This is a genomic window from Bradyrhizobium sp. RD5-C2 (assembly GCF_019972155.1).
GTDB lineage: Bacteria > Pseudomonadota > Alphaproteobacteria > Rhizobiales > Xanthobacteraceae > Bradyrhizobium.
Genome location: NZ_BOVL01000007.1, coordinates 1 through 221,173, shown reverse-complemented (window position 1 = coordinate 221,173; position 221,173 = coordinate 1). Strand labels below are relative to the sequence as shown.

The following is a 221,173-nucleotide window of genomic DNA, read 5'->3' as shown; positions in this document are numbered from 1 at the left end:
CTGTACCGGCGACAACAGCATCTGCCCTCACCGCTGCTCCCGGTCGACCTCTTGCGGATTCCGATCTTCGCGCTGTCGATCGGCACCTCGATCGCCTCGTTCTGCGGCCAGATGCTGGCCTTCGTCGCGATGCCGTTCTATCTCGAAAACCACTTCGGATATTCGGCGGTGCAGATCGGCCTCTTGATCACGCCGTGGCCGATCGCGGTCGCATTCGCAGCGCCGATCGCGGGCTGGCTGGTCGAGCGTTACCCGGCCGGCCTGCTCGGCGGCATCGGCCTGCTGCTGTTCGCATTGGGTTTGGGCACGCTGGCGTTCATGCCGGTCCATGCGACACCGATCGACGTGATCTGGCGCATGGCGCTCGCCGGCGCGGGGTTCGGCCTGTTCCAGACCCCGAACAACCGCACCATGATCGCCGCCGCCCCGCGCGAGCGCTCGGGCGGCGCCAGCGGCATGTTGGGGACCGCGCGCCTGCTCGGACAGACCATCGGCGCGGCGTTGGTGGCGATGCTGCTGGCCCGCTATCCGGCCGACGGCACCAGGATCTCGCTGATGGTCGGCGTCGGCTTTGCCGTCGTGGGCGCGGTGCTCAGCACGCTGCGGCTGTCCTCGGCCGGCAGCCGCGGCGCCGATCAGGTACGGGTCCATGAGGGCCAGCGCTTGAAGGGCGAGTGAAACTCGCGCGCACACGACGCGCGCCTCCATCGGCTTAAACAAAAAGGCCGGCTGGACAGCCGGCCTTTTTCATTTGTTTGTTCGCTAGCGCCTCAGGCCTTGACCATCGGCCCCTTCGAGGCTGGCCCCTTGGTGCCGCCTCCGCCGCCATTGTTCGGCCCGCCCTTCGGCGGCTTGCGCTTGCGCGGCGGCAGGTTCTCGGGCTTCGGCGTGACCGGGCCCTCGAGATATTCGAAGCCGATCTTGTCTTTGGCGGTCGCCTCGTCCTTGACCAGCACGACGCGGACGTGTCCGCCGCCCTTGAGGTGGCCGAACAGAACTTCATCCGCGAGCGGCTTCTTGATGTGCTCCTGGATGATGCGCGCCATCGGACGCGCGCCCATCTGCTCGTCATAGCCGTGCTCGATCAGCCAGGCCTTGGCGGGCTCGGACAGCTCGATCGTGACGTCGCGGTCGGCGAGTTGCGCTTCGAGCTGCAGCACGAACTTCTCGACCACCATGCCGATCACCTCGGCATTGAGGTGCGCGAAGGAGACGATCGCATCCAGCCGGTTGCGAAACTCCGGCGCGAACTGCCGGTTGATCGCCTCGTGATCGTCGCCTTCCCGCTTCGACCGGGTGAAGCCGAAGGCCTGCCGCGCCAGGTCAGCCGCGCCCGCGTTCGTGGTCATGATCAGGATCACGTTGCGGAAATTGACCTGCTTGCCATTGTGGTCGGTGAGCCGGCCATGGTCCATGATCTGCAGCAGCACGTTGTACAGATCCGGATGCGCCTTCTCGATCTCGTCGAGCAGCACGACGCAATGCGGATGCTGGTCCACGCCATCGGTGAGCAGACCGCCCTGGTCGAAACCGACATAGCCGGGAGGCGCGCCGATCAGGCGCGACACGGTGTGCCGCTCCATGTATTCGGACATGTCGAAGCGCAACAGCTCGACACCGAGCGACGCCGCGAGCTGCTTGGCCACCTCGGTCTTGCCGACGCCGGTCGGACCCGAGAACAGATAGCTGCCGATCGGCTTCTCCGGCTCGCGCAAGCCGGCACGCGCCAGCTTGATCGACGCCGCCAGCGACTCGATCGCCTTGTCCTGGCCGAATACCGTACGCTTCAGGGTCTGCTCGAGATGCTTCAACACCTCGGCATCGTCCTTCGACACGCTCTTCGGCGGGATCCGCGCCATGGTCGCGATCGTGGTTTCGATCTCCTTGATGCCGATCGTCTTCTTGCGCTTGCTCTCGGCGACCAGCATCTGCGCCGCGCCGGACTCGTCGATCACGTCGATCGCCTTGTCGGGCAGCTTGCGGTCGTGGATGTAGCGCGACGATAGCTGCACCGCCGCCTCGATCGCCTCATTGGTGTATTTCAGCCGATGGTAATCCTCGAAATAGGGCTTGAGGCCCTTGAGGATCGCGATCGCGTCTTCCACCGTCGGCTCGTTGACGTCGATCTTCTGGAAGCGCCGCACCAGCGCGCGGTCCTTCTCGAAGTGCTGACGATATTCCTTGTAGGTGGTCGAGCCCATGCAGCGGATCGTGCCCGAAGCCAGCGCGGGCTTGAGCAGATTGGACGCATCCATCGCGCCGCCGGAGGTGGCGCCGGCGCCGATCACGGTGTGGATCTCGTCGATGAACAGGATGGCGTTCGGATGCGCCTCCAGCTCCTTCAGGACCTGCTTGAGCCGCTCCTCGAAATCGCCGCGGTAGCGGGTGCCCGCGAGCAGCGTGCCCATGTCGAGCGAGAACACGGTCGCGGCCGCCAGCACTTCCGGCACATCGCTGTCGACGATGCGCTTGGCGAGGCCTTCGGCGATCGCGGTCTTGCCGACGCCGGCTTCGCCGACGAACAGCGGGTTGTTCTTCTGGCGACGGCACAAGACCTGGATCGCACGGTTGATCTCGGCATTGCGGCCGATCACCGGATCGATCTTGCCGTCGCGCGCCTTCTTGTTGAGGTTGACGCAATAGGTATCGAGCGCCTCGCCCTTCTTCTTGGCGTCCTCGTTGCCCTTGGTCTCGGTTTCCTCGTCAACGCCGCGCACCGGCCGCGCCTCGGACACGCCGGGCCGCTTGGCGATGCCGTGGCTGATGTAGTTGACGGCGTCGTAGCGCGTCATGTCCTGCTCCTGCAGGAAATACGCGGCATGGCTCTCGCGCTCGGCGAAGATCGCGATCAGGACGTTGGCGCCGGTCACTTCCTCGCGACCGGACGACTGGACGTGAATCACCGCGCGCTGGATCACGCGCTGGAACCCGGCGGTCGGCTTCGCGTCGTCGGCGCCGTCAGTCACCAGGTTTTCGAATTCGGTCTCGAGATAATTGACGAGGCTGGTCCTCAGCTTGTCGAGATCGACGCTGCAGGCCCGCATCACCGCCGCCGCATCCGAGTCATCGATCAGCGACAGCAGAAGGTGTTCGAGCGTCGCGTATTGATGGTGACGCTCGTTCGCGATCGCCAATGCACGATGCAAGGATTGTTCTAGGCTTTGGGAAAAAGTAGGCATTCGCGTCCTCTATGGCCCCCGGCCATCATGATCGCCATTACCGGGTCAGGCAATAACAACCTTCGTGATCGCCATTGATATAGTTACGACGGATCGTGGCGAAAGACCGGTCCCGCGATGATGGTTTTCTTCTAAATTCGGGGCACCGGAACGTTGTCCGGCCGCGCGCCCGTGATCATACGGAAACGCCGTTCGCTGCGTCAAAAACGCGATGCAAAACCCGTTCCGCTCCCCGCGGCAGGATCAATCGTTCCGGCGAACTATTTCTTTTCCATCACACATTGCAGTGGATGCTGATGCTTGCGCGCGAAGTCCATGACTTGCGTCACCTTGGTCTCGGCGATCTCATAGGTGAACACGCCGCACTCACCGATCCCGTGATGGTGAACGTGCAGCATGATCTTGGTCGCCGCCTCGGCGTCCTTGTTGAAGAATCGTTCCAGCACGTGAACCACGAACTCCATCGGCGTGTAGTCGTCGTTCAGGATCAGGACACGATACAGGTTCGGGCGCTTGGTCTTCGGCTTGACCTTGGTGATGACCGAGGTCGACGGGCCGCTGCCCGTTCCGTTGCGGTTGTCGTCATTGCTCATTTTCGGCACCGGCGCGGCGGACACCGCGGGCATGGCCGAAACCGGCTCGGAGATCGGGACTGTCAACGTGTATCGCAGCATGGCTCAGGCGTTCGAATTCCCCAAGGGAAACTGGCGGGAAACCGGTTGGCGATTGGAAGGTGGTCGCGATTGCCGCAAGACTGATCGCGGAACCCCCAGCAATGCTTTCCAGATTGCCGCTCCCGGTCCGATCCGGCGGCCGGATCGACCTCCCGAATATGGGCCTCACGACGGCCTGCCGCAAGCGCAGACCCGCCGCAGCCCACCGGTCCGATTCCCAGCGCGGCAACCCTCGGAAGGTTAATCATTTCTGCCTGATTTGACAAAGGACTAGGGCATCCAATTTAGCCGGCATTCAGGATAGCCCGTGCTTTTGCCCTGCTTTTGATCTTCTGCGGGGCCGCCCGCCGGGTTTCCGTTGCCCGATTCACCATCTGTTTAGCCGCGCACGTAGAGATGGCCGCGAAATCCATTTTTGACGAGAGCGCCATGCTTGGTTCAGCCATTTCCAATCGCTTCCGCGCGGCCATCCGCCGGTTTTCCAAGGCAACCGACGGCAATGTCGCGGTGATCTTCACCCTCGCCATTCTGCCGATCTTCGCCTTCGTGGGCGCAGCGGTCGACTATACCCGCGCCAATAACGCCCGCTCCGCCATGCAGGCGGCGCTCGATTCGACCGCGCTGATGCTGTCCAAAGATCTGACCATGGGCAGCATCACGGCCGCGCAGATCCCGAGCAAGGCGCAGACCTATTTCAACAGCCTCTACACCAACAAGGACGGCCAGGGCGCTAGCGTCTCGGCCACCTATACGACCCCCACCGCGAACACGGCGGCAACGATCCTCCTGAGTGGATCAGGCCACATCAAGACTTACTTCCTGCAGGTTGCGGGCTATTCCTCGACGCTGAATTTCGGCGGTTCGACGACCACCACCTGGGGCAACGTCAAGATGCGCGTCGCGCTGGCCCTCGACAACACGGGATCGATGGCTCAGGACGGCAAGATTACCGCGCTGCGAAACGCCGTGGCCGGAACCGGCGGCCTGATCGATCAGCTCAGCGCGCTCAGCAAGAACAACGGTGACGTCTACATCTCCGTCATTCCGTTCGCCAAGGTCGTCAACGTCGGTAGCAGCAATTCCGGCCAAAACTGGATCGACTGGACCGACTGGCTCAATCCGCCGACCACACAGCCCAACAACGGCAGCACGCAGGCGAGCCTGCCGATGAACTGGCACGCGGTGGGACCCGGCGCGAAATGCCCCTGGACCAACAGCAACGGCGGTTTTACCTGCAACACCACCCCGACCAGCACGTCCAACGCGAGCTACATCCCGTCGAGCGGGACCTATTCGGGCTACATCTGCCCGAGCGTCGATTATAACTCGCACACGCGTTACAACGGCTGCTGGGTAAGCACGCCGGCAGGCACCGGTGTATTCTGCACGGGGTCGTCATCCTGCAGCTGCCCGAAGAATTCGTCCGGTAACAACGTCACCGGCTGCAGTTGCACCACCACTGGCGGCGTCACATCCTGCTCCGGCAATTTGTACACCCACGACTGGACCCAGCCGGGCCCCTTGGACCTTGTGCACAATCTGGGGCAGCCCCGCGTGAGCGCCGTGGTGGGCTGGACCAACAACAAGTGGACCTCGACCAATCAGCTCCCGACGGTCCAGAACAACTGGCTGCTAGCGTCCACCAATCCGATCGGCAACTGGACGGGCTGCATCACCGACCGCACCCAGCCGAACGACGCGACCGGCGTACTGCCGAACACTTCCGACGTCACCACGCTGTTCCCGGCCAACGAGTACTATGAGAACAGCTCGTACTATTGCAGCAACAGCGCCTCGCCGCAGCTCGGGCCGATCATTCCGCTGAGCTACAACTGGAGCGCGCTCAAGACGGCGGTCAACGCCATGCAGCCGACCGGCGGCACTGACCAGTCGGTTGGCCTCGCCTGGGCGTGGCAGTCGCTTCTGGTGGGCGGTCCGCTGAACGCGCCGGCGGAGGACTCCAACACCACCTACAACCGGGTCATCATCATTCTTTCCGACGGTCTGAACACCGAGGACCGCTGGCCCGATTACGGCGACGGCAGCAGCCAGGCGTCCGGCAATCCGATCGATGCGCGGCAGACCCTGCAATGCCAGAATCTGCAGGCCGCCAGGGACGCCAATGGTGCGCCGATGTACACGATCTACGCGATCCAGGTGAACACGAGCACGCCCTCCGATCCGACCTCGACCGTCCTGCAAAACTGCGCCAGCAGCCCCGACAAGTTCTACATGCTGACCAGCTCGACCCAGATACTGACGACGTTCAATACGATCGGAACTGCGCTCAGCAAGCTGCGGCTGGCGAAATAACCGCCCGCTTCAGGCACAACAAAAAAGCCCGGCCGAAACGGCCGGGCTTTTCGTTTGTCTTGATCAGTAGCGCTTACTGAGCGGGCGCGAACTTGGAGACCAGGCCCTCGTAGGGCTTGAAGGTCTGCTTGGCGCAATCGCTGTACAGGCCGGCGATCTTCTGCGATTCCGCGACGAAGGTCTCGTAGGACGAGCGCAGGTACTCGGTCTGCGCCTCGAGCGCCTTGTCCAGCGACTTCACGCCCGACAGCTTCTCGACGAACGACTTGGTGTCCTCAAACGACTTCTTGGCGTAGTCGCCATAGGCGGTGGCAATCGCCTGGACGCCGCTCTGCAGGTTGTTCGCAGACGCAGTGACCGACTCGATATGCTCCTTGCCGTAGTTCTGAATGTCTTCGATCTTGACCATGGATGGAATTCCTTTTCCCAGACTTGAAGGCGCAAATTCCCATTGCCGGGAAGCTCCCGGCCCCCTGACGGCGATAGACATATCGCATCGCACAATAAAGTCAACGAATATTGTGCGACGCACAACGACATTTGCCCGAATCCTGAGCATTTGCGATAAACCCCGGGGGACTACGCAACGGTTGCTTAATCTTTTGGAAACTCGGTCCGCCTAACCTGATTCCTGGACTTTGTTCGCCTTCCGACGGGCAGCCTTGAAAGCTGTTTGTGAACAACACCTTAGCTAGAAGAGCGACCTGAGCCGCCACGAGGGCCGATGGTTCTGCCCGAAGTGGTCTGTTGCGCAGGCAAGGATCGACGGCCGCCGGGCACAATTTCGCCTCACGAGCCAGTGATCTAGATAGAAATTGGGACGGGGAAGTAGATGCTTCGAACAACCTTGGCCTCCTCGCGGGCGCTGCGAGTTGGCGTTCTTGGGCTCGTTACCGTCACGACGGCGATCCTGATCACCAGTGATAGCGCGGAGGCGCGCCGTCACCGGCGCCACGTCGCCCGTCACCACCACAGCGAGGCCGCGCGCGAAAGCTACAGCCCGCAATTCGCGACGATCATCGTCGACGGCAACACCGGCTCGGTGCTGACATCAAACAGCCCTGACGGCCTGCGGCACCCCGCCTCGCTCACCAAGGTCATGACGCTCTATCTGCTGTTCGAGCGCCTCGATTCAGGAAAGATGAAGCTCGACACCGAGATGCCGGTTTCCGAGCATGCATCCGAGCAGGACCCGACCAAACTCGGACTGCGGCCCGGCCAGACCATCAGGGTCGAAGACGCCATCAAGGGCCTCGTCACCCGCTCCGCCAATGACGCCGCGGTCGTGATCGCCGAGGCGATCGGCGGCAGCGAAGACGACTTCGCCCGAATGATGACCCGCAAGGCCCGCGCGCTCGGCATGAGCCGGACCACCTATCGCAACGCCTCGGGCCTGCCGAACGACGAGCAGATCACCACCGCGCGCGATCAGTCGACGCTCGGCCGCGCCATCCAGGATCGCTTCCCGCGCTACTATCGCTACTTCTCGACCACGGCGTTCAATTTCCGCGGCCATACGATCACCGGTCACAATCGCCTGCTCGGCAGCGTCGAAGGCGTTGACGGCATCAAGACCGGTTACACCCGCGCCTCCGGCTTCAACCTCGTGACCTCGATCCACCGCGGCAATCGCTTCCTGGTCGGCGTGGTGCTCGGCGGTCGCAGCGGCGGCTCCCGCGATGCCATCATGCGCAACCTGCTGGCCGAGAACATCGGCAAGGGCGCAACCACCCGCACCGCCGCCGCGATCACCGAGCGCAACCCGGCCGACGCCAATGTCGAGGTTGCCGATGCCGACAACGCCCGCAACGCGGACACCGCGCCGGTCGCGGCGTCAGAGCCCGCCGCGGCAGCCGTCGCGGTGCAGGCGCCGCGCCCGGCCAGCAAGCCCTCGCTGATGGCGGCCGTCGCCGCCGCTCTGCCGCCGCCCCCGGCAAAGCCTGAGCCGCAGGCCAAGCCGGAGCCGGCCCCGCTGACCTCCGGCGTGATCCAGACCCAGCCGATCGCCGCGATCCCCGGATCGGCCGAGCCGATGAAGCCGGTCAAGGTGAAGACCGTGCAGGTCAAGGCCGGCCAGGTCAGGCTCGCCGCCGCCGGCCCGGCACAGTCCGCGCCCCCGATCACCAGCACCATCCCGTCGCGCGGCGAAGTTCCCGAGACCTCCAATGCGATGATGGCGCGGGCTGCCGAAACCTCGAGGCCCGAGATGCCGCCGCAACCGGCGAACTTCGGCACCGGCAACGGCATCCTCGGCGTGCTGCCGGCCTCGTCCGTCCATGCACCGGCCGCCGCCCCGGCACCGCAGGCCGTGGCCACAATCGAACCGACGACCCGCAGCCTGCAGGCCGCGCCGCAGACCAGCGTCGTCAAGCCAGGCGCCGCGCATTCCGGCTGGATCATCCAGGTTGGCGCGCTCGAGTCCGAAGGCGAGGCCAACAAGCGCATCGACCTCGCCCGCAGCTCGGCCCGCGGCCTGCTCAGCAAGGCGGACCCGTTCACCGAGGTGGTGGCCAAGGACAATCGCAAGCTCTACCGCGCCCGCTTTGCCGGCCTGGAGCGCGATCAGGCGGAAGCGGCGTGCAAGACGCTGAAGCGCGCCGAGATCTCCTGCATCACCGTTCGCAACTGATCGACAGCAACAGCTGATTTCAAAGGGCCGGCGCCGCAAGCGCCGGCCTTTTGCTTTGCACGCCGCCCGCGCGAACGACCGGCCTTTCCGCGCGCGGCGCAACCATGAGAACTTCTCGTCAATATTTTACGGTTAAGTTTTCCCGAAAGAACGATCGGCCGCGCCGGACAACGGCGGGCCACGCGGGGCATCAATCAGAAACGGAAGGCAGCTCTCGGCTGTGGCGTCAGTAGCGTAGCCGGAGTTAGAGATGCGTGCGAAGCAGAGTATCCTTGGCCTCGTTCACACGGGCAGCGAGATACGTCGAGCCCCCCTGGTCGGGATGGAGTTTCTTCATCAGGGCGCGGTGAGCCCGGCCGATGTCGTCGCGCGACGCTCCCGGCTGCAGGCCAAGGATCTGATAGGCCTCCTCGTTCGTCATTTTGCCGGTCGCCGCCGCGCGGCCCTGCCCCCCTGTCCGGTCGCCCTGTGCGTCTTGACGCCAGGCGGGAAAGCGGCGGTCCAGATAGCTTTCAAGTAGCGCGACGCTTTCGGCGTCGAACCCCGGGACCATCGCCAGCAGCTGCGACAGGTCGAACTCGTCGAGCATGTGGCCGGCCTGCGGTCCCGCCACGATCTGGCCCTTGAGCACACCGCTGTCGTGATCGAGGCTCATGTCGAGATATTGCGAGCGCACCCGCGAGCTTTGTCCCTGATTGCGCGAACCGCCGAACATGCCGCCGAAATTGGGAAAGCCGGTGCTCCCGAACGGCGACCAGCCGAGCAATCCGGCGCCGAAGATGCCGAGCGGGATTGCCACCGCCAGTTCGCCCCGCACGCCGGTGAAGGCCGCGACGGCCAGCGCGAGCACCCCGCCCACGATCTTGATCGCACGCGCAAGCACGGCTGGATTGGCCGCACGAAACATCTGCAGTGCGGAATAAAGGATGACAATTGCGACGACGCCGGCGATCAGGGTTGGCATGCGCTGAATATAAGCGGCCCGGCGGCAAAAAGCATGCGGAGCTTCGTCTCACTGGAGCGTGAAGGCACATCGCGTGGCGCCGCCCCCTGCGATTGGGTAGCTTGCGGCAAACGCGCTGGAGGAAGCTTGATGGCGATTGACGGACTGATCAGCCTTCGCAGCCATGTCGGGCCGAAGCAAACCGCCGACCGGCTTAAGGCCGAACTGCAGGCGCGCGGGCTGACGTTGTTCGCGCAAATCGATCATGCCGCGGGCGCCGCCGGCGTAGGCCTCACGCTCCGTCCGACAGAGCTGTTCGTGTTCGGCAACGCGAAGGGCGGCACGCCGTTGATGCAGGCTGCGCAGACCATCGGGATCGATCTGCCGCTCAAGGCGCTGGTCTGGCAGGACGAGGCCGGCGACTGTTGGCTCTCCTACAATGATCCGACCTGGCTCACTGAGCGGCACGGCGTCGCGGAAGCGACCCAACAGATCACGGCCAACATGTCGGCGCTGCTCGGCGCAATTGCCAAAGCCGCGACGTCGGGCGGAGCCTGACCCGGCGGGCGGCTTATTTCATCTGACCGATAAGCTTGGCCGCGCCGCTCGTCGTCTTCGCCAGCTGCAGCAGCGCCTCGCGACCGCCGGCAGCATAGGCCGCGGCGGCGCGCAGCAGCTCGCGGAGCTGTGCCGCCGCGCCGGGATCGAACCTGCACCACGCGCCGCCGGTCAGCCGCGCGATCTCGCGAAACGTCTGCTCGGCAGTGGCGTCCGCGCCCTCCTGGAACATGAAGACCGGTACCTTGAGCAGGCCGAGCTCTCCGGCGCTTGCGCACAGCGCGTCGGCGTTCTCCTCCATCGCGTCGCCGACGAACACCAGCGCGCGCACGCCTGCCGCGACCGCCTCGCGGCGGGTCTCCGACAGCACCTTGCCGATCTGGGTATTGCCGCCCTGGCAGTCGATTCTGCCCATCAGCCGCGCGAGTTGCGCGCTGTCGGAGATCCAGCCCGACGCGCGGCACTCGTTGAAGCCGCGATAATAGACGAGGCGGATATCGAGGCTGCCGAGCGAGCCGGCCTCGCGGAACATGTCCGCTTGCAGCGTGCACGCCATGTCCCATGTCGGCTGTCGGCTCATCGTGGCGTCGAGCGCGAACACCAGCCTGCCGCGTGCGCCGGCGCGATGCGGCGACATCGCGCGCGCCTTGGCCACGAACGCGGCGATGTCATTGGCGCTCGACGCCGGCACGCCAGGCGCATCGGCCGGGCGCACGTCGCCTCCGGATGTCGGTTTGATCGTCTTGCCAGCCATCAGCGCTTGCCTCGTACAGCAAACACTATGTGGGCCGCGGCATCGGATTGGTCAACGTGACGCGCCCGCCGGCCCGGATCGAATCCCGGCCGGCCCTGTCAGTTCGTGACCGAAGGATCCTTCTTGGTCTCGGTCTTGGTCAGCGAGAGCGACTTCTTGACCTTCTCGCCGAAGCTCAGGGGCTTCTCGACTGGCACGTAGAGCGAGACTGGACCCGGCTCCAGAATCTTCAGCGGCGCATTCCTGGTATCGACGGCCGCAACATCGCTGTCGGTGTCGGCCAGGAATTTATCGAGCATCGCCTGGATCGAGTCCTTGGCCTTCTCGGGTCCGGTGTCGCGCATGTCGTTGTGCTGGAAGTTGGTGTTCACAACGGTGATGCCGGCCTTCTCGCACTCCTCCTCGTCCGGCACCACGCCGGGATCGGGCTTGAAGTGCTGATCGTGCGATCGGAACGAGAGGATCTTGAACTTGCCGTCGGTCATGAACGGCACGCGCAGATTATCCAGCGTGACGACCTTCTTGATCTCGTCCGGATACTGCTTGGCGAAATACATCGCGATGTCGCCGCCATTGGAATGGCCGACCATCGTCAGCTTGCTGTAGTCCGCGTTCGGCTGACGCTTCTTCATCTCCTCGATCGCGAATTTGATGTTGGTGATGCCGCGCTGATACTGCGGCAGGCGCCCGACGTAGAGCTCGCCGACCTTGGTCACCATCGGTCCATCCGACGGCAGGTCGTTCTGAATGCTGACGGTCAGATAGCCGCGCGCCGCGAACACATTCGCGAGGAAGGAATATTCGGTAAATTTGACGGTATTGCCATGATTGAGGATCGCAACCGGGAGCTTGATCATGCCGGCGTCGGCCTGCATCTCCTTGTCGAAGCGCACGGCAACGTCGACCGCGACCGGCCGCTCATCGCGGGTCGGATCCTTGAACATGAGGGTTTCGTGACGGATCGCCCACTTGCTCGCGGTGAAATACGCACCCGTGATCACTACGGAGAGCGAAAGCAGAACGAGAATTCCACGCTTCATGACGTCCTCGAGGTGCCCGCCTTTACAGGGCGATTTTGGCCGGAGGCTCTTCGGCCTCCTTTTGAGAATATATGTCACAGCGCCGTGACAGGAAGTCCAAATATTGTGGCTTCGGTGGCATAACGTTGTGCGCCGCACCTATAGTTTGTGCAGTTGCACACGTCTCACCGCGACGGCTCCTGCTCTCTTCTCCCCTTCGACGCGAGTTCCCAAGGTTGCGTTTAAGCCTTGGCTCACCCTTGGCTCGCCGTTGGGGAGAAACTGGATTTGGGCTGCTTTGTTCCGGCTTTTTGGCCGTGGTGTGGCCGAAATCACCGGGAGAACACGGATTTCAACCGATTTCGGTGTAGATAATCAGTTTCAGACCGGGATCGTCGTTGGCCTGAAAGCTGGCGTACTCAAAATTGAGCCGGCCGCGCCTGGGATGGCTGAGCACCTTCCGTCCGGCGACGCTGCTGCTGACGTCATGGGTTCCCCACCAGGCCTCGAACTCGGGACAGCCCTGGCGGAGCCTCGCCAGCAGGTCGACGAAGGCGGGATCCCCGGCCCAGAGGTCGTGAGTCCTGCGGAACTGGGTCACCATCCTGCGCGCCTCCTCGGCCCAGCTCGCTGCAAACAGCCGGCGGGTTTCGGCATTGGTCAGCATGCAGATCAGGGTATTGCGCTCGCCCTCAGGAAGGCGGCCGAAGGCGAAGACGTCCTCGGCAGCCGCATTCCACACCAGCACGTCCCATCGCCGTCCCGTCACATAGGCCGGCTGGTTGAGGCTTTCGACCGCGCGCCGGATCTCGGGCGGCACCGTCTCCGGCACGAACAGCCGCCGATCGCTCTCCTTGGCGAGCGCCCGCAAATGAGTGTGCTCGGCCTTGCTCAATCGCAGCGCCCGCGCCAGCGCGTCGATCGTCGCGGCCGACGGGCTCACCGAGCGGCCCTGCTCGAGGCGCACATACCAATCGACGCCGATGCCGGCGAGGTCGGCCACCTCCTCGCGGCGCAGGCCCGGCGTGCGGCGCCGCCGCCCGGCCGGGATGCCGACCGGTTTCGGCGTGAGCTTCTCGCGCCGCGATCGCAGGAAGTCTCCGAGTTCGCCTTGCCGCGGACTGGCCATCGCCGGACCTCGTGAGGGGGTTCGATAATCCTAGGATAATACCAGGTCTTGTTGGCTGCAACGCGCCCGCCGATCATGCCGGTCTCAAACCAAGGGCCAGACCAGATGAAAGCAGCAATTCTGAAATCGTTCGGCTCGCCGCTCGCGATCGAGGAGATCCCGGCACCTGTGATGGGAACGGGCGAAGTCCTCGTCGACGTCGCAGCGACGCGCGTGCTGTCCTACGCCAACGAGGTTTTCAGCGGCGCGCGCAACTACCTGCTCGAGTTGCCGGCCGTTCCAGGTCCCGGCGCCATCGGACGGGTGCGCGCCGTCGGGCCGGACGCCACCCACCTCGCCGCCGGCGATTGGGTGTACTGCGATCCGACCTTCCGCTCGCGCGACGACAGCATCTCGCCCGATATCACCTTGCAGGGCTGGAGCGCGCGCGGCGAAGGCGGGCTGCGTCTGCAACGGCACTTCCGTCACGGCTCGTTCGCCGAGCAGACATTGGTGCCGACCGAGAACGTCAAGCGGATCGGCACGATTGATCCGGCCGACGCGCCATCATGGTGCGCGCTCGGCACCTGCCTCGTGCCCTATGGCGGCTTGCTGGCGGCTCGCCTGCAGCCGGGAGAGACCGTGCTGGTGAGCGGCGCGACCGGCAATTTCGGCAGCGCCGCGGTCGCCGTCGCGCTCGCGATGGGCGCGGCCTGCGTCGTCGCGCCGGGCCGCAACGAGAAGGTGCTGGCCGATCTGGTCCGCCGCTTCGGCCCGCGCGTGCGCCCGGTCAGGCTGAGCGGTAACGAGGACGACGATCGCTCGCGGATGCGGCGCGCCGCGCCCGGCCCGATCGACTGCGTGCTCGACCTGATGCCGCCATCGGTGACGACACCGACTGTGCGCGCCGCGATCATGACGGTGCGTCCCTATGGCCGGGTCGTGCTGATGGGCGGCGTCGGAATGCAGGGCGGACCGGGGCTCGACCTGCCCTACCCCTGGATCATGCGCGAATGCATCAGCATTCACGGCGTCTGGATGTATCCGCCGGAGGCGACGTTCGGCCTCGTCAACCTCGCGCGCGCCGGGCTGTTGCGGCTCGACCAGTTCGAGGTGACGACCTTCGATCTCGATCACGTCAACGATGCCGTTGCGCATGCCGCCGCCAATGGCGGACCGTTCAGGATGACGGTGCTGAAGCCGAACTAAACCCGTGGCGAAATCGCTTGCAGGACACAGCGCGGTCGGCGAGCTTGTCCTCATTGATGGAGGCGACGGACCAACCATCGTCCCGCGCGACCGGAACACCGCAGGCGTCGGACGGGTCCGCATAGGCCGGCTAGGTGGCGAGCGGTGCCAACGCAGCTCCTCCGAGAAGAGACATGAATTGGCGCCGTTCCATTCGATCCTCCGTTCATCGCCTTGCGACCGCCCAAGCCGATCGCTCGGAGAATCTACCCGATGCTGGGCCGCCACCGGGATTGCCGGCCTTGCGGGCCTAGTTGCCGATGATGTCGTCGACTTCCAGCGGCTTGTCGACCTGGCTGAACCATTCGGCCCGGTTGGCGGCGCGGCGGCGGCCGCGCTCGTCGAGCGGCAGCTTGAGCTGGCGCAGCAGGCCCATCACTTCCTCACGGGCGGTGACGTGCCCAAGGCTCGGGCGGGTGCCGAGCGTCGCCTCGTCGATGTCGTCGAGCGCGGTCAGCCCGCGCGGGAAGAATTCGCGATAGACCACCCGCTCGGCAAAGCCGTCGACCGCACGGAACCCGAGCCGCAGCGACAGCTGCTTCAAGCCGTCGGCGACGAGCTGCTTGTTGCGCGAGCCGAGCATCGACAGCCGGTTACGTACCACGATCCAGTCGGTCGAGGCGCCGTCGAGCTGGCGGCGCTTGCGTCTGGTGTCGCGCACCATCTCCGCATAATGGCTCTCGCCGATCACCGCGTAGGTCGCGGGATCGACGGTGCCCAGCACGTCGAAATCGAGGAAGCTGTCGTTGATCGGCGTCACCAGCGTGTCGGCCATCGAATGCGCGAGCCGCATCAGGTAGCTGTCCGAGCCCGGGGTATCGATGACGATGAAATCATAGGCATGTTCCACCGCGCTCACCGCGGCCATGAACTGCTGGAATTCGGCGTTCTCGTTCTCCTCGATCTGCATCGTCTCGCCGTACTTGATGCAATAATGCGCGGGGAGTTCGAGATCGAGCCCGGAGCGCCGCGCCCAGGCCTGGCGATTGCTGATATAGCGGGTGAAACTCTGCTGGCGGCAGTCGAGATCGATGCTGGCAACGCGCTGTCCGGCCTTCAGGAGCGCAACCGCGATATGCAGGGCGGTGGTCGACTTGCCCGAACCGCCCTTCTCGTTCCCCAGCACCACGACATGTGCGGAGCCGGACTGACCCTGACTAGCCTGCACCAACATGATTCAATCCCCGCAATGATCTTCAAATCGCGCACGGCTGCGGTCAAGTGAAATGCATCACTGCGCAAGGAAATCAATTGCAGCCGCCCTTAATGATGAATCGAGCGCGCAAGCCGGCTGCGTCGATCGGCGGCACGCGGCCTGCGCTCCATGCGCGTGCGAGATCGGGTAATGCTTGCGCGGCGGTTTGCCGATAATGGTTCGAACTTGATAAGCTCCGCCACCTGCCGGACGCGAAACGTTCCACCTGGATTCCCCCCACCCAGATTGCCCCACGAGTCGAGACCAGATGCCGAGAAATCCCACCGTCGTCCGTACCGTCCCCGCCCTTCGTCGCGCCGTCGACACCCTGCGCGCCAAGAAGGCGACCGTCGCGCTGGTCCCGACCATGGGAGCGCTCCATGACGGCCATGTGTCGCTGGTGCGGCTCGCCAAGCGTCGCGCCAAGCGGGTGGTCGTCTCGATCTTCGTCAACCCGACCCAGTTCGCGCCGACGGAAGATTTCGGTTCGTATCCGCGCACCTGGAAGGAAGACGTCGCCAAGCTCGCCGCCGAAGGCGTCGACCTGATCTGGCACCCCGAGGTGAAGGCGATGTACCCCGACGGCTTCGCCACCCGAATCGTGCCGGAAGGACCGGCCACCGCCGGTTTGGAGGATCGCTTCCGGCCGCATTTCTTCGGCGGCGTCGCCACCGTGGTCGGCAAGCTGTTCACGCAAGTCCGGCCCGATGTCGCGATCTTCGGCGAGAAGGACTTTCAGCAGCTCCGGGTGGTGACCCAGATGGCCGCGGACCTCGATCTCGGCGTCAAGGTGATCGGCTCGAAGACGGTGCGCGAACGCGACGGTCTCGCGATGTCCTCGCGCAACGTCTACCTCTCCGCGGAGGAACGGCGTGCGGCCCCCGAGCTCAACCGTGTGATGAAGCACGCGGCGGGCCGCCTGCGCGCCGGCGAGGACGCCGCGACCACCATGGCCGCCGGCGCTGCTGAGATCACCAAGGCCGGCTTCGTGCTGGACTATCTCGAGGTCCGCCACGCCGCCTCGCTGGCGCCGATCGGCTCGCTGAAGGACGGGCCGATGCGGATGCTGGTGGCGGCAAGGATCGGCGGCACGCGCCTGATCGATAACATCGCGGTGTAGCCGTGCTGGGTCAGGCTTGCGCCGCCGCCGCGACGCAAGGATGATTGCGCCTTTCAGAGGCGATCGGAATGGTCAGTTGTTTCAGGCAAGGCATTCTCTACTGCATCGCGCTGTTGGCCGTCGGCGCGGCGCAGGCGCAGACCCGGCCGCCGGTCGGCGGCGTCAATTCCTCGCCCGGCGCGATGATCTTCTACGTCGCGCATGGTGCGCCCGATTCCTGCGGCCCTGGCTGCTCGGACTGGATCGCCGCCGAGGGCTCCGTGCAATGGGACACTTACAAGCGCCTGCTGGCAATCCTCGACCGGCAGGCCGGACGCAAGCTCCCGGTGGTGATCAACATCAAGGGCCAATCCAACCTTAATGTCGCCTCCAGCCTCGGCCGGATCCTGCGCGACCGTGGGATGGATACCGCAGTCGCGGCGACCGAGGTCGACGCCTGCAACGGGAAGCCCGGCGAAGAATGCTTTGCGCTGAAGCGGCCCGGCGGCCCGCTGGACGCCAAGGAGAAGTCGTCCAGCATTGCCTGCGATCTTGCCTGCGTGCTGGTGCTGTCGGGCGGCGTGCATCGCAGCCTGCCGGCGGGCAGCCGCGTGGTGCTGAGCGGCATGGCGATCCACAACCGGCTCGCCCCCAACGTCTCGGCCGAGCATCGCGAAAGCCTGACCTCGATCTTCACCGACCAGTTCCGGCGCTATCTCGGCGAGATGGGGATCGACCATGAACTGCTCGACGTCGCCGTCAGCAACGCGGGCGGCGGCCGCTATGTCGAGATCCCGGCATCCGAATGGGGCCGGCTGCATCTCGTAACGCAGTGATCCGCGCCAGCGGTCTTCCGATTGCTCACAGCAATCCGGTTGCTCAGAGCAATCCGAGGTCGCGCAGCTCGCGGCGCATCGGTTCCGGCATCGACGCCACGCTGGCTGCGCTCGACTTGGTGAGATCTGCCGGCGCGGAGTCCGCGGTCAGATAGCGCCAGCCCTGGAACGGCCGCATCGGCCGCGGCGAGACGGCGATCACCTTGGGCTGCATCACCAGCCGGCAGCGTCCGATGCCGTCCTTGTCGCGGAACGGCTCGAGCGCGATGATCTTCTCGCGCGCGGCGATCTCGCCACGGATCACCCAATACAGCGAACCGCCGGCGAGGATTTCCTCCTCGCGCTTCGGCGTCATCCGCGTGATGTGGATGTGACGGAGCGGCAGGCCCTTTTTCTTCGCGGTCGCCATCCGTTCGGCGACCCAACCCTTGAGTTCCTTGACCGAGTCGCAACCGACGGCAAGCTTGATGAGATGAAGCGGCATGGGCCGGATGTAGCGGCCGGCGCGCCCTTTGGAAAGGGAGCGATATCAGCGGCAGTGGATATCGGGATTTACTGCCCGGAACGGTGCGATGACGACGGCTCACGCCGCCGCCATCAGCTCATTCCTGGTTCGCGGCCGCCGGCGCACTCGCCGCGGCAGGTGGCGGCGCCGCCGGCGCAGGAGCCGGCGCGATCTGGACCGGGCGCTTCGGTGCGGGCGGCCGCTTCGGGGCAGCGGGCGGCGCGGCGGCAGCGCGTGCGGCCGGCGGCTGGGCCGCTGCGGCCGGCTTCGCCGGTTCGGGCGTCATGATGCTGACCGGCGGCGTCGAGGACGCGCTCGGAAACTCCGCATTGGTCGGCTTGCCGGTGGGCATCGACTGCGGCAACGCTGCGATCAGGCCGTTGGCAGCCGACGCCTGCGCGCCGGCCGGGCCGTTCCAGGACGCCGCATAGCGCGTGACTAGGTTCTCGTAGGTCCGCTCGTTCATGTTGTTGATGATCTGATGGTTGTCGCCCAGCGAGCGGAACGCGGGACACGCCGTCGGCGTGCAGTGGTCCCGCGCCATCAGTGCGTAGGCCACGAGGCCGTAGCGGTCGTGCTCGATGGCGCGGCGCAGCGCCTGCAATTCGGTGGTCGTATTACGCTCCGCGGTTGCGAGGTCGCCGAGCGCGGTCAGGCGCGAGATCTGCGCCGCCGCATAGCTGACCGCAGCCGCGGCCGTATCAGACGAACCGAACAGCACCTTCTCGCAGGCATTGAGAACAGCATCTCCGGCGAGCTCGTCGACGCAGGCCAGCGCCGGCACGGTCTGGCTGGTGAATTGCGCGGTCCGTGTGTCGGCGGCCGCCGCCTGCCCGCCCGGCCCGAAGCCGCGGATCGTCGCCGCGACCGCAACCGCGATCGACAGCAGCGTAATGACGGTCAGCGCGCCGTTGGCGACGGACTTTTCCGCGCGCAGCAGCGTGACCAGAACGACGATCCCAAAGAAGCCCGCCGCGGCCAGCGTCAGCCACATCGGGAAGGTCGGTGAGCGCCAGATCTGATCCAGCGAGGAAGCCCAGTTCATGCGCGATGTCCCTCAACGCAGCGTAAGCACAGCCAGCGACGGCGAACGCCGCCATCCCGACGTCCAACCTTCAGCACAATGGGTCTGCGAACAGGGCCTTTTGACGGCGACGGCGCGGAACCCGCTCCAGCCACCGGCTTGCGCACAACGCGTTCAGGACAGCGCGAGCTGACTCTCCTTGGCCACCCGTTCGAAAGCTTCAGTCGAGCTCTTGATACGATACTGGCAATCGTCACCATCGGTCGGCAGCAGGCGGATCACCTCATAGGTGCCGCTCGCGGCGGGGCGCGCCACGTTGCTCGCCGTGAAATAGACGATCTCGCCAATCGAGTACTTATGCTTCAACGCCCTCTCCATTTTCTTAGAGATTGCTGGCTGAGCTGACAGTCCCGATAGCTCAAGCCGGCATTTTGAGAACCCTGCGGCAACGTAGCACATCGCACCGCCCCAAATCCAGCAAGATTGGGGCATGGAGAAGCTACGATTTTGCAGGTTTTTCAGGGCGATAGGCAGCAATTTACGTGCCAGCCGGAAATTGCCCGCCGAGCTCGGCCGGAACCCGGTTCCGCGGCCTCAGGCGGTATGCGGCAGCTTGCCGTTGGGGCTCGCGCCATCGACCGCAGCCGGAAGTTGCTGGGCCAGCACCTTGGACAGCTGGTCGACCGGAATGTTGAACTTGGCGGCGAGCTGCTTGACGGTGTCGCTGCCCAGCACCTCCTGGAGCTGCTCGGCGGTGATCGGCAGGTTCTGGCCGGTGCCGATCCAGGATTTGACCTGGTCGCCGAGGCCAGCCTGCTCGAGCTTGGCCACGATTGCCGACAAGCCGCCCTGCCCGCCATTGCCCATCACCTGGCCAAGCACGACGGGGATCACGGCCGCCCCGAGCTGGCCAAGCATGCCTTTCAGCTCCGGTGAATTCTCCAGGGAATCGAGAATGCCCATGGTCTAAGTCCTTTCACGACTTGCAAAACCGGTCTTTCGGATTCGACGCCTTCGGCCCCGCGGCGTCAAGCCGCGATCTTTGCCGCCGCTGTCACAATTCGGCAGCGCCGGGATCGTCAGACGCTCTCGAATCGGTCGATCAGCAGCGTCTCGGCCAGGCCGTCCCGGGTCCATTGCTGGAACGCCGGCAGCTGCATCATGGCATCGACATAGTGCTGCGCTTCGGGCTTCACCTGGATCGCGTAGGTGCGGAAGCGATGCACCACGGGCGCGTACATCGCGTCCGCCCCGGAGAATGCCCCGAACAGGAACGGGCCCTGCTTGCCGTAGCGCGCGTGGCAATCGGCCCAGATCTCCTCGATCCGCGCCACATTGGCCCGCGCATCGTCCGACAGCGCGACGGCGCGGATCGGCCGGTGCAGGTTCATGCCGCACTCGCTGCGCAGCGGCACGAAGCCGGAGTGCATCTCCGCCGAGATCGCGCGGGCATGCGCGCGCGCGGCGCGATCCGACGGCCAGAGCTTCGCTTCAGGAAACTTCTCGGCGAGATATTCGATGATCGCCAGCGAATCCCACACCGTGACGTCGCCGTCGATCAGCGTCGGCACCTTGCCGGCCTTGCTGAAAGAGAGAATGCGGTCCTTGTCGGCCTGGTCGGTGTAGAGCGGAACGAAGATTTCCTCGAACGGGATGTCGTTGGCGCGCAGCGCCAGCCAGGGCCGCAGCGACCATGACGAATAGTTCTTGTTGCCGATGACGAGCTTGAGCATGCCTGTGAATCCTGTTGCCACCTCAGTTTGCCATAGTGCATTGCACGCGTTCAACCTGTACATGACGCGGGATGCAGCGCGGCGCGGACCCGTCGCAGAGCATTGACGAAGGAAGGCACCAATGAGCGGCTATTGGGTCGACATCCTGGCTGTCGGCTTCTTTGCGCTGGAATGGCTGGTCTACGCCATCACGCTGGAGCACACCGCTTATGGTCGCGACAGCCTGTCGGCGCGAATGCATGTCTATCGCGAGATCTGGGTGCGGAATCTGCTCAACCGCGACGCGCGGATGGTCGACATGCAGATCATGGCGAGCCTGCAGAACGGCACCGCGTTCTTTGCCTCCACCAGCCTGATCGCGATCGGCGGCGCGCTGGCGCTGCTGCGCGCGACCAGCGACGCGCTCGCGGTGCTCGGTGCGTTGCCGGTCAACCTCTCGCCCTCGCCCGCTCTGTGGGAGATCAAGTGCATGGGGCTGATCCTGATCTTCATCTACACCTTCTTCAAATTCGCCTGGGCCTATCGTCTCTTCAACTATGTTGCGATCCTGTTCGGTGCGATGCCGCCGGCCGGCCAGCGCGATACGCCAGAGGCCGAGGCGCATGTGATCCGCACCACGCGGCTGTTCGAGACCGCGGGCCGGCACTTCAACCGCGGCCAGCGCGCGTTCTTCTTCGCGCTCGGCTATCTCGGCTGGTTCGTCAGTCCCTGGGTGCTGTTCGCCACGACAGCCGCGGTCGTCATCGTGATCTGGCGTCGGCAGTTCGCCTCCAACGCCTGGCAGGCGATGGGAAGCTGAGGAAGGCGCCGTCATTGCGAGCAGCGACAGCGACGAAGCAATCCACCTTTCCAGACACTCGAAAGATGGATTGCTTCGCTTCGCTCGCAATGACGCCCCTCCCTACGATGCAAAATCGCGCGGCGTGAAGTCGAGGTCGAGCACCTTCCATTCGCCGTAGCGATCCCGCGGCAGCATCGCATAGGGCTGGCAGGCCTGCAGCGCCTCGGTCGCGCTCTTGAGCAGCAGGGGCCCCTTCTCCGATGCGGTGGCCTCGATCAACAACGGCGATGCGCCGAGCTTGCCGTCGGGCTTCATAAACACCCGGAGCTTGATCCTGACGTCATCGCCGGTGCTCAGCGTCGCCGGGAGCTTCATGCAGCTCTTCAGATGACGGCGGAATTCGGCGACCACGCTGGAGCCGACGTCGGCCTGCTCGGTGGCTGCGGCGTCGAAATTGTCCTTGCCGGGACCGAGGCCGTGCGGCGCTTCGGCCAGCGGCTTGATGGGGATGTCGGGCGGCAAGCCAAGCAGGACATTGTATTTGACGGACAGGTCAGGTTCGGGCTGCGCATAGGCAGGTTGCGACGGCGGCGGCGCTTGCTGCGCCATCGGCTGGGGCATCCGTGGCGTCTGTTGTGCCGGCGTCTGCGGTGCCGGCGGCTCGACCGCGGCATGCTGCGGAGCCGGGCTGGGTTTGGGCTCCGGCGGCGTCGCCTGCTTCTGCGGCGGCTGCTGCTGGGCCTGCTGCGGCTGCGGTGCCGGCGCTTGCGCGGGTGGTTCGGACTTGGCGGTGTCGACAGGCTTGTCGAGCGACGGCAACTGAAACTCGGGCGTCGGCGACGGGCTCGGCACCGGATCGGGCTTGGTCTCGGTCTGGACCTCGCTCCTGGCGACCTCCTGCGGGGTCACGATCTCGACCGGCACCGTGTCAGCGGCGACGGGATCGAACTGATGCACCTCCGAATACAGGAAAATCAGCGCGAGCAGCATCAGGTGCACGAACACCGACGCCAGCAGATCCGCGTTTGGCCGAAACTTCATCCCGCTCGATCACATCAGTGTCGTCTCCCCGCCGGTCACAATACCGGCCGGAACCCGCCTGCCTCAATCCCCATTCGATCCAAAACCGCAATCGGCCAGCGCAATAGCATGATCCGGACCGCTGCCTAGAGCGTTTTCGAGCGAAGTGGACACCGGTTCGCGTCAAGAAAACGCGTCAAAACAAGAATCTAGAGCTTCGGTTCTGATTCAATCAGAACCGAAGCTCTAGCCATTTTCCGTGTGGCGATTCACAGGCAAGGCCCGATGCGCCATAGGCCGTCAGAGGGCCGTCAGATGGCCTGTCAGCGCGCGGCCACGCTCCCGATCGCCGAAATCTCTTGCATGTCCTCATCCGACAACTCGAAGTCGAAGATGTCCAGATTTTCCTGGAGCCGCTCGAGCTTCGAGGTGCGCGGGATCGCTGAGACATTCTGCTGCACCAGCCAGCGCAGGCAGACCTGGGCAGCCGTCTTGCGATAGCGGTCGCCGATCCGCGCCAGCGCGCGGTCGCCCTTGACGCGTCCCTTCGCGATCGGGCTGTAGGCGACGAACGCCATGCCATGGCGCGCACAGGCCTCAATCACGTCGGCCTGGCCCAGATAAGGATGGTACTCGACCTGATCGCAGGCGAGCGGCTCGGGGCACGCCGCCACCGCCTCCTCGATCAGCGCCGCGTTGAAGTTCGAGACCCCGATATGCCGCGCCAGTCCCGCCTGCTTGACCCGCGCCAGCGCGCCGAGCGTCTCGGCAAGCGGCACGTGCGGATGCGGCCAGTGCAGCAGCAACAGATCGACCTCGGTCAGACGCAGCCGCGCCAGGCTCTCTTTGGCGGAACGTTCGAGATCCTTCGCCATGAAATGCGTGGTCCAGATCTTGGTGGTCAGGAACACATCGTCGCGCTTGACGCCAGAGGCGCGCAGCCCCTCGCCGACCTCGCGCTCGTTGTCATAGATCTGGGCGGTGTCGATGTGCCGGTAACCGAGCCGCAGCGCCTGCTCGACGATGCGGGCGCAGGTCCGCCCGCGCAGCTCCCAGGTGCCGAGCCCGATCGCGGGGATTCTGGCACCGTTGCCTTCGACCACATTCATACGCCCAGTATGCGCGCATGACGAGGACCTGCCAACTCACGTATGGGTTCCGCTGTGGGCCGTCGCGGCCGCTCACCGCTCCGGCTGGTAACCGTCGGTCAGCGTCTTCAGGAAGGCGATGATGTCGGCTTCATCCTGTGCGGTCATCGCAGGCGTGTCGCCGAGATGGCGCTCGAACGGCGGATCGCTGACGTCGACATTGCCGTGATGCTTCTCCGGCAGGTCGTCGTATTTGCGCACCGTACCGTCCGCCGCGCGCGGATACACCTTCTCCGGATTGGTATCGCGGAAGTTATAGAAATCGAGCACCTGCTCGAGGCTCGTGAAGACGCCGTTGTGGAAGAACACGCGGCGGGTCGCGGTGTTGCGCAGGGTCGGCGTCAGAAACATCCCGCAATATTGCGTCTGTTCGGCAATGTCGGTGCGATACGGACCGCAGACCCCGAGATCGAAATGATTGGGATCGCGGTTGCCGGCGAGCGCGGCGTTGCGCGGCGCGCCGAGCGCCTCGTACTGGTGGTCGGTGAACAGCGGCGGCAGGCCGTCGCGGGTCGGCGCCGAGGTATGGCAGCCGCCGCAATTGGCCTTGTCCGGATCGTTGAACAATTGCAGGCCGCGCAACTCGCTTTCGCTTAGCCGCGTCTTTCCTTCCAGCCAGTAGTCGAACTTGCTGGTATAGGGATGGAAGCTCGGCTCCTCGACCTGATAGCGCGCGACCGCGAACATCGCCTCCGCGACCAGCAGCCGCGTGTTGTCGAAGACCTGAGCGCCGAACAGCTCGGCAAAGCGCGGCGCATAGCTCGCCTGGCGCAGCTTTCCCGCCACCACCTCGATGCTGCCGCCGTCCATCTCATTGGGATCGAGCAGCGGGAAGATCGCCTGGTCCTGCAGCGTATCGGCGCGACCGTCCCAGAACAGCCCGCCCTGCGGCACGATGTTGACCGCCGACGCCGCGGTCCCGGTCGCGACCTTTTTCGCGCGCGCAGCCTGCTGGCCTGCCGCAGCCAGTTGTGCGAAGTCGACGAGATTGTCGTCCTCGTCCTTCTCCGGTCCGATGCTGAAATTCGGCTGGCGTTCCAGGTAGGTCAGGCCCGGAACGGCGCGCGTCCCCTGCCGCGATTGCGCAGGCCCGCCGAACATGACCGCCCCATCGTTGGGCGGACCGTAGGCGTGGTCCGGACTGTGGCAGGACGCGCATGACAATGCGCCCGACGACGACAGCGACGCGTCGAAGAAGACCTTCTGGCCGAGCTGCGCCATGCCGGACAGCGGGGCGACCGGCGGGCGCCTGAGCTGCACCGGATGCGGATTCGTCCCCGGGAGTCCTTTCGTCCCGGGAAGCCCTGTCGTCTCGACTGCCGCAACGGCGCCGGCCATGCAGAGCAGGCCGGCGCCGAGAAGCCACAACATGCGGCCGTTCATATGACGTCCAGTGATCCCAGAGCGTTAGTGGTGGTGATGATCATCAGACGGGCTGACGATCACCGTGCCGGCCGTCGGATCGAGGAACAGCTTGTTCTGCCGATCGTCGCGGTCGTGATCGTGATCGTGGCCATGATCGAAATCGAACATGTCCGAGATCGATTCGACGCTGTCGTCGAACGAGCCGCCGCCGAGACGCTGGCCGTGCAGCCAGTTGTCCTCGATGAAGCGCACGACGGACGCCTGCGAGATGCGGGTGTGGCTGACGAAGTTCTTCTTGGCGAAGGGCGAGATCACGATGAACGGGGTCCGCGTGCCGGGACCGCAGCGGCCGTTCACCGGCTGGCCGTTGAGGCCCTTCGGCTGCGTCTGCTTGCCGATACCGCGGCCGCACTGGCCGGGACCGTTGACCTGGTCGGCGGTCGGATCATACGAGGCGCTGATCGGCGCGGTGTACTGGTGGTCGTACCAGCCGTCGGAGTCGTCATAGGTGATGATGACCGCGGTGTCGTGCCACTCCGGCTGCTTCTGCAGGAAATTGATCAGCTCGACATTACCGGCCTGCTCGTCGAGCGGGTCGGAGTTGCCGGGATGACCGTCCTGATAGGCCGGCATCTTGATGTAGGAGACCGCCGGGAGGTTGCCGGCTTTCACCGAGGCGTAGAAGTCCTCGAGATCGTAGGCATGATTGGCCGGATCGAGCGTCTTGCTGCCGGGAACGTAGGTGTGGCCCACGGCGCTCACCGAGCTCGGCCGCGCATGGGTCGGGTTGGCGGTCGATTTGTAGTACTGGAACCAGGCGTGGTGCGGAATGTAGTCCGCGATGGTGCCGTTGACGTTGCTCGAGAACGTGCTGCGGCCGCAGTTGGTGGTGCCGTTGCTGTTCTTGAGCGTCAGGTCGAAGCCGCCCATGAAGCTGCCCCAGCTGATCTTTTCGGCATTGAGCAGGTCGCCGATGTTCTTGCTGGTCATCAGGACCTGGCTGGTCGTGCTCGAGCAGGAATCGTAGGCAGGGTCGGTATCACCGATCAGCGTCAGGCCGCCCTGGCCGTCGGCGATCGACGATGACGTGCCGACGATGTTCTGCGCGCCATTGGTCTGGCCGGACACCACCTCGAGCGCGCCGGGCGTCGACGGACCGAAGGTGTCGGTCCAGTTGTTGTCGCTCATCGCGAAGTTCTGTGCGTAATTCCAGAACGCGGTGACGGTGTTGCCGTCGAAATAACCCATCACCTGCCCGTTGGTGCCGAAGGCGCCGACGCCGCCGGCGGTGCCGCGACCGGTGAATTCCGGAAACAGGTCTTCCTTGCCGTTGTCGACCGCCTGCTGCTCGGGCGTATAGGCATGGTTCTGCGAGCGCGTGTTGGCCTGGGTGCGGTCGAGCCGGAACGGATTGGTCGCGCCGGTGCCGTTGGCCGGATTGGTGTTCGGGTTGTTGGTCAACAGATTGGCGGTGACGAGGTTGTTGACCTTCGGCGTATGCGGCTTGGCCGTAAACGGAATCGAGCCGGTCGGATTGGCCGCATTCGGGTAGGTCGCGAAATAATGATCGAACGAGCGATTCTCGTTGAAGATCACGACGAGATGCTTGATCGGCGTTGCGGTGTGAATGTCGTGCGGATGACGATGATCGTGGTCTCTATCATCGTCGTGAGCGGCGGCGCTGCACACAACTGCAGCAGCAGCGACCAGACAGACTCCGACCGTTGAAAGGAATTTCGCCTTCACTTCTTGCCCCATTTTTTAAGGATTTATGACGTCGACATGCGACAAGTTATCCATCACCGATGACAGCCCTGTGTAAGTTTCATCACAGCGATCCACCATCGCGCGTTCGATTCACGCGTCGGTTGCAGCGCTTGCGAAGGATGTTGGATTGATCTCTATCTCGATGACGCCGGCACGCGCGTCACGGCTCGATCTGCTCCCGCGCATATTGCGTCGGCGACAATCCGACATGGCGGGTGAAGGCGACGCTGAATGCGCTTGGTGAGCCGTAGCCGACACGTTCGGCGATTTCGGCGATGCCGCTTTCGTTCTGTCGGAGCATGTTCTTGGCCATCGCCATGCGCCAGGCCAGCAGATACTCCATCGGTGCGACGCCGACAGCGCGGCCGAACCGGTCGAAGAATGCCGAACGCGACAGCGCCGCCTCCTTCGCCAGCTGCGCGACCGTCCAGGCCCGCGTCGGGCTCTCATGCATCCGGCGGATCGCAACAGCGAGACGCTCGTCGGCGAGCCCGCGCACAAGACCCCGCGACGCCGCGGTGCCCGCCGTCGAGCGCAACGCCTCGATCAGGAGAACCTCGAGCAGACGGGCCAGGATCACTTCGCGCGCCGGGCGGCGTTCGCGGAATTCGTCCCGGACGAACTGCATCAGGGTGGCGAGCCGCGGTTCGCCGCGCACATGCACCAGCTGGGGAAGCAGCGACACCAGCAGGTTCGCGTCCTCCGAGCCGAAGCTGCAATGGCCGATCAGCATCCGCAGATCGGTTGGACCGTCCCGGTCGCCGATCCTGAACTCTCCGGTGGCGAGCGCGACGGGACGTGTTTCGGCGGTCGGCTCGGGAAACCGCGCGAGGCTCGACATCGCGACGTCATACGCCGCGGGGACCAGAATGAAGTCGCCCGCCTTTAGCTCGATCGCTTCTTGATCGTCGACCTCAAGCCGGCACCCGCCCTCGAGGACCACGCAATAAAACGGCTGCCCGGCATCGGAGCGGCGGACATGCCACGCCCCGGCGCCGACCACGGCCTTCGAGAACCGGGCGCTTGGCTGCAGCAGCGTGACGACCTCCGCAAGAGGATCGATCATGTCCGGACTCCTGCAAATGACTCTTGGACTTTCAAACATAGAGCGTCCGGGCACTGACACCTATCGTCTGTGTCAGTCAAATCACTACCAAGAGCCCCCAAAGAACAACATGAACACCATCTTGATCACCGGATGCTCGTCCGGCTTCGGACTTGAAACCGCCAAATACTTTCTCGACCGCGACTGGAACATCATCGCGACGATGCGCACGCCGCGCGAGGATGTGCTGCCGCGTTCGGCGCATCTGCGCGTGCTCGCGCTCGACGTCACCGATCCCGACAGCATCCATCGCGCCGTCGAGGCCGCGGGACCGATCGATGCCCTCGTCAACAATGCAGGCTTCGGCGCGGCGTCGCCATTCGAAGCCACGCCGATGGCGACGATCCGCGAGCTGTTCGAGACCAACACGTTCGGCACGATGGCCCTCACGCAGGCAGTGCTGCCGCAGTTCAGGCAACGCAGGGCAGGCGTTGTCGTCAACGTCACCTCGAGCGTGACGTTGAGATCGATCCCTCTGATCGCGTCCTACACCGCGACCAAGGCGGCGGTGAACGCATTCACCGAGTCGATGGCGCTGGAGCTGGCGCAGTTCGGCGTGCGCGCGCGCCTGGTGCTGCCGGGCCGTTCGCCTGAGACCCGCTTCGGCGATACTGCACGCGCCCACGCGCAGGGCCTCGACCACGCGGCCTATGCCGAGCTCGTGCAGAGTGTCTTCGCTCGCTTCGGCGACGGAGGGCCTGTCACCCACGCGCAGGACGTGGCCGAGGCGGTGTGGCGCGCGGTGACCGATCCGTCGAGCCCGATGCGGATCCCCGCCGGGGCCGACGCCGTGATCTGGGCCGCGGAGAGCCGAGCGTAGGAATGGAGACCGCTACTCAAGACGAATGCATCAGCTTGGTCACCGAGGCCAATCAGGGCAGCGGTCTCGGGATCACCCAGGATCTCGCCGCATTGCGCCGATTTTCTCCTATCGCAATTCGCCGCTGAGAACAGAGAGCAGACATGCCCGCAAACACGCCACAGACTTGCATGGCCGATTTTACTGCATCGTTGATCGAGAGGGACATCCATTCCGCGCTGACATTTCTCACCGATGACGTCGTGCTGTTCTATAGCAACGGGACGGCAATATGCGGCAGGGACGCTTTCGCCTCCACAATGCAGGCCAATTGGAAGCTGGTCGATAACTACAACTACGCGACCCTGGAATCGATCTGGATCACGCAATCCGACACCTCGGCCGCCGTCATCTACAGCTTCGCATGGACCGGCAGGGTCCGCGGCGAGAACATTGGCGGAGATGGCCGAGGAACCAGAGTGTTTCGCAAAGAGCCATCCGGTTGGCTGATTGCGCACGAGCATTTGAGCACGGGGCAATTGCGCCCCGAGCCTAACCCTTCATCCCCGTGATCGAGGCACTCATCGCTCTGGGATCGCGCTGCGGCCAGCGGCCGCTTTCGACTTGCGACAGGAATTCGCCGACGATCCGGTTGTATTCGTCGGGCTCCTCGATGTTGATGGCGTGGCCGCAGTTCGGCATCACGGCGAGCGCGGCCGACGGGATGCTCTGTTTCATCAAGATGCCCGGCAGCAAACACGGCCAATCCTCGTCACCGGTGATGATCAGCGTCGGCACGGTGATGCGCTTCATCTCGTCGACCAGCGTGTAGAGCGAGGGACGCTCCTTCTGGACGCCCTGCTGGGTGTTGGCCGATCCCACCGCCGAGTGCTCGGCCAGCATGGTCTTGAACTCGGCGTGGCCGCGCGGGTCCTTGTTCTCGTACTGCACGCGCGTGGGCCCGTAGGCGTAGCGCTCGGCGAACGCCGGCATGCCCTCCTTGCGGATCGTAGCTGCGATCACGTCGGCTTCGGCGCGAAACGTCTCGCGCTTGTCGAGCTCGGCGCCATAGCCGCAGCCGCCGATACACAGCGACAATGCGCGCGCCGGATGCCGGATGCCGAAATGCAGCGTTGCAAAACCGCCCATCGAGAGGCCGATGATATGCGCCTTCGGCGCGCCGATGTGATCGAGCACGGCAAGAATATCGTCGGCTGCACGCGCCTGCGAGTAGGACGAGACCTGCTCGGGCACGTCGGACGGCGGAAAGCCGCGCGCATTGTAGGCGATGGTGCGGAAGCGCTTGCCGAAATGCCGCATCTGCGGCTCGTAGCTGCGCAAATCGCCGGCGAATTCATGGACCAGGATCACCGGATGGCCGGATCCGGTCTCCTCGAAATAGAGCCGCAAGCCGTCATCTGTCGTCGCGTAGGGCATGGTGGTCTCCTGCCTTCTGGTTCGCGGGTAGTATCCTTCGTATCACGGAATGGTTGCGGCGGACGGCGGCTTGGCGCGCGGCAGATATGTGCCGTGCTCCTTGCTGCCGACCAGCGTGCCGTCGTCGACGACCACCTTGCCGCGCACCATGGTCATCACCGGCCAGCCCGTGACTTCGAGCCCTTCATAAGGCGTGTAGTCCGAGCCGTCATGGATCAGCTCGTGGCGGATCGTCACCTTGCGCTTCGGGTCCCACAGCGCGATGTCGGCATCCGAGCCGACCGCGATCGTACCCTTGCGCGGATAGAGGCCGTAGATCTTGGCGTGGTTGGTGGCGCTGAAGGCGACGAAGCTGTTGAGGTCGATGCGCCCCTTCACCACGCCTTCGGAGAACAGGATCGGCAGCCGCGTCGCCACCCCGGGGATGCCGTTCGGCACCCAGCGGAAGCTGGTTCGCCCCTTGGGCGCGAGCTTGCCTTGCGGGTCGTCGTAGCGGAACGGACAATGGTCCGACGAGAACACCGAAAACACTTTCTGCTGCAGGCCTTCCCAGCACGCCTGCTGGCTGGCGACATCGCGCGGCGGCGGCGAGCAGACGTACTTTGCGCCCTCCATGTTGAGCTGATCGAGATCTTTCTCGGTGAGCATCAGGTACTGCGGGCAGGTTTCACCCATCACCCGCAAGCCCCGCTGCTGGGCGCGGCGGATCTCGTCCATCGCTTCGCGATTCGAGACATGCACGATCATGATCGGCACGTCGACGAGCTCTGACAGCGAAATGGCGCGATGGGTGGCCTCGCGCTCGACCGGGATCGGCCGCGAGGTCGCGTGGAAGCGCGGCGCGGTGTTGCCGGCGCGTTCCAGCCGGTCGGTGAGAAAGCGGATGGCATCGAAGTTTTCCGCATGCACCATCAACATTGCGCCGGTCTCGCGCGCGACCGACATGGTCTCGAGTAGTTCGCGATCCGACAGCGCCAGCCCCTCATAGGTCATGAAGACTTTCAGCGAGGTGTAACCGTCCTCGACCAGCGCCGGGAGCTCCTGGCCCAGCACATGCTCGGTCGGATCGGTGACGATCAGATGGAAAGCGACGTCGACATGGCATTCGCCTTCGGCCAACGAATGATAGTGCTTGAGCGCCTCGCGCAGCGTCTGGCCCTTCTCCTGCAGGCAGAACGGCAGCACGGTGGTGTTGCCGCCGAACGCCGCCGAGCGGGTGCCGCTGGCGAAGCCGTCGGCCATCACGATGCCGTCGCCCGACGGCTGGGCGAAATGGACGTGGCTGTCGATGCCGCCGGGCAGCACCAGCCGGTCGGTGGCGTCGATGATCTCGGCCGCATCGCCGAGATCGTGACCGAGCGCCGTGATCTTGCCGTCACGGATTCCGACGTCGCAGGCGAAGGTGTCGGCAGCGGTCACGACGGTGCCGCCGCGGATGATGGTGTCGAAGGACATCAGTCCGTCCCCTCTTTCGGTGAGCGATGTTCGATGATGGCGGCAAGCGGCTCGGCCAGCCCGATCGTCGGTTTTGGATCGGGCCGGCGGAAAGTGCCGGCGACCGACTTGCGTGGCTTGAGCACGGTAAGCGTCTCCGCCTGGCGCACGGCGGCCGCGACAGGATCCACCACGGGCACCGGAATGCGGTCGCGGACCTTTGCGGCAAGGCCGGCGAGCGGCGCGCCTGACAGGATCACGACGTCGGCGCCGTCCTGTTCGACCGCCTGGTTGGCGAGTGCGACCAGCAGTTCCTCCTTCTCGGCCTGGACGTCGGAGATCGACTGGAAGCCACCGTCGAGCGTGCGGATGCCGGCGCAGCGTGAACTCAGCCCGTGCATGGCGACGCACTCCTCGTACCAGGGCGCCAGCGCGCCGGCGAAGGTCACGATCGAGAACCGGCGGCCGAGCATGCAGGCGGTGAGCATCGCGGCCTCGGCCAATCCGACCACCGGAAACGCAAACAGCTCGCGCGCGCCGAACAGGCCGGGATCGCCGAACGCCGCGATGATGGCGGCATCGATGCCCGGGCTGGCCTCCGCCAGCATCTCCAGCGCGATTGCGCCGCCGATCTGCGCCTCGGCGCGGGTCGCAATATAAGGCACGCCGCGCGAGGCGGTCGCGGGCACGAGCTCGGTGCCGGCTGATGCCGCCTTGCTGCCGGCGGCATGGAGCAGATCCGTCACTGCCGCGGTCGTGTTGGGATTGAGCAGCAGGATCTTCATGGCGCAACGTTCCTCGTCTTGCGGCCGCGCGGCTTCGCGAGAGTGTCCGGCACCGCGGCCTCATCTCCCTTGCCATCCAGCGTCTCGGCGACGATCTCACCGGTGCGGCGCACGTGATGGGCCAGGATCTGCCCGGCCCGCGCAGCATCGCGTCGCCTGAGCGCGGCAAGAATCTCCTGGTGCTCGCGCACCGATTCATCCCAGCGCCCGAGCACCGAGAGCGCGAAGAAGCGCGCCCGCTCGGCCCGCGCCAGCAGCGCCTCGTGCGTCGCCTTCAGCACCGCGTTGCGGGCGAACCCGACGATCGCCGAATGGATCTGCTGGTTGGTTTGAAAATAGTCGCGCAGCTCGCCGCGGCCGTGATGCCACTCGATCTTGTCCTGCAGCGCGTCGAGCCGTTCGAAGTCGGCGTCCTCCATGCGCAGCGCGGCGAGCTCGGCCGCGCAGCGCTCGATGCCGCTGACGGCCTCGAACAATTCGGTCAATTCGGCGCGGCGGAACGGCGCCACCACGGCACTGTGGTTGAGCCTGAGTTCAACCAGGCCCTCGTTCGCCAATTGCTTCAGCGCCTCGCGCAGCGGGGTCCGCGAAATGCCGAGCGCATCGGACAGGTCCGCCTCCCCCAGCGATTGACCCGGCGCCAATTCGCCGCGCACGATCATGGTGCGCAGCCGCGCCGCGGCCTGCTCGTGCAGTCCGACTCGCGGCACGCGCAGGCGGCGCCGTTGTTGCGCCGTGATCGCGCGCTTGGGTTCCTTGCTCCGTCTGATCGCCTTCGTTTTGGTCTTGGCTTCAGTCACCGCACGCCTTTATCGTCATGATCGGGGATCGCGGTCGCCGCGCGCAGATCGGGATTCGTGAACAGGCTGCCCCAGCCGTGCACGCTCGCCGGATCGCAGCCCACGGCTGCGAGACACGCCCACAGCGTCACCGCAATCGAATCCAGCACTGGAACGCCAAATCCGCGCTCCAACCGTTCGGCAGCGCCCGCACCGCGCATGTTGGTGCAGAGCACGACGGCGACATCGCAGCCTTCGCGCACCACCTGCTCGATCAGGTCTGCGACCTCGGCCTCACTGACCTCGGCAAAAGAGAAATTGTCTTGCAGCGACAGGTGTCGCTCGGCGAGGCAATGCAGCCCAGCCGAATTCCAGTTGGCGATGATCTTGTCCTGCACATCGTTGCGATACGGCGTCACCAGACCGATGCGTTTGGCGCCGATCCGCCGCAGCAGGTCGCGATAGGCCAGCACCGTGGTGCAGGCCTTGATTCCGGTTGCCGCCGTGATCTGTTCGCACAGGTTCTCGTCGCGGTCGAAGCCGAGCCAGCTTGCCGAGGTGCCGTTCCAGGCGATGACGTCGACCTTGGCATGGGCGAGCAATTCTGCCGCGCGCAGAATCTCGCTGGCGTCGAACTGGCGCAACGACTGTTCCGACAGCGCGATCTCCGTCACCTTGAAGCGCGAGAAATGCGCCGAGACGTCGTCGACGCCTGCCAGCATCGCGCAGGTGATCGGCTCGAGTGCGGTATTCGACGACGGCGTCAGCATGCCGAGCCTGATAGGACGTGTCATTCGTGAGCCTCGTCAAGCGGCCGAACCTTTGGCAGATTCGGCCGCATCCGTTCTAGACCGGGAGCTTGCGGCTGTAGTCGATCAGAGTCGAGCAGATCAACAGCGCAATTCCCGCGGCGGCGAAATACATCAAAGCGAGGAAGTAGGAGCCGGTGGCCTGCACGATGAAGCCGACGATCAGGGGCGTGGTGATGCCCGCGATGTTGCCGCCGAGATTCATGCAGCCGCCGAGGAAGCCGGACTTGCCGCGGCCCGCCAGCGCCGACGGGATCGCCCAGTACATGCCGCACCAGCGCAAGAAGAACAGCGTCGTCGACAGCAGCACCACGACCACAACCGCGTTGGTGACGTAGGCGACCAGGAAGATCGACACCGTCGCCATGATCGCCGCGATGCCGAACAGGGTGCGGAACACGGTGTTGGGCGCCCCGCCCCGCGCCCGCCAGCCGTCGCCGATCCAGCCGCCGACCAGTTCGCCGACGAAGCCCGCGAAGAAGATGATGAAGGATGCGCCGCCGAGCGCCTTGATGTCGAAGCCGTGCACCTTGAACAGATAGGTCGGCATCCAGGTCAGCAGGCCATAGAAGGTGGTGTTGAAGAACATCCAGCCGAGGCACATGCACCAGACCGAGCGGAAGCGGAAATAGGCCAGCCCGCTCGCGCCCGACGACGGCGGCGTCGCCGCGTCCTCGATCGCATGCGCCTCCTCGAGATAGCGCGCCTCGGCTTCATTGACCGAGGGATGCTCGCGCGGCGCGTTGCGGATGTAGTACCAGGCCCACAGCCCGCACAGCATGGTGCCGATGCCGGCGATCACAAAGGCGACACGCCAGGAGCTGAATGCCGCCATCAGCCAGGCGATCACGATCGAGCCGAGCGCAGCGCCGAGCGGTGCGCCGCCGTCGAGCAGAGTGGCTCCGCGGCCGCGTTCGGTCTGCGTCATCCAGATCGCGTTGAGCTTGCCGCCGGCCGGATAGATCGGCGCTTCGGACGCGCCGAGCCCGAGCCGGGTCAGCAGCAGCAGCATCCAGCTGGTGGACAGCGCCGCCAGCGCCTGGAAGAAGCCCCAGAACAATGTCGCGAGCGCGATCACGATGCGCGGCTTGAAGCGGTCGGCGAGCATGCCGCCCGGCACCTGCATCAGCGCGTATGTCCAGAAGAACGAGCTCAGGATCAGGCCCTGCATCGCCGGATCGATGTCGAACTCCTTGGCGATCACGGGCATCGCGACCGAGAGCGAAGCGCGATCGATATAGTTGATCGAGATCAGGAACAGCATCAGCAGGAAGATCTTCCAGCGCACGCCGGAAGGCTTCGCCGTATCTGCCATTGCGATGGTGGACACCTGATCGCTCATTGCTCGCTCCTCTGCCCGCAGATTGTTTTTGCCCCTGGCACGACCCTCGTCATCGAAGGTCATTGGCCCTCTCCTGCCCCGCGCGAAGTCTGCTTCAAGGCGGCCGGAGCGACAAGCACATTTTGCATTCTGCATACAATTTTATACATCATATTGATATTTGTAGATATTATACGGTCTCAGCCTCGTTATTGGTCAGCCACTGGTGAGGAATTGGGCGTTGGGTCATACGCCCGAGCCAGCCGAATCCAGGGAATTGGCCCGGCGTTGCGGCTGCAGCGTCCGCGCGCAACGGCGTTCTGCTCTTTCCAAAAAAGAGCAGTCCGCGCTTCCCGGGAAGCGCGGACCTGTCGTGAAGCCGCTGACGAGGATAGTGCGTCAGCGCCGGATGAAGGCTGCCACCACCGCGCTGGAGGTCGCGCAGACCGCGACGACGAGGAACACCAGCGACGTCTGGTTATGCTTGTCCATGAAGTGGCCGATGATCGGCTCGCCGAGACCGGCGAACAGATAGGCGAAGGAGTTCATCACCCCGGTCGCGGTCCCTGCCCGCTTGTGGCCGACCAGATCCGGGCACAGCGCCCAGAACGAGGATTGCGGGCCATAGGTGAAGAAGCCGCACAGGAACAGCACCGTCATGCCGAGATAGACCTCGGTGGTCGGGATCGCGTACATGCACAACGCGGTGACCGCGGCGAGCACCATGTAGAGCACGATGGCGAGGTAGCGGCGCGAGCCGAACACCTTGTCCGAGACCCAACCGTTGCTGAACGCGCCGACCGCCATGCCGACCGGCAGCGCGATGCTGATCCAGCGCGGATCGATCGCCGAGGTCGCACCAGCCTTGGCCCAGTTGCTGCCGAGGAAGTGCACGGGCACCCAGACCAGCAGGCCGTAGCGCGCCGCGTTCTGGAAGCCGATCGAGACGCCGGCGACTAGCAGGCGCCAGTTCGAGAGCACCGCCTTGTAGCGCGCGAGCGAGCCCTCATTGGCGTCGACCGCGGCCTCGGTCGCTGTGACGTCGTCGGCCTCGTCGTGCGGCGAGGCAAAGCCCATGTCCTCGGGCTTCTCGCGCGCGACCAGATAGAACGCGATGCCGCCGAGCAGCAGCAGCAGCACCGGGATGCGGAAGATCCAGCGCCAGTCGAGCTGGAAATAGCCGACCACGACCAGCGAGGTGACGAACGACAGCACCGAGGCGAGACCGGCCGCGAAGGTATAGAGCCCGTAGACCGTGCCGCGCTCGTGGCGGCCCCACCAGTTCGACAGCAGCCGGCTGCCCGGCGCCCAGCCCATCGACTGGAAATAGCCGTTGATGCCCCAGAACGCGGTCAGGCTGACGATGCCCGTTGAGAGGCTGGTCGCCCAGTTCATAATGAAGGAGAGGATCGCGCCCGCGCTCATCACGCGGCGGCCGCCGAACTTGTCGCCGAGATTGCCGTTGATGGCCTGCCCGACCGCATAGCACCACAATAGCGCCGCGCTGGCCCAGCCCAGCGCCTCCTTGCTGACGCCGAACTCGGCCTGGATGCCGGGAATGGCGAAGCCGAAGGTTTGCCGCCCGGTGTAGAAGAACAGATAGCAGAACATCGCCGCGAACAGCATCCGCCACTGCGCGCGGCGGAACGATGTCGCAAGCTCCGGATTCTGGACTCCGACCGAGCCGACGCCCGACGGACTGAACGTGATCGACATTGCAGCCTCCCCTGATGATTGTTTTCTTGTTCACCCTCGACCGCCGCGCCGTTCTTGTTGCGCGCGTGCGGCCCTCCCTTCGGATCGAAGCGCGTCCCTAGACCGGCCAGGGCAGCGAATAGGTCTTGACGTTGGTGAAGCTCTTGATCGCTTCCTGCACGCCCTCCTTGTAGCCGAGGCCGGAGTCCTTGATGCCGCCGAACGGCGACATCTCGATCCGGTAGCCCGGCACTTCCCAGACGTTGACGGTGCCGACGTCGAGCTCGTTGACGAACCGCGTGATGTAGTCGAGCCGGTTGGTGCAGACGCCGGACGACAGCCCGAACGCGGTCGCGTTCGAGATCCGGATCACGCTCTCGATGTCGTTGGGCACGCGGATGATCGGGATCACCGGGCCAAAAGTCTCCTGCATCACCAGCTCGCTGGTGTAAGGAATCCGGTCGACCACCGTCGGCGGATACAGCGCGCCCTTGCGGTCGTTGCCGTGCAGGAGCTCGGCGCCGTCGGCAACCGCGGCGTTGACCCGGCGCTCGAATTCCTTCGCCGCGCCCTCATGGATCACGGTACCGACATCGACCGTCGGGTCCATCGGATCGCCGCACTTCAGGGCGCGCGCCTTCTTCAGCACCAGGGCTGCGAAATCGTCGGCCACCGCCTCGACGCAGAGGATGCGCTTCACGGCCGTGCAGCGCTGGCCGGAATTCTTGATCGCGCCGGTGACCGCAAGCTCGGCCGCCTTCTCGAGGTCGGCGTCCTCCATCACGATCAGGGGATCGTTGCCGCCGAGTTCGAGCACCAGCCGCTTGTAGCCGGCTCTGTCGGCGATGTGCTTGCCGACCCTGACCGAGCCGGTGAAAGTCACGAGATCGGCGTCGGGATCGGTGATCATCGCATCGCCCATCGAATGCGGATTGCCCGTCACCACCGACAGTATCTCGGGCGGCAGCCCGGCCTCGTACAGCACGTCGGCGAGCGCGAGCGCGGTCAGCGGCGTCAGCTCGGTCGGCTTCAGCACCACGCGGTTGTTGGTGGCGATCGCCGGCGCGATCTTGTGGCTCACCATGTTCAGCGGATGGTTGAACGGCGTGATCGCCGAGATCGCGCCGAGCAGCGGCGTCCGCGTCGTGAAAATCTTGCGCGCCTTGCCCTGTGGGCTGATGTCGCAGGAGAACGTCTCGCCGTCGTCCTTGATCGCAAGCTGCCCGGCGAACGAGTAGACGTCGTAGGCGCGGCCGGCCTCGTAGAGCGAGTCCTTCCAGCACAGGCCGGACTCGGCGGTGATCAGCCGCGCGAATTCCTCCTTGCGGCTCGCCAAAATCTCGGCGGTGCGCAGCAGGATGCGCTGGCGCTCGTAACGCGTCAGCTTTGGCTTGAACGCAGCCGCCCTGGCAAACGCGCTGCGCACATGCTCGGGGCGCGCCGCCGGCACGGTGCCCACCACCTTGTTGGTGTAGGGATTGAAGACCTCGACATGCTCGTCGGTGTCGATGAGGCTGCCTGCGATGCGCATCTGCTCGTGGCGAACGGCCGGGCTCTGGATGTTCATGGTGGTGTCCTCAAGTCCGGATGTCACTGGATGCGGTTGAGCGCGACGTCGAAGACGTCGAAATTGCGCAAGGCGTGCCCGGCCGGCAGCGCGATCTTGCGGTTGGCGATCAACGGCACCCGCTGCTCGGTCAGCCCGCCATGCGAGCGCAGCGGCTCGGTCAGGCCGGACAGATCGTGGCGCGATGCGCTGGTCCCGAGCACCTTGTGCCTAGTCGAGATCACGACGATGTCGCCGATCCGGTCCGGCGGCAGCTCGAACCGGGCGCAGGCATCGTTGCGCTTCAGCGCCACCTCGATGCCCTTGATGTCGCGCAGCCGCATCAGCAGCGTGTCGACGTGGGCGCCATCGGGCGTATAGATCGTCGCGAACGAGCCGAGCGAGCCGTGATGGGCGACATAGGGATCGGTGATCGGCAGGATCACCCGCGCGGCGCCCGTACCCGTCCAGTCATCCATGACGTCCTGGAGGTAGATCACGTCGGGCTTGCCGTCGGGCAAGAACTTGTCGTTCATGCCGTGGTCGGCGGTCGCCACGATGTTGCAGCCGAGCGCATCGAGCCTGGCGAGATAGCCGTCGATCATCGCGTAGAAGTCGTTGGCGATCTTGGTGCCGGGCCCGACCTTGTGCTGGATGTAGTCGGTGGTCGACAGATACATCAGGTCCGGACGATGCCGCTCGACCAGCTTGACGCCGGCCGCGAACACGAAGCGCGACAGATCGGCCGAATAGACCTCGGGCAGCGGCAGGCCGACGAAATCGAGCACGTTGTCGATGCCGTTAGCGGCCTTGGTGGCCTGGTCGGCCTTCTCCGACGAGAACGCGATGGCGCGGCCGCTCGCATAGTCGAGCCCGTAGGCTAGCAAGGTGCGCAGCTTGTCCTTGGCGGTGACGGCGGCGACTTTGTAGCCGGCGTCATGGACACCGGCCAGGATCGTCGGCGCGCGCAGGAATTTCGGATCGTTCATCATGACTTCGGCGTCGTTCGCCGTGTCGTAGAAGTAATTGCCGGCGATGCCGTGCACTGCGGGCGGCCGTCCCGTGATGATCGAAAGGTTGTTCGGATTGGTGAAGCTCGGGATCACGCTGGCAGCATGGACATGCGCCCCCTCCTTCATGAAACGCGCGAAGGTCGGCGCGACGCCGGCCTCGATCGCCTGCTCGATATAGCCGGGCTCCGAACCGTCGAGGCAGATCACGACCGTTGGCCGCGTCGGCGCGTCGTAACGGCGTCCGTTGACGGTGATGGTTTTGCGATTGTCTTGCATGATATCTCTCCGTATCGCTATGCCGTCGTCACGCGCTCGCCGCGCTCGGCATGCGCAGCGTCTGCGATGCCTCGATCAGCCGTTCCTTCGACCCCAGGAAATTGCGGCCGCGCTCGCCCTCGAGCGAGTCCGCGATCAGCGCGTGCCATTCCGCTCGGTCAATCCTGTAGGCGGCCGGATTGCAGGAGATGCCGAGCCGCGCCATGAAGTCCTCGAGATCGTCGGCCGCGCGTGCGAGGTCGCTGCCGAAGATCTGCTTGAGGCTGTCTTCGCAGAGCCCGCCCGCCCCGCGCACGCTGCGCAGCACCATCGGCAGCGAGAACGAGCAGGCGATGCCGTGCTGCACGCCGTGCCGCAGCGTGATCGGATAGGACAACGAATGCGCGATCGCGGTCTTGGTGTTGGAGAACGCAAGGCCCGCGAACAGCGCCGCCTGCGCCATCCGGCTGCGCAGCTCGAGATTGCCGAGATCATTGGCGAGCTTCGGCAGCACGTCGAGAACGCCGCGCGCCGCGGCGACTGCATGGTTGGCCGACACCGGGTTGTTGTTGACGTTCCAGATGCTCTCGAGCGCATGCGACAGCGCGTCGAGGCCGGTGCTGATGGTGAGGAGCTGCGGCTTGCCGAGCATCAGGCGCGGATCGATCACCGCATGGGTCGGATAGAGCGACGGACGCGCCAGCGAGTATTTCTTGCCATTGGCCTCGTCCCACACGGTGCCCCAGCACGTCACCTCGCTGCCGGTGCCCGCGGTGGTCGGCACCGCGATGATCGGAATCGCCGCGAGGTGCTCGGCGCCCTGCTGCGTCTCTAGATAAGTCTTGACGATCGCGAAGTCGCCGCCGGCGGCCGCGAACACCTTTGCGGAATCGATCACCGAGCCGCCGCCGAGCGCGACGATGACCTCGGGCTGCTTGGCGAGCCCGGCAAAGCGCGCGGTCTGCTCGGTGAGGAGGCGGTAATCCGGATTGGGCGCGACGTCGCGGATGGTTAGAACTGAAGCCCCCGCCGCAGCGCGCAGCCGCCGCGCAAGCTCGGCGAAGACCGGCTCGCCATAGGTCACCAGCGCATAGGCGCGCTTGGCGATCAGCGCCGGCAGCTTGTCGAAGCTGTCGGCTCCGAATTCGATCCTTACCGGGTTGGAATAACTCCAGTCCATCCGCGCGTCCTCCATTTGGCGCGAAGGTACGGCGCCGGCTGCTATTGACAAATTCATTCTTCGGATGCGTTCTATTGATTATGTCAATAGTGTTCAGCCAGCTTCGCGCCTTCCACGCGGTCGCCGCCCATGGCGGATTCACCGCGGCCTCGCGTGTTCTCAATGTCGGGCAGCCGACGCTGACCATCCAGGTCAAGGAGTTGGAGGAGACCTACGGCGTCGAGCTTCTGATCCGCAAGCCGCGGCACACCGAGCTCACCGAAGCAGGCAGCGCGCTGTTCGAGATCACCCGCGGCATCATGACGTTCTGCGACGAAGCGCACGAACTATTGGCCGCGCACGGCAAGGCGACCAAAGGCCATCTGCGGGTCGCGACCGTCGGGCCGTTTCACGCCACCGAGATCATCGCCGCGTTCAAGCGCGATCACCCCGAGGTGCAGATCTCGACCTTGCTCGGCAATTCCGAACGCACGCTTCGTCACATCGTCAATTTCGAGGCCGACGTCGCGATCCTCGCCGAGGTGCCGGAAGACCCGCGCGTCACCATGATCCCCTATCGCACCCATCGCGTGATCGTGTTCGTCAACCGCGATCATCCCTGGTTCAAGCGGAAGTCGGTCAGGCTGCGCGAGCTCGCCGACCAGCCCATCGTGCTGCGCGAACGCGGCTCGACCACGCGGCGCGCCTTCGAGGCGACGATGCAGACCGAGGGCATCAGGATCGAGCCGGTGTTCGAGATCGAAAGCCGCGAGGGCGTGTGGAAGGCGGTCGAGCGTGGGCTCGGCATCAGCGTCGTCGCCGACTTCGAATTCGTGCCGCATCCCAACCTGCGCGCGCTCGAGATCAGCGACCGCACCATCAAGACCCAGTACAGCATCGCCCATCACAGCGGCCGCGGCCACTCGCCGATCATCAAGGCGTTCATCGAGACGGTTCGGCAGATGAAAGGTCGCGACGCTACTGCGCGGGGGTCTTCGGCTCGGTCTTGAGTGCGAACAATGCCAGGAGCGCAGCCAGACTGAGAGCCGACGTGACCGCGAACGTATAGCCGCCGAGCGGCGCAATCAGGAACCCGAAGACCAGCGGCGCGATCGCTTGCGACAGTCGCGACGGCGCGCCGAGCAGCCCCAAGCGGTAGCCGTAATCCTTTGGACCGAATATCGCCAGCGGCAGCGTGCCACGCGCGATCGTGAGGATGCCGTTTCCGGCGCCGTGCAGCAGCGCGAAGATCCCGGCGAAGCCTCCACCGAACAGGCCGATGACGCAGGCGCCCAAGGGGTGCGTGATGCAGGCCAATCGCGCAGACCATAGCGGATGAAAGCGCTTCAGCAGGCTCGCTTCGACAATCCGTGCTGCCACCTGCGCCGGGCCGATCAATGCGCCCGCCGCGATCGCCTGCGTTTGCGTCGCGCCCAACGCCTCCAGAATTCGCGGCAAATGCACCGCCATCGCCGACGTGACGCTCCAGGCGGCCGCGAAGGCAAAGGCGAGCAACAGCATCGCGCGGTCGATCGGAATATGCGGCTTTGGCGTGTCGGCTGCGATCCGATGCTCGCTCTTTAGTTTGGGGATCAGGAAGGCATTGAGCGGCAGGCAGATCAGAATGTGCGCCGCCGCCCAGCCGAAGCAGGTCCAGCGCCAGCCGATGGTTGCGAGGCCCCACGCGGTGAGCGGCCAGCCGATCGTGCTGGCAAACCCGGCGATCAGGGTGATGCCGGTGATGGAGCGGCGGGCGGTGTTGCCATAGATGCGCCCGAGCGCTGCGAACGCCGCGTCATACAGGCCGAGGCCCATGCCGACGCCGAGCAACAGCCAGCTTGCGGCCATCACAACGGTCCCCTGCGAAAGCCCGAGCAGGATCAGACCGGACGCCAGAATCAGGTTGGACGCGCAGAGCACTTCGCGCCCGCCCATGCGGTCGATCTGACGACCGACGCGCGGGCCGAGCAGTCCTGATATCACGAGCGCCATCGAGAACGCGGCGAACAGCCAGTTCGTCGATATGCCGAGGTCGCGCGCAATCGGGTCCGCGAGAATCGCCGGCAGATAGTAGCTCGACGCCCAGGCCAGGGTTTGCGTGGTGCCGAGCGCGACGATCAGGACATTATCTGCACGGCGGCTCATCCGGCGTGCGCACCCGGCTTCCTGGGCAAGACCACTTCGCCGTCTTCCTTGACGAACCGGCCGATGTCGGCAACGGCGAGGAGATCAAGGACGGCCTCGGACGGCCGGCACAGCTTTACGCCCTTGGGCGAGGCCACGATGGGCCGGTTGATCAGGACCGGATGCGCCATCATGAAATCGATCAGTTCGTCGTCGCTCCATTTCGGATTGGCGAGATCGAGCGCGGCATACGGCGTGCCTTTCTCGCGGAGCAGCGCGCGCGGCGTCATGCCCATGGCAGCGATTAGCGCGACCAGCTTGTCGCGTGAGGGAGGCGTCTTGAGATATTCGACGATCTCGAGCTCCTCCCCGCTCTGGCGGATCATCGCCAGGGTGTTGCGCGACGTCCCGCAAGCGGGATTGTGGTAGATCGTGATCGTCATCGGGTGACTTCCCTTGTGGTTTCGGCGCCCCGCAGCAGCCAGCTCATGAATGCCAGCGCGACCATGGCGCCCAGTACCTCGGCGACAATGAATCCCGGCAGATCCTGCGCGCGGATGCCGGAAAACGTATCGGTGAACGATCGCGCAATGGCAACGGCCGGATTGGCGAACGACGTGGATGCGGTGAACCAGTACGCGGCCGTGATGTAAAGCCCGACCAGCCATGGAATTGCGGCCTCACGAAACCGGAGGCCACCGATGATCGTTGCGACCAGTCCGAACGCGGCAATGAATTCCGCAAACCACTGCGGAAATCCTGTCCTTGCCTTGGCCGAGAACTCCAGGAGCGGCAGGCCGAACATGGCATGCGCGACTATTGCACCGAGGATTCCCCCGAGCACCTGCGCCGCGATGTACTGCGCGGCATGAGGCGGGCGGAGTTCGCCCTTGAGCATGAAGACCAGCGTGACCGCCGGATTGAAATGCGCGCCAGAAATTGGTCCGAGAATCGTGATCAATACCACCAGAATGGCGCCGGTCGGAAGGGTGTTGCCGAGCAGCGCCAACGCAACGTCCTTGGTCAACGTCTCGGCCATGATGCCAGAGCCAACGACGGTTGTGACCAGCAGCAAGGTGCCGAGGCCCTCGGCGACAAGGCGTCGCGGCAGATCGAAGGCGCGCATCAGACACGCGCCTTCTTCTTGGCCGTGGAAGGCCTGCACTCGGCATCGGCGAGCGCCGGCGCGCAGATTTCGGGGTGGCCCGCACAGCAATCCTTCATCAGGAAGGCGATGAGATCGCGGAGGCCAGTGTAATCCGCCGAGTAGATGATCGAACGCGCCTCGCGGCGCGGCACGATCATCCCGGCATGCTCGAGGTCCTTCAGATGGAACGACACGTTGGACGGCGATACTTCGACCGCCTCGGCAATCGCCCCTGCCGCCATGCCGTCGGGACCGGTCTGCACCAGCAGTCGCACGATCCGCAGCCGCGTTTCCTGCGACAGCGCGGCGAAGGCGGTTCGGGCTTGACGCTCCTCCATCTTTCGATAATCCTATAATTCAACAACCATTGAAATGAAGATAGCAGCCATGACCACGCTTGCCAATACCCGATCGACCGTCGGCGCCCTGCTGGCGGTGGAAGAGCTTTCATCTGCCGCCCTCCTTTCCAGCCTCGAGGCGCACAAGGAGAAGCCGCTGATCTTCAGGTACGACGGGCGCGATGTCCGCTCCAGCTACCACGTCACCGAAGTCAAAACCGGCTCATTCAAAGGGCTCGACTGCGGCGCGAATCCCGAGAGCTGGAGCGAGACCTTCATTCAGCTCTGGGACATCGAAGAGGAAAACCGGGGCCACATGCCGGTCGGGAAGTTTCTCGCGATCATCCGTAAGGTCGACGAGGCCGTCGGTTTCGATCCGCAAGCCAAGCTGACCTTTGAGGTCAGCGATGGCGTCCGGCCGATACAAATCTATCGCGCGGAACGCATGGATACGGGCGACGCCGCGATCCGCGTCTATCTCTCGGCGCGCCCGTCGAGTTGCAAGCCGCGCGACCGATGGCTGCAGGAACAGCAATCGTGCTGCGCGCCGAAAGCCAAGCAGCCTTGCTGCGGTTGATGGATGTGACCGCGTGGCGGGCCCGCGCCGGTCGCGCGCCCCCCTCGCGAAGCCGTCAGGCTGTCGTTGGCAGAAGCCGGCGCTCCCAAGGCAGCTTGGGGACCTTGACCGCAAACGCTCCGTCGCCCAGCAGCGCCTGGACGGCGAGCATGATCGCCCAGACGAACGGCATCTCCCAGCCGGCTTCCGTGAACCAATAGCCCTTTCTAAGCATCCAGAAGTGGGTTGCGCCCAGCATCATGGGGATCGTGTAGATGCTCACCCAGCGCGTATAGATGCCAAGCAGCAGCAGAAGCGCCGATCCGAATTCGGCGCTTAGAGCGTAGGCAAGAACCCATTCGGGATAACCGAGTTTGGCAAGGCCGTTCCACCACAGGCTAATCGGCTTGAGCACGCATTTGCCGTAGAGATGGGCAATGAAAAGTCCGGCAAGCGTAACGCGGAGCAAAAGGGCAGCATAAGGCGCAGTTCTCTGATCGATCATGCGTACCTCCCAAATAGAAGTCTGTCGCAATCGCAGAACAACGATGACCGGCCGGCTTGACGCCCGGTCGCGAGCTATCCGTCGCCGTCGAAGCGAGCCAACGCTCCCTCGATGAGCTCGATCTCCTCGGAGAGAGTCTCATTCACGACCGATGGCCTGAAACCGGGAACGCTGTGCGTTCGAACATCGTCCAATAGTTGTTGGCGATGGTCTCTGAGCTGTTCCAGCGCTTGACGATTCTTCAGCGACACGTAGCCGGCAATGATCTGCTCGATGGCCTTCATGGGGAAATCCACGCTTCAAATAAGAACGTACTGCAATCGTTCGATTAAAGCGGCCAAACCGCCTTGCTGGCAAGCCCCATGAGATTGTGCCGGGAGCGAAGGCCCCGTTGCGACCGGCCCGGCGAAAGCCGGGACCTATATCCACCGAAGGCGATTGTTGCGCGGTGCTGGGGCCACAGCCCTCTCTAACAACACGCCCCTATGGTTACGGGTCCAGCTTTCGCGGGGACGACGATTGCGGATAAGGGCTGCGCCGCACATTCGGTGTCGTCCTGGCGAAAGCCAGGACCCATTACCCCAAATCTCAATTGTTGCGCGACGCTGAGGCGACAATCCCGTTCAACACCACATGCGGTGGTTATGGGTCTTGGCTTTCGCCAAGACGACGGTTGCGAATATGGCGCGTGAACGCGATCAATTTGGCTGACAATGACGGCGGAGCGCGCCGTATCAGCTCACGCCGCGGTCGGCTCGCTCGACAGTGCGGCGAACACCGTCTCCGGCGAATGGGCGATCACCGCGAGCAGCGCGCGGGCGGGTCCCCGCGGGGCGCGCTTGCCCTGCTCCCAGTTGCGGATGGTCTCGACCGGCACGCCGAGCTTGGCGGCGAATTCGAGCTGGGTGAGCTGGGCCCGGCGGCGCAGATCGCGCACGGCCGGTTGCGCGGCCGAAGGCTGCATCGCCGCCTCGGCCGGATGTGCGGGCACGAGCGGGATTTCCTGCCCGTCGCGCAGTTCGACGATCCGTCCGTCCGCCTTGAGCCGCAACCGCTGCATGATGGCCCCCGTGATGGCCCCTTTGGAGATAGGAGCATCATCCGCCAACCCCGTTAAGGCGCGATTAACGATAAGCGGGCCCGCAGGCGCCGGGCTATTTCAGCCCGAACCACAACGTGGCGATGCCGAGAAACGAGAAGAAGCCGACCACGTCGGTGACGGTCGTGACGAAGGTGCCGGAGGCGACCGCTGGATCGGCGCGCACCCGTTCCAGCACCATTGGAATCAGGATGCCGCCGAGCGCGCCGGCGACCAGGTTGCAGATGATCGCAAGCCCGATCACGATGCCGAGGCCGGGGATCCTGAACCAGGCCACCGCGGCGATGCCGGTGATGACGGCGAAGGCGAGGCCGTTGACGAGCCCGACCATGGTCTCGCGCAGCACCACCCGTGTCGCGTTGAACGCACCGAGCTCGCGGGTGGCGAGCGCTCGGACCGCGACCGTCATGGTCTGGGTCGCGGCATTGCCGCCCTGGCTCGCCACGATCGGCGCCAGCACCGCGAGCGCCACCATCTTCTCGAGCTGGCCTTCGAACAGGCCGAGCACCGACGAAGCCAGGAACGCAGTGGCAAGATTGACCAGCAGCCAGTTGAAGCGGCCGCGGGCAATGGTCCAGACCGTGTCGGACAGCTCTTCGGGATGGGTGACGCCGCCGAGCGCCTTGAGGTCCTCGTCGGCCTCCTCCTCGATCACGTCGACGACGTCGTCGATGGTGATCACGCCGACCAGCCGCTCGGTGGTGTCGACCACGGGAGCCGCGACCAGATTGTACTTGCCGAACATCCGCGCGACCTCTTCCTGGTCCTCCAGCGCGGAGACCCGGCGACGGTCCTCGTCGATCAGGTCCTTGACCGGGATCGGGCGGCGCGTGCGCAGCAGCACGTCGAGCGGCACGGCGCCGAGCAAGTGCTTGTCGGCGTCGACCACGTAGATCTCGTAGAAGCGGTCCGGCAAATCGGGCGTGTCGCGCATGTAGTCGATCGCCTGCCCGACTTTCCAGTCCGGCGGCACCGCGATGAACTCGGTCTGCATCCGCCGGCCGGCGGAATTCTCCGGATACAGCAGGCTGCGCTCGATGTCCTCGCGTTCGGCCGCCGGCAGCTTCTCCAGGATCTCTTCCTGGTCCTCCTCGTCGAGGCTCTCCAGCAGCTCGACGGCGTCGTCGGATTCGAGCTCGCGGACGCCCTCGGCAACAGTCTCCGGCTCGAGTTCCTCGAGGATCTCCTCGCGGACCGTCTCGTCGACCTCGTTGAGCGCCGAGAAGTCGAAATCTGTGCCGGTGATCTCGACCAAGGTGACGCGGTCGTCCGGCTCCAGCGCCTCGATCAGGTCGCCGAGATCGGCCTCGTGCAGTTCCGCCACCACCTCGCACAGCAGGGGCCGGTCCGCGGCATGGATGGCCCGGGTGATGCCAGCGACGAATTCGGGGCGGAGCTGGCCCTCCTCGTCCCGCATCGGCATCCGGGCGAGCGGGTCGGCCTCGGCGGGTTCGGCAACGTCGATATTCTCGGCCATGCCGTGTTTCGCCGGTTTGACAGGAGGGGAAAAACTGCTCTGATGAGTGCGGAACGGATTACCTAATCGGTGGGGCCCAGTGCAATGAGAAAGATGTCGAGCGCACCGCGACCGATCCTGAACATTGTCGCGGCGCTGATCGCGCTCGCACCTGTCGCGCTGATTAGCTCAGCGAACGCCGCCGAATGCCCGCGCAAAGACGCGCTCGGCACCTCGCGTGTGCTCGAGGTCGACCCCGCGACCTATCCGCGCGTGGGACAGAAGAGCTTTCCGCAGACCCTGCCGCTGCGGGATGGCGAGGTCGTGCTGACCTTCGACGACGGGCCGACACCTGGCGTCACCGACAAGGTGCTGACGGCACTGGCAACCGAATGCGTGCAGGCCACCTTCTTCATGGTCGGCCGCAATGCGGCCGATCATCCCGACATGGTCCGTAAGATCGCACGCCTCGGCCACAGCATCGGCTATCACAGCTGGGACCATCCGCATCTCAACAAAATGCCGACGGATCAGGCCGAGGCGAACATCAATCGGGGGATCGAAGCAGTCCAGACGGCCCTGCGCGGTACCGCGAGCACGGTCCCGAGCACGCCGTTCTTCCGGTTCCCCTATTTCGAGTCGACGCCTGCCCTGCTCGAGCGCATGGAAAAGCGCGGTATCGCGGTCTTCGGCGCCGATTTCTGGGCCAGCGATTGGAACAAGATGACCCCCGAGGAGGAACTAAAGCTGCTCACCGGGCGGCTGGAGGGCCATCGCAAGGGAATTATCCTGCTGCATGACCCGCAAATGCGAACAGCCGAGATGCTGCCCGCCTTCCTAAGGTACCTGCAGGAGCATAATTATCACGTCGTCCACATCATCCCGGCGGCGATGAAGACCGTGTCCGACCGGACACATTGAACCCGGCACCCAAGGTGGATTACAGACCGTTAAGGCGGCATTCATGGGGCCGTCCTTAAGGATTCGTCAGTGCGTTTGGAATGCAGCCGAGATCGATGATTACAGACGTCCTGGTGATGATCCGGAAGCGGTCGCGGACCGTGATCGGCGCGGCGCTGCTGGGCTGCTGCTTCATGACGCCGCAGGCCGCCCTTGCCGCGGATTGCCCTGGTAACCCCAACGCACTCGGCACTTCGCGGACCCTCGTCGTCGATCCCACCGCGCATCCGCGGATCGGCACCATGCAGTATCCGGAGACGCTGCCGCTCGCCGATCACGAGGTGGTGCTGACCTTCGACGACGGACCGCTGCCGAAATACAGCAACCAGGTGCTGGCCATTCTCGCTAGCCAGTGCGTCAAGGCGACCTTCTTCACCATCGGCTCCCAGGCCCGATTCAATCCGGAGGGCGTGCGCAAGCTGATCGCCGCCGGACATACCGTCGGCACGCACAGCCAGAATCATCCGTTGACGATGAACAAGATGCCGCTCGAAAAGGTACGGCAGGAAGTCGACGACGGCATCGCCTCGACGCTCGCCGCGCTCAACGGCGACAAGAGCAAGCTGGCGCCGTTCTTCCGGATCCCCGGCCTGATGCGCGCCGAGATCCCCGAAGCCTATCTGGCGTCGCAGGGCATCCAGGTCTGGAGCGCCGACTTCCCGGCTGACGACTGGCGCCACATCTCGCCGCAGCGGGTCTACGACCTCGCGATCCAGCGGATCGAGGCCAAGCACAAGGGCATCCTGCTGCTGCACGACATCCAGCCGCGCACCGTCGCGGCACTGCCGCGCATCCTGAACACGCTGAAGGAGCGCGGCTACCGCATCGTCCATGTCGTGCCCGCGACAGCGGACCGCCCGGCGACGCCGACCGAGCCGCAGCAATGGTTCATGCGTCCGCCGACCGAGACAATCGCGATCACGCGCTGGCCCAAAATACCGAACTTCGTCTTCACCGCGACGCGGACGCTGCCGGCGCCGGTGTTTGCCGACATGGATTGGCGCGATGCCGACATCCTCGATCACGCGCAGCGCGCGCGCGTCGGCGCATCCGTCCGCACGCTGTGGCCACAGCCGCAGCTCACCGGGCCGGCGCCGATCGCGACATTGCCAATACCGGCGGCTGACGTGTTTCGCATTCCCGAAGCGCTGGACGTGACCCTGCTGGCGGCCCGCTCGGCGGCCGATCGCCGCCTCGCACAGCGCGCGGCAGCTGTCCCCGGCGTTGGCGCATCGCGCGCGCAGACGATGTCAGCGCGCCAGGCCAAGCAACCGAAGCAGGCCGCGCATCAGCTCCCCGCTGCGGCTCACGGCCGGCTTCACGGCGCGCCGCTGCGTGTCGCGCCGCCGGCCGCGAGCAATGCGTCGGTCCATGTCGCCAAGCGTACCCCGCGCGCCGAGGCCTCGGCGGCCGGCAAGCGCGTGCCGGACTAGCGTGCGACCTAGCTGACCACGATCTTGGCGACGCAGAGCAGGATCACCAGCGCCAGGAAGAAGATGTCGATATAGGATTTGATCTCGCCGGCATGCCTGAGCGCGGTGACGTCGGCGACGATCTGCTTGCGCGAAGCCACGGCATTCGGCCCCTCGCCGGCCGCGGCCGCCAGCCGTCGCGTCTCGCCTTCGAGGCGCTCGATTCGCTGGAAGAAATAGAACGAGCGCAGGCCCGAGAGGGCATGCATCGTTGCATAGACCAGGACCAGGATCGCGACCGTCGCGCGCTGCTCGTATTTTTCCGGCAGGTTCAGCGTGAAATAGACCAGCCCCAGGAACACGAAGTTGGAGAGGATACGGTAGGCGTAGCTGGCAAAGATCATCAGTGGCTCCGGGTGGGGCTGGCTTGCGGCCGCGCGATCGGGAGAAGCGGCGGCCTCCGGTCGGCAGCGCCACGCCCACGAGGCCATGCATCCGCGAAACTACCTGACCGGTGTTACAGGACCGCATCGACCGACGCCTTGACGTCACCCGCCGGCGCTCGCCGGGCCCGCCCCGGGGGCGCGGGGCCGGTGCGGCCAGTTCGTCGAATAATCCAGCGATTTCAAGGATCAGCTGAGGTGTGGTGCGCTCGGAGGGACTCGAACCCCCACGGTGTTACCCACTGCCACCTCAAGGCAGCGCGTCTACCAATTCCGCCACGAGCGCTAAGGATGTCGGATGGAACCCTAGGGCGCCGCCGCATCGAGGGGGCCATGTAACAAATCATGCATGCAGGGACAAGGCGCTTGATGCATGAATTAGCTGCGAACCCCGGGAGATTTCGGCAGCATCTGCTTGACCTCGACCGCAATCCGGTTGCGGTCGACCAGGACGACGCCGCTGGCCACCGGCAGGTTGTTGGCGAGTATCTTGACCTCGTCGGCCTCGGTGGCATCCAGTTCGATGATGGCGCCGCGGGACAGCCGCATGACCTGGTGGATCGGCATGGTGGTCGTGCCGAGGACCACCATGAGATCGACGCTGACTTTATCGAGGGTGGGCACTTCTGAACCGCCGAACTGGAACTAAATTGTGGATTCACCTGACCACGTTAGAGTTAGCCAATGGTTAACGACCGCCAAAGCCTCGATTTGACGACCTTTGCGCGCCCTTCGGGCGGCGACGCGGTCGAATGGCGGATCTCGGACCGTCCGGTGCCCTACCCCGATTCTCTCGCCGCGATGGACACAAGGGTGGCTGCGATCGCCGAGGGCTCGGCGCCGGAACTGGTGTGGCTGCTCGAGCATCCGCCGCTTTACACCTCCGGCACCAGCGGCAAGGCCGACGATCTGCTGGCGCCGCGCTTTCCGACCTTCCAGAGCGGCCGCGGCGGCCAGGTCACCTATCACGGCCCGGGCCAGCGCGTTGCCTATGTGATGCTCGACCTGAAGCGGCGTCGGCCGGACGTGCGCGCCTATGTCGCCTCGCTGGAGGAATGGATCATCCGCACGCTGGCCGCCTTCAACGTCCGCGGCGAGCGCCGCGAGGACCGCGTCGGGGTCTGGGTGCGGCGTCCGGACAAGGGGCCGGGACATGAGGACAAGATCGCCGCGATCGGCTTGCGGCTGCGCCGCTGGGTCTCGTTCCACGGCATCGCGATCAATGTCGAGCCCGACCTCTCGCACTTCCAGGCGATCGTGCCCTGCGGCGTGGTCGATCCGCGCTACGGCGTGACCTCGCTGGTCGATCTCGGGCTGCCGGTCACGATGGCCGATGTCGACATCGCGCTCCGGCAGGCATTTTCCGAGGTGTTCGGCGGCATAGCGGCGCGCCTGCCGGAAGCGACCTCATAGGACCTACGCCGCCTTCTGCGACGCGACCTCGAGCTTGCCGGCGATGTAGCGGCGCTCCTGGGTCAGCCCGCCGAAGCCGTAGGCATCGCCCTTCACCTCGTCGACATGGGCGTAGCTCTCGGTGTGGAGCGGCCCGAGCAATTCGCCCATCCGCTTGAACAGCGCGGCGAGATAGGCCGCCTTCTCGTCCTTGGTGTTGGTGCCTTCGGTAACGTGGATGTCGAGCCAGTAGCTCGCGAGCCCCTGCTCGGCGAGCGACTTGCCGCCGGCGAACCAGTCGGCCGCGTCGGCGGACTTCACGATGATTGCCGTGACCTTGGGGTCCTTGTGCAGAATCGCTGCGGTCAGGTCCGACACGGCCGCGGCGATGTCGGACTTCAGCGACGGCCTCTCGCGGGAGGTCGCATAGGTGACGGTGATGAGCGGCATGATCGGTCTCCTTGAATTCGGTTGGCGCGGTCAATCGCGCCTCCTCTAGCTAGACCTTTGCGCATCATGTTGGTATCTTATCTAGATGGATAGCAATGATAACGTTTCTTGATCATGACGGCGACGCTCGATATCGACACCGTGCAGGCGTTCCTCCTCGTCGCCGAGCTGCAGGGCTTCACCCGTGCCGCCGAGGCGCTCGGCACCACGCAGGCGGCGATCAGCATGAAATTGCAGCGGCTCGAAACCGTGCTCGGCAAGCGGCTGGTCGAGCGCTCGCCGCGCGCGGTGCGGCTGACCGCCGATGGCGCGGCGTTCCTGCATCACGCCCGCGCGCTGATCGAGGTGCATGACCGCGCACTTTCCGGCGAGAAGCCGGCGCGGCAGCAACTCACGCTCGGGATCAGCGATCACGCCGCTGGTCCGGAACTGGTGCCGCTGCTGGAGCGCCTGCACGCAATGGCCTCCCAGCTTGCGCTCGCCGTGACCATCGGCTTCTCGCGCGAGATGCTCGACGCCTACGATGGCGGCGAGCTTGACGCCGTGATCGTACGCCAGGAAGGCAGCCGGCGTGGCGGCGAGAAACTGACTGAAGACGAATTCGGCTGGTTCGCCGCCAAGCGCTTCGTCTGGCCGCGCGGCGATGCGCTGCCACTCGCTACTCTGGCGCCGCCGTGCGGGGTGCGCGCCCTCGCCGTCCGCTCGCTCGACAAGGCCGGCATCGCGTGGACCGAAGGCTTCGTCGGCGGCGGCGTCACGGCGGTGGTCGCGGCCGCGCTCGCAGGCCTTGCCGTCGCACCGCTCGTCCGCCGCATCGCGCCGCCGGGCCTGATCGACATCGGGCCCACGCACAAGCTGCCGCGGCTTGGTACCTCAAAGGTGATGCTGCATTCGAAGGTCAGCGATCCCGCGAAGCTCGCCGCATTACGGACGTTGGCAGCGACGTTCCGGAGTGTGGCGTCAGCGGCGTAGTGCGAGCATAGCTCAGCGGCATCACGAGGAATGCTCGGCGGCTTCCAGCTCTCTCACGACAAACCAGTAGGTCAGGCCCGCGGCAAATCCGGCAGCGGCGAACAGGCAGACAAATCCGGATGTCCAGACGGCCGGAGACCGCAGCAGCACCGTGATGCTCAATGCGCCGATCGCCGCACCTGCACCGGCGAAGAACCCCGCGGATCGGATTTCCAACTCCTTGCTCAGCCAGATCACGATCGCTGCGGGAATCGCGGTCAGCACACATGTGACGACGAGAACCAGGAATGTGGGAAGCAGAAGCGCGATGGCGCCTCCCAGTAGCCTCATGATGTCGCCGCCGGATGCGACCATCAAGAGGGTCTGGACAACGCCGGAGAGAACCGCAGTTGCGGCTCCGCATCCGGCGAGCCAACCTCCAAATGCACGGCAACCGTCATCAGACATGTCGCCCTCCTCACAAGATCGCATCGAACGCGCTGCGCAAGGTTTCGTGCCGGAACACAAAGCCGTTGCTGAGCGCCTTGTTCGGCAGCACGCGCTGGCCGCCAAGCAGGAGCTCGTTGGCGAAGTCGCCGCCGACTGCGCGAAGCAGCGCGGCCGGCACGCGGAAGATCGCGGGCCGATGCAGGCGCCGCCCCAGCTCCTCGGTGAACTTCGTATTGGTCACCGGGATCGGCGCCGTCGCGTTGATCGGGCCAGATAGTTCAAGTTTCGCGATCACATGCGCGATCAGGCGCACCAGATCGTCACGCTCGATCCATGACATCCACTGCTTGCCCGAGCCGAGCGGGCCGCCGAGACCGAATTCGAACGGCGTCAGCATCCGCGTGATGAAGCCGCCATCGGTGCCGACCACGAGACCGGTCCGCAAATACGCCACGCGCACGCCGTGATCGGCGGCTGGCTTCGCCGCATTCTCCCAGGCCTCGCACAGTTCGTGACTGAAGCAGGCATGGGATTTCGCAGACTCCGTCAGCACCTGGTCCTGCCAGAGCCCGTACCAGCCGATCGCAGACCCGCTCACCAGTACCGCCGGCTTGCGTTCGAGCCGCGCGATCAGCCTGATCACCTCGGCCGTCATGTCGACACGCGAGGCGATGATCTTGCGGCGCTTGGCTTCAGTCCATAGACCGTTACCGATCGGCTCGCCCGCGAGATTGACGATGGCGTCGATCTTGCTATCGGCAGGCAGCTGGTCGAGGCTCGTGATCAGCGTCACCGGCGGCGACAGCATCTCGGCCTTCGCCGGATTGCGGATCAGCGCAATCACCTGATGGCCTGATGCGGTGAGGCTTGCGGCCAGGCGGCTGCCGATGAAACCGGTCGCACCGGTGATGAGCGCGGTCTGCGGCGCCGGCAATTTCTCGACCAGGGTGGCGGCCGGCCCGCTGACCATACGTCCCAGCCGCCTGGCAGCGGCGAAGTCGCGCGCACCGAACAGCGCGGCGCCGAAGGCCGCAGCCGTTGCGAACACGCTTAGGAGGCCCGCGGAGGCCTGCACCACAGCAGTCGGCAGCATCGCCCAGCCGATCAGGACTGGCACCAGCAGCACCAGAATGGCGCCGTAGTTGATCGCCAGCAGCGTATGATTGATCCGCTCGCTCGGCGGCAGCTTCCGGCTCAGATCCTCCTCGACGAAATCCATCAGCGTGATGACCACTTCGACGACCAGCACGGCCATGACGGCGAGCGCAAGAATGCCGTGCACCTCCAGCCAGCCGAGCACGAGGAATAGCAACGCATAGAGCATGTTCCGCACGCTGTGCAGCTGCAGCTCATGGCGCTGCGAGGGACGCCAGGCCAGCCGCTCGGTGAATTCGTGGTGATAGAAGGTGTCGAAGGCGCCCATCGCGATCTGGATGGCGACCAAAGTCCACAGCAGCGGCGTCATGACGAGGCCTCCCTGAACACGGCGGACTGACGGATCAGCCGGCCGAAACGCGGGTGGATGATCTCCAGCGTGAAGCGGAAGTCGCCGCAGCCGAGGTCAGAGTGAGTCACGGTGAGATCGCCGGGCGTGAGCCATTCGGGCAGCGGCAGGTGAAACGGACCGAGTTGCAATGAATAGCCGACGCTGTGAAACACCAGCGCTTCGTGCTCGACCGCGATCCGCAGCGCCATGCTGACGCCGAAGCCGACATACTCCTCGAGCCCGGTCGGCCCGGCAAAGCGCTTGGCGGAATGGATCACCTGCGGAAAGCCGTCGCGGCGCGCGCAGATGCGGGTCCAGATCTGACCGCCGCTCGCGGCGTCCTCGGTGACCGTGACGATCATCGGCACGCCGGTCTCGGTGCCGGTCGGAAGTGGTCCGCCGATCAGACGCGCGGCCTGTGCCAGCCACCAGCCGGCGCGGCTGCTCGAGGCTTCCTCGACCTCGCCGACATAGACGACGGTGTTGCCGTCCTCGAACCGCTTCGAGAAACGCCGCCAGATCGCAACCGGCAGGCGGCCCCAATCCTCGTCCGGCAGCAACGCGCGGAAGCGATGATCGTCGAACAGTTTCGTATCGGAAGCCGGCGCTGTCTTTAAGGTCGATATCCTTGCTGACGCCATCGCACACTCCCGTTACGCCGCCGCCCCTATTTGGCTCTGCCTGTCGGCAGGAAACTCACGATCTTCTCGCCGAGCCTGATCAACGCGACCAGGCGCGGCCGTGGCACGTTCAGCATCTGCGTGTACCAGCGGTCGACCAGCTCGGTGAATGTCAGCATCTCCTTCAGCCGCTTGCTGGCGAGCGCGCTGATGGCGGGATCGTCGGCAGCGTCGGAGACGCAGGCGCGTAGCGCCGCAAGCGCGGGATCGATCTCGCGCTCCTTACGCCCGGCCGCGATCTTCGCCGCGACCTCCCAGATGTCGGTCTCGGCCTCGAAATGGTCGCGGCGATCGCCAAGAATCGGCACCCGCCGGATCAATCCCCAGGACAGCAATTCCTTGATCGAGTTGGAGACGTTGGAGCGCGCCATGCCGAGCGTGTCCGCGATGTCTTCCGCAGTCATCGGCGCCTCGGCGAGGTAGAGCAGCCCGTGGATCTGGCTGACCGAACGGTTGACGCCCCATTGGTCGCCCATGTCGCCCCAATGCAGGATGAAGCGCTCGACGGCGGCGGGGAGTTTTTTCTTGGCGGTTATTTCTGTCATGACAGAAATATCAGATTGTTCGGAGCGAAAGTCAAGAGGCGCCGGGAGCCGCTCTTGAGCGACGGTGCGGCGGTCCGCCCGGTGACCGGCGTGACGAACGCGTCACTCCAATCCATCGCGGGCGGCAGCCTTTTTCTTCGTAACCACCGAACCTTCGTCCACGCTGAACGGACACAAAACTCTAGGGCCGCGCTGTGGAAAGCCGGTCGCCGGCCCCGTTTCTCGAGGAGCATCAGCCATGACAGGGTCGGACAAGGAGTTCGTCGGTTCCATTCCCGAACTCTATGACCGGCTGCTCGTGCCGATGATTTTTGAACCCTACGCACGCGACCTAGCGCAACGCGCCAAGGCACTCGGCCCGCGCGACCTGCTTGAGACGGCCGCGGGCACCGGTGCCGTCACGCGTGCGCTGTGGTCGGCGCTCGGCCGCGACACAAGGATCGTGGCGACCGACCTGAATGAACCCATGCTCGAACGGGCGAAATCGCGCATGCCGGACGGGGCCGATATCAGGTGGCGGCAGGCCGACGCGCTCAACCTGCCGTTCGACAAAGCAAGCTTCGATGTCGTCGCCTGCCAGTTCGGCGCGATGTTCTTCCCCGACAAGCGCAAGGGTTATTCGGAGGCGCATCGTGTCCTGAAGCCGGGAGGCCGTTTCCTGTTCAGCGTGTGGGATCGCATTGAAGCCAACGAGTTCGCCGACGTGGTGACCCAGGCACTGGCAGAGGTTTTCCCGGCCGATCCGCCGCGATTCCTGGCGCGCACGCCTCATGGCCACTACGCGGCAGACCCCATCCGGGCCGATCTCTTGGCCGCGGGGTTCAGCAAGATCGAGATCGACACCGTCCGGCAGCAAAGCCGCGCGAACGCGCCGCACGATCCGGCGATCGGGTTTTGCCAAGGTTCACCGCTGCGCGGCGAGATCGAGGCGCGCGGCGGTATCGGCCTTGATGCTGCGACTGAGCACGCCGCAGCGGCGCTCGCGCGCCGCTTCGGCAACGGCGCGATCGAAGGCCGCATTCAGGCGCTGGTGATCACGGCTGTTGCGTGACCACGCGTCAGACCGTCGGCAGGACCGAGAACCGCTGCCCTGCCCGGCGCTGGTTCAAAAGATCGGAAGTGCCGCTCCCGGCGTGCACGGCATCGACCCGCGCCGAGAACGGTCCGCGGCCACATGCAGAGATCATGTCGGCGACAACGTTGTCGGCTCCGGCGAACACCGCCTCGACGCTGCCGTCACGGCGGTTACGGACCCAGCCTTCGAGGCCGCGCGCGTTCGCCTGCTCGTCCACCCAGGCACGATAGCCGACGCCCTGGACACGGCCGCTGATCGTGACATGGCGGATCACGCCGCTCATTTCTTCAGACCGAGGAACTCGCCGCTGCGCGCCTTGGTCTCCGCCTCGCGCATCACCCGTCCGGTCAGTTCGGACGAGGCGACGCCCTTGAGGTGCTTCGGCGAAGTGCCTTCGCGCAGCGCCTTCAGCGTCTCGTAGACGGCCTGGGTTGCGGCCGCGAACGGCGCGTGGCCCTGCAGCGCAATTCTGACGCGCTGGCTTGCCAGATAATCCAGCGCGGTCATCTCTTCCGGCGCGCCGCCGAGCACGATCGGCAGTGTCGTCGCGGCCGAAAGCGCTTCAAGCTCCTCGCGCGACTTGATGCCGGTGAAGAACAGTCCATCGACGCCGACCGCCTCATAGGCTTTGGCACGCATGACCGCGTCATCGAGATCAGTGATCGAGACGGCACCGGTCCGGCCCAGGATGACGAGCGACGGATCGCTGCGCCCGTCGAGCGCGGCCTTCATCTTCCCGACGCCTTCATCGAGCGAGATCAGCTGCGCCTTGGCCTGACCGAACGCTTGCGGCAGCAACGTGTCCTCGATGGTGAGGCCCGCGGCACCGGCGGCTTCGACCTCCTGAACCGTGCGGCGAACGTTGAGGGCATTGCCGTAACCGTGGTCGGCATCGACCAGCACAGGCAGGGTCGACGCGCGCGACATCCGGCGTACCTGCTCGGCGAATTCGGTCAGCGTGATCAGCGCAATATCGGGATCGCCGAGCACGGCGAGCGACGCCACCGAGCCGCCGAACATGCCGAGCTCGAAACCGAGATCTTCCGCGATCCGGATCGAGGTCGCGTCATAGACCGAGCCCGGGCGAATGCAGGTTGATCCGCTCAGAATCGATCGCAGTGCTTCGCGGCGCTTGCGGAAGGCCATGTCTCTGACTCCTTGTTCGTCCTTGCGAGAGCGCCGGCGACGACTGGTCCGCCGGAGCCTTCGCGAAGGCGGAGCTCTTTTATGCGAACTCCAGGATCAGCGCGTCGACCGCGAGCGTGGCGCCGGCGGCGGCGTGGATCTTCTTGACCGTGCCGTCGCGCTCGGCGCGCAGCACGTTCTGCATCTTCATGGCTTCCACCACCGCGAGCGTCTCGCCGGCCTTGACCTCCTGGCCCTCGGTCACCGCGATCGACACCACGAGCCCGGGCATCGGGCACAGCAACTTCTTGCCGGTGTCGGCGGCCGAAACCACAGGCATCAGCTGCGCCGAGGTCGCCTCGGTCTCGGTGAAGACATAAACCGGCACCTCAAAACCCTGATGCGCGAGGCGGAAGCCGTTGTTGATGGCGCGCACCTGCACGGCGACAAAATTGCCGTCGATGGTGCCCTGCCAGACCGGCTCGCCCGGCACCCAACTCGACACCAGATTGTGCGGATTGCCGGGCAGCCCGTCGGTGCCAATGAAGCGCACCGCGATGGCGTCATCCTCGCGCGCGACGTCGAGCGCGATCTCGGCGCGATCGAGCCACACCGCGCGGCGGCGCTCGCGCAGCACCACGCGCCCGCCCATCTGGCCGGAGATCTGCCGCTTGCGTTCGCCAAGCACGTGATCGATCGCGGCGCCGACCGCCGCGAGCCGCCTCGCAATCTCACCCTCGGGCGCACGCGCCGAAAATCCCTTCGGGAATTCCTCCGCGATGAAGCCGGTCGAGAGCCGGCCCTCACGCCAGCGCGGATGGTTCATCAATGCCGACAGGAACGGAATGTTGTGCCTGATGCCGTCGACATAGAAAGCGTCGAGCGCAGTCGCCTGCGCCTCGATCGCGGCGGCGCGCGACGGGGCATGGGTGACGAGCTTGGCGATCATCGGATCGTAATGGATCGAGATTTCGCCGCCCTCCTGCACGCCGGTGTCGTTGCGGATCGTGATGCCGTCATGGCTGGCCTCGGCCGGCGGACGGTATTTCACCAGGCGGCCGATCGACGGCAGGAAGTTGCGGAACGGATCCTCGGCATAGACGCGGGACTCGACCGCCCAGCCGGTCAGCGTGACGTCCTTCTGCGCGAGCGCAAGCTTCTCGCCGGCCGCGACGCGGATCATCTGCTCGACAAGGTCGATGCCGGTGATCAGCTCGGTGACGGGATGCTCCACCTGCAGGCGGGTGTTCATCTCCAGGAAGTAGAAGCTCTTGTCCTGGCCGGCGACGAATTCCACCGTGCCGGCCGAATCGTAGTTCACGGCCTTGGCGAGCGCGACCGCCTGCTCGCCCATCTTGCGGCGGGTCTGCTCGTCGAGCAGCGGCGACGGCGCTTCCTCGATGACCTTCTGGTTGCGGCGCTGGATCGAGCACTCGCGCTCGCCGAGATAGATCACGTTGCCATGCTTGTCGCCGAGGATCTGGATCTCGATGTGCCTGGGATCGACGATGAATTTCTCGATGAAGACGCGGTCGTCGCCGAACGACGATTTGGCTTCCGCCTTGGCGAGGTTGAAGCCTTCGGCGACTTCGCCCTTCGAGTGCGCGATGCGCATGCCCTTGCCGCCGCCGCCGGCGGAGGCCTTGATCATCACGGGATAGCCGATCTCGTCGGCGATCTGGACGGCGTGCTTGTCGTCCTCGATGACACCGAGATGGCCGGGCACGGTCGAGACCTTGGCCTTGGCCGCGGCCTTCTTGGATTCGATCTTGTCGCCCATCGCGGCGATGGCGCCGGGGTTCGGGCCGATGAAGACAATGCCGGCGGCTTCCAGCGCGCGCGGAAACGCCTCGCGCTCGGACAGGAAGCCGTAGCCGGGATGCACCGCCTGCGCGCCGGTCTTGCGACAGGCGTCGACGATCTTGTCGATTAAAAGATAGCTCTCGGCCGCGGCCGGCGGGCCGATCAACACGGCGTCGTCGGCCATCTCGACATGCAGCGCGTCGCGGTCGGCCTCGGAGTAGACGGCAACCGTCTCAATCCCCATACGGCGCGCAGTCTTGATGACCCGGCAGGCGATCTCGCCGCGGTTGGCGATCAGGATTCGTTTGAACATGCTCTTCTTGCTTGGGCTTTGGGCAGGATTCCTCCCCGCGCAATCCGGCACGGGCGATTGGGCGTAACCGCTCCGTGGTACAGCAAAATGCCCCGGAGGCAAATGCAGACCCGGCCCCGGCGTGGCCAATCCTTGCCCAGTCCTTGGCGGTAGCCTGAGGGGTGTTTCAGCCCGAATAGGTCTTGAAGCGGCCGAGCGAATGCGCCTTCGCGACGGCCTTCATCAGCTCGCTGACCTCATTCTCCAGGAATTCATTGGCCACGATCAGCGCCCGGATGGTCGCACGCAAATTGCCGCCGCAGGCGGAAATCGCCTGATCGACAGCCGCTTCCAGCCCGTCATCGTCATCAGATTCGGGCCGTGCAGACATCATGGGGCATCCGGGATTCAGGTGGCACATCATGTTCCTATTTTGTTCTCATGAAGTCAATCGGATCTTTGCTCGGAAGCTGTTTCCTGAGGCGCCGTTGGTCTCTTCCGCCGCCAGCGCGCGAGGCATTGCAGGGTCCAGATGTCGGTGATGACATCGGCAATGAGGTTGATGATGAACTCGGCCATATCAGCATCCTTATCGATGGCAGTGTCCGGCCGTTCTACGTCGCGGAATGCCGATCGGGATGTGACGGCGCGCACGCATCTCGTGCGAACAGGCCTTGGTTGGATCGTACCTGCCTGTGCTAGAAGTTCGGCTGCCCGCCAAAAATCTGAAGTGAGAAAATGCGGTTTCGCAATCCGGTCATCACGACGCTTCTCCTGACATGCCTGTCCGCGAGCGCTGTCCTCTCCGCAACGGCTGCCCTGTCTGCGACCGCTGGCCCCTCGGCCACGGCGATCGTCAAGGACGCCGGCACGCTTCAGCTCGGCAACACGGTCTATCGGCTCGACGGCATCGACGCGCCGGCGGCCGACCAGCTCTGCATCGACGAGCACGCCGACGTCTGGACCTGCGGGATTGAAGCGCGCGACCAGCTCACAAAGCTGATCGGCGGCAAGCCGATTCATTGCGACGATATCGGCGTCGATCCGACCTTCAAGAAGCGCCGCCTCGGCGTCTGCAAGCTCGAGGGTGACCCGACCAGCCTCAGCCAGGTGATGGTGCAGAAGGGCTACGCGCTCAACGTCGAGACATCGGCCACTGGCCGATTCAAGCCGGATCAAGCCACCGCCAAGGACGGTCGTGCGGGACTGTGGAAGGGCTGCTTCGTGGCGCCGCGCGATTTTCGTCTCGGCAAGAAGGACGGCGCCCTGCTTGGCAACGCCTGCCCGGCCGACCGTGACACGCAGATCCGCAATGCGCTCTTCCCGGACGACCTGCCGATGCCGGCAAGCTGCAATATCAAGGGCAAGTATGCCGTCCGCGCCCGCGTCACCGGCAATGTCGGCATCTATCATTTGCAGGCGTGCCGCAGTTACCCGGGCCTCGGCAATCCGGATCGCTGGTTCTGCTCCGAGGAGGACGCGCAGGCCGCCGGGTTCCGCAGGGCCTATAATTGCCGTCCGCCCAAAGGCAAATGAGGGGCAAGTGACGGGCGAGTGATCGCCGCAAATCGCGCTGGAAAAACCGCCGCTTCCTGTGTGAAACTGCGCCGAGAGGTTGCCGGCGCGTATGACCCCACCCGATCCCGCTGATGTGCTTCCCGAAGCTGCGGCAGCCGAACGGCTGCGGCAGCACCTTGAGGAGATCGCGCGCGAACGCGACCGCGCCCATCGCGAGCTTCAGGAGCGCGAGGCCGAGCTGGCACGGATCCAGCGCATCGCGCGGGTCGGCGGGCTCGAGATCGATTTCCGCGACGGCGTGCGCAACCGCCGCTCCCCCGAATATCTGCTGGTGCATGGCCTGCCTCCCGAGGAGGTCAACGAGACCTACGAGAACTGGGTCGCGCGCATCCACCCCGACGATCGCGAACGAACCATCAGCCACCTGTTCGGCGTGCTCAAGGCCGGCGGCGAGGATTACACCGCCGAGTACCGCATCATCCGCCCGAACGACGGCGAGAGCCGCTGGATCCGGGTCGTCGCCAAGATCGACCGCGATCGCAACGGCCGTGCGCTGCGGCTGGTCGGTGCCGATCTCGACGTCACCGATCAGATGCTGGCGCAGGAAACCCTGCGCGAGAGCGAGGAACGCTTCCGCCTGATCGCCGACAGCGCGCCGGTGCCGATCTGGGTGACCAAGCTCGACCGCACCCGCTCGTTCGCCAACCAGGCGTATCTCGATTTCCTCGGCCTGCCGTTCGAGGAAGCGGTCGTGTTCGACTGGCGCAAGGCGCTGCATCCGGATGATCTGCCGAACATCCTGCAGGAGCAGATCACCGGCGAATTGTCGCTCAAGCCGTTCGTGCTCGAGGCACGCTATCGCAACGCCGCGGGCGATTGGCGCTGGCTGCGCTCGGAATCGCAACCGCGCTGGGACCCGAACGGCAAGCATATCGGCTTCATCGGCGTCGCCCACGACATCACGGCGGCCAAGGAAGCCGAGATCGAGCTGCGCAAGCTCAACGAGTCGCTGGAGCGACGCATCCTGGAGCGCACCGCCCAGCTCGAATCCCGCGAAGCACAGACCCGCGCGATCCTGGAAACCAGCCACCAATACCAGATGCTGCTCAACCGCGATGGCGGCCTGCTCTACAGCAACCAGACCGCGCTGGCCGGCATCCGCGCCGAGGCGGCGGATGTCGTTGGCAAGCCGTTCTGGGATACGCCCTGGTTCACCGCGACCGACGGCATGCCGCGCGTGATCCAGAATGCCTTTGCAACCGCGATGCGCGGCGAGGACGTCAAGATCGAGCTGCAATTGCAGCTGCCGATCGGCGAGCGGTATTTCGATTTCGCCATGCGCCCGTTGCAGGACCAGCACGGCACCATCGTCGGCGCGGTGCCGGAGGCCGTCGATATCACCGAACGGCGCCTCGGCGAGGAAGCGCTGCGGCAGTCGCAGAAGATGGAAGCGGTCGGCCAGCTCACCGGCGGCGTCGCGCACGACTTCAACAATCTGCTCACCATCATCCGCTCCGCGACCGACTTCCTGCGCCGCCGCGAGCTGCCGGACGAGCGGCGACGCCGCTATATCGACGCGATCTCCGAGACCGTCGAGCGGGCCTCCAAGCTCACCGCGCAGCTCCTGGCGTTCGCCCGCCGGCAACCGCTCAATCCGGAAGTGTTCAATGTCGGAACGCAGGTCGACAGCGTGGTGCAACTGATCCGCCCGCTGGCTGGCGCGCGGATTCACATCGAGGTCAGGATCGAGGATCCCGACTGCTTTGCGATCGCCGACATTGGCCAGTTCGAGACCGCGATGATCAATCTTGCGGTCAATGGCCGCGATGCCATGAACGGCGAGGGCCAGCTGACGATCGGCGTCAGGAAGGTCAAGCACATCCCTGCCCTGCGCGCCCAGGCCTCGCGCAGCGGCGATTTCGTGACGGTTTCGATCCAGGATACCGGCACCGGCATCTCGCCGGAAAATCTCGACGCGATCTTCGAACCGTTCTTCACCACCAAGGAGGTCGGCAAGGGAACCGGTCTCGGCCTGAGCCAGGCCTTCGGCTTCGTCAAGCAATCCGACGGCGACATCGAAGTGACCTCTACGCCGGGGCAAGGCGCGACCTTTACCATCTATCTGCCGCAGGCGATGCGCCCGGCGGACGCCAAGGTCGCGGCCAGTGCCGGCATCGAGCAGGCCTCGATCGGCCGCGGCTATCGCGTCCTCGTGGTCGAGGACAACGACGATGTCGGCCAGTTCTCCACGGAGCTGCTCGAGGATCTCGGTTATTCGGTCAAGCGCGCGGCGAATGCCAACGCGGCGCTGTCGATCCTCTCCGAGAACGAGTTCGCCGCCGACCTCGTGTTCTCCGACGTGATCATGCCCGGCATGAATGGCGTCGAGCTCGCCGGCGTGATCCGCGATCGCTTTCCCGGCCTGCCGGTGGTGCTGACCAGTGGCTACAGCAACGTGCTCGCCGAGAACGCGCATAGCGGCTTCGAGCTGATCCAGAAACCCTATTCGGTCGAGGCGCTGTCGCGCACGCTCCGCAAGGCGATCGCCGAGCAGCGGGCGACCGCCTCAAAACCCTGATCCCGCTGCCCGCCGTTCGCTACTCGATCTCCACGTGCGCGACGCCGAGCTGAAGGATGCCGAGCGCGCGGGCCGCCGTGGTCGAGACATCGATGATCCGCCCGCGAATGAACGGCCCACGGTCATTGACCCGGCACCGGATCGATTTCCCGCGGTAGGACACCGTGACCATGCTGCCGAACGGCCGCTTGCGATGCGCGCAGGTCATCTCGCCACTCCTGCCGATGCCATGATAATAGGACGCAAGGCCACTCTCTGCGTTCGCCATGCACGAGGTAAACAACAGCATGGCCGCGGACGTTATTGCGGTCTTCATTGATTGCCTGCCGGTCGAGCCCCGCAATGGAACGCGGTTCCACGGTTTCGGTTCCGCGCCCGACAGGTCGGCAGGTCGATTTTTGGAACTTTTCAGCGAGAGCCGCTTAGGCGGCGTCCTCGGCGCTGTCGGCCGCGAGCAGCCTCCGGAGGTCCTGCGCCGGAACCGGCTTGCTGAACAGATAGCCCTGCATCTGCGTGCAGCCGAGCATCTGCACGGTATCGCGCTGCTGATCGGTCTCGACGCCTTCGGCTGTCGTGATCATGTTGCGGTCGGCGGCGATCGAGACCACCGCGCGGATGATCGAGGCCGAGCCGCTGTTGCGGGTCACTTCCTTGACGAAGCTGCGGTCGATCTTGATCTTGTCGAACGGGAAGCGCTGCAGATATTGCAGCGACGAGTAGCCGGTGCCGAAATCGTCGAGCGCGATGTGGACGCCGAGTGCGCGGAGCTGGCCGAGCGTGACCAGCGCCGCATCGTCGTCGGCGATCAGCACCGCCTCGGTGATCTCGAGCTCGAGCCTGCGCGGGTCGAGCCCGCTCTCGGCAAGCGCGCTTGCAACCTTCAGCGCCAGCGTCTCCGACTTGAACTGGATCGGCGACACATTGACCGCCAGGCGCACATGCGCCGGCCAGGCCGCCGCCTCGATGCAGGCGGTGCGCAACACCCACTGGCCGATCTCCTCGATCAGCCCGGTCTCCTCGGCGACCGGGATGAACTCCGCAGGCGAGATCATGCCGCGCACCGGATGGCGCCAGCGCAGCAACGCCTCGCAGCCGGTCACCTCGTCGCTGCGCAGGTCGACCAGCGGCTGATAGTGCAGCTCGAAACGGTCCTCCGCCAACGCAGTTCGCAGATCGGCCTCCAGCGCGCGGCGCAGATTGGCCTGCTTCTCCATCGCTGGATCGAAGAAGCGGTAGGTCCTGCGCCCGGCGGCCTTGGCCACGTACATGGCGAGGTCAGCGCATTTGAGCAGGCCGAACAGGTCGGAGCCGTGGCGCGGGGCGATCGCAATGCCGATGCTGGCGTCGCTCGACAGCCAATGACCGTGGCAGTCGAACGGCGTGCGCAGTGACTGATAGACACGCGCGACCAGATCGCTGACGTCGTCATCCGACATGATGTCATGCTGGACGATCGCGAACTCGTCGCCACCGAGGCGCGCGATGAAGTCGTTTGATCCGACCGACTGGCGCAGCTTTTCGGCGACGCGTCTCAGGAATTCATCGCCGATCGGATGACCCAGCGTGTCGTTGATCCGCTTGAACTCATCGATATCGATGTAATGGATCGCGAACTCGCGGACGACAGCCTCGCGCAACAATTCTTCCGCGTGACGCTGGAACAGCGTCCGGTTCGGCAGATTGGTCAACGCATCGTAATGCGCGAGATACTCGATCTGCGCCTGCGCACGCCGCCCGTCGGTGACGTCCTCGAGCGTGGTGGCCCAGCCGCCGTCAGGAGCGCGCTTGTAGATCAAGCGGATGCTGCGGCCGTCGGGCGTCATGATCACCGAGTCGCGGATTTCGTCACCCCTGGGATTGGTGAACCGCGCACAGTATTCATCGACATCGCCGATGAATGAACCGAGCGCCTGTCGATGCAGGATCAGATCGCGCAGATCGCAGCCGGGCTTGGCGACATCGGGCGACAGGCCGAACATGTCGATGTAGCGCTGATTGCAGATCACAAGCCGCGCCGAGGCATCGAACAGCAGGAGCCCCTGCGTCATGGTGTTGATCGCGGTGTCGAGATGCTGGCTCTTTTCGGACAGCCGGCGGCTTGCCGCGTCGTGCTGCCGCTGCAGCTGGCGGACGATCAAAAAGACCGCGAAGCTGATGACCAATACCGCCAACACGGCCGCGCAGAATTGCAGCTTGGTCTGGGCGCGCCAGTCCTCGAGCGCGCTCGATGTCTTCGTGGTGGCGAGGATCAGGATCGGAAAATGCGACAGCGATCTGACCGCACCGACGTTTTCCTCACCAGAAGCGCCAACGAACCGTCCCGACGTGTTGCCGCCAAAGCTGATGCCCTTTTGGAATACCGGCAGGTTGATGATGTTGCGGCCGATCACTTCGGTATCCTGCGGATAGCGCGCGATGATGGTGCCGTCGCGGTGAATCATCGAAATCACGGTGTCGCCGTTCAGCGCCAGCGAAGCGAGGAAATCCTCGAAATGGCTGGGCTCGACGCCGCGGCTTGCAAAGCCGATGATCTCGCCGTTGCGGCCGGTGATCTTGCGCGCAAAGATCGTGGTCCAGTTGCCCGTCACCTTGCTCATCGCGGGCTCGACGATGACAGGCGACGTCGGCCGTCCCGAGGTGAACTCCTGGAAATAGCGCCGTTCGGCAATGCTGATGTCGGGCACCGGCCACATCTCGGACGAGTTGATCAGCCATCCCTTGGCATTGAACAGATTGAGCCCGCCGACATGCGGCAGCGCGGCCAGCCGCGTGCGCAGCATCTCGTGGGCGCTCAGCAGCGACATGTTCTTTTCGAACTGATCGGCGGTCTCGACCTGCTCCGACCGCAGATAGTTCACGATGTCGTCGTGGACATGCTGGAGGTCGCTGAGCTGCTGGTCGAAATGTCGCGACAGCAGAAGCGCGGTGTTGTTGAGCTCGCGTTCGGACATCTCCAGCGCGCGCTCGCGAAACTGCAGCGCGAGATAGCCGGTGCCGAGCGTGATGGCGAGCACCAGCAGCGCTGCGCTCAGGACGAGCCACTGAATGGCGCCCATCCTGGTGGCGCGCAACACACCCTTGATCGACAGCCGCCGGTGCTCCGGCTTCACGCTGTTCGTTGACACAACCGACATTTTCCTGCCCCTGCGGGTGCCCTTCTAAGGGAACACAACCCAAGGGCTCGTTAGGAAAGTCAGTTATCGGACTGTTAAGGTGGATGAGTAGCTGAGCGAGATCGGCACGGGCATCCTCAGGACGCGACCGCTCAGGCCTCCTTCAGGCTGCACTCGATCAACGCGCCCTCGATGCTGAACTTCGAGAATGGCGAGAACGGCGTCGCGGCCTTGAGCGCGGCGAAGAATTGCGAGTCGCCCGGACTCTTGAGGAGAAACCGGATGTGGCTGGCCGCCAGCGCGTCACGCGACAGCCAGACGACGCCGGAGAACAGCGCCACGAGCATCTGCGCGTAATCGCCGATATCGGCGAGGCCGAGATCGTAGATCGGAGACACATTGACGAAACGCGCGCTCAGCGCCGGCGACGTGTATCGGCTCATCAGGAGACGCCTGACCTGGCAGACCGCGTGAACCCGTTCGCCGTCGGTCAGGTGATACAGTCCCTGACTGTCACCTTCCCTGGCGGTCAGCGCTTCAAAGGCACCGATGCCGCCAAAGGTGGCAAAATCCTCTCCGACGCCTTCAGCGTCCTTCTTCCATTGTGCCTTGATGAGACGCCAGGACCGCTCAGGATCCTTGATTGGCAAAAGCCGCATGGTTAGGGGGCTGTTAGCACGGAGGGGAGTCGTCGCTGAGATAATATGTCGCAGGCATTAAGCATTTGCTTACAGCGGTAGCCGGCTGCGCCGACGCGACGGCTGCCCTGGCCGTGTCTCGGCGCAAGCCTCTACGATCGCCTCGAGCTTAGGATCCGCAGCAGGCTGAAGCCTCGGGCGGCGCGGCCTGCGGCTGCGGCGTACAACAGGCGCTCTGCTTGGTATCCTGCTTCTCGTGCGCGACGCGCGCGGTCCGCTCGCCGCTGCCGTCGCCATAGACGATGCTCTCACCCATCGTATGGAAGGTCTCCCACGCAATCCCCGCGGGATCATCGATCCACGACTTCTCGGACCTGGCATAGCAGCACACGGTCTGGCCCTGCTCTATCACCTCGCCGCCCGCCTGACGCAGCCGGCCATAGACCTCGCCGAGCTCCTCGGCGCTCTCCACCTGAATGCCGAGATGATCGAGCCCCGGCTCGCGGCCACGGGTCGAGATCGCAAAGTTGACGCGGGGATCGTCGAGCATCCATTTGGCATAATCGGATTTCACGACCGTCGGTTCGGCGCCGAACAACGCCGAGTAGAAGCCGACCGATTGTTGGATGTCCTTGACGGCGACGTGAACATGCATGCGCTTCATGGGGCAATCCCTTCGGGCGGCGACGCTGGATGGATATTCCAACCCAAGCATGCTCAGATATCAACGGCGTTACAACAGGAGTCCTGCTGCGGAATGGATGCGCTCACGCTGTTCGGTTTGTTCGCCGTGACCATGATGCTCGTCTGCTACGCAGCCGAGGATCGCAGCCCGTGGTTCATCCTGGCCTTCGCGATCTCCTGCGCGCTCGGCTCGGCCTACGGTTTCCTGCAGGGCGCCTGGCCGTTCGGCCTGGTCGAAGCGATCTGGGCCGTCGTCGCCGCGCGCCGCTGGCTGATGCGCCGAACCGCTGAAAGCGTGTAACGTTATAGTATCCACGGCTAATCTGTCGCGGACTTGAACTTGAATGCGCGCGGTCGCGGCGCTAATTAGAGCCCATGGACGCTTCGCGCACCATGATTCAGCCTTCCACTCATGCAACAGGATCGCGCCGCTGGCGCAGCCTGCTTGCGGGGCTGATTTCGCTTGCGCTGGTGCTGTCGTTCTTCCACGGCTGGGCCTTCGACGGCGATGACGATGCGGCTCCGAGCTTCTCGATCGCACAGTCCATCAACGACACCGGCGGCAAGGCTCCCGCGCATCCGGCCGCACTGCACGGCGATCACTGCCTGACGCACGTCGCCTCGGTGGCGCCGCAGGAGACGGCATTCCCGATCGCTTATGCGCCGCATAGTTATGACGACAGCAGCATCAGGCTGCCGGCGTCGGCCGATCGCCTCTCCCCCTTCAAACCACCCCGCGCCTGATCCGGTCGGCATGACCGGCCGTACGCCGCTGCCATCCGGTAGCGCGCACGCTTCCGCACAGATCGATGTCGCAACAGCGCAGGGCCATCGGCATGCGCTGCGGAGAGGCGCATATGAAACGGGTTGTTCTATTTTTCGCCGGCGTGGCTGCCGGCATTGCACTGATCATGCTGGCGGCCGGATGGATCGGCTGGCCGGTCAAGTTCCCGGCCACGACGCAGGAGACTGCGGTCACCGGCGTACCGAAGGTTGAGGCCACGCATGAGGCTCCGGGACATATCGAGCTGAGCGAAGACCAGATTCGTGAATCCGGCATCACGCTCGCGCCAGCCAGCGGCGGCATGCTGAAGCGGCATTTCCTCGCGCCGGGATCGCTGATCCCCGACGCCGACCACATTGGCCGCGTCTCCGTGCGCGTGCTCGGGACTGTTACGGAACTGCGCAAGCGTCTCGGCGACGTGGTCGAGAAAGGCGAGATCGTCGCTGCGATCGAAAGCCGCGAGGTCGCCGACGCCAAAAGCGAATACCTCGCCGCGCGGCTCACCAACGATCTCCAGCAAACTCTCTATGCCAGGCAGAAGACGCTGGTCGAGACCCGCATCGTCTCGGAAAACGAGTTCCTGCGCACGCGGCTGACCGCGAACGACGCCCAGATCAAGCTCGACGGCGCGCGGCAGAAGCTGTTTGCGCTGGGTCTGTCGGAAAGCGAGATCGCCGATCTGCCGAACCAGCCGCCGGAAAGCCTGCGGACGCAGTTCCTGCGCGCACCGATCAGCGGCCGGGTGTCCGAACGACGGGTCGATCTCGGCGGACTGATCGGGCGCGAAGGCCAGGAAAGCGAGCTCTACGTCATCGTCAATCTCGATGACATCTGGGTCGATCTGGCGGTGTCGCCCGAAGACATCGGCGCGGTCCGCGAAGGCGTTTCGGTCAAGATCCGCGCCATCGGCACCGAGGATGAAGCCAATGCCGGCGTGATCTTCGTCAGCCCCCTGCTCGACCGCGAGACCCGCAATGCCCGTGTGATCGCGACCATGCCCAACAAGGAGCACCGCTGGAAGCCGGGCACCTTCGTCACCGCGGAGGTCCCACTGTCAGGCGCGCCGTCCACCGTGATGGTCTCGAAGAAGGCCATTCAAACCATCAAGGGCACGCCGACCGTATTCGTGCGTGATGCCGACGGCTTCGAGGCGAGATCGGTGCGGACCGGTCGCGAGGACGACGACGACATCGAAATCGTCGCGGGTCTTGCCGCCGGCGAGACCATCGCGGTGCAGAACACCTTTACATTGAAGGCCGAGGTCGAGAAGGACGAAGCGGAGCACGGCCATGATTGAGCGCATCATCGGTCTGGCGATCCAGCGGCGTTGGGTGGTCGTCACCCTGGCGGCGGTGCTGATGTTCCTCGGCGGCCTCGCATTGACCAGGCTGCCGATCGACGCAGTGCCCGACATCACCAACAAGCAGGTTCAGATCAACACCGTCGCCCCGGCGCTGTCGCCGGCGGAAATCGAGAAGCAGATCACCTTCCCGATCGAGACGGCGCTGGCGGGCGCGCCGGGACTCGAGAGCACACGCTCGCTCTCCCGTAACGGCTTCTCGCAGATCACAGCGGTGTTCAGCGAAGCCACCGACATCTATTTCGCCCGCCAGCAAGTCGGCGAGCGCCTGACCGAGGTTCGCGCGCGCCTGCCGCAAGGCATCGAGCCGCGGATTGGCCCGACCACGACGGGTCTTGGCGAAATCTACATGTGGACCGTCCACTACTCCGGCCAGAAGGTGCAGACCGACGGCGCGCCGGGTCTGCAGAGCGACGGCCGCTTCCTGACGGCGGACGGCCAGGTGCTGCAAGGCGAGGTCGAGAAGGACGCCTATCTGCGCACGGTGCAGGACTGGATCATCAAGCCGCAGATCAAGATGGTGCCTGGTGTCGCGGGCGTCGATTCGATCGGCGGCTATCTCAAGCAGTACCAGGTCCATCCCGATGCGGCGAAGCTGATCGCGCTCGGCCTCACCTTCGCCGACGTCGCCAAAGCGATCGAGAGCAACAATGTCAGCCGCGGCGCGCGCTATATCGAGCGCAACGGCGAAGGATTCGTGGTCCGCTCGGGCGGTCGCCTCGAAAACATCGAGGAGCTCGGCGCCGTCGTCGTCACCACCCGCGGCGGCGTCCCGGTCCGGATCCGCGACCTCGCCTCGCTCTCGATCGGCGGCGAGACGCGCACCGGCAGCGCCAGCGAGAACGGCCGCGAGGTCGTGGTCGGCACCGCACTGATGCTGATCGGCGCCAACAGCCGCACGGTATCGGCCGCGGTCGATGCCAAGCTGCGCGCGATCACGCCCTCCTTGCCGGCAGGCGTCGCAGTCGAGACCGTGCTCGATCGCACCCAGCTGGTCGATGCGACCATCGGTACGGTGGCCCGCAATCTCAGCGAAGGCGCGCTGCTGGTGGTCGCGGTGCTGTTCGTGCTGCTCGGCAATTTCCGCGCGGCATTGATCACGGCACTGGTGATCCCGATCGCCATGCTGATGACGGCGATCGGCATGTTTCAGGGCCGCATAAGCGCCAATCTGATGAGCCTTGGTGCGCTGGATTTCGGCCTGATCGTCGATGGCGCCGTCATCATCACCGAGAACAGCCTGCGTCATCTCGCCGAGAAGCAGCATGCGCTCGGCCGCGTGCTGACGCGCGACGAACGGCTGGCGACGGTGCGGGCGTCCGCCGTGGAAATGGTGCAGCCGAGCCTCTACGGCCAGGCCATCGTCCTGCTGGTCTATGTGCCGCTCCTCACCTTCACCGGCGTCGAAGGCAAGATGTTCGAGCCGATGGCGCTGACCGTGATTCTCGCGCTTGCTGCCGCCTTCGTGCTGTCGCTGACGCTGGTTCCGGCGCTGATCGCGATCGGCATCACCGGCCGCGTGCGGGAGAAAGAGAACTGGCTCGTTGCCGCATTGAAGCGCGGGTACAGCCCGCTGCTCCGGCGCGCGGTTGCGACGCCCCTGCCCGTTATCGCCTTGGCGGTCGTGTTGTTCGCCACCGCCCTGTTCGGGTTCTTCCGGCTCGGCCAGGAGTTCATCCCCTCGCTCGACGAGAAGAACATCGCCATGCACGCGCTCAGGATTCCGAGCACGGCGCTGTCGCAGTCGCAGGCGATGCAGCTCTCGGTCGAGAAGGCGGTCAGCCGCTTTCCGCAGGTGTCGTTCGTCTTCTCCAAGACCGGTACCGCCGAGGTGGCGAGCGACCCGATGCCGCCGAACGCGTCCGACACCTTCATCATCCTGAAGCCGCGCGCAGAGTGGCCGGATCCGTCGCTGACCAAGGAGCAGTTGATCGAGGAGATCTCGAAAGCGGTCGGCCGGCTGCCGGGCAACGTCTATGAATTCACCCAGCCGATCCAGATGCGCTTCAACGAACTGCTCGCCGGCGTTCGCGGCGACATCGCAGTCAAGGTGTTCGGCGACGAGTTCGAACCGATGCAGAAGGCCGCCAACCAGATTGCATCAGCGCTGCGCGGCGTGCGCGGCGCCACCGACGTCAAGGTCGAGCAGGCCGGCGGCCTGCCCGTGCTGGAGATCAAGGTCGACAAGGCGGCGATCGCCCGGCGTGGCCTCAGCGTCTCCGAGGTCCAGGACGTGATCGGTGCGGCGGTCGGCGGCCAGGATGCCGGCGTGGTCTACGAGGGCGATCGCAGCTTCGACATCGTGGTGCGACTGCCGGAGAGCGTGCGCTCCGATCTCGAGGCGCTGAGCAATCTGCCGGTCGCCTTGCCGAAGGCAACGCCGAGTTCACCGGTGCAGAGCCTGCCGCTCAACCGCGTCGCGCAATTCTCCTTTACCGAGGGACCGAACCAGATCAGCCGCGAGAACGGCAAGCGCCGCATCGTGGTGACGGCCAATGTCCGCGGCCGCGATCTCGGCTCGGTGGTCGAGGAAGCCCAGGCAAAGGTCACGCAATCGGTGCAGCTGCCGCCCGGCTACTGGATGACCTGGGGTGGCCAGTCGGAGAATCTCGCCGGGGCGCGCCAGCGCCTTGCCGTCGTGGTGCCGGCCTGCTTTGCGATGATCTTCCTGCTGCTGCTGGCGGCGATGGGATCGGCGCGCGATGCGCTCTTGGTGTTCAGCGCGGTGCCGCTGGCGCTCACCGGCGGCATCGCGGCGCTGTGGCTGCGCGGCATGCCATTCTCGATTTCAGCGGCGGTCGGCTTCATCGCGCTATCCGGCGTTGCGGTGCTGAACGGGCTCGTGATGCTGAGCTTCGTCAGGCAATTGCGCGAGCGCGGCGTGCCGTTGCGGGAGGCCATCGAGCAAGGCGCCCTCACCCGCTTCCGGCCGGTGGTGATGACCGCGCTGGTGGCCTCGCTCGGTTTCGTGCCGATGGCGTTCGCCACCGGCACCGGCGCCGAGGTGCAGAAGCCGCTCGCTACCGTCGTGATCGGCGGCCTGATCAGCGCGACCCTGCTCACGCTCGCCGTCCTGCCCGCGCTCTATGCACGGTACGGGCATGCCGGCAGCGCTGCGCGCAATGAGAGAACCGCGGTTCAGCCCGCGGAATGACGGCTGGCTGGCTGACCGGCCGTCGCCAAGAAAAATCCGGCAGTTACAGCGCCCGGCGGGCGCTGTAACATTTCTGTCATGTGGCAAAACTAAACGAAAGCTGCGGCGGGCTGCCGCGGGGCTTCATCAGGGGGAATAACAAAATGCGCCATGCCATTACATTACTGTCCGCGAGCATGATCGCGCTCTCGGCCGGCGCCGCTTCCGCGCAAAATGCAAAACCCCGCAACCTGATCCTGTTCGTCCCCGACGGCCTGCGCGGCGGCATCGTGACGCCGCAGACGGCGCCTGCGATGGCCGAGATCCGCGAAAAGGGGGTCCATTTCAAGAATTCGCATTCGCTGTTCCCGACCTTCACGATGGCGAACAGCTCGGCGCTCTCGACCGGCCACTATCTCGGCGACACCGGCACCTTCTCCAACACGATCTTTACCGGCTACACCTCGGTGCCCGCCGGCGACACCGTGGTCCCCTTCATCGAGAACGACGCCGTGCTCGCCGATATCGACGATCACTTCAATGGCGACTACCTCAACGAGGAGACCCTGTTGAAAATGGCCCGCGGCCAGGGCTTCAGCACCGCCGCCATCGGCAAGCTCGGTCCGACCCTGCTGTTCGACCACACCGATCGCGGCAAGAACACGATCGTGGTCGACGATTCCACCGGCGGCAAGGCCGGCGTGCCGCTCTCCGACGAGATGAAGGACGCGCTGACCAACGCCGGCCTGCCGCTCGCCACCCCGAGCCGCGGCGACAATGCCAAGGCCGGCGACGCCAAGACACCCGGCACGACGGTCGCCAACGTCGCCCAGCAGGCCTACATGGCCGACGTCGCGACCAAGGTCGTGCTGCCGATGTTCAAGGCGCGTAACAAGCCGTTCGTGCTGGTGTTCTGGTCGCGCGATCCGGACGGCAGCCAGCACAACACCGGCGACAGCCTCAACACCATCACGCCCGGCATCAACGGCCCGACCTCGATGGCCGGCATCAAGAATGCCGACAACAACCTCGCCCAGCTCCGCAAGGCGCTCGACGAACTCGGACTTTCTGCCAACACCAACATCATGGTCTCCTCCGACCACGGCTTCTCGACGATCTCGAAGGAAAGCAAGACCAGCCCCTCGGTCAAGGTCGCCTATGACGACACGCCGAAGGATTTCCTGCCGATGGGCTTTTTGGCGATCGATCTCGCCAAGGCGCTGAACCTGCCGCTGTTCGATCCCAACGACAAGAACGCCAAGGTCGCCGACAATGCCCATCCGAAGGCCGGCAACGGCGTGCTCGGCCAGGACCCGACCAAGCCCGACGTCGTGATCGCGACCAATGGCGGCTCCGACCTCATCTATCTGCCGAACCGCGACAAGAAGCTCGCCGACCGCGTCATCAAGGCGCTGCTTGAGCAGGACTATGTCAGCGGCCTGTTTGTCGACGACAAGCTCGGCACCTTCCCCGGCACACTGCCGATGTCGAACCTCAATTTGAAGGGCAAGGCCGTGACACCGAACCCGTCGATCGTGGTCAACTTCCGCTCCTGGTCGAGCGGCTGCGAGATCCCGACCAACTGCTCGGTGCAGATCGCCGACACCGTGCTGCGCCAGGGCCAGGGCATGCATGGCAGCTTCAGCCGCGGCGATACCTACAACTTCACCGCGGCGATCGGCCCCGACTTCAAGGCGGGCTATGTCGATCCGCTGCCGGTCAGCAACGCCGATGTCGGCATGACCGCGGCACAATTGCTCGGCCTGCGCGCGCCGAACAATGGCGGGCTGATCGGCCGGGTGATGTCGGAAGCACTGCCGAACGGCATCGTGCCGAAGATGGCCGAGGGCACCCTCATGTCGAAGAAGCCTTCGGCCAATGGCCTGCGCACCGTGCTGAAATTCCAGCGCGTGCTCTCGACCCGTTATTTCGACGTCGCCGGGTTCCCGGGGCGGACGCTCGGGCTCGAGGAGACCAGCGGCAAACAGAAAACGGCGGGGAAGTGATCCCCGCCGCTCTCGCTTGAAGTCGTGGTTCGGGATGATGCACAGGCATCATCCCGGATGATCACCATCATCCCGAACGATCACATCATCCCGATGTCGAACACGTTGGGCAGCTGGGCTGCGAGCGGCAGCGCAGTCGCGCCGACCAGCGTCGCCACCATCGCCGCGAGCGCGCGGCCGGTGCGGCGCTGACCGCGCATCCGGCCCGCGATCCATTCCAGGACCTTGGTGTCCATCTTGGTGCCCTGCGTCGGCGCCCAGCGATCGATGTTCGTGTCCGGCGACAGCGCCACCGTGCGCGGCGGCACCGGCAGGCCGGACTCGGACGCGGCATGATGGGCGATCGCCTTGGCGAGCAGGTCGTCGAACCGGCCGGCATCGCTGCGCTCGGCAGCCGCCTCGTTGATCGCGAACAGCGCCTCGATCTCCGCCCGGCTGACCGGCTGATGCTCAACCGCGGCCGCCGTCAGGATGCGCGCGCACCAGGCAGCATCATCGGCATCGAGTGACCGGGAGAAATGGATACGGCCCTTGGTGGTCGGGCCTTCGCCTGTGATCACGCCGTCGCGCACGATGGTCAGCGCATGGGCGGCGGTCTTGCGGCAGGATGGATGCAACGCACCGCTGAGAGCCTCAGCGGTCTTGGTACTTGGGGTAGACATTGTGGGAGCTTTCAATTCCTATCTGAGGCCAGCTTTTCCATGCGGGCGTAAACGAGTGGTTAATGATTCGGAACTTGGGTTCCGAGATTTTTAGATGGTTGCTATTTGGTCGATTTAAACGCTGTCACGGTTCAGTCCTATAGCAGCCGGGGCCGGCGTGATGACGGCGATAAGCGGCTTTATCTGGGCATTTCCAAGCTTTTGTGCCGCAGCTGATATTTCGTCGCAGGACTACTGATCAAAACAAGTTGCTTGGAATTCCACCCTCAAGAAGAAATGTCTCACCTTTTTTCAGAAGCCTTTCACTTAAGCCTTGTTGCGTCCTATACTGGGAACCGACCACCTCAAATACAATTTTATCTGCAACATCAAATAGATGAGGTAAAATCATGGCACTTCAGATTGGCGCCGTCGCCCCCGACTTCGAAGCTGAGACCACCGAAGGAAAGATCAAGTTCCACGACTGGATCGGCAGCAGCTGGGTGCTTTTGTTCTCTCATCCCAAGGACTTCACCCCGGTCTGCACGACCGAGCTCGGCACGCTCGCCCGCCTGAAGCCCGAATTCGACAAGCGCGGCGTCAAGCTGATGGGCCTATCGGTCGATCCGGTCGACCGTCACGCCAAATGGTCCGAGGACATCAAGGAAACCCAGGGTGCCGCGCCGAACTACCCGATGATCGGCGACACCGATTTCAACGTGTCGAAGCTCTACGACATGCTGCCGGCCTCGACCTCGGGCGATCCCCTTACCCGCACGCCCGCGGACAATCAGACGGTCCGCAACGTGTTCATCATCGGCCCCGACAAAAAGATCAAACTGGTGCTGGTCTACCCGATGACCACGGGCCGGAACTTCCAGGAGATCCTGCGCGTCATCGACTCGCTGCAACTCACCGCCACGCACCGCGTCGCCACCCCTGCCGATTGGAAGCAGGGCGAGGACGTGATCATCGCGGGCTCGGTCAGCAACGACGAGGCCAAGACGATCTATCCGCAGGGCTGGAAAGAACCGAAGCCCTACATCCGCATCGTGCCGCAGCCGAAGTAACTGTTAGTACGCAGCGTCCGGGTGGCCCGCGCACAGCCTGTTATCGTCTGGTTCCGCGACGATCTGCGGCTGTCGGATCACCCGGCCCTGCATGATGCGGCCAGCCGCGGCGCGCCCGTGGTTGGTCTCTATATCCGCGACGACGAAAGTCGCGCTTTGATGCCGCCGGCGGTGCGCCCCCTCGGCGGTGCGACGCGATGGTGGCTGGCGCAGTCGCTGCGCGCGCTCCGCAAGAGCTGTGATGCGATCGGCGGAACGCTGGTACTGCGCACCGGGCCCGCCGCCTCCGTGATCGCCACGCTTGCGCGCGACATCAATGCGAGCGCCGTGTTCTGGAACGACATCGCGCAGGCGCCACATCGAGCCGTTGGCAGAGATGTCGAAGCTGCGCTCGCAACTGACGGCATCGCGTCCCAAATTTTTGCCGGCGACCTGCTCGTTGACCCCAAGGTCATCCGCAACAAGGATAATCGGGCCTTGCGCGTGTTCACGCCATTCTGGCGGCGCGTACAGGGTCTCGGCGATCCGCCAAAGCCGCTGCCGGCGCCGAGGAAGCTCACATCCGTCAGCGGCATCGCGAGCGAAGCCGTCGACGACTGGGATCTCGAACCGACGCGGCCCGATTGGGCCGGCGGCCTACGCGAAAGCTGGACCCCCGGCGAAGCCGCGGCGCACGATCGACTGAAGACATTCCTCGATGAGAGCATCAGCGGATATGCCGGCGACCGCGACCGGCCGGACCGCGACGGCACTTCGCGCCTGTCGCCGCATCTGCGCTTCGGCGAGATCAGCCCGCGCCAGGTCTGGCATGCCGCCCGCTTCGCCGCCGCCGAGCACCCGCGCCTCGCCGGCGACATCGACAAATTCCTCAGCGAGCTCGGCTGGCGCGAGTTCTGCCGCCACCTGCTGTTCGATGTGCCTGATTTGGCGGATCGGAATCTGCAGGAGCAGTTCGACGCGTTTCCGTGGAAGCGCAACGCCCTCTTCTTGAAGGCCTGGCAGCGCGGCCTGACCGGCTATCCGATCGTCGACGCCGGGATGCGCGAGCTCTGGCGCAGTGGCGTGATGCACAACCGGGTGCGGATGGTGGTCGCCTCGTTCCTGGTGAAGCACCTGCTGATCGACTGGCGCAGCGGCGAAGAATGGTTCTGGGACACGCTGGTCGATGCCGATGCCGGCTCCAATCCGGCGAACTGGCAATGGGTCGCGGGCTCCGGCGCCGACGCCGCGCCCTATTTCCGCGTCTTCAATCCGATCCTGCAAGGCGAGAAGTTCGATCCGGACGGAGCCTATGTCCGGCGCTGGGTGCCGGAGCTCGCGCGTTTGCCGAACGACATCATCCATCAGCCCTGGACCGCGACGCCGATCGAACTTGCGAGCGCGGGCATCGAGCTCGGCACGACCTATCCGGCCCCGATCGTCGATCACAAGAAGGGCCGCGAACGTGCGCTCGCGGCCTATACAAAAATCCGCCGCAAGGAATAGAGCAAGGATTAAGCGCGGCGGTTGACCACCAGCACCGCGGCGGCGCAAGCGGCCATGCCGGCCATCGCGACGTAATCCAGCCGCTCGCCGAACAACACATAGGCCATCAGCGCGGTCACCGCCGGCACCAGATAGAACAGGCTCGCGACCGAGGTCGCGGCATGGTGACGGATCAGCCAGTACAACAGCCCAATCGAGCCGATCGACAGCGCGAACACCAGCCAGGCAATGGCCAGCACAAACTCGCTGGTCCAATGCACGACATTGGTCTCGAACAGCCACGCGCCGATGCCGAAGAAGATCGTCACCGCGAGGTACTGCACCAGATTGCCGGCGCGCCAGTCAATCTGGTTGCAGTAACGGCGCTGGTACAGCGTGCCAAGCGTGATGCTGATCAGCGAGACGCCGGAGGCAAGCCAGCCCCATCCCGCATCGCCCGTCATCGGCCGGTTGTGCAGGATCAGCACGACCCCGGCGAGGCCGAGCACGAGCCCGCCCCATTGCAGCGGCGTGACGCGCTCGCCGAGCCAGCGGTTAGCGATGGTCGAGGTCAGGATCGGTTGCAAGCCCGGGATCAACGCCGACAGTCCTGCGGGAATCGAATGCGCGATCGCAATCGCGGTGCCGCCGAGATAGAAGCCATGCACCAGGATGCCGGCTACCGCACTGTGGAAAACACCTGTCCGGTCCAGCCATTTCGGCCGTGCGACCGCGGCGATCACAGCCATCACCACCACCACGAACGCCATTCGGATCGCCAGATAGGTCAGCGGCTCCGCGTTGTTGATGACGTATTTGGTGCCGATGAATCCCGTGCTCCACAGCACGACAAAGATCGCCGGCGCCAGACGAGCGGCAGTTTCCTCGAAGCTCTTGTTCATTGCAGGCCGTCATTGCCTGAAGATGAGGCAACCGGCAATCGCGAATTTTTGGGGTGGCGGGCGAGCCCACCGCTGCAAGCAGGTGGTGCCTCACCCACAGCGTCGTCCCTGCGAAAGCAGGGACCCATACGCGGCGGCGGATGTTGTCGTGCCCGATCCAACGCTGTTCGGCACCGCCTTCGTACCGATCACCCTCGATACCTTCCGCTACTGGAAGGCAAGGTCGCTCCGCACGCCACATCGTCACCTGAGGTGATACTTCCTGCCGTTGGTGTTCGGGTCGGTATTGTCACTCGTCGAGAACATCAAGGCCGGTCCGAAATAGCCCCAGCGATCCCGGTAAAGTCCAAATCGGCCGGCGCCCTTGTCGATGATCTCTTGCTGGGTGCTGTTCGGCGGACCGAGAAGCCTGTCATCTTCATACAGTCGGGCAGTCTCGATCTTGCCATCCACGTATTTGACGGGGACGAGAAACGCGTGCCCCTGATAGAAGTGAAATGTGCCGCGCAGCAGAAGTCTGTCGATCGGGCTCGCCGGAACCAGATAAAGCAACGCACTCGACGCCAGGGCAAAAAGCGTCGATCCGATCACGATGCGCGTATTGGCGGATATCCTCAACGGCACTTTCCCCGGGCTCTTGCTCGCCACGCGTCTCCATAGCGCGCGGCTTCATCGCGTACAACCGACGGGCATCCGCCATCCCCTGTACGCCGCCGGTGCGGAAGCCGATCTGACAGGCCGGATGTCCGCACAGAACAAGCATCAGATCGTTGACGCGCGGCCCGCGAAGTTGCCAAGCACCGCCATCAGCACGGTCGCGACGGCACAGCACACGAGCGCGACCTCCCAGCCTCCGGTTGCATCGTGGGCAAGTCCGGCGAGCGGCGGGCCCGCAGCCGCGAGCGTGTAGCCGAGGCATTGCGCCATGCCTGACAGCGCAGCCGCCTGTTGGCTGTGCGCGGTTCGCAGGCTGACGAATGTCAGACCGAGGATGAAGGCGGCTCCCGCCCCGAAGCCGAACAGCGCGACCCACACCATCGCAAGCGAAGGAAGCTGCCACAAGCCGAGCAGCGCGACGCAGGTCGCGAGCGACACGACGATCGCGATGCCGCGCTGATCCTTCATGCGCCGGACCATCGGACCAAGGATCAAGCCGGGAACCGCCGTCGCCAATTGCGCCACGCCGTGCAGCGTGCCCGCCGCCGCCGCTGAATAGCCCGCCTGCACGAGGATAGCGGGCAGCCATCCGACGATGATGTAGAACACCAGCGAGGTCAGGCCGAGAAAGCCGGTGACCTGCCAGGCGAGCGGCGAGTGCCAGATGCGCCCGCGACGCGACGGCGAGCCAGGCTCGATCGCTGGAGCCGAGTGCATCCCCAGTTGCGGGACCCAGGCGACCAGCGCCACCAACGGAAAGATCAGTGTGCTCGCAAGCGAGAGGTGCCAGCTCGATCCGGGCAATAGAGCAAGCGGGATCGCCACGACGGATGCCAGCGCCTGGGCCGATGCGGACGTGATCGCGTAGGCGCCGGTCAGGCTCGCGATGCGGGTCGGAAAGTCCCGCTTGAGCAGGCTCGGCAGCAGAACATTTGCAACAGCGATCCCGGCACCAATGGTGGCAGTGCCGGCGAACAGCGTCCAGACCGGACCGGACGAGCGCAGCGCGATCCCGGCCGCGATGACCAGCAACGCGCCGAACAGCGACCGCTCCATGCCGCATCTGCGCCCGAGGATGGCTGCAACCGGTGAGATCGCGGCGAACGCAAGCAAGGGCAGCGTCGTCAGGACCCCCGCCTCCGCCGCGCTGACCCCGCTGCTCTCGCGGATCATGCCGAGCATCGGCGCCACGCCGGTGATGGGCGCACGGAGCGCCGAGGCGATCAGCAGGATCCCTGCGACCAGGAGCCCCTGCCCGCCCAAATTCCGCATCGGCGCAATCATCGTCATCGCATGCTCCCGGCTGTCTGCACGCGCGGAAACTATCGACTTGGCTGCCGGAAGAATTTACATATCCGTTCTATTGATCGCTAAATTCAGTCACGCGGTCGGTTTTCAACTCCGCTATGGGTTTTCAACTTCGTTATGGGTTTTTCAGCTTCGCTATCCTTGGCCGGACCTCGATCCGGATGACGTCGTCGCCCCGGCCCTCGCCGTTCGCCTCGACGTCACCGAGAACAAGGTCGAGGCGGCCGAGCACGCGCACCGGAAGGGACAGTTGGTGTTTGCGCTCGGCGGTGGCGTGATGTGCCGCGTTCCGAACGGACTTTGGATGGTACCGCCGCATTGCGGCGTCTGGCTCCCCGGCGGCACCCGCCACACCAATATCGCAACCGCCAATGCGCGGATCTTCTTCGTCTTCGTCGAGCCCGGTGCCGCCGACCTGCCCGACCGCTGCTGCACGCTGTCGATCTCGCCGCTGCTCCGCGAGCTCATCGTCGCGCTGTCGGATCGCATGCAGCATGACATAGGCGATGCGATGCTGGTCGCGCAATTGCTGCTGAGCGAATTGCCGCAAATGCCGGTCCAGCAGCTGCATCTGCCGATCTCGGGCGAACCGCGCCTGCGACGGATCGCGGCTGATCTCGCCGACGATCCTTCCGATCGCAGCACGATGGCCCAATGGGCCGGTCGTGTGGCGATGAGCGAAAGCAGCCTCGCGCGTCTCGTCCTGAGCGAAACCGGCCTGACGTTCGGCCGCTGGCGCCAGCAGCTGCATTTGATCGTCGCGTTGCGCGAGTTGTCGGCCGGAGCCAGCGTTCAGCAGGTCTCGACCGCGCTCGGTTATGAATCCGTCACCGCGTTCATCACCATGTTCAAGAAGGCGCTCGGCAAGCCGCCGGCGAAATATCTCAGCGACATCGTGCAAGGCGGCGGTTCGGCCTTCGCGGCCTGAGGGGCGCCGCCTCCGGCTTCGATCCCGGCTGGCAAGGCGGCCGACCGGCGCCTACGGATCGCAAACGCGTGATTGGCACAACCGGCCGTTGCCTTCATTTGGGCATCTATGGGGAACAGGGTTCCCCGGCGGAGAGCAAAGGCGGCCGTCGCAGGGGGTGCCTGCATTGACGTATCGATCCCACAGCAGCTGGCAGGACGTGGATCTGCGCAATCTCGTTCGGGTCATCTCGGCCTGCACCCTCGGACTCTGGGCATTTGCGGCCGGCCTCCTGATCGGGACCTTCCTGTTTTCATGACTGGCTTGGCGGACCCGCCGCCCGGTCTACCCACCGCTCAGGTGATGTGCGGCGACGAACAGGACGAGCGCGCTCAGCACCAACGCTGATGCGGCGCCCGCAACGCCGCGGGCGAGCTCGGCCTTCGAAAGATTGGACCTGGTTGCCATCACAACCTCCTGTGCGGGCGAGCTGGGCCGGTCCGCTCCGGCGATGAGGCTCGCTCTCGCTGCTCGGACCACCATCGCATCATCAGGATGAACGCATCATGAGCAAAACGAATGGCCCGTGCTGCCGGTTCCAAATTCTGACTGCAGGGTTTCGCATCGCGGGCACTGGCCGCACGCGGCAAGCACGCAAAGCCGCGCTCGAAGGAGGTCCGGAGCGCGCGAGTGTCCGCGCCTACCACTCTTCCGGACAGGGATCGACGATCTTCCAGAGATCGACGCCGTTCTTGATCTTCTTCATCTCGGTGGTGAGCCCGCCATTGCGGCGGATCCAGTCCTTCACAGTATCGGGATAATAGGACATCAGGTCCGAGGTGCCCTCGAGGCTGGTGACCTTGATGCCGAAGGTGAAGGCCTTGTCGTAATAGGCCTGGTGGAAGCCGATGCTGGCCTTCGGCGTCACGCAGATCTTGTTCAGCGGCACGATGCCGAACACCAGCGTGCAGGCCGAGTTGCAGATGCCGTCGATCACGACGCGCTCGCGGCGCTCGCGGATCTGCTTGTACTTGGCCTTGTACTCCTCGACATAGCCGCCATGGTCGCGCGTGATGTGCAGAACGGCCCGCGCTGGCGTGACCGCCAGAACCGAGAGCAGCAAAGCGACAAGGGGCGTGATGCGCATGGAATGTTCGAAACCGAGGGAAAGACGAGCCCGGGCGGACCTGACCGCAAGAGTCTGGCCGGACTGTGTTGGCAATCCGTTAAGCATCCGCAAAAAGGCAAAATTTGGCGCCCTGTGACCGATTTCCCGCAGCTTTTTGGCCGGATTCCGGGTTAAATGAAGCGCTAGAGGACCTTGGACCGGCTGTGCAAGCCGATTCCAGCGTGAACGCCAGGAGGCCGCCAATGACCAAGACCAAGCTTTTCGCCGCCCTCGCCGTGACCGTTTCCCTGGCCATCCCGGCCCTCACGCCGGCCGCCGCGGCCGACCTCTCGGCCACCCCGCGCCACCACCGGCATCACCACCACGCGCATTGGGGCCTGCCCTACCACATCAGCTATCTGCACAATTACGGCCCGGGCCCGGCCGCCGGCAGCTTCGCCTATTACGACGGCCCGTCGACCAACAAGTGCTACCAGGGCTCAGCCGCCTATATCGGCCAGGATCATCGCCGGCATCCCTGCTTCTGAGCTCAAAAGAAGGCCGGCGGGACGCGCGGACGCCGCGCCATCGCTGCTGGCCCCGACAGCCCAAGTCTGATAATCGACCCGCAACGCGCTCGTAGCTCAGCTGGATAGAGCATCGGATTTCGATTCCGAGGGTCGGGAGTTCGAATCTCTCCGAGCGCGCCAGCGTTTTCATCGATCGTCCAATGGTTTAGGACGAACCAATTTCGTTCTGGATGATCGTATTCGTGTTGCGAGCAAGCCCGACTCGCTGCGAACAAAATCAAGACATTACCAACCGCCTCAAATCACTCCGCGCGACAAGGGCGCAACAGGGCGGATTGGCGTTTGTTCTGAAATGCGATGTCGCAATGAGGAACGACCCCGACGCGGACGGCGCGTCGAGGTCGCCATTCTGTCAACTCCCGACCGGGTTGGGGGTGTAAGGGTCGGGAGCCGACAACCTACCTCCGATATCGCCGCTCGTTCCGCCCCCAAGCAACGCCATTAAGGGTTACTCCCGCCCGGCCTGCCGGAAAACGATATCCATTCGCCGCCTGTCGAGGGCTGGCCGAGCGGGCCGTTAGCAAATCAGCAAGCAGGTCGGCGCAGGCTTCTCAGAGGGACGGGACCGGTTTGGGGAACGTCTTACGGTCTCCGTTTCGGAGGAGCTGGCGTACAGGCCCTGGCGCCGGCTCCTCTTTCTTAAAATCAGTCTATGCACCGCAACGGTCACGGCGGCGAGGCAATCAACTTCGCGAAGGGCGTTTCGGGCTAGGTCAACTCGGCTGAAGGTTCCAGGTCGCCAGCCGCTGCTTGATCTGCTCGGCCTGCTCCTTCGTCAGTTTCTCAGCCAAACTGTAATCGTTCAATTGGGCCGCCCCCTTGCGTTGTCGATCGTAGACCATCCAGTCGGTGCTTCCTTTTCGAACGAGGAACCTTGGCTGTATCGATGCCGTGCAATTCATCGTGGACTCCGTCAGCAATATGAACGACCGCAATATCTTCTTAAATATAGCACTTGGTTTTCGATGCTTCTGTGAACCTGCACACACGTGGCCGAACGCCACATGTCGATATTTCGGCCGATGCCCCCTACCCGAAACCGCTTGAGATCCCGCCCGAGGTTCGCCGCGCAGGTTCACTGCTGATACGCCGAGTCCGACCCGGTCAAGCGCAATAGGACATCTGCGGGGTCAGCAAGAGGTGGGAAACATTTCGGCCATATGACCACTGCGAAAGCCGAAAAGTTTCGCGAAATCCGCACCACGCTCCTGCACAAGGACCAGCATCCGATCAACGTTGTACGGCGCGTAGTCATCATCGTCGTCGAACCGGATTATTATCCCGCCTTGCGCAGCCCGGCATCGAGCTTTCCGCGTCGCTCCAATCGTCATCGGCGCAGGCTCGTGAAAACATCGAACCCGCGGATCACCGATTGCATCGAACATGGTTGCGCGGATCGCGGGCGATGCAGATCGCTCCGAGGTCACAGAAGTGTGTCGCGCTCGCAACGTCACGACAGTTCCCTATGTGGATAGGCGTGTTTGGACTTCACTGGGTAGCGCATTTGCCTTCTACTTATATCGGACCTTCGGCGGCGATTTTTTTGCCAAGACGTTCATTTGAAATCGGGGTCCAGGAGGCCGCTGTTCAGCGGCCGGCGGCCTCCTTCGTTATTTGAGATACATCGATTTGCAATGACATCTTCCGACGCCGAGCTGCGTCAATCGGACTGCCATTAAGTCGTGGGGACAAAATGATTGAAGAACGCAAACCTTACGTGGCATTTGGAGTAGACCCAGCCGGCGTCGCCCGCGCAACGTATGAACTTCGTTGCAATGACGACGAGGAGGCAAAGCGCCGAGCTGAGAGTTTTTTGGACGAGCACGAATTCGTCGAGTTGTGGATCGACTACAAGAGGATCGCTCGTCTGAAACGAAGCTAGGACGAGCGTAGACGCGGCATCAAACTCCGAACGAACGCCTCGTTTGAACTGCCATGCGTTGGACGGCGCAAGTGTATTTGCCCTGAGCAAATTGCTGACCGCCTGCGCAGGGCACTATGACAACGCCGCATGATCACGGAGGCCGTCAGCGTCTGACTGTCGTGCTCGCTTCAGCAAGGCGCCGTTTCTCGACCCTGGAGAAGCTGCTTGGCCGTTCGCGAAGTTCAACGGTTGAAGTCACCGGCCGGACTGGTTGCGCAGAACGAGCAGCAGTAGAAGCTGGCCCGCTCCGATGCCGGCGATGCCTCCTGCAACCTTGAAGAATGCGTCGGCCAGGTGGCCGTGCCGGTCAGGGGTTAGCAATTGCATTGCTTCGAGCGTTAACGCACTGAAAACGACTAAGAGCACGATCGGCATGGCGCGCCGGGGATAGCCGACCACAAAGGCCAATGCCATCACCGCGAATGCGACGAAATGCTCGACGTGCGGATCATCAGCAAACGAGGGGCGGTCTTGGATCGGCGACAGTGTGGCGAACGCAATAAAGGCCAGCGCTAGCCAGCCAATGACCATTCCGAACGTCCTGATCCTTGATGCAAGCAAGCAACGATTTCCAAGTCGTGGTGTCTTAGATGCACCGTCGCTGAATTAGCCCATCGCGCGCGTCAGCGACAGGCGGGATCGGCGCAATACCGGGGTGGCCCACAAGGACTAATCCCGATGGTGCTTCCTGTAGACCCACCGTAAGTCGAAATTCCAACTTCGCGGTGCGCAGCAAGCGCTACGATGAACAACGAGGGGGCGGCACCTCACCTTGAAAGGCAGCGAGGCCGTTATGGAGCGCTTATACCTGGGCATCACCGTTACAAGCACATACGTCTTGGTCACGATTGCGCTGATGGTGGCTTTCATGCACTGACCGGCAGATAGGCTTGACACGATTTGGTCTGTCGCGAGCCACAACAACTTTCACCGCTCATGCGCGACCGCCGACGAAAGCCAAGGTCCCTGTCTCTCTGGCATGCCCATTCCCCGAAAGCCGATCGAGGTCCCGCCGGAGGTCGCCCGCCAGTTTAGTGCCGACATGCAGGCTTACTACGCCGGGCAGGACGACATCCAACGAGATCGGATCACAGTTGGCACCCCACATATGCTGCTGCAGCACATTGTCGGCACCAGGTTGCGGTTGAGCGAGGTCAGACTTTTTGAGTTGATGCGATGAAAACTGTCTGGATCTACACGGACGCAGCGAAAAAGGTCGGCGACGAGAACCATATCAAGGTCTTCGCAACGATCGAAGTCGCTGAAAAATGGCTAGAGGAAAACGACCCTGAGGGCATAGCATTTGAGTACGACGTCCTGGAGTGACAATGGCAAAGGACTTCTTGCTGTCATTGCAATTGCCGCATTGGCTCATGATCGCCGGAGCACTGTTGGCGGTCGTCGGCGGCATAGGACTCTTGATCCGCCGCAAGCAAGCCCATGCCGGCGTGGCTCGTGCGCGGTCGACCCGACCACCGGAATAGACCTGCATCTCCCCGACCGCGAAGATCCGCGGCGCTGGACTTGGCTGGTTTCCTGCCGTGCCCGGCGACCTGGAACCGGGCCGATTAACGCTCTCGCTTAACGCTTCTTGCGCTTGGGCTTTCCTTCCTATTGACGCTGTTGGGAGCCGAGGTGATAGGCTACCGCTATTTCAGGCGGCCATTTTGAATGCGCGATTTATTTGGACTGACTCAGCTTTTGCTGGCGGTTTTGATCTTCGTGCCTTTCGAGCGACTGTTCGCTGCGAGGCCTCAGAAGATTTTCAGGCGTGGCCTGCTGACCGACATGGCCTTCCTGTTCATCAACGCCGGGCTGGTGCTGGCCGGTGTGATCGCCATCATGACGGCGGCCATTCTGGTCAATCAATCGATCCTGCCTGCGGCAGTGACGCAGACGATCGGCGATCTTCCGTATCTGGTTCAAGTGCCCCTTGTGATCCTGATCGCCGACCTCGGCGTCTACTGGACGCACCGCATCCTGCACGTCGTGCCCGCGATGTGGCAGATCCATTCCGTTCACCACGCGGTCGAGGAACTGGATTGGCTCGCTGCGATTCACCAGCACCCGCTCGACGTGACGTTCATGAAGGCCGGCGCGCTGTTTCCGCTTTACGCGCTCGGTTTCTCTACGGAAGCGATCGGGACCTACCTGCTCGTCTACTACTGGCAAGCCTGGCTGGTTCACGCCAATGTCCGCCTGAACTATGGACCGCTGCGGCACGTCCTGGTGTCGCCGGAATTTCATCACTGGCACCACAGCAGCGACACGGCAGCGAGAGACAAGAACTTCGCCGGGCTGTTCTCGTTCTATGATGTGCTGTTCGGGAGCGCCTACCTTCCGAAGGGGCAGGATCCGAAGGCGTTTGGCGTCGATCATCCAATGCCCTCCAGCTACCTGGCGCTGCTGGCCTACCCGTTTGTCGCATGGACCGCGAAGCGCAAGCGCGACGATCCACCAGCCACCCAACCTCTGTCGAACGGTGGAAAGCCTGCACAGCCGCGCCAAAGCGCGCCGCTGAGCTAGCTGCGCAAGCTCTTCTCGCCGAACCAGCGCCTGCAGGCGCGGCTGAAGCTCGTCGCGTCGGTGTAGCCGAGCGCGGCCGCCATCTCGTCGCGCGACTGTGAATCGGCCGCGAGCATTGTCCGCGCGCGCTCCCGCAGCACGCCGTCGAGCAGCGGCCGGAAGGCGCGGCCCGCCTCCGCCAGCCGCCGCACCAGCGTCCGCCGCGAGGTGCCGACGAGGCGCGCGGCTTCCTCCTCGCCGAGGCGCTGCGGCAGCCGCGCCGCAATCAGGCTCTCGACGATCCGCGCCAGCGCCGCGGTGTCGGAGCGCGGCTTCTCGATTTCCTCGAGCGCTTCGATCGCCTTGGCGTGCAATTCCGGATCGGCAAACGGCGAAGGCCGCGCGCATAGCTGCTTCGGCACATCGAAGATGAAGGCGGCCGCGTTGAACTTCACCGCGCAGGAATAATGCTGCATCAGCCGCTCCGCGCCCGCGGGCGGCGGCCAGGGAAACTGCAAGGTCGCCTGGTCGATCGCATCCTCGAGCAGCTGCGCATAGACCGCGTGCACGTTGAGGCTGACCGCCAGCGCCACGGCGCGCCACAGCGCGCCGTCCATGGCCACCGCAGGCGAGATTTCAATCTGGATCGAGCTCGGCGTTGTGCGCAGCCGATTGCGGATGAAAGGCGCGCGGGTCGACCCGAAGCGCGCGCCGGTGTTGAGCGCAACCGCGATGGTCGGCGCCGTCCGGGTCGCGACGTCGAGCGCGCCTTGCAGCGATGTCGACCAGACCGCCGCGGCCGACAGTGGCCACAGCTCGCCATGCCGGCGGGTGATGTTGGCGGCGAGCATCACCAGCGACGACACCGGCATGTGGGCGCCGGGCTGGTCGAGCACGTCCTGCTGGATTGCGCTGCCCTGCAGCAGTTCGTCGCGCTCGCCGCGCGTCTTGCCAAACGCCCGCACCAGCGCCCGCGCATAGCTCACGGACACCGGCGTGCGAAGGGCATCGGCCTCCGATCCCTGCATTGCCTTGGCGCCCTCCCTCGCGAACGTCCAGCCGCTTGGCGCAAAATGCCACAAAATTGGCCTGTTGGGAACTGGCGGCGCAGGCCCGCCTCGCGGCATCCTCAGGGCAACAACGGCGAACGCCGCCTCGACAAGAGATGCTGGAGGGAATGCGATGATCTTCACGGGCACCAATACCGCGGGCGAAACCATCACCTACCGGGACGGCAAGCGCTATCTGTGGATGCTCTCGTTCATCCCGCCGCTGATCCCGCTGTTGTCTTACTGGCTCTTCCTGCGGACGCATAATCCGCTGGTGACGCTAATTCCGTTCGTGTTCATCTTCATCCTGATCCCGCTGCTCGATGTCCTGTTCGGCGAAGACACCCACAATCCGCCCGCGGAAGTGGTCGCCGCGATGGAGGCCGATCCCTATTATCTGCGGCTTGCTCGCATCACCGTGGTGTTTCCCTGGATCAACTACGTCGCCCTGATCGCGTTCTTCGGCACGCAGGAGCTGCCGTGGTGGTCCTATGTCGCTTTGCTGCTCGGCGTTGGCACCATCAACGGCGGCGCGCTATTGATCGGGCACGAGCTCGGCCACAAGGCTGACCGGCTCAACATCTTGTTCGGCATGCTCGCCAACTGCGCGGTGGGTTACGCCCATTTCCGCGTCGAGCATAATCGCGGCCATCACACCTGGGTCGCGACCCCCGAGGATCCCGCCAGCGCGCGGTTCGGTGAATCGATCTATGCGTTTGCCACCCGCGAGCTGCCGGGCGCCTTCAAGCGCGGCTGGCGCAATGAGGCCGAGCGGCTGACCCGGCGCGGCGAGCCGGTCTGGTCGGTCAACAACGAGATCCTGCAGGGCTTTGCGCTGACGCTCGTCGTCGCGGCCATTCTGATTGCGCTGTTCGGCTGGAAGGTCGCGCCGTTCATCGTCGCGCACCATTTCCTCGGCTGGTACGCGCTGACCCAGGCCAATTATGTCGAGCACTACGGATTGCTGCGCGAGAAGCTGCCGAACGGCCGCTACCAGGCGGTCGAGCCGCGCCACTCCTGGAACACCAACCACATCGTCTCGAACCTGATGACGTTCCATCTGCAACGTCATTCCGATCACCACGCCAACCCGATGCGCCCCTACCAGTCGCTGCGCGATTTCGACGACATCCCGCGGCTGCCCAACGGCTACACCGGCATGTTCGGCCTTGCGGCGATCCCGCCGCTCTGGTTCCGCGTGATGGATCCGAAGACATTGGCGTGGGCCGGCGGCGACAAGAGCAAGCTCAATCTGGGCGACCGGCCGGCGAACGCGTGATAGCAGGTGTCGCCCGGCCTGCGAGCAGGTCGGGCGATCGTCGTCAATACGCGCGATGCGCGGTCATCGCGAGACGTAGCCTGCCGCGAGCGGCTTGAAGCGATAGATCAGATACGGGGCCTTGTTCTCGCCCTTGCCGCCGTGGAACATCCCGGCCGCAGAGATCTGCGACGCCGATACGTACATGTAGCCGTCCGCCGACGCCGTGATCCCGTCAGGCCAGACCATCTCCGCATCGCTCAAATAGGTGCGATATTTGCGATCGGTTCCGACGACGCCCACCGACTTGCTCTCGACCGCGGTGAGATACAGATTGCCGGCATAGTCGATCGAGAGCCCGCCATTGTTGGGCTTGTCTGAATAGCGCTCGACCTTGGCGCTGAGCTCGGCTGGTGTCAGCTTCTCGTCATTCAAGTCGGCCACGCGCACGCGGTAGATCGAGCGGCCGCTGAGCGGCGCGAAATAGACCCACTCCGACCTCACATCCATGGTGATGCCATCGCAGCCGACCTTGATGATGGACGGCTTGCCGTCCTTGCCCGACACGGTGAGATCCTTGCCGTCCACCGTGATCGGCAGGTCTTCGGGAATCGTGGAGCGGTCGCCGTCAAGCACGCGCCTGGCGCGTCCGGTATCCATATCGATGACAATGATCGCGGCATGCGATCCGTCGCCGCCCGGGCCGATATTCTCGTCGGCGATGTAGAACTTGCGATGCTTCTGGTCGATCACGATGTCCTGCGGCTGCGAGCCCGGCCGCGTGACCGGATCGGGCATGTAGTAGATGCGCTCGAGCTTGTCGCCGCGGGTATTCCACCCAACCAGCTTGGGCGTGATGTTGGTGCGGAATCCCATGTCGATGATCCACACCACGCCATTCTCGTCCGACCTGAGCCCGAGCACATTGTCGAGATACTGGTCGGTGCCTTTCCGCGGCGTATTCCACTCCGCACTTGGAAATGGCTGCGACGTCGTCGGCGACGTCAGCTTGGCGACCCTGATCTCGGGACTGAAGAACGGGTGATGACTGAAGATGAGCTGGTTATCCGGCGTGATGGCGATGTTGCCGACCGACTCGGGCAACCGCGCCACGATCTCGGCACGGACCGCCTCATCCGCACGCGCACTCGATAGCAATACGCTCGCCGTCATCGCGGCGATCAACAAAATCTCTCGCTTCACGCGGGTCCCCTCCCTGTTATGGTTGATATGTCGTTGCGCGCCGGACTCGCTTTGATCGGCAAGGTTCGGCTTTGCGGGATCGACGTTGCGCGCTAATTTGGGTGCTGACAATTACGCACAGGAATGTCCGGTAGTATCAGGGAGTGAACCATGAAAGAGCTTGATGCGAAGAGCTATGACTGTGCGGCCGGCTGCCCCGTCGAGGCGACGCTCGATCTGATCGACGGCAAGTGGAAAGCCGTGATCCTCTATCACCTGCTCGGCGACACCATCCGCTTCAACGAGCTCGGGCGGCGACTGTCGCGGATTTCGCAGCGCATGCTGACGCGGCAACTTCGCGAGCTCGAAACCGCAGATCTGATCCACCGCGAGATCTATCCGGAGGTGCCGCTGCGCGTCGAATATTCGCTGACGCCGCTCGGGCGCTCGCTCGAGCCGGTCATCCGGTCGCTGTGGGTCTGGGGCAATTCGTACCTGGAGACGCGCCGCCCCTCGCCGCGTGCAGTCAACGGTGCGTCTGCTTCGGCACCGCGCGCCAGCTAGGGCAACAGCTCAGGCTTGCCGCCGCTTCATTGCGCCGATGCCGAGGAACGATCCGTTGACGGACGGATACTGGCTGATGAATTCGAACGTATCGAAGCCAGGTGCCTCGAACTCCTTCAGCGCCTTCCAGAGCAACGTCGTATCCGGACAGGCCTGCGAGTGGATGTCATGATGCACGATGATGCTGGCGTGAGAGCGCACCAGCAGGTGATCCTGCAGCGCACCGCGCAGGCTGTGATCGCCGTCGATGAAAACGAAGTCGGGCCTCAGCCGATCGACATGGACGGCGACCAGCGGTGAGGTCGAAAAGTCCTGTATGTAGACCGGCTCGATGGACGCCTGCTCCTGCAGCAGATCGAAATAGGTCGAGATGAAGGGCGTCGGCGCGATCGGATCGAGTGCGATCACGGTCTTGAGGTCAGCGCCGCTGTGCCTCAGCCACTCCGTAACCAGGATGAACATGCCGCCCCAGCGGCAGCCGATTTCCATGTAGGAGGAAATGCCGGACGCGTTGCGCGCAAGCCAGGCCAGATACGGCGCGAGCTGGCTCGGATACTGCCAGAGGTGGAGGCCCCTGCCGAAATACGGCGCAAGCTCCGGCGGCTGCTCACGCAGAAGCTCATCGTTGAGACCAAGCGCAGGGATGAATTCCCTTTCGAGGAATTCCACGTCCAGCCGCTGAGCCGAGGTCAATGCCGCGATGGTGCCGATCACCTCACGAACGAACGGCGCAAGATCGGCGAAACGCTGGTACCGGTCGGCTGGAGCAAACTGAGCGTTGAGCATCGGCGCAATCACACGGACGGCTGGAGGGACACGCGGAGACTCCGGTCGTCGCGCCTCCGATGATTGAACGGATGGGACATCCGTCTCGGGCGCAGAATCTTGCAGCCGGCCCCAAATAGTCCGGCTGGCACGAACCGTTGCTGCGCTGCCCTCACCCGCTCGGGATCTTCCGGCGCACGGCCTCCACGCCGGCATCGGTGACGCGATATTTCCGCCCCATCTCCGGCAGGATCCAGCCCTTCTCGATCATTCCGGCAATGGTGCTGGGGCCGACGCCCGCGGGAAACGGCCGGCGATGTCGGATCGCGTCGATCGCGACCCTTTCGAGATGGGTGGCGACATGCGAGGGGCGCGCGCGAAACGCCTTGGCCATAATGAGGACCGACAGCACCTCGGCGCGGCGGCGCACGGCCGATGCGCTGCGGGTCAGTTCGTTGCTGATCTCGAGAGCGTTCTTGCCGGCCCTGGCGAGTTCTCTGAGCTTCTCGTCCTCGTCAGAGCTCCAGCGCCGCACGATCCCCATCTGGCCCTCACCGCCTGGATACCCATCTCGAACCGATGCATACGCAGGCGGCGCTGATTTGCCATGTGACTTTCGACACCTCTTGATGTGACGTTGGAGACTGTCGCCATCAAGAAGGCCGATTGCGGTGCCGCTCGATGCGGCACTCAGAGCATGATCCGATTGAATCGCGTTAGTGCTTGCTGGGTTCAATCGTGACGAGCACGCCGGTCGGTTCGGGCTCGTGCGGCCGCAGCGACGTCAGCTCCGGATCGCTCCACTCGGCAAGGCTAACCACCTCACCGGTCTGCCCCGACATGTCGGAGCTCTGGGCGGGTTCGAGGACCTTGAGCCCCGTGGTGTCGACGAAGAATGTGTGCTCGCCGAACACGCTGTTCAGCTGCGCCACCGCCGGATGATCATCCGGAAGCACCTGCGCGTTCAGTTGCGTCATGGTCTGCTTGACTTGCGTGGAATTGAGCTTCATCCGCTGTTCCTTCTTTGTTGGTTCCGGCCTTGGATGTTTCCCTGGCTGGTTCCTCCCCGCCCGCACCCCTCGCCGGAGGCTTCGAAGTCTCGAACCGATCAGGCCACGAAACGTTCCGCACGCGCGACGCATTGACCGCGTGCGCGCGGGTTCCAGATCCATCGCTGTGTGTAAGTGGCCGACGCGAGGCGCAACGGCTCGCTACGTGGCAGAAGGCTTCTTCCTCGCGAGCCCTTCCAGATGCACGCGGCGGGCGGCGGATTTGCGTGCGCGCGCCCTGGTGCGGCAGGCCCGGCAGCGCACGGCCTTGGTGAACACGTCGCCCTTGGCAGTCTCGTACCACCATTTCTGCTGCAACGGCGTCCAGACCTCGGCAACGCCGCAATCCTTGCAGACGAACGGCTCGGGCCGATAGGTTCCGCGTTCGACGAAATCAGGAATCGAATAGCTGTTCGTGGGTGCGAGCTGGCTCGTGACCACCGGAACCTCGTCGCGCGCCAGCGCGATCTTGTAGTCGCGCATGCGCAGCCGTTCGGCGGCGCGTTGAGCCAGCGTGCGACGCCATTCCTCAGCCTTGTGCTGCTTGGCTTCGATCTCGCCGCGCGTCTGCTTGCTGCGCTTCACGCCCACACCATCCGTCTTGCAACCGTATCGACGAATTTGCCGCCCGGCGGTCCGGCCATATCAGGACGACGTCATTGATACGCCCAGTTCGGGGCAGGCTTGCCATGGTAGCCGCAGCATTGCCGGGCGGCCAGATCGATCCTGGCAGAGGTTATGTCCGCTGCTGCTCCGCCGGCCGCATGTGGATCAGCGCATCGAGAACCAGGACAAGGACGGGGCGCTGCTCGTCGTTGACGAGCTCGGTCTTGAAGATCACGACGGCGTCGCGCCGCTCCGGTCTGATGGTGATCTTCTGGATCCGGGATTGCCCGGTGAGCGTGGCGCCCGGGCGGACAGGGCTCGGCAAACGGATCTCGAAGCTCCGCCCGACGATGCCCGCCACCTTGGTCCAGATCGCCTCCACGACGAGCCGTTGATAGATCGCGATGGTGTTGAAGCCGCTTGCGATCAGGCCGCCGAACGGGCCCGCCGCAGCCGCGACGGGATCGGTATGGATCGGCACCGGATCATATTTGCCGGCGAACTCCATAATCTCGGCTTCGCCGATGGTGTAGGTGCCGAGCTGGAATGTCTGGCCCTCGGTGAGATCTTCCGCATACAGCATCGCCCGCCTCCGTGTGTCGCGCGACGATAGACCAATGCTGCGGGCGTTCCATTACCTCTGGGGTCATGAACTTCGCGCACGGGACATCCAGGCACGAGACGCGCGCGGAGCCCGCCGCTCGCGCCTCGCAGCAGGCATCCCCCGCTATTGCAGCCGGGCCGCCCGCGCCTTGGCGGCCTTCACGGTGTTCTCCATCAGGCAGGCGATCGTCATTGGGCCGACGCCGCGCGGCACCGGCGTGATCGCGCCGGCGACCTGCACCGCCTCGTCAAAGAAGACGTCGCCGCAGACCGCGTAGCCGCCCTCCGGCTTCTCGACGCGCGTGGTGCCGACGTCGATGACGATGGCCTGCGGCTTGATCCAGTCGCCGCGCACGAGGCCCGCCTTCCCCACCGCGCTGACCAGGATGTCGGCCTGGCGGCAGATCTTGCTGATGCCACGGGTGTGGATGTGGGTCTGCGTCACGGTCGCCTGCTCCTGCAGCAGCAGCGCGGCCATCGGCTTGCCGACGATATTGGAGCTGCCGATCACCACGGCATGAGCGCCGGTGAGATCCGGCCGGATCGACTTGATCAGCCTGAGGCAGCCGAGCGGCGTACACGGCACCAAGGCATCGTCGCCGTGGAACAGCCGGCCTGCGTTCAGCGCATGCAGGCCGTCGACATCCTTGGCGGGATCGACCGCCGCCATCACGCGCAAGGCGTCGATATGCGCCGGCAGCGGCAGCTGGATCAGGATGCCGTCGATATCGTCACGCGCGTTGAGCGCATCGATCCTGGCCAGCAGATCGGCCTCGCTGGCGTCATCCGGCAGGCGTTCGACCTCGCCGCGCAGGCCAAGCCGCCCGGCCATTCTGACCTTGCTCTGCACGTAGATCTGGCTCGCCGGGTCATCGCCCACCAGCACGACCGTAAGCCCGGGCGCGCGGGGCAGCCGGTCCAGTTCGCTCGCAACCTTGTCGATGACAATTTGGGCATGTGCATGCCCGTCAAGAATGTTCGCCGTCATGGCACCTCCGTTTCGAAGCGGTGCCCAGGCGCGCGGCGTTCAGTCTCTGCGCTCCCCGATGGTGGTCCATCCGAGCGCCAGTCGCGCAGATGGCGCCGTCATAGCCGCCCGGCCCGGCAAACGCAAATCACGCTCCCTTGCGGTCGAACCGGCGACGAATTGCCCCTGCTTTGCCGGTGGATCGGTGCCGGGCAGGCCCCTCCGGGGGTAGGATTCGGGCAGAACTTGCGATAAGCCTCGGCGCTTGCCGGGCTTTTCCGATCCCCGGCGCCATCCTTCCGGTCATCACGCCACTTCGGATATTTTCATCATGAGACATATCATCCTCGCGCTGGCGCTCGTCTGCCCGGCTGCCGCGCTTGCCCAAGGCACCGCTCCAGCCACCACGCCACCCCCCGCCGCCGACAAGCCGGCGGCGGCCCCGCAGCCGATGGTCGGCGACAAGCCGCTGGTCCAGGTCGGCAAGAAATCGGCAGCCAAGAAGGGCGAAAAGGCTGCACCGGGCAAGCCGCAATCGGTCGCGCAGAAGCTCCAGGCCTGCCAGGACATCGACGACGCCACCAAGGAGCGGCTGATGTGCTACGACGAGATCTTCAAGCCGCAGCCCAAGCCAAAGGCCGCCCCTGCCAAGGGCGTTGCCGATTGTCGGTTCGTCAAGGAAGAGGACGAGCGGCTGACCTGCTACAACGGCTTCGCCGACAAGATTCCGCGCCTGCCGCGCTAACCGGTTCCGGCCACCCGGCCGCCTACCCGCAACCGGTTACCCGCCTGATCTCGCGGACATGAAAATGCCGCCGCAAGTGTTTGCGGCGGCGTATCGATTGCCGGTTGCGGCGTGTCCTTGTCTACCAGGTGCCGAAGCCGCCGAAGAAGCCCATCCGCGGCTGCTGCTGCGCGACACGATAAGGCTGATACATGCCGGGCTGGGCCAGCCGCATCGGCTGCAGGGAATGCGTATGGCTGCGCGCAATCTTGTGCTTCTTCGGCGCCTGCACCGGCTGCTCGGCCGGCTTCGCCTCGGCCACCACGGTGCCTTTCTGTGCGTCAGCCTTCTCCGGCGGAATGAACTGGGCGAACGTGTTGCGGACGCGGGCCTGCGCCGATGCGTCGCTGGCAGCCGGCGGGGCCGCTGCGGCAACCGCGTTCACCTGCGACGGAACGAGGGTCGGCAGGTTGGTGTCGTACACCACCCGCTCCGGCAGTTTCTGGGTCGACTTGATGCGTACCATGGTCTTGCTGTCGACGCCGGGCGACGACAGGCCCTGGCTGGCGACCACGGCCTCCTGCGGTACAAAGGCATTGACGACGAAGAGCAGCGCAAGCAGCACGCCACCAACGAACAGGAAATAACGCGCCACAGGCATTTTAGGTGCTCCCCCCGCGCTACGGGCGCGGTTCAACTCGACGCGACGACACCAGCCATCGCGCAACGAGTTCATCGTCTGCGCATGATCACCCGGACAGACGCCATCCTGCGCTTCCGGGTCGTTCTCTAACGGTCGGCTTATTAGTTAGTTCCTGCCTGGCCGTTACGGTTCACCCGGCAAGTCAATTCCCGGTCACTTTTTCGGGATGCAGGGACTAAGCCCGACTGGCGGTCACGACGGTGCATTTCGCCTTGTTTGCGTTAACGTTTACGAACCCGATCAGCATTCGCGGATAGGTCTTGCGGCTCTTCATAGCGATGGTGTCCGGGATCAGCCGCTTGCGTTCCGTCACGGGGCTGCCGTCGCTGCGGATGAAGGCGCAGGCGATCTGGATATCCTTTACCGCGAAATCATTGGCATTACGCAGCGTCAGGGTGACCAGCATCTTCGAACCCAGCCCGCCGCGCCGCCAGGATTGCGAAGCGATCCGCAGCCGGTCCAGCGGCGATCTTTCGGTTCCGGGCTCGGACGCTTTGGCCGCCTCGGCTGGCTGCGCGGCGGTGGCCATGCCGACCGTGGCCGGTTCACCTGCCGGTGCGGCCGGCGCATCCCTAGCGGCTTGATTTGTGATTTGGGCAGGCTGCGCACCGGTCGATGCATCCTGCGCGGAGCGGATGACGGCGGAAGACGCCGGCCTGACATCCTGCTCTCCGGCATCGCTCGGCTCAGGGAGCATGAACCAAGCCGCAATCCCGGCAACCGCGATCGCCGACAGCAGCAGGCTGACGCAAAGGCCGCCCTCACCGAGACGTCCGGCGGTAAGCCTTCGAAACGACGCCAAGCCGATCCGCATCGTCGTGCCCTCACCCTCGACGCCCGATCGAGCCGCCCAGCACAGAAGCCGCAGGCATCTCAGCACGCGGCATCCGGGACGGCCGCAGGTCGAGCGGCCACGCGAGACCAATCACCGACGGCCGGAATGGTTTCATTCCGGGACGACAATCTTGCGGCTGGCATCACGGAGGGATGGTATCCCAAAGGGCCGCTCGCTAGATTTGCGCCGCCCGAGAGCGAGTGCCGCGCACGCAAGCGGCACAAGAACAACGAGGAGATCGCAATGCCTGTCGTCACCTGGGACCACGTCCATCTGCGCAGTCCCGATCCCGAGGCAACCGCGACCTGGCTGCGCGACATTCTCGGCGGCGAGATCATCCGCGGCCCCGGCCGCATCGACGTCCAGCTAGGCGGCGCCAAGGTGTTCATCGCGGAGGTGACGCAAGGCGACGGCGTCAACGCCCCGCCGGTGACGCCGTATCAGGGACTCGATCATTTCGGGCTGACCGTGAAGGACATCGACGCGGTTGCGGCCGAGATCAAGGCCAAGGGCGTCGAGTTCACCAAGGAGCCGACCACGATCCGCCCCGGCGTGCGGATCTGCTTCATCCGCGGCCCGCAAGGCATCTCGATCGAACTGCTCGAGCGCGACGAGAAATACGCGTGAGCGACGACCGCTCCGCTACGTCATGCTGCCGGGCATGAAGCAGCGGATCGTCACGCCCATGTAGCTCTTGATCGGCCAGACCATGGCGCGGCCGACCCGGTTGGGCTCGGTGACCACAGCCTCGTCGGGAACATCGACCCAGGCTCCGTCGAGACGCACGCGGTAGTGCCCGTCCTTCGATTCCCAATCGACGTCGCTGACCGCGCTGCCGTCGGCATCCGAGCAGCATGGCCCCTTGCCGCTGCGCAGACCGTCGAACCATTCCTTGAGCGGCGAATTGGCGTAGCGGCCATCGGGATCGCGCGCCCGCGCGATTTGCACGGCGGCCGCCAGCACCAGCATCATCAGTCCGAGAAACACCATCACACGGCCCGCACGACGGGCCCAAGTTCCATTGGCATTGCGAGGGCGCGCCAAACGGCCACCCGATTCAATCCAGTCTGACATGTGTTCGCTCCAGCACTCACCGGCCAGTGCAACCAGAGCTATGCATTTCGCGGGCCAGTTCGATTCGCGCGCACGGTCCGCTGTCATCGCGCCGTCACACCGCCTGGCAGGAACCGAGGGTTCACGGCCACTCCGGACCCCCCCGGAATCAACCTGCCGCATTGCACGAGGTTGCTCGCTTTGGCATAAAAAACCAATCCGGATTGCTGCGGGCGCGGCAGCCGGTAAATGGGACATTATGAAGAACGGGCTGTACTCAATCCACGTCACCCTGCTGGACGGACGCGTCGGCAAGGGCAGCGGAGTGATTCTCTTCCGCGACGGGCAAATTCTCGGCGGCGATGCCTATCTGTATTACACCGGCAGCTACACGGTGAAGGGTGATGCGTTCAAGGGCGAGGTCCTCGTGCAACGCCACACCACGCCGCGCGAGACCGACAACCCGCTGTTCGGCGGGCCGGCGCCGGTCGGCATCGGCGTCTCCGGCACCTTCACCGACACCCGCGGCACCATGAGTGGAACCGCGCTGGTCGGCAAGGCGAGCCTGATCTTCGGCGCGACGCTGCACAAGCTCGCGGATATCAACTAGGGATCGAAACCATGGTCTTAGTCCCGTCATCCTGAGGAGCCGCAAAGCGGCGTCTCGAAGGATGCACGGCCCCGCTAGCGGCCGTCGATCCTTCGAGACGCGCGCAAGAGCGCGCTCCTCAGGATGACGGGTCGGAGAGGTCGGGGCGCAGTAGATGCCTCACGTCGCGCCGTGCGTCTCGACATAGAGTGCGTAGATCGAATGGCATGACGCCATGTACAAGCGGTTGTTCTTGAGTCCACCGAAGGTCAGATTCTCGCAGCGCTCCGGCAGGCGGATGAAACCGAGCGGCTTGCCCTGCGGGCTGAACACCATGACGCCGTCGAGATCCTCAGGTTTGCCCTTGAGCTGATAGATCTTGCGGCCGCCCGTCTCGACAGGCTCCGATTGCAGCGCGCCGTTGCTGCCCCAGCCGCACCACAGGTTGCCGTCGCGGTCGACGCGGAAGCCGTCGAGCGATCCCTGATCGGCGGCGTCGATCAGTTTGGTCTTGTTGCCGACGGTGCCATCGGCGTTGACGTCGTAGCTCCAGATGCTGCGGTTCGGCGTGCCCTTCCACTCGACGACGTAGAGCTTCTTCTCGTCCGGCGAGAAGGCGAGCCCGTTAGGATTGACCAGACCGGTGATGACGGCGGTCAACTTTCCGTCGGTGCCGATCCGGAACACGTTGGTGTTGTCCTGCTCGCGCTTGGCCATGAAGCCCTCCCACTCGCCGGCGATGCCGAACACCGGATCGGAGAACCAGATCGTGTCGTCGGACTTCACCACGATGTCGTTCGGCGCATTGAGGCGCTTGCCCTCGAAACTATCGGCCAGCACGGTGATCTTGCCGTTCTTCTCGGTGCGCGTGATCCGCCGCGTCACCGAGTGCTCGCAGGTGACGAGCCGCCCCTGGCGGTCGCGGGTGTTGCCGTTGGCGAAATTGGCGGGGCTGCGGAAGACGCTGAGGCTGCCATCCTTCTCGCTGTACTTCATGATGCGGTTGTTGGGGATGTCGCTGAACAGCAGGTAGCCGCCTTCGGGGAAATAGGCCGGCCCTTCCGCCCAACGCATGCCGGTGGCGACCTGCTCCAGCGTGCTGCTATAGAGCCGGTACTTGGCAAAGGCCGGATCGAGGATCTCGACGGCCGGATCCGGATAGCGCTGATTGGGCTTGAACGGGAACGACTGCGCCATGGCGCGGTTGGCCGCCGCGCTCGCCACGCCCGCGCCGATGCCGGCCATCAGATTGCGCCGTGAAATCATGTTGTCCTCCCTGCCCGTACCGTCCGTTGATCGCCGGGTCGGCTGAGCGAGCCGTAGGAGCGTTGTCGCTGACGGTCCAATGCCGTTCGGGCATCGATCGATGCCGATCGAATATTGATGGCCTTCTCGCGCACTCGAAAATCCAACCCGTCACCCTGAGGAGGCCGCAACGCGGCCGTCTCGAAGGGGCGACGGCCATCAGCGGGGCCGTTCACCCCTCGAGGCTCGTTCCGCTCGCGCCTCAGGATGGCGGGGTCAGAGCACGAGACGGACAGGCAATCGCGCGCGCCCTACTCCGCGGCCTGCTCCAGCGGTGCGACGCGCGGCAGGATCATCTGGATGCGGGTGCCGTTGCCGGGCGCGGACTCGAGCGAGAGCCGGCCGCCGAGGCGGTTGGTGATGATGCTGTAGACGATGTGCAGGCCGAGCCCGGTGCCGCCCTGGTCGCGCCGCGTCGTGAAGAACGGATCGAAGGCGCGGCGGCGCACGTCGAGGCTCATGCCGCAGCCATTGTCGGCGAAGATCACCTCGACATTGTCGCCGCCGGAGGCGTGGACCTGGATCTCGACCTCGCCGGCGTTGCCGTCCGGGAACGCATGCGCGACCGCGTTGAGGAATAGATTGGTCAGCACCTGGCCATACGGTCCGGGATAGGAATTCATGATCAAGTTCGGCTCGCAATCGACGTTGAGCGTCAGATTGTGCTTGCGCAGACCGGGCCGCAGACTCATCACCACCTGCTCTGTGAGATCGCCGAGATCGAAGGTGCGCTGGTCCGAATAGTTGCGGTCGGCGGCAACCTGCTTGAACGACTGGATCAGCTCGGCGGCGCGGTTCAGATTGGCGACGAGCTGCGAGGAGGCATCCCGCGCCGTGTTCAGGAAGTCGTTGAGGCTCGAGCGGCGCAAGTCGCCGCGCTCGACCTGGGTCGCGAAGTTCGCGGTCTTGCGCTCCAGCGCGGACGCCACCGTGAGGCTGATGCCGACGGGATTGTTGACCTCATGGGCGACGCCGGCCACGAGGCGGCCGAGCGCGGCGAGTTTCTCGGCCTCGATCAGCGAATTCTGGGTTTCGCGCAGATTGCGCAGCGCAGCCTCGGCGGAATCCCTCGCCTTGCGCATCTCCTGTTCGGACCGCTTGCGCTCGCCGATGTCGAGCGCGACCGTGACGATGTTCTCGATGTCGCCCTGCGCGTCGAGGATCGGCAGCTTGTTGACGAGCCATTGCCGCATGTTGCCGGCTGCGTCCTTGTACTCCTCTTCATAGAAGCCAAGCTCGCGGCGCGCCGACAGCACGCGCTTGTCGTTCTCGTCGGTCTTGGCCGCACCATAGCGCGACATCAACTCGGCGGTGGTCTGACCGATCGCGTCCTGCGGCTCGATGCCGAAGATGCCCGCCATATAGCGGTTCATCAGCACGTAGCGCAGGTCGCGTTCCTTGACGTTGATGACGGCGGGCACCGTGTCGATGACCATCTGCAACAGCCGGCGGCCTTCGGCGATGGCATCCTCGGCGCGCTTCTGGTCGGTGATGTCGCGCACCGTGCCCTCGTAGCGGATCACCTCGCCCTCGTCGTTGCGCACGACGGTCGCGGAATCGGACAGCCACAGCGCGGTGCCGTCGCGCGAGCGCACCTGATACTCGTAGTCACGGACTGTGCCGTCGCGCTGCATCAGCTGCTGGTATTGCTGGCGCGCCGCCGCATCGACATAGACGGTGGAGGCGATGTCGCCGATGCCGTTGATCAGGTCCTGCGGCGTGGCATAGCCCATCATCCGCGCCAGCGCCGGATTGGCGTTGAGCAGCGCGCCGCCCGGCGTCGTGACGTAGATGCCGTCGACCGATGCCTCGAACAGCTTGTGATAGCTCTCCTCGGCGAGCCGCTGCTCGGCGAGCGCGCGCAGTGCGGCCTCGCGCGCGCTGTCGGCGTCGACCAGGGTCTGGCGGAACACTTCGGCGGCGCGCGCAATGTCGCCGATCTCGTTGTCGAGGTCGGCGCCCGGAATGAACGCGCTCTTCTCGCCGCCCGCGACCTTGCGGATCGACCCGGCGATCCTGGCGAGCGGGCGAACGGTGCGGCGAACCACCAGCACCGAGGCGAACAGGCCGATCAGCACCCCTGCCGTGCCGAGCACGATGCTCTGCCATTTTGCCTCAGCCAGCGTGCGCGCGAAATCGCGCGACAGCACATGGCCGCGGCGCGAGCTGAGCTCGCGCAACAGCTCGGTGACCTTCTGGATCAGGCGGCCTTCGGCGCCGAGCACCTCGCGGTCGATGTCGGCGATCTGGCCCTCGCGCACCGAAATCGCGCTGATCGCCTCGGCATAATTGTCGACCGTGCTGCGCAGGGTGGGGTCGGCAATGGTCATCGCCCGCATGCTTTGCGCGGCCTGCTCGGCCGCTGACGTGTTGTGCGCCAGGAGCGCGGTGGCAATGCGGCTCTGGGCCTGCGACAGCGCTTTGGCCAGCGCCGCATCATTGCTGACGGCGACCGCCTTGTCGAAGGCGTCGCGCAGTGGCGGCAGCCCGGCGACGATCTCCGCGCGGCGGCTGAGCAACGCCGAGATGCGCTCGATCCCGCTGCGATAGGTTGCCAGCCGCTGGGTGACGCCGTCGATCATGTCCTGCTGCTCGGGCGCCAGCTCGATCCGGGTCTTCTTCAGGATCTCGCTCAGCGACTGGGCTGCCTCTGCGACCTGGGCCGACTGGTTGCCGGGCTCGGTGACGAAGTCCCGCGCCGCCAGTCGCAGCTCGTTGGTGCGACGGTCGATGTCCTCGGCGATGTCGCCGACGCTTTGCAGCCGCTGCAGCTCGGCGAAGGTCGTGTCGATGTGCCGGATCGCGATCACGCTGGCCGTGGACGTGATGATGATCACAGCCAGCACCAGCAGGAAGCTGCCGAACGTGAGCTGGCCAATGGAGAGGGAGAACGCACGCGGCGCTTGCGAATTCGGCGGCAATTCAGCGGTCATGTCATCAAGGCCGGGGTCCAATGCGCCCCAATATACGGGAATTTACGGGCTTTGGGGAAACATGCTGAAGCCCGGGCCGGCCGGCGGTGTGACCTGTATCACCCGGGACCCGCCGGCGGCCGATTCCGGCAAAGGTTAACGTCGGCCTAGTCCGGCGGGATGCCGGCCTCCTTGACCACCCTGGCCCAGATCGCGACGTCGACCTTGATGATCTCGGCGAAGCGCTTGAGCGGCGCGCTCCTGGCGTCGCAGCCGGCCACGTCGAGCTTCTTGCGCACCTCGGCGGAGGCCAGCGCCGTTTCCAGCGCCGCGCTGATGCGTTCGACCACCGGCTGCGGGGTGCCTGCCGGCACCACGAAGCCGAACCACGGCGTCACCTGTGCCTCGGCAAAGCCCTGCTCGGCCATGGTCGGCACATCGGGGAAATACTTGGAGCGGCCGTCGCTGATCGACGCGATGATCCTGATGCTGCCGGATTGCACCTGGGCCAACGCCTGGTTCGCCGACAGGAAGCTCGAGGTGATCAGGCCGCTCGCGATATCAGGCACCATCTGCGGATAGCCGCGGTAGCCGATCGCGGTGACGTCGATCCCGGCCAACCGCTTGAACAGCTCGAAGCCGAGATGGCCGGTCGAGCCCTTGCCGGGATGGCTGTAGTTCAGCGTGCCCTGCTTGGCCTTGGCGAGCGCGACATAGTCGGCAACGGACTTCACCGGCAACGACGTCGGCACGATGAAGAAGTTCGGGGCGAGACAGATCTGCCCGACCGGCTCGAAATCCTTGACCGGATCCCAGCGCAGCTGGGTGTTCAGCGCCGGGCTTGCGGTGAAGAACGTCGTCACCAGCAGCCACGTATAGCCGTCGGGCGCGGACCGCGCGACCTCCTCGGCCGCAATCGAGCCGTTGGCGCCGGACTTGGCCTCGACGACGATGGTGCCCTTCCACTGCTCCTGCATGTCCTGCGCGACGATGCGCGCGAACACGTCGGCGACGCTGCCGGGCGCATAGGGAATGACGATGCGGATCGGCCGGTTCGGGAAATCCTGCGCGCGTCCCACGCCCGCCAGCGCCAGCAGCGCCAGGCAGGCACCGGCAATGAGGTTGATCCGCCGCAGCATCGTCCGGTTTCCCGCCTGTCATCTTGTTGCGGACAGGATGCAGGGATTGGCCGACGCCAGCAAGGCGCCGGTTTCGGGAGACGAAACTTCAGGCCGTTGTGACCCTTCGCGCAGGAATCGTCATCGCGGCGACGCCGATCACGACGCAGGCGAGCCCGAGCCATGCCGTCGGGCTCAGTCGCTCGCCCAGAAAAACGACGCTAAGCGCCACCCCGATCGGCACCCGCAGATAGGCCTGCGCGGTGGTGCCGACCGAGCCCAGGGTCTGGATCAGGCGGAAGTAGATCACGAAGGCGATCGCGGTCGAGAACACCGCAAGCGCCAGCAAGGCGGCGAGCGAGCTGGTCGATGGCGTCAGCGTCCAGGGCCGCTCGACAACGAGGCTGAGCGGAATCAGGACCGCGGCGCCCGCGATCAGCGAGCCCGCGGCCGGCGCCATCGGATCGAGCCCCTTGAAGCCGCGGCTGAAGATCGCGGCGCAGGCGTAGCAGATGGTGGCGGCGACGATCGCGACCTCGGCCACGATGCCCTCCCCGAGATCGCGGAACGCATCGACACCGACGATCAGGTAGATGCCGGCCATGCCGGCAATCACCCCGACCAGCTTGCGCGGGCTCGCCGCCTCATGGCGGGTGATCGCGGCCGTGAACAGGAAGGTGAAGATCGGCGAGGCCGAATTGAGAATGGTGGCAAGCCCGGCATCGACGAAGCGCTCGCCCCAGGCGATCAGCGTCCACGGGATCACGCTGTTGAGGCAGGCCTGGAAGATGAAGCGGCGCCAGGTCGCGCCGTCGGTCGGCATGGTCACGCCGCGCATCCGCATGATGACGAGCAGCAGGAGCCCCGCGATCGCAGTGCGCGCCGCGATCAGCGTGATCGGCGGGATGGTCGCGACGCCGAGCTTGATGAAGGTGTAGGAGCCGCCCCAGAGGGTGGCGAGCACCAGCAGCAGCGCCAGCTCGAAGCCCATGTTGGGTAGGCGCGCGTCGCCAGCCGCGGGGCCGCTCACGATGCGCTCCCTGCGATCCAATCGGCAGTCGCCGCAAACAAGCCTTCCCGCCCGTGTTCGAGATGCATCAGATGCGTTGCCCTCGGCACGACGACATCGGCCTTCGTCGAGGCGCCCAGCGCATGTGTCAGCCAGGCCGCGTCGGCATCCTGGCAAAGGTTGTCCCATTCACCGCGCACGATCAGTGTCGGAGCCTGGAGGCGGCCCGGATCGTAGGGGAACTGCCCCGACATCGCAGCGATGATGTCGGCCTGCGGCCCGTTTGGAATCCGGACCGCCGGCGGGTTGCGTCCGGTCGCGCCGGCATCGCTTGCCAGATAGGCCGGCCCCCATTCGGCGAGGTCAGGCTCGATCAGCACCGGCGGATGCGACGGCGGGACGTCCTCGACAAATCGCTTCAATTGATCCGCGATGGTGACCTCGCGCCATGCGCCGATGCTCTCGGGGAGCGGCAACCCGCGCAGCTCCCGTCGGACGATCGGTCCGAACAGCACGAGGCGGCCGACGGCATCCGGACGATCGGCTGCAAAACGGCCGGCCGCCATCGTGCCCCATGAATGCGAGACGATGTGAACCTGCGCACCGGCGCGCGCCTTGCGGATGTGATCGACCACCGCGCTGACTTGAACGGCGGCTTCCGGCGCACGGCAGAGCGGCGCGACGCCTGCAGCGAGCGCCGCCATCTGCCGCGGCCGGCTCGAGCCGCCGAAGCCGATGAAATCGAAACCCCAGATGTCGAAGCCGGCGGCATTGAGATTGTCCGCCCAAGACCGCCCGCCAAAGCGGTAGCCGACCGACAGCGACGACGGGAACGTCGCACCGTGAACATAAAGCACGGGATCGCCCACGCCCGGCCAGTGCCGCAGCAGCAGCGTCTCGTCACTGCCCGGCAATGTCAGATGGATTTCGTCGGATATTGGCGTTTCGAAAGATGCTTGCACGTCGGCTCCTTTTGCGCCGGGCAATTGGCCCAGCGCGGTGACCGACGTGGTTATAGCGAGCTTCCGGTGGCGATACTTCGATAGAGACCGAAGTGTAGAGAGGGTGACGGATGACCGACGGGACTACCCCATCGCACCGACGTCGAACACCTCGCCGTCGTAGCCGGCTTCCTTGGGGATGCGGAGCTGGCGGCCGGTGGCGGTCTTGGTCATCACGGGCATCACGGCGACGATCGGCTTGCCCTTGCTGTCGGCGAGTGCGGCAGCGACGCTCGGCTGCTTGCCGAGCCTGATCAGGTTGCGCGTGGTCGGGAACGGCAGCTTGAAGCGGCCGCTCTCGCCACCCTCCAGCGCCTCGCGCGTCGACACCCAGATCGAATCGGTCGATTCCTTGCCGTCGTGGGCGCCGAGCTGCTCGGGCGGCGCTGCAGCCAAAAAGAACCAGGTGTCGAAGCGCTTCGGCATGCCTTCCGGCGTGATCCAGTGCGCATACGGCACGAGTTCGTCGAGCGCGAGCACCATGCCATTGTCCGTGAGCACCTTGAGGAAGCTGATCTTGCCTTCGTTCAGCGCCGCACGATGCGCGGTCGCGATGTCGTTCGCGCGCCCGGCGTCGACCAGATCCTTCGCCCCCCGGGGGCGCGCCAGCAGGATGCCGCTCTCCTCGAAGGTTTCGCGGATCGCCGCGATCCGGAAACCGAGCGCGTCGCCGTCGAGCCCTTCCCCGCCGGAGTAGAGCGCGGGATCGGCAGCGATCTCCTTGTCGTTCTTGTCGACGCTGCCGCCCGGAAACACCAGTGCGCCCGAGTTGAACTCGATCTGGTGATGGCGAACCATCATGAAGACTTCGATTTCGGACGACGCTCCGTCACGCAGCAGCAGAACGGTCGAAGCAAGGCGCGGGGCAACGATCTCGGTCATAATTATCCTGCTGCACTGGATTGCGGTTGGAGATTGGCGCGACGATCGACGCGCGCCACGCGGGAGAGCAGATAGTCGACCTCCGCCCTCGCCTGCGGCGTGATGACCGCACCGGGCTTGCGCTGGGCGCTGGAGGAAATGATGCCGCGCTTCTGCAGCACATATTTGCGCACGGTGAGGCCAACGCCGGGCTGCTGCTCGTAGCGGATCAGCGGCAGATGCGCGTCGAACAGATCATGCGCAGCATCGCGTTTTCCCGCCTTCGACAGATTGACGACGTCGATCAGCAGTTCAGGGAAAGCATAGCCCGTCATCGCACCGTCGGCGCCGCGTTCCATCTCGAAATCGAGGAACAGGCCGCCATTGCCGACCAGGATCGACAGCGGCCGCAGCGAGCCGTCCTTCTGGAAGTTGCGCAGGGTGGAGATCTTCTCCAGGCCCGGCCAGTCCTCGTGCTTGAGCATCACGCAGGATGGCGAGTCCATCACGATCTTGCGGATCACGGCGGGCGTGAACACGACGGTGAGCGTCAACGGATAGTCCTGCAGCACCCAGGGAATATCGTCGCCGATCGCTTCCTGCGCCTGCTTGAAGTAGCCTGTGATCTGGTCGTCGGTGCGCAGATGCGGCGGCGGCGCGATCATGACGCCGGCGGCGCCCGCATCCATCGACTTCTTCGCCAGCGAGCGCATCGTGGCAAAACCCGGCGCCGAGACGCCGACGATCACCTGCAGCTTCTTGGCGCGCTTGACGAAGCGCAGCGCGACCTGCTCCGCCTCTGCGGCGTCGAGCTTCGGCGCCTCGCCCAGAATACCCAGCACCGTGACGCCGTCGCAGCCGACCTCGGTATAGAAATCGGTCAGCCGGTCGATCGATGCCTCGTCGATGCGGCCGTCGTCGTGGAACGGGGTCGGCGCGATCGCGAAGGTTCCTGCGGCCTGGGCGGTGAGTTTGGTCATGGATGCCTCGTCTGTTTCCGCCCTCTATACAGCGTCATTCCGGAATGCGCCATTGCGCGTCGCCGAAGCCCTATTCCCCGGCCGAAGCCGGTGGATTCCGGTCCGATGCCGCATCGCACCGGAATGGCACCTCGTCTACTTGAACCGCCGCGCCGACTTCTTGATCTCCTCCTCGGAGAAGAAGATCTCGTTGGCGTGCGTGACGATATCCTCGGCCTTCCATCCCGTGAACGGCGGCGTCCACCCCTCCATTTCCATCATCCGCATCTCGCGGACGCCACGGGGGCCAGAGACGCCGAGCACCTTGCCGGTCTGGTCGCCCGACAAATCGCTGACCATGTAGAGCACGGCCGGTGCGATGCCGTCAGGCCCGAGCGCCGCACCCGGGTTCTCCTTGTAGCGAGGCAGGTCCGCGGTCATGCGGGTCAGCGCGCCTGGCGCCAGTGTCCAGATCCGGATGTTGTACTTGCGGCCCTCGATCGCCAGCACGTTGGAGAGGCCCCAGATGCCGCCCTTGGCGGCGCCGTAATTGGTCTGGCCGAAATTGCCGATCAGGCCCGAGGTCGAAGACGTGTTGACGATAACGCCGCCGCCATTGTCGCGCATCCATTTGAACACCGGCTGGGTGCAGCAGAAGGTGCCCTTCAGATGCACCTTCATCACCCTGTCCCAGTTCGCCTCCTTGGCCTTGTGGAAGGTCTCGTCGAGCAGGATGCCGGCATTGTTGACCAGGATGTCGGCGCGGCCGAAATGCTTGATGGCGTCGTCGAACACCGATTGGCCGCCGGACAGGGTCGAGATGTCGGCGCCGTTGGCGACCGCGCGGCCGCCCTCGGCCTTGATCGCGTCGACCACCTTGTCGGCCATCGACTTGTCGGAGCCCGAGCCGTCACGCGGCCCGCCGAGATCGTTGACCACCACGGCCGCGCCCTCGCGCGCAAACAGCTTTGCGTAGGCCTCACCAAGTCCGCCGCCGGCGCCCGTGATCAGCGCCACCTTGCCGTCGAGCAATCCCATGGTCGTTTCTCCCCTTTTTTGTTGCCGTCATTCCGAGGCGCGCGCAGCGCGAACCCGGAATCTCGAGATTCCGGGTCTGGTCCTTCGGACTATCCCGGAATGACGGAGTACTAAGCCAGCACAGTCTTGCCGCTCTTGATCACGGTGACGCCGCGCGACTTCACCTTGGCCTCGAACGACACCACGTTGTCGTCCTTCCACAGCTCCATGGTCACGGTCTCGCCCGGAAACACCGGTGAGGAGAACCGCGCCGAATGCTGCTTGAAGGCGGACGGATCGTAATCGGCGTAGGTCTGCAGCACGCCGCGGCAGGTGATGCCGTAAGTGCACATGCCGTGCAGGATCGGCCGCGGGAAGCCGGCCTTCTTCGCGAATTCCGGATCGGAATGCAGCGGGTTGCGATCGCCGCAGAGCCGATAGATCAGCGCCTGGTCGGGCCGCGTGGTGATGTCGACCACCTTGTCGGGCGCACGCTCCGGCACCTTGTGCGGCTCGGGCTGGCCATCGGACGGACCACCGAAGCCGCCATCGCCCCGGGCAAAGCGCGAGGCGACGAGGGTTGCGAGCTTGTCGCCCTTCTCATCCTTGAGCACGGTCTGGTGGCGGATCACCGCGCCCTTGTCCTTGCCCTTGTCGAACACGTCGAGCACGGTCGAGTCGGCCGTGATGTGGGCGGCGGTCGCGAACGGCTTGTGAAAGGTGATGTCGCGCTCGCCGTCGACCACCATCACGCGGTTGAGGTTCATCTCGCCGGGGCCGGCGCCCCAGGCGGCGACCGACGCGAAGGTCGGCACCACCCTGAGCGGGCGCGGCGTCAGCACGCCCTCATTGACGAAGGCGAGCTCCTTCTCGTCCATCGGATCGGCACCGAGGCCGATGCCATAGGCATAGAGCATCACGTCGCGATCGCTGTAGCTGTATTTCTGGCCGAGATTCTTCAGGGCCATCAGCTGTTCGTACACAATTGGCATTGTTGTTTCTCCCCGAACTCTTTTCTCGCTTTGCGCTGCCAATTGATGCGCCCTCTCCCCTTGCGGGAGAGGGCCGCACCGGCAGTCGTCACAAACTCGCTTCGGTGAGGGGTTCGCGCCGCAGAGAGACTATCGTTCGCGGAAAGAACCCCTCATCCGCGGCCTTCGGCCGCCACCTTCTCCCACAAGGCGAGAAGGTATTTACGACGGCGTGAAGAACGGCAGCGGCGCGCCGTCGGTCGGCTTCCACACCACCTTGACCTTCTGGCCGATCTTCACCGTCTCCAGATCGCAATCGACGATGTTGGTCTGCAGCGACGGACCTTCCTTCAGCGTCACATAGGCGATCGCATACGGACCGGTCGGCGACTTCCGCATCAGGCTGTACGTGTAGACCGTGGCCTCGCCGCTCGACTCTTCCCACACCGTCTTGTCGGAGAAGCAGAACGGACAGATCGCGCGCGGGAAGTAATGCGCTTCGCCGCAGGTGGTGCAGCGCTTGATCATGAACTTGCCCGCCTTCGCCGCTTCCCAGAACGGCGCGGTCTCCGGATTGGTCACCGGGGCATTGTACTTCTTCGCTTCAGACATCACGCACGCTCCAGAATGCAGGTTGAGGCGGCGTGGCGAACGCCGAGCAGACCGCCGGTGCCGTGGGCGATCGCGAGGTCGCAGTTCTGCACCTGCACCTTCGGATGCGCCTCGCCGCGCAACTGGCGCACCGCCTCGAGGATCTTCGTCATGCCGCCGCGATTGACGGGATGGTTGCTGCACAGACCGCCGCCGTCGGTGTTGAACGGCAGCTTGCCGACGCCCGAGATCAGATTGCCGTCGGCAACGAACTTGCCGCCCTCGCCCTTCTTGCAAAAGCCGAGGTCTTCGAGCTGCATCAGCACGGTGATGGTGAAGCTGTCATAGATCGAGGCGTATTTGATATCCTTCGGCGTCACGCCCGCTTCCTCAAAAGCACGCGGGCCGGACCACACGCCGGCGGAATAGGTCAGATCGAGATCCTTGCCGCCGCGCGGGCCCTTCATCGCCTCGCCATGACCGATCAGGCGCACCAGCGGCTTCTTCAGGCTCCTGGCGATCTCCGGCGTCGTGACGATCATCGCGCCGCCGCCGTCGGTGACGACGCAGCAGTCCATCCGGTGCAGCGGGTCCGAGATCATCGGCGAGTTCAAGATGTCCTCGACGGTGACGACCTCCTTCAGCATCGCATGCGGATTGTATTGTGCGTGATGCGAGGCCGCGACCTTGATCCAGGCGAGCTGCTCGGAGGTGGTGCCGTAGTCGTGCATATGGCGCATGGCACACATGCCATAGGCATTGTGCGTGGTAGCCCCGTAAGCCAGTTCGAAATCGGCCTCGGCGCCCGAGGCACGCGGCGGCATCGGACCGGTGCGCGGCTTGCCTGCCAGCGTGACCAGCGCGACCGAGCATTTGCCCGCGGCGATCGCCTCGGCGGCGTGGCCAAGATGGATCAGATAGGAACAGCCACCGGTCTCGGTGGAGTCGACGTGACGCAGCTTCTTGGTGTTGAGGCCGAGATAATCGACCATCGGCCACAGCCCGCCCGGCGCGTCGCCGGCGCAGAAATAGCCATCGATGTCGTCCTTGGTGAGCCCAGCATCCTCGATCGCACCCTTGGCGACCTCGGCGTGCAGCTGTGGTGTTGATTTATCGGGTGCATGCCGGGTGGGATGCTCGTAGATCCCGGCAATGTAGGCCTTGCCCTTGATGGTCAAATCGCTCTCCGCTGGCGTTTCTCGCTCCAGCGTTTTTCTGAACCGACGGCGCGACCTTGGCAAGCGCGGAAATATTCCGTCAGGCGAGACTGTCACGCGCGCACAATATGCGCGCCGCAAAACAGACGTCGTCACGGCAAAGGCCGGGACCCATAACCACAGGGCTGCGTTGCGAGATCAGCTGTGGCGCCAGCATCGCGTAACAATGAAATGCGGTGGTTATGGGTCCCGGATCGCGCTGCGCTTGCCCGGGACGACGCTGAGTATGTGGCTACACTACTCCGCCGCCATCTGCCGCGGCGCGGGCGGCGGGTTGGCGAGGTCGGCGGCGAGTTGCGCGTAGCGAACCTTTGCCTCCTTGATCGCCTTGTCCTTCACCGGACCGTAGCCGCGGATGCGATCGGGCAGCGACAGCAGTTCGGCTGCGATGTCGTGATTGAGCGGCGACAGCAGGCTCAACACCGTCGCGACATCCTTCTCGTAGCCCGCGATCAGGTCGCGCTCGAGCTTGCGGTCGGCATTGTAGCCGAAGATGTCGAGCGGCGTGCCGCGCAGGAAGCGGAATCGCGCCATCACCCTGAAGGCCGACATCATCCACGGCCCAAAGGCGCGCTTCTTCGGACGGCCCTGCGCATCGAGCCCGCCGCCCAGGATCGGCGGAGCGAGATTGAAGTTGAACTTGAAGTCGCCCTCGAACTGATCGCGCAGCTGCTTCTCGAAGCGGCCATCGGTGAACAGCCGCGCCACCTCATACTCGTCCTTGTAGGCGAGCAGCTTGGCGTAGTTGATCGCGACCGCGCGCGGCAGCGCCTCACCATAGGCGCCCTTGGTGGCGGCGTCGCGCACCTGATCGACCAGCTTGCGGTAGCGCTTGGCCAAACGTGCATTCTGATAGCCGGTCAGAAGCGCCATGCGATGGGTGATGATCTCGTCGAGCGACATCGCATCCAGCGACTTGACCGGGGCCGCGTCGTCATCCTGCCCCTTCATCATCGCGGCGAGCCGTGCCGGATCGGCTGCGGCCAGACGCCCGAGCTGGAACGCCTGGGTGTTCATCTTGATCGAGACCCCGTTGACCTCGATCGCCTGCTGGATCGATTCCGCCGACAGCGGCAGCAGCCCGCGTTGATAGGCAAAGCCCATCATCATGATGTTGGTGGCAATGGAGTCGCCGAGCAGCGCCTCGGCCGGCTTGGTGAAGTCGAAGAAGGCGGAGTCCTTGCGCAGCTCGGTCTCCAGCACGCTGTTGACCTTGCGGCTCTGGAAATTGAAGTCGCGGTTGAGGATGAAATCCGCAGTCGGGATGATGTGGCTGTTGATGATGCCGACGGTGCGGCTCGGCTCGCACAGCGTGATCGTTTCCTTCGAGACCGCGACGACCTCGTCGGCCGCGAGGACGAGATCGGCCGTGCCGGTCACGATGCGCGAGCAAGTCACGTCGGCGGTGTGCTCAGAGAGCCGGACATGGCTCAACACCGCGCCGCCCTTCTGCGCGAGGCCGGACATGTCGAGGATCATCGAGGCCTTGCCTTCGATATGCGCGGCCATGCCGAGCAGCGCGCCGATCGTCAGCACGCCGGTGCCGCCGACGCCGCCGACCGCGATGTTGTAGGGCCGGTCGAGCGCGGGCTTCGAGGCCGGCTCCGGCAAGGCGCCGATATCGCCGAGCTCGGTCGGCGCGCGACGCTTGAGCGTGCCGCCGTCGACCGTGACGAAGGACGGGCAGAAGCCCTTTACGCAGGAATAGTCCTTGTTGCAGGTCGACTGGTTGATGGTGCGCTTGCGCCCCAATTCGGTCTCGAGCGGCTCGACCGAGATACAGTTCGACTGCACTGAGCAGTCGCCGCAGCCTTCGCAGACGGCTGGATTGATCAGCACGCGGCGCGCCGGATCCTCCATCAGGCCGCGCTTGCGGCGACGGCGCTTTTCCGCGGCGCAGGTCTGCACGAACACGATCGCCGACGTGCCCTTGGTGTCGCGGCACATCTTCTGGACGTTCTCGAGCTCGTCGCGATGGAACAGCTTGACGCCGGGCGCGATGCTATCGGCCGGATAGGCGTCGGGATTTTCCGAGACCAGGTAGATCTCGCGGATGCCCTCGGCGTGCAGCTGGAAGGTGATCTGCTGCGGCGACAGGTCGCCGTCGTGGCGCTGGCCACCGGTCATGGCGACGGCGTCGTTGTAGAGGATCTTGTAGGTGATGTTGGCCTTGGAAGCGATCGACTGGCGGATCGCCAGAATGCCGGAGTGGAAATAAGTGCCGTCGCCGAGATTGGCGAAGATGTGGTTCTCGTTGGTGAACGGCGCGATGCCGACCCACGGCACGCCCTCGCCGCCCATATGCGTGAATGTCTCGGTCGAGCGGTTCATCCACAGCGCCATGAAGTGGCAGCCGATGCCGCCGAGCGCGCGGCTGCCTTCCGGCACCTTGGTCGAGGTGTTGTGCGGGCAGCCCGAGCAGAAATACGGCGTGCGGCTGACCGGTGCCGTCGCCTGCATCTGCGACGACTGGCGGCCGTTGAACCAGTCGGCCTTGGCGCGCAGCATCTCGGCGATTTCAGGATTGAGATTAAGTCGAAGCAGCCGTTCGGTGAGCGAGCTTGCAAGCGAGGCCACGCTGAGCTCGGCGGCGAAGGTCAGGAAGCGCTTGTCGTGATCGTCCATCTTGCCGACGATGCGCGGACGCACGTCGTCGCGCCAGTTGAACAGCTCCTGCTTGACCTGGTTCTCGACAATCTCGCGGCGCTCCTCGACGATGAAGATTTCCTCAAGGCCGACGGCGAAGTTGCGTACGCCTTCCGGCTCCAGCGGCCAGGGCATGCCGATCTTGTAGAGGCGGATGCCGATCTTGGCGGCGATCTCCGGCGTGATGCCGAGCTCGCGCAGCGCCTGGCGGATGTCCTCGTAGCTCTTGCCCGAGGCCATGATGCCGTAGCGCGCGTTCGGCGAATCCATGGTGATGCGGTTGACCTTGTTGGCGCGGGCAAAGGCGATCGCGGCGAAGCCCTTGTAGTCCTGCAGCCGGCGGTCCTGCTCGAACCGGTCGTCGGGCCAGCGGATGTTCAGGCCGCCCGGCGGCAATTCGAAATCGGCCGGGATGATGAACGGCGTCATCTCGTCGGTGAGGTCGATCTCGGCCGTGGTTTCGACCGTCTCGGTGATCACCTTCATGCCGACCCAGCAGCCGGAGTAGCGCGACATCGCGATACCCAAAAGGCCCATCTCGATCATTTCGTGGATGCTGGAGGGGTAGAGGTAGGGCATCAGCGCGGAGATGAAGGCGTGGTCGGACTGATGCGGGACGGTGGAGGACTTTGCGCCGTGGTCGTCGCCGGCAAGGCAGAGCACGCCGCCATTTTTGGCGGAGCCCGCCGCATTGCCGTGGCGGAAGACGTCGCCGCAGCGGTCGACGCCGGGGCCCTTGCCGTACCAGATGCCGACCGCGCCGTCATATTTGGCGCCGGGCGACAAAGCGAGCTGCTGCGAGCCCCAGATCGCGGTGGCCGCCAGGTCCTCGTTCACGCCGGGCTGAAATTTGATGTTGTACTGTTCGAGATGCTTGCGGGCGGCGAACAGCTGCTGGTCATAGCCGCCGAGGGGGGAACCGCGATAGCCGGAGATGAAGCCTGCCGTGTTGAGGCCTGCGGCGCGGTCGCGTCTGATCTGCGCCATGGGCAGGCGGACCAGCGCCTGGATGCCGGTCATGAAGACGTGACCGGTGCCCTGGGTGTATTTCTGGTCGAGGCTGATAGGCCCTTGGTTGATTCCCATTTAGCCCTCTTTGCGCTGGTCGCGACGCCTGCTTTTTAGCTAGTCATCCGAACTTGTTAGAACCAGTCTATGTCGGATATTCCGGCCCGCGCAGCACAATTCTGGGCGACCGAGCCCGTCGCTCAAAAATCGCAACATCGTGCCGGGAATATTGCAGCGCCGTTTCGGTTTCTGTCGCTGGACAGGCCCGCGGCGAAATGGCGTAACGCGTCCTGTGGACCGGAAGGTGATTGGATGCGGCGACAACATCGGACGACCGGTGCGATTCTGGCCAGTATGCTGTTGTGCAGTGCGTTCGCGGCTCGCGAATGCACCGCCGCGCCAGCCGACGACGACATTGTCGCCCGCGGCAAGGCGCTCACGATTGCCGGCGACTGTGCGAGCTGCCACACCGCCGATCCGGCCAAGCCGTTCGCCGGCGGCAAGCGGATCGACACGCCATTCGGTGCGGTGTTCTCGCCGAACCTGACCCCCGATCGCGATACCGGCATCGGCGGCTGGAGCGACGACGATTTCCTGCGCGCGCTGCGGATGGGCGTCTCGCCGAACGGGGCGCATTACTATCCCGCCTTCCCCTACCCGTCTTTCACCAAGCTGATCCGCAACGACATCCTGGCGATCCGCGCCTATCTCGCGACGCTGGCGCCGGTCAGCAACAAGGCGCCGCCGCCCGAGCTGCGCTGGCCGTTGAACTACCGCGTGCTGATGCGCGGCTGGAACGCCCTGTTCTTTACGCCCGGGATCATCCAGCCGGACCAGAGCAGGACCGCGGAATGGAATCGCGGCCGCTACCTCGTCGAGGCCCTCGCCCACTGCGGCGCCTGCCATACGCCGAAGAATGCGTTCGGCGCCGACAGGCGCGACCAGGCGCTCAGTGGCAGCATGGTCCAGGGCATGTTCGCGCCGCGGCTCGACGGCGCGGCGCGCAGCGGGCTGAAATCATGGAGCGCAGGCGACATCGCCGAATATCTGCAGAGCGGCCGCAACGGGCACAGCCATGCCGGTCCGTTGATGTCCGAGGTGGTGGTCAACTCGACCTCGAAGATGAGCGACGCCGACGTGCACGCGATCGCGGTCTATCTGAAGAGCCTGCCGGCCGGCGCGCCGGAACCTGCGGTCACCCCGCCCTCACCGGCGCAGATGAGCAATGGCGAGCGGCTCTATCGCGGCGCCTGCGTCGCCTGCCATGAACTCGATGGCTCCGGCGCGCCACGGATCTATCCGCCGCTGCCCGGCAATACCAATTTGCAATCGGCTAATCCTGCGAGCACGCTGCGCATCATCCTCGACGGCGCGCAGACCTTGACCACGCCGCGCGCACCCAACGCAGGCTCGATGCCGGCCTATCCAAAACTCACCGACCAGGAGGTCGCCGACGTCGCAACCTACATCCGAAATTCCTGGGGCAATGCGGCGCCGGCCGTGACGGCGGACGAGGTCGCCAAGGCGCGGACAGCGAAATAAGGGCGCTGACGGCGAAATAGCTGATCAGCGATCCTCGCCGCTGAAGACGAATTTCGGCATCTCCCATTTGTAGCGGATCGCCAACATCCGGAACGTCAGGCCGAGCACGAAGGTCAGCCCGGTCCAGAGCCAGTCGTTGAGCTGCAGCCCGAAGGCGGTCGCATAGAACAGCCCCGTCACCACCGAGACGCTGGCGTAGAGCTCGCTGCGAAACAGCAGCGGCACATCATTGCAGAGGATGTCGCGCAGCACGCCGCCGGCACAGCCGGTGATCATGCCGGAGACGATCACGATCGGCAGCGAGGCGTCGACCTGCCAGGCCACGTCGCAGCCGGCCATGGTGAACACCACAAGCCCGATCGCATCGAGCACCAGGAATGCGAGATTGAGCCTGTGCACCAGCCGCGCCAGCAGGATGGTGGCGAAGGCGCCGGCCGCCGCGATCGCAAGGTAGATCGGATGCGCGACCCAGAGCAGCGGATAGTGCCCGAGCAGCACGTCGCGGATGGTGCCGCCACCGAGCGCGGTGATCGCTCCCAGCATGCAGACGCCGGCCCAATCCATGCTGCGCCTGCCGGCCGCCAGCGCCGCCGTCATCGATTGCGCCGCAACGGCAATGAACGAGAGCACGTGCAGCACCGAATCGGTGGGCGGCATGGTCCACATTGAAAAGGCCTCATGGAACAGGTTCGGAACCTAGAGCCTATCCCGTTCCGATTGAACAGGAACGGGGGCTCTAGATTCTTGTTTTGACGCGTTTTCTTCACGCGAACCGGTATCCACTTCGCGCGAAAACACTCCAGGGAATCGTCGGTTCCCGCATGAACAGGTTGCAACATTGGCGCGGAACATCCTCACGCGCCAGCGATTGTCTCCTGCGTTTAGCCTACGCGCTTAGCCTTGACGCTTAGCCTTGGGGGGCTAACGGAGGAACTTTGAAATGACTTACAACCCTGACGATCCGTATCGCGCCAACCTGACCGATGACGAAATCCGCCGTCAGGCGCGCTTCAACAGCCTGGACAACGAGCTGCAGCCGGATCCGGAACTCCAAGAGGGACCGGCGAGCAGCACCAAGGTCGCGATGTTCGCAGTTGCGGTGGCCGTGGTGCTCGGCGCACTGTTCTACGGGTTGAACAACACCTCGGTGCACGAGGCCGGCACGACGCCGTCGACACAGACCGCGCAGACTCAGCCGGTCAACCCGGCCGCGCCGCCCCCGGGCATGCGCGACGTGACGCCGAAGCCGAACAGCCAGCCCGGCGTAACCACGGGCGCGGCGCCGGCCAACCCGGCGAGCCCGCCGTCTGACATGAACAAGTCGGACATGAACAAGCCGGCGGCTCCGCCGGCCGAGAATGCCAAGTAACGCGTGATGACACTGACCAGGCGCGAGCGGCGGGCCCCAACGGCCCGCCGCTTTTTTTCGCGCGAAGTCTATTTGAACATCTTGTTGAGCTCGCCACCGGGATAGCCGTTGGCGAATTCGGTGAAGGTGCCCTTCTCGGCCATTTCCTTGGCCGCCTTCATGACGCCGGTCCAGGCCATCCGCGCCAACGCGCCGCCGACGCTGATCCGCCGCACGCCGAGGTCGCCGACCGCTTGCAGCGTCAGCTCGGACGCGCCGCCGATCAGGAGATTGACCGGCTTCGGCGCCACCGCCTTCACGACCGCAGAGATTTCTTCTCTGGTCGAGATGCCCGGCGAATACAGCACATCCGCTCCGGCTTCCGAATAGGCCTGCAGCCGTTCGATCACCAGATTGAGGTCCTTCTTGCCCCACAGGAACGCCTCGCAGCGGCCGGTGAGCAGCACGCCGCTGTTGTCGGCATCGATCGCCTTGCGCGCCGCCCTGATGCGCTCGACCGCGAGCTTGTGCTCGTACAACGGGTTGGCGGCATCTCCCGTGGAGTCCTCGATCGAGAGCCCGGCGACACCGGTCTTGACGCCGCGTGCGACATTGACCGCGACCTTGTCCGGCTCGACCGCGAAGCCACCCTCGAAATCGGCGTTGACGGGAATATCGACCGCCGCGCACAGCGCCGTCAGGTGATCGCAGACGTCGTCGACGGTGACGCGGTTGTCGGCCTTGGCGATGGTCCAGGCAAAGCCCGCGCTGGTCGAGGCCAGCGCCTTGAAGCCGAGATGTTGCAAGGCACGGGCGCTGCCGACGTCGAATGGGTTCGGAATGATGAAGCACCCGCTCTCGTGCAGCTTCTTGAAGGCGGCTCGTTTGTCAGCAGTTGGCAGTGGCATTGGTCGCTCCCTAGATTCGTTGGCCGCGCAGAGATAGGCACGCGCATATGCGAGCGCTAGAGCTTCGCTTCGTGCACCGCACGGCTGTCCTTCGGCGCCTGATCGCGTTCGTTCAGGCCGTAGTCACGCATCACGCTCGCGACCCGCAGCCGGTAATTGTCGAAGATCCGCGCGCGGCCCTTGGCCTGTGTGCGGCGGTGCTCGACCGTGTTGCGCCAGGCTTCTACCGCGGCCTCGTCGCGGAAGAATGACAGCGACACGAACTTGCCCTTCTCGGTGAGGCTCTCGTACCGCTCGACCGAGATGAAGCCGTCGATCTCCTGCAGGATCGGCTTCAACTCGGCGGCAAGGTCGAAATAGAGATCCCGGTGCTCAGCCTTCGGCCAGACTTCGAAGATCACGGCAATCATGGGCGCCTCCGCGCATTGTTGTTGTGGAACGACTATAGCTCGACCTTGCGCAGAAATGTCCGCTCCTCGGCAAGGATGAAGCGGTTTTGTTCCGCGAAGTTGAAGTTCGCCACGCCCTCGCCGTCCTGGCGCAGGCGCGCGCGATAGGCCTCGTAGGCGGCAAGGCTCTCGAACGAGATCAGCGCGAAGGCGATGTTGTTGGTGCCCTCGTGCGGCATCCAGTAGCCGAGCAGATCGCCGCCGCAGCGCGGGATGATCGAGAGCCAGTTCCGCGAATACTCCTCGAACATCGCGCGCTTGAACGGATCGAGCTGGTAGCGGATGAAGACGGTGACGGTCATTTGAGCCTCCTGGTGTTTCGTCATTGCGGGCGACGGGCACGATGGACACTACCGCCTTGCCCGACCTCGATGCTTCGGCTATCATCGAACTATGAAAGCAGGACCCGACATCTCCCGGATCGCCGCTCTGGTCGGCGATCCCGCACGTTGCAACATGCTGACCGCGCTGATGACCGGCCGCGCGCTGACCGCGAGCGAGCTGGCGCAGGAGGCCGGCATCACGCCACAAACGGCGAGCTCGCATCTCGCCAAGCTCGAGGCCGGCGGGCTGATCGAGCCCGAGAAGCAGGGCCGCCACCGCTACTACCGGCTCTCCGACCCCGACGTCGCCGACGTGCTCGAAGGCTTGCAGGGCATCGCTGCCCGCGCCGGCCATATGCGCGTGCGCACCGGGCCGAAGGATCCGGCGCTGCGCCGTGCTCGCATCTGCTACGACCATCTCGCCGGCGATCTCGGCGTGCAGATGCTCGACAGCATGCGGCGGCAGAAGCTGGTGCGCCAGAGCAAGCAGGCGATCGAGCTGACCGGCGAAGGCAAGCGCTTCATGGCCGAGGAGCTGCAGATCGACGCCGATGCGCTGACGCATCCGCGCCGCCCGGTGTGCAAAGCCTGCCTCGACTGGAGTGAGCGACGGCACCATCTCGCCGGCACGCTGGGCGCCGCGATGATGGACCGCTTCACCGAATTGAAATGGGCCGCGCGCGATGCTGCGCCGGGCAGCCGCGTGGTCAATTTCTCGCGAAACGGCGAGAAGCGGTTCGCTGCGCTGTTCGGCGCGGGCGAGTAACATCGCGCATTCAAGTCGCGGTCGTTCGCGAACGCTTGCTCGTGCTTGCATCGCTCTCCGATACGTCTTCGCGCACGCCGCTGCGCGCTCCGTCCTGCTCGCGATTGCGAAATGTTTCAAATTGATGCTGGGCTCATTTGCTTGCGACGCACTGACGCAGCTGTGAGCTGCAGCATTCATGTCGCATTCAGCCCGCAGCACTAAGGTCGGCGACATCGGGCACGGCTTCTGCAATGATCCGGCCGGGCGAATCGGTAATCTAAAGTTTGTTGCGGTGCCGCAGCGCGGCCGAATTAAAAGGAGAAGACATGAAGTATCTTTTTGCAGCAGCAGTTTTGGTGACGACCGCATTCGCCGGCATCAGTGCCGCTGACGCGGCCGGCGGTTGCGGCCCCGGCTGGCATCGCGGTCCCTATGGCGGCTGCGTCAGAAACCGCGGCCCCGTCGTCGTCGCTCCCGGCCCGGTCGTTGTTGAGCGCCCCGTCGTCGTCGCACCCGGCGCGGTCGTGGTGGCGCCGCGCGTTCGCGCTTGCCCGTACGGTTTCGCCTGGCGCTACGGCCGTTGCCGCCCGATCTGATCGCGGCGCACCTGCATAAACAAAACCCCGCCTCGCGCGGGGTTTTTCTTTTTTGAGGCGGCGCCGATATCACCAGTGGCGCCAGTGATGATGACGCCAGTGATGCCTGCGCCAATGGCGGTGGCGCCAGCCCCAATGCCGGTGGTGCCAGCGCCGATGATGCCAGCCGCGGTGGCCGTGATGCCAGTGCACCTGCTCGGGCTTCAGGCGACCGACCTCGTCGCCGGTGGTGACGGCCGGATGCGCATCATTGCCGGCCGGCGCACGGGCGTCCCGATTGAGCGGAAGCGGCGCGAGCGGCGCCGCCTGGGCGGCTATCGCAAAAGTCGCCACACCGGCGGCGACACCGAAGGCGATCTTCAGAAAATCCCGGCGTTCCATCAGAGTTCCCTTTGTTGCTGAGTTGGATCAACTGCGTCAGCCAGTTTTTTCGCCGCGACCTGAACACCGGCTGAACCGCGCATTCACGTTTCACGGAGTTCGACGCCGTACGGCTGCGTTTGCAACGGCGTGACGTCACACAATCATCACGACGCTGCCGCTTCACGTTCTACCCGTCATGCCGATTCCGACCGTTCCACGCGCGGCCGAACCGAACTAGCATCGCGCATCACAAGAGCATCTCCGGGAGGCGACCATGAAGTCAGGACAACCGATCAAGGATGCCAGCCACCTCTACGAAGTCGAGCGCCGCGCCCAGCACGCCGCCCGCCCCGGCTTCCGCATCATGGAGTTGCAGCTTTCGCCGACCCAGAAGGTGCCGTGGCACACTCACAGCAACATCTCCGACACGTTCTATGTGCTGGGAGGCCAGATGCGGCTGTTCCTGCAGGAGCCGAAGGAGGAAGTGAACCTGAAGCCCGGCGAGGTCTATGCCGTGAGGCCCACCCGCCCTCACCTCGTCACCAACGCCGGCACGACGTCGCTGACGTTCCTGATCCTGCAAGGCGTCGGTGAGTACGATTACGTGCCGCTCGCGGCGAAGTAAGGGTGCGCCCCTCCCGCTGTCGTCCCGGCGAAGGCCGGGACCCATACGCCGCAGCAGGAGTTGTGCGGGGACTCGTCGTTCCGGTATCGCGCGATAAGCGGCATTTGTGGTTATGGGTCCCGGCCTTCGCCGGGACGACACTGAATATGTGGCGAGATCTGTAAGTCATAAATCTGCGTTCTCGCGACATGAATCGTCCGAGCCTTGTGACAGGGCAAATCAGCCACGCGGCCATCCCGATGGCACGACCCAGACCAGTCCGCGCCACGGCTCGCCGCGCAATGTCAGTGTCGTGAAGTCACGCGCGGGATCGCGCCGCAGATTGAGCCTCGCCATCACAGCCTGCGAGCGCACGTTGTCCAGGCTGGTATATGACACGATCTCGCGCAGCCCGGCGTTATCGATTGCGTGCCGCAGCGCCGCGCTGGCGCTCTCGGTCGCGTAGCCGTGGCCCCAGGCCTTGCGCGTGAAACGCCAGCCGATCTCGAAATGAGCGCCGAGCGGATGATCGTTCGCCAGCCGCGGCATCACGCCGGCATAGCCGAGCAATGCGCCGCCGACATCCTCAACGGCCCATCGGGAAATGCCGTGGTCGCGCTGCGCGGCAGCGTATCGCTCGAATTTTGTCTCGCTCTCCGCCCGACCGATCGGTCCGCCATAGTCAGCCATGACGTCGGGATCGGCATGCATCGCCGCGAACGCGTCGCGGTGGCGGTCGTTCCATCTGTGAAGTCGAAGGCGCGGCGTTTCGATCATGTGCGTGCCCTCGCCCGCCCAGCCCATCACATCAGCTTCAGCGGCGCATCATGAACCAGCCGAAGATCGATGTTGCCGATCAGTCGCGCACGGCGCGCCTCGGCGGTGCTGATGGCGGCTTCGGTCTGCCGCAACGTGCTGACATTCGATCCAAGCGACACGATGCCGCCGAGCACCAGCGCGATCGATCCGAGGGCCGCGGTCTCACCGGAACTGAACAGGCCGAGCAGCGCAGCAAGCAGCAATGCGAACCCGCCCGCGATCGCGATCTTCGAGCCGAGAATGATCCGCTGGGACCGTTCGGCGCTCTCGGCAAGCTCCTCGATCTGCGCCTCGATCTGGGAAATCTCGTCGGTCGGCTCGTCGTCGGTCATCAGGTTCGAACCTGTAGGGCGGGTCAGGCATAGCCGTAACCTGCTGCATTCGTCATCACAAGATGGTAGAGGCCCCGCTAGGCCGTCCTACGCGGTCGCCTTTGTCGCGAGTATCCACCCAGACAGCCCATACGAAGACGAAAGCTCGAACCCCCTAACTCCTTTAGCGCCGAGTATCGCGCTCGCCGAATCGAGATCACAGGCCCACGGTCCCGGCGCTCCGGACGTGCTGTAAGACTCTCGGATATCCGCGCGATGATCGAGCAGAACCTTGTCGATCGAAATCTCTGTCAGTGAAAAGATGATGTTGCCAAATGCATCGTCGCGGAAATCGTAGCCTTCTACCCCCTCAAAGACGACGACACAGTCGGAAGCCGGGTCCGGCGCCGGATGAGGCCTGGTGTCACGCCGAGCACGGAGCGTGATGCGGCGCGACTCACAATGAACTTCATATGAGATCAGAAAACAGTCATGGAGCGACGGTAGCATGACCTACTTCTAGCCTGGCTTCGTAGAGGTTAGGCGCTGCCGTAACCCGCCGTGGATCGCGAAGGAAGATGGTGGGTTACGGCTTCGCCTAACCCACCCTACGCTCCCATCACAGCGGCAGATTGTCGTGCTTCTTCGCCGGGATCTCGACCTTCTTGTCCCTGAGCATCGCGAGAGCCCGCGCGATCCGCCGCCGGGTTGAATGCGGCATGATGACGTCGTCGATGTAACCGCGCTCGGCGGCGATGAAGGGCGACAGGAAGCGGTCTTCGTATTCCTTGGTGCGCGCCGCGATCTTGTCGGGATCGCCGATGTCAGAGCGGAAGATGATCTCCACCGCGCCCTTGGCACCCATGACCGCGATCTGCGCGGTCGGCCAGGCGTAGTTCATGTCGGCGCCGATCTCCTTCGAGGCCATCACGTCGAAGGCGCCGCCATAGGCCTTGCGGGTGATGATGGTGACAAGCGGCACCGTGCACTGCGAATAGGCGAACAAGAGTTTTGCGCCGTGCTTGATCAGGCCGCCATATTCCTGCGCGGTGCCGGGCAGGAAGCCCGGCACGTCGACGAAGGTGACGATCGGGATGTTGAAGGCATCGCAGAACCGCACGAAGCGCGCCGCCTTGCGCGAGGCATCACTGTCGAGCACGCCGGCCAGCACCATCGGCTGGTTGGCGACGAAGCCGACGGTGCGGCCGGCGATGCGGCCGAAGCCGGTGACGATGTTTTTGGCAAAGGTCTCCGAGATCTCGAAGAAGTCGCCCTCGTCGACGACCTTCAGGATCAGCTCCTTCATGTCGTAGGGCTTGTTCGGATTGTCGGGGATCAGCGTGTCGAGCGACATGTCGACCCGGCCGATGTCGTCGAAACTCGGCCATTCCGGCACACCGTCGGTGTTGTTCGACGGCAAGAAGTCGATCAGGCGGCGCATCTGCAACAGCGCATCGACGTCGTTCTCGAACGCGCCGTCGGCGATCGAGGAGCGCGTCGCGTGCACCGAGGCGCCGCCGAGCTCCTCCGCCGTCACGACTTCGTTGGTGACGGTCTTCACCACGTCGGGGCCGGTGACGAACATGTAAGAGGTGTTCTTCACCATGAAGATGAAGTCGGTCATCGCGGGCGAATAGACGTCGCCGCCGGCGCAGGGGCCCATGATGACGGAGATCTGCGGGATCACGCCCGAGGCCTGCACGTTGCGGCGGAACACGTAGGAATAACCCGCGAGCGCAGCGACGCCCTCCTGGATGCGCGCGCCGCCGGCGTCATAGAGGCCGATGATCGGCGCCCTCGCCTTCATCGCCATGTCCTGAAGTTTTGTGATCTTCAGGGCATGGGTTTCCGACAGCGAGCCGCCGAAAACTGTAAAGTCCTTAGCAAAGACAAAAGTCTTGCGGCCGTTGACCGTGCCCCAGCCAGTGACGACGCCGTCGCCGGGGATCTTGTTCTTCTCCATGCCGAACTCGATCGAGCGGTGCTCGACGAACATGTCGAATTCCTCGAACGAGCCCTTGTCCAGCAGCAGCTCGATCCGCTCGCGCGCCGTCAGCTTGCCGCGGGCGTGCTGCGCCTCGATGCGCTTTTCGCCGCCGCCCAGCTTGGCGCTGGCGCGCCGCTCTTCGAGGGTGTCGAGGATGTCTTTCATTTGTTTCCGCCCGTGTTAGCTACAGTCCGCGTCCCGGCGCGGGCCGGGGCCCGCTTCGTTCGGAATGGCTTTAGCACGGCCATTTCGGAACCGGAAAGGCGCTTGTGACCGGGTTCGGGCGCAAAAACGGTAGGATTTTCCGACATCTGGGGAGACAGCGATGACTGATACGACCACGGCCGAGGCCGGCGCCGCCACCGGCGGGGTGCGCACCCTGCTCCGGCTGGAGGGGCTGGTGCTGTTCGTCGGGATGACCGTGCTCTACTACAAGTGGGAGGGCTCGTGGCTGATCTACGTCCTGCTGTTCCTGGTGCCGGACATCAGCTTTGCCGCCTACCTGATCAGCCCGCGGGCCGGCGCCATCGCCTACAACGCCGCCCACACCTATCTGGCGCCGGTGGCGCTGATGACGCTGGGTTTTGCCGGCGAAGGGCCGCTGGTGCTCTCGATCGCGATGATCTGGCTTGCCCATATCGGGATCGACCGCGCGCTCGGCTATGGGCTGAAATACTCAAGCGGGTTCGGCTACACCCATCTCGGGCGAATCGGAAAAGCGCAGGAACCGGCTTAGCGCCCGCCGCTTTCTAGACTCGTCATGCCCGGCCGTGAGCCGGGCATGACATCTTCACTTTCTTTCGGAGAAGGACCGACGCGTTTAGGCGTAGCGGCGCGCGAACACCACGCAGACGACGACAAGCATGGCCGCTGCGATCATCGACCAGGCGACCGGCTCATGCAGCAGCAGCCCGGCCAGCGCGAGGCCGAAGAACGGCTGCAACAGCTGCAACTGGCCGACGCTGGCGATGCCGCCGAGCGCAAGGCCGCGATACCAGAACACGAAGCCGACCAGCATGCTGAAGATCGAGACGTAGGCGAGCCCGAGCCAGGCCGGCGCGCCGATGCCCTGCCAGCTCGGCGGCAGCGTCATGATGGTCATCACGAGCACCACCGGCGCCGAGAGCACCAGCGCCCAGGAGATCACCTGCCAGCCGCCGAGCCGGCGCGACAGCGCAGCACCCTCGGCATAGCCGAGGCCACAGACGATGATGGCGGCGACCATCAGCAAATCGCCGGTCAGCGATGCCGATCCGTCGCCCGACAGAGCGAAGGCGCCGACCGTCGCGCTGCCGATGCAGGAGAACAGCCAGAACAGCGGCTTCGGCCGCTCGCCGCCGCGCAGCACGCCGAACACGGCGGTCGACAGCGGCAGCAGCCCGATGAACACGATCGAATGCGCCGAGGTAATGTGCTGGAGCGCCAGCGCGGTCAGCAGCGGAAAGCCGATCACGACGCCAAGCGCGACGATGGTCAACGACACCAGGTCCCTGCGCTGCGGCCAGGTCTGCCGCAGCATCGCCAGCAGTGCCGCGCCGAGCAGCGCCGCGATCGCAGCGCGTGCCGACGTCAGGAACAGCGGCGAGAACCCGGCGACAGCGACGCGGGTGGCCGGCAGCGAGCCGCTGAAGATGATCACGCCGAGCAGGCCGCTGCCCCAGCCTTCGAGCGACCCGCCGCTCGCCTCACCCGTCCAGGACTTCCCCGGCAATGTCTTCGAATCGCTCATTGCACACCTCGACTTTCGCAGGCGAGGATAGCGGCGGAGGGCTGGCCAAGGCAGCTACGGTTCAGTACAATATCGCCAAACTGTATGGGTCAAGGTAGGCATACACTTTAAGGTAGGCAAACACTTGCGGCAGCCATCCAATCATCGCGCCGCTTTGGCGCCGAAGGCGACCCGGACCACCGACGTGATGAACGCGATCCGCGCCAGGATCGCGAGCCGCGCGCTCGCCGCTGACGACCGCCTGCCCTCGATCCGCAGCTTTGCCGCGACCATGGGCGTCTCGCCCTCGACCGTGGTCGAGGCCTATGACCGGCTCGCCGCCGAGGGCCTGATCCGGGCGCGGCCGGGCTCGGGCTTCTACGTCTCGTCCGCGGCGCTGCCGCCGCTGGCGCTCACAAAGGACCAGCCGCAGCACGACCGTGCCGTCGATCCGTTCTGGGTGTCGCGGCAATCGCTCGACGCCGCGAGCGGCGCGCTGAAGCCGGGCTGCGGCTGGCTGCCCGCCGACTGGATGCCGACCGAGGCGCTGCGGCGCGCGTTCCGCGGGCTGGCGCGGGCCGACGACGCCGTGCTCGCCGACTACGGTGCGACGCGCGGCTCGCTGGCGCTGCGCCGCATGCTGATGGCGCGGTTCGCCGACGAGGGTCTCGACGTGTCGCCCGAGCAGGTGCTGCTCACGATGTCCGGCACCCAGGCGATCGACCTGATCTGCCGCTTCCTGCTGCGGCCCGGCGACACGGTGCTGGTCGACGATCCCTGCTATTTCAATTTTCGGGCGCTGCTGCGCGCCCATCAGGTCAAGCTGGTCAGCGTGCCCTACACGCCATCGGGCCCCGACGTCGCAAGTTTCGAGGCGGTGCTCGAAGCCGAGCGGCCGCGGCTCTACATCACGGTCTCCGGATTGCACAATCCGACCGGCGCGACGATGTCGCCGCAGACGGCGCACCGCGTGCTGAATGCCGCGGCGGCATATGACCTGACGATCGTCGAGGACGACATCTTCGCCGATTTCGAGCCGGAGCCGTCGGCACGGCTCGCGGCGCTCGACGGGCTGAACCGCGTGATCCGGATCGGCAGCTTCTCCAAGACGCTGTCGGCGTCGCTCCGCTGCGGCTTCATCGCAGCGCGCGCCGACTGGATCGAGCAGCTTGTCGATCTACAGGTCGCGACCGGGTTCGGCGGCCCCTGCGCGGTCGCGACCGAAATCATCGCGAGCGTTCTGGCGACCGGCTTCTACCGCAAGCATGTCGAGGAGTTGCGCCGGCGGCTAGCGCGTGCCCGCCGCGACGTCGGCGAGAAGCTGCAGCGCATCGGCATCGAGCCGTGGCTGATGCCGCGCGGCGGCTTCCAGCTCTGGTGCCGCCTGCCCGATGGCTGCGATTCCGCCGACGTGGCGCGCGCGGCGCTCGCCGACAACATCGTGCTGGCGCCGGGCAACGTGTTCAGCACCACGCAATCGGCCACCGGCTTCATGCGCTTCAACGTCGCGCAATGCCGCGACCCGAAACTGATGCCGGCCTTGCTGCGGGCGATCGGGCGCTAGTACGTGATGAGATTGAGGTGAATCGGTCTCGCGGCAGACTGGCTCCACCTCTCCCGCTTGCGGGGGAGGTCGCATCGCATCAAAGATGCGATGCGGGTGGGGGCTCTGTCCGCGATGCGACTCGTGGAGAGAGCCCCCACCCCAACCCTCCCCCGCAAGCGGGAGAGGGAGCGCACCGCCTTCGCGATAGCACCTCGGTCTAGTCTGAACACGCCCGACCGGCGCAGCGCCTTACTTCTCACCCACCTTGAACGGCTCTTCCTTGCCCGGCGGCACGGTCTCCTCCGCCATTGCCAGCAGCATTGCGACCATCACGTAATTGCCGGCGAGCGCGGTGAGATCGACGATTTGCTGATCGTTGAAGATCTTCTTGGCCCGCGCATAGGTCTCGTCGGAAACCTTCTTGGTCGTGGTCAGCTCGGTGACGAAATCGTACACCACGGCCTCATCGTCGACCATTTTGGACGGCCGGTTGCCGGCTTTCAGCTCGGCGATCACATCGGCCGACAAGCCAGCCTTGGCCGCGAGCGGTGCATGCGCGAACCATTCGACCTGCGAGCGCCACTGCCGCCCGATGATTAGGATCGCGAACTCGTTCAGCCTCGTCGGCACCGAGGTCTGCCAGCGCAGGTAATAGAACAGATCGTAGAGCCGCTGGCCAAGCACCGGGCTGCGGATCATCGGATTGTAGGGCCCGCCGATGCCGACGCTCGACACCTTCATGATCGCCTCGCCGAGCGGCCGCTGCTGGTCGTTGAGCTGATCCATCGTGAGCTGCGGGAAGCGCGGCTCCTTGCTGGTGGCCGGCGCCGAGAACATTGTGGCCGCGAGCCAGCCGCCGGCCGCGGCCAGCGTGAGCGACGACAGCCAGACGGATGCTGATTGCATGATTTCCTCCGCTTTGATTTATCGGAGGATGGTAGTCGAGCCGCGTGGCACTCACCAGTCGCGGCGCACGCAGATCAGGTCGTCACAGCCCGACGCTATCGGTGAGGCATTGCTGCGTGACGCTCATCCGCGCGTCGATCTGGGCCTGGGTCTTGCAGTCCATGTTCATCGCGAACACGGTGATGTCGCTGCCCTTCTCGGCCCAGCCGACCAGCCAGCCGAGCGAGCCGTGCTCCTTGTCGGTGAGGCCGGTCTTGGCGCGAATGACGGCATCGCCGACTTTCGTCACGGGAAGGATATCGCACACCAGTTGCTGGCTGCGCTTGCCGACCGGCAGCACGCCGCGGCGCAGCCGGTCGAGGAAATCGATCTGCTGCACCGGATCGATGCGCAGATTGCCCGTCACCCAGAACTGGTCGATGCCGCCGCCGATGTCGCGGTTGCCATAGTCGATGACGTCGAGATACTTCTGCATCCGCTCCGCGCCGATCCGGCGGGCGATCTCCTGAAACACCGGGAAGGCCGACACCGCGAGCGCCGAGCGCAGCGTGTGGTCCTTGTTCCAGGCCTCGATGCTGCGCGTTGTGCCGTCCCACTTGAAGACGTCTTTGTCCGGGTCCTGCACCACGCCGGTCTCGAGCGCGATCAGCGCGTTCGGGATCTTGAAGGTCGAGGCCGGCAATTTGCCCTCGCCCGAACGAACCTTGTCGCTCGCGATGATCAGATAGTCGTCGACCTTGTAGCCGACGAAGGTGCCCTCGGTTCCGAGATCGAAGAACCTCTTTTGCAGATCCTCGCGAAATTCGCTGCGCTGATAGGAGACGTTGGCGAAGCTGCGCGACGGCAAAATGGCTGCGGCGGCAAGCAGGCCGAGCGCACGGCGGCGATGAATCACGAGAGGACCTTGGGTTGGTTCGTGTCGATAACGATGGTGGATGCCATCGTGGTGAAAGGATGGCAACAGGGGTTAGCGCACCCGGCCCGACAGCCGCAGCACGAACACCAGCACCTCGGCGACGGCCTTGTAGAGCTCGGCCGGGATCTCGTCGCCGAGCTCGACATTGGAGAGCGCGCCGGCCAAGACCTCGTTCTCCTCAATCGGGATGTCGTTGGCCTTGGCAACCTCGATGATCTTGGCGCCGATCGCGCCCTTGCCTTTCGCGACCACGCGCGGCGCGCCGGCGTGGTCGTAGTGCAGTGCGACCGCGAGCTGGTTCTGCGTCTCGCTCATGATGCGCGATCCAGGAAATGGCCGGCGCGTGCGGGCGCGGGCTGCGGCGGGCTGCCGTCGCGGATATCGATGTCGCCGGGCGTAAGCTCTGCCCTGGTCAGCGCCTGGCTCAGCTCGAAAGCGCCGGCGCGCAGCTGCGCGGCGGTCGAGGGACGCTCGGCCCACATCCGCACCGAGGTGCGCTCGCCGTTCAGCGAGACCAGCGCGTGCACGGGCCCAGCCGGCTCGACGTCGAGCGTGAAGCGCGCCCGCCACACCCGCTTGGCGGCTTCGACCTCGTTGCCGCCGCCGTCGCGGGAAATCTCGAACTGCGCCATCGCCGTGCCCTGCTGGGTCAGGAACGGGATCTCGAAATTCCAGCGCGGCACCATGGCGTCGAGCTGCGGACGCGTGCCGTCGCCACGGTCCGACAGCGAGGCGATCTGCAGCAGGGTCTGCCGCGCCAATGCCGCGTCGGTGTTTTCCAGCAGGCGATGCGCGGCGGTCGAAAGCGGCGTGCCTGATGCAATCGACGGCTCCGCAACGGCCTGCGCCGACGGCAGCGCGCCGTGAAACGGCGGTGGCGGCGTGCTGCTGCGTGCGGGCACGTCGCCGGGCAGCATCTCCCGCGGCGCGGCGCCCTGCCGTGCCGGATTGCCGAGCTCGTGCAACGCTTCCTGAATGAGATTGAGCGCGCCGCCGGATGACGGGCCGGCATCGAGCGCATCCGCGAGCGCGCCTGCGAGGCGGGTGGCGCCGCGGGTGAGATCCTCGGCAATCGGCACGCGCGCCTGCGGCAGCAGGATCTCCTGAACCTCGAGCTCGGGCATTGACGGCGGCACGATGCTCGGCGCCGTGCCGGCACTGGCGAGCGACTGCTGCTGCAGCGGCGTGGACGCGGGCCTTGTGGCATCGCCGGCGCCGAGCGAAGTCAGCGCCTGGCGCAGCACGATTAGCGCGGCCTTCAAGTCGGGCGCGCCGCCGCCCGCGGGTGCTACGGCCGCGGCGAGCGTCGCCTCCAGCAGCACGCCGGATTTCTGGAATCCCGCCTTGACGGCATCGCCGCTCAAATTCTCGTTGAGGCCGGTCTGCTGCGCCAGCACCTGCGCGATCGCAGCCTGCAGCTTCGGCGGCAGATTGGCCGCAGCGACCGCCGCAAGGTTGGCAAACAGCGGCGCCTGGCTGCCCTGGACGGCGGCCGCATGCTGCGCCGTCGCGGTGATGGTGATGCGCTCGAGCGGCGTCAACACGGCCTTCGGCGCCGTGGCGACGGGTTGCGGAGCAGCGGTGACGTTGGCCGCTGCCGGCGACAATTGCACGGCATCGCCCGTGTCAGCCCCCGGCCCGACCAGTTGCAGGCGGATGCCGTCGCTGGTCTGCGATACCGCAAGCTGCAGATTCTGGCCCTGTTGCAGCGGCACCTCGGTCTGGACGTCGATCGACAGGCTCGCGATCGCGATCCGCACCAGGTCGGCGGACAACACCTTCAGCACCTGCGCATTGACGACGCTGCCGGCCTCCAGCGTGAGGTCGGGCGCAACGCTGTCCGCCTCTTTCGAAGCGAGCACCGGCAGCACGGGATTGACGGCGATAGCCATGTCGGAGGTCTCGGCCAGGCGGCAGGGTCAAACCGCAGGCTAGCCCGGCGCCGTAAACCCCTCGTTAACCGGCGGCCGACCTGAACTCCCTCAGGACGCCGGCGGCGGCCTTGAAATCGACCTGGCGGGCGGCGCGGCGCGCGGCGACCTCCTCGTCGACGCCCCATTTCTCGATGTTCCAGTCCTCGTCGACATGGGCAGCGGCCCAGACCTGGTCCTCGTCACGGACGCCATGCGCGAGCGCCAGCGCCAGCAGCGCCGAGCCGGTCAGCGTCGTCACCACATGGAGCGCAGCGACCGACCATGGATCGGTCGGGAACGCCGCCCGCGCCGCCTTGATCGCGGGCTCGGGCTGGCCGACATGCATGACCCCCTCCGCCATCACGAAATGGGCGCCGAGCGCATCGGCGGCCCAGAACAGGATCGGGTCCCAATGCCGGGCCTCGCGCGCCACCAGCGTCTCGGGATGGCCGGCGCGATAGCACAGCAGGTCGCTGCCGAGGAATTTTGCCGCATCGTCGGCGACCTCGTCGACGCGATCGATCACCCCCTCGATCACGCTGTTGGCGAGGCGCGTCAGCGGCATGGTCATGGGATCGATGGTCTCGCCCTGCGCATTCCATTCCGCCGCGACCGCATCCGCGATGGCGCGGGTCGGCAGCACGACCGGCTTGCCGGAGGGCGAGCGGATCTGCTTGCCGTCGAGCGTGACCGAAAATCCACCATCGGCCTCGGCCACGCCGGCGCTGGTGTAGAAGCGCTTGCGCCGCGGCGTGCGGATATGGCGCCGCACCGCCTCCTGCGGATCGAGCGGGGATTGTTCTGGAACGTCGTCGAAGAGTTCGCGCATTGCGCCGGCCGGCTTTCGTTTGGGAGGATTTCCCTGCAAGATACGTCAGCGGCAACGGCAAATAAAGCTGATGGAACGCGCCCAGATCCTTGCGGGTTTTCTGCTGGTTGCGGCCGCCTTCGGGGCCGCCCGTGCCGACGCCGGGTTCCGTTCGCCGGAATCACTGATCCGCAACGTCTACGCCTACTATGGAAGAGGCAGCCCGGCATTTTCGAATGGCCTGCCGCGCGACGACGAAACGGCCCGGCAATTCTTCGATTCCAGCCTGCGCGGCGCCTGGACCGCCCTGCACGACGCACCGTACGATTTCCTGGTGCAGAGCCCGACCTGGCGGCTCGGCCCGATCTCGATCGCAATTCCGCGCCGGCAGTTCGACAAGACGGATGTGACGGTCACGTTCGACAATGAGGGGCGCGCGGTCACGCTCACCTTCATCGTCGTCAACGGTCCCGACGGCTGGCTGATTGAGGACGTCGAGAGCCCGCACGATTCGTTGCGGATGTTTCTCGTACAGTTCAGGCGATAACCCACAGCGATCCTCATATCGAGGCCTGCATCGCGATCCGAAAGGAGCCTTTCCGCTTGCTTTGTTGTAAAGCTGGCGGGCGACATCGACACCGAGGAATGGATCGTGGCCAACGAACCTGACAGCTCCAATGACGGGCCGCTGGATCGGGCCATCGCGATCCTGGTCTTCGTTGCCGAACAGAAGAAGGCTCTGTCGGCCGCCGAGATCGCCGCCGCGCTTTCCCTTCCACTTCCGACTGCGCATCGGCTGATCGGCAATCTCGAAGCCCGAGGCCTGATCCAGAAGGCGCTCGGCACCAAGCGCTATGTGGTCGGAAGCAAGTTGGTGACGCTCGCCGCCAAGACGATTGGGGCAGCGTTTCGCTCCGTGCGCCGGCATGCTGTGCTGAGTGCAGTGGCCGACCGCATCGGCGAGCAGTGCGAGATCGGCGTCGTCCGCGACAACGTCGTGGTCTACGTCGACAGCGTCCGTTCCAAGCAACAGCAGGCGTTGCAGTTCAATCCAGGCGAAGCGGCACCGCTGCATTGCACGTCGACGGGCAAGATCTACATGAGCCGGCTGCCCGCGAAGGTCCGCGAGCGGCTGGTCAGGTCACTCGCCCTCGTCCGGTACACGCCGACCACGATCGCCGACCCCGACGAATTGCTGGCCTTGCTCGAGGAGACCCGGCGCAGAGGCTGGGCGAAGACCAACGAGGAATTCGTCCGGGGTGTCGTAGGTTGCGCGGTGCCGATCGTCTCGCCGGCCGGCGATCTGATCGCATGCCTCGGCGTATCTGTGCCTGCGGCGCGTGTCGGTTTCGCAGGCCTCGACGCCTTCATCGCTCCATTGCAGGAGGCGGCGGCGCTGTTGTCCGAAACCATTCTACAGGAATATGAAGACGAATTCGAAGATTCTCATTTTTCGGAATGAATACTCTCGTTTTCCGGATTTAATCTCGATCTCGCACAAATCCTGTGTATTCTCGGGGCAGATGATTGAGCTGACCATGATTGAGGCAGCTCGCTCCAAGTCCGCATGCCGACACCAGAACTGATCGACGCCGCCAGCCGATCCGGCGGAACGTTTTGCCGTGCCCAAAGCCCACGCCTGAGCCACCGGAGTGATCATGCGCCAGCACTACGACGTTGCAACCGTTCGCAAGGCCTTCCCGGCCACGGAGCACGTGGTGTACCTCGACAGCGGCTTTCAAACGCCTCTCTCCCGTCCAGTGAAGGAAGCCTACGAACGCTTCCTATGGGAAAGCTTCGAAAACGCCGGCCCGAAGCAGATCTGGCTGAACCGCCTCGAAGAGACCCGTGCGAAAGTCGCTGATTTCCTCGGGGTCGAGCCGCACGAAATCGCGTTCACCAAGAACACCTCCGAGAGCATGAACATCGCCGCCAACGCGCTGCCGCTTCGCGCCGGCGACAAGGTTCTGATGATCCACGGCGATCATCCCAATAACGCCTATGCCTTCCTCAATCTGCGGAAGAAGGGCGTCGAGATCGTCTTCATCCCCATGACTGACGTGGTGGATGCGGAAAGCTTCCGGCCGCATATCGACGAACGGACGCGGGCAATCTCCATGTCTCACGTCACCTTCCATGCCGGCCACCGTTTCGACGTGGCGAGCGTCGGCGAACTCTGCGCGCAGCATTCGCTCTACTTTGTCGTAGACGCGATGCAGGGCATCGGCGTGGTACCGATCGACGCCAAGGCCATCAAGGCCACGTTCATCGGTTCCGGCACGCATAAGGGCCTGCTCGTGCCACAGGGGCTCGGTCTTCTGTACTGGGATGCGACGCGGACCGAGCTGGAGCCGGCCTACCTCGCGGCGGCAAGTCTTGCAGAACCGCCGCTCGACTTCATCGCCAGACCGGACAACGTGGCCCTGCCCGCGACCGCGGGCCGCTTCGAGCTCGGCAATTTCAACCTTCCGGCAATCCAGGCGCTCGGCGCGGCGATCGACTTCATCAATCAGATCGGGATTGAGAAAATCCAGCAACACTGCTTCGACCTCGGCGATTACCTGATCGACCGCCTCGATCGGCTTGATATCGGCCTGGTCGGGCCGCGAGAGCGCCAGCATCGCGCGCCGCACATCTACGTCATCGCCTTGCCTGCTGCCGACTGGCTGGACTACTTCACGCAGAACGGCATCCGCATCTCGCCGGAGCGCGACGGCATCCGCGTGTCGCTCGGCATGTTCAACACCATTGAAGACATCGACCGCCTGATCGAGGCCATCCGAGCCCGCAACGCACCGTCAACCCGGGCCCGCACGGCCGTCCTGTCAAAGCTCGGATAGCCGGACCGGCTCTCCGTATTGTTTAGCAGCACTCCGAGACGCCGGAAGGCGCGCCACAGCTCGGACGTTGCAACTCTCCGGTGGCGAAGGATCACGTCATGCAGGCAGGCAGCAGAACCCAGACCCCGAACAAGCTGACCACATACATCATGGTGAGCCTGTTGCTCGGTATCGCCGTGGGTTACGCGTGCAACGTTCTCGCGAGCCCGGAACAAGCCAAGGCGATCGCCGGCTATTTCACAGTTGTGTCGGATATTTTCCTGCGGATGATCAAGATGATCATCGCGCCGCTGGTGTTCGCGACCATCGTCTCGGGAATCTCCAGCCTCGGCGCGAGCGGCGGTGCTGTGGGGCGCGTCGCCGTCAAATCGCTGGCCTGGTTCATCACCGCGTCGGTGGCGTCGCTGTCGGTCGGGCTCGTGCTCGCGAACCTGCTGCAGCCCGGGCACGGCCTTGGTCTCGCGCTCCCCGACGCCAACGCCACGGCCAATGTCCAGACCAGCAGCCTGAACGTCAAGGACTTCGCCGCGCATGTCTTCCCCATCAGCGTCGTGCAAGCGATGGCCGGAAACGAAGTGCTGCAAATCCTCGTCTTCGCGATGTTCTTCGGCTTTGCGCTCAGCGCCGTGAAGGGCACGCTGGCCCCCGACATCGCGCGGTCGATCGATCAGATCGTTCCTGTGATGCTGAAGTTCACCGACTACGTCATGCGCTTTGCCCCGGTCGGCGTGTTCGCAGCGATGGCCGCGGTCATCACCACGCAGGGGCTTGGGGTTCTCGTCACCTATGGAAAGTTCGTCAGCGCCTTCTACTTCGGACTGGCGGTGCTCTGGGCGATCATCATCGGCGCGGGCAGCGTCGTGCTCGGCGGCACGATCCGGAACCTGCTTCGCCTGCTCCGGCAGCCGATGATGATCGCCTTCTCGACGTCAAGCAGCGAGGCAGCCTTCCCGAAGATGATCGAGCAGCTGATGAAGTTCGGCGTTTCGGAGCGGATCACCGGCTTTGTCCTGCCGCTCGGCTATTCGTTCAACCTCGACGGTTCGATGATGTACCAGACCTTCGCCGCGCTGTTCGTCGCGCAAGCCTTCAACATCGAGATGCCGATCACGACCCAGATCGCGATGCTGCTGCTTCTGATGATCACCAGCAAGGGCATCGCCGGCGTGCCGCGCGCATCGCTCGTGGTTGCCGCTGCGACCCTGCCCACCTTTGGCCTGCCGGCGGGCGGCCTTGTCCTGCTGATCGGAATCGACGCCTTTCTGGACATGGGGCGGACGATGACCAATGTCATCGGAAACGGCGTCGCAACCGCCGTCGTTGCAAAATGGGAGAACGAGTTGAGCGAGCCTGTCGAGCAAGACGCCAAATTCCTGCCGACGGCCGTCGCAGGATAGCGCGAGATTGCGGCCTCGAAGCCACGAGGCCGCTCGCTGGAACCTGTTCGTTGCCGACGCGCTTGCACATGACAAGATCGGTGACACCGAAAAAATATCTGACGGCTGCCTGCGCGTCCTGCTTTCTCCGCAATGCGATCCGCGAATGGCGCATCCGATTGATCGCACAGCAGGTTTGAACGGCGCGCGCATTTCTGCGTCGAAGTGCCGCAAGATGCTGTCATCCGCGTGTTAAAAACCTGCCAGATTTCGGCAACAACGCGCGGCTAGCGTTCCGACACCAAACAGAAGCATTTGTCGACCATCGCGGTCGCAAGACGTGGACCGACGTCACGCGTGGCGTCCGTGCGCGCTTGCGCGCCTATGTCGACGTATTGGCGGGGCGGCGTGGCACGACGACTTTCGACCGTTTGTTGTGTCATCGTCGCGGCTTGCCTCGGGCTTGCTGCGAGCGGCGCAATGGCGTGGCTCGGCGCAACGGGCTTGCAGAATGCGCCGCGCACGCAACAGGACGTTTGCGCGCGGCCTGAGCCCGGAAGTGCGATCGAGGAACCCGCCGAATTGCGCAGCCGCGATGGCGTGCTCGAAACCGACCTCAGCATCCACGATCAGAAGCTGCCGGATGGCACGAGCCGCTATTGCTATCTGACGCCGGACGGCAGGCCGTCGCCGACCCTGCGCGTGAGGCCGGGCGATCAGCTGGTCATCCATTTCAAGAACGACCTCGTCGATCTCGATACGGCAACGCCTGCGATCGACCGCCCGCTCGCCGGTGCGCCGATCTGCACGACGCGAAAGCAAGCCGACATTTGCGAGAGCGGCGCGATGACGCCGATCTCGACCAATCTGCACTTTCACGGGCTGACGGTGCCGCCGGTCTGCCATCAGGATGACGTGCTGAAGACCTCGATCCAGCCCGACGACGCGCCGTTCGAATACCGCTTGCGCATCCCGGACGACGCGCCGCCCGGTCTCTATTGGTATCACCCGCATCTGCACGGCTTCAGCAAGACGCAGGTGCTCGGCGGCGCCTCGGGCGCCATCATCATCGAAGGCATCGAGCGCGCCGATCCACAGCTCGCTGGCCTCCCCGAGCGCGTGCTCGTGATCCGCGACCAGGATCTCGTCAATCCCGACGCGCCGCCGTCGAAATCCGAGCCGGTGATGACCAAGAGCCAGCTCGACAATGACGGCGACGTCGCCAACTCCGGCACCGGCTTCGGCAAACCGTCGAAGGACCTCTCCGTCAACTTCGTGCCGGTACCCTATCCGAATTATCCGCCGGCGACGCTGACGATGAAGCCGGGTGAGCGGCAGCTCTGGCGGGTGCTGAACGCGTCCGCGATCACCTATCTCAACCTCGCGCTGCTGGTCGGCCGCACACCGCAGCAGATCGGGATCGTCGGGCTCGACGGCGTGCCGCTGCAATTCCAGGGCAGCCCCTCGCCGTCAGTGCAATGGGTCAACCATATCGGCCTGCCGCCGGGCTCGCGTGCCGAATTCATCGTCGAGGGCCCGCCGGCTGGCAGCTCGGCCCTGCTGGTGACGCGCGCGGTCGACACCGGGCCCGCCGGCGAGAACGATCCCAACCGCGCCCTGGTGGCAATCACGTCCTCAGTCGATGCAAGCGAGCCGCAGGCCGCGTTGCCGGCTCACGCCGAGCCGCTACCGCGTCCGGAGCGGCCGTGGGTCGGCAACGTCGCACCGGTGCGCATCCGGAAGCTGTTCTTCTCCGAGCAGCCGGAGAACCCGAACGATCCGAACAGCCCGACCAAATTCTTCATGACGCTCGACGGCGAGACGCCGAAGCCGTTCGATCCGCAATCGGACATTCCCGACATCACCGTGAGACAGGGCGACGTCGAGGACTGGATCATCGAGAACCGCTCGATGGAGCTGCATGATTTCCACATCCATCAGCTGCACTTCCAGCTGCTCGACTGGTCCGGCGTCGCCGTCAACGAGCCGTTCCTGCGCGATACCGTCAACGTCCCCTACTACAACGGCCGGATGCTGAAATATCCGAGCGTGCGCCTGCGCATGGATTTTCGCGATCCCAACATCGTCGGCACCTTCGTCTACCACTGCCACGTTCTCGAGCATGAGGACGGCGGCATGATGGGACGCATCAGGGTCGTGCCGCGAGACACTGCCAGTTCCACCAAGCCACTTAGTCTGCAAAAAGGAGAGCTTTAATGCGCGACAAGCACAGGTCACGTTGGCTGCAAGGTTGCCGCCTCACCCTCAGCGCACTTGCGTTGGGCCAGTTCACCGCCGGCCCGGTGCTGGCAGAGGACTGGAATCATCACGGTGGACACGAGACGCGGTCGCCGATCAAGCATGTGATCGTCATCATCGGTGAGAACCGCAGCTTCGACCACGTGTTCGCCACCTACGTGCCTGAGCGGCGCGAGGAGAGCGTGTTCAACCTGCTCTCGCAGGGCATCGTCAAGCTCGATCACAACAAGAACGCCATCCCCGGGCCGAACTTCGAAAAGGCGCATCAGCAGGCAGCGACCGATACCGGCCTGAACGACGCGTTCCTGCTGAGCCCGCCGAAGCAGAACTTCCCCAAGGATCAATTGCCGGCTCCGCTGGTCGGCGGCCCCAAGGTCTCCTACATCCCGAACAAATGCGGCAGCTCGCCGATCACCACCTGCGAAGCGTCGCTTGCGCTGGCGCAGCAGTCGGAATCCGGCCTGCCGTCCGAGTACTACCAGTTCCTCCTGAGCGGCGGCACCGGTCAGAGCTCGCAGACCCCCGACCAGCGCATCACCAATGTCAGCGCGCTGCCGGCCGGCCCGTTCCAGCTCACCAACACCGACGCGATGCCCTACGATTCCTATTCGGCAAGCCCGGTGCATCGCTTCTACCAGATGTGGCAGCAGCTGAACTGCAACCACTCGGCCGCCAGCCGCGACAATCCGTCGGGCTGCGGCGGCAATCTGTTCGCCTGGGTCGAAGTCACCGTCGGCGCCGGCGCCAACGGTGCGGCGCAGCCCTCGAACTTCTCCACGGAATACGCGCCGACGGCAACGACCACGGGTGAAGGTTCGACGGCGCTCGGCTTCTACAACGTGCAGAAGGGTGACGTGCCCTACTTCACCTCGCTCGCGCAGAAATACGCGATGAGCGACAACTTCCACCAGTCCGTCAATGGCGGCACCGGTGCCAACCACATCATGTTCGGCCATGCCGACATGCTCTACTTCAGCGACACCTACGGCAACGCCGCCGTACCGCCGAACGGCACGCAGGTGTTCGGCGGTACGCCCGACGCCGGCATCGTGCATCAAATCGAGAATCCGAACCCGGCGTCCGGCACCAACAACTGGTACACCGAGGACGGCTACGGCGCCGGCGGCAATGGCGGCTTCCCGCCGCCCTTCCAGACCAGCCCGGTGTCCGGCGGCGGCTCCTACAGCGATTGCTCGGATCCGACCCAGCCCGGCGTCAAGCCGATCCTGGACTATCTGAAGGGGATCCGGATCAACGCGAATTGCGAACCCGGCCACTATTATCTCTTGAACAACTACAATCCGGGTTACTTCGGCAACGGCAAGAACGCCTACACCGACACCAACCCGTCCAACACCCCGTTCACCATCCCGCCGTCGACCCGCAAGAGCATCGGCGACAGCCTGAACGAGCGGAACATCTCCTGGAAGTATTACGGCGACCAGTGGAACAACTACGTCAACGATCCCTACCAGCTCAACTGGGGCGTGGCCGGTCCGACCGCCGACGAGTACTGCAACATCTGCAATCCGTTCCAGTACGACACCTCGATCATGTCGCACCCGGACCAGGTCGCAGCCCATATCAAGGACTCGGTTGATCTCTACTCCGACCTCTCCAAGCACTCGCTGCCGGCGGTCTCCATCGTCAAGCCGAGCGGCTTCACCGACGGTCACCCGTCGTCCTCCAAGCTCAATCTGTTCGAAGGCTTCGCCAAGAAGATCATCGACCAGGTCCAGGCCTCGGACTATGCGAAGGACACCGCGATCTTCATCACCTTCGACGAAGGCGGCGGCTACTTCGACTCCGGCTATGTGCAGCCGCTCGACTATTTCGGCGACGGCACCCGTATTCCGCTGATCGTGGTGTCGCCGTTCGCGCGGCACGGCCACATCTCGCATGAATATGCCGATCACGTCTCGATCATCAAATTCATCGAGCGGAATTGGCGCCTGGAGCCGATCACGAATCGCAGCCGCGACAACTTCCCGAACCCGGTTGCGGCGCCCGGCAATCCCTATGTTCCGGTCAACAGCCCGGCGCTCAGCGATCTGTTCGACTTCTTCGACTTCGACGACGGCGGCCATCATCATGGCGGCGGCTGGGATCATGACGGTGGCTGGGACCACTGACGACTGCACCTAGCGAGACAACAATCCGCCGGCCGAAAGGCCGGCGGATTTCGTTTCGGACCAGGTCAATCGACCTTGTAGCCCGCATGAGCGCCAGCGATATGCGGGAGCTCGTGGCCCCGGATATCGCTTCGCTCATCCGGGCTACGCCCCACCGTGCCTCGGTGGCCCTTGAACTTGCCCTCAGCACGGCGCAAAGCGTGTCTGACGCTACCGTTCGTCTCCATGGAATCTCGTTCAATGACGCCAGTCGCTTTCCGCAAGGCTCAACCCGCCGATCTTCCGGCAATCATCGCGCTCCTCGCCAACGACGTGCTGGGGCAGCAGCGCGAGGATGCGAGCTCGCCGCCGAACCCACGCTATGTCGACGCATTCGAGGCCATCCTCGCCGATCCCAACCAATTGTTGGTCGTGGCAACCCTCGACGACGAGATGATCGGGACCCTTCAACTCAGCTTCATTCCCGGAATCGCACGGCTGGGCGCCTGGCGGGGGCAGATCGAGGCGGTCCGAATTGCCGAGACGCACCGCAGCTCCGGCGTCGGGCAACAGATGTTCGAATGGGCGATCGCGCAATGCAAGGCGAGAGGCTGCGATCTCGTGCAGCTCACCACCGACAGGGCGCGCCCCGACGCACACCGCTTCTATGAACGATTAGGATTCGTCGGCAGCCATGTCGGCTACAAGCTGACGCTCTAACCCTTCACCGGCCGGTCAGAGTACGCCTTCTGACCTTCGGCCAGCAAAGCGCACGAACCATCATCAGGCCGTTCGGGGAGCCCTGTTAAGTCGACTGCCATAGTCCAAATAGAGTTTTGAGGTGATTGACGCGAGCACGGCCACGATCAGCACCACTTCGGCCGCCTGCAAGATAACGCCGATGGCCTGAGAAGCTGAAGGTAGCCCGGGCGACGAACCGGCGCCCTTGGGAGCGAGGATCACCCCGTCGACCCCGGCGAATGGAAGAGTTGGGAGCAAGCCAAGGGCGACGGCACAGAATATTTGGTAGGTATGTCCCCTGCTGTCGTCTCGGGCGTTGCGCCACTCGGCACCGGGCGCATCTACAGCCAAGGCCGGAAACAGAATGACGATTCCCAATATCGCGGTCCCTACAATAAAGCCGGTCACGAGAACCGCAATGAAGCCTCCGACAAGTGCCCAGAATGCCGGACCTTCGTTGCCCGGCGAAATCGGTTGCCCCGGGACCAGCGGCGCACCAAAGATGAAATGCCCGAGCACGAACCAAATCGCGATCGAGAGCCACAGAACCTGGATCGCAACGGCCAGGATGAAGTATCGCCGGACGCGTTGATCGGTCGGGTTGAGCGCATAGCGCGGTGTCACTTCGCCAAGCAAGACGTAACGGTGAACGGCAATCGCAAGCGGAGCCAGCATCAGGCTTTGCGATATGTAAAGACCTTCGGACACCGCAAGGTCAGCCGCGAATGAATAGCCCAGCAACAGTTGGCCCAGTGCCTCGGATACAAGGGTCAGGAGGAACGCCGGTCCAACCACAGGCACCATTTGCGCAATGGCATTCAACGCATCCCGCCAACCGGTCATTGCGATCTTAATGGCGGATGATTGCACGTAAGGTGCCCTACCGGGTCATGTTGCCTCGACGAACGGCTTATTGAAACTGGTCGCAAGCAGATTGTCGAGCCACATCAAGGCAGCGCCCCGGCATACCCACAGCAGCATGCATGCGCGCAGGGACGCGCCCGGTGAGTGGCGCGATCACAACACCTCGATGCGGCGCGGCCGGGCGTTGAGATGCGGCGCGGACTTTGGCAGTCTCGATGAAGACTAGGACGACGCGGGAGCCGACCGCATGCGGCACTTCATTCTTCCGACACCCCTGCTGGCCGTCATCTGGCTGCTGCTGCCGCTTCCCGCCCAATCGGCGCCCTGCCTGCTCGTCACCTTGACCGGCACCATGAGCGGCCCCGCCCTGCGCAATGGCGTCGCGGGCGCCGGCACACTCGTGCGCTACGGAGACGACAGTGCCGATTGCGGCACGCTGAAGCTGCAGTTCGACGCAGGCCGCGGCACCGAACTGCGGCTGTCGCAACTGGACATCGAACCCGGCCAGATCGACGCCGTCTTCCTCACGCATATGCACTCGGATCACACCGAGGGCCTCGTCGACCTCCTGCTCGCGCGCTGGAACTGGAATTCGGGCGGGGACAAGCTCGATGTCGTCTGCAGCAGCGATGCGCCCTCGCCGCTCGGCTTCACATTGAGCTGCGGCAAATTTGTCGCGCATATCGGCGACGCCTTCATTCAGTCCGGCGAAATCGCGCAGCGGGTTTCGGAGGACAAGAGACGGTTGGCTGGCGGACCTACTGAGCTTGTGCATCTCGTCACATTCGAGCCGACGGACGAACCGCAGGTGATCTGGTTGAAGGGCGAGGTCCGCGTGAGCGCGATCCGCTCGACCCACATCGCGGGCCATGCCTCCTATCGCGTCGACACGCCGGTCGGCAGCGTCGTGATCGGAGGCGATGCTAGCAATGACAGCGCCGCTCCGCCGCGCCCCACTTCGACGTCGGCGCAAGTCGAGAAGCTGGCACAAGGCGCCGACGTGATCGTGCACTCGACCATGCATCCCATCATGGGTCCGGAGCGCGACAGCGGCATGCCGCCGCCCGTGTTCTACCGCCAAAGCCTGACGCCCGACCTCGGCGCCATGGCAAAGCGTGTGGGCGCCAAATATTTGGTGCTGACCCACCTCGCGCCGCAAGTCGGGGCAACGCATCACGGCCCCTACAAGGTCCCCGGTGGCGCGCTCACCGAGGGTGACTATCGCGCCGCCGCCGAAGCCGGCGGATTTACCGGCACGACGATTGTCGGCTCGGATCTCGCCACCTTGCGCCTTCCTCCCAAATAGACCGACGCAGCGCGACAATGAATGAATGTCGGCCCTCGCGCTTCAGTCACGGGTGTTGGCGCAGAGCCGCGTCTACCTGTTGCGGTCGCCACCAAGAAGATTCTTGTAGACCTTTCCATCCTTCATGATGACCAGGAAGTTCTTTGCCGGATCTTCGATCAGTTTGATGTTCTCGATCGGATTGCCATCGACCAGCAGAAGGTCGGCCAGCGCGCCTTCCTCCACCACGCCTAGCCTGCCAGGATATGGATTTCGAAGCCCGGACAGACTGAGCAACTCGGCATTCGTCGATGTCGCCATCGCCAGCGCTTCGGCCGGCGTATACCATCGCGTGAGCGTCGTCAGCATGGCGCCCTGCTGGTCAGCGAGCGCCTTCGAGAACAGGACATCCGTGCCGAATGCCGTCTTCAACTTGTACTTCTTCGCGAAGCCGTACACCCTGTCAGTGCCGGCAACGACCTGACGCATCTTCTCCTGCTCAGCGGGTCCAAGGGCACTGGCGCCCGACAGATCGAGAAAGGGCTGCGTGCTCAGCCAAACTCCCTTGTCCGCCATCAGGCGGGCCGACGCGTCGTCCATCAGGTGACCGTGCTCGATAACCTTGACGCCCGTTGCGATCGATCGCTGGACCGCAACCGACGTATAGGCGTGTACGGCGACGTAAGTGCCCCAGTTCTCGGCGGCCTCGACCGCCGCGCGCAGCTCCGGTTCGGTGAACGTTGACACATCGAGCGGACTGAACGGTGACGCCACCCCGCCGCCCGCCGTGAGCTTGACCTGAGATGCTCCCTGCATGAGTTGCTCGCGCGCGCGGACGCGAACTTCATCCGGGCTGTCCGCGACCATGGCGCCACCTATTCTCTCCATGCGGCTGAGCATGCCGCCGATCGTTCTGGGCAGATCGGACAGCTGCCGAAAATCGCCATGGCCGCCGGTGATGGTGATCATGGCACCGGATGGGTAGATGCGCGGGCCGACGACGAGACCCTCGTCGATCGCCCGCTTGAGGGAAAAGGCCGGCCCGCCCATGTCGCGCACGGTGGTGAAGCCTCGCATGAGCGTGGCCGTCGCCTCCGCGGCCGCAAGGAGATTTGTGTAGCCGACGTCGCCAGCTATCGCGGCCGCCGGCGTCGGGCGCACCAGCATCGCATGCCAATGCGCGTCGATCAAACCGGGCATCAGCACCCGTCCGTCGCCGGCGATCACCTGGGCATCAGCCGTGATCGCCGCAGTCGAGATCTTCTCGATCTTGTTGTTCCGGACCAGCACATTGGACGGCCCGGAGAGCGCACCATTCTTGCCATCAAAAATGCGGACGTTCTGGAACAGCACGCCGGCATCCTGCTGCGCTCGCGCCGGCGGCGAACCAACGGGGCTCGCTCCAATCAACGCGACCAATGCCGAAACGCAGAGGCTCTTGCTCAAACCTGACATGTCCACTCTCCGCCGATAGGGCATCGTTCGAGATCGTCATTGATCTGGCTGTGCGCGCGACCTGATGAGGCTGATTGCAGCTCCTCGACGGCCTATTGAGCCGCTCTGGCGGCAGGCTGCAAAGCATAGGTCAGCCATCCCACGCCATGCGACAGCAGATCGATCCCCAGTAGCAGACCGAGCACCCACAGCCCGGTTGCTGGAAACCCGGTCAGAATGACGAGGCCTGCCAGGACGCCAAACATTCCGGATGCCAGCATGATCCAGCCGGACTGCTCCCAATGGCCGATCCCGACCAGCATGCGCACGATCCCCGAGACCAAAAGCAGGAGACCGAGGGCATAGGTCAGGAGCAGCGCGCTCGCCACCGGCTGGCTCAGCAGGACGATGCCGCATGCAAGGTAGAGCACCCCGAGCAGAAGCTGCCACACAAATCCGCCCCAGCCCTTGGTCCAGAACGCGTGCAGGATTTCGAACGCACCGGCGACGATCGCCGTCCAGCCGATGAAGATGGCGCTGATCACGGTGAAAAGCACCACATCTCCCAAGACCAGAAGGCCCGCGGCGATCATCACGAAACCGAGCAGAACGCACACCCAGAGTGGCGGGCCAGGCAGGCCGCGGAGCATTGTGGAGCTGTTCTCATAGGTGGCCATGTCATCCCTCCCTGATCCCAAGGCCCGGCGGGCCCAACGCCCAACATCCAGTCAGGCCGACCGCTCGCCCTCACCCGTCGCTTCATCGCCCGGTATTTCTCCCGGCCGATAATTCGGCAGCCGCCCCGCGGGAATGACCGCAAGCAGAGCAAGGCCGGCCATGATCAGCAATCCAATCTTCAACGCCCGCAGGCGCGCTTCGGTGTTGACCCGGACGGCCTCCTCGACCTGCTGCGGCGTCCCGCTGGTGGCCTCGAGCACACTGCGCAGCCGGTCATTGCTGACGAAGGTGATGTTGCTCAGATCGACCTGGCTCTGAAGCTCCTTGGTCAGCACCGGACTGGCCGCGATCCTGCCGAGCGCGATCGTGCTCAAAAGACCGACGAGAAGAGCTCCGGCCACCGCGGTGCCAACCGCAGCCGCCAGATTCTGTGCGGTTCCGCGCAAGGACCCGACATCCCCCGCCAATTGCTTGGGCGAGGCAGTCACGAGAACGTTGAACAGCAGCGTCACCAGCGAGCCCTGGCCGATGCCGAACAGCACGAGACCAAACAGAACGGGAATCTCGCTCCAGTCATTGCGCACGACGAACGCAAGCCATAGCAACGCGACGGTGCAGAGACCAAAGCCGAAGCGCCCGATCTGTCGAGGCGTCAGTTTGTCGTATAGATTGACGATCAGCATCGCTGAGACAAAAACGGTCAGATTGAACGGCATCATCGCGATCGCCGTCGCGATCGGAGAACGTCCCTGCACGATCTGAATGTAGAGCGGCACCGTAAAGTTCAGGGCAGCCTCAAGCGCCACGACCGCGAACAGCGCGTAGACGGCACACCTCTCCTCCGGCGAGTCGATCACCTCCAACGCCAGCAGCGGTGTCTTCCCTGCGGCTTGCTGCCGGTGCGTCCACATCAGGAATGCCTGCCCGAGTACAATGCCGAGCACGATCAGGATCGGTGCCGGCGACACGCCGAGTAAGTCGAACGGCGCATTACCGGTCGCCAGGATCACTCCCCAGCCGTTCAAATTATTGAATCCGAAACTGATGAAAATGATCGCGCTCGCGGCAAGGGCGACGCCGATCAGATCGATCCGAACATCCGGGCGCCCGCGGTCGGGCCGCAGGCGGAAACTCAGCGCGAAAGCGATCGCCGAGGCGGCGATGAGAATTGCAAACGCGGGGCGCCAGCCGATATAGGTGCCGAGCAACCCACCGATGACAAATGCCAGCACGCCGGCGGCAGCCCGCGCCGAGCCAAGCGCCCCAAGGGCCGTCGCCTGCTGCCGTCCGGCATAATTCTCGGCAATCAGCGCGACGAGTGAGGGCACGATCACCGCGCCCGCAACGCCGCAAAGCGCCTGAGCGGAAATCATGACGGAAGCCGTAGGGCTGAACGTCATCGCGATCTGCGATATCAGGAAAAGCACGACGGCACCGCGAAAGACCTGCACCGCCCCGAACCTTTGGGCGAGCTTCGCGCCAAGCATCACGAACCCGGCCACCAGCATCGAGTAGGCCACGATTCCGGTCGCGACCGTGGTCGGCGGCACCCCGAAGCTCGCCACCATTCCCCCCATCGCTACCGGCAACGACGCGACGTTGAACGACATGATCATCTGACCGAACGCGATCGCAATCATGGGCACCCATGATGCACGCTCTTCCTGCCGAATATCGCCGATCGAGATCGCTTGCGCTGCCATCGTGTCCTCCAACCTGCCCGGCGTTGCGATCGATCGAGCTACAGCTCCACCGATCCTCAGAGCATCTTGTTTCACTCGTCCGGTTGGGACACGAACAGATCCATGCCCAGTCTTTGCGACAGGAACTTCGCGGCGAGCTGCCCTCGCACGCTGTTGCCGGCCGCATCCAGTGGCGGCCCGAAGGTACCGAAACCACCTTTTCCCGGAGACACCGCGACGATGCCGCCACCGATGCCGCTCTTGCCGGGCAGACCGATGTCGTACAGCCAGTCACCTGACGTTTCATACAGTCCGGCAGTGACCATCACAGCCAACGCATAGTGGCAGACCGCCGCATCGACCACCCGCTTCCGGGTAACCGGATTGACTCCACCATCAGCCAGCGTCGCGCCCATCACGGCGAGATCCCTGGCGCTCACATTCAGGGAACACTGCCGGGTGTAGAGATCGGTCGCTTGCCTGGCGTCGCAGTAGATCCGGTCGTAGCTCTCCAGCAACCGGGCGATGCTTCGATTTCGAAAATTGGTCTTCGATGCCGAGGCGTAGACCTCCTCGTTGAGCGAGAGCTTGCGGCCCGCGAAGCGCGAAAGGCCGTCATGAATGAAGCGCCATTGCTCCTCCGTGCTCGGACCCGGCACGAGGCTTGTGGTCGCGATCGCACCCGCGTTCACCATTGGGTTGGTGCGCCCGGCTCCGTGCTCGATCGCCGCCAGCGAATTGAACGGCAGCCCGGTCGCATTGGCACCCAATTTTGCGCGAGCCTCTTCGGGGCCGATCGCCTCGCACACCAGCGCGAACACGAATGGCTTCGACACACTCATGATCGAGAATTCGTAATCGATATCGCCGGCACCGTAGACGCGTCCGCTGGCACCGGCCACGCAGACGCCGAACAGCTCACTCGGCACTCTGGCCAGCGCCGGGTAGACCTGCGAATTGCTTCCTTCGTTGTTCGACTTGAAGCGCAGATGAGCTTGAGACACGAGCTCCTGCACCATCTCGGGATCGGGCAAGTGCCCCGTCGAGATGAAAGGCCGCTCCGCTTGTTCCGCGATCGAAGGTCGCCACATTGGCTCTCCTTCCGGATTTCGACCCTGCTGTTTCAGGTCGTTTAGTCGGCAACCTAAAATAGGCGCAAAAAAAATACGGAGTCAACGATCCGCTCCTGCAGCATTTGCAATGCTTGTGTTGGTCTAGCGCACTTTACGACAAATGAGCTGAACGCGTTGCGCGTCGCAGAAATACAGCGCTATGCAAAATGTGCCACTTCATCGACCCCTGCGACGTTCCAACACAGCTAAGTCAACAAGGCTGCCCCATCGGTCGTGGCGCAATTGAATCAAAAGAGAAATCGTCTTGCCAGCAACGAGCGATTTGCATCAATGGTGCTCGAGAGTACGATCATCGCGTGCGGAGGTGAGCCTGCCGTTTGTCCGGGCAACACCGGCAGGCGGCGATGGTGGAATGACCGCATCACTTGCAGAGTGAGGTTGATCATGGTGGCGCGCGCAAGCGACGGACAGTTTCTGCTGGTAAAGAAGCTTGGTGGGCTGGTTGCTATCGTTCTTGGCTGCTTGTTGACGGCAGTGGGTGTGACGTTCGAATCCACGAGCACAACCGTCGTTGGCGTCCTGTTTCTTGTACTCGGGGCGGTCCTGCTCACGCTCAAGATCATGCGACGAAATCAAAGCGGTCCGTTTGGATAGCCAAACAGATTCGGACATTCGATTGCTTTGAACCGGATCGCTGCGGGTCAACGCTGCGTTTGATTTGCGCGTTCCCGGCCGGCTGTCACGGCTTCTGATAGATCACGTGACCTGCACGGATGGTCATGCTCACCTTCGCAAGATTGGCGACGTCGCTGAGCGGATCGCCGTCGAGCACCACGAGATCGGCGTCAAAACCCTGCTCCACCCTGCCCTTCTTCGCGGCCTTGAAGAACCGTGCCGGATTGGTGGTCAGTGAGGCCAGCACTTGGCGTTCCGACAGCGCGCGGTGCATCAGCTGGAATTCCTGCGTGGTGTCGTACAGCTTGGTGAAGCCGACATCGGTGCCGAACAGCACCGTGCCGCCGTTCTCCGAGAACTGCTTGAGCTGATTGACGGTCGCGGCCACCAGACGGTTGGTGACGTTGGGGTCGAGAACCACCGTCGTGAACAGCGAAAGCGTCGGGATCAGCGCCGTCCCCTGCGCCTTGAACCGCGCCAGCTGGTCATCCGTGTAGCTCCGCTCGCTGGGCGTGGTGTGCGCCAGCACGTCGACGTCGGCTGCGATCACCGTCTCGACGCCGATCTTGTTCTGCGGATGCGCGAACACCGGCCTGCCCTGCGCATGCGCGACGTCGACGGCCGCCTTGGCGATCGCCGGGTCCATGTTGATGACGGGCTTGTCGCCCATGAACGCACCGGTGAACAGCTTGATGCCGTCCTCACCCATCGCGAGCCAGTCGCGCGCCCACTTCGCCGCCTCCTCCGGCGTCGCGGCTTCAGGAAGCTGAATTTCGGGCGGCAGGTAGACGGGATGACCGCCCTTGGGAAACACGTTGCCGGCGAGCAGGATGGTGGGACCTGCGACCTCACCCGCTGCGATGCGTTTGCGCAGCGGCAGCGTGTTGCGTGGATCGGAGCCGAGGTCCCAGACCGTGGTAAAGCCCCATCGGGTCAGCATCTCCTGCATGTGCTGCGTCAGCGGTGCGGCCGGTGTCTCGCCGGCGTTGTGCCAGACATGCTCCGTGAAATGCACGTGGCTGTTCCAGAACCCGGCAACGATGGTCTTGCCGCTGCAATCGATCAGGCGCGCATCCGAGGGCAACTTGACGTCGCCGGACTTGCCGACCGCGCTGATGACGCCGTCCGTGATCACGATCGCCGCATCCGGCAACGCAGCCGCATCGGCCGATGCGTAAAGCGTGCCGCCGCGCAGCACCACGGTCTCGGCATGTGCCGCCGCAGCGGCGACAGCCGAGCCAATCAGGAAAAGCGCGACGCGTAACCAGGTCCCGGTCATGGACAGCCTCTTTGACGGTTGCATGCCGGCAGTGCCCGGCGCGCGGCAACATAGCCGCGGCGCGCTGGGCCGCTTTGATCGTTCTTGCTGTCCGCGACGGATATCGGGAGGCGGCGTCCGCCGTCACTCCTCGGGCGCGTTCTCGATGGGGTCGAACCGGTCGGCCTCGAGCCCGAGCAGATTCCAGGATTGCAGCATGTGCGGCGGCAGCGGCGCTGTCGCATCGATCACGCCGCCGCGCGGGTGCGGAATCACGATGCGGCGGGCGAGCAGATGCAGCCGGTTCTGCAGGCCGCCCGGCAGCTGCCAGTTTTCCTTGTTGAAGTATTTGGGATCGCCGACGATCGCGTGATCGATATGCGCCATGTGGGCGCGCAATTGATGGGTGCGGCCGGTCACCGGCTTGAGCGACACCCAGGCGAGCTTCGTCGCCGAGGTCTCGACCACGGCGTAGTAGGTCACGGCGTGGCTGGCGCCCTCGTCGCCATGCGCTGCGATCCGCATGATGCTGTCTTCCTCGCTCTCCTCCTTGGCGAGATAGGTCGAGATGCGGCCCTGCTTCGGCTTCGGCACGCCGGCGACCAGCGCCCAGTAGATCTTGCGCGCCGAACGATGACGGAACGAGCCGGTCAGAGCGGTCGCGGCAAAGCGCGTCTTGGCGATCAGCAGGCAGCCCGAGGTCTCGCGGTCGAGCCGATGCACCAGCCGCGGCTTCTGGCCCTTGGCGTCGCGCATCACCTCAAGCATGTCGTCGACATTGCGCGTGATGCCGGAGCCGCCCTGAACCGCCAGGCCTGCGGGCTTGTTTAGCACCATCACGTCGGCGTCCTCGAACAGGGTCATGTCCTTGAGATCCTGGAGGGTCTTCTTGGCCGCTTCTGACAGGCTGGCGGCCGCCTTCGGCGTATCGAGCCGCAGCGGCGGAATGCGGACGCTCTGCCCTTCTTCCAGCCGGTCCTTGCTGTCCGCACGCTTGCCGTTGACGCGCAACTCGCCCTTCCGAACGATGCGCTGGATGTGGGAAAACGACAGGCCGGGGAAACGCGCCTCGAGAAAGCGGTCGACGCGCATATTGTCCTCGTCCGCCGTCACCACCACGGTCTGCACCTTGGTCGGCAGCGGCGGCGGTTCGGCGACGCTCTTTTCGGGCTCGGGCGGCACGAATGGCTTGGGCGCCCGTTGCTTGTCGCCAAGGCGCACCGCTGCCGACTTGCCGCCCGCACGATGCGCCGGCCCCCGCTCGGCCGCCGGGCCGCGATGGGGACGCGCGCCTTTGGCGCGCTCGCTCGCTGGGCGGAGAGGTCTCTTGACGCGGCGGCTCATGGGGTTGCAACTCCGAAGTTAAGCCCGTGGGTAGCGCAAATGCCGCGAATCGTCACGGCGAAATCGGTGTGAATCCGGCGCAACAGCGGCCAAGTTCGGCCGCCTGCGGCAATCGAGGGGCCCTGGAATGAGATTGGCACTATCGGCTTTGGCGGCGGCCCTGATGCTGTCAGGGCCGGCGCTCGCCCAAGAGAGCCCTATGCCGGAAGATCTGGCCTGGAAGCTCCTGGAACTCGGCCGCGTCGTCGAGATGCCCAAGACGGCCGCGCTCTACGCGCCGATGCAACAGAAGGAGCCCTATCAGGGCGTCAAGGTCGAGCGCGACGTCAAGTATGGCCCTGCCGACCGGCATCTGCTCGACGTCTTCACGCCGGACACCGCGGCAGCGGCGCCCCGGCCGGTGCTGATCTACATCCACGGCGGCGGCTTCATTGCCGGCAGCAAGCGCCCCCCGGCAGCCCGTTCTACGACAACGTCATGCTGTGGGCCACCCAGAGCGGCTTTGTCGGCGTCAATGCCACCTATCGCCTGGCGCCGGCCTTTCCGTGGCCGGCAGGCGCCGAAGACATGGGCGCGGTCGTGCAGTGGGTCGCGGAGAACATCACCAGCCGCGGCGGCGACCCCGGGCGCATCTTCCTGATGGGCCAGTCGGCCGGCGCGATCCATGTCGCGAGCTATGTGTCACACGGCGAATTCCACAAGGTGAAGGGCGGCGGCCTTGCCGGCGCGATCATGGTGTCGGGCATCTACGATCTGACGGCTTCGCCGGCCGGCGATGCCGAGCTCGCCTATTACGGCTCCGATCCCTCGCGCTACGCCGAACGCTCCTCGTTGCAAGGCCTCGTCGCGAGCCCGATCCCGTTCCTGATCACCGCGGCCGAGCTCGATCCGCCGCGCTTCGTCGAACAGTTCGAGCTATTGAAACAGGCCAGCTGCAAGCGGCCGAGCGGCGGCGCCCGCAGCTTCATGCTGCCGCAGCACAGCCATATGTCCGAAGTCTATGCGATCAACACGCCGGACACGCGGCTGACGGATGAGATTTTCGAGTTCGTGAAGAGCGTGAAGTGACGCGCTAGCGCAATATGAAGTTTTGAGCCGTCGCAGCGGGCGCTGCCAAAATATCGAGAACAACCCCATGCAAAGTAGCCTGCGGCGGCCGGCGTTCGACCAAGCAACTTGACACGTCGGGCAACTCAGAGATACATTTCTAGTATTCAGAAGTCGGGCAGGTGTCCCTTGCGCGAGGCTGTTGCATTTTGCTGGCTTCTGCAACTGACGCTTGGCATGTGGGTTTTGGGCCAGAAGCCGGCCTCACCAAGCGTATCGCACCATCCCCTTGCCAGCGTAGCTCTCGGTTACGTTGGAGAACTCGCCTTCGAATGTTGCTGCAGCTGACCAGCCGTTCAGCCATGTCTTCTCGGCCGCAGCCGTCACCAGTGCCGAGCCAGATGCCTGCCTGGCGCCGCTTACCACGAAGCTCGCGCCCGGTAGCGTCTGGAAAACCGCCGCGATGGAACGGTCCGGATTGAAATCGTGGGCCCACGCGACACGGCCGCGCAGCGTCAGGATCCCATCGGCCGCTGCAAAGGCCTTGTCGGTACGAAGACCAAGCTCACCGCGCGTGTCGGTCACGCTCTTGGCGTTGTAGGCCAACACGAAGGTGTTGGCGCCGATTATGGCTTGTTCAGCGTAGTTCGGCAGGTCGAACGTCGTGAACTGTCCGGCCGCATAGGGGATCCAGCCAAAGCCTTGCGACACGAAGCGATAGCCGCCCTCGAGGCGCCCGCTCCATGCACTGGCGTTGAACTGGGCGCGCAATTGGTCGATGCCGGCAACCGTTACCGTGCGATCAGTCGTGATATCCTGCCAGCCATATGCCAGCGCGCCCGTGAGATACGCCGGCCCTGCATTGTGACGGACGAACGCGCCAGCCTGGAACAAGTCGGAGCGGCCAGCGCCGAGTCCGTTGACGTTGAAGTTGGTGCCGCCGCCGCCTAGCGCGAAGCCGGCAATCGTGTCCGGTGAGATGCGATAGTCGACGCCGACGACCGTACCGTAAATGCTGCTGCGAGTGTCGTTCGATCCGGCCACCGCGCTGCCGTCCGTCCGCTGCGAACCGCCATATCCCGCAGCCCACACTTTCCAGCGTTGCTCGAAGATCGGCGCAGTTGGGGGCGCCTTGGTATAAATCGCAGCCAGCGCATCATCAGGCTTACGCTTGGCCGCGTAGGCGAGGTACTCGTCGGCATAGGCATTGGCATTGCCGGCCCCGCTGACCGGATCGCTGCGTCCGGTGATGAAGGGATCGGTCAGCACGCCCTGGAACATGTTCATAGCGTTGAAGGTCGCCTGCTGCGTTCCCGTCGCCAGTTCGCCGGAGGCTTGTGACAAGCCCGCAGGCTGCAGCGTCGCGAAGACAGTGGGAATGCCGCCGTTGCTGTTGAAGAAATTTGCGAGCGCGTTGGCGACATTGGCCTGGTTGAGGTTGAGATTGCTCTGCGCGCTGAAATTTAGATTGAAATCGATGTAGGCGTGGGTCGGATCATAGGTGACGGTCGGAACAAGCGCGCCCGGAGCGGAGGCGCTATCGAAAGTTCCGCTGACACCGCCCGCCGCATGAAGGATCATGTATTTCTTCATCACGATGCCGTTGGCATTGATCGTGATGCCGACATTGCCAGAGACGTTCGCCTTGCCGGTGACATCGGCGAAGGTTGATGTCGCCGAGCTGAGCTGCACAAGATAGAGCGCCCCCGACTGGAAAGCGAGGTTGCCTTGCACGCTCGTCGACGTGCCGAAGCCGCTGCCAGGCAGGAAGATGCCGCCGGCAGCAATTGTTGTATCGCTCACGATGCCGGAGCCGGTCAGCGCACCGCCGGAATTGACGGTCGTGCCGGTGGATGATGCGATCGAGCCCATCACGTCGAGGAAGCCGCCGTTCACCGTGGTGCCGCCGGTATAGGTGTTTGTCCCCGACAACAGCATCGTGCCCGTACCAATCTTGACCAATGAGCCCGAGGTAAATGGGAGCAGTCTACCAGAGGCACCGCAGTCATGGCCGCCCGAACCGCAATCGCTAATGGTTCCAGAAACTTCAGTGCTGATATTGTTGCCGCCGACGGTGAGCTGGTTTGCTCCAAGAAGATAACGTCCAGTCCCCTCGATGGAGCCCGTAGTCATTTTGAAATCGTTGTTCGGTCCGCTGCTCAGCGAAAAATCGACCACGCCGCTTCCATTGGTAATGAACCGCGCCAGCGCTCCATTGCTGTTGCCCAGAAAGGCGGTTCTACTCGCGTCGAGCGTGACCAAGGTGGCGTTTCCTGCCGTACTGGAGTCATAAAAAGCCGTCAGACCTCCATTGGTCGTTGTGATCACGGCGTTTCCAGCGGTAGCAGTCTGACCGAAGGTGGCGACGAATTTGTTGGCGATGACGGCGTTGGCCGCAGTACTGGTGTTGCTAAATGACACCCCGCCACAACTCCCTACGGTGATGCGCGCGTTAGAAGCGGTGCTCGAATTGAAAAACTGGGTCTCCCCGCAATTTTCATTGTCGATTGTGGCTTTGCCGGCCGTGCTCTGATCGCGAAAGATAGTGAGAGCAGTGCCACCACTGTTCAGAATATTCGCATTCGCTGCCGTGCTGGTGTCGGAAAACGTCGTGCCAGTGCCACTGCCGATGTTGTAATTGAAGATAGTGGCGTTGGCAGCAGTGCTGGAGTTCCGAAACGAAAGATTTGCAAAGTTATTTGTGATGACTGCATTCTGCGCAGAGCTATAGTTCACAAATTGTATTCCTCCGAGAAACCCCCAGTTGTTGAGTATGGCGTTTCCGGCCCCGCTACCGTTTGCGAACACAAGCGATGAACGGAAAGCACCGGCCAAGTTTATGGTTGGCCCGCCGGATGAACCCACGATTCCAAGGCCGTTCAGAACTACCGTTCGGCCCCTGGGATTGTCGATCGCGAACGTGTAGTCGGTCGCTGCCGAATTGAACTGGATTGTGCCGATGGTGGTAACGGCCGACGAGAAGGTGATCGTCGTGAGGACATTGCCGTCAAAACTCGCTGTGCCCGAAGGCACTGTCGCATTGGACCAATTTGAGGCGGTATTCCAATCACTACTGTTTGCCCCTGTCCAGGTGCTATCGACTGCAACTGCCGGCGGCGCATGAAGGCAAAGATAGATTAGCAGCGCGACACCGCCACGCACTTTCATCGGGTGTCCCATCCGGAATAATCCGATCATCCAATGCAATCTTTCAACGATACGACCGCCACCCGCCAATTTGCGCCAGCAGGTCAAACTCGATCCAAGGCGAATTTTCCGATGGTATCTTCGGGCGATCACAACTCAAGAGAGATTCGGCAGAAGCCAACCCGTTCATATGATGCTTTTGACTGGGTGTTGTGATCCAGCTACGACCAGCACCCGTCCGCCTTACGCCCGACTATCGGAAGGAAGTCTATTGACGTTTGAACAGCTCCCCGCGATGCGGGCACGTCTGGCTGCTGGCCCGTAGCTGGAGGCCCGCCCGACCATCGCCACATCAGGTCATTGGGGCAAGCGGACGCAAGCTTCGTCGCATCACGCCGTCGGGTTTACAGGTACGCGTCCTAGCTCCCGCCCCGCTCCTTGCGCAGCCGCGCCCAATACTCCAGCCGCTTGCGGATCTCGCGTTCGAATCCGCGGTCGGGCGGATCGTAGAAGGTCTGGCGGCCGAGCGCTTCCGGGAAATAGTCCTGACCGGAGAACGCGTCGGGCGCGTCGTGATCATACTGATAGCCGGAGCCGTAGCCCTCAGACTTCATCAGCTTGGTCGGCGAATTCAGGATGTGCTTCGGCGGCAGCAGCGAGCCGCCCTGCTTCGCGGTCTGCATCGCAGCGCCGAACGCCGTATACACCGCGTTCGATTTCGGCGCGGTGGCGAGATAGACCACGGCCTGCGCGATCGCGAGCTCACCTTCCGGCGAGCCCAGGAAGTCATAGGCATCCTTGGCGGCGTTGCAGACCGCCAGCGCCTGCGGATCGGCGAGACCAATGTCCTCGACGGCCATGCGCACCACGCGCCGCGCCAGGAACAGCGGATCCTCGCCGGCATCGAGCATGCGGGCGAGATAATACAGGGCCGCATCCGGATCCGAACCGCGCACCGACTTGTGCAGCGCCGAGATCAGATTGTAGTGACCGTCGGCCGATTTGTCGTAGATCGGCGCACGCCGTTGCAAGATGGCCTGCAACTGCTCGGCGTTGAACACCTCGCCCTTGCGCGCGGCGCGCCAGACCTCTTCGGCCAATGTCAGCGAGGCGCGACCGTCACCGTCGGCCATCCGCACCAGCACGGCGCGCGCTTCCGCATCGAGCGGCAGGGCCTTGCCCTCGATCTTCTCGGCGTTGGCAAACAGCCGTTCGATCGCAGCGGTATCGAGCGAGTGAAACACCAGCACGCGAGCCCGCGACAGAAGCGCCGCGTTGAGCTCGAAGGACGGGTTCTCGGTGGTGGCGCCGACCAGCACCACGGTGCCGTCCTCCATCACCGGCAGGAAGGAATCCTGCTGCGCGCGGTTGAACCTGTGCACCTCGTCGACGAACAGTAGCGTGCCCTTGCCGGTCTCACGCCGGGCGCGCGCGGCATCGAACGCCTTCTTCAGGTCGGCGACGCCGGAGAACACCGCGGATATCTGCTCGAAATGCAGCTCGGTGGCATCGGCCAGCAGCCGCGCCACGGTGGTCTTGCCGGTGCCGGGCGGTCCCCAGAACACCAGCGAACCCAGCGTGCGCGTCTCCAGCATGCGGGTCAGCGCGCCGTCGGGGCCGAGGATGTGATCCTGACCGACGACGTCGGCCAGCGTGCGCGGGCGCAGCCGGTCCGGCAGCGGGTGTGGCGCGTCCTGCTCCATCCCCGCCGCGGCGAACAGGTTGCTGGCCTCGCGCGGTTGCTTCGGGCTCACTTACAGCTCACCTTGGGGCTCATCCGCCGAGCGTCACGTTGATCTGCTGGCCGCCGCGCACCAGCGTGATGCGCCAGATCCGCGACCCCGCCTTCGATACCTTGTCGAGGTCGCTGGTTCGCACGATCTTCTCATTGTTGACGGCAAGAATGATGTCGCCCTTCTGGAAGCCGACATTGGCGGCCGTGCCGTCGTCGGCGAGCTCGGTGACGACGACGCCCTCCGCGCCGGCGTCGAGATGCAGCTCATCGGCCAGCGCCGGTGAGATGTTGGCGACCTTGGCGCCCTGGAACGGCGAACGCGCGGTCAGCACGATCTCGTCGCGGTTGGTGTCGGGCGCGGTCTCCAGCGGCACGGTGAGCTTCACCGGCTTGCCGGCGCGCTGCACCTCGATCTCCGCGTTGCCGCCGAGCGGACGGGTGGCGAAGCGGTAGTCGAACGCGTTGGGATCGTCGATCGGTGTGCCGTCGATCCCGACGATCAGATCGGACAGCTTGAGTCCGGCCTTCGCCGCCGGGCTGTTCGGCGCGACATTGGCGACCAGCGCGCCGGTCGGCAGCTTCAGCCCGAGCGTCTCCGCGATCTCCGGCGTGACCGCCTGCAGCCGCGCGCCAAGCCATGGCCGCTTGACCGCCTTGCCGCCGCTCTTGGCGGAAGCCACCACCACCCGCACCATGTTGGCGGGGATCGCGAAGCCGATGCCTTGCGAGCCACCGGAGCGCGAGAAGATCGCGGTGTTGATGCCGGCGAGCCGGCCGGTCATGTCGACCAGCGCGCCGCCCGAATTGCCGGGATTGATCGCGGCGTCGGTCTGAATGAAGAATTGATAATCCGTGATCCCGACTTGAGTACGCGCCAGCGCCGAGATGATGCCGTGCGTCACGGTCTGGCCGACGCCGAACGGATTGCCGATTGCCAGCACGACATCACCGACCTGCAACTGGTCGGAATTGGCGAAGTCGAGCGTCGCGAACTTCTCCTTGTTGGTGCCCTTCAGCCGCAGCACCGCAAGGTCGGTGCGGCTGTCCTTCAGCACGATCTCGGCCTCGTATTCGCGCTTGTCGGCGAGCGAGACCTTCACCTGGTCGGCGCCCTCGATCACGTGATTGTTTGTGACCACAAGGCCGGAGCCGTCGACCATCACGCCGGAGCCGAGCGAGCGCTGCATCTGCTCGGGCTGCTGCCCCGGGACGCCGAAGAAGCGACGGAAGACCGGATCGTCCAGAAACGGATTGCGGTTCTGCACCGTCTTGGCGGCGTAGACATTGACCACCGCCGGCTGCACCCGCTGCACGATTGGCGCATAGGACAATTGAAGCTCGGCCTGCGAGGGCGGCACGCGGCGGTCCTGGGCCGCGGCCGGGGACAGATTCCCCATGAAAGCCAATGTGCACAGAGCGGATATGGCAGCGAAGCGGACAGGTCGGAGCATTCTCACCTCTCGTGGAAACGCCGGAATATAGGCGTGTTCGCCGGGCAATTGAAGGGCGCCCGGCGGGATAACTGGCCCCCGCCGGACCGGTGCAAAACCGCCGGCAGCCGCGTTGAAGCGCGCCGCCAAACTTCTATGATGATTGTCATCTCACTGCGCCGCTCCGCTTGTTGCCCGCGGACAACAAGCGGAACTGCGATGCCAGGCGGCGCTGTCGTGTGTCAGTCACGATCAACTCCTAGGACGTTTCAGTGAGTGAGTGGGGAATTCAAACACAACAGGGGTGCACAATGGGTGCGACAAAAGTTGGTGCAATCGCCATCGGGCTTGCAGGGGCGCTCGCCGCCTCTCCGGCCTATTCGCAATCGGCCGGAGGCGGCAGCGACGCGGAGATCGCGCTGCTGAAGCAGCAGCTGAAGATGCTCGAGCAGAAGCTCGACAAGCTGCAGAAGCAGACCAATGCCAATACCGCGACCGCAGCCAGCGCAAACGCCAACGCGAAGGCGGCCGATGCCAAGGCCGCGCGGGTCGCAAGCGCCAACGCAGCGATCCCGGTCAAGGGCCCGGTCGCGCCGTCCGGCGTCGTGGTGACGATGCCGAACAACCGGCCGACGATCTGCACTGCGGATGAACAGAACTGCGTCGCGATCACGAGCCGCGTGCACTGGGATGTCGGCGGCTACGACTATCGTCCGAACACCGCAGGCACCTCGCCGCAGAAGCTCGACAGCGGCGAGAACCTGCGCCGCGCCCGCATCGGCATCATCGGCAAATTCTTCGGCGACTGGAATTACGCGCTGGTCTACGACTTCGGCGGCTCGTCCGACGGCTTCGGCGGTGCGGCACCGGGATCGCTGCCGGGCGGCGGCACCTCCGGCGTCGAGAATGCGTATCTGAGCTACACCGGCTTGAAGCCGTTCGGCGGCAAGATGGCGATCGAAGGCGGCATCATGGACCTGCTCTGGACCATGGACGAGTCGACCAGTTCCAACGACATCCTGTTCATGGAGCGCGCCTCGGCCGGCATCATCGCGCAGAACGTCGCGGCCGGCGACTTCCGTTCCGCCATCGGCACCCGCTGGTGGAACGACCAGCTCTGGCTCGGCGGCTATGCCACCGGACCGACCACCGGCCAGATTCACTCGGCCTCCAGCGTCACCCCGGCGGGATCATCGGAGCAGTATGGCGCGGTGGTCCGCGTCGCCGGCAATCCGATCAGCGGCAAGGACTATTCGGTGCATATCGGCGCCGATGCGGAATGGCTGGTGCAGCCGCCGCGCAATCAGCTGACGCAGGCGCAGACGCTCACGCTGAACGACCGGCCCGAGCTGCGCATCGACCCCACGACGCTGATCTCGACCGGCGCGATCGCCAACGTCTCGGGTGCTCAGGTCTATGGCGTCGAGGCGGCCGCGACCTACGGCCCGTTCATCGCGCAGGGCGAGTACTATTGGTTCAATGTCGACCGCTCTGCGAATACCGGGCTGCCGCCGTTCGGCGCGCCGAGCCTGAAATTCGACGGCGGTTACGCCCAGGTCGGCTACGTGCTGACCGGCGAGAACCACGCCTACAATCCTGCCACGGCCTCCTACGGCGGGATCAAGCCGCACGATCCGTTCTCGCTTGCCGGTGGCGGCATTGGCGCGTGGGAAATCGCCGGCCGCGTCAGCACGATGAACCTCAACGACCAGGTCGGCCAGGCGGTCGGCATCGCCGGCGGACGGCAGACCGTCTACACCGCCGCGCTGAACTGGTACGTCAACAACAATGTCCGCTTCATGCTGAACTACCTGCACGGCGACGTCGCCAAGCAGGCTTCGGCGACCTCGCCTGCGGATGCCGGTTCGAAGTTCGACGCGGTCGCACTGCGTACCCAGGTTGCATTCTGACGCGACCTGATCAGGCGTCAACAAACGAAGGCCGGGAGCGACATCGCTCCCGGCTTTCATTGCTATGAAGTGCCTGAGATCATCGAAACGTAGCGGCGTCGGGACTGCGTTCCCTCTCCCGCTTGCGGGGGAGGGCCAGGGTGGGGGCTCTCTCCGCGAGTCACATCGTGGAAAGAGCCCCCACCTGCATCGCATGAAATGCGATGCGACCTCCCCCGCAAGCGGGAGAGGTGCAGCGGAGTTTGCGGCGTGACCGATTGATGCTCTAAGCCGCCCGCTTCGTCTTCTTCACCACGACTTCCGGCGCCGGCGCGCAGGACAACCGTTCCTGATGGCCCTCGCCCCAGGCTTTCAAAATATCGATCACCGGACGCAGGCTCTCGCCGAGTTCGGAGAGCGTGTATTCGACCCGCGGCGGCACCTCGGCGTAGACCTTGCGGGTCACGAGGCCGTCGTCCTCGAGCGCCCGCAGCTGTTTGGTCAGCATGCGCTGGGTGATGCCGGGCATCCGCCGCCGCAGCTCGCCGAAGCGCTGGGTGCCGGCCTGCAGGTGATACAGGATCACGCCCTTCCATTTGCCGTCGATCAGGTCGAGCGCCGCCTCGACCGCGCAGCCCGGCCGGCGCGCAAAATTCTTCCGTTTCATCGGTAATTTCCCAATAGTATACAAACAGGGACTAGTTCCCTGATTTTACAGTACTTGCCAAAAGGACGCTAGCGCGACAGTTAGACGGCAGGCAATCGCCCACCACGGAGACCAGGCATGAAGGCCGTCGGATACCAAAAATCGCTGCCGATCGAGGCGGCGGATTCGCTCGTCGATTTCGAGATCGCCAAGCCCGAACCGAACGGGCGCGACATCCGCGTCGCGGTGAAGGCCATCTCGGCCAACCCGGTCGACTACAAGGTGCGCAAGCGCGCTGCGCCGACCGACGGCAGCTACAAGATCCTCGGCTTCGATGCGGCCGGCGTGGTCGACGCGGTCGGGCCCGACGTCTCGCTCTTCAAGCCCGGCGATGAGGTGTTCTACGCGGGCTCGATCCAGCGCCAGGGCACCAATTCGGAATTTCATCTGGTCGACGAGCGCATCGTCGGCAACAAACCTGCATCGTTGTCATTCGCGCAGGCCGCCGCCCTGCCCCTGACCTCGATCACCGCATGGGAGCTGCTGTTCGACCGGCTCGGCGCGGTGCCGGGCAAGAGCCTCGATCCGCGCACGCTGTTGATCACCGGTGGCGCCGGCGGCGTCGGCTCAATCCTGATCCAGCTCGCGCGCCGCCTCACCGGGCTGACGGTGGTTGCGACCGCGACGCGGCCGGAGTCTCAGAAATGGTGCCGCGATCTCGGCGCGCATGCGGTGATCGATCACTCGCAGCCGATGAAGGAGCAGATCGAGAGCTTGAGGCTGCCGCCGGTCGGCCTCGTCGCCAGCCTCACCTTCACCGACCAGCACTACAAGTCGATCGCCGACTTCATCGCGCCGCAGGGCAAGTTCGGCCTGATCGACGATCCCGCCGAATTCAACGTCGCCGCGTTCAAGGGCAAGGCGGTGTCGGTGCATTGGGAATCGATGTTCACGCGCTCCTCGTTCCAGACACCCGACATGATCGCGCAGCATCATCTGCTCAACGACGTCGCCGACCTGATCGACAAGGGCGTGCTGCGCACCACGCTCGACCAGACTTTTGGCACCATCAACGCCGCCAACCTCAAGCGCGCCCATGCACTGCTCGAAAGCGGCAAATCGCGCGGCAAGATCGTGCTCGAGGGCTGGTAGATACAAATGTGTCGCGTGGGTTAGGCCTACTGCGTTACGGCTCTGCCTCCGCCGTCATTGCGAGGAGCGATAGCGACGAAGCAATCCATCCAACCGCGTTTGCGGGCAGATGGATTGCTTCGCTTCGCTCGCAATGACGGCTGGGCGCAGGATCCGTGGAGAAGCGGCTGCAACGCAGTAAGAGCAGCTAACCCGCCCACCGCACCTCCTGAGATATCCCCACAGGCCGATGCGTGGCTTTGCCAAAGCCCCGACATCGCCTGTATGATTTGCGCAACGATCACCCCGTCTTCAATCCGGCCGCGCGAGACGCGGCCGGAACGGTGGTGACGCCCAAGGGAATACACGGGGATGGGAGGAAACCGATGAGTTTGCTCACGGCCGATCCGTTGCGGATCGATCCGGGGTGGATGACGCGGGCGCTGCGCGAAGCCGGTGTGATCGACCAGGCCAGAGTCGTTGAGCTCGTCTGCAAACCGGTCGGCAATGGCCTCGTCGGCGACAGCTATCGATTTCATCTGACCTATGACGGCGATGAGCCGAACGCGCCCGCAAGCGTGGTCGGCAAATTCCCGGCCGCGGATCCCGACAGCCGCCGCTCCGGTTCCGCGCACACGCTCTATGTCCGCGAGGTCGCGTTCTATCGCGAGCTGGCGGCGACCGTCGACATTCACACCCCGCGGCCGATCCTGGCCGAAATCGATCCGGCGACCGACGACTTCACGCTGATCCTGGAAGATCTGGCGCCCGCGCGTCCGGGCGACCAGCTCGCCGGATGCGCGATCGCCGACTGCCTGACAGCGATGCGTGAGGCGGCTGCGCTGCATGCGCCGCGATGGAACGACCCGACGCTCGATGCAGTGCAATGCTTCGTGGTTGCCGCAAGCCGGCGCAGGGATCTTCGCGCAGTGCTGCCCGGCATCATCGGTCACTACAAGGAGCGATATCACGGCGTGATCGAGCCGGAATTCCTCGATCTGATCGACCGGCTTCCGGACGCGATCCCGCGCTACCAGTCCGAACGGTCGGTGCCGCGAACCTTACAGCATGCGGATTTCCGGCTCGACAACATGCTGTTCGAGGTCCGCGGCAACACCCGTCCGATGGCCACACTCGACTGGCAGACGCTGACGGTGGGGCCCGGCATCGTCGACGTCGCCTATTTCCTGTCGGCCGGCATCGATCCGTCGGAACGGCGGCTTCATGAAGCCGATCTGGTGCGGTTCTATCATTCGGAGCTGATCCGGCGCGGCGTGCGGGACTATGACTGGGATGCTTGCTGGCGGGATTACCGGCGCTACACGCTGCATGGCATCATGATGGGCGTCGTCTCCGCGCTCAGCGTCCAGCGCTCCGAACGGGGCGACGCGCTGTTCCTGAAAATGACCCGTGGCGCCTGCGCGCAAGCGCTGGACCACAACAGTTTCTCATACTGGCCGGACTGAGGACTATCGAAAGGAATCGGCGTGCTCAACAAACTGGACGACTTCCCCATCCACCAGACGCCGGAGCCGATCGCGGTTCCCTCGACCAGCGACCGCAATGTCTATGACCGCACCTGGTTCAACGGCTACACCGCGGACGGCGCGTATTATTTCGGCATCGGCATCGCGATCTACCCGCACCGCAAAATCCTCGATTGCGCCTTCAGCGTCGTGGAGCGCGGCGGACGGCAGCACTGCTTCTACGGTTCGCGGCGGGCGCCGATCGAGCGCACCGAAATGCAGGTCGGCCCTTTCAGGCTCGAGGTCATCGAGCCGATGCTGCGGACCCGCGTCGTGCTCGACGACAACGCCACGGGGCTTTCCTGCGACCTGACCTTCTCCGCGCGCACGGCCGCGATCCAGGAAGCGCGCCAGACGCTCTGGTCGGGCGACCGCCGCGCGATGGATTCGACCCGGTTCGACCAGTTCGGCCGCTGGAGCGGCGGCGTGCGTCACCCCGACGGCGAGATCAAGGTCGACGATCGCACCTGCTACGGCACCAAGGATCGCTCCTGGGGCGTGCGCAATGTCGGTGAACGCGACGTCGGCGGCGCGCCGATGCCGCTGCCGAGCGTGTTCTTCCTCTGGGCTCCGCTGGTCTGGGACGACCACATCTCGCATGCGATCTTCTTCGACGGGACGCAGGGCGAGGCGCTGGTCCGCGAGGGCATTACCGCGCCGCTCTACCGAAGCGAGGCCGAGATCCCCGGCGTCGTCGACGGGCTCGACCGCCGCATGGCGACCGCGCGGCACCGGGTCAAATATGTGCCGAACACGCGGCTGGCGCAGTCGGCCGAAATCGACCTGGTCGACATCGACGGCCACACCTCGACCATCGCGCTCGACCCGATCCTGAAATTCCAGATGAAGGGCCTCGGCTACGGTCATCCGCAATGGGGCCAGGGCATGTGGAAGGGCGAGCTCGAGATCGGCGGTGAGTCGTTCGATCCTGCTACGCTCGATCCGCTGGCCCGCGAGAACGTGCACGTGCAACAGGTGGTGCGCGCGCGCCACGGCGACCGGACCGGAATTGGCGTCCTCGAGCAGATATGCTTCGGCCCCTATCACCCGTCAGGCTTCAGCGAGTTTCTCGACGGGGCCAAGGCCTAGCTCGGCACAACGCCCTCGACGAAGATCAGCCGGCGGTCCAGCGCGGTCCGCCGGTGCTTGAGTGCCTCGGCGTATTCCGGTGACGCGTACCACTCGCGCAGCCGCGCCATCGACGGGAATTCGACGACGATGATGTTCTTCGGCGGCGGTCCGCCCTCGACCGCTTCGGCGGCGCCGCCGCGCACGAGATAACGCCCGCCATACTGCGCGATCGCCTTCGCGGCGATCGTGCGATAAGCCTCGAAATCTGCGGCGTCCCTCACGTCGACCTCGGAAATCACATAGGCTGACATGGCCGCGCCTCAGGCGATGGTGTTGACGATGCCGCCCTCGGCCCGCAGCGCGGCGCCGTTGGTCGCGGAGGCCTGCTTCGAGCAGACATAGACGACGAGGTTGGCGATCTCCTCGGTGCTGGCAAAGCGCTGCAACAGCGAGGTCGGCCGGTGCTGCTTGACGAAATTGGAGGCCGCCTCCTCGACCGACTGTCCGTTCTGCTTGGCGAGATCCTTGACGAAGGTCTCGACACCCTCCGACATCGTCGGCCCGGGCAGCACGGAGTTGACGGTGACCGCGGTGCCGCGGGTCAGCTGCGCGAGCCCGCGTGCGATCGCAAGCTGCGCGGTCTTGGTCGTGCCATAATGGATCATCTCGGTCGGAATGTTGAGGCCGGACTCCGAGGAGATGAAGACGATGCGGCCCCAGTTGCGCTTGAGCATGCCCTGCATGTAGCCGCGCGACAGCCGCACGCCCGACATCACGTTGACCTCGAAGAAGCGGCTCCAGTCCTCGTCGGGAATATCGAAGAAGCCCTTCGGCTCGAAGATGCCGGCATTGTTGACGAGGATGTCGACCTCGGGCAGCGCTGCGAGCAGCGCCTTGCAACCGGCCGATGTCGAGACGTCGGCAGCGATGCCGCGAACCTTGGCGCCCGGCACCGCCTTGGCGATCGCGGCAATCGCGGCATCGACCTTGGCCTGGCTGCGGCCGTTGACCACGACGTCGGCGCCGGCTCCCGCCAGCCCCCTCGCAATGGCGTTGCCGATGCCCGCGGTCGAGCCGGTCACCAGTGCAGTCTTTCCGGAAAGGTCAATTCTCATGGCTTCATCTCCATTGATGTCGATGGAAATATCGGGCGCGGCATGATGCGCCGCAATCGCATCTCACCGATGCGTGAGGAGGTAGAACACACCTCGTCGTCCTGGCGAAAGCCAGGACCCATTACCACCGCAGGTGATTATGAGAAGGGTTTGAGCCCCAGCGTCGCGCAACAATTGAGATTTGGGGTAATGGGTCCTGGCTTTCGCCAGGACGACGACGGGGATGGAACGCCGCCACCTAACAAAAACGGCGCCCGAAGGCGCCGTTCTCGAAATCTGGCTCGGTAACCGGGCTTACGCCGCCTCGGCTTCCTTGTCCTGGGTCGGACCGGAGTCCTGGCCCTTGGCGTCGACGTCGCGGTCGACGAACTCGATCACGGCCATCGCCGCGTTGTCGCCGTAGCGGAAGCCGGCCTTGATGATGCGGGTGTAGCCGCCCTGGCGGTCCTTGTAGCGGGTCGCCAGCGTGTCGAACAGCTTCCGGACCTGGTCGAGGTCGCGCAGCTCGGAGATCGCCTGGCGGCGCAGGGAGAGACCGCCCTTCTTGCCGAGGGTGACGAGCTTCTCGACGATCGGCCGTAGCTCCTTGGCCTTCGGCAGCGTGGTGACGATCTGCTCGTGCTTGATCAGCGCGGCCGCCATGTTGGCGAACATCGCACGCCGGTGCTCGGCGGTGCGGTTGAGCTTCCGATGAACCTTGCCGTGACGCATTGACTTCTTCCTTCTTCAATTCTGCCGCGGTGGTTCAGCGACAAGTTTTGCAGGTGGGCATCCTGCGTTCGCCCGCAAAAGCGCAAGGTCGCGCTTTTGCTATTCAGTTTGGGCGTGATCCCTGTCGGAAAACCGCTGCGCACTTTTCCGGGATCGCGCCGCAAAAAATCGTGGCCGGAGATGCTCCGGCCACGACGGTGAATTCGGATCAGTAGTGATCCTCGAAGCGCTTGGCGAGCTCGTCGATGTTCTCCGGCGGCCAGCCCGGCACTTCCATGCCGAGGTGCAGCCCCATCTGGGCCAGCACTTCCTTGATCTCGTTCAGCGACTTGCGGCCGAAGTTCGGGGTGCGGAGCATTTCCGCTTCCGACTTCTGCACGAGGTCGCCGATGTAGACGATGTTGTCGTTCTTCAGGCAGTTTGCCGAACGCACCGACAGCTCGAGCTCGTCGACCTTCTTGAGGAACGCCGGGTTGAACGCGAGATCGGGGATGATCTCCTGCGTAACTTCCTTGCGCGGCTCTTCGAAGTTGACGAACACGTTGAGCTGATCCTGCAGGATGCGCGCAGCATAGGCCACCGCGTCGTCCGGCGTGATCGCGCCGTTGGTCTCGATCGTCATGGTCAGCTTGTCGTAGTCGAGGATCTGGCCCTCGCGGGTGTTCTCGACCTTGTAGGAGACCTTGCGGACCGGCGAGAACAGGCTGTCGACCGGGATCAGGCCGATCGGCGCATCCTCGGGCCGGTTGCGCTCGGCGGCGACATAGCCCTTGCCGGTCGTGACCGTGAATTCCATGCGGATCTCGGCGCCGTCGTCCAGCGTGCAGAGCTGCAGGTCGGGGTTGAGCACGGTGACATCGCCGACGGTCTGGATGTCGCCGGCGGTGACGGCGCCCGGGCCCTGCTTCTTCACGACCATGCGCTTCGGGCCTTCGCCCTGCATCTTGATCGAGATGTCCTTGATGTTGAGGACCATGTCGGTGACGTCTTCACGGACACCGGCGATCGAGGAGAACTCGTGCAGCACGCCGTCGATATGCACCGACTGCACCGCCGCGCCCTGCAGCGAGGACAGCAGGATGCGGCGCAGCGCGTTGCCGAGCGTCTGGCCGAAGCCACGCTCGAGCGGCTCGGCGACCACGGTGGCGAACCGGCTCGCGTCCGAGCCCGGCGTCACCTGCAGCTTGTTCGGTCGAATGAGTTCTTGCCAATTTTTCTGGATCGTCACTTGTTCACCCATGTGCCAGTCGTCGGGCCCGTCGTATGGCCGAACCTGGCGTTGGAGATCGCGGAACAGTCCGCGCGGTCAATTCCAAAAACCATCGCAGGGCGGCCAGAGGCCGCCCGCGATTTACAGATCAAACGCGCCGACGCTTGCGCGGACGGCAGCCATTGTGCGGGATCGTGGTCACGTCGCGGATCGAGGTGACGGTGAAGCCCGCAGCCTGCAGCGCACGGAGCGCCGACTCACGGCCCGAACCCGGGCCGGCCACTTCAACCTCCAGCGTGCGCATGCCGTGTTCCTGCGCCTTCTTGGAGACGTCTTCGGCCGCGACCTGCGCGGCATAGGGGGTCGACTTGCGCGAGCCCTTGAAGCCCATCGTGCCGGCCGACGACCAGGCGATGGTGTTGCCCTGCGCGTCGGTGATGGTGATGGTCGTGTTGTTGAACGACGAATTCACGTGCGCGATGCCGGAGGCGATGTTCTTGCGTTCGCGGCGACGTACGCGGGTGGCTTCCTTGCCCATTTCAAACCTTTCCTGTGATCTCAACGCCGCCGTAGTGCCAGCGGCTACACCTCAAAACGCAAATGGCGAGCAGCGAATTTCGATTCGCTACCCCCCACCTGCAATTCGCAAAACTTACTTCTTCTTGCCGGCGATCGCCTTGGCCGGACCCTTGCGCGTGCGCGCATTGGTGTGGGTACGCTGGCCGCGCACCGGCAGACCACGGCGATGACGCAGGCCGCGATAGCAGCCGAGGTCCATCAGCCGCTTGATGTTGATGCCGACCTCACGACGGAGATCGCCCTCGACCAGATAGTCGCGGTCGATCACTTCGCGGATCTGCAGGACCTCCTGGTCGGTCAACTGGTTGACGCGACGGTCCACCGGGATCTTGACCTTCTCGATGATGTCGGCCGCGTTCTTCTGGCCGATACCATGGATGTACTGAAGCGCGATCAGCACGCGCTTGTTGGTAGGAATGTTGACGCCGGCAATACGGGCCACGGACTTCTCTCCTGTCGCCGCTCCATCACGGATGCGGGCTTCTCAAGTTCTTGCTCTCTGCGGGCTTGTGTCCACAAACGCGAACACGACGCCCTTCCCCTCATGTCCTTCGGGGCCCGGCATCGTCATAAAACTATCCAACTTGGATGCGGGGCTTATTAAAGGATTCATGTCGGTTTCGTCAACCGCTCCTAGCGTTTAGCTCGCTTTTTCGTGAGCTTTTTTGCTGCCTTTTTGGCCGCTTTTGCCCCCTTCCGGGCATTCGCGGCACGGGCGGCCTGCTTTGCGGCCTTCTTCGCGGTCTTCTTCACCGTCTTCTTGGCCGGCTGCTTCGCAGCTTTCTTGGTAGTCTTCTTGGCAGCTTTGGCCTTGGAGACCGGCTTTGAGGCCACCCTGGCGGCTTTCCGGGCCGGCTTGGCGGGCTTTTTGGCCGATTCGGCTGCCTTCCTGGTCGCAGTCTTCGCAGTCTTCTTGGCCGTCCTGGACGCCTTCGAGGCGATCTTGGGCTCCTCGTGCTCCTTCGGTTCCAGCGCGCCGAGCGCGGTCAGGATCCGGTTGATCTCGCGGGTGACGTGCTCGATGGTCATCATGCCATCGACCGTCAGAAGCTTCCGCCGCTCCGAATAATAGTGAATCAGCGGTTCCGTCAGCGAGCGGTACTGCGCCAGGCGCTTGGTCAGCACTTCCGGCGTATCGTCGAGGCGGACTTCCTCGCCGCGCGCGCGGGTTTCCTCGGCACGCTTCTCGACACGTGCGAGCAGCGCGCTTTCGTTGACGCGCAGCTCGACGACGGCGTCAAGCTTGAGGTGCTTTTTCCGGAGCAGCTCGTCCAAGGCCTCAGCCTGCGGCACGGTGCGCGGGAAGCCGTCGAGAATGAAGCCCTTCTTGGCGTCGGGCTCCTCGATCCGGTCGGCGATGATTCCCACCACGACCTCGTCGGGAACCAGGCCGCCATTGGCCATGATCTCCTTGGCCTGCAAGCCGACCGCGGTGCCCGCGGCCGCGGCTGCGCGCAGCATCTCGCCGGTCGAGAGCTGAACGATGCCATGCCGGTGCACGAGCCGCTGCGCCTGGGTTCCCTTGCCCGAGCCCGGCGGCCCCAAAAGGATCAATCTCATATCTGTTTCGCCCCCCGGCTAGGTGGGCGACGTCCGCACACCTGTGTTTTTGAGTTTGAGGTCGCGCCGCAATCAGCGGCGGCGGCCTCCCCTGAGCTTCGACTTCCTGATCAGCCCCTCATACTGATGAGCGAGCAGATAGCCCTGCACCTGCGACACCGTATCCATCGTCACGCTGACGACGATCAGGAGCGATGTGCCGCCAAAGTAGAACGGGACCGAGGCGTAGGAAATCAGAATTTCAGGAATCAGGCAGACGATCGCGAGATAGATCGCGCCGAGCACCGTGATGCGCGACAGCACATAGTCGATGTATTCGGCGGTGCGCTCACCGGGCCGGATGCCCGGAATGAAGCCGCCATGCTTCTTCAGATTGTCCGCGGTCTCGGTCGGGTTGAACACGATCGCAGTGTAGAAGAAGGCGAAGAACACGATCAGCGCGAGATACATCAGCAGGAACAGCGGCCGGCCGTGGCTGAGCTGCGTGGTGAGCCACTGGAACCACTCCGGCCCCTTGCCGGCGTTGAAGTTCGCGACCGTGGTCGGCAGCAGCAGCAGCGACGAGGCGAAGATCGGCGGAATCACGCCCGAGGTGTTGAGCTTGAGCGGCAGATGCGAGGACTGGCCCTCGAACATCTTGTTGCCGACCTGGCGCTTCGGATACTGGATCAGCAGCCGACGCTGCGCCCGCTCCATGAACACGATGAAGGCGATCACGGCGACCGCCATCACGATGACGATCAGGATCAGGCCGGTCGACATCGCGCCCTGGCGGCCGAGTTCCAGCATGTTGGCGAGCGCCGACGGCAGCTCGGCGACGATGCCGGAGAGGATGATCAGCGAGATACCGTTGCCGATGCCGCGCGAGGTGATCTGCTCGCCGAGCCACATCAGGAACATGGTGCCGCCGGTCAGGGTGATCGCGGTCGAGATCCGGAAGAACATGCCTGGGTCGCTGACGACATTGCCGGCGCCTTCGAGGCCGATCGCGATGCCGTAGGACTGGAACAGCGCCAGGATCACCGTCAGATAGCGGGTGTACTGGTTCAGCGTCTTGCGGCCCGCCTCGCCTTCCTTCTTGAGCGCCTCGAGCTGCGGCGACACGGTGGTCAGCAGCTGCACGATGATCGATGCCGAAATGTACGGCATGATGTTCAGCGCGAAGATCGCCATGCGGTGGATGCCGCCGCCGGCGAACATGTTGAACATGCCGAGGATGCCGCCGGACTGGCTGCGGAACACCTGCTCCCAGATGTTGGGATCGATGCCCGGCAGCGGGATGTAGGTGCCCAGCCGATAAACAAGCAGCGCACCCAGGGTGAACCAGATGCGCTTCTTCAGCTCGTCGGCTTTCGCCAGCTGTCCGAAATTGAGGTTTGCGGCAAGTTGTTCGGCTGCTGAGACCATGTTCGGCTTTCTCCCGGAGCCCGCTTCGCCGACGCCCCCAAGGAACCAGTCCTCTCGAGGCCGTCGGCAGACACCGGACATTATCTGGTGCTCGGCCTCGATAAGTCCATCATTCGATCTGCGGATTGCCCGCGCAGGCCGCGGGCAATGACGCAGATGTTACGCCGCCTCGCCTTCGTCCTTGGCGGGGGCCAGGATCTTGACCGAGCCGCCGGCCTTCTCGACCGCAGCAATCGCCGACTTGGAAGCGCCGTGGGCTTCGATGGTCAGCTTGGTCTTGATCTCGCCACGGCCGAGCAGCCGCAGGCCGTCCTTGGCGCGGCGCAGCACGCCGGCCTTCACCAGCGACTCGACGTTCACCGTCGCGCTCGCATCGACCAGCTTGTTGTCGATCGCTTCCTGCAGACGGTCGAGATTGATCTCGGCGAAGTCGAGCCGGAAGATGTTGTTGAAGCCACGCTTCGGCAGACGGCGATGCATCGGCATCTGGCCGCCTTCGAAACCCTTGATGCGGACGCCCGAACGCGCGGTCTGGCCCTTGCCGCCGCGACCCGAGGTCTTGCCCTTACCGGAACCGATGCCACGGCCGACACGCATGCGCTTCTTGCGCGAGCCGGCGTTGTCGGCGATATCGCTGAGCTTCATCGCCCTTCTCCTTATCTCTGCTTACTCGCCGACGACGCGGACGAGATGCTGAACTTTGCTGATCATGCCGCGAACTTCAGGGGTATCCTGCAGCTCGGCAACCCGGCCGATCTTGTTGAGCTTGAGGCCGATCAGCGTCGAACGCTGCGAGTGATGGCGGCGGATTGCGCTGCCGATCTGCTCGACCTTGATGGTCTTGCTGGCCTGGGCCATGACAGTAACTCCGAATAGCGCTTCGAGAAGCGCGCGTTGTTATTCCGCCACCACTTCGGCGTCGCCGCCGACGCGGCGCGACTGCAGGGTGGAGACCTTGATGTTGCGGCGGGCAGCCACCGAGCGCGGCGAATCCTGATGCTTCAGCGCGTCGAAGGTTGCGCGAACCATGTTGTAGGGATTCGACGAACCGATCGACTTCGCCACCACGTCCTGGATGCCGAGCGTTTCGAACACCGCGCGCATCGGGCCGCCGGCGATGATACCGGTACCCGCCGGAGCGGTACGCAGATAGACGCGGCCGGCGCCGTGACGGCCGGCGACGTCGTGATGCAGCGTGCGGCCTTCGCGCAGCGCGACGCGCGTCAGGTTGCGCTTCGCCGATTCGGTCGCCTTGCGGATCGCTTCCGGAACTTCGCGCGCCTTGCCGTGGCCGAAACCGACCCGGCCCTTCTGATCGCCGATCACGACCAGCGCCGCAAAGCCGAAGCGCTTGCCGCCCTTGACGACCTTCGCCACGCGATTGATGTGGACGAGCTTGTCGACGAACTCGCTGTCGCGCTCTTCGCGATCCCTGCTCCGTTCGCGTCCGCCGCGTTCGCGTTCACCTGCCATGGTGTTTTCCAATCTCTAGGAGGCCTTACGCCTCTATCCTGCAATCGTTCGTAAAGTTTAGAAGCTCAATCCGCCTTCGCGCGCCGCATCCGCGAGCGCCTTGACGCGCCCGTGATAGATGTAGGCGCCGCGATCGAACACGACTTCCTTGACACCCTTCTGCGCCGCGCGTTCCGCCAGCAGCTTGCCGACGGCCTTCGCCGCATCGATGTCGGCGCCGGTCTTGCCGGCGTCGCGCAGGTTCTTCTCCAGCGACGAGGCGGACGCGAGCGTCTCGCCCTTCTGGTCGTCGATGACCTGGGCGTAGATGTGCTTGGACGAGCGGAACACCGACAGCCGCGGACGGCCGCCAGCCGAGCGGCGAAGCGCAAGGCGGACGCGCTGCTTGCGCCGGGCATTCGTAACCTTGAGTGACATGACCGGCTCCGTTACTTCTTCTTGCCTTCCTTGCGGAAGATGAATTCGTTGGCGTACTTCACGCCCTTGCCCTTGTAGGGCTCCGGCGGGCGGTAGGCGCGGATCTCGGCGGCGACCTGGCCGACGCGCTGCGGATCGTTGCCGGTGATCATGATCTCGGTCGGCTTCGGCACCGCGATGGTGATGCCTTCCGGGATCGCGTAGACCACGTCGTGGCTGTAGCCGAGCGCGAGCTGCAGGTTCTTGCCCTGCATCGCGGCGCGGTAGCCGACGCCGGTGATCTCGAGCTTCTTCTCGAAGCCCTTGGTGACGCCCTCGACGAGGTTGGCGACCTGCGCGCGCGCGGTGCCGTACATCGCCTGCGCACGGTTGGTCTTGACGCGCGGCGCGACCTTGACCTGGCCGTTCTCGAACTTCACCTCGACGTCGTCATGCACGACGAACTGAAGCTGGCCCTTCGGCCCCTTCACCTTCACCGTCTGGCCCTCGACGCTTGCCGTCACACCCGACGGGATCGTCACCGGCCTTTTGCCGATACGTGACATCGTAAAATCCTTCCTCAGAACACCGTGAAGAGAACTTCGCCGCCCACGTTGGCGTCGCGCGCCTCGTGGTCAGCCATGATTCCCTTCGGCGTCGACAACACCGAAATGCCGAGACCGTTGTTCACGCGCGGCAGGTTCTTCACCGAGGCGTAAACGCGGCGGCCCGGCTTCGACACCCGCTCGATCTCGCGGATGACGGGCGCGCCGTCGAAATACTTCAGCTCGATCTCGAGCTCGCTGCGGCCCGAGGCATGCTCGACGCTGGCGTAGCCGCGGATGTAACCCTCGGACTTCAGCACTTCGAGCACGTTGGCGCGCATCTTCGAGCCTGGGGTCGAAACCTTGGACTTGGAGCGCATCTGCGCGTTGCGGATGCGGGTGATGAGATCGCTGATCGGATCGTGCGTAGACATTGTTCCGACCCTCCCTTACCAGCTCGACTTCACGAGCCCGGGAACCAGGCCCTTGGAGCCGAGTTCACGCAGCGCGATGCGCGAGAGCTTGTTCTTGCGATAGTTCGAGCGCGGACGCCCGGTCAGCTCGCAACGGTTGCGGATGCGCGTCGGCGACGAGTTGCGCGGCATCTCGGCAAGCTTCAGCGTCGCCGCGAAGCGCTCTTCCATCGGCTTGGTCTTGTCGGCGATGATCGCCTTCAGCTTCTCACGCTGCGGAGCAGCGTTCTTCGCCATCCGCTTGCGCCGGTTATTCTTCTCGATCGAACTCTTCTTTGCCATGCTTGGCTCCTGGGTATCCGCGTTTGAGTGGCTTTGGCTCAGCTACTCACTGCCGGAACGGGAAATTGAAAGCGGCCAACAAGGCACGCGCCTCGTCGTCGGTCTTGGCGGTGGTGCACACCGTGATGTCCATGCCACGCGCTTCCGAGACCTTGTCGAAGTCGATCTCGGGGAAAATGATGTGCTCCTTGATGCCGAGCGAATAGTTGCCGCGGCCGTCGAAGCTCTTCGGGTTCAGTCCGCGGAAGTCGCGGACGCGGGGCAGCGCCACGTTCACCAGGCGGTCGATGAACTCGTACATATGGGTCTTGCGCAGCGTGACCTTGCAGCCGATCGGCTGATTCTCACGCAGCTTGAAGGTCGCAATCGCGATCCGCGAATAGGTCACGATCGCCTTCTGGCCGGCGATCTGGCTCAGCTCGGCAGCGGCGGTCTCGGCCTTCTTGCGGTCGTTGACGGAATCGCCCACGCCCATGTTGAGCACGACCTTGTCGAGGCGCGGCACCTGCATCACGTTGGCATAACCGAACTTCTCGGTCATCATGCCGCGGATCTTCGTGTCATACTCCGCGCGCAGACGCGGCGTGTAAGCTGTATCAGCCATCGATCTCTGCTCCCGAGCTCTTGGCAACACGAACCTTCTTGCCATCGGCCTGAATCTTGAACCCAATGCGGGTCGGCTTTCCGTCCTTGCCGACATACGCAACGTTGGACAGGTGGATCGGCATCTCCTTGGAGACGATGCCGCCTTCCTGGGTCTGGCTCTGCTTCTGGTGACGCTTCACCATGTTGATGCCGCGAACGAGAGCCTTGTTCTCGTCCGGACGCACCTCGAACACCTCGCCGGTGCGACCCTTGTCGCGGCCGGTGAGCACCATCACCTTGTCGCCCTTGCGGATCTTGGCAGCCATCACAGCACCTCCGGCGCGAGCGAAATGATCTTCATGTGGTTCTTGGCGCGCAGCTCGCGCGGCACCGGCCCGAAGATACGGGTGCCGACCGGCTCGGACTGATTGTTGATCAGCACGGCGGCGTTGCGGTCGAAACGGATGACCGAACCGTCGGCGCGGCGGATGTCCTTGCGGACCCGGACCACGACGGCCTTCATCACGTCGCCCTTCTTCACCTTGCCACGCGGAATGGCTTCCTTGATCGACACAACGATAACGTCGCCCACGGTGGCATAGCGGCGCTTGGAACCTCCAAGAACCTTGATGCACATGACACGGCGTGCGCCTGAATTATCGGCCACGTCGAGGTTGGTCTGCATCTGAATCATTGATGCACCTCGTCCTCTTTCTGCGCTTTAGCGCGCCCAAAATTTCCCTGAATGACTTCGGCCAGGCCGAGGTAATCAGGCCGTTTTCTTGTGTTCGCCCCGGACCACGGTCCAGCGCTTCAGCTTCGAGATCGGCTTCGATTCCTCGATCCAGACCATGTCGCCCGGCTTGAACTGATTGTCCTCGTCGTGCGCGTGGTAGTTCTTGGAACGGCGGATCGTCTTCTTGTAGATCGGGTGGGTGAAGCGGCGGTCAACGCGCACCACCACGGTCTTGGCTTGCTTGTCGCTGACGACCACGCCCTGCAGAGTACGTTTCGGCATAGCTGGCCCCTTACTTCTTCTTCGCGCGCAGCTGCGCGGCGATGGTCTTGATACGAGCGATCTCGCGGCGGGCTTCCCGCATCCGCGACGTGTTCTCCAGCTGCCCGGTGGCGCGCTGGAAACGCAGGTTGAAGCGTTCCTTCTTCAGGTTAAGGACCGCGTCGTCCCGCTGGTCGTCGCTCATCGCGCGAATGTCTTCAACTTTCATCTCGGCCATGGCGATTACTCCGCAATGCGCGCAACGAAGCGCGTCTTGATCGGCAGCTTGGCGGCGGCGAGCGACAGCGCCTCCTTGGCGGTCTGCACCGGCACGCCGTCGATCTCGAACATCACACGGCCCGGCTTGATCCGGACCACCCACAATTCCGGCGCGCCCTTGCCGGAGCCCATGCGGACCTCGGCGGGCTTCTTCGACACCGGCACGTCCGGGAACACCCGGATCCAGACGCGGCCGGCGCGCTTCATGTGACGGGTCAGCGCGCGGCGGGCGGCTTCGATCTGACGGGCGGTGACGCGCTCAGGCTCCATCGCCTTCAGGCCGAACTGGCCGAACGCCAACGTCGCGCCAGAGGTCGCAACGCCGTGGATACGGCCCTTATGCGCCTTCCGGAACTTCGTCTTCTTAGGTTGCATCATGGCTTTAAGCCCTCAAATTCCTGCTTTGCCTCAAGCGGCGTCGCGGCGCGAACGCGGCGTGTTGTCGCCCTCGGCCATCTTCTTGTCCTGGGCCATCGGATCGTGCTCGAGGATCTCGCCCTTGAAGATCCAGACCTTGACGCCGCAGGTGCCGAAGGTCGTGAACGCGGTGGCAACGCCGTAGTCGACGTCGGCGCGCAGCGTGTGCAGCGGCACGCGACCTTCGCGGTACCACTCCATGCGCGCGATTTCGGCGCCGCCGAGACGGCCCGAGCAGTTGATGCGGATGCCCTCGGCACCGAGACGCATCGCCGACTGCACGGCGCGCTTCATGGCGCGGCGGAACGCAACGCGGCGCTCGAGCTGCTGGGCGATCGATTCAGCGACCAGGGTCGCGTCGAGCTCCGGCTTGCGGATTTCGACGATGTTGATCACGACGTCCGACGAGGTGATGTCGGCAACCTTCTTGCGCAGCTTGTCGATGTCGGCGCCCTTCTTGCCGATCACGACGCCCGGACGGGCCGAGTGGATCGTCACGCGGCACTTCTTGTGCGGACGCTCGATCACGATGCGGGCGACGGCCGCCTGCTTGAGCTCCTTGTGCAGGATCTCGCGGATCTTGACGTCCTCGTGCAGCAGCTTGCCGTATTCCTGCTTGCCGGCGAACCAACGGGAGTCCCAGGTCCGGTTGATGCCGAGACGCAGCCCGATTGGATTGATCTTTTGACCCATCGTCTTCTCCTGCGCCCTAGTTAGGCGCTTGCCTCGGCCTCGACCTGACGAACCACGATGGTCAGGTGCGAGAACGGTTTGAACACACGGCCCGAACGGCCACGGCCGCGCGGAGCAAAACGCTTCATCACGATGCCGTTGCCGACATGCGCCTCGGCAACGACGAGATCGTCGACCTCGAGGTCATGGTTGTTCTCGGCGTTGGCGATCGCCGATTCCAGGCACTTCTTGACGTCGACCGCGATCCGCTTGCGCGAGAACTGCAGGTCGGCGAGCGCAGCCGAAGCCTTGCGGCCGCGGATCAGCTGCGCCACCAGGTTGAGCTTCTGCGGGCTGACGCGCAGCATGCGGGCGACGGCCTTGGCCTCATTGTCCGCGAGGACACGTTCGCGCTTTGGTTTGCTCATCGTCTATTCCTCAAGCCTTCTTGGCTTTCTTGTCGCCCGAGTGGCCGTGGAAGGTCCGGGTCGGCGAGAACTCGCCGAACTTGTGACCCACCATTTCCTCGTTGATCGCCACCGGCACATGCTTCTGGCCGTTGTAGACACCGAAGGTCAGGCCGACGAACTGCGGCAGAATGGTGGAGCGACGGCTCCAGATCTTGATGACGTCGTGACGGCCGGACGCGCGCGCGGCATCTGCCTTCTTGAGCAGAGAACCCTCGACGAACGGGCCTTTCCAGACTGAACGAACCATGTCCGGCGTTCCTTACTTCTTCCGCTTGTGGCGGCTGAGGAGAATGAATTTGTTGGTCGACTTGTTGGTGCGGGTCTTCTTGCCCTTGGTCGGCTTGCCCCACGGAGTAACCGGGTGGCGACCGCCCGAGGTACGACCTTCACCACCGCCGTGCGGATGGTCGATCGGGTTCATGACGACGCCGCGGTTATGCGGACGCCAGCCGAGCCAGCGGGTACGACCGGCCTTGCCGATCGAGATGTTCATGTGATCCGGGTTCGAGACCGCGCCGATCGTGCCGCGGCAACGGCCGTGCACGAGACGCTGCTCGCCCGAGTTCAGGCGGACGATCACGTAGTCCTGGTCGCGGCCGACGATCTGGGCATAGGTACCGGCGGAGCGCGCCAGCTGGCCGCCCTTGCCGATCTTCAGCTCGATGTTGTGCACGATCGTGCCGACCGGCATGTTGCCGAGCGGCATGACGTTGCCCGGCTTGACGTCGACATAGTTGCCGGCGACGACGGTGTCGCCCGCCGCCAGACGCTGCGGCGCCAGGATGTAGGCCAGCTCGCCGTCCTGATACTTGATCAGCGCGATGAACGCGGTGCGGTTCGGATCGTACTCGAGCCGCTCCACCACCGCCGGCATGTCCACCTTGTCGCGGCGGAAGTCGACGGTGCGGTAGGCCTTCTTGTGGCCGCCGCCGCGGAAACGCACGGTGATGCGACCGGTGTTGTTGCGACCGCCGTTGCCGAGCTTGCCCTCGGTCAGGGTCTTCACCGGCTTGCCCTTATAGAGCGCCGAACGATCGACCATGACCAGCTGGCGCTGGCCCGGCGTCGTGGGATTGTAGGTTTTCAATGCCATCGTCGTTGCGCCTTATAGTCCGGTAGTCACGTCGATGCGGTGGCCCTCTTCAAGGGTCACGATCGCGCGCTTGGTGTCCGACTGCGAGCCGAGATTGCCGCGGAACACCTTGGTCTTGCCCTTGCGGACGAGGGTGTTGACGCTCTTCACCTTGACGTCGAACAGCTTCTCGACCGCTTCCTTGATCTGCGGCTTGGTCGCCTTGCCGGCGACCTTGAACAGCACCTTGTTGTGCTCGGAGGCGAGCGTCGCCTTTTCCGTCACGACCGGCGAGATGATGATGTCGTAGTGGCGCGGATCGATGTTCTTCATTTGAAGCGCGCCTCCAGCGCATCAACCGCAGCCTTGGTCAGCACCAGCTTGTGGCGGCGGAGAATGTCGTAGACGTTGATGCCCTGGATCGGCAGCACGTCGATGTTCGGGATGTTGCGGGCCGCGGTCGCGAAACCGTTGTGCAGCTCGGCGCCGTCGATGATCAGCGCATTGGTCAGGCCGAGGCCGGAGAAGTGACCGATCAGAGCCTTGGTCTTGGCCGCCTCGAGCTGCGCATTGTCGATCACGATCAGCCCGCCGTCCTTGGCCTTGGCCGACAGCGCATGCTTCAGCGCGAGCGCGCGCACCTTCTTCGGCAGGTCGGTCGCATGGGAGCGAACAACCGGACCGAAGGCACGGCCACCGCCGCGGAACTGCGGCACGCGGGCCGAGCCGTGACGGGCGCCGCCGGTGCCCTTCTGCTTGTACATCTTCTTGCCGGTGCGCCAGATCTCGGCGCGACCCTTCGCCTTGTGGGTGCCGGCCTGGCGCTTGTTGAGCTGCCACTGCACGCAACGCTGGATGATATCCTTGCGCGGCTCGAGACCGAAGATCTCGTCCGACAGCTGGACCGAACCAGCTTCCTTGCCTTCAAGGGTGGTGACTTTCAGTTCCATCTCACACACCCTCCTTCTCGGCCACAGCCTCAGAAGCTTCGCCGCCGGCAACCTTGAACTTGCCAGGCTTCGGGGCTTCCTTCGGCAGCGGCTTCTTGACCGCGTCGCGCACCGAGATCCAACCGCCCTTGGAGCCGGGAACGGCGCCTTCGACGAGGATCAGGCCGCGCTCGACGTCGGTCGAAACCACACGCAGATTGAGCGTGGTGATGCGGTCGACGCCCATGTGACCGGGCATCTTCTTGTTCTTGAAGGTCTTGCCGGGGTCCTGACGGCCACCGGTCGAACCGATCGAGCGGTGCGAGACCGACACGCCGTGGGTGGCGCGCAGACCGCCGAAATTCCAGCGCTTCATGCCGCCGGCGAAACCCTTACCGATCGAGGTGCCGGTCACGTCGACAAACTGGCCGACCACGAAATGGTCCGCCTGGATCTCCGCGCCAACCGGGATCAGCGCGTCCTCGGACACGCGGAACTCGGCAACCTTGCGCTTCGGCTCGACCTTGGCGACCGCGAACTGGCCGCGTTCGGCCTTCGGCATGTACACCGTCTTGCGGGCGCCCGAGCCGAGCTGAAGAGCGACATAGCCGTTCTTCTCGGTCGTGCGGTGGCCCAGCACCTGGCAGTTGCCCAACTTCAGCACGGTCACAGGGATATGCTCGCCGGTCTCCGTAAAGACCCGCGTCATCCCGACCTTCTGTGCGATCACTCCGGAGCGCATCGGCGTGCTTCCTGTCTTTCTGTCCGCAAGCGGCGGACGTAAAAATCCAAAACCTTAGAGCTTGATCTCGACGTCGACACCGGCGGCCAGGTCGAGCTTCATCAGCGCATCGACGGTCTGCGGGGTCGGGTCGACAATGTCGAGGAGGCGCTTGTGGGTGCGCATCTCGAATTGCTCGCGGCTCTTCTTGTCAACGTGCGGCGAACGGTTGACGGTGAACTTCTCGATGCGGGTCGGCAGCGGAATCGGTCCGCGAACCTGCGCACCGGTGCGCTTCGCCGTGTTCACGATCTCACGGGTCGACGTATCGAGGATTCGATGGTCGAACGCCTTGAGACGGATGCGAATGTTTTGGCCGTTCATTGCCGTATCTCTTTCTTCGTCGCTCGATTAGCGAATAGCGAGTGGTGAGCGGCGGGTGGGCGAACCCACCCGCTGCAAACTGACTGATCCACCCTTACTCGATGATGGCGGCGACGACGCCGGCGCCGACGGTGCGGCCGCCTTCGCGGATCGCGAAGCGCAGCTTCTCTTCCATCGCGATCGGCACGATCAGGTGCACTTCCATCGCGATGTTGTCGCCCGGCATCACCATCTCGGTGCCTTCGGGCAGGTGCACAACGCCGGTCACGTCGGTGGTGCGGAAGTAGAACTGCGGACGGTAGTTGGTGAAGAACGGGGTGTGACGACCGCCCTCTTCCTTGGTGAGGATGTAAGCCTCAGCCTTGAACTTGGTGTGCGGCTTCACCGAACCGGGCTTGCACAGCACCTGGCCACGCTCGACTTCCTCGCGCTTGGTGCCGCGGAGCAGCGCACCGATGTTGTCGCCGGCCTGGCCCTGATCGAGCAGCTTGCGGAACATCTCGACGCCGGTGACGATGGTCTTCTGGGTGGCGCGGATACCGACGATCTCGATTTCCTCGCCGACCTTGACGATGCCGCGCTCGACACGGCCGGTGACGACGGTGCCGCGGCCCGAGATCGAGAACACGTCTTCAACCGGCATCAGGAACGGCTGGTCGATCGGACGCTCCGGCTGCGGAATGTAGGCGTCAACCTGCTTCATCAGCTCGAGGATGGCGTCGTGGCCGAGGGCCTTGTCCTTGTCTTCGAGGGCGGCGAGCGCCGAACCCTTGATGATCGGAATATCGTCGCCCGGGAACTCGTACTTCGAGAGCAGTTCGCGAACTTCCATCTCGACCAGCTCGAGCAGTTCCGGATCGTCGACCATGTCGCACTTGTTGAGGAACACGACGAGCGCGGGCACGCCGACCTGGCGGGCGAGCAGGATGTGCTCACGGGTCTGCGGCATCGGGCCGTCAGCGGCCGACACGACCAGGATCGCGCCGTCCATCTGGGCGGCACCGGTGATCATGTTCTTCACGTAGTCGGCGTGGCCGGGGCAGTCGACGTGCGCGTAGTGGCGGTTCTGCGTCTCGTACTCGACGTGTGCGGTCGAGATCGTGATGCCGCGGGCCTTCTCTTCCGGCGCCTTGTCGATCTGGTCGTAGGCGGTGAACGTCGCGCCGCCGGTTTCTGCAAGCACCTTGGTGATCGCTGCGGTCAGCGAGGTCTTGCCATGGTCGACGTGACCAATGGTGCCGATGTTGCAGTGGGGCTTGTTACGCTCGAATTTTGCTTTGGCCATTTGACTCTCCGTTCAGTCGTCAGTTGCTAACCAACGACAATCAAGCAAACTTTTTCTGGACTTCAGCCGACACGTTCGCCGGTGCTTCGGCGTAGTGATCGAACTGCATTGTGAAGGTCGCGCGACCCTGGCTCATCGAGCGCAGGTTGTTCACGTAACCGAACATGTTCATGAGCGGCACCATCGCATTGATGACGTTGGCGTTGCCGCGCATGTCTTGACCCTGGATCTGGCCGCGCCGCGAATTCAGGTCGCCGATGACCGAACCGGTGTAGTCTTCCGGGGTCACCACCTCGACCTTCATGATCGGCTCGAGCAGAACGGACTTGCCCTTCGTCAGCGCCTCGCGGAACGCAGCCCGCGACGCGATTTCGAACGCCAGCGCCGACGAGTCGACGTCGTGATACTTGCCGTCGACCAGCTGCACCTTGACGTCCACCACCGGGAAGCCGGCGACGACGCCGGAGCCCATCACGCTGTTGAGGCCCTTTTCGACGCCGGGAATGTATTCCTTCGGCACCGCACCGCCGACGATCTTCGATTCGAACTCATAGCCCTTGCCGGGCTCGTTCGGCTCGACGACGATCGACACTTCGGCGAACTGACCGGTACCGCCGGTCTGCTTCTTGTGCGTGTACTTAACCTCGGCCTTCTTGGTTACGCGCTCGCGGAACGCCACCTGCGGCGCGCCGATGTTGGCGTCGACCTTGTAGGTGCGCCTGAGGATGTCGACCTTGATGTCGAGATGGAGTTCGCCCATGCCCTTGAGAATGGTCTGGCCGGACTCCTGGTCGGTCGACACGCGGAACGACGGATCCTCCGCGGCGAGCTTCGCCAACGCCACGCCCAGCTTTTCCTGGTCGGCCTTCGACTTCGGCTCGATCGCGATCTCGATCACCGGCTCCGGGAATTCCATCTTCTCGAGGATGACCGGCTTGTCGGGATCGCACAGCGTGTCACCGGTGCGCGCTTCCTTCAGGCCAGCCAGCGCGACGATGTCGCCGGCATAGGCTTCCTTGATGTCTTCGCGGTTGTTCGCATGCATCAGCAGCATGCGGCCGATCCGCTCCTTCTTCTCGCGGGTCGAGTTCACCACGCCGGTGCCCGACTGCAGGACGCCGGAATAGATGCGGCAGAACGTGATGGTGCCGACGAAAGGATCGTCCATGATCTTGAATGCGAGCAGCGCCAGCGGCTCCTTGTCGTCCGCCTTGCGCACGACTTCGTTGCCGTCATCATCGATGCCCTTGATCGCGGGCACGTCGACCGGCGACGGCAGGTAGTCGACCACGGCGTCGAGCAGCGGCTGAACGCCCTTGTTCTTGAACGCGGAGCCGCACAGCACCGGATAGAACGCACCGGTCAGCACCGCCTTGCGGATCAGACGCTTCAGGGTCGCCTCGTCCGGCTCCTTGCCGTCGAGGAAGGCAGCCAGAGCATCGTCGTCGAGTTCGACGGCGGCTTCCACCATCTTCTCGCGGTATTCCTTGGCCTGCTCGACCATGTCTTCCGGGATATCGACGTAGTCGAACTTGGCGCCGAGCGATTCATCGTTCCAGACGATGCCCTTCATGACGACCAGGTCGACGAGACCCTTGAAGTTGTTCTCGGCACCGATCGGAAGCTGGATCGCGATCGGCTTGGCGCCGAGGCGGTCGACGATGTCGGACAGGCACTTGAAGAAGTCGGCGCCGGTCTTGTCCATCTTGTTGGCGAAGACGATGCGCGGAACCTTGTACTTGTCGCCCTGGCGCCAGACGGTTTCGGTCTGCGGCTCGACACCCTGGTTGGAGTCGAGCACGCAAACGGCGCCGTCGAGCACGCGCAGCGAACGCTCGACTTCAATGGTGAAGTCGACGTGGCCGGGAGTGTCGATGATGTTCAGGCGCTTGCCGTTCCAGAACGCAGTGGTCGCAGCCGAGGTGATCGTGATGCCACGCTCCTGCTCCTGCTCCATCCAGTCCATCGTCGCGGCACCTTCGTGCACTTCGCCGATCTTGTGGCTCTTGCCGGTGTAATAGAGGATACGCTCGGTGGTCGTGGTCTTGCCGGCATCGATATGCGCCATGATACCGAAGTTGCGGTAGTTCTCTATGGCATGAACGCGAGGCATAGGCTGTTCCTTAAATTCCGTGTTTCGCCGTTACCAGCGATAGTGCGAGAAGGCACGGTTGGCTTCCGCCATCCGGTGCACGTCTTCACGCTTCTTGACGGCGTTGCCGCGATTGTTCGAGGCGTCGAGCAGTTCCGCCGAGAGACGCTCCGTCATGGTCTTCTCGTTGCGCTCACGAGCGGCCGAGATCAGCCAGCGGATGCCGAGCGCCTGCCGGCGCACCGAGCGGACTTCCACCGGCACCTGGTAGGTCGCACCACCGACGCGGCGGGAACGAACCTCGATGGTCGGCATCACGTTCTCGAGCGCCTGCTCGAACACGCCGAGCGGGGGCTGCTTGGTCTTGGCCTCGATCATGCCGAGCGCACCGTAGACGATGTTTTCGGCGACCGACTTCTTCCCGGCGTACATCACCGAGTTCATGAACTTCGTAATGATGATGTTCCCGAACTTCGGATCCGGAAGAACTTCACGCTTCTCAGCAGAATGGCGACGCGACATCTGATCGTTTCCCGCTTACTTCGGACGCTTCGCGCCGTACTTCGAACGACGCTGCTTACGGTTCTTGACGCCCTGGGTATCCAGCACGCCACGGAGGATGTGGTAGCGCACACCGGGCAAGTCCTTGACGCGGCCGCCGCGGATCATGACCACCGAGTGCTCCTGCAGATTATGGCCTTCACCCGGGATGTAGCCGATCACCTCGAAACCGTTGGTCAGGCGCACCTTGGCGACCTTACGAAGCGCCGAGTTCGGCTTCTTCGGGGTCGTGGTGTAGACGCGCGTGCACACGCCGCGCTTCTGCGGCGACTGCTGCAGCGCCGGCACCTTCTTGCGCGACTTCTGCACTTCACGTGGTTTTGCGATCAGCTGGTTGATCGTCGGCATGCAGCCTTCACCCTTTAGTTCGCGCGGAAACCTTGACTGGCTCCGCAAATTTCTTCTCAGGACTTGCCGTCCCGTACGGCCCGCTCGACGCGGAACAAGCACCCGCGCAAAGCGAAATCGCGCCAACCACTCATCACTGAGCGGAAAGCGCATCGACGCCACAGAGGACCGCGATTCCGAACCGTTCAGCGTTCGCTGTCCGGTCCGCCACCGAGGTCATGCATCCGAATTCACTCTCAAGAGGACGTGCTCAAGAGAACCAAAATCGTCCTGGCATTGCCTAGCTATCATCGACAGCGTTTGAGCGGCATTCGTCGAGGTTGGTGCCCGTCCGGCGCCTGAAAAAGGGCCTTTGGGTGTTCCGTTCCGACGCTAGCGTAGCTCACCGCCTGTCGTTAAGTGAGGGCCTTGTATAAGCGAGAGATAATGAAGTCAAGCAAAACGACAAGCAAAGAAACACCTCTGGCGCTTGCAGATTTCGCATTTCGCGCCACTCGCCGGGCGTCGAAATACGACAGCGTCTGCGACTCCCCTCACCCGAATCCGAATCTCCGGTACGCCAGTGGAATCACATTATACCCGGATAAAATATGATTAGAAACAATTCTCCCCAACTTGGACCCGAAGGCGAATTTCGAAACTAAGCCTTTATTTGCCATTCGCAGCGCAAAAATTGCGGTCTACGGCCACGGAAAACGTCATGCGGTACACCGACATCGCGATCATCGGCGGAGGTCTTGCGGGCTCGACCGCGGCCGCCATGCTCGGCCGTGCCGGGATACCGACCGTCGTGATCGACCCCCATCAGGCCTATCCATTCGACTTCCGCGTCGAAAAGATCGGCGGCGACCTCCAGCTCGCGCGATTCGCCAGGACCGGCCTTGCCGAATCCGTACTGCGCTCGGCGACGCTGGACGGCGAGAACTGGATCGCGCGATTCGGCCACCTGCTCGACCGGCAGCCGAGCCGGCAATACGGCATCATGTACGACGCGCTGATCACCGCGATTCGAGCCGAGATCGCCGCGCCGGCCGAATTCATCCGCGACAAGGTCGTGAACGTCGCCGCCAGTTCGGAGCGGCAGCGGCTGGTGCTCTCGGGCGGCGAGGAAATCTCGGCGCGCCTCGTGGTGCTCGCCAACGGCCTGAATGTCGGGCTGCGCCGGACGCTCGGCATCGAGCGGCTGGTGACCAGCTTCTGCCACTCGATCTCGCTCGGCTTCGACTTCGTCCCCGTCGGCCGCCCCGCCTTCCCGTTCGCGGCCATGACCTATTTCTCGGAGCGGCCGAGCGACCGCATCCCCTACATCACGCTGTTTCCGGTCGGAAACCGGATGCGCGCCAACCTCTTCACCTACCGCCCGGCCGACGATCCGTGGCTGCGCGCGATGCGGCGCAATCCGGTCGAGACGCTGAATGCCGCGCTGCCACGGCTGCGCCGGCTCACCGGCGAATTCGGCGTCGCCGGCGACATCAAGATCAGGCCCGCCGATGTCTATGTCAGCACCGGCTATCGGCAGGCCGGCGTCGTGCTGGTCGGCGACGCCTTCGCCAGCACCTGCCCCGTCACCGGCACCGGGACCGACAAGGTGTTCACCGACGTGTCCCAGCTCTGCAACGTCCATATCCCGAACTGGCTTGCGACCGACGGCATGGGCGAGGAGAAGATCACGGCGTTCTACGACGATCCGGTCAAGACGGAATGCGACGCCTGGTCGAACGCCAAGGCGTTCAACTTCCGTGAGGTGTCGATCGGCAGCGGGCCCTATTGGCAAGCCCAGCGCTGGGCCCGCTTCTTCGGTTATCTCGGCCGGGGCTCGCTGCGCCGGCTGCAGCGCCCGCAGGCGGCGTCGGCGGCACGGCCGGCCAGTCACTTCCGGCAACGTCCGCACGCCACGGACAGGGCGTAACCATCGGACGTCATGAGCAACGGGGCGGATATCACGCCTCCTCGTCGTCGTCCTCATCCTCGTCGTCTTCATCATCGTCCGCGTCGTCGTCATCCTCGTCGGCCGCGTCGTGATGCTTGTGCCCCTGATCGTCCCACAGCGTGCGGTAGGCGCCATTCCGCGCTAGCAGCTCCTCGTGCGAGCCGCGCTCGATCGCCTGGCCGCCTGAGATCACGATGATCTCGTCCATCTCGACCACCGAGGTCAGGCGGTGCGTCGACCAGATCATGGTGCGGCCCTCCGCGACCTTGAGCAGCGTGCGGTTGATCGCCGCTTCCGTGGTCTGGTCGAGCGCCGAGGTCGCCTCGTCGAGCAGCAGCACCGACGGGTTGCGGATGATCGCGCGCGCGATCGCGATGCGCTGGCGCTGGCCGCCGGACAGTGTATCGCCGCGCTCACCGACCGGCGTGTCGTAGCGCTGCGGCAGGCTCATGATGTAGCGATGGATCTCGGCTTTCTTCGCGGCGTCCTCGACCTCCGCGTCGGTGGCCCCTTCCTTGCCGAGCCGGATGTTCTCGCGGATCGACATGTTGAACAGCATGTTTTCCTGGAACACGACCGCCATGCTGGCGCGTAGCGACTCGCGCGTCACCCGGCGGATGTCGACGCCGTCGATGGCGACGCGGCCCTCGTCAGGCACGTAGAGCCGAAGGATCAGGTTGATCAGCGTGCTCTTGCCGGAGCCGCTGGGACCGACGATCGCAATGCTCTTGCCGGCATTGAGCTTGAGGCTGAGATTGTCGAGCACCGGCGTCTGCGCCCCCTCATACTGGAAGGTGACGCGGTCGAAAGAGATGTCGTTGGTGATGCGCGGCAGGTCCGGCGCTCCGGGACGGTCGGCGCCACGGGTCGGCTCGTCGAGCAGCTCCTGGATGTGCCGCACTGCCGCAGCGGACTGGATCGACACCGGGATGAAATGCATGAGATGGGCGATGTTGTACGACACCTCCCAGAACGCGCTCTCGAAGGTCACGAAGGTACCGACCGTGATCTGCCCCTTGGTGGCGAGATAGGCGCCGATCGCCAACACGACGAGGTGGAGCAGCAGCACCGAAATGGTGACGGTGCGCTCCACCATGGTCGACAGGAACATGGCTGACGCGGCCTTGGCGCGGACGTCGCGGTTGCGCAGCGTGAACCAGCCGAGCGCGCGGCGCTGCAGGTTGAACGCCTTGACCACCGCCTGGGCAGCGACGTTCTCCTGCACCATGCCGAGCAGCGCTGCCTCGTTCTGCTTCTGCTCGTAATTGGCCAGCACCGCCTTCGGCGTCAGGATGCGCGGCCCGATCAGCGTGATCGGAAACACCAGCAGGGCGACCACGGCAAGCTGCCAGTTCAGGAACAGCATCAGGATGATGCCGGCGACCAATTCCAGGCCAGGCAGCGCCGCGCTGTTGGCGAAGGTCTTGACCGAGCCCTCGAAGGCCGACAGATCGATCGAGAAACGCGACAGGATCTCGCCGCGCTTGGTGCGCGCGAAATAGGCCGACGGCAGGTTCTGGACGTGGTCGAAGATGCGGGTCCGGACGTCGGCGATGATGCCCGCGCCAAGCCGCGCATCCCAGCGCTCGTACCAGACCGCGATGATCGAGGTGACGATGCCGGCAACCGCGAGCACGCCAAGGATCTTGTAAAGGGCCTGGAAATCCTCCTCGCCGAGCGCGTCGTCGATCAGGAATTTCAGGCTGAGCGGCATGATGACGTTGAACAACGTCTCGACCAGCACGCCGATGGCGACGCAAGCAAGCGGCTTCTTGTAGTTGGTCAGGATCGGCTTGACGAAGCCATAGATCGTGGAGAGCGCGCCGGCGGCTTCCTTGGCGGTGAAAACGACGAGGTCCTCGTCATCATCGTCATCGAGCTCGAACTCGTCGTCCTCGTCCTCATCATCTTCGTCGTCGTCGGGCGCGGCGGCCGGCTTGATGGAGGCCGGCTTGGCGGAGGCCGTTGCCGCCGGCGAACCGGCCGCCGCGGCAGACTTCTTCTTCAGCTCGGGATCGTCGGCTGCCGATCGATTCGGATCGTCTGATGCAGGAGGTCTTGGCGCCATGAAACCAACCGATGCTCCACGGCCGGCATGACCGCAAATCGAAACCGCAGCGGCGAACGCTGCCGGTACAATCCTATGCGATCACAATGAATTCGGCAAAGCGTTTGCAACGGCGCGGCGCGCGGTCCGGTGGATTCGAGATTACTGCAACGCCGCGTTGCCGCTAGTCGTCGAGGTCGGCCTCGACCTTGTCGAAGAAGGAATAGCGCAGGCTGTCGGAGTCGGCGTACCACTGCCCCGGCCCCTTGTTGGCGGCAAGCGTCAACGTCCACAGCGCATCGGTGCAGTCGCGGCGGTGCATCGACAGGTCGAAGCCGTTGCCGAAGAACAATTCCGACCATTCCCACCAGGTGCCGAGCTTCTTCACGCCGCGCAGCAGGTCGTAGCGATCGATCACCGCCGGCGCCATGTCCGAGGTCACCGACGCGAACACGACGCCGGTCTTGACCACGCGGTTGAGCTCGCGCACCCCGCGCGCCACCTGCTTCTCGCCGAGATGGCACAGCGAGGTCTCGAACACGAAGTCGAACTCATTGTCCTTGAACGGCATGTCGGCGATCGAGCCGAGCTTGTTGTACTTCTTGAGCGCCTTCGGCGTCTTGCCGTGGATGTAGCGGTTGTTCTCGATGCCCCAGGCATCGATGCCGCGTTCGCGCAGCGCGCCGACCAGCTCGCCGCTGGCGGAGCCGGCGATCAGGAGCTTGTAGCCCTTCACCCTGCCCCACACCGTCTTGATCAGGTCGGTCAGATAGGCCGGGTCGGTGAAATTGCGCCAGGCTTCACTGTAGGGGCCGGCGCCGCGATAATTCTCGAAATAGTTGCGGTCGATCTTGTCGGACAGCGCGCCTTCGTCCTGCGCGCGGGCGCGGCGCAGCCGCATCATCTCGGTGACGATGATGTCGGTCGCGGCATCGGAGGAATCCAGCAGCCCGTTCAACGTCGAATCGAACAGATAGTCGCCGACCACCACGATGCCGGGGTGCTCCTTCGGATCGGGGCGGTGGTTGGTCATGACGTCGCGCACCGGCAGGCCGCCCGGCAGCGCGTTGACCGACGACAGCCAGCGATGGGTCTTGCCCTCGAGGAAATGCGCGCGCGCATCGCCGAGCGAGGCCGGCAGCGACTTCAGCGCGGCGTCGATCAGCTCCTCGTCGCTGAGATTGGCGAAGGCGAGCGCGTCGGAGCCGGCGATCAGCCAGTTCAGCACGCCGTGCTTGCCGACATCGTGGCGCGCGCCCTCATTGTAGACGCAGCAGCCGCCGAACGCTTCCGACATGAACCAGGCGCCCGGGATCTTCTCGCCCCAGAACGGCTCGTCGAACAGGATCGAGACCCGCAGATAGTGCGCCGGCCGATCGAAATAGGCGACGTGCTTGACCATCGACTTGCGCAGCTGCTCGCCGTCCCAGCGCATGGTGGCGAGCCAGGAGTGCGGCAGGCAGACCAGCACGAGGTCGAAGTCGCGCGTCTCCGGCCCCTTGCCGTTCATCATGTTGAGCTGGTAGCGGCCGGTTGCGGTCTTGCCGACCTTGAGGACGCGATGGTTGAGCTGGATGTCGGCACTGACCTCCGAGCGCAGGCAATCGATCAGCTGCTCGTTGCCGTTCTGGATCGAATACAGGCCGATATAGCCGTCGACGTCCATCACGTAGTTCTTCAGCGCGTTGAGGCCGTTGGTGTTGTGGGTCTCGGTCGCGAGGTCGGAGCGCGCCATCACCTTGAAGAACCGCTTGGCGGTCACGTCCTCGACCTCTTCGTCGAGGATCTGCTCGGCGGTCTTGTAGGCCCAGGGATGTTCGTTGTCGTGGGCGCCGACGCCCTCGTAATACTCGATCGGCGACACCAGCTCGCTGCAGCGCTTGCGGAACGCCTCGATTGCGGCCGCGGTCTTCGCACCGTATTTGCGGCGCATGCCGGGAACGTCGGCCAGCAGTTCGCCGTCCAGTTGCACCTGCTCGGCATCCATCGGGATCGTCTGCAGGCCGAAATGCTGGATCAGCTCGCGCAGCGGGTCGGGTCCCGTCATCGAGTAGTCGTAGATCTCGGCGACGCCGGCCTCGTACATCGCAGGCGCAGTGTCGAATTTGCGCGTGACGATCTTGCCCCCGAGACGGTTCGACGCCTCGAAGATGGTGATGCGGCAGAGATCGCCGAGTTTGCGCTTCAGATACCAGGCGCTCATCAGCCCCCCGGGGCCGCCGCCTACAATCGCCAAGTCGAGCATATCGATTCCGTCGTCTCCGGCACGAGCCAAACAGCCGGTCTAAGTCACCCTAGCAAAGGCACTTTTTTGCCTGAAGGGAAGATGAACAAACTGCGTCCCTGCACCGCAGCAAGGGAAGAAAGCAACAAAAAGGCCGGCAGAACGCCGGCCTTCTCGCTGACTACCGTAGTCTTGCGGGTGCCTATTCCGCGGGCGGCAGCGCCAGCGGCTCCGCTTCCGGAGCCGTCGGCACGATCGCCGCCTGCTGCTTCTCGCGCTCGTCGAGGATCAGCTTGTCGCGCTTGACCGCGACTTCGCGGATCCGCGCCATCGAGGCACCGGTGCCGGCCGGGATCAGGCGGCCGACAATGACGTTCTCCTTGAGGCCCTCGAGCGGGTCCACCTTGCCGTTGACGGCCGCTTCGGTGAGCACGCGTGTGGTCTCCTGGAACGACGCCGCCGAGAAGAAGGAGCGGGTCTGCAAGCTCGCCTTGGTGATGCCGAGCAGAACCGGCGTCCCCGTGGCGGGCTTCTTGCCCTCCTCCTTGGTCTTGGTGTTGAGCGCGTCGAACTCGATCTTGTCGACCTGCTCGCCCGAGATCATGTCGGTGTCGCCCTGGTCGGTGACTTCGACCTTCTGCAGCATCTGACGGACAATCACCTCGATGTGCTTGTCGTTGATCAGCACGCCCTGCAACCGGTAGACCTCCTGGATTTCGTTGACCAGATAGGCAGCGAGTTCCTCGATGCCCTTGATCGCCAGGATGTCGTGCGGCGCCGGGTTGCCTTCGACGATGAAATCGCCCTTTTCGACGATGTCGCCGTCCTGAAGGTGGATGTGCTTGCCCTTCGGGATCAGGTACTCGCGCGGCTCCTCGGTCTTGTCCATCGGCTCGATCGAGATGCGGCGCTTGTTCTTGTAGTCGCGGCCGAAGCGGATCGTTCCCGCGGTCTCCGCGATGATCGCCGCATCCTTCGGCTTGCGAGCCTCGAACAGTTCCGCCACCCGCGGCAGACCGCCGGTGATGTCACGCGTCTTGGCGCTCTCGGTCGAGATACGCGCCAGGATGTCGCCGGACATCACCTTCGCGCCGGTATCGACCGACAGAATGGCGTCGACCGAAAGCATGTAGCGGGCGTCGCCGCCACGCGCGAGCTTCAGCACCTTGCCGTCCTTGCCCTTGACCACGATGGCCGGGCGCAGGTCCGAACCGCCGCGCGTCGTGCGCCAGTCGATGACCACGCGCTTGGCGATACCGGTCGATTCGTCGAGCGTTTCCGAGATCGACTGGCCTTCGACCAGATCCTCGAAACCGATCGTGCCCTCGACTTCGGTGAGCACCGGGCGGGTATAAGGATCCCACTCCGCGATGCGCTGGCCGCGCTTGACGGTGTCGCCTTCGTCGACGTGCATCTTCGAACCGTACTGAATACGGTGGGTTGCACGCTCGGTGCCGTCGGCATCGACGATCGCAACGACCATGTTGCGCACCATCGCGACCAGATTGCCTTCGCTGTTGCGGGCGATGGCCTTGTTCCTGATCACGATCTTGCCGTCGAAGTTCGATTCGACGAACGACTGCTCGTTGAGCTGGGCGGCGCCGCCGATGTGGAACGTGCGCATCGTCAGCTGCGTGCCGGGTTCACCGATCGACTGCGCCGCGATGACGCCGACGGCCTCACCGTGGTTGACCGGGGTGCCGCGGGCCAGATCGCGGCCGTAGCACTTGGCGCAGATGCCGTTGATCAGCTCGCAGGTCAGTGCCGAGCGGATCTTCACTTCCTGGATGCCGGCCTGCTGGATCGCGTCGACATGGGTCTCCTCCATCAACGTGTCGCGCTTGACGACAATCTCGTTGGTGGCGGGATCGCGCACGTCATCGCAGGCCGTACGGCCCAGGATGCGCGAGCCGAGCGAGGCAACGACCGTGCCGGCATCGACGATGGCGCGCATCTTGATGCCGAGCTTGGTGCCGCAATCGGTCTGCGTGATGATGCAGTCCTGCGCGACGTCGACCAGACGGCGGGTCAGGTAGCCGGAGTTCGCGGTCTTCAACGCGGTGTCCGCGAGGCCCTTGCGGGCGCCGTGGGTCGAGTTGAAGTACTCGAGCACCGACAGACCTTCCTTGAAGTTGGAAATGATCGGCGTCTCGATGATCTCGCCCGACGGCTTGGCCATCAGACCGCGCATGCCGGCGAGCTGGCGCATCTGCGCCGGCGAACCACGCGCACCGGAGTGTGCCATCATGTAGATGGAGTTCACTTCGGCTTCCGCTCCGCTCGCCGTCTTCTTGACGGACGAGATCTCCTTCATCATCGCCTTGGCGACTTCTTCACCGGCCTTCGACCAGGCGTCGACGACCTTGTTGTACTTCTCGCCGTGGGTGATCAGACCGTCATTGTACTGCTGCTCGAAATCCTTCGCCAGCGTACGGGTCGCGTCGACGATCTTCCACTTCGACGCCGGCACGACCATGTCGTCCTTGCCGAACGAGATGCCCGCCTTGAAGGCGTTGTAGAAGCCGAGCGCCATGATGCGGTCGCAGAAGATCACCGTCTCCTTCTGACCGCAGTGACGGTAGACCTGGTCGATCACGCCGGAGATCTCGCGCTTGGTCATCAGCTTGTTGATGATGTCGTACGAGATCTTGGTGCTCTTCGGCAGCAGGTTGCCGAGCATGACGCGGCCCGCGGTGGTTTCGATCCACCGCTTGGACATCTTGCCTTCCTCGTCGAGGCCTTCCCACCGGTACTTGATCTTGGTGTGGAGGTGGATGACCTTCGAATGCAGAGCGTGCTCGAGCTCGGCCATGTCGCCGAAGATCTTGCCCTCGCCGGGCAGGCCTTCGCGCATGATCGAGACGTAGTAGAGACCGAGCACGATGTCCTGCGACGGCACGATGATCGGCTGGCCGTTCGCGGGATGCAGGATGTTGTTGGTCGACATCATCAGGACGCGCGCTTCCAGCTGCGCTTCGAGCGACAGCGGAACGTGCACGGCCATCTGGTCGCCGTCGAAGTCGGCGTTGAAGGCGGCGCAGACCAGCGGATGCAGCTGGATCGCCTTGCCCTCGATCAGCACCGGCTCGAACGCCTGGATGCCGAGGCGATGCAGCGTCGGCGCGCGGTTGAGCAGCACCGGATGCTCGCGGATCACCTCGTCGAGGATATCCCAGACCTCCGGACGCTCCTTCTCGACCAGCTTCTTGGCCTGCTTCACCGTGGTGGACAGACCCTTGGCGTCGAGCCGCGAGTAGATGAACGGCTTGAACAGCTCGAGCGCCATCTTCTTCGGCAGGCCGCACTGATGCAGGCGCAGCTCGGGACCGACCACGATCACCGAACGGCCCGAATAGTCGACGCGCTTGCCGAGCAGGTTCTGACGGAACCGGCCCTGCTTGCCCTTCAGCATGTCGGCGAGCGACTTCAGCGGGCGCTTGTTGGCGCCGGTGATGACGCGGCCGCGGCGGCCGTTGTCGAACAGCGCGTCGACGGCCTCCTGCAGCATGCGCTTTTCGTTGCGGATGATGATGTCAGGCGCACGCAGCTCCATCAGCCGCTTCAAGCGGTTGTTGCGGTTGATGACGCGGCGATAAAGGTCGTTGAGGTCGGAGGTTGCGAACCGGCCGCCGTCGAGCGGCACCAGCGGACGCAGGTCCGGCGGAATCACCGGCACCACCGTCATGATCATCCATTCCGGCTTGTTGCCGGAGACGCGGAAGGCCTCGACGATCTTCAGACGCTTGGCGAGCTTCTTGTGCTTGATGTCGGAGTCAGTCTCCGCCATGTCGGCACGCAGCGTCGCCTCGAGCTTTTCGAGCTCGAGCCCCTTGAGCAGCTCGCGGATTGCTTCAGCGCCGATCATGGCGGTGAAGCTGTCCTGGCCGTACTCGTCCTGCGCCTTCAGATACTCGTCTTCCGACAGCAGCTGACGGTCCTTCAGCGCGGTCAGACCCGGCTCGAGAACGACGTAATATTCGAAGTACAGGATCCGCTCGAGATCCTTCAGCGTCATGTCGAGCAGCAGGCCGATGCGCGACGGCAGCGACTTCAGGAACCAGATGTGGGCGACCGGCGCCGCCAGCTCGATATGGCCCATGCGCTCGCGCCGGACGCGCGACAGCGTCACCTCGACCGAGCACTTCTCGCAGATGATGCCCTTGTACTTCATCCGCTTGTACTTGCCGCACAGGCACTCGTAGTCCTTGATCGGCCCGAAGATGCGCGCGCAGAACAGGCCGTCACGCTCCGGCTTGAAGGTGCGGTAGTTGATGGTCTCCGGCTTCTTGATCTCGCCGTACGACCAGGACAGAATCTTCTCCGGAGACGCGATCGAAATCCGGATCTGGTCGAAGACCTGAGCCGGCGTCGTCGGATTGAAAAGATTCATAATCTCTTGATTCATGGTCTTCTCCTCGCGTGCCGATCGTCACCGGCAGCAAATTCGAAACTTTTATTCAACGCGCGCCCCACTCAACGTCCGAGCGGAGCGCGAAGGCCCGGCGCTTTCGCGCCGGGCGTAAATCAACGCGTTACTCGGCCGCTTCCGACGTCGACGCCGGTCCCACCTTGGAATTGTGCAGGTCGACGTTGAGGCCGAGCGAGCGCATTTCCTTGACCAGCACGTTGAACGATTCCGGAATACCGGCCTCGAAGGTGTCGTCGCCGCGCACGATCGCCTCGTACACCTTGGTACGGCCGGCGACGTCGTCCGACTTCACGGTCAACATCTCCTGCAGCGTGTAGGCGGCGCCGTAGGCTTCCAGCGCCCAGACCTCCATTTCGCCGAAGCGCTGGCCGCCGAACTGCGCCTTGCCGCCCAGCGGCTGCTGGGTGACGAGCGAGTACGGACCGATCGAACGCGCGTGGATCTTGTCGTCCACGAGATGGTGCAGCTTGAGCATGTAGATGTAGCCCATCGTCACCTTGCGATCGAACTGGTCGCCGGTGCGGCCGTCATAGACGGTCGACTGGCCGGAGGCGTCGAAGCCCGCGAGCTTCAGCATCTCCTCGATGTCGGCTTCCTTGGCGCCGTCGAACACCGGCGTTGCGATCGGCACGCCGTGGCTCAGATTGCGGCCGAGTTCGACCAGCTCGTTGTCGTTCAGCGACTTGATGGTTTCATCCTCGCCATAGATCTTCTTCAGGGTCTCGCGCAGCGGCTTGAGGTCCTGCTTCTGATAGTAGGCGTCGATGGTCTGGCCGATGCGCTTGCCGAGGCCGGCGCAGGCCCAACCGAGATGGGTCTCAAGGATCTGACCGACGTTCATGCGCGAAGGCACGCCGAGCGGATTGAGCACGATGTCGGCATGCGTACCGTCCTCGAGGAACGGCATGTCCTCGATCGGCACGATCTTCGACACCACGCCCTTGTTGCCGTGACGGCCGGCCATCTTGTCGCCGGGCTGGATCTTGCGCTTCACCGCGACGAAGACCTTGACCATCTTCATCACGCCGGGCGGCAGCTCGTCGCCACGCTGCAGCTTCTCGACCTTGTCGAGGAAGCGCTGCTCGAGGCCCTTCTTCGACTCGTCGTACTGCTTCCGCATGGCCTCGATCTCGGCCATCAGCTTGTCGTTCGGCGAGGCGAACAGCCACCACTGCGACTTCGGATACTCGTCGAGCACCGCACGGGTGATCTTGGTATCCTTCTTGAAGCCCTTCGGACCGGCGATGCCCTGGCGGTTCTCCAAGAGCTCGGCGAGGCGGTTGTAGACGTTGCGGTCCAGAATCGCCTGCTCGTCGTCGCGGTCCTTGGCCAGACGCTCGATCTCTTCCCGCTCGATCGCCAGCGCACGCTCGTCCTTGTCGACGCCGTGACGGTTGAACACGCGGACTTCCACGATGGTGCCCTGCACGCCCGGAGGCACGCGCAGCGAGGTATCGCGGACGTCGGAGGCCTTCTCGCCGAAGATGGCGCGCAGCAGCTTCTCTTCCGGCGTCATCGGGCTCTCGCCCTTCGGCGTGATCTTGCCGACCAGGATGTCGCCGGCGCGAACTTCCGCACCGATGTAGACGATACCGGCTTCGTCGAGGTTCTTCAGCGCTTCTTCCGAGACGTTCGGAATGTCGCGGGTGATTTCCTCAGGACCGAGCTTGGTGTCGCGGGCCATCACTTCGAATTCTTCGATATGGATCGAAGTGAAGACGTCGTCCTTCACGATCCGCTCGGAGAGCAGGATCGAGTCTTCGAAGTTGTAGCCGTTCCAGGGCATGAACGCGACCAGCACGTTGCGGCCGAGCGCGAGTTCGCCGAGATCGGTCGACGGACCGTCAGCGATGATGTCGCCCTTCTTGACGATGTCGCCGACCTTCACCAGCGGACGCTGGTTGATGCAGGTCGACTGGTTCGAGCGCTGGTACTTCATCAGCCGATAGATATCGACGCCCGACTTGGTCGGATCGAGATCCTCGGTGGCGCGGATCACGACGCGGGTGGCGTCGATCTGGTCGATCACGCCCGAACGGCGCGCGGCAATCGCCGCGCCCGAGTCACGGGCGACCACGCCTTCCATGCCGGTGCCGACGAACGGCGCCTCGGCGCGAACCAGCGGCACCGCCTGGCGCTGCATGTTCGAGCCCATCAGCGCGCGGTTGGCGTCGTCGTTCTCGAGGAACGGGATCAGCGCCGCGGCGACCGAAACCAGCTGCTTCGGCGACACGTCCATGTAGTCGACCTTGTCCGGCGTCACCGGCAGCACTTCGCCGGCATGCCGGCAGACCACCAGGTCGTCGGTGAAGCGGCCCTTGGCATCGAGCGGCACGTTGGCCTGCGCGACGCGGTAGCGGCCCTCTTCCATCGCCGACAGATAGACCACCTCGTCGGTGACGCGGCTGTCCTTGATCTTGCGATAGGGCGTCTCGACGAAGCCGTACTTGTTGACGCGCGCGAACGTCGCCAGCGAGTTGATCAGACCGATGTTCGGACCTTCCGGCGTTTCGATCGGGCAGATACGGCCGTAATGCGTCGGATGCACGTCGCGGACTTCGAAGCCGGCACGCTCGCGGGTCAGACCGCCCGGGCCAAGCGCCGACAGGCGCCGCTTGTGGGTGATCTCCGACAGCGGGTTGGTCTGGTCCATGAACTGCGACAGCTGCGAGGAACCGAAGAACTCGCGCACCGCGGCGGCCGCGGGCTTGGCGTTGATCAGGTCCTGCGGCATCACGGTGTCGATATCGACGCTCGACATACGCTCCTTGATGGCGCGCTCCATGCGGAGCAGGCCGATCCGGTACTGGTTCTCCATCAGCTCGCCGACCGAACGCACCCGGCGGTTGCCGAGGTGGTCGATGTCGTCGATCTCGCCCTTGCCGTCGCGCAGGTCGACCAGCGTCTTGATGACCGCCAGGATGTCTTCCTTGCGCAGCGTGCGATGGGTGTCGGGCGCATCGAGCTCGAGGCGCATGTTCATCTTGACGCGGCCGACCGCGGAGAGGTCGTAGCGCTCGGCATCGAAGAACAGCGACTGGAACATCGCCTGCGCCGAATCCAGCGTCGGCGGCTCGCCCGGACGCATCACGCGGTAGATGTCGAACAGCGCGTCCTCACGCGTCATGTTCTTGTCGGCCGACAGCGTGTTGCGGATGTAGGCGCCGACATTGACGTGGTCGATGTCGAGCAGCGGCAGGTCCTTGTAGCCCTGCTCGTTCAGCACCTTGAGCGACTTCTCGGTGATCTCCTCGCCGGCTTCGGCGTAGATTTCACCGGTCTTCGGGTTGACGAGATCCTCGGCGAGATAGTTGCCGACGAGCTCCTCGTCCGACATGCGGAGCGCCTTCAGACCCTTTTCCTGCATCTGGCGCGCGCTGCGCACGGTCAGCTTCTTGCCGGCCTCGAGCACCACCTTGCCGGTGTCGGCGTCGATCAGGTCGTTGATGGTCGAGTAGCCACGGAAGCGGTTGGCGTCGAACGGCACGCGCCAGCCTTCCTTGGTCCGCTTGTAGGTGATCTTCTTGTAGAATGTCGACAGGATCTGCTCGCCGTCGAGACCGAGCGCGTACATCAGCGAGGTCACGGGCAGCTTGCGGCGACGATCGATGCGCGCGAACACGATGTCCTTGGCGTCGAACTCGATGTCGAGCCAGGAACCGCGATACGGAATCACGCGCGCGGCAAACAGCAGCTTGCCGGACGAATGGGTCTTGCCCTTGTCGTGGTCGAAGAACACGCCGGGCGAACGGTGCATCTGCGAGACGATGACGCGCTCGGTGCCGTTGACAACGAAGGTGCCGTTCATCGTCATGAGCGGGATATCGCCCATGTAGACGTCCTGCTCCTTGATGTCCTTCACCGACTTGGCGCCGGTTTCCTCGTCGATATCGAACACGATGAGGCGCAGCGTCACCTTGAGCGGCGCAGCGAAGGTCATGCCGCGCTGGCGGCACTCATCGACGTCATATTTCGGCTGTTCGAACTCGTAGCGGACAAATTCGAGCATCGAGGTGCCCGAAAAATCCGAGATCGGAAATACCGAGCGGAACACCGCCTGCAGGCCCTCGTCGAGGCGACCACCGGCCGGCTCGTCAACCATCAGGAACTGGTCATAGGACGCCTTCTGAACCTCGATGAGGTTCGGCATCTCGGCGACTTCCTTGATGTGACCGAAAAACTTGCGTACGCGTTTGCGACCGGTGAATGTCTGCTGCGCCATCGTGGCCTCTCATTTTCGTCGCCTTTGTGGGGCGAACCTTCCGGGAGCGACTGCCATCGACCCCGGGTTGAATTTCGAATCGTCCCGAAGGAACGAAGCGCAAAGTCAGGAATTAAATCCCCGGCCGGCCCCATCGCCTCCAAAACGCAAAACGACGCGCGAGGCGCATCACTGCACCCGCTCGTCCAAACGCTCCGCTTTACGGACTGAAAAAGCCCGAAATCTGACTGTCTCCCAACGGCTTCCGCCGGGTGCCCTGCCGCCCCCGCCGCCTACCGTGTTTTTCCGCTGCCAACCCGATATGGGATGGCAATAAAGGAGATTCGAGGGTTAAGTCCACGGATCCCCACACTTTTTTGTGTCCGGTACGCCACGCGACAACCTGTCGCACGCCGTTGCATGGCCCGGGAGCGCCCTGCGGCGCTCCCGGATCGCGCATTACTTGAGTTCGACCTTGGCGCCAGCCTTCTCGAGCTGGGCCTTGATCTTGTCGGCTTCTTCCTTGTTGACGCCTTCCTTGACGGGCTTCGGAGCGCCTTCGACGAGGTCCTTGGCTTCCTTCAGGCCCAGGCCGGTGATGGCGCGGACTTCCTTGATGACTTCGATCTTCTTGTCGCCGGCAGCAGCCAGCACGACGCTGAATTCGGTCTTCTCTTCAACCGCAGCAGCGGCAGCGCCGCCGGCAGCCGGGCCGGCCACCGCAACGGCGGCAGCGGCGGAGACGCCCCACTTTTCTTCGAGGAGCTTGGCGAGTTCAGCCGCTTCGAGCACGGTGAGGCTCGAGAGGTCGTCGACGATTTTCTGCAAGTCAGCCATTGATCTGTTTCCTTAAACGTTTGGTTCGAACCAGGTTTTGAGATTAGCGAAGGGTCAGGCCGCTTCGCTCTTTGAGGCATGAGCCTGAATGACGCGTGCGAGCTTGGCCGCAGGCGCGTTCGAGAGCTGAGCAAGCTTGGTCGCCGGCGCCACGAGGAGGCCAACGATCTTGCCGCGCAGTTCGTCAAGCGACGGCAGTGAGGCGAGCGCCTTCACGCTGTCGACATTCAGGACGGTTTTACCCATCGAGCCGCCAAGGATGACGAACTTTTCGTTCGCCTTGGCGAATTCGACGGCAACCTTTGGCGCCGCAACCGGATCGCTCGAAGTAGCGATCACAGTCGGCCCCTTCAGCAGGGAACCGATGGCAGCGACGTCAGTGCCTTCAAGAGCAATTTTGGCGAGACGGTTCTTCGAGACCTTCACCGACGCACCCGCCTGCTTCATCTGCATGCGCAGCTTCTGCATCTGGGCCACGGTGAGGCCGGAATAGTGAGCGACGATCGCAACGCTCGTGGCCTTGAAGGCCTCGTTGAGCTGTCCGACCGCCTCTTTTTTTGCCGCTCGTTCCACAGCAAGCTCTTTCCGGTTGGCGGCCTTTCCGCGAAGGCAGGACCGCCGGGTTGCACCCATCGTCCCGCCCTAAACCTGATCCGTTGGGCGCAAAGACCCTTCGGACATGCCGGGCAAGACGACATCTAGAAGCCTGCCCTCCCAGAGCCTTGCGGCCATGGGCTGTCGAGGTTCGAACCAAACCAGCCTCCCAGCCGCGAACAGGCCGCGACGTGGAGTACAAAATCCGGTCTTCACCCGTCTATGCAGGCCATGCGATTAAGCCGTTGAAAACACGAAGTTCTCGCGGGCGCCTGCAGTCTCGGACAGGATCGGGCTATCGGCCGAGGCCGAACACCCTGCTCTCATTCCGTTTGAGGCGACGGGTTTCCTTCCTTTCGAGCATCCTTGCGGGCATGCGGAAAGGAATGATCTCCTATCACCTCAGGTTTTCGGAATGCGAGCACGGACCTGCCAGCAAGTGCCAGCACGCCCGGAAGCCGCTATGTAACCGGTCCCGCCCTGCTTGCCAAGAGCAAATTTCAGACCAGTTTCATATTGCGGCCGGTGAATCGGTTCCGGGGCCGGAACCGGCAGCCGCTCAGGCACCCCTTACCTCAAACGGCAGCGGCTTGCCGGCGAAGAACGCGTCGAGATTGGCGAGCACGCAGTCCTGCATCGCCACGTGCGATTCCAGGGTGTGGCCGCCGATATGCGGCGACAGCACGACGTTCGGCAGCGCCGTCAGTTCGTCCGGCGCGTGCGGCTCCCTGGCGAACACATCGAGGCCGGCGCCCGCGATCGACTGATCGGCAAGGGCCGCCACCAGCGCCTTCTGGTCGACGACGGAGCCGCGCGAGATATTGACCACGATCCCGTTGCTGCCGAGCCGGCGCAGGATGTCGGCATTGACGGCATGGACGGTGTCCGCGCCGGCGCGCACCGCGATCATCAGCACGCTGCACCAGTCGGCGAGCGCCTCGAGGCTCGGAAAGTGCTGATACGGCACGTCCTGCCGTGACCGGCTGAAATAGCCGACCTCGGTCTCGAACGCCGCGACCCGCGCCGCGATCTTGCGGCCGATCTCGCCGAGACCATACACGCCGACCTTGCGGCCGCGCATGCCGGCCTGCGGCCGCATCATCGGCGACGGCTTGGCGCCGATCCAGTCGCCGCTGCGGACGTAATTATCGACGACCGGCAGTCGGCGGACCGCCGCCAGCATCAGCGTCACCGCGATGTCGGCAACCGATGCGGCGTTGGCGCCGGGGCTGTGGCCAACCGCAATGCCGCGCTTCGCAGCGGCGGCAAGATCGATCCCCTCGTATCCAGTGCCGTAGCAGATGATCGCGCCGAGCTTCGGCAGCACGTCCATCGCCTCGCCGCCAAGTGTCGTGCCGCCCGACGTGATCATTGCCCGGATCTCGCCAAGCTCCGCCGCCGGAAACAGCTCGGTCGGCGGCTTGCCCGCGGCGTTCAACAGCTCGTAGCGCTCGCCGAAGCGCACCAGCTCGTTTCTCGGAAAGCGCGAATAGACCAGGACCTTGTCAGGCATTGTTGTTGTTTCCTGCGAGCGGCTTCACCTGGAGCCTTTTCCATTCCGCTTGAATCGGAACCAGGCTTTGGATTCGTGTTTCTTCACGCGAAGCCGGTAGCCGCTTCACGCGAAAACGCTCCGGCAAAACAAAGGGCGGAACCGGTTGCCCGATCCCGCCCCTGTTTATCTCGTCACGACGAAAGACCTCAGCCGAGGATCGTGCCCGGCTCGACCTTCACGCCCGGGCCCATGGTGGAGGAAACCGCCACGCGCTGGATGTAGGTGCCCTTGGAACCCGCCGGCTTCGCCTTGGAGACCGCGTCGGCGAGCGCCTTGACGTTCTCGACCAGCTTGTCCTCGGAGAACGAGGCCTTGCCGATGCCGGCCTGCACGATGCCGGCCTTCTCGACGCGGAACTCGACCGAGCCGCCCTTGGCGCCCTTCACGGCGTTGGTGACGTCCATGGTCACGGTACCGATCTTCGGGTTCGGCATCATGCCGCGCGGACCGAGCACCTTACCGAGGCGGCCGACCAGCGGCATCATGTCGGGAGTGGCGATACAACGATCGAAGTCGATCGCACCGCCCTGCACCTTCTCGACCAGGTCTTCGGCACCGACGACGTCGGCACCGGCGGCCTTGGCTTCCTCAGCCTTGGCGCCGCGCGCGAACACGCCGACGCGGAGCGTACGGCCGGTTCCGTTCGGCAGGTTGACGACGCCGCGAACCATCTGGTCGGCGTGGCGCGGGTCGACGCCGAGATTGATCGCGATCTCGATCGTCTCGTCGAACTTCGACTTGGCGCGCTCCTTGACCATCTTGATGGCGTCCGCGAGCGGGTAGAGCTTCTCGCGATCAACACCCTCGCGGGCCTTCTTCAAACGCTTTCCGATTGCCATGGCCCGTTACCCCGCAACTTCCAGACCCATCGAACGGGCAGAGCCCTCGACCATCTTCATGGCCGATTCGATGGTGTCGCAATTCAAGTCCTTCATCTTCTTCTCGGCGATCTCGCGCACCTGCGCCTTGGTCACCTGGCCGGCCTTGTCGCGGCCCGGCGCCTTCGAGCCGGACTGGATCTTGGCAGCCTGCTTGAGGAAGAACGACATCGGGGGCGTCTTCATCTCGAAGGTGAACGAACGATCGGCGTAGATCGTGATCACCACCGGGATTGGGGTATTCTTCTCTTCCTTCTGGGTCTGCGCGTTGAACGCTTTGCAGAACTCCATGATGTTGAGACCGCGCTGACCAAGCGCGGGACCGATCGGGGGCGAAGGATTCGCCGCACCGGCCGGGACCTGAAGCTTCAGGTATCCGGTCACTTTCTTTGCCATTTATCACTCCTGTTGTGCCGGACGGTGCCGGCGGTTTCAGGTTCCGTGGTTCGGTTGAAGGGGCTGGCTACCGCCTCCTCCCTCCCACGGCCTCTCACTTGACGCGAGGCATATACCCCGCGCCGTCCGGTCAGACCACCTTTTCGACCTGACCGAATTCCAGTTCCACGGGGGTCGCACGGCCGAAGATCGACACCGCGACCTTCACGCGCGAGCGCGCCTCGTCGATTTCTTCCACCACGCCGGAGAACGAGGCGAACGGGCCGTCGGCCACGCGCACGTTCTCGCCGATTTCGAACGACACCGACGCCTTCGGACGCTCCACGCCTTCCTGCACCTGGTGCAGGATCCGCATCGCCTCGGCTTCCGAAATCGGCATCGGCTTGTTTTCCGCGCCGAGGAAGCCGGTCACCTTCGGGGTGTTCTTGATCAGATGGAACGCCTCGTCGGTCAGCTTCATCTTCACCAGCACATAGCCCGGGAAGAACTTGCGCTCGGCGTCGATCTTGCGGCCGCGGCGCACCTCGGTGACCTTCTCGGTCGGCACCAGAATCTGCTCGAACAGCTCTTCCAGCCCGCGCTGCTTGGCCTGCTCGCGGATCGATTCCTGAACCTTCTTCTCGAAGTTCGAATAGGCGTGAACGATGTACCAGCGCTTGTCCATCAATTGAGTTCCCATGCTCATCAGTGGATGCCCAGTATCAGGGTAATCAGATAGCGGATGATCTGATCTGCGGCGAAGAAGAAGATGGAGGCCAGCGCCACCATCACGAACACCATGATGGTGGTGATGGTCGTCTCGCGGCGCGTCGGCCAGGTGACCTTGTTGGTCTCCGAGCGCACTTCCTGCAGGAATTTGAACGGGCTGAAAGCCATCGTGAGATCCGCATCCGTTTCCGGACGATTTGCAACGTTTCAAGGAATCCGAACAGCCGACCTTGCGGACCCAGCCCTCGTTTGGAAGGTTGAGCCGATAAACGAGCTCGAATGTTCGGGGAATTAGGCCGCGCCGGATATCCGCGATCAAAGCGGGCCGGCTGCGAGTGGGCGGTATCTACTGCGAGACCGGCCAAAGGTCAAGGTCGGCGGGGTCGCGCCCCACCCCGGTCGGGACCGCGGCAGGCCGGAACGGGGCCTCTCGAATCAAGCACTTAGGCTGATGGCACGAGGTCCGTTGCCCCGGCCGCCCACCGCGGTGGCCGGGTGGATCACCCGGCAAAGCTCTTCTGGACCGCCTGATCCAGCGTGGCGCCGCCGACATAGCGCTGGCGCAGCTCGCGCTTCAGCAGCTTGCCGCTCGGGTTCTTCGGCAGGGCATCCACGAAGATGACCCGCTTCGGCACCTTGAAATGGGCCATCGACGCCGCGCAGTGCTTGATGACGGCGTCGGCATCGAGGCTCGCGCCGGCCTTGACCACGACGATCGCGGTTACCGCCTCGATCCAGCGCGGATCAGGCAGCCCGACCACCGCGACCTCCGAGACCCCGGGCAGCCGGTAGATCATCTCCTCGACCTCGCGGCTCGCGACATTCTCGCCGCCGCTCTTGATCATGTCCTTCACGCGGTCGACGACGGTGATGTAGCCGTCGGCATCGACGGTCGCGAGATCGCCGGAATGAAACCAGCCGCCGGCAAACGCCGCCGCGGTCTTCACCGGATCGTTGTAGTAGCCGGACAACAGATGCGGCGAGCGATGCACGATCTCGCCGACCTCCCCGACCCCGACGTCGGTCATGTCCGGCTTGACCACCCGTGTCTCGACATTGATCGCGGGCTTGCCGGCCGAGCCCGCCTTCGGCAGCTGGTGCTCCGGCGCCAGCACGGTGGCGAGCGGCGCGATCTCGGTCTGGCCGTAGAAATTCCAGAATTTTACGTCGGGCAGACGCCGCTGCAATTCGAGCAGCACTTCGACCGGCATGATCGAGGCGCCGTAATAGCCCTTGCGCAAGGTCGACAGATCGGTGCGATCGAACGCGCCCGAGCGCAGCATCGCGATCCAGATCGTCGGCGGGGCGAAGAACGCATTGATCTTGTGGGCCGCGATCAGCGCCAGGACATTGTCGGGCACCGGCTTGCCGGTAATGAGACTGGTGGCGCCGAGATAGATCGCGGGCCCCAGGAAGACGTCGAGCTGCGCGCAGTGATAGAGCGGCAGCGCGTGCAGCACGGTGTCGTCGGTCGCCATGCCGCCGTCGATAATGCAGCTGACATACTGCCACATGACGGCTTCATGGGTCAGGATCGCGCCCTTCGGCAGCGACTCCGTGCCGCTGGTGTAGATGATCTGCGCGGGATCGCGGCTGTCGACGGCGGCATCGGGCGCCGAGGCGTCGCTGTGCAGCAGGCTCTCGAATGTCGTGATGCCGTCAGGCGCGATGGCCGGATCCTCGCCGGGCAGCCAGACCAGGGTTTCGACCGCCGAGCCCTTGGTGGCCGCCGCGTGCGCGGTCTCCACAAAATCGGCGCCGACCGCGAGCAGCTTCGCGCCGGAATTGGCGAGGATGAAATTGATCTCGTCGGGATTGAGCATGAAGTTGATCGGCACCAGGATCGCGCCGATCCGCGCCACCGCGAAGCGCAGCGCGGCGAAGCCGTGCGAGTTGCGCGACAGCACTGCGACGCGGTCGCCCTTCGCAACGCCAAGGCCGAGCAACCCGCGTCCGAGCCGATTGCAGATCGCGTCCATCTCGGCAAAAGTCCAGCTCACCTCGCCGCAGATCAGTGCGGTCTTGTTGGGGTAACGCTTGGCCGACCGGCGCAACAGGTCGCCGATGCTGTGCTCGCGCGCACGCTGGATGGTTGCTGCGATGTCTCCACTCATTTGAGTCCCTCCCGAATGTGCTTTTTGTCGTTGTCTTGTCTTTGTCGCTCTTCGCCTTGCCGTCCCTATTGCCGGGCGGCGTAAGCGTGTTCCATGTAGGTGTGCTCGACTGAGCGATCGAGCGAGGCGATCTTCTCGAAGCCGCGCCGCCAGTCCTGCAAATGCCGCCGCGTCCACAGCACGCCGGCCTCCTTGTCGCGCCGCGTGATCGCATCGAGGATGTGGCGGTGCGCCTCGACGAGCCGCGCGCCGCCCTCCGGCACGCCGCCGACGATCATCTCGGTAGTCGGAAAGAACAGCTGCGCGGCGGGCTCGCGGGCGAGCTGCAGCACGCGGTTCTGCGAGGCCTTGGCCATCAGCACGTGGAATTCCGCATCGAGCTCGGCGAGATCGGCGGGATTGCCGACCACCGCGGCACTGCGCTCGAGATTGCCGGCAAGGTCGGCGATGTTCTCATCGGTCGCACGCTCCACCGCGCCCTCGACGCTCGCGACCTCCAGCGTCATCGAGGTCTCGAACAATTCGCGGAACGTCACCTCGTGCAGGATCAGCGCGCGCGAGAGTCTTGTGGCGAGCTTGTTGTAGCGCGGCAGGCAGGCCTGCAGGCGGCGGCTGGAATCACGGCAGATTAGCCCGCCCTCCTCGAGCACGCGAATGCCTTCGCGCACCGTCGAGCGGTTGACGCCGAACTGCGCGACCAGCTGCTGCTCGGTGCCGATCGGCTCGCCCGGCTTGATCCGGCCGTTGACGATCTCGCGTTCGATCGCGTCCGCGACCTTCTGGTACGCGGGCGCGACGTCGATGCGCCGGAACAGCGGCGTGGCGGACATCCTCAACTCCCCGGGGCTTCCCGATTGTCGTTTGTCGGACAAAGCATAGGCCAAGCCATTTGTAGCGTCAAATCGGCTATATTTGGCGGAATTGTCGCACCCGGCCGGGCCGGAATTGACAGCGGAACCGGCCAAATCTAGCTTTGTCGGACAAACCGATAAGAACACCCCGGGGAGGTCCATCACCATGAAATCCATCGTCACGAATCTGTCCGCCGCCGGCCTGATCGCCGGCGCGCTGGCGGGACCCGCGCTTGCACAACAGACGCCGCTCAAGATCGGCGTACTGACCGATTTCCAGTCGGTCTATTCGGACATCGGCGGCGCCGGGAATGTCGAGGCCACCAAGATGGCGATCGAGGAGTTCGGCGGCTCGATGTTCGGCAAGCCGATCGAGCTCGTCACCGCCGACGCCCTCAACAAGGCCGACGTCGCCGCCACCATTACCCGCAAATGGTACGAGGCCGAGAACGTCGACATGATCATCGACATGCCGACCTCGGCGACTGCACTCGCCGGCATGGAGATGTCGAAGCAGTTCGAGAAGATCATGATCGTGACGGATGCGGCGAGCTCCGACATCACCGGCAAGTCCTGCTCGCCCTACACGCTGCACTGGACCTACGACACCTACGCCAACGCCCACACAGTCGGCAGCGCGATCGTCAAGAACGGCGGCGACAGCTGGTTCTTCATCACCGCCGATTACGTGTTCGGCCATTCGATCGAGCGCGACACCGGCGACGTGGTCCGCGCCGCCGGCGGCAAGGTGCTCGGCAGCGCCCGGCATCCGCTCAACACACCGGACTTCTCGTCCTTCCTGCTGCAGGCGCAGTCGTCGAAGGCGAAGATCGTCGGTCTCGCCAATGGCGGCGGCGACACCATCAACGCAATCAAGCAGGCCGCCGAATTCGGCATCGTCGCGGGCGGACAGAATCTCGCCGGCATCGTGATGTTCATCTCGGACATCCACAGCCTCGGGCTGAAGCTCGCCCAGGGCCTGATCATCACCGAAGCCTACTACTGGGATCTCAACGACCGCACCCGCGCCTTCGGCAAGCGCTTCTTCGAGCGCATGAAGCGGATGCCGACCATGAACCAGGCCGCGACCTACAGCGCCACCCTGCACTACCTCAACGCGGTGAAGGCCGCCGGCACCAAGGAGACCAAGCCGGTGCTGGCGAAGATGCGCGCGACCCCGGTGCGCGATGCCTTCACCGACAATGGCGTGGTGCGCGAGGACGGCCGCATGGTGCACTCGATGTTCCTGTTCGAGGTCAAGAAGCCCGAGGAATCGAAGGCGCCGTGGGATTACTATAAGGTGCTCGCCGAGGTGCCCGGCGACCAGGCGTTCCGGCCGCTGAAGGACGGCGGCTGCCCACTCATCAAGTGAGTGAATAGAATCATGGCCGGGGTCCAGGACCTCGGCCAACACATTCAAATGATTGGGTAAAAGCTGGCAGGAGTGGCAGGGCTCGAACCTGCGACCCCCGGTTTTGGAGACCGGTGCTCTACCAATTGAGCTACACTCCTGCAGGGAACCAGCGTCGCCGCCGGTTCGCGCCGTTTCAAGCACAGGGCATGGCCGGTTTGCAAGGGCGAAGCGGTGAAGCTTCTGTTCATTGCAAAACTTCTGCGCCAGACTTCGGCCATCACTCCACGTCGGCGCTCCGCCGCAAGAATCAAGAACCCGGGAGAGACCATGAACGCCCAGACCGCCACCAAGCACGCCGCCAGTCAAACCACCCCGTCCCTCCCCCTCGCCAAACCCGAATCGATCGGGCTGTCGAGCACGCGGCTGCGGGCCCTGTCCGACACCTTCAAGCGCGAGGTCGACAAGGGAACCGCGCCCGGCTTCACGGTGCTGGTGGCGCGGCGCGGCCAGATCGGCTGGTTCGACGCGATCGGCCGGCAAAGCCCGACCGCTTCTGCCCCGATGACGCATGACACGATCTTCCGCATCTTCTCGATGACCAAGCCGATCGTTTCGATCGGCATCATGATGCTGCTGGAGGACGGCCACTTCCTGCTCAACGATCCCGTCGCGAAGTTCATCCCCGAATTCGCCGAGACCAAGGTCGGTGTCGAGCACAACGGAAAGCTCGAGCTGGTCCCCGTGCAGCGGCAGATGACGATTCAGGACCTGCTGCGCCACACCTCGGGTCTGACGTATGACCACACCGGCAACGGGCCGGTGCAGCAGCTCTATCAGCAGTCGCGGCTGCGCAGCCGCAAGATCACCAATGCCGAGCACGCCACCATGCTGGCCGGCATGCCGCTGATTTGCCAGCCCGGCGCCGAGTGGAACTACAGCCGCTCCACCGACATCCTCGGCCGCATCATCGAAGTCGTCAGCGGCAAGACGCTCGGCGAATTCCTCACTGAGCGCATCCTCGCCCCGCTGCAGATGAACGAGACCGCCTTCCACACGCCGGAAGCCAATGCCGGCCGGCTTGCCGAGGCGTTTGCGAACGATCCCTGGACCAATGAGAAGGTGCAGCTGTTCAACATGCTGGAGAAGCCGGCGATGGAATCCGGCGGCGGCGGACTGGTGTCGACCACGATGGACTACGCCCGCTTCGCGCAGATGCTGCTGGGCGGCGGCGCGCTCGACGGCACCAGGATCATCGGCCGCAAGACGCTCGAATTCATGGCCTCAGATCACCTCGGCGCCGGCGTCAAGGTCCAGGGCACGCTGGTGTCGCCCGGCCACAGCTTCGGCCTCGGCTTCGCGGTGCGCATGCAGCAGGGCATCGCGCCGTTCTCCGGCTCGGTCGGCCAATACTTCTGGAGCGGCATGGCCGGCACGTTCTTCTGGATCGATCCGCGCGAAGACCTGATCGCGGTCTTCATGATGCAGGGCCCGGGCCAGCGCGAATATACCCGCTCGCTGGTGCGCAACGGCGTGTATGCGGCGGTGGAGTGAGGCGAGCACGCCTCGCTCCACATCCAAGACCGTCATCGCCCGGCTCGACCGGGCGATCCAGTACGCCGCGGCCCCTCGGCTCAATAATGACTGCCTCTGGAATACTGGATCACCCGCTTTCGCGGGTGATGACACGTTGAGTATGTGGCGCGCTTTGCGCACCAACAACGCGCGTCAGCTGATCGTCGCACCGCCGTCGATCACGATGGTCTGGCCGGTGAGGAAGTCGCCGGCGCGCGAGCCCATCAACACTGCGGCGCCCGCGATCTCGTCAGGCACGCCGATGCGCAGCAGCGGCGAGCGCGCGGTCGAGGCCTTCAGCGTGTCCGGATTGTCCCAAAGCGCCTTGGCGAAATCGGTCTTGATCAGGCCCGGCGCGATGCAGTTCACGCGAATATTGTGCTTGCCGTATTCGCAGGCGAGGTTGCGCGCGAGCTGCATGTCGGCGGCCTTCGAGATCGCGTAGGCGCCGAGCACGGTCGAGCCCTTGAGGCCGCCGATCGAGGACACGATGATGATCGAGCCGTCCTTGCGCTCGATCATCTGCGGCACCACCATCGAGATCAGCCAGTTGTTGGCGACGATGTTGTTGTCGAGGATCTTGCGGAACTGATCGTCGGAGATGCCGGCGAGCGGACCGTAATACGGGTTCGATGCCGCGTTGCAGACCAGCACGTCGATCTTGCCGAAGGCGCGATTGCTCTCGTCGACCAGGTTCTGCAGGTTTTCCTTCGATGAGATGTTGGCGGCGATCGCAACCGCGGTGCCCTTGCCGAACTTGCCGTTGATATCGCCCGCGACCTGCTCGCAGACGTCGGCCTTGCGCGAGGAGATCACGACCTTGGCGCCGTGCTCGGCCATGCGCTCGGCAATGGCGAGCCCGATGCCGCGCGTCGAACCGGTGATGACGGCGACTTTTCCCTTCATGTCGAACAAGGTCATGTTTCTCTCCCAGGTGTGAAGTGTTTGAATACTGCGGTTGAGCTTAGGCAGCGTTCCGATGTTGCGATAGCGGCAATCACGCAAGCTTGCTCGCCGGCCGGACTTCAGGTCCGGACGGTTGATGCATCGCGGCGTGGCGCGGATCGGCGATCCAGGGCTGCTGGTTCACCATCGGCAGCCGCCAGGTCGACAGGCCGATGCCTGCGATGTGATCGAGCCGCGTCACCGAGACATTGTCGATGTCGAATGACAGGCCCCGGTCGGGCTGGCCGCCGAGCGCGAGACCGACCGCAGCGCGGATCACGCCGCCATGGCCGACCGCGATAATGTTCTTGCCCGGCTCTGCCGCCGTGATCCGCACGATCGTGCGGCAAACCCGCGTGTAGAGATCCATGAAGCTCTCGCCGCCGGGCGCGGGCTCGTTGACATCGGCAAACCAGCTTCTGCCGGGCGGCTGGCTCGCGAGCAGCGCGGCGCGGTTCATACCCTGCCACTGGCCGAGATGCTGCTCGGCGAAGTCGCGTTCCTGCGTCATGTTGGCCGGCTTCGGAAAGCCGGCGGCCCAGATCGCTTCCGCGGTCTTGTGCGTGCGCTTCAAATTGCTCGAATACCACACCGCATCGCGTGGCAGCATCTTGGCGACTGCCTCGAACACTTCGACGTCGCCGGTGTCGCAATCGATATCCTCTTGTCCGTAGATGTTGCCGCCGTCGCTGCGCACCGGCGCGTGGCGAACCCACCACCACCGCGTCACCGTCACGTTAGGCTTGTCTGGATTGGACATCGGATGAGCCCTTCAATACTGTCCCCCGTCGCTGTACGTCACGCCGCACATCGTCTCAAGTGCTTCGGACGTTTGAAATTTTGTTTGAATTCCGTCGCGCGGCAGACGCGCCAAGGATCACTCGAACTAACCATGTGAGCAGGGAGAAAAACCATGGGCCGCCTCGAAGGCAAATCCGTCATCATCACCGGCGCTGGAAGCGGCATCGGCCGCGCCGCCTCGCTGCTGTTCACCAGGGAAGGCGCCAAGCTGATCGCGGTCGACCGCACCGAGGGTGTGAACGAGACCGCCAAGCTGGTGCGCGATGCCGGCGGCACGGTCGAAGCCGTCACTGCGGATGCCGGCTCGGAGAGCGACGTGAAGGCCTTCATCGAGAAGGCGCTGTCGAAGTATGGCAAGCTCGATGCGATCTGGGCCAATGCCGGCGTCAGCGGCGGCCTCGTTCCGCTCGCCGACCAGACCCCGGAACATTGGCATGAGGTGCTGCGCGTCAACCTGATCGGGCCGTTCCTCGCGATCAAGCATTCGATCCCGCACATGACCAAGCAGGGCTCCGGCTCGATCGTCTGCACCGCCTCCGTCGCGGGCCTGAAGTCCGGCGCCAGCGGACATCCCTACGGCGCGAGCAAGGCCGGCGTCATCAGCCTGGTGCAGACCACGGCCTACTCGCTCTCCGGCACCGGCGTGCGCATCAACGCGGTCTGCCCGGGCCTGATCGAGACCGGGATGACCAAGCCGGTGTTCGATCGCGCCAAGGAGCGCGGCACCCAGGACAAGATCGGCCAGCTCAATCCGCTGAAGCGCCCCGGCCAGCCGCACGAGCTCGCCGCGATGGGATTGTTCCTGGCGAGCGACGAGGCGTCCTACGTCAACGGCCAGGCCATCCCGGTCGACGGCGGCCTCACCGCATCGATGCCGTATACGGGCAAGCCGATTTAGCAATGGCATTCTCTGTTCGCGGCGCAAGCCCGCGAATGGCGCGATGACGGCGCCACATCCACCACCGTCGTCCTGGCGAAAGCCAGGACCCAAAACCGCCAAACTTGATTGTGACCGGGAACGCGGCCCCAGCATCACGCAACAATTCTCATTTGGGGTAATGGGTCCTGGCTTTCGCCAGGACGACATCGAATGTGCCGCGCATCGAGAGCCGTAGGACGGGTAGAGCAAAGCTAAACCCACCATGTCACGGCGCGGATGCATTTTGATCGGCAGGCAACGGTCCGAATATTGCTTGGCGGCGGCAGGCAAACCAGCTGTTATACTTTGCTGGCAGGATCGCCGGCACATCAGCAATTCCCTGCACACTCCCTCGTATCCGAACAGGCAATGCAAAATCAACGCCCCGACCGTATCCGCAAGCTCCTGGCCGACCTCGTCGCGTTCGACACGGTCAGCGACCGCAGCAACCTGCCCCTGATCGACTACATCGAGCGCTACCTCGCCTCGCTCGGCGTCAGCGGACAGCGCATCGTCGATGAAACCGGACAGAAGTCCTCGCTATGGGTGACGGTCGGCCCCGAGGACAAACCCGGCCTGGTGCTGTCGGGGCATACCGATGTCGTGCCGGTCGCCGGACAGGACTGGAGCCACAACCCGTTCGAGCTCGTCGAGCGCGACGGGCGGCTGTACGGCCGCGGCACCACCGACATGAAGGGCTTTGTCGCGGTCTGTCTCGCGATGGTCCCGGAAATGCTCGCGGCCGATCTGAAGACGCCGATCAACCTTGCGATTTCCTATGACGAGGAGATCGGCTGCGTCGGCGTGCGCCCGATGCTGCGCGAGGTCGCACGCAAGCCGATCAAGCCGCTCGGCTGTTTCGTCGGCGAGCCGACCCAGATGCAGGTGATCATCGGCCACAAGGGCAAGCACGGCGTGCGCGCCACGTTCCGCGGGCTCGCCCGCCACTCCTCAATCGCGCCCGACGGCGTCAACGCCATCGAATACGCCGCCGACCTGATCACCGAAATCCGCCGCCGCGCCGCGTTGCTGGCCGCGGATGCCGAGCGAGACAGTCTCTATGACGTCGCGCATTCGACCCTGCTCACCAGCATCGTGCATGGCGGCGCCGCACTGAACATCGTGCCCGACAGTTGCGTGGTGGAGTTCGAATGCCGCGGCGTCGGCATCACCGAGTCCCGACAGGTGACGGACGCGATCATCGCCTGGGCCAAGGCCGAGATCGAGCCTGCCATGCGCAAGCGCCATCCAGAGTGCGGCATCGATTTCGAGGAAATCCTCGACTACCCCGCGCTCGACACCGCAGCTGACGCTGCCATCGTCACCCTCGCCAAGCAGCTCGCCGGCCGCAACGACCACGCCAAGGTCGCGTTCGGCACCGAGGCCAGCCTGTTCGTCAGCATGGCGGATGTGCCGTCCGTGGTGGTCGGTCCCGGCGGAATCGCGCAGGCGCACACGCCGGATGAATTCGTCGAGATGTCGCAGCTCGAGGCCTGCAGCGAATTCGTCGCGCGGCTGATCGCGCATTGCGCGAAGTGATATTCTGCTGCGTAGGGCGTGAAACGGGAGCCCGGGACCATGTCGACCGAGAAAGAACGCCAGCAAGGCGGTGTGGCGGATACCCTCCGCGTGGCCGTGCAGGCGCTGATCATCGCGCTGGTGATCCGCACCTTCCTGTTCCAGTCCTTCAACATTCCGTCGGAATCGATGGAATCGACGTTGCTGGTCGGCGACTACCTGTTTCTCTCGAAGTACAGTTACGGATACACGCATTACTCCCTGCCGTTCTCGCCACCGCTGTTCTCCGGCCGCATCTTCGGCTCCGAGCCCAAGCCGGGCGATGTCGTGGTGTTCCGGCTGCCGAGCGACGACTCGATTGATTTCATCAAGCGGGTGATCGGCCTGCCGGGCGATCGCATTCAAATGATCGACGGTGCGCTGTACATCAATGGCACCGCGGTCAAACGCGAGCGGGTCGATGATTATGTCGATCGTGACGAGGGGCCGCGCCCGGTCCGCGTCAAGCGCTGGCGCGAAACCCTGCCGAACGGGGTCAGCTACGACACGCTCGATCGCATCGAGCGTTCCGAATACGACAACACACAGGTCTATGTCGTGCCGCCGGGACATTTCTTCGCGATGGGCGACAACCGCGACAACTCGGCCGACAGCCGCGTGCCGCCTGCGCGCGGCGGCGTCGGCTACGTGCCGTTCGAGAACCTGATCGGGCAAGCCAAGGTGATCTTCTTCTCGATCGGCAATGACGCGCCCGCGTGGCAAGTATGGCGTTGGCCAACTTCGGTGCGCTGGAACCGGCTGTTCACCGGCATTCACTGATGTTCGGTGCGTAAGGCGGGTTAGCTGTGGAATCTCAGGAGGTCGTCCATCGGAAGGCCGAGGCGGCTGATGGGTGGTTTGGCTTGCAGACTACCGTGCGGACGA

The 221,173-nt window shown here is 64.4% G+C and carries 220 protein-coding genes, 3 tRNA genes and 1 riboswitch (1 of these 224 cut by a window edge); of the genes, 63 read left to right on the top strand and 160 right to left on the bottom strand.

Going from position 1 to position 221,173, the window contains the following annotated elements; all coding sequences use genetic code 11:
* Positions 1–678, top strand: partial view of an MFS transporter gene (locus tag BraRD5C2_RS06585; protein WP_223967494.1) — the 3' portion only. The gene continues 744 nt to the left of window position 1, outside the view; only the last 678 of its 1,422 coding nucleotides appear in the window; the start codon falls outside the window, past its left edge; its stop codon occupies positions 676–678.
* Positions 679–770: 92 nt separating this feature from the next.
* On the opposite strand, the gene clpA is transcribed toward BraRD5C2_RS06585, so the two are convergent.
* Together clpA and clpS are read right to left on the bottom strand one after the other, a co-directional pair.
* On the bottom strand, positions 771–3,179 hold the full coding sequence (clpA, locus tag BraRD5C2_RS06580) for an ATP-dependent Clp protease ATP-binding subunit ClpA (protein WP_223967493.1): 2,409 nt from the start codon (positions 3,177–3,179) through the stop codon (positions 771–773).
* 260 nt (positions 3,180–3,439) lie between these two features.
* Entirely contained in the window at positions 3,440–3,772 is a 333-nt protein-coding gene (gene clpS, locus BraRD5C2_RS06575) for an ATP-dependent Clp protease adapter ClpS (protein ID WP_026192863.1), read from the bottom strand.
* 510 nt (positions 3,773–4,282) lie between these two features.
* On the opposite strand from clpS, the gene BraRD5C2_RS06570 reads away from it, so the two are divergent.
* The gene (locus BraRD5C2_RS06570) at positions 4,283–6,166 is read left to right on the top strand and encodes a TadE/TadG family type IV pilus assembly protein (protein WP_223967492.1); all 1,884 of its coding nucleotides are present in this window, start codon (positions 4,283–4,285) and stop codon (positions 6,164–6,166) included.
* 73 nt (positions 6,167–6,239) lie between these two features.
* Here the strand turns inward: BraRD5C2_RS06570 and BraRD5C2_RS06565 are convergent, their stop codons facing one another.
* Complete coding sequence (locus BraRD5C2_RS06565) at positions 6,240–6,575, bottom strand: phasin family protein (protein WP_092114837.1); 336 nt, start codon at positions 6,573–6,575, stop codon at positions 6,240–6,242.
* Between the two features lie 423 nt (positions 6,576–6,998).
* Here BraRD5C2_RS06565 and BraRD5C2_RS06560 point away from each other — a divergent pair, with 423 nt between their 5' ends.
* Positions 6,999–8,795 (top strand): D-alanyl-D-alanine carboxypeptidase, encoded by a 1,797-nt coding sequence (locus tag BraRD5C2_RS06560; RefSeq protein WP_223967491.1) that lies wholly within the window; start codon positions 6,999–7,001, stop codon positions 8,793–8,795.
* A gap of 244 nt (positions 8,796–9,039) precedes the next feature.
* Here BraRD5C2_RS06560 and BraRD5C2_RS06555 read toward each other — a convergent pair whose 3' ends face one another.
* Positions 9,040–9,759 carry a DnaJ domain-containing protein gene (locus tag BraRD5C2_RS06555; protein ID WP_223967490.1) on the bottom strand — a complete coding sequence of 240 codons (720 nt, stop codon included), beginning with the start codon at positions 9,757–9,759 and terminating at the stop codon, positions 9,040–9,042.
* Positions 9,760–9,888: 129 nt separating this feature from the next.
* On the opposite strand from BraRD5C2_RS06555, the gene BraRD5C2_RS06550 reads away from it, so the two are divergent.
* Positions 9,889–10,296 carry a DUF302 domain-containing protein gene (locus tag BraRD5C2_RS06550; protein WP_223967489.1) on the top strand — a complete coding sequence of 136 codons (408 nt, stop codon included), beginning with the start codon at positions 9,889–9,891 and terminating at the stop codon, positions 10,294–10,296.
* Between the two features lie 13 nt (positions 10,297–10,309).
* Here the strand turns inward: BraRD5C2_RS06550 and BraRD5C2_RS06545 are convergent, their stop codons facing one another.
* The 3 genes from BraRD5C2_RS06545 to BraRD5C2_RS06535 form a co-directional block, all read right to left on the bottom strand.
* The gene (locus tag BraRD5C2_RS06545) at positions 10,310–11,050 is read right to left on the bottom strand and encodes a vWA domain-containing protein (RefSeq protein ID WP_223967488.1); all 741 of its coding nucleotides are present in this window, start codon (positions 11,048–11,050) and stop codon (positions 10,310–10,312) included.
* A 98-nt stretch (positions 11,051–11,148) separates the two neighbouring features.
* The gene (locus BraRD5C2_RS06540; protein ID WP_223967487.1) at positions 11,149–12,090 is read right to left on the bottom strand and encodes an alpha/beta hydrolase family protein; all 942 of its coding nucleotides are present in this window, start codon (positions 12,088–12,090) and stop codon (positions 11,149–11,151) included.
* A 331-nt stretch (positions 12,091–12,421) separates the two neighbouring features.
* Positions 12,422–13,198 carry a helix-turn-helix transcriptional regulator gene (locus BraRD5C2_RS06535; protein ID WP_223967486.1) on the bottom strand — a complete coding sequence of 259 codons (777 nt, stop codon included), beginning with the start codon at positions 13,196–13,198 and terminating at the stop codon, positions 12,422–12,424.
* A 105-nt stretch (positions 13,199–13,303) separates the two neighbouring features.
* Here BraRD5C2_RS06535 and BraRD5C2_RS06530 point away from each other — a divergent pair, with 105 nt between their 5' ends.
* Positions 13,304–14,386, top strand: coding sequence for a zinc-binding dehydrogenase (locus BraRD5C2_RS06530; protein WP_223967485.1), 1,083 nt, complete (start codon positions 13,304–13,306; stop codon positions 14,384–14,386).
* 289 nt (positions 14,387–14,675) lie between these two features.
* Here the strand turns inward: BraRD5C2_RS06530 and BraRD5C2_RS06525 are convergent, their stop codons facing one another.
* Positions 14,676–15,599 (bottom strand): division plane positioning ATPase MipZ, encoded by a 924-nt coding sequence (locus tag BraRD5C2_RS06525; RefSeq protein ID WP_223967484.1) that lies wholly within the window; start codon positions 15,597–15,599, stop codon positions 14,676–14,678.
* Positions 15,600–15,888: 289 nt separating this feature from the next.
* Here BraRD5C2_RS06525 and panC point away from each other — a divergent pair, with 289 nt between their 5' ends.
* Positions 15,889–16,740, top strand: a complete 852-nt coding sequence (gene panC / locus BraRD5C2_RS06520) for a pantoate--beta-alanine ligase (protein WP_223967483.1) — start codon at positions 15,889–15,891, stop codon at positions 16,738–16,740.
* Positions 16,741–16,808: 68 nt separating this feature from the next.
* Positions 16,809–17,555 (top strand): hypothetical protein, encoded by a 747-nt coding sequence (locus BraRD5C2_RS06515; RefSeq protein ID WP_223967482.1) that lies wholly within the window; start codon positions 16,809–16,811, stop codon positions 17,553–17,555.
* A 43-nt stretch (positions 17,556–17,598) separates the two neighbouring features.
* Here the strand turns inward: BraRD5C2_RS06515 and BraRD5C2_RS06510 are convergent, their stop codons facing one another.
* From BraRD5C2_RS06510 to BraRD5C2_RS06490, 5 genes are all read right to left on the bottom strand, one after another.
* Positions 17,599–18,039, bottom strand: a complete 441-nt coding sequence (locus BraRD5C2_RS06510) for a DUF1489 family protein (RefSeq protein ID WP_223967481.1) — start codon at positions 18,037–18,039, stop codon at positions 17,599–17,601.
* A gap of 118 nt (positions 18,040–18,157) precedes the next feature.
* Positions 18,158–19,105, bottom strand: a complete 948-nt coding sequence (locus tag BraRD5C2_RS06505) for a hypothetical protein (protein ID WP_223967480.1) — start codon at positions 19,103–19,105, stop codon at positions 18,158–18,160.
* Positions 19,106–19,258: 153 nt separating this feature from the next.
* On the bottom strand, positions 19,259–19,462 hold the full coding sequence (locus BraRD5C2_RS06500) for a hypothetical protein (RefSeq protein WP_092114848.1): 204 nt from the start codon (positions 19,460–19,462) through the stop codon (positions 19,259–19,261).
* Positions 19,463–19,678: 216 nt separating this feature from the next.
* The gene (locus BraRD5C2_RS06495) at positions 19,679–20,047 is read right to left on the bottom strand and encodes a YidB family protein (RefSeq protein ID WP_223967479.1); all 369 of its coding nucleotides are present in this window, start codon (positions 20,045–20,047) and stop codon (positions 19,679–19,681) included.
* A gap of 116 nt (positions 20,048–20,163) precedes the next feature.
* Complete coding sequence (locus tag BraRD5C2_RS06490; protein WP_223967478.1) at positions 20,164–20,817, bottom strand: glutathione S-transferase family protein; 654 nt, start codon at positions 20,815–20,817, stop codon at positions 20,164–20,166.
* Positions 20,818–20,938: 121 nt separating this feature from the next.
* Here BraRD5C2_RS06490 and BraRD5C2_RS06485 point away from each other — a divergent pair, with 121 nt between their 5' ends.
* A complete protein-coding gene (locus BraRD5C2_RS06485) occupies positions 20,939–21,616 on the top strand; it encodes a DUF599 domain-containing protein (RefSeq protein ID WP_223967477.1) in 678 nt (225 codons plus the stop codon).
* 102 nt (positions 21,617–21,718) lie between these two features.
* Here BraRD5C2_RS06485 and BraRD5C2_RS06480 read toward each other — a convergent pair whose 3' ends face one another.
* The 5 genes from BraRD5C2_RS06480 to BraRD5C2_RS06460 form a co-directional block, all read right to left on the bottom strand.
* Positions 21,719–22,639 carry a hypothetical protein gene (locus BraRD5C2_RS06480; protein ID WP_223967476.1) on the bottom strand — a complete coding sequence of 307 codons (921 nt, stop codon included), beginning with the start codon at positions 22,637–22,639 and terminating at the stop codon, positions 21,719–21,721.
* A 302-nt stretch (positions 22,640–22,941) separates the two neighbouring features.
* A complete protein-coding gene (locus tag BraRD5C2_RS06475) occupies positions 22,942–23,727 on the bottom strand; it encodes an aldo/keto reductase (RefSeq protein WP_223967475.1) in 786 nt (261 codons plus the stop codon).
* A gap of 72 nt (positions 23,728–23,799) precedes the next feature.
* A complete protein-coding gene (locus tag BraRD5C2_RS06470) occupies positions 23,800–25,137 on the bottom strand; it encodes a cytochrome-c peroxidase (RefSeq protein ID WP_223967474.1) in 1,338 nt (445 codons plus the stop codon).
* Positions 25,138–25,173: 36 nt separating this feature from the next.
* Entirely contained in the window at positions 25,174–26,877 is a 1,704-nt protein-coding gene (locus BraRD5C2_RS06465) for a phospholipase C (protein WP_223967473.1), read from the bottom strand.
* 181 nt (positions 26,878–27,058) lie between these two features.
* The gene (locus BraRD5C2_RS06460) at positions 27,059–27,964 is read right to left on the bottom strand and encodes an AraC family transcriptional regulator (RefSeq protein ID WP_223967472.1); all 906 of its coding nucleotides are present in this window, start codon (positions 27,962–27,964) and stop codon (positions 27,059–27,061) included.
* A gap of 109 nt (positions 27,965–28,073) precedes the next feature.
* Here BraRD5C2_RS06460 and BraRD5C2_RS06455 point away from each other — a divergent pair, with 109 nt between their 5' ends.
* Together BraRD5C2_RS06455 and BraRD5C2_RS06450 are read left to right on the top strand one after the other, a co-directional pair.
* Positions 28,074–28,823, top strand: coding sequence for an SDR family oxidoreductase (locus BraRD5C2_RS06455; protein WP_223967471.1), 750 nt, complete (start codon positions 28,074–28,076; stop codon positions 28,821–28,823).
* A 170-nt stretch (positions 28,824–28,993) separates the two neighbouring features.
* Positions 28,994–29,374 carry a YybH family protein gene (locus tag BraRD5C2_RS06450; protein WP_249788326.1) on the top strand — a complete coding sequence of 127 codons (381 nt, stop codon included), beginning with the start codon at positions 28,994–28,996 and terminating at the stop codon, positions 29,372–29,374.
* On the opposite strand, the gene BraRD5C2_RS06445 is transcribed toward BraRD5C2_RS06450, so the two are convergent.
* The 10 genes from BraRD5C2_RS06445 to psrA all read right to left on the bottom strand — a co-directional run bounded on the left by BraRD5C2_RS06445 (position 29,355) and on the right by psrA (position 41,056).
* Positions 29,355–30,239, bottom strand: coding sequence for an alpha/beta fold hydrolase (locus BraRD5C2_RS06445; RefSeq protein WP_223967469.1), 885 nt, complete (start codon positions 30,237–30,239; stop codon positions 29,355–29,357). The genes BraRD5C2_RS06450 and BraRD5C2_RS06445 overlap by 20 nt on opposite strands.
* 42 nt (positions 30,240–30,281) lie before the next feature.
* Positions 30,282–31,694 (bottom strand): dihydropyrimidinase, encoded by a 1,413-nt coding sequence (hydA, locus tag BraRD5C2_RS06440; RefSeq protein WP_223967468.1) that lies wholly within the window; start codon positions 31,692–31,694, stop codon positions 30,282–30,284.
* Positions 31,694–32,458, bottom strand: coding sequence for an aspartate/glutamate racemase family protein (locus BraRD5C2_RS06435; RefSeq protein WP_223967467.1), 765 nt, complete (start codon positions 32,456–32,458; stop codon positions 31,694–31,696). Before BraRD5C2_RS06435 ends, hydA begins: the two co-directional genes overlap by 1 nt.
* The gene (locus tag BraRD5C2_RS06430) at positions 32,455–33,258 is read right to left on the bottom strand and encodes a GntR family transcriptional regulator (RefSeq protein ID WP_223967466.1); all 804 of its coding nucleotides are present in this window, start codon (positions 33,256–33,258) and stop codon (positions 32,455–32,457) included. Before BraRD5C2_RS06430 ends, BraRD5C2_RS06435 begins: the two co-directional genes overlap by 4 nt.
* Positions 33,255–34,031, bottom strand: a complete 777-nt coding sequence (locus tag BraRD5C2_RS06425; protein WP_223967465.1) for a maleate cis-trans isomerase family protein — start codon at positions 34,029–34,031, stop codon at positions 33,255–33,257. Before BraRD5C2_RS06425 ends, BraRD5C2_RS06430 begins: the two co-directional genes overlap by 4 nt.
* Before the next feature lie 52 nt (positions 34,032–34,083).
* On the bottom strand, positions 34,084–35,388 hold the full coding sequence (locus BraRD5C2_RS06420) for an MFS transporter (RefSeq protein ID WP_223967464.1): 1,305 nt from the start codon (positions 35,386–35,388) through the stop codon (positions 34,084–34,086).
* A gap of 378 nt (positions 35,389–35,766) precedes the next feature.
* Positions 35,767–37,083 (bottom strand): MFS transporter, encoded by a 1,317-nt coding sequence (locus BraRD5C2_RS06415; RefSeq protein WP_223967463.1) that lies wholly within the window; start codon positions 37,081–37,083, stop codon positions 35,767–35,769.
* Between the two features lie 97 nt (positions 37,084–37,180).
* Positions 37,181–38,629: a phosphonoacetaldehyde dehydrogenase gene (gene phnY, locus BraRD5C2_RS06410; RefSeq protein ID WP_223967462.1), complete on the bottom strand. Its 1,449-nt coding sequence runs from the start codon at positions 38,627–38,629 to the stop codon at positions 37,181–37,183.
* Positions 38,630–38,652: 23 nt separating this feature from the next.
* The gene (gene phnA / locus BraRD5C2_RS06405; RefSeq protein ID WP_223967664.1) at positions 38,653–39,900 is read right to left on the bottom strand and encodes a phosphonoacetate hydrolase; all 1,248 of its coding nucleotides are present in this window, start codon (positions 39,898–39,900) and stop codon (positions 38,653–38,655) included.
* A 25-nt stretch (positions 39,901–39,925) separates the two neighbouring features.
* Positions 39,926–41,056: an iron-containing alcohol dehydrogenase PsrA gene (gene psrA, locus BraRD5C2_RS06400; RefSeq protein ID WP_223967461.1), complete on the bottom strand. Its 1,131-nt coding sequence runs from the start codon at positions 41,054–41,056 to the stop codon at positions 39,926–39,928.
* Positions 41,057–41,136: 80 nt separating this feature from the next.
* Between psrA and BraRD5C2_RS06395 the strand changes: the two genes are divergently transcribed.
* Positions 41,137–42,045 carry a LysR substrate-binding domain-containing protein gene (locus tag BraRD5C2_RS06395; RefSeq protein WP_223967663.1) on the top strand — a complete coding sequence of 303 codons (909 nt, stop codon included), beginning with the start codon at positions 41,137–41,139 and terminating at the stop codon, positions 42,043–42,045.
* Here BraRD5C2_RS06395 and BraRD5C2_RS06390 read toward each other — a convergent pair.
* Genes BraRD5C2_RS06390 through BraRD5C2_RS06375 form a run of 4 tightly spaced genes read right to left on the bottom strand, consistent with a single transcriptional unit; the run spans position 42,014 to position 44,644 of the window.
* A complete protein-coding gene (locus BraRD5C2_RS06390; protein ID WP_223967460.1) occupies positions 42,014–43,180 on the bottom strand; it encodes an MFS transporter in 1,167 nt (388 codons plus the stop codon). The two genes, BraRD5C2_RS06395 and BraRD5C2_RS06390, sit on opposite strands and share 32 nt — an antisense overlap.
* Positions 43,177–43,602: an arsenate reductase (glutaredoxin) gene (gene arsC / locus BraRD5C2_RS06385; RefSeq protein WP_223967459.1), complete on the bottom strand. Its 426-nt coding sequence runs from the start codon at positions 43,600–43,602 to the stop codon at positions 43,177–43,179. The genes BraRD5C2_RS06390 and arsC overlap by 4 nt, the downstream gene beginning before the upstream one ends.
* Positions 43,599–44,285 carry an aquaporin gene (locus BraRD5C2_RS06380; protein WP_223967662.1) on the bottom strand — a complete coding sequence of 229 codons (687 nt, stop codon included), beginning with the start codon at positions 44,283–44,285 and terminating at the stop codon, positions 43,599–43,601. The genes arsC and BraRD5C2_RS06380 overlap by 4 nt, the downstream gene beginning before the upstream one ends.
* The gene (locus BraRD5C2_RS06375; protein WP_223967458.1) at positions 44,285–44,644 is read right to left on the bottom strand and encodes an ArsR/SmtB family transcription factor; all 360 of its coding nucleotides are present in this window, start codon (positions 44,642–44,644) and stop codon (positions 44,285–44,287) included. Before BraRD5C2_RS06375 ends, BraRD5C2_RS06380 begins: the two co-directional genes overlap by 1 nt.
* 49 nt (positions 44,645–44,693) lie before the next feature.
* Between BraRD5C2_RS06375 and BraRD5C2_RS06370 the strand changes: the two genes are divergently transcribed.
* Positions 44,694–45,221, top strand: a complete 528-nt coding sequence (locus BraRD5C2_RS06370; protein ID WP_223967457.1) for a DUF6428 family protein — start codon at positions 44,694–44,696, stop codon at positions 45,219–45,221.
* A gap of 55 nt (positions 45,222–45,276) precedes the next feature.
* Here BraRD5C2_RS06370 and BraRD5C2_RS06365 read toward each other — a convergent pair whose 3' ends face one another.
* The 4 genes from BraRD5C2_RS06365 to mgtE all read right to left on the bottom strand — a co-directional run bounded on the left by BraRD5C2_RS06365 (position 45,277) and on the right by mgtE (position 48,281).
* Entirely contained in the window at positions 45,277–45,705 is a 429-nt protein-coding gene (locus tag BraRD5C2_RS06365) for a DoxX family protein (RefSeq protein WP_223967456.1), read from the bottom strand.
* Between the two features lie 74 nt (positions 45,706–45,779).
* The gene (locus tag BraRD5C2_RS06360; RefSeq protein ID WP_223967455.1) at positions 45,780–45,989 is read right to left on the bottom strand and encodes a hypothetical protein; all 210 of its coding nucleotides are present in this window, start codon (positions 45,987–45,989) and stop codon (positions 45,780–45,782) included.
* Between the two features lie 455 nt (positions 45,990–46,444).
* The gene (locus tag BraRD5C2_RS06355; protein WP_223967454.1) at positions 46,445–46,765 is read right to left on the bottom strand and encodes a helix-turn-helix domain-containing protein; all 321 of its coding nucleotides are present in this window, start codon (positions 46,763–46,765) and stop codon (positions 46,445–46,447) included.
* 94 nt (positions 46,766–46,859) lie between these two features.
* Entirely contained in the window at positions 46,860–48,281 is a 1,422-nt protein-coding gene (gene mgtE / locus BraRD5C2_RS06350) for a magnesium transporter (protein WP_223967453.1), read from the bottom strand.
* Between the two features lie 84 nt (positions 48,282–48,365).
* Between mgtE and BraRD5C2_RS06345 the strand changes: the two genes are divergently transcribed.
* Together BraRD5C2_RS06345 and BraRD5C2_RS06340 are read left to right on the top strand one after the other, a co-directional pair.
* Positions 48,366–49,181, top strand: coding sequence for a polysaccharide deacetylase family protein (locus tag BraRD5C2_RS06345; protein WP_223967452.1), 816 nt, complete (start codon positions 48,366–48,368; stop codon positions 49,179–49,181).
* 95 nt (positions 49,182–49,276) lie between these two features.
* Positions 49,277–50,653, top strand: a complete 1,377-nt coding sequence (locus BraRD5C2_RS06340; RefSeq protein ID WP_223967451.1) for a polysaccharide deacetylase family protein — start codon at positions 49,277–49,279, stop codon at positions 50,651–50,653.
* Positions 50,654–50,661: 8 nt separating this feature from the next.
* Here the strand turns inward: BraRD5C2_RS06340 and BraRD5C2_RS06335 are convergent, their stop codons facing one another.
* The 3 genes from BraRD5C2_RS06335 to BraRD5C2_RS06325 form a co-directional block, all read right to left on the bottom strand.
* Positions 50,662–51,036 carry a hypothetical protein gene (locus tag BraRD5C2_RS06335; RefSeq protein WP_223967450.1) on the bottom strand — a complete coding sequence of 125 codons (375 nt, stop codon included), beginning with the start codon at positions 51,034–51,036 and terminating at the stop codon, positions 50,662–50,664.
* A 240-nt stretch (positions 51,037–51,276) separates the two neighbouring features.
* A tRNA-Leu gene (locus tag BraRD5C2_RS06330) sits at positions 51,277–51,361 on the bottom strand.
* 92 nt (positions 51,362–51,453) lie between these two features.
* Positions 51,454–51,699, bottom strand: coding sequence for a FliM/FliN family flagellar motor switch protein (locus BraRD5C2_RS06325; RefSeq protein WP_021080574.1), 246 nt, complete (start codon positions 51,697–51,699; stop codon positions 51,454–51,456).
* Between the two features lie 60 nt (positions 51,700–51,759).
* Here BraRD5C2_RS06325 and lipB point away from each other — a divergent pair, with 60 nt between their 5' ends.
* Complete coding sequence (lipB, locus tag BraRD5C2_RS06320; RefSeq protein ID WP_223967449.1) at positions 51,760–52,488, top strand: lipoyl(octanoyl) transferase LipB; 729 nt, start codon at positions 51,760–51,762, stop codon at positions 52,486–52,488.
* A 3-nt stretch (positions 52,489–52,491) separates the two neighbouring features.
* On the opposite strand, the gene BraRD5C2_RS06315 is transcribed toward lipB, so the two are convergent.
* A complete protein-coding gene (locus tag BraRD5C2_RS06315) occupies positions 52,492–52,917 on the bottom strand; it encodes a tautomerase family protein (protein WP_223967448.1) in 426 nt (141 codons plus the stop codon).
* Positions 52,918–53,031: 114 nt separating this feature from the next.
* Between BraRD5C2_RS06315 and BraRD5C2_RS06310 the strand changes: the two genes are divergently transcribed.
* Positions 53,032–53,889 (top strand): LysR family transcriptional regulator, encoded by an 858-nt coding sequence (locus tag BraRD5C2_RS06310; RefSeq protein WP_223967661.1) that lies wholly within the window; start codon positions 53,032–53,034, stop codon positions 53,887–53,889.
* Between the two features lie 21 nt (positions 53,890–53,910).
* Here the strand turns inward: BraRD5C2_RS06310 and BraRD5C2_RS06305 are convergent, their stop codons facing one another.
* Genes BraRD5C2_RS06305 through BraRD5C2_RS06290 form a run of 4 tightly spaced genes read right to left on the bottom strand, consistent with a single transcriptional unit; the run spans position 53,911 to position 57,029 of the window.
* Positions 53,911–54,336 carry a hypothetical protein gene (locus tag BraRD5C2_RS06305; RefSeq protein ID WP_223967447.1) on the bottom strand — a complete coding sequence of 142 codons (426 nt, stop codon included), beginning with the start codon at positions 54,334–54,336 and terminating at the stop codon, positions 53,911–53,913.
* A 10-nt stretch (positions 54,337–54,346) separates the two neighbouring features.
* A complete protein-coding gene (locus BraRD5C2_RS06300; protein ID WP_223967446.1) occupies positions 54,347–55,783 on the bottom strand; it encodes a TIGR01777 family oxidoreductase in 1,437 nt (478 codons plus the stop codon).
* Positions 55,780–56,445: a DUF4166 domain-containing protein gene (locus BraRD5C2_RS06295; protein WP_223967445.1), complete on the bottom strand. Its 666-nt coding sequence runs from the start codon at positions 56,443–56,445 to the stop codon at positions 55,780–55,782. The genes BraRD5C2_RS06300 and BraRD5C2_RS06295 overlap by 4 nt, the downstream gene beginning before the upstream one ends.
* Positions 56,446–56,471: 26 nt before the next feature.
* Positions 56,472–57,029: a GbsR/MarR family transcriptional regulator gene (locus BraRD5C2_RS06290; protein ID WP_223967444.1), complete on the bottom strand. Its 558-nt coding sequence runs from the start codon at positions 57,027–57,029 to the stop codon at positions 56,472–56,474.
* Between the two features lie 238 nt (positions 57,030–57,267).
* Here BraRD5C2_RS06290 and BraRD5C2_RS06285 point away from each other — a divergent pair, with 238 nt between their 5' ends.
* A complete protein-coding gene (locus BraRD5C2_RS06285) occupies positions 57,268–58,080 on the top strand; it encodes a class I SAM-dependent methyltransferase (RefSeq protein ID WP_223967443.1) in 813 nt (270 codons plus the stop codon).
* Positions 58,081–58,087: 7 nt separating this feature from the next.
* On the opposite strand, the gene BraRD5C2_RS06280 is transcribed toward BraRD5C2_RS06285, so the two are convergent.
* From BraRD5C2_RS06280 to BraRD5C2_RS39370, 5 genes are all read right to left on the bottom strand, one after another.
* Positions 58,088–58,387 carry an acylphosphatase gene (locus tag BraRD5C2_RS06280; RefSeq protein WP_223967442.1) on the bottom strand — a complete coding sequence of 100 codons (300 nt, stop codon included), beginning with the start codon at positions 58,385–58,387 and terminating at the stop codon, positions 58,088–58,090.
* Positions 58,384–59,250, bottom strand: a complete 867-nt coding sequence (locus tag BraRD5C2_RS06275; RefSeq protein WP_223967441.1) for an isocitrate lyase/PEP mutase family protein — start codon at positions 59,248–59,250, stop codon at positions 58,384–58,386. Before BraRD5C2_RS06275 ends, BraRD5C2_RS06280 begins: the two co-directional genes overlap by 4 nt.
* 79 nt (positions 59,251–59,329) lie before the next feature.
* Positions 59,330–61,345, bottom strand: a complete 2,016-nt coding sequence (locus BraRD5C2_RS06270) for an acetyl-CoA carboxylase biotin carboxylase subunit (RefSeq protein WP_223967440.1) — start codon at positions 61,343–61,345, stop codon at positions 59,330–59,332.
* Positions 61,346–61,511: 166 nt separating this feature from the next.
* Positions 61,512–61,718 (bottom strand): hypothetical protein, encoded by a 207-nt coding sequence (locus BraRD5C2_RS06265; protein WP_223967439.1) that lies wholly within the window; start codon positions 61,716–61,718, stop codon positions 61,512–61,514.
* Positions 61,719–61,771: 53 nt separating this feature from the next.
* Positions 61,772–61,903 (bottom strand): hypothetical protein, encoded by a 132-nt coding sequence (locus BraRD5C2_RS39370; protein WP_263009971.1) that lies wholly within the window; start codon positions 61,901–61,903, stop codon positions 61,772–61,774.
* A 159-nt stretch (positions 61,904–62,062) separates the two neighbouring features.
* Here BraRD5C2_RS39370 and BraRD5C2_RS06260 point away from each other — a divergent pair, with 159 nt between their 5' ends.
* Together BraRD5C2_RS06260 and BraRD5C2_RS06255 are read left to right on the top strand one after the other, a co-directional pair.
* Positions 62,063–62,860, top strand: coding sequence for a thermonuclease family protein (locus BraRD5C2_RS06260; RefSeq protein ID WP_223967438.1), 798 nt, complete (start codon positions 62,063–62,065; stop codon positions 62,858–62,860).
* Between the two features lie 91 nt (positions 62,861–62,951).
* A complete protein-coding gene (locus tag BraRD5C2_RS06255; protein WP_223967437.1) occupies positions 62,952–65,420 on the top strand; it encodes a PAS domain-containing hybrid sensor histidine kinase/response regulator in 2,469 nt (822 codons plus the stop codon).
* A 19-nt stretch (positions 65,421–65,439) separates the two neighbouring features.
* On the opposite strand, the gene BraRD5C2_RS06250 is transcribed toward BraRD5C2_RS06255, so the two are convergent.
* The 4 genes from BraRD5C2_RS06250 to BraRD5C2_RS06235 all read right to left on the bottom strand — a co-directional run bounded on the left by BraRD5C2_RS06250 (position 65,440) and on the right by BraRD5C2_RS06235 (position 69,835).
* Entirely contained in the window at positions 65,440–65,736 is a 297-nt protein-coding gene (locus tag BraRD5C2_RS06250; RefSeq protein WP_223967436.1) for a septal ring lytic transglycosylase RlpA family protein, read from the bottom strand.
* Between the two features lie 106 nt (positions 65,737–65,842).
* Positions 65,843–68,554, bottom strand: a complete 2,712-nt coding sequence (locus tag BraRD5C2_RS06245; RefSeq protein WP_223967435.1) for a bifunctional diguanylate cyclase/phosphodiesterase — start codon at positions 68,552–68,554, stop codon at positions 65,843–65,845.
* A 131-nt stretch (positions 68,555–68,685) separates the two neighbouring features.
* Positions 68,686–69,192, bottom strand: coding sequence for a hypothetical protein (locus tag BraRD5C2_RS06240; protein WP_223967434.1), 507 nt, complete (start codon positions 69,190–69,192; stop codon positions 68,686–68,688).
* A 148-nt stretch (positions 69,193–69,340) separates the two neighbouring features.
* A complete protein-coding gene (locus BraRD5C2_RS06235) occupies positions 69,341–69,835 on the bottom strand; it encodes an ArsI/CadI family heavy metal resistance metalloenzyme (protein WP_223967433.1) in 495 nt (164 codons plus the stop codon).
* 93 nt (positions 69,836–69,928) lie between these two features.
* Between BraRD5C2_RS06235 and BraRD5C2_RS06230 the strand changes: the two genes are divergently transcribed.
* The 5 genes from BraRD5C2_RS06230 (at position 69,929) to BraRD5C2_RS06210 (ending at position 77,138) form a co-directional block, all read left to right on the top strand.
* Positions 69,929–70,156 carry a hypothetical protein gene (locus BraRD5C2_RS06230; protein WP_223967432.1) on the top strand — a complete coding sequence of 76 codons (228 nt, stop codon included), beginning with the start codon at positions 69,929–69,931 and terminating at the stop codon, positions 70,154–70,156.
* Positions 70,157–70,248: 92 nt separating this feature from the next.
* Positions 70,249–70,599 (top strand): hypothetical protein, encoded by a 351-nt coding sequence (locus BraRD5C2_RS06225; RefSeq protein WP_223967431.1) that lies wholly within the window; start codon positions 70,249–70,251, stop codon positions 70,597–70,599.
* A 113-nt stretch (positions 70,600–70,712) separates the two neighbouring features.
* Positions 70,713–71,936 (top strand): efflux RND transporter periplasmic adaptor subunit, encoded by a 1,224-nt coding sequence (locus tag BraRD5C2_RS06220; RefSeq protein WP_223967430.1) that lies wholly within the window; start codon positions 70,713–70,715, stop codon positions 71,934–71,936.
* Positions 71,929–75,153, top strand: coding sequence for an efflux RND transporter permease subunit (locus tag BraRD5C2_RS06215; RefSeq protein WP_223967429.1), 3,225 nt, complete (start codon positions 71,929–71,931; stop codon positions 75,151–75,153). The genes BraRD5C2_RS06220 and BraRD5C2_RS06215 overlap by 8 nt, the downstream gene beginning before the upstream one ends.
* A 143-nt stretch (positions 75,154–75,296) precedes the next feature.
* The gene (locus BraRD5C2_RS06210; RefSeq protein ID WP_223967428.1) at positions 75,297–77,138 is read left to right on the top strand and encodes an alkaline phosphatase family protein; all 1,842 of its coding nucleotides are present in this window, start codon (positions 75,297–75,299) and stop codon (positions 77,136–77,138) included.
* 80 nt (positions 77,139–77,218) lie between these two features.
* Here the strand turns inward: BraRD5C2_RS06210 and BraRD5C2_RS06205 are convergent, their stop codons facing one another.
* The gene (locus tag BraRD5C2_RS06205; RefSeq protein ID WP_223967427.1) at positions 77,219–77,800 is read right to left on the bottom strand and encodes a hypothetical protein; all 582 of its coding nucleotides are present in this window, start codon (positions 77,798–77,800) and stop codon (positions 77,219–77,221) included.
* 389 nt (positions 77,801–78,189) lie between these two features.
* Here BraRD5C2_RS06205 and BraRD5C2_RS06200 point away from each other — a divergent pair, with 389 nt between their 5' ends.
* Both BraRD5C2_RS06200 and BraRD5C2_RS06195 read left to right on the top strand, forming a co-directional pair.
* The gene (locus tag BraRD5C2_RS06200; RefSeq protein ID WP_097675150.1) at positions 78,190–78,849 is read left to right on the top strand and encodes a peroxiredoxin; all 660 of its coding nucleotides are present in this window, start codon (positions 78,190–78,192) and stop codon (positions 78,847–78,849) included.
* 21 nt (positions 78,850–78,870) lie between these two features.
* On the top strand, positions 78,871–80,334 hold the full coding sequence (locus BraRD5C2_RS06195; RefSeq protein WP_223967426.1) for a cryptochrome/photolyase family protein: 1,464 nt from the start codon (positions 78,871–78,873) through the stop codon (positions 80,332–80,334).
* An 8-nt stretch (positions 80,335–80,342) separates the two neighbouring features.
* Here the strand turns inward: BraRD5C2_RS06195 and BraRD5C2_RS06190 are convergent, their stop codons facing one another.
* The 3 genes from BraRD5C2_RS06190 to BraRD5C2_RS06180 form a co-directional block, all read right to left on the bottom strand.
* The gene (locus tag BraRD5C2_RS06190; protein WP_223967425.1) at positions 80,343–81,215 is read right to left on the bottom strand and encodes a DMT family transporter; all 873 of its coding nucleotides are present in this window, start codon (positions 81,213–81,215) and stop codon (positions 80,343–80,345) included.
* 243 nt (positions 81,216–81,458) lie between these two features.
* Positions 81,459–81,863 carry a hypothetical protein gene (locus tag BraRD5C2_RS06185; protein ID WP_223967424.1) on the bottom strand — a complete coding sequence of 135 codons (405 nt, stop codon included), beginning with the start codon at positions 81,861–81,863 and terminating at the stop codon, positions 81,459–81,461.
* Positions 81,864–81,977: 114 nt separating this feature from the next.
* On the bottom strand, positions 81,978–83,162 hold the full coding sequence (locus tag BraRD5C2_RS06180) for an MFS transporter (protein ID WP_223967423.1): 1,185 nt from the start codon (positions 83,160–83,162) through the stop codon (positions 81,978–81,980).
* A 268-nt stretch (positions 83,163–83,430) separates the two neighbouring features.
* On the opposite strand from BraRD5C2_RS06180, the gene BraRD5C2_RS06175 reads away from it, so the two are divergent.
* Entirely contained in the window at positions 83,431–84,108 is a 678-nt protein-coding gene (locus BraRD5C2_RS06175) for an AraC family transcriptional regulator (RefSeq protein WP_223967422.1), read from the top strand.
* 324 nt (positions 84,109–84,432) lie between these two features.
* On the opposite strand, the gene BraRD5C2_RS39365 is transcribed toward BraRD5C2_RS06175, so the two are convergent.
* Together BraRD5C2_RS39365 and BraRD5C2_RS06170 are read right to left on the bottom strand one after the other, a co-directional pair.
* A complete protein-coding gene (locus tag BraRD5C2_RS39365; RefSeq protein ID WP_256459054.1) occupies positions 84,433–84,555 on the bottom strand; it encodes a hypothetical protein in 123 nt (40 codons plus the stop codon).
* Between the two features lie 232 nt (positions 84,556–84,787).
* Entirely contained in the window at positions 84,788–85,234 is a 447-nt protein-coding gene (locus BraRD5C2_RS06170) for a hypothetical protein (protein WP_223967421.1), read from the bottom strand.
* Between the two features lie 224 nt (positions 85,235–85,458).
* Here BraRD5C2_RS06170 and BraRD5C2_RS06165 point away from each other — a divergent pair, with 224 nt between their 5' ends.
* On the top strand, positions 85,459–85,743 hold the full coding sequence (locus BraRD5C2_RS06165; protein ID WP_223967420.1) for a hypothetical protein: 285 nt from the start codon (positions 85,459–85,461) through the stop codon (positions 85,741–85,743).
* Positions 85,744–85,828: 85 nt separating this feature from the next.
* Positions 85,829–85,905: transfer RNA gene (locus tag BraRD5C2_RS06160), tRNA-Arg, on the top strand.
* A gap of 593 nt (positions 85,906–86,498) precedes the next feature.
* On the opposite strand, the gene BraRD5C2_RS39360 is transcribed toward BraRD5C2_RS06160, so the two are convergent.
* The 3 genes from BraRD5C2_RS39360 to BraRD5C2_RS06155 all read right to left on the bottom strand — a co-directional run bounded on the left by BraRD5C2_RS39360 (position 86,499) and on the right by BraRD5C2_RS06155 (position 88,240).
* On the bottom strand, positions 86,499–86,627 hold the full coding sequence (locus BraRD5C2_RS39360; RefSeq protein ID WP_263009970.1) for a hypothetical protein: 129 nt from the start codon (positions 86,625–86,627) through the stop codon (positions 86,499–86,501).
* Positions 86,628–86,915: 288 nt separating this feature from the next.
* Complete coding sequence (locus BraRD5C2_RS39625; RefSeq protein WP_374707964.1) at positions 86,916–87,170, bottom strand: glycosyltransferase; 255 nt, start codon at positions 87,168–87,170, stop codon at positions 86,916–86,918.
* Between the two features lie 734 nt (positions 87,171–87,904).
* Positions 87,905–88,240, bottom strand: a complete 336-nt coding sequence (locus tag BraRD5C2_RS06155; RefSeq protein ID WP_223967419.1) for a VanZ family protein — start codon at positions 88,238–88,240, stop codon at positions 87,905–87,907.
* A 645-nt stretch (positions 88,241–88,885) separates the two neighbouring features.
* On the opposite strand from BraRD5C2_RS06155, the gene BraRD5C2_RS06150 reads away from it, so the two are divergent.
* The 3 genes from BraRD5C2_RS06150 (at position 88,886) to BraRD5C2_RS06140 (ending at position 90,235) form a co-directional block, all read left to right on the top strand.
* Positions 88,886–89,035 (top strand): hypothetical protein, encoded by a 150-nt coding sequence (locus tag BraRD5C2_RS06150; RefSeq protein ID WP_223967418.1) that lies wholly within the window; start codon positions 88,886–88,888, stop codon positions 89,033–89,035.
* A gap of 2 nt (positions 89,036–89,037) precedes the next feature.
* The gene (locus BraRD5C2_RS06145; protein WP_223967417.1) at positions 89,038–89,193 is read left to right on the top strand and encodes an LPXTG cell wall anchor domain-containing protein; all 156 of its coding nucleotides are present in this window, start codon (positions 89,038–89,040) and stop codon (positions 89,191–89,193) included.
* Positions 89,194–89,380: 187 nt separating this feature from the next.
* Positions 89,381–90,235, top strand: a complete 855-nt coding sequence (locus BraRD5C2_RS06140; protein WP_223967416.1) for a sterol desaturase family protein — start codon at positions 89,381–89,383, stop codon at positions 90,233–90,235.
* Here BraRD5C2_RS06140 and BraRD5C2_RS06135 read toward each other — a convergent pair.
* On the bottom strand, positions 90,232–91,242 hold the full coding sequence (locus BraRD5C2_RS06135) for a helix-turn-helix domain-containing protein (protein ID WP_223967415.1): 1,011 nt from the start codon (positions 91,240–91,242) through the stop codon (positions 90,232–90,234). The genes BraRD5C2_RS06140 and BraRD5C2_RS06135 overlap by 4 nt on opposite strands.
* A gap of 154 nt (positions 91,243–91,396) precedes the next feature.
* Between BraRD5C2_RS06135 and BraRD5C2_RS06130 the strand changes: the two genes are divergently transcribed.
* Positions 91,397–92,542: an alkane 1-monooxygenase gene (locus tag BraRD5C2_RS06130; RefSeq protein ID WP_223967414.1), complete on the top strand. Its 1,146-nt coding sequence runs from the start codon at positions 91,397–91,399 to the stop codon at positions 92,540–92,542.
* A 63-nt stretch (positions 92,543–92,605) separates the two neighbouring features.
* On the opposite strand, the gene BraRD5C2_RS06125 is transcribed toward BraRD5C2_RS06130, so the two are convergent.
* Entirely contained in the window at positions 92,606–93,724 is a 1,119-nt protein-coding gene (locus BraRD5C2_RS06125; protein WP_223967413.1) for a major royal jelly family protein, read from the bottom strand.
* A gap of 150 nt (positions 93,725–93,874) precedes the next feature.
* Between BraRD5C2_RS06125 and BraRD5C2_RS06120 the strand changes: the two genes are divergently transcribed.
* Positions 93,875–94,267: a winged helix-turn-helix transcriptional regulator gene (locus tag BraRD5C2_RS06120; protein WP_223967412.1), complete on the top strand. Its 393-nt coding sequence runs from the start codon at positions 93,875–93,877 to the stop codon at positions 94,265–94,267.
* 9 nt (positions 94,268–94,276) lie between these two features.
* Here the strand turns inward: BraRD5C2_RS06120 and BraRD5C2_RS06115 are convergent, their stop codons facing one another.
* The 6 genes from BraRD5C2_RS06115 to BraRD5C2_RS06090 all read right to left on the bottom strand — a co-directional run bounded on the left by BraRD5C2_RS06115 (position 94,277) and on the right by BraRD5C2_RS06090 (position 98,278).
* Entirely contained in the window at positions 94,277–95,053 is a 777-nt protein-coding gene (locus BraRD5C2_RS06115) for a hypothetical protein (RefSeq protein ID WP_223967411.1), read from the bottom strand.
* Between the two features lie 151 nt (positions 95,054–95,204).
* Positions 95,205–95,576, bottom strand: a complete 372-nt coding sequence (locus BraRD5C2_RS06110; RefSeq protein WP_223967410.1) for a hypothetical protein — start codon at positions 95,574–95,576, stop codon at positions 95,205–95,207.
* A 172-nt stretch (positions 95,577–95,748) separates the two neighbouring features.
* On the bottom strand, positions 95,749–96,042 hold the full coding sequence (locus BraRD5C2_RS06105; protein ID WP_223967409.1) for a hypothetical protein: 294 nt from the start codon (positions 96,040–96,042) through the stop codon (positions 95,749–95,751).
* Positions 96,043–96,243: 201 nt separating this feature from the next.
* Entirely contained in the window at positions 96,244–96,666 is a 423-nt protein-coding gene (locus tag BraRD5C2_RS06100) for a zinc-ribbon domain containing protein (RefSeq protein WP_223967408.1), read from the bottom strand.
* 151 nt (positions 96,667–96,817) lie between these two features.
* Positions 96,818–97,270: a MaoC/PaaZ C-terminal domain-containing protein gene (locus BraRD5C2_RS06095; RefSeq protein ID WP_223967407.1), complete on the bottom strand. Its 453-nt coding sequence runs from the start codon at positions 97,268–97,270 to the stop codon at positions 96,818–96,820.
* A gap of 144 nt (positions 97,271–97,414) precedes the next feature.
* Entirely contained in the window at positions 97,415–98,278 is an 864-nt protein-coding gene (locus BraRD5C2_RS06090) for a bifunctional 5,10-methylenetetrahydrofolate dehydrogenase/5,10-methenyltetrahydrofolate cyclohydrolase (protein WP_223967406.1), read from the bottom strand.
* A 15-nt stretch (positions 98,279–98,293) separates the two neighbouring features.
* A riboswitch (ZMP/ZTP riboswitch) is annotated at positions 98,294–98,373 on the bottom strand.
* A gap of 215 nt (positions 98,374–98,588) precedes the next feature.
* Between BraRD5C2_RS06090 and BraRD5C2_RS06085 the strand changes: the two genes are divergently transcribed.
* Positions 98,589–99,002: a hypothetical protein gene (locus BraRD5C2_RS06085; RefSeq protein ID WP_223967405.1), complete on the top strand. Its 414-nt coding sequence runs from the start codon at positions 98,589–98,591 to the stop codon at positions 99,000–99,002.
* A gap of 121 nt (positions 99,003–99,123) precedes the next feature.
* Here BraRD5C2_RS06085 and BraRD5C2_RS06080 read toward each other — a convergent pair whose 3' ends face one another.
* Positions 99,124–99,642 carry a hypothetical protein gene (locus tag BraRD5C2_RS06080; RefSeq protein ID WP_223967404.1) on the bottom strand — a complete coding sequence of 173 codons (519 nt, stop codon included), beginning with the start codon at positions 99,640–99,642 and terminating at the stop codon, positions 99,124–99,126.
* A gap of 217 nt (positions 99,643–99,859) precedes the next feature.
* Positions 99,860–100,498, bottom strand: a complete 639-nt coding sequence (locus tag BraRD5C2_RS06075; protein ID WP_223967403.1) for a hypothetical protein — start codon at positions 100,496–100,498, stop codon at positions 99,860–99,862.
* A 264-nt stretch (positions 100,499–100,762) separates the two neighbouring features.
* Between BraRD5C2_RS06075 and BraRD5C2_RS06070 the strand changes: the two genes are divergently transcribed.
* On the top strand, positions 100,763–101,146 hold the full coding sequence (locus BraRD5C2_RS06070; protein ID WP_223967660.1) for a VOC family protein: 384 nt from the start codon (positions 100,763–100,765) through the stop codon (positions 101,144–101,146).
* A gap of 15 nt (positions 101,147–101,161) precedes the next feature.
* On the opposite strand, the gene BraRD5C2_RS06065 is transcribed toward BraRD5C2_RS06070, so the two are convergent.
* The gene (locus BraRD5C2_RS06065; RefSeq protein WP_374707963.1) at positions 101,162–101,593 is read right to left on the bottom strand and encodes a hypothetical protein; all 432 of its coding nucleotides are present in this window, start codon (positions 101,591–101,593) and stop codon (positions 101,162–101,164) included.
* A gap of 238 nt (positions 101,594–101,831) precedes the next feature.
* Here BraRD5C2_RS06065 and BraRD5C2_RS06060 point away from each other — a divergent pair, with 238 nt between their 5' ends.
* On the top strand, positions 101,832–102,182 hold the full coding sequence (locus BraRD5C2_RS06060; protein WP_092114933.1) for a GrlR family regulatory protein: 351 nt from the start codon (positions 101,832–101,834) through the stop codon (positions 102,180–102,182).
* 159 nt (positions 102,183–102,341) lie between these two features.
* Here BraRD5C2_RS06060 and BraRD5C2_RS06055 read toward each other — a convergent pair whose 3' ends face one another.
* The 12 genes from BraRD5C2_RS06055 to BraRD5C2_RS06000 form a co-directional block, all read right to left on the bottom strand.
* A complete protein-coding gene (locus BraRD5C2_RS06055) occupies positions 102,342–103,427 on the bottom strand; it encodes an SMP-30/gluconolactonase/LRE family protein (protein WP_223967402.1) in 1,086 nt (361 codons plus the stop codon).
* Between the two features lie 290 nt (positions 103,428–103,717).
* Positions 103,718–106,399, bottom strand: a complete 2,682-nt coding sequence (locus BraRD5C2_RS06050; RefSeq protein WP_223967401.1) for a PAS domain S-box protein — start codon at positions 106,397–106,399, stop codon at positions 103,718–103,720.
* 146 nt (positions 106,400–106,545) lie between these two features.
* The gene (locus tag BraRD5C2_RS06045) at positions 106,546–107,517 is read right to left on the bottom strand and encodes a Bug family tripartite tricarboxylate transporter substrate binding protein (RefSeq protein WP_223967400.1); all 972 of its coding nucleotides are present in this window, start codon (positions 107,515–107,517) and stop codon (positions 106,546–106,548) included.
* 88 nt (positions 107,518–107,605) lie between these two features.
* Complete coding sequence (locus tag BraRD5C2_RS06040; protein WP_223967658.1) at positions 107,606–108,487, bottom strand: DMT family transporter; 882 nt, start codon at positions 108,485–108,487, stop codon at positions 107,606–107,608.
* Positions 108,488–108,522: 35 nt separating this feature from the next.
* Complete coding sequence (locus BraRD5C2_RS06035) at positions 108,523–109,467, bottom strand: alpha/beta hydrolase (protein WP_223967399.1); 945 nt, start codon at positions 109,465–109,467, stop codon at positions 108,523–108,525.
* Between the two features lie 123 nt (positions 109,468–109,590).
* On the bottom strand, positions 109,591–110,388 hold the full coding sequence (locus tag BraRD5C2_RS06030) for an NUDIX hydrolase (RefSeq protein WP_223967398.1): 798 nt from the start codon (positions 110,386–110,388) through the stop codon (positions 109,591–109,593).
* 2 nt (positions 110,389–110,390) lie between these two features.
* Complete coding sequence (locus tag BraRD5C2_RS06025; RefSeq protein ID WP_223967397.1) at positions 110,391–111,347, bottom strand: dihydrodipicolinate synthase family protein; 957 nt, start codon at positions 111,345–111,347, stop codon at positions 110,391–110,393.
* Positions 111,348–111,482: 135 nt separating this feature from the next.
* Entirely contained in the window at positions 111,483–112,364 is an 882-nt protein-coding gene (locus tag BraRD5C2_RS06020; RefSeq protein ID WP_223967396.1) for an SDR family oxidoreductase, read from the bottom strand.
* Positions 112,365–112,474: 110 nt separating this feature from the next.
* The gene (locus BraRD5C2_RS06015; RefSeq protein WP_223967395.1) at positions 112,475–113,335 is read right to left on the bottom strand and encodes a MaoC family dehydratase; all 861 of its coding nucleotides are present in this window, start codon (positions 113,333–113,335) and stop codon (positions 112,475–112,477) included.
* Between the two features lie 201 nt (positions 113,336–113,536).
* Complete coding sequence (locus tag BraRD5C2_RS06010) at positions 113,537–113,926, bottom strand: Zn-ribbon domain-containing OB-fold protein (RefSeq protein ID WP_223967394.1); 390 nt, start codon at positions 113,924–113,926, stop codon at positions 113,537–113,539.
* Positions 113,926–115,083 carry a thiolase domain-containing protein gene (locus tag BraRD5C2_RS06005; protein ID WP_223967393.1) on the bottom strand — a complete coding sequence of 386 codons (1,158 nt, stop codon included), beginning with the start codon at positions 115,081–115,083 and terminating at the stop codon, positions 113,926–113,928. The genes BraRD5C2_RS06010 and BraRD5C2_RS06005 overlap by 1 nt, the downstream gene beginning before the upstream one ends.
* Before the next feature lie 276 nt (positions 115,084–115,359).
* Entirely contained in the window at positions 115,360–118,854 is a 3,495-nt protein-coding gene (locus BraRD5C2_RS06000; RefSeq protein WP_223967392.1) for an indolepyruvate ferredoxin oxidoreductase family protein, read from the bottom strand.
* 234 nt (positions 118,855–119,088) lie between these two features.
* Here BraRD5C2_RS06000 and BraRD5C2_RS05995 point away from each other — a divergent pair, with 234 nt between their 5' ends.
* Positions 119,089–120,318: a cytochrome c gene (locus tag BraRD5C2_RS05995; protein WP_223967391.1), complete on the top strand. Its 1,230-nt coding sequence runs from the start codon at positions 119,089–119,091 to the stop codon at positions 120,316–120,318.
* 24 nt (positions 120,319–120,342) lie between these two features.
* Here the strand turns inward: BraRD5C2_RS05995 and BraRD5C2_RS05990 are convergent, their stop codons facing one another.
* Positions 120,343–120,984: a trimeric intracellular cation channel family protein gene (locus tag BraRD5C2_RS05990; protein WP_223967390.1), complete on the bottom strand. Its 642-nt coding sequence runs from the start codon at positions 120,982–120,984 to the stop codon at positions 120,343–120,345.
* Between the two features lie 274 nt (positions 120,985–121,258).
* On the opposite strand from BraRD5C2_RS05990, the gene BraRD5C2_RS05985 reads away from it, so the two are divergent.
* Positions 121,259–121,687, top strand: coding sequence for a hypothetical protein (locus BraRD5C2_RS05985; protein ID WP_223967389.1), 429 nt, complete (start codon positions 121,259–121,261; stop codon positions 121,685–121,687).
* 68 nt (positions 121,688–121,755) lie between these two features.
* On the opposite strand, the gene BraRD5C2_RS05980 is transcribed toward BraRD5C2_RS05985, so the two are convergent.
* The 3 genes from BraRD5C2_RS05980 to BraRD5C2_RS05970 are packed head-to-tail and all read right to left on the bottom strand — an operon-like array spanning position 121,756 to position 123,325.
* On the bottom strand, positions 121,756–122,574 hold the full coding sequence (locus BraRD5C2_RS05980; protein ID WP_223967388.1) for an isocitrate lyase/PEP mutase family protein: 819 nt from the start codon (positions 122,572–122,574) through the stop codon (positions 121,756–121,758).
* A 56-nt stretch (positions 122,575–122,630) separates the two neighbouring features.
* Complete coding sequence (locus BraRD5C2_RS05975; protein WP_223967387.1) at positions 122,631–122,984, bottom strand: antibiotic biosynthesis monooxygenase family protein; 354 nt, start codon at positions 122,982–122,984, stop codon at positions 122,631–122,633.
* Between the two features lie 32 nt (positions 122,985–123,016).
* Positions 123,017–123,325 (bottom strand): NIPSNAP family protein, encoded by a 309-nt coding sequence (locus BraRD5C2_RS05970; RefSeq protein WP_223967386.1) that lies wholly within the window; start codon positions 123,323–123,325, stop codon positions 123,017–123,019.
* Between the two features lie 91 nt (positions 123,326–123,416).
* On the opposite strand from BraRD5C2_RS05970, the gene BraRD5C2_RS05965 reads away from it, so the two are divergent.
* Both BraRD5C2_RS05965 and BraRD5C2_RS05960 read left to right on the top strand, forming a co-directional pair.
* Positions 123,417–124,112, top strand: a complete 696-nt coding sequence (locus BraRD5C2_RS05965; protein WP_050402286.1) for an ArsR/SmtB family transcription factor — start codon at positions 123,417–123,419, stop codon at positions 124,110–124,112.
* A gap of 308 nt (positions 124,113–124,420) precedes the next feature.
* Positions 124,421–124,690: a GCG_CRPN prefix-to-repeats domain-containing protein gene (locus tag BraRD5C2_RS05960; RefSeq protein WP_092114950.1), complete on the top strand. Its 270-nt coding sequence runs from the start codon at positions 124,421–124,423 to the stop codon at positions 124,688–124,690.
* Positions 124,691–124,759: 69 nt separating this feature from the next.
* On the opposite strand, the gene BraRD5C2_RS05955 is transcribed toward BraRD5C2_RS05960, so the two are convergent.
* Positions 124,760–125,071, bottom strand: coding sequence for a twin-arginine translocation signal domain-containing protein (locus BraRD5C2_RS05955; protein ID WP_223967385.1), 312 nt, complete (start codon positions 125,069–125,071; stop codon positions 124,760–124,762).
* 256 nt (positions 125,072–125,327) lie between these two features.
* Here BraRD5C2_RS05955 and BraRD5C2_RS05950 point away from each other — a divergent pair, with 256 nt between their 5' ends.
* Positions 125,328–125,678, top strand: coding sequence for a cupin domain-containing protein (locus BraRD5C2_RS05950; RefSeq protein ID WP_223967384.1), 351 nt, complete (start codon positions 125,328–125,330; stop codon positions 125,676–125,678).
* Between the two features lie 219 nt (positions 125,679–125,897).
* Here the strand turns inward: BraRD5C2_RS05950 and BraRD5C2_RS05945 are convergent, their stop codons facing one another.
* The 3 genes from BraRD5C2_RS05945 to BraRD5C2_RS05935 all read right to left on the bottom strand — a co-directional run bounded on the left by BraRD5C2_RS05945 (position 125,898) and on the right by BraRD5C2_RS05935 (position 128,939).
* Complete coding sequence (locus tag BraRD5C2_RS05945) at positions 125,898–126,434, bottom strand: GNAT family N-acetyltransferase (protein ID WP_223967383.1); 537 nt, start codon at positions 126,432–126,434, stop codon at positions 125,898–125,900.
* A gap of 26 nt (positions 126,435–126,460) precedes the next feature.
* Positions 126,461–126,808, bottom strand: a complete 348-nt coding sequence (locus tag BraRD5C2_RS05940) for a hypothetical protein (RefSeq protein WP_223967382.1) — start codon at positions 126,806–126,808, stop codon at positions 126,461–126,463.
* Positions 126,809–127,406: 598 nt separating this feature from the next.
* A complete protein-coding gene (locus BraRD5C2_RS05935) occupies positions 127,407–128,939 on the bottom strand; it encodes an acyl-CoA carboxylase subunit beta (protein ID WP_223967381.1) in 1,533 nt (510 codons plus the stop codon).
* Positions 128,940–129,099: 160 nt separating this feature from the next.
* On the opposite strand from BraRD5C2_RS05935, the gene BraRD5C2_RS05930 reads away from it, so the two are divergent.
* Positions 129,100–129,510 (top strand): DUF4260 domain-containing protein, encoded by a 411-nt coding sequence (locus tag BraRD5C2_RS05930; protein WP_223967380.1) that lies wholly within the window; start codon positions 129,100–129,102, stop codon positions 129,508–129,510.
* Positions 129,511–129,594: 84 nt separating this feature from the next.
* Here the strand turns inward: BraRD5C2_RS05930 and BraRD5C2_RS05925 are convergent, their stop codons facing one another.
* The gene (locus BraRD5C2_RS05925; protein WP_223967379.1) at positions 129,595–130,503 is read right to left on the bottom strand and encodes a DMT family transporter; all 909 of its coding nucleotides are present in this window, start codon (positions 130,501–130,503) and stop codon (positions 129,595–129,597) included.
* Between the two features lie 187 nt (positions 130,504–130,690).
* Here BraRD5C2_RS05925 and BraRD5C2_RS05920 point away from each other — a divergent pair, with 187 nt between their 5' ends.
* Positions 130,691–132,046 (top strand): aminotransferase-like domain-containing protein, encoded by a 1,356-nt coding sequence (locus tag BraRD5C2_RS05920; protein ID WP_223967657.1) that lies wholly within the window; start codon positions 130,691–130,693, stop codon positions 132,044–132,046.
* 231 nt (positions 132,047–132,277) lie between these two features.
* Here the strand turns inward: BraRD5C2_RS05920 and BraRD5C2_RS05915 are convergent, their stop codons facing one another.
* From BraRD5C2_RS05915 to BraRD5C2_RS05895, 5 genes are all read right to left on the bottom strand, one after another.
* A complete protein-coding gene (locus BraRD5C2_RS05915; protein ID WP_223967378.1) occupies positions 132,278–132,934 on the bottom strand; it encodes a carboxymuconolactone decarboxylase family protein in 657 nt (218 codons plus the stop codon).
* A gap of 82 nt (positions 132,935–133,016) precedes the next feature.
* A complete protein-coding gene (blaOXA, locus tag BraRD5C2_RS05910; protein WP_223967377.1) occupies positions 133,017–133,829 on the bottom strand; it encodes a class D beta-lactamase in 813 nt (270 codons plus the stop codon).
* A gap of 72 nt (positions 133,830–133,901) precedes the next feature.
* Positions 133,902–134,165 (bottom strand): EscU/YscU/HrcU family type III secretion system export apparatus switch protein, encoded by a 264-nt coding sequence (locus BraRD5C2_RS05905; protein WP_223967376.1) that lies wholly within the window; start codon positions 134,163–134,165, stop codon positions 133,902–133,904.
* Positions 134,162–135,742, bottom strand: a complete 1,581-nt coding sequence (fliK, locus tag BraRD5C2_RS05900; protein ID WP_223967375.1) for a flagellar hook-length control protein FliK — start codon at positions 135,740–135,742, stop codon at positions 134,162–134,164. Before fliK ends, BraRD5C2_RS05905 begins: the two co-directional genes overlap by 4 nt.
* Positions 135,743–135,806: 64 nt before the next feature.
* Positions 135,807–136,592, bottom strand: a complete 786-nt coding sequence (locus BraRD5C2_RS05895) for an ATP12 family chaperone protein (RefSeq protein ID WP_223967374.1) — start codon at positions 136,590–136,592, stop codon at positions 135,807–135,809.
* Positions 136,593–136,662: 70 nt separating this feature from the next.
* On the opposite strand from BraRD5C2_RS05895, the gene BraRD5C2_RS05890 reads away from it, so the two are divergent.
* From BraRD5C2_RS05890 to BraRD5C2_RS05860, 7 genes are all read left to right on the top strand, one after another.
* On the top strand, positions 136,663–137,118 hold the full coding sequence (locus BraRD5C2_RS05890; RefSeq protein ID WP_223967373.1) for a hypothetical protein: 456 nt from the start codon (positions 136,663–136,665) through the stop codon (positions 137,116–137,118).
* Between the two features lie 105 nt (positions 137,119–137,223).
* Complete coding sequence (locus tag BraRD5C2_RS05885; protein ID WP_223967372.1) at positions 137,224–138,033, top strand: IclR family transcriptional regulator; 810 nt, start codon at positions 137,224–137,226, stop codon at positions 138,031–138,033.
* A gap of 196 nt (positions 138,034–138,229) precedes the next feature.
* Entirely contained in the window at positions 138,230–139,411 is a 1,182-nt protein-coding gene (locus tag BraRD5C2_RS05880; RefSeq protein WP_223967371.1) for an aminotransferase class V-fold PLP-dependent enzyme, read from the top strand.
* 98 nt (positions 139,412–139,509) lie between these two features.
* Positions 139,510–140,808: a dicarboxylate/amino acid:cation symporter gene (locus tag BraRD5C2_RS05875; protein WP_223967370.1), complete on the top strand. Its 1,299-nt coding sequence runs from the start codon at positions 139,510–139,512 to the stop codon at positions 140,806–140,808.
* A 459-nt stretch (positions 140,809–141,267) separates the two neighbouring features.
* The gene (locus BraRD5C2_RS05870) at positions 141,268–143,004 is read left to right on the top strand and encodes a multicopper oxidase family protein (protein ID WP_223967369.1); all 1,737 of its coding nucleotides are present in this window, start codon (positions 141,268–141,270) and stop codon (positions 143,002–143,004) included.
* The gene (locus tag BraRD5C2_RS05865; RefSeq protein WP_223967368.1) at positions 143,004–145,178 is read left to right on the top strand and encodes an alkaline phosphatase family protein; all 2,175 of its coding nucleotides are present in this window, start codon (positions 143,004–143,006) and stop codon (positions 145,176–145,178) included. The genes BraRD5C2_RS05870 and BraRD5C2_RS05865 overlap by 1 nt, the downstream gene beginning before the upstream one ends.
* A 240-nt stretch (positions 145,179–145,418) precedes the next feature.
* Complete coding sequence (locus BraRD5C2_RS05860; RefSeq protein ID WP_223967367.1) at positions 145,419–145,877, top strand: GNAT family N-acetyltransferase; 459 nt, start codon at positions 145,419–145,421, stop codon at positions 145,875–145,877.
* Positions 145,878–145,940: 63 nt separating this feature from the next.
* On the opposite strand, the gene BraRD5C2_RS05855 is transcribed toward BraRD5C2_RS05860, so the two are convergent.
* Complete coding sequence (locus tag BraRD5C2_RS05855; RefSeq protein ID WP_223967366.1) at positions 145,941–146,768, bottom strand: hypothetical protein; 828 nt, start codon at positions 146,766–146,768, stop codon at positions 145,941–145,943.
* Positions 146,769–147,009: 241 nt separating this feature from the next.
* Here BraRD5C2_RS05855 and BraRD5C2_RS05850 point away from each other — a divergent pair, with 241 nt between their 5' ends.
* A complete protein-coding gene (locus tag BraRD5C2_RS05850) occupies positions 147,010–148,068 on the top strand; it encodes an MBL fold metallo-hydrolase (protein ID WP_223967365.1) in 1,059 nt (352 codons plus the stop codon).
* Positions 148,069–148,140: 72 nt separating this feature from the next.
* On the opposite strand, the gene BraRD5C2_RS05845 is transcribed toward BraRD5C2_RS05850, so the two are convergent.
* The 7 genes from BraRD5C2_RS05845 to BraRD5C2_RS05815 form a co-directional block, all read right to left on the bottom strand.
* Complete coding sequence (locus tag BraRD5C2_RS05845) at positions 148,141–149,502, bottom strand: metal-dependent hydrolase family protein (protein ID WP_223967364.1); 1,362 nt, start codon at positions 149,500–149,502, stop codon at positions 148,141–148,143.
* 92 nt (positions 149,503–149,594) lie between these two features.
* On the bottom strand, positions 149,595–150,158 hold the full coding sequence (locus BraRD5C2_RS05840) for an HdeD family acid-resistance protein (protein ID WP_223967363.1): 564 nt from the start codon (positions 150,156–150,158) through the stop codon (positions 149,595–149,597).
* A gap of 51 nt (positions 150,159–150,209) precedes the next feature.
* Positions 150,210–151,862 (bottom strand): MFS transporter, encoded by a 1,653-nt coding sequence (locus tag BraRD5C2_RS05835; protein ID WP_223967362.1) that lies wholly within the window; start codon positions 151,860–151,862, stop codon positions 150,210–150,212.
* 71 nt (positions 151,863–151,933) lie between these two features.
* Positions 151,934–152,932 (bottom strand): glutaminase A, encoded by a 999-nt coding sequence (gene glsA, locus BraRD5C2_RS05830; protein ID WP_223967361.1) that lies wholly within the window; start codon positions 152,930–152,932, stop codon positions 151,934–151,936.
* Positions 152,933–153,241: 309 nt separating this feature from the next.
* On the bottom strand, positions 153,242–153,586 hold the full coding sequence (locus BraRD5C2_RS05825; protein WP_223967360.1) for a hypothetical protein: 345 nt from the start codon (positions 153,584–153,586) through the stop codon (positions 153,242–153,244).
* Positions 153,587–153,653: 67 nt separating this feature from the next.
* Entirely contained in the window at positions 153,654–154,868 is a 1,215-nt protein-coding gene (locus BraRD5C2_RS05820; protein WP_223967359.1) for an amidohydrolase family protein, read from the bottom strand.
* 123 nt (positions 154,869–154,991) lie between these two features.
* On the bottom strand, positions 154,992–156,191 hold the full coding sequence (locus BraRD5C2_RS05815; RefSeq protein ID WP_223967358.1) for an RluA family pseudouridine synthase: 1,200 nt from the start codon (positions 156,189–156,191) through the stop codon (positions 154,992–154,994).
* Positions 156,192–156,668: 477 nt separating this feature from the next.
* On the opposite strand from BraRD5C2_RS05815, the gene BraRD5C2_RS05810 reads away from it, so the two are divergent.
* Entirely contained in the window at positions 156,669–157,259 is a 591-nt protein-coding gene (locus tag BraRD5C2_RS05810) for an alpha/beta hydrolase (protein ID WP_223967357.1), read from the top strand.
* A gap of 243 nt (positions 157,260–157,502) precedes the next feature.
* On the opposite strand, the gene BraRD5C2_RS05805 is transcribed toward BraRD5C2_RS05810, so the two are convergent.
* From BraRD5C2_RS05805 to BraRD5C2_RS05795, 3 genes are all read right to left on the bottom strand, one after another.
* Positions 157,503–160,436 (bottom strand): autotransporter outer membrane beta-barrel domain-containing protein, encoded by a 2,934-nt coding sequence (locus BraRD5C2_RS05805; RefSeq protein ID WP_223967356.1) that lies wholly within the window; start codon positions 160,434–160,436, stop codon positions 157,503–157,505.
* Positions 160,437–160,804: 368 nt separating this feature from the next.
* A complete protein-coding gene (locus tag BraRD5C2_RS05800; protein WP_223967355.1) occupies positions 160,805–162,139 on the bottom strand; it encodes a replication-associated recombination protein A in 1,335 nt (444 codons plus the stop codon).
* A 19-nt stretch (positions 162,140–162,158) separates the two neighbouring features.
* A complete protein-coding gene (locus BraRD5C2_RS05795; protein ID WP_223967354.1) occupies positions 162,159–163,517 on the bottom strand; it encodes a DegQ family serine endoprotease in 1,359 nt (452 codons plus the stop codon).
* Positions 163,518–163,861: 344 nt separating this feature from the next.
* Here BraRD5C2_RS05795 and BraRD5C2_RS05790 point away from each other — a divergent pair, with 344 nt between their 5' ends.
* Positions 163,862–165,460, top strand: coding sequence for an OprO/OprP family phosphate-selective porin (locus BraRD5C2_RS05790; protein ID WP_223967353.1), 1,599 nt, complete (start codon positions 163,862–163,864; stop codon positions 165,458–165,460).
* 265 nt (positions 165,461–165,725) lie between these two features.
* On the opposite strand, the gene BraRD5C2_RS05785 is transcribed toward BraRD5C2_RS05790, so the two are convergent.
* A complete protein-coding gene (locus BraRD5C2_RS05785; RefSeq protein ID WP_223967352.1) occupies positions 165,726–166,106 on the bottom strand; it encodes a winged helix-turn-helix transcriptional regulator in 381 nt (126 codons plus the stop codon).
* 117 nt (positions 166,107–166,223) lie between these two features.
* Here BraRD5C2_RS05785 and BraRD5C2_RS05780 point away from each other — a divergent pair, with 117 nt between their 5' ends.
* From BraRD5C2_RS05780 to BraRD5C2_RS05770, 3 genes are all read left to right on the top strand, one after another.
* Positions 166,224–167,237 (top strand): zinc-binding alcohol dehydrogenase family protein, encoded by a 1,014-nt coding sequence (locus tag BraRD5C2_RS05780; protein WP_223967351.1) that lies wholly within the window; start codon positions 166,224–166,226, stop codon positions 167,235–167,237.
* Positions 167,238–167,602: 365 nt separating this feature from the next.
* Complete coding sequence (locus tag BraRD5C2_RS05775; protein WP_223967350.1) at positions 167,603–168,682, top strand: ecdysteroid 22-kinase family protein; 1,080 nt, start codon at positions 167,603–167,605, stop codon at positions 168,680–168,682.
* A gap of 21 nt (positions 168,683–168,703) precedes the next feature.
* Positions 168,704–169,831, top strand: coding sequence for an Rv3169 family protein (locus BraRD5C2_RS05770; RefSeq protein WP_223967349.1), 1,128 nt, complete (start codon positions 168,704–168,706; stop codon positions 169,829–169,831).
* Here the strand turns inward: BraRD5C2_RS05770 and BraRD5C2_RS05765 are convergent.
* From BraRD5C2_RS05765 to rpsL, 33 genes are all read right to left on the bottom strand, one after another.
* On the bottom strand, positions 169,828–170,124 hold the full coding sequence (locus tag BraRD5C2_RS05765) for a DUF1330 domain-containing protein (RefSeq protein WP_223967348.1): 297 nt from the start codon (positions 170,122–170,124) through the stop codon (positions 169,828–169,830). The genes BraRD5C2_RS05770 and BraRD5C2_RS05765 overlap by 4 nt on opposite strands.
* A 9-nt stretch (positions 170,125–170,133) precedes the next feature.
* Positions 170,134–170,928, bottom strand: a complete 795-nt coding sequence (locus BraRD5C2_RS05760; protein ID WP_223967347.1) for an SDR family NAD(P)-dependent oxidoreductase — start codon at positions 170,926–170,928, stop codon at positions 170,134–170,136.
* A gap of 294 nt (positions 170,929–171,222) precedes the next feature.
* The gene (gene rplQ / locus BraRD5C2_RS05755) at positions 171,223–171,639 is read right to left on the bottom strand and encodes a 50S ribosomal protein L17 (protein WP_223967346.1); all 417 of its coding nucleotides are present in this window, start codon (positions 171,637–171,639) and stop codon (positions 171,223–171,225) included.
* A 208-nt stretch (positions 171,640–171,847) separates the two neighbouring features.
* Positions 171,848–172,879, bottom strand: coding sequence for a DNA-directed RNA polymerase subunit alpha (locus BraRD5C2_RS05750; protein WP_223967345.1), 1,032 nt, complete (start codon positions 172,877–172,879; stop codon positions 171,848–171,850).
* 118 nt (positions 172,880–172,997) lie between these two features.
* Positions 172,998–173,387 carry a 30S ribosomal protein S11 gene (rpsK, locus tag BraRD5C2_RS05745; RefSeq protein ID WP_006021048.1) on the bottom strand — a complete coding sequence of 130 codons (390 nt, stop codon included), beginning with the start codon at positions 173,385–173,387 and terminating at the stop codon, positions 172,998–173,000.
* 114 nt (positions 173,388–173,501) lie between these two features.
* Positions 173,502–173,870: a 30S ribosomal protein S13 gene (gene rpsM, locus BraRD5C2_RS05740; protein ID WP_050420404.1), complete on the bottom strand. Its 369-nt coding sequence runs from the start codon at positions 173,868–173,870 to the stop codon at positions 173,502–173,504.
* A 191-nt stretch (positions 173,871–174,061) separates the two neighbouring features.
* Complete coding sequence (locus tag BraRD5C2_RS05735; protein ID WP_223967344.1) at positions 174,062–174,988, bottom strand: adenylate kinase; 927 nt, start codon at positions 174,986–174,988, stop codon at positions 174,062–174,064.
* Positions 174,989–175,060: 72 nt separating this feature from the next.
* Positions 175,061–176,395 (bottom strand): preprotein translocase subunit SecY, encoded by a 1,335-nt coding sequence (gene secY, locus BraRD5C2_RS05730; protein ID WP_021081647.1) that lies wholly within the window; start codon positions 176,393–176,395, stop codon positions 175,061–175,063.
* A 159-nt stretch (positions 176,396–176,554) separates the two neighbouring features.
* Positions 176,555–177,040, bottom strand: a complete 486-nt coding sequence (gene rplO / locus BraRD5C2_RS05725) for a 50S ribosomal protein L15 (RefSeq protein ID WP_176530648.1) — start codon at positions 177,038–177,040, stop codon at positions 176,555–176,557.
* Positions 177,041–177,061: 21 nt separating this feature from the next.
* Positions 177,062–177,253 (bottom strand): 50S ribosomal protein L30, encoded by a 192-nt coding sequence (gene rpmD / locus BraRD5C2_RS05720; protein ID WP_092114985.1) that lies wholly within the window; start codon positions 177,251–177,253, stop codon positions 177,062–177,064.
* Positions 177,254–177,292: 39 nt separating this feature from the next.
* Entirely contained in the window at positions 177,293–177,868 is a 576-nt protein-coding gene (gene rpsE, locus BraRD5C2_RS05715; RefSeq protein ID WP_097675080.1) for a 30S ribosomal protein S5, read from the bottom strand.
* Between the two features lie 57 nt (positions 177,869–177,925).
* Positions 177,926–178,285, bottom strand: a complete 360-nt coding sequence (gene rplR, locus BraRD5C2_RS05710) for a 50S ribosomal protein L18 (protein ID WP_029081760.1) — start codon at positions 178,283–178,285, stop codon at positions 177,926–177,928.
* Between the two features lie 11 nt (positions 178,286–178,296).
* A complete protein-coding gene (gene rplF, locus BraRD5C2_RS05705) occupies positions 178,297–178,830 on the bottom strand; it encodes a 50S ribosomal protein L6 (RefSeq protein ID WP_223967343.1) in 534 nt (177 codons plus the stop codon).
* 14 nt (positions 178,831–178,844) lie between these two features.
* The gene (rpsH, locus tag BraRD5C2_RS05700; RefSeq protein ID WP_223967342.1) at positions 178,845–179,243 is read right to left on the bottom strand and encodes a 30S ribosomal protein S8; all 399 of its coding nucleotides are present in this window, start codon (positions 179,241–179,243) and stop codon (positions 178,845–178,847) included.
* Between the two features lie 15 nt (positions 179,244–179,258).
* Entirely contained in the window at positions 179,259–179,564 is a 306-nt protein-coding gene (gene rpsN, locus BraRD5C2_RS05695) for a 30S ribosomal protein S14 (protein WP_029081762.1), read from the bottom strand.
* Between the two features lie 46 nt (positions 179,565–179,610).
* Entirely contained in the window at positions 179,611–180,168 is a 558-nt protein-coding gene (rplE, locus tag BraRD5C2_RS05690; RefSeq protein ID WP_223967341.1) for a 50S ribosomal protein L5, read from the bottom strand.
* Positions 180,161–180,475: a 50S ribosomal protein L24 gene (gene rplX, locus BraRD5C2_RS05685; RefSeq protein WP_223967340.1), complete on the bottom strand. Its 315-nt coding sequence runs from the start codon at positions 180,473–180,475 to the stop codon at positions 180,161–180,163. The genes rplE and rplX overlap by 8 nt, the downstream gene beginning before the upstream one ends.
* Positions 180,475–180,843 carry a 50S ribosomal protein L14 gene (rplN, locus tag BraRD5C2_RS05680; protein WP_011473865.1) on the bottom strand — a complete coding sequence of 123 codons (369 nt, stop codon included), beginning with the start codon at positions 180,841–180,843 and terminating at the stop codon, positions 180,475–180,477. Before rplN ends, rplX begins: the two co-directional genes overlap by 1 nt.
* Positions 180,844–180,918: 75 nt before the next feature.
* Complete coding sequence (gene rpsQ / locus BraRD5C2_RS05675) at positions 180,919–181,167, bottom strand: 30S ribosomal protein S17 (RefSeq protein ID WP_092114991.1); 249 nt, start codon at positions 181,165–181,167, stop codon at positions 180,919–180,921.
* Positions 181,168–181,177: 10 nt separating this feature from the next.
* Entirely contained in the window at positions 181,178–181,384 is a 207-nt protein-coding gene (gene rpmC, locus BraRD5C2_RS05670; RefSeq protein ID WP_223967339.1) for a 50S ribosomal protein L29, read from the bottom strand.
* Positions 181,385–181,389: 5 nt separating this feature from the next.
* Positions 181,390–181,803, bottom strand: coding sequence for a 50S ribosomal protein L16 (rplP, locus tag BraRD5C2_RS05665; protein WP_016843752.1), 414 nt, complete (start codon positions 181,801–181,803; stop codon positions 181,390–181,392).
* Between the two features lie 30 nt (positions 181,804–181,833).
* Positions 181,834–182,535 carry a 30S ribosomal protein S3 gene (gene rpsC / locus BraRD5C2_RS05660; RefSeq protein ID WP_018272135.1) on the bottom strand — a complete coding sequence of 234 codons (702 nt, stop codon included), beginning with the start codon at positions 182,533–182,535 and terminating at the stop codon, positions 181,834–181,836.
* Between the two features lie 20 nt (positions 182,536–182,555).
* Positions 182,556–182,942, bottom strand: coding sequence for a 50S ribosomal protein L22 (gene rplV / locus BraRD5C2_RS05655; RefSeq protein ID WP_223967338.1), 387 nt, complete (start codon positions 182,940–182,942; stop codon positions 182,556–182,558).
* A 10-nt stretch (positions 182,943–182,952) separates the two neighbouring features.
* Entirely contained in the window at positions 182,953–183,231 is a 279-nt protein-coding gene (rpsS, locus tag BraRD5C2_RS05650) for a 30S ribosomal protein S19 (RefSeq protein ID WP_018272137.1), read from the bottom strand.
* 12 nt (positions 183,232–183,243) lie between these two features.
* On the bottom strand, positions 183,244–184,077 hold the full coding sequence (rplB, locus tag BraRD5C2_RS05645) for a 50S ribosomal protein L2 (protein WP_021081655.1): 834 nt from the start codon (positions 184,075–184,077) through the stop codon (positions 183,244–183,246).
* A 12-nt stretch (positions 184,078–184,089) separates the two neighbouring features.
* Positions 184,090–184,389, bottom strand: a complete 300-nt coding sequence (locus tag BraRD5C2_RS05640) for a 50S ribosomal protein L23 (protein WP_223967337.1) — start codon at positions 184,387–184,389, stop codon at positions 184,090–184,092.
* Entirely contained in the window at positions 184,386–185,006 is a 621-nt protein-coding gene (gene rplD / locus BraRD5C2_RS05635) for a 50S ribosomal protein L4 (protein WP_097675074.1), read from the bottom strand. The genes BraRD5C2_RS05640 and rplD overlap by 4 nt, the downstream gene beginning before the upstream one ends.
* Position 185,007: 1 nt before the next feature.
* Entirely contained in the window at positions 185,008–185,727 is a 720-nt protein-coding gene (rplC, locus tag BraRD5C2_RS05630; RefSeq protein ID WP_223967336.1) for a 50S ribosomal protein L3, read from the bottom strand.
* Between the two features lie 54 nt (positions 185,728–185,781).
* Positions 185,782–186,090, bottom strand: coding sequence for a 30S ribosomal protein S10 (gene rpsJ, locus BraRD5C2_RS05625; protein WP_002712302.1), 309 nt, complete (start codon positions 186,088–186,090; stop codon positions 185,782–185,784).
* A gap of 94 nt (positions 186,091–186,184) precedes the next feature.
* Positions 186,185–187,375, bottom strand: coding sequence for an elongation factor Tu (gene tuf, locus BraRD5C2_RS05620; RefSeq protein WP_223967335.1), 1,191 nt, complete (start codon positions 187,373–187,375; stop codon positions 186,185–186,187).
* A 40-nt stretch (positions 187,376–187,415) separates the two neighbouring features.
* On the bottom strand, positions 187,416–189,488 hold the full coding sequence (fusA, locus tag BraRD5C2_RS05615) for an elongation factor G (RefSeq protein ID WP_223967334.1): 2,073 nt from the start codon (positions 189,486–189,488) through the stop codon (positions 187,416–187,418).
* 30 nt (positions 189,489–189,518) lie between these two features.
* On the bottom strand, positions 189,519–189,989 hold the full coding sequence (gene rpsG, locus BraRD5C2_RS05610) for a 30S ribosomal protein S7 (protein ID WP_021081660.1): 471 nt from the start codon (positions 189,987–189,989) through the stop codon (positions 189,519–189,521).
* Between the two features lie 15 nt (positions 189,990–190,004).
* Entirely contained in the window at positions 190,005–190,376 is a 372-nt protein-coding gene (rpsL, locus tag BraRD5C2_RS05605) for a 30S ribosomal protein S12 (protein WP_028168167.1), read from the bottom strand.
* Between the two features lie 700 nt (positions 190,377–191,076).
* On the opposite strand from rpsL, the gene BraRD5C2_RS05600 reads away from it, so the two are divergent.
* Positions 191,077–192,285, top strand: a complete 1,209-nt coding sequence (locus BraRD5C2_RS05600; RefSeq protein ID WP_223967333.1) for an FAD-dependent oxidoreductase — start codon at positions 191,077–191,079, stop codon at positions 192,283–192,285.
* Between the two features lie 31 nt (positions 192,286–192,316).
* On the opposite strand, the gene BraRD5C2_RS05595 is transcribed toward BraRD5C2_RS05600, so the two are convergent.
* The 13 genes from BraRD5C2_RS05595 to BraRD5C2_RS05535 form a co-directional block, all read right to left on the bottom strand.
* Complete coding sequence (locus tag BraRD5C2_RS05595; RefSeq protein WP_223967332.1) at positions 192,317–194,374, bottom strand: ABC transporter ATP-binding protein; 2,058 nt, start codon at positions 194,372–194,374, stop codon at positions 192,317–192,319.
* 163 nt (positions 194,375–194,537) lie between these two features.
* The gene (locus BraRD5C2_RS05590) at positions 194,538–196,598 is read right to left on the bottom strand and encodes an FAD-dependent oxidoreductase (protein ID WP_223967331.1); all 2,061 of its coding nucleotides are present in this window, start codon (positions 196,596–196,598) and stop codon (positions 194,538–194,540) included.
* A 181-nt stretch (positions 196,599–196,779) separates the two neighbouring features.
* Positions 196,780–200,982: a DNA-directed RNA polymerase subunit beta' gene (gene rpoC / locus BraRD5C2_RS05585; protein ID WP_223967330.1), complete on the bottom strand. Its 4,203-nt coding sequence runs from the start codon at positions 200,980–200,982 to the stop codon at positions 196,780–196,782.
* A gap of 127 nt (positions 200,983–201,109) precedes the next feature.
* Positions 201,110–205,228, bottom strand: coding sequence for a DNA-directed RNA polymerase subunit beta (rpoB, locus tag BraRD5C2_RS05580; RefSeq protein WP_223967329.1), 4,119 nt, complete (start codon positions 205,226–205,228; stop codon positions 201,110–201,112).
* A gap of 438 nt (positions 205,229–205,666) precedes the next feature.
* Positions 205,667–206,044: a 50S ribosomal protein L7/L12 gene (rplL, locus tag BraRD5C2_RS05575; protein ID WP_223967328.1), complete on the bottom strand. Its 378-nt coding sequence runs from the start codon at positions 206,042–206,044 to the stop codon at positions 205,667–205,669.
* Positions 206,045–206,098: 54 nt separating this feature from the next.
* Positions 206,099–206,617 carry a 50S ribosomal protein L10 gene (gene rplJ / locus BraRD5C2_RS05570; protein WP_223967656.1) on the bottom strand — a complete coding sequence of 173 codons (519 nt, stop codon included), beginning with the start codon at positions 206,615–206,617 and terminating at the stop codon, positions 206,099–206,101.
* A 580-nt stretch (positions 206,618–207,197) separates the two neighbouring features.
* Complete coding sequence (locus BraRD5C2_RS05565; RefSeq protein ID WP_223967327.1) at positions 207,198–208,151, bottom strand: 2-hydroxyacid dehydrogenase; 954 nt, start codon at positions 208,149–208,151, stop codon at positions 207,198–207,200.
* A 188-nt stretch (positions 208,152–208,339) separates the two neighbouring features.
* Positions 208,340–209,032, bottom strand: a complete 693-nt coding sequence (rplA, locus tag BraRD5C2_RS05560) for a 50S ribosomal protein L1 (protein WP_029081784.1) — start codon at positions 209,030–209,032, stop codon at positions 208,340–208,342.
* 6 nt (positions 209,033–209,038) lie between these two features.
* A complete protein-coding gene (rplK, locus tag BraRD5C2_RS05555; RefSeq protein WP_066499365.1) occupies positions 209,039–209,467 on the bottom strand; it encodes a 50S ribosomal protein L11 in 429 nt (142 codons plus the stop codon).
* A 130-nt stretch (positions 209,468–209,597) separates the two neighbouring features.
* Complete coding sequence (nusG, locus tag BraRD5C2_RS05550) at positions 209,598–210,131, bottom strand: transcription termination/antitermination protein NusG (RefSeq protein ID WP_021081670.1); 534 nt, start codon at positions 210,129–210,131, stop codon at positions 209,598–209,600.
* Positions 210,132–210,151: 20 nt separating this feature from the next.
* Positions 210,152–210,343 carry a preprotein translocase subunit SecE gene (secE, locus tag BraRD5C2_RS05545; protein WP_223967326.1) on the bottom strand — a complete coding sequence of 64 codons (192 nt, stop codon included), beginning with the start codon at positions 210,341–210,343 and terminating at the stop codon, positions 210,152–210,154.
* Positions 210,344–210,675: 332 nt separating this feature from the next.
* Complete coding sequence (locus BraRD5C2_RS05540) at positions 210,676–212,289, bottom strand: acyl-CoA synthetase (RefSeq protein WP_223967325.1); 1,614 nt, start codon at positions 212,287–212,289, stop codon at positions 210,676–210,678.
* A gap of 65 nt (positions 212,290–212,354) precedes the next feature.
* Positions 212,355–213,119, bottom strand: coding sequence for a FadR/GntR family transcriptional regulator (locus BraRD5C2_RS05535; RefSeq protein ID WP_223967324.1), 765 nt, complete (start codon positions 213,117–213,119; stop codon positions 212,355–212,357).
* A 187-nt stretch (positions 213,120–213,306) separates the two neighbouring features.
* On the opposite strand from BraRD5C2_RS05535, the gene BraRD5C2_RS05530 reads away from it, so the two are divergent.
* On the top strand, positions 213,307–214,512 hold the full coding sequence (locus tag BraRD5C2_RS05530; RefSeq protein WP_223967323.1) for an ABC transporter substrate-binding protein: 1,206 nt from the start codon (positions 213,307–213,309) through the stop codon (positions 214,510–214,512).
* 64 nt (positions 214,513–214,576) lie between these two features.
* Here BraRD5C2_RS05530 and BraRD5C2_RS05525 read toward each other — a convergent pair.
* A tRNA-Trp gene (locus BraRD5C2_RS05525) sits at positions 214,577–214,652 on the bottom strand.
* A gap of 169 nt (positions 214,653–214,821) precedes the next feature.
* On the opposite strand from BraRD5C2_RS05525, the gene BraRD5C2_RS05520 reads away from it, so the two are divergent.
* On the top strand, positions 214,822–216,045 hold the full coding sequence (locus BraRD5C2_RS05520) for a serine hydrolase domain-containing protein (RefSeq protein ID WP_223967322.1): 1,224 nt from the start codon (positions 214,822–214,824) through the stop codon (positions 216,043–216,045).
* A 174-nt stretch (positions 216,046–216,219) separates the two neighbouring features.
* On the opposite strand, the gene BraRD5C2_RS05515 is transcribed toward BraRD5C2_RS05520, so the two are convergent.
* Entirely contained in the window at positions 216,220–216,987 is a 768-nt protein-coding gene (locus BraRD5C2_RS05515) for an SDR family NAD(P)-dependent oxidoreductase (RefSeq protein ID WP_092115009.1), read from the bottom strand.
* 76 nt (positions 216,988–217,063) lie between these two features.
* Positions 217,064–217,771: a histidine phosphatase family protein gene (locus BraRD5C2_RS05510; RefSeq protein ID WP_223967321.1), complete on the bottom strand. Its 708-nt coding sequence runs from the start codon at positions 217,769–217,771 to the stop codon at positions 217,064–217,066.
* 153 nt (positions 217,772–217,924) lie between these two features.
* Here BraRD5C2_RS05510 and BraRD5C2_RS05505 point away from each other — a divergent pair, with 153 nt between their 5' ends.
* From BraRD5C2_RS05505 to lepB, 3 genes are all read left to right on the top strand, one after another.
* Positions 217,925–218,710 carry an SDR family NAD(P)-dependent oxidoreductase gene (locus BraRD5C2_RS05505; RefSeq protein ID WP_223967320.1) on the top strand — a complete coding sequence of 262 codons (786 nt, stop codon included), beginning with the start codon at positions 217,925–217,927 and terminating at the stop codon, positions 218,708–218,710.
* 390 nt (positions 218,711–219,100) lie between these two features.
* Positions 219,101–220,270, top strand: a complete 1,170-nt coding sequence (argE, locus tag BraRD5C2_RS05500) for an acetylornithine deacetylase (RefSeq protein ID WP_223967319.1) — start codon at positions 219,101–219,103, stop codon at positions 220,268–220,270.
* A gap of 39 nt (positions 220,271–220,309) precedes the next feature.
* Entirely contained in the window at positions 220,310–221,068 is a 759-nt protein-coding gene (gene lepB, locus BraRD5C2_RS05495; RefSeq protein WP_223967318.1) for a signal peptidase I, read from the top strand.
* The last annotated feature ends 105 nt before the right edge of the window (positions 221,069–221,173 follow it).

What these genes read in the sequence shown, in the direction of transcription:
- BraRD5C2_RS06230 (WP_223967432.1), top strand. Translation starts at nt 69,929, where the DNA reads ATGGATGCGCTCACGCTGTTCGGTTTGTTCGCCGTGACCATGATGCTC.
- BraRD5C2_RS05940 (WP_223967382.1), bottom strand. Translation starts at nt 126,808, where the DNA reads ATGACCGACGACGAGCCGACCGACGAGATTTCCCAGATCGAGGCGCAG.
- BraRD5C2_RS06205 (WP_223967427.1), bottom strand. Translation starts at nt 77,800, where the DNA reads ATGTCTACCCCAAGTACCAAGACCGCTGAGGCTCTCAGCGGTGCGTTG.
- BraRD5C2_RS06085 (WP_223967405.1), top strand. Translation starts at nt 98,589, where the DNA reads ATGAGACATATCATCCTCGCGCTGGCGCTCGTCTGCCCGGCTGCCGCG.
- BraRD5C2_RS06140 (WP_223967416.1), top strand. Translation starts at nt 89,381, where the DNA reads ATGCGCGATTTATTTGGACTGACTCAGCTTTTGCTGGCGGTTTTGATC.
- BraRD5C2_RS05540 (WP_223967325.1), bottom strand. Translation starts at nt 212,289, where the DNA reads ATGAGTGGAGACATCGCAGCAACCATCCAGCGTGCGCGCGAGCACAGC.
- rpsN (WP_029081762.1), bottom strand. Translation starts at nt 179,564, where the DNA reads ATGGCAAAGAAGAGTTCGATCGAGAAGAATAACCGGCGCAAGCGGATG.
- BraRD5C2_RS06050 (WP_223967401.1), bottom strand. Translation starts at nt 106,399, where the DNA reads ATGACCGCTGAATTGCCGCCGAATTCGCAAGCGCCGCGTGCGTTCTCC.
- BraRD5C2_RS06300 (WP_223967446.1), bottom strand. Translation starts at nt 55,783, where the DNA reads ATGACGCCGCTGCTGTGGACTTTGGTCGCCATCCAGATCGCGATGGGC.
- BraRD5C2_RS06275 (WP_223967441.1), bottom strand. Translation starts at nt 59,250, where the DNA reads ATGGCCTTCCGCAAGCGCCGCGAAGCACTGCGATCGATTCTGAGCGGA.
- BraRD5C2_RS05520 (WP_223967322.1), top strand. Translation starts at nt 214,822, where the DNA reads ATGAACGCCCAGACCGCCACCAAGCACGCCGCCAGTCAAACCACCCCG.
- BraRD5C2_RS06040 (WP_223967658.1), bottom strand. Translation starts at nt 108,487, where the DNA reads ATGGGCTTCGAGCTGGCGCTGCTGCTGGTGCTCGCCACCCTCTGGGGC.
- BraRD5C2_RS06450 (WP_249788326.1), top strand. Translation starts at nt 28,994, where the DNA reads ATGGCCGATTTTACTGCATCGTTGATCGAGAGGGACATCCATTCCGCG.
- BraRD5C2_RS06080 (WP_223967404.1), bottom strand. Translation starts at nt 99,642, where the DNA reads ATGCCTGTGGCGCGTTATTTCCTGTTCGTTGGTGGCGTGCTGCTTGCG.
- BraRD5C2_RS06240 (WP_223967434.1), bottom strand. Translation starts at nt 69,192, where the DNA reads ATGCGGCTTTTGCCAATCAAGGATCCTGAGCGGTCCTGGCGTCTCATC.
- rpsE (WP_097675080.1), bottom strand. Translation starts at nt 177,868, where the DNA reads ATGGCAGGTGAACGCGAACGCGGCGGACGCGAACGGAGCAGGGATCGC.
- BraRD5C2_RS06370 (WP_223967457.1), top strand. Translation starts at nt 44,694, where the DNA reads ATGACCACGCTTGCCAATACCCGATCGACCGTCGGCGCCCTGCTGGCG.
- mgtE (WP_223967453.1), bottom strand. Translation starts at nt 48,281, where the DNA reads ATGGCCGAGAATATCGACGTTGCCGAACCCGCCGAGGCCGACCCGCTC.
- BraRD5C2_RS06510 (WP_223967481.1), bottom strand. Translation starts at nt 18,039, where the DNA reads ATGCCGCTTCATCTCATCAAGCTTGCCGTCGGTTGCGACTCGGTCAAG.
- BraRD5C2_RS06420 (WP_223967464.1), bottom strand. Translation starts at nt 35,388, where the DNA reads ATGAGCGATCAGGTGTCCACCATCGCAATGGCAGATACGGCGAAGCCT.
- rplA (WP_029081784.1), bottom strand. Translation starts at nt 209,032, where the DNA reads ATGGCAATCGGAAAGCGTTTGAAGAAGGCCCGCGAGGGTGTTGATCGC.
- BraRD5C2_RS06190 (WP_223967425.1), bottom strand. Translation starts at nt 81,215, where the DNA reads ATGAACAAGAGCTTCGAGGAAACTGCCGCTCGTCTGGCGCCGGCGATC.
- BraRD5C2_RS05510 (WP_223967321.1), bottom strand. Translation starts at nt 217,771, where the DNA reads ATGTCCAATCCAGACAAGCCTAACGTGACGGTGACGCGGTGGTGGTGG.
- BraRD5C2_RS05905 (WP_223967376.1), bottom strand. Translation starts at nt 134,165, where the DNA reads ATGAGCGAGACGCAGAACCAGCTCGCGGTCGCACTGCACTACGACCAC.
- BraRD5C2_RS05990 (WP_223967390.1), bottom strand. Translation starts at nt 120,984, where the DNA reads ATGTGGACCATGCCGCCCACCGATTCGGTGCTGCACGTGCTCTCGTTC.
- BraRD5C2_RS06415 (WP_223967463.1), bottom strand. Translation starts at nt 37,083, where the DNA reads ATGTCGATCACGTTCAGTCCGTCGGGCGTCGGCTCGGTCGGAGTCCAG.
- BraRD5C2_RS06285 (WP_223967443.1), top strand. Translation starts at nt 57,268, where the DNA reads ATGACAGGGTCGGACAAGGAGTTCGTCGGTTCCATTCCCGAACTCTAT.
- BraRD5C2_RS06055 (WP_223967402.1), bottom strand. Translation starts at nt 103,427, where the DNA reads ATGATTTCACGGCGCAATCTGATGGCCGGCATCGGCGCGGGCGTGGCG.
- BraRD5C2_RS06490 (WP_223967478.1), bottom strand. Translation starts at nt 20,817, where the DNA reads ATGCTCAAGCTCGTCATCGGCAACAAGAACTATTCGTCATGGTCGCTG.
- clpS (WP_026192863.1), bottom strand. Translation starts at nt 3,772, where the DNA reads ATGAGCAATGACGACAACCGCAACGGAACGGGCAGCGGCCCGTCGACC.
- rplO (WP_176530648.1), bottom strand. Translation starts at nt 177,040, where the DNA reads ATGAAGCTCAGCGATATCGCCGACAACGCCGGCTCGCGCAAGAAGCGC.
- BraRD5C2_RS05865 (WP_223967368.1), top strand. Translation starts at nt 143,004, where the DNA reads ATGCGCGACAAGCACAGGTCACGTTGGCTGCAAGGTTGCCGCCTCACC.
- BraRD5C2_RS06270 (WP_223967440.1), bottom strand. Translation starts at nt 61,345, where the DNA reads ATGTTCAAACGAATCCTGATCGCCAACCGCGGCGAGATCGCCTGCCGG.
- BraRD5C2_RS06265 (WP_223967439.1), bottom strand. Translation starts at nt 61,718, where the DNA reads ATGATGTCTGCACGGCCCGAATCTGATGACGATGACGGGCTGGAAGCG.
- BraRD5C2_RS05835 (WP_223967362.1), bottom strand. Translation starts at nt 151,862, where the DNA reads ATGGCAGCGCAAGCGATCTCGATCGGCGATATTCGGCAGGAAGAGCGT.
- lipB (WP_223967449.1), top strand. Translation starts at nt 51,760, where the DNA reads ATGGTTAACGACCGCCAAAGCCTCGATTTGACGACCTTTGCGCGCCCT.
- BraRD5C2_RS06015 (WP_223967395.1), bottom strand. Translation starts at nt 113,335, where the DNA reads ATGCCAATTGTGTACGAACAGCTGATGGCCCTGAAGAATCTCGGCCAG.
- glsA (WP_223967361.1), bottom strand. Translation starts at nt 152,932, where the DNA reads ATGTGGCGACCTTCGATCGCGGAACAAGCGGAGCGGCCTTTCATCTCG.
- hydA (WP_223967468.1), bottom strand. Translation starts at nt 31,694, where the DNA reads ATGTCCTTCGACACCATCATCCGCGGCGGCACCGTCGTGACCGCTGCC.
- BraRD5C2_RS06495 (WP_223967479.1), bottom strand. Translation starts at nt 20,047, where the DNA reads ATGGGCATTCTCGATTCCCTGGAGAATTCACCGGAGCTGAAAGGCATG.
- rpmD (WP_092114985.1), bottom strand. Translation starts at nt 177,253, where the DNA reads ATGGCCCAGGCCAGCAAGACCATCAAGGTCGAGCAGATCGGCAGCGCA.
- BraRD5C2_RS05935 (WP_223967381.1), bottom strand. Translation starts at nt 128,939, where the DNA reads ATGAAAGACATCCTCGACACCCTCGAAGAGCGGCGCGCCAGCGCCAAG.
- BraRD5C2_RS05640 (WP_223967337.1), bottom strand. Translation starts at nt 184,389, where the DNA reads ATGAAGAACATCGATCCGCGCCACTACGACATCATCATCTCGCCGGTC.
- BraRD5C2_RS05535 (WP_223967324.1), bottom strand. Translation starts at nt 213,119, where the DNA reads ATGTCCGCCACGCCGCTGTTCCGGCGCATCGACGTCGCGCCCGCGTAC.
- rpsG (WP_021081660.1), bottom strand. Translation starts at nt 189,989, where the DNA reads ATGTCGCGTCGCCATTCTGCTGAGAAGCGTGAAGTTCTTCCGGATCCG.
- rplK (WP_066499365.1), bottom strand. Translation starts at nt 209,467, where the DNA reads ATGGCAAAGAAAGTGACCGGATACCTGAAGCTTCAGGTCCCGGCCGGT.
- BraRD5C2_RS05860 (WP_223967367.1), top strand. Translation starts at nt 145,419, where the DNA reads ATGACGCCAGTCGCTTTCCGCAAGGCTCAACCCGCCGATCTTCCGGCA.
- BraRD5C2_RS06345 (WP_223967452.1), top strand. Translation starts at nt 48,366, where the DNA reads ATGAGAAAGATGTCGAGCGCACCGCGACCGATCCTGAACATTGTCGCG.
- BraRD5C2_RS06210 (WP_223967428.1), top strand. Translation starts at nt 75,297, where the DNA reads ATGCGCCATGCCATTACATTACTGTCCGCGAGCATGATCGCGCTCTCG.
- BraRD5C2_RS06045 (WP_223967400.1), bottom strand. Translation starts at nt 107,517, where the DNA reads ATGCTGCGGCGGATCAACCTCATTGCCGGTGCCTGCCTGGCGCTGCTG.
- rpsH (WP_223967342.1), bottom strand. Translation starts at nt 179,243, where the DNA reads ATGTCTACGCACGATCCGATCAGCGATCTCATCACCCGCATCCGCAAC.
- rplF (WP_223967343.1), bottom strand. Translation starts at nt 178,830, where the DNA reads ATGTCACGTATCGGCAAAAGGCCGGTGACGATCCCGTCGGGTGTGACG.
- rpsS (WP_018272137.1), bottom strand. Translation starts at nt 183,231, where the DNA reads ATGGTTCGTTCAGTCTGGAAAGGCCCGTTCGTCGAGGGTTCTCTGCTC.
- rpoC (WP_223967330.1), bottom strand. Translation starts at nt 200,982, where the DNA reads ATGAATCAAGAGATTATGAATCTTTTCAATCCGACGACGCCGGCTCAG.
- BraRD5C2_RS05995 (WP_223967391.1), top strand. Translation starts at nt 119,089, where the DNA reads ATGCGGCGACAACATCGGACGACCGGTGCGATTCTGGCCAGTATGCTG.
- BraRD5C2_RS06500 (WP_092114848.1), bottom strand. Translation starts at nt 19,462, where the DNA reads ATGGAGAGGGCGTTGAAGCATAAGTACTCGATTGGCGAGATCGTCTAT.
- BraRD5C2_RS06180 (WP_223967423.1), bottom strand. Translation starts at nt 83,162, where the DNA reads ATGACGATGATTGCGCCGATGCGGAATTTGGGCGGGCAGGGGCTCCTG.
- rpmC (WP_223967339.1), bottom strand. Translation starts at nt 181,384, where the DNA reads ATGGCCGAGATGAAAGTTGAAGACATTCGCGCGATGAGCGACGACCAG.
- BraRD5C2_RS06200 (WP_097675150.1), top strand. Translation starts at nt 78,190, where the DNA reads ATGGCACTTCAGATTGGCGCCGTCGCCCCCGACTTCGAAGCTGAGACC.
- BraRD5C2_RS06120 (WP_223967412.1), top strand. Translation starts at nt 93,875, where the DNA reads ATGAAAGAGCTTGATGCGAAGAGCTATGACTGTGCGGCCGGCTGCCCC.
- BraRD5C2_RS06115 (WP_223967411.1), bottom strand. Translation starts at nt 95,053, where the DNA reads ATGCTCAACGCTCAGTTTGCTCCAGCCGACCGGTACCAGCGTTTCGCC.
- nusG (WP_021081670.1), bottom strand. Translation starts at nt 210,131, where the DNA reads ATGGACAAGCGCTGGTACATCGTTCACGCCTATTCGAACTTCGAGAAG.
- BraRD5C2_RS05795 (WP_223967354.1), bottom strand. Translation starts at nt 163,517, where the DNA reads ATGGGGAATCTGTCCCCGGCCGCGGCCCAGGACCGCCGCGTGCCGCCC.
- BraRD5C2_RS06310 (WP_223967661.1), top strand. Translation starts at nt 53,032, where the DNA reads ATGACGGCGACGCTCGATATCGACACCGTGCAGGCGTTCCTCCTCGTC.
- rplL (WP_223967328.1), bottom strand. Translation starts at nt 206,044, where the DNA reads ATGGCTGACTTGCAGAAAATCGTCGACGACCTCTCGAGCCTCACCGTG.
- BraRD5C2_RS06525 (WP_223967484.1), bottom strand. Translation starts at nt 15,599, where the DNA reads ATGTTGGTGCAGGCTAGTCAGGGTCAGTCCGGCTCCGCACATGTCGTG.
- rplP (WP_016843752.1), bottom strand. Translation starts at nt 181,803, where the DNA reads ATGATGCAACCTAAGAAGACGAAGTTCCGGAAGGCGCATAAGGGCCGT.
- BraRD5C2_RS06485 (WP_223967477.1), top strand. Translation starts at nt 20,939, where the DNA reads ATGAGCGGCTATTGGGTCGACATCCTGGCTGTCGGCTTCTTTGCGCTG.
- BraRD5C2_RS06360 (WP_223967455.1), bottom strand. Translation starts at nt 45,989, where the DNA reads ATGAAGGCCATCGAGCAGATCATTGCCGGCTACGTGTCGCTGAAGAAT.
- rplQ (WP_223967346.1), bottom strand. Translation starts at nt 171,639, where the DNA reads ATGCGTCACGGCAAGGTTCATCGGAAGCTCAACCGCACCGCCGAGCAC.
- BraRD5C2_RS05810 (WP_223967357.1), top strand. Translation starts at nt 156,669, where the DNA reads ATGCTGTGGGCCACCCAGAGCGGCTTTGTCGGCGTCAATGCCACCTAT.
- BraRD5C2_RS06095 (WP_223967407.1), bottom strand. Translation starts at nt 97,270, where the DNA reads ATGCTGTATGCGGAAGATCTCACCGAGGGCCAGACATTCCAGCTCGGC.
- BraRD5C2_RS06150 (WP_223967418.1), top strand. Translation starts at nt 88,886, where the DNA reads ATGAAAACTGTCTGGATCTACACGGACGCAGCGAAAAAGGTCGGCGAC.
- BraRD5C2_RS05825 (WP_223967360.1), bottom strand. Translation starts at nt 153,586, where the DNA reads ATGTCCGAATCTGTTTGGCTATCCAAACGGACCGCTTTGATTTCGTCG.
- BraRD5C2_RS05765 (WP_223967348.1), bottom strand. Translation starts at nt 170,124, where the DNA reads ATGTCAGCCTATGTGATTTCCGAGGTCGACGTGAGGGACGCCGCAGAT.
- BraRD5C2_RS06340 (WP_223967451.1), top strand. Translation starts at nt 49,277, where the DNA reads ATGATTACAGACGTCCTGGTGATGATCCGGAAGCGGTCGCGGACCGTG.
- argE (WP_223967319.1), top strand. Translation starts at nt 219,101, where the DNA reads ATGCAAAATCAACGCCCCGACCGTATCCGCAAGCTCCTGGCCGACCTC.
- BraRD5C2_RS06215 (WP_223967429.1), top strand. Translation starts at nt 71,929, where the DNA reads ATGATTGAGCGCATCATCGGTCTGGCGATCCAGCGGCGTTGGGTGGTC.
- BraRD5C2_RS06110 (WP_223967410.1), bottom strand. Translation starts at nt 95,576, where the DNA reads ATGGGGATCGTGCGGCGCTGGAGCTCTGACGAGGACGAGAAGCTCAGA.
- BraRD5C2_RS06470 (WP_223967474.1), bottom strand. Translation starts at nt 25,137, where the DNA reads ATGTTGTGGCTTCTCGGCGCCGGCCTGCTCTGCATGGCCGGCGCCGTT.
- BraRD5C2_RS05915 (WP_223967378.1), bottom strand. Translation starts at nt 132,934, where the DNA reads ATGCAATCAGCATCCGTCTGGCTGTCGTCGCTCACGCTGGCCGCGGCC.
- rplX (WP_223967340.1), bottom strand. Translation starts at nt 180,475, where the DNA reads ATGGCTGCCAAGATCCGCAAGGGCGACAAGGTGATGGTGCTCACCGGC.
- rpoB (WP_223967329.1), bottom strand. Translation starts at nt 205,228, where the DNA reads ATGGCGCAGCAGACATTCACCGGTCGCAAACGCGTACGCAAGTTTTTC.
- BraRD5C2_RS05960 (WP_092114950.1), top strand. Translation starts at nt 124,421, where the DNA reads ATGAAGTATCTTTTTGCAGCAGCAGTTTTGGTGACGACCGCATTCGCC.
- BraRD5C2_RS06255 (WP_223967437.1), top strand. Translation starts at nt 62,952, where the DNA reads ATGACCCCACCCGATCCCGCTGATGTGCTTCCCGAAGCTGCGGCAGCC.
- BraRD5C2_RS06480 (WP_223967476.1), bottom strand. Translation starts at nt 22,639, where the DNA reads ATGAAGTTTCGGCCAAACGCGGATCTGCTGGCGTCGGTGTTCGTGCAC.
- BraRD5C2_RS06505 (WP_223967480.1), bottom strand. Translation starts at nt 19,105, where the DNA reads ATGAACTGGGCTTCCTCGCTGGATCAGATCTGGCGCTCACCGACCTTC.
- tuf (WP_223967335.1), bottom strand. Translation starts at nt 187,375, where the DNA reads ATGGCCAAAGCAAAATTCGAGCGTAACAAGCCCCACTGCAACATCGGC.
- BraRD5C2_RS06315 (WP_223967448.1), bottom strand. Translation starts at nt 52,917, where the DNA reads ATGCCGCTCATCACCGTCACCTATGCGACCTCCCGCGAGAGGCCGTCG.
- BraRD5C2_RS05505 (WP_223967320.1), top strand. Translation starts at nt 217,925, where the DNA reads ATGGGCCGCCTCGAAGGCAAATCCGTCATCATCACCGGCGCTGGAAGC.
- BraRD5C2_RS06570 (WP_223967492.1), top strand. Translation starts at nt 4,283, where the DNA reads ATGCTTGGTTCAGCCATTTCCAATCGCTTCCGCGCGGCCATCCGCCGG.
- BraRD5C2_RS05815 (WP_223967358.1), bottom strand. Translation starts at nt 156,191, where the DNA reads ATGAGCCGCCGCGTCAAGAGACCTCTCCGCCCAGCGAGCGAGCGCGCC.
- BraRD5C2_RS05970 (WP_223967386.1), bottom strand. Translation starts at nt 123,325, where the DNA reads ATGACCGTCACCGTCTTCATCCGCTACCAGCTCGATCCGTTCAAGCGC.
- BraRD5C2_RS06540 (WP_223967487.1), bottom strand. Translation starts at nt 12,090, where the DNA reads ATGAAGCGTGGAATTCTCGTTCTGCTTTCGCTCTCCGTAGTGATCACG.
- BraRD5C2_RS05845 (WP_223967364.1), bottom strand. Translation starts at nt 149,502, where the DNA reads ATGTCAGGTTTGAGCAAGAGCCTCTGCGTTTCGGCATTGGTCGCGTTG.
- clpA (WP_223967493.1), bottom strand. Translation starts at nt 3,179, where the DNA reads ATGCCTACTTTTTCCCAAAGCCTAGAACAATCCTTGCATCGTGCATTG.
- BraRD5C2_RS05850 (WP_223967365.1), top strand. Translation starts at nt 147,010, where the DNA reads ATGCGGCACTTCATTCTTCCGACACCCCTGCTGGCCGTCATCTGGCTG.
- BraRD5C2_RS06235 (WP_223967433.1), bottom strand. Translation starts at nt 69,835, where the DNA reads ATGAAGCGCATGCATGTTCACGTCGCCGTCAAGGACATCCAACAATCG.
- fliK (WP_223967375.1), bottom strand. Translation starts at nt 135,742, where the DNA reads ATGGCTATCGCCGTCAATCCCGTGCTGCCGGTGCTCGCTTCGAAAGAG.
- BraRD5C2_RS06305 (WP_223967447.1), bottom strand. Translation starts at nt 54,336, where the DNA reads ATGTCTGATGACGGTTGCCGTGCATTTGGAGGTTGGCTCGCCGGATGC.
- BraRD5C2_RS05945 (WP_223967383.1), bottom strand. Translation starts at nt 126,434, where the DNA reads ATGATCGAAACGCCGCGCCTTCGACTTCACAGATGGAACGACCGCCAC.
- BraRD5C2_RS05735 (WP_223967344.1), bottom strand. Translation starts at nt 174,988, where the DNA reads ATGAGATTGATCCTTTTGGGGCCGCCGGGCTCGGGCAAGGGAACCCAG.
- rpsL (WP_028168167.1), bottom strand. Translation starts at nt 190,376, where the DNA reads ATGCCGACGATCAACCAGCTGATCGCAAAACCACGTGAAGTGCAGAAG.
- BraRD5C2_RS06535 (WP_223967486.1), bottom strand. Translation starts at nt 13,198, where the DNA reads ATGGCCAGTCCGCGGCAAGGCGAACTCGGAGACTTCCTGCGATCGCGG.
- BraRD5C2_RS06250 (WP_223967436.1), bottom strand. Translation starts at nt 65,736, where the DNA reads ATGAAGACCGCAATAACGTCCGCGGCCATGCTGTTGTTTACCTCGTGC.
- rplB (WP_021081655.1), bottom strand. Translation starts at nt 184,077, where the DNA reads ATGGCATTGAAAACCTACAATCCCACGACGCCGGGCCAGCGCCAGCTG.
- rplV (WP_223967338.1), bottom strand. Translation starts at nt 182,942, where the DNA reads ATGAGCAAACCAAAGCGCGAACGTGTCCTCGCGGACAATGAGGCCAAG.
- rplR (WP_029081760.1), bottom strand. Translation starts at nt 178,285, where the DNA reads ATGTCACTCAAGGTTACGAATGCCCGGCGCAAGCAGCGCGTCCGCCTT.
- psrA (WP_223967461.1), bottom strand. Translation starts at nt 41,056, where the DNA reads ATGGACTGGAGTTATTCCAACCCGGTAAGGATCGAATTCGGAGCCGAC.
- secY (WP_021081647.1), bottom strand. Translation starts at nt 176,395, where the DNA reads ATGGTCTCAGCAGCCGAACAACTTGCCGCAAACCTCAATTTCGGACAG.
- BraRD5C2_RS06365 (WP_223967456.1), bottom strand. Translation starts at nt 45,705, where the DNA reads ATGATCGATCAGAGAACTGCGCCTTATGCTGCCCTTTTGCTCCGCGTT.
- BraRD5C2_RS05930 (WP_223967380.1), top strand. Translation starts at nt 129,100, where the DNA reads ATGACTGATACGACCACGGCCGAGGCCGGCGCCGCCACCGGCGGGGTG.
- BraRD5C2_RS06000 (WP_223967392.1), bottom strand. Translation starts at nt 118,854, where the DNA reads ATGGGAATCAACCAAGGGCCTATCAGCCTCGACCAGAAATACACCCAG.
- BraRD5C2_RS05925 (WP_223967379.1), bottom strand. Translation starts at nt 130,503, where the DNA reads ATGAGCGATTCGAAGACATTGCCGGGGAAGTCCTGGACGGGTGAGGCG.
- BraRD5C2_RS05760 (WP_223967347.1), bottom strand. Translation starts at nt 170,928, where the DNA reads ATGAGAATTGACCTTTCCGGAAAGACTGCACTGGTGACCGGCTCGACC.
- BraRD5C2_RS06075 (WP_223967403.1), bottom strand. Translation starts at nt 100,498, where the DNA reads ATGCGGATCGGCTTGGCGTCGTTTCGAAGGCTTACCGCCGGACGTCTC.
- BraRD5C2_RS39370 (WP_263009971.1), bottom strand. Translation starts at nt 61,903, where the DNA reads ATGGCCGAGTTCATCATCAACCTCATTGCCGATGTCATCACCGACATC.
- BraRD5C2_RS06130 (WP_223967414.1), top strand. Translation starts at nt 91,397, where the DNA reads ATGATCTTCACGGGCACCAATACCGCGGGCGAAACCATCACCTACCGG.
- BraRD5C2_RS06560 (WP_223967491.1), top strand. Translation starts at nt 6,999, where the DNA reads ATGCTTCGAACAACCTTGGCCTCCTCGCGGGCGCTGCGAGTTGGCGTT.
- rplN (WP_011473865.1), bottom strand. Translation starts at nt 180,843, where the DNA reads ATGATTCAGATGCAGACCAACCTCGACGTGGCCGATAATTCAGGCGCA.
- BraRD5C2_RS06515 (WP_223967482.1), top strand. Translation starts at nt 16,809, where the DNA reads ATGGTCAGTTGTTTCAGGCAAGGCATTCTCTACTGCATCGCGCTGTTG.
- rpsK (WP_006021048.1), bottom strand. Translation starts at nt 173,387, where the DNA reads ATGGGCAAGGAAGCCACCCGCGTACGTCGCCGCGAACGCAAGAACATC.
- fusA (WP_223967334.1), bottom strand. Translation starts at nt 189,488, where the DNA reads ATGCCTCGCGTTCATGCCATAGAGAACTACCGCAACTTCGGTATCATG.
- BraRD5C2_RS05775 (WP_223967350.1), top strand. Translation starts at nt 167,603, where the DNA reads ATGAGTTTGCTCACGGCCGATCCGTTGCGGATCGATCCGGGGTGGATG.
- BraRD5C2_RS05530 (WP_223967323.1), top strand. Translation starts at nt 213,307, where the DNA reads ATGAAATCCATCGTCACGAATCTGTCCGCCGCCGGCCTGATCGCCGGC.
- BraRD5C2_RS06455 (WP_223967471.1), top strand. Translation starts at nt 28,074, where the DNA reads ATGAACACCATCTTGATCACCGGATGCTCGTCCGGCTTCGGACTTGAA.
- BraRD5C2_RS05780 (WP_223967351.1), top strand. Translation starts at nt 166,224, where the DNA reads ATGAAGGCCGTCGGATACCAAAAATCGCTGCCGATCGAGGCGGCGGAT.
- BraRD5C2_RS05920 (WP_223967657.1), top strand. Translation starts at nt 130,691, where the DNA reads ATGAACGCGATCCGCGCCAGGATCGCGAGCCGCGCGCTCGCCGCTGAC.
- BraRD5C2_RS06375 (WP_223967458.1), bottom strand. Translation starts at nt 44,644, where the DNA reads ATGGAGGAGCGTCAAGCCCGAACCGCCTTCGCCGCGCTGTCGCAGGAA.
- BraRD5C2_RS06020 (WP_223967396.1), bottom strand. Translation starts at nt 112,364, where the DNA reads ATGGGATTGCTCGACGGCAAGGTGGCGCTGATCACGGGCGCCGGCGGC.
- BraRD5C2_RS06475 (WP_223967475.1), bottom strand. Translation starts at nt 23,727, where the DNA reads ATGAATGTGGTCGAAGGCAACGGTGCCAGAATCCCCGCGATCGGGCTC.
- BraRD5C2_RS05895 (WP_223967374.1), bottom strand. Translation starts at nt 136,592, where the DNA reads ATGCGCGAACTCTTCGACGACGTTCCAGAACAATCCCCGCTCGATCCG.
- rpsQ (WP_092114991.1), bottom strand. Translation starts at nt 181,167, where the DNA reads ATGCCGAAACGTACTCTGCAGGGCGTGGTCGTCAGCGACAAGCAAGCC.
- rplD (WP_097675074.1), bottom strand. Translation starts at nt 185,006, where the DNA reads ATGGAACTGAAAGTCACCACCCTTGAAGGCAAGGAAGCTGGTTCGGTC.
- BraRD5C2_RS05955 (WP_223967385.1), bottom strand. Translation starts at nt 125,071, where the DNA reads ATGGAACGCCGGGATTTTCTGAAGATCGCCTTCGGTGTCGCCGCCGGT.
- BraRD5C2_RS05980 (WP_223967388.1), bottom strand. Translation starts at nt 122,574, where the DNA reads ATGCCACTGCCAACTGCTGACAAACGAGCCGCCTTCAAGAAGCTGCAC.
- BraRD5C2_RS06090 (WP_223967406.1), bottom strand. Translation starts at nt 98,278, where the DNA reads ATGACGGCGAACATTCTTGACGGGCATGCACATGCCCAAATTGTCATC.
- panC (WP_223967483.1), top strand. Translation starts at nt 15,889, where the DNA reads ATGCCGAGAAATCCCACCGTCGTCCGTACCGTCCCCGCCCTTCGTCGC.
- BraRD5C2_RS06445 (WP_223967469.1), bottom strand. Translation starts at nt 30,239, where the DNA reads ATGCCCTACGCGACGACAGATGACGGCTTGCGGCTCTATTTCGAGGAG.
- BraRD5C2_RS06290 (WP_223967444.1), bottom strand. Translation starts at nt 57,029, where the DNA reads ATGACAGAAATAACCGCCAAGAAAAAACTCCCCGCCGCCGTCGAGCGC.
- rpsJ (WP_002712302.1), bottom strand. Translation starts at nt 186,090, where the DNA reads ATGAACGGCCAAAACATTCGCATCCGTCTCAAGGCGTTCGACCATCGA.
- BraRD5C2_RS06070 (WP_223967660.1), top strand. Translation starts at nt 100,763, where the DNA reads ATGCCTGTCGTCACCTGGGACCACGTCCATCTGCGCAGTCCCGATCCC.
- BraRD5C2_RS06565 (WP_092114837.1), bottom strand. Translation starts at nt 6,575, where the DNA reads ATGGTCAAGATCGAAGACATTCAGAACTACGGCAAGGAGCATATCGAG.
- BraRD5C2_RS06165 (WP_223967420.1), top strand. Translation starts at nt 85,459, where the DNA reads ATGACCAAGACCAAGCTTTTCGCCGCCCTCGCCGTGACCGTTTCCCTG.
- rpsC (WP_018272135.1), bottom strand. Translation starts at nt 182,535, where the DNA reads ATGGGTCAAAAGATCAATCCAATCGGGCTGCGTCTCGGCATCAACCGG.
- BraRD5C2_RS05975 (WP_223967387.1), bottom strand. Translation starts at nt 122,984, where the DNA reads ATGATTGCCGTGATCTTCGAAGTCTGGCCGAAGGCTGAGCACCGGGAT.
- BraRD5C2_RS05965 (WP_050402286.1), top strand. Translation starts at nt 123,417, where the DNA reads ATGAAAGCAGGACCCGACATCTCCCGGATCGCCGCTCTGGTCGGCGAT.
- rplE (WP_223967341.1), bottom strand. Translation starts at nt 180,168, where the DNA reads ATGGCTGATACAGCTTACACGCCGCGTCTGCGCGCGGAGTATGACACG.
- BraRD5C2_RS05840 (WP_223967363.1), bottom strand. Translation starts at nt 150,158, where the DNA reads ATGGCCACCTATGAGAACAGCTCCACAATGCTCCGCGGCCTGCCTGGC.
- BraRD5C2_RS06060 (WP_092114933.1), top strand. Translation starts at nt 101,832, where the DNA reads ATGAAGAACGGGCTGTACTCAATCCACGTCACCCTGCTGGACGGACGC.
- BraRD5C2_RS06555 (WP_223967490.1), bottom strand. Translation starts at nt 9,759, where the DNA reads ATGCCAACCCTGATCGCCGGCGTCGTCGCAATTGTCATCCTTTATTCC.
- BraRD5C2_RS06010 (WP_223967394.1), bottom strand. Translation starts at nt 113,926, where the DNA reads ATGTCTGAAGCGAAGAAGTACAATGCCCCGGTGACCAATCCGGAGACC.
- BraRD5C2_RS05565 (WP_223967327.1), bottom strand. Translation starts at nt 208,151, where the DNA reads ATGCCTGACAAGGTCCTGGTCTATTCGCGCTTTCCGAGAAACGAGCTG.
- BraRD5C2_RS05595 (WP_223967332.1), bottom strand. Translation starts at nt 194,374, where the DNA reads ATGGCGCCAAGACCTCCTGCATCAGACGATCCGAATCGATCGGCAGCC.
- BraRD5C2_RS06545 (WP_223967488.1), bottom strand. Translation starts at nt 11,050, where the DNA reads ATGGCTGGCAAGACGATCAAACCGACATCCGGAGGCGACGTGCGCCCG.
- phnY (WP_223967462.1), bottom strand. Translation starts at nt 38,629, where the DNA reads ATGAACATCCAGAGCCCGGCCGTTCGCCACGAGCAGATGCGCATCGCA.
- BraRD5C2_RS05985 (WP_223967389.1), top strand. Translation starts at nt 121,259, where the DNA reads ATGACTTACAACCCTGACGATCCGTATCGCGCCAACCTGACCGATGAC.
- BraRD5C2_RS06025 (WP_223967397.1), bottom strand. Translation starts at nt 111,347, where the DNA reads ATGACCAAACTCACCGCCCAGGCCGCAGGAACCTTCGCGATCGCGCCG.
- BraRD5C2_RS06065 (WP_374707963.1), bottom strand. Translation starts at nt 101,593, where the DNA reads ATGTCAGACTGGATTGAATCGGGTGGCCGTTTGGCGCGCCCTCGCAAT.
- BraRD5C2_RS06245 (WP_223967435.1), bottom strand. Translation starts at nt 68,554, where the DNA reads ATGTCGGTTGTGTCAACGAACAGCGTGAAGCCGGAGCACCGGCGGCTG.
- BraRD5C2_RS06155 (WP_223967419.1), bottom strand. Translation starts at nt 88,240, where the DNA reads ATGGTCATTGGCTGGCTAGCGCTGGCCTTTATTGCGTTCGCCACACTG.
- BraRD5C2_RS06335 (WP_223967450.1), bottom strand. Translation starts at nt 51,036, where the DNA reads ATGATCTTTGCCAGCTACGCCTACCGTATCCTCTCCAACTTCGTGTTC.
- BraRD5C2_RS06145 (WP_223967417.1), top strand. Translation starts at nt 89,038, where the DNA reads ATGGCAAAGGACTTCTTGCTGTCATTGCAATTGCCGCATTGGCTCATG.
- BraRD5C2_RS05600 (WP_223967333.1), top strand. Translation starts at nt 191,077, where the DNA reads ATGCGGTACACCGACATCGCGATCATCGGCGGAGGTCTTGCGGGCTCG.
- BraRD5C2_RS39360 (WP_263009970.1), bottom strand. Translation starts at nt 86,627, where the DNA reads ATGGTCTACGATCGACAACGCAAGGGGGCGGCCCAATTGAACGATTAC.
- BraRD5C2_RS06105 (WP_223967409.1), bottom strand. Translation starts at nt 96,042, where the DNA reads ATGAAGCTCAATTCCACGCAAGTCAAGCAGACCATGACGCAACTGAAC.
- rplC (WP_223967336.1), bottom strand. Translation starts at nt 185,727, where the DNA reads ATGCGCTCCGGAGTGATCGCACAGAAGGTCGGGATGACGCGGGTCTTT.
- BraRD5C2_RS05785 (WP_223967352.1), bottom strand. Translation starts at nt 166,106, where the DNA reads ATGAAACGGAAGAATTTTGCGCGCCGGCCGGGCTGCGCGGTCGAGGCG.
- BraRD5C2_RS05875 (WP_223967370.1), top strand. Translation starts at nt 139,510, where the DNA reads ATGCAGGCAGGCAGCAGAACCCAGACCCCGAACAAGCTGACCACATAC.
- BraRD5C2_RS05880 (WP_223967371.1), top strand. Translation starts at nt 138,230, where the DNA reads ATGCGCCAGCACTACGACGTTGCAACCGTTCGCAAGGCCTTCCCGGCC.
- BraRD5C2_RS06435 (WP_223967467.1), bottom strand. Translation starts at nt 32,458, where the DNA reads ATGAAGATCCTGCTGCTCAATCCCAACACGACCGCGGCAGTGACGGAT.
- BraRD5C2_RS06550 (WP_223967489.1), top strand. Translation starts at nt 9,889, where the DNA reads ATGGCGATTGACGGACTGATCAGCCTTCGCAGCCATGTCGGGCCGAAG.
- BraRD5C2_RS06170 (WP_223967421.1), bottom strand. Translation starts at nt 85,234, where the DNA reads ATGCGCATCACGCCCCTTGTCGCTTTGCTGCTCTCGGTTCTGGCGGTC.
- BraRD5C2_RS06355 (WP_223967454.1), bottom strand. Translation starts at nt 46,765, where the DNA reads ATGCAGCGGTTGCGGCTCAAGGCGGACGGACGGATCGTCGAACTGCGC.
- secE (WP_223967326.1), bottom strand. Translation starts at nt 210,343, where the DNA reads ATGGCTTTCAGCCCGTTCAAATTCCTGCAGGAAGTGCGCTCGGAGACC.
- BraRD5C2_RS06220 (WP_223967430.1), top strand. Translation starts at nt 70,713, where the DNA reads ATGAAACGGGTTGTTCTATTTTTCGCCGGCGTGGCTGCCGGCATTGCA.
- BraRD5C2_RS06280 (WP_223967442.1), bottom strand. Translation starts at nt 58,387, where the DNA reads ATGAGCGGCGTGATCCGCCATGTCACGATCAGCGGCCGTGTCCAGGGC.
- BraRD5C2_RS39365 (WP_256459054.1), bottom strand. Translation starts at nt 84,555, where the DNA reads ATGGCAACCAGGTCCAATCTTTCGAAGGCCGAGCTCGCCCGCGGCGTT.
- BraRD5C2_RS06390 (WP_223967460.1), bottom strand. Translation starts at nt 43,180, where the DNA reads ATGAGCCGCCGTGCAGATAATGTCCTGATCGTCGCGCTCGGCACCACG.
- BraRD5C2_RS05790 (WP_223967353.1), top strand. Translation starts at nt 163,862, where the DNA reads ATGGGTGCGACAAAAGTTGGTGCAATCGCCATCGGGCTTGCAGGGGCG.
- BraRD5C2_RS05590 (WP_223967331.1), bottom strand. Translation starts at nt 196,598, where the DNA reads ATGCTCGACTTGGCGATTGTAGGCGGCGGCCCCGGGGGGCTGATGAGC.
- BraRD5C2_RS06260 (WP_223967438.1), top strand. Translation starts at nt 62,063, where the DNA reads ATGCGGTTTCGCAATCCGGTCATCACGACGCTTCTCCTGACATGCCTG.
- BraRD5C2_RS06225 (WP_223967431.1), top strand. Translation starts at nt 70,249, where the DNA reads ATGATTCAGCCTTCCACTCATGCAACAGGATCGCGCCGCTGGCGCAGC.
- BraRD5C2_RS06425 (WP_223967465.1), bottom strand. Translation starts at nt 34,031, where the DNA reads ATGACACGTCCTATCAGGCTCGGCATGCTGACGCCGTCGTCGAATACC.
- BraRD5C2_RS06135 (WP_223967415.1), bottom strand. Translation starts at nt 91,242, where the DNA reads ATGCAGGGATCGGAGGCCGATGCCCTTCGCACGCCGGTGTCCGTGAGC.
- BraRD5C2_RS05515 (WP_092115009.1), bottom strand. Translation starts at nt 216,987, where the DNA reads ATGACCTTGTTCGACATGAAGGGAAAAGTCGCCGTCATCACCGGTTCG.
- arsC (WP_223967459.1), bottom strand. Translation starts at nt 43,602, where the DNA reads ATGACGATCACGATCTACCACAATCCCGCTTGCGGGACGTCGCGCAAC.
- BraRD5C2_RS06395 (WP_223967663.1), top strand. Translation starts at nt 41,137, where the DNA reads ATGTCAATAGTGTTCAGCCAGCTTCGCGCCTTCCACGCGGTCGCCGCC.
- BraRD5C2_RS06460 (WP_223967472.1), bottom strand. Translation starts at nt 27,964, where the DNA reads ATGATCGATCCTCTTGCGGAGGTCGTCACGCTGCTGCAGCCAAGCGCC.
- BraRD5C2_RS05950 (WP_223967384.1), top strand. Translation starts at nt 125,328, where the DNA reads ATGAAGTCAGGACAACCGATCAAGGATGCCAGCCACCTCTACGAAGTC.
- BraRD5C2_RS06030 (WP_223967398.1), bottom strand. Translation starts at nt 110,388, where the DNA reads ATGACCGAGATCGTTGCCCCGCGCCTTGCTTCGACCGTTCTGCTGCTG.
- BraRD5C2_RS05805 (WP_223967356.1), bottom strand. Translation starts at nt 160,436, where the DNA reads ATGATCGGATTATTCCGGATGGGACACCCGATGAAAGTGCGTGGCGGT.
- BraRD5C2_RS05890 (WP_223967373.1), top strand. Translation starts at nt 136,663, where the DNA reads ATGGAACGCGCCCAGATCCTTGCGGGTTTTCTGCTGGTTGCGGCCGCC.
- BraRD5C2_RS39625 (WP_374707964.1), bottom strand. Translation starts at nt 87,170, where the DNA reads ATGTTCGATGCAATCGGTGATCCGCGGGTTCGATGTTTTCACGAGCCT.
- BraRD5C2_RS06380 (WP_223967662.1), bottom strand. Translation starts at nt 44,285, where the DNA reads ATGCGCGCCTTCGATCTGCCGCGACGCCTTGTCGCCGAGGGCCTCGGC.
- BraRD5C2_RS06295 (WP_223967445.1), bottom strand. Translation starts at nt 56,445, where the DNA reads ATGGCGTCAGCAAGGATATCGACCTTAAAGACAGCGCCGGCTTCCGAT.
- BraRD5C2_RS05870 (WP_223967369.1), top strand. Translation starts at nt 141,268, where the DNA reads ATGGCGTGGCTCGGCGCAACGGGCTTGCAGAATGCGCCGCGCACGCAA.
- BraRD5C2_RS05750 (WP_223967345.1), bottom strand. Translation starts at nt 172,879, where the DNA reads ATGGGTGAACAAGTGACGATCCAGAAAAATTGGCAAGAACTCATTCGA.
- lepB (WP_223967318.1), top strand. Translation starts at nt 220,310, where the DNA reads ATGTCGACCGAGAAAGAACGCCAGCAAGGCGGTGTGGCGGATACCCTC.
- BraRD5C2_RS06530 (WP_223967485.1), top strand. Translation starts at nt 13,304, where the DNA reads ATGAAAGCAGCAATTCTGAAATCGTTCGGCTCGCCGCTCGCGATCGAG.
- BraRD5C2_RS05820 (WP_223967359.1), bottom strand. Translation starts at nt 154,868, where the DNA reads ATGACCGGGACCTGGTTACGCGTCGCGCTTTTCCTGATTGGCTCGGCT.